The 225,776-nt window shown below is 63.6% G+C and carries 212 protein-coding genes, 2 tRNA genes, 1 pseudogene and 1 riboswitch (2 of these 216 only partly in view); of the genes and pseudogenes, 108 read left to right on the top strand and 107 right to left on the bottom strand.

What is annotated here, in order from left to right; translation table 11 throughout:
• The 5 genes from FB597_RS06605 to FB597_RS06625 form a co-directional block, all read right to left on the bottom strand.
• A protein-coding gene (locus FB597_RS06605; protein ID WP_144768733.1) for a TIGR03862 family flavoprotein crosses the window boundary here: on the bottom strand, positions 1-1,201 show its 5' portion. It extends 83 nt beyond the left edge of the window; the window shows 1,201 of its 1,284 coding nt (coding positions 1-1,201); it begins with the start codon at positions 1,199-1,201; its stop codon lies beyond the left edge, outside the window.
• Positions 1,202-1,238: 37 nt separating this feature from the next.
• On the bottom strand, positions 1,239-1,982 hold the full coding sequence (locus FB597_RS06610) for an amino acid ABC transporter permease (protein WP_144768735.1): 744 nt from the start codon (positions 1,980-1,982) through the stop codon (positions 1,239-1,241).
• 176 nt (positions 1,983-2,158) lie between these two features.
• On the bottom strand, positions 2,159-2,956 hold the full coding sequence (locus tag FB597_RS06615; RefSeq protein ID WP_144768737.1) for a basic amino acid ABC transporter substrate-binding protein: 798 nt from the start codon (positions 2,954-2,956) through the stop codon (positions 2,159-2,161).
• A 211-nt stretch (positions 2,957-3,167) separates the two neighbouring features.
• On the bottom strand, positions 3,168-3,974 hold the full coding sequence (locus tag FB597_RS06620) for a basic amino acid ABC transporter substrate-binding protein (RefSeq protein ID WP_144768739.1): 807 nt from the start codon (positions 3,972-3,974) through the stop codon (positions 3,168-3,170).
• A 216-nt stretch (positions 3,975-4,190) separates the two neighbouring features.
• Complete coding sequence (locus FB597_RS06625) at positions 4,191-6,263, bottom strand: UvrD-helicase domain-containing protein (protein WP_144768741.1); 2,073 nt, start codon at positions 6,261-6,263, stop codon at positions 4,191-4,193.
• Between the two features lie 118 nt (positions 6,264-6,381).
• On the opposite strand from FB597_RS06625, the gene FB597_RS06630 reads away from it, so the two are divergent.
• Positions 6,382-6,852, top strand: coding sequence for an SRPBCC family protein (locus tag FB597_RS06630; RefSeq protein ID WP_141913866.1), 471 nt, complete (start codon positions 6,382-6,384; stop codon positions 6,850-6,852).
• Positions 6,853-6,933: 81 nt separating this feature from the next.
• On the opposite strand, the gene FB597_RS06635 is transcribed toward FB597_RS06630, so the two are convergent.
• Complete coding sequence (locus FB597_RS06635) at positions 6,934-7,974, bottom strand: YeiH family protein (RefSeq protein WP_144768743.1); 1,041 nt, start codon at positions 7,972-7,974, stop codon at positions 6,934-6,936.
• A gap of 133 nt (positions 7,975-8,107) precedes the next feature.
• On the opposite strand from FB597_RS06635, the gene FB597_RS06640 reads away from it, so the two are divergent.
• The gene (locus FB597_RS06640; protein WP_144768744.1) at positions 8,108-9,010 is read left to right on the top strand and encodes a LysR family transcriptional regulator; all 903 of its coding nucleotides are present in this window, start codon (positions 8,108-8,110) and stop codon (positions 9,008-9,010) included.
• Between the two features lie 12 nt (positions 9,011-9,022).
• On the opposite strand, the gene FB597_RS06645 is transcribed toward FB597_RS06640, so the two are convergent.
• A complete protein-coding gene (locus FB597_RS06645; protein WP_144768747.1) occupies positions 9,023-9,511 on the bottom strand; it encodes an asparaginase domain-containing protein in 489 nt (162 codons plus the stop codon).
• Positions 9,512-9,639: 128 nt separating this feature from the next.
• Positions 9,640-12,237, bottom strand: a complete 2,598-nt coding sequence (locus FB597_RS06650; protein ID WP_144768749.1) for a chemotaxis protein CheW — start codon at positions 12,235-12,237, stop codon at positions 9,640-9,642.
• 342 nt (positions 12,238-12,579) lie between these two features.
• Here FB597_RS06650 and FB597_RS06655 point away from each other — a divergent pair, with 342 nt between their 5' ends.
• The gene (locus tag FB597_RS06655; protein ID WP_141913861.1) at positions 12,580-13,335 is read left to right on the top strand and encodes an L-asparaginase; all 756 of its coding nucleotides are present in this window, start codon (positions 12,580-12,582) and stop codon (positions 13,333-13,335) included.
• 12 nt (positions 13,336-13,347) lie between these two features.
• Here the strand turns inward: FB597_RS06655 and FB597_RS06660 are convergent, their stop codons facing one another.
• Positions 13,348-14,322 (bottom strand): D-2-hydroxyacid dehydrogenase family protein, encoded by a 975-nt coding sequence (locus FB597_RS06660; RefSeq protein ID WP_144768751.1) that lies wholly within the window; start codon positions 14,320-14,322, stop codon positions 13,348-13,350.
• 821 nt (positions 14,323-15,143) lie between these two features.
• Here FB597_RS06660 and FB597_RS06665 point away from each other — a divergent pair.
• Entirely contained in the window at positions 15,144-17,012 is a 1,869-nt protein-coding gene (locus tag FB597_RS06665) for a phosphoenolpyruvate carboxykinase (GTP) (RefSeq protein ID WP_144768753.1), read from the top strand.
• Positions 17,013-17,100: 88 nt separating this feature from the next.
• Here FB597_RS06665 and FB597_RS06670 read toward each other — a convergent pair whose 3' ends face one another.
• Positions 17,101-17,547: a thioesterase family protein gene (locus FB597_RS06670; protein WP_144769021.1), complete on the bottom strand. Its 447-nt coding sequence runs from the start codon at positions 17,545-17,547 to the stop codon at positions 17,101-17,103.
• 368 nt (positions 17,548-17,915) lie between these two features.
• On the opposite strand from FB597_RS06670, the gene ahpC reads away from it, so the two are divergent.
• Positions 17,916-18,479, top strand: coding sequence for an alkyl hydroperoxide reductase subunit C (gene ahpC, locus FB597_RS06675; protein ID WP_141913857.1), 564 nt, complete (start codon positions 17,916-17,918; stop codon positions 18,477-18,479).
• Positions 18,480-18,726: 247 nt separating this feature from the next.
• Positions 18,727-20,325, top strand: coding sequence for an alkyl hydroperoxide reductase subunit F (gene ahpF, locus FB597_RS06680; protein ID WP_141913856.1), 1,599 nt, complete (start codon positions 18,727-18,729; stop codon positions 20,323-20,325).
• A gap of 303 nt (positions 20,326-20,628) precedes the next feature.
• Here the strand turns inward: ahpF and FB597_RS06685 are convergent, their stop codons facing one another.
• From FB597_RS06685 to FB597_RS06700, 4 genes are all read right to left on the bottom strand, one after another.
• A complete protein-coding gene (locus tag FB597_RS06685) occupies positions 20,629-21,783 on the bottom strand; it encodes a D-alanyl-D-alanine carboxypeptidase family protein (RefSeq protein ID WP_141913855.1) in 1,155 nt (384 codons plus the stop codon).
• 249 nt (positions 21,784-22,032) lie between these two features.
• Entirely contained in the window at positions 22,033-22,695 is a 663-nt protein-coding gene (locus FB597_RS06690; RefSeq protein ID WP_144768755.1) for an alpha/beta hydrolase, read from the bottom strand.
• A gap of 19 nt (positions 22,696-22,714) precedes the next feature.
• Positions 22,715-23,035: a ferredoxin gene (locus FB597_RS06695; RefSeq protein ID WP_144768757.1), complete on the bottom strand. Its 321-nt coding sequence runs from the start codon at positions 23,033-23,035 to the stop codon at positions 22,715-22,717.
• A 93-nt stretch (positions 23,036-23,128) separates the two neighbouring features.
• On the bottom strand, positions 23,129-24,292 hold the full coding sequence (locus FB597_RS06700) for a VanZ family protein (RefSeq protein WP_144768759.1): 1,164 nt from the start codon (positions 24,290-24,292) through the stop codon (positions 23,129-23,131).
• 209 nt (positions 24,293-24,501) lie between these two features.
• On the opposite strand from FB597_RS06700, the gene FB597_RS06705 reads away from it, so the two are divergent.
• The 4 genes from FB597_RS06705 (at position 24,502) to argB (ending at position 27,915) form a co-directional block, all read left to right on the top strand.
• Entirely contained in the window at positions 24,502-25,308 is an 807-nt protein-coding gene (locus FB597_RS06705) for a biotin--[acetyl-CoA-carboxylase] ligase (RefSeq protein WP_144769024.1), read from the top strand.
• A 2-nt stretch (positions 25,309-25,310) separates the two neighbouring features.
• The gene (locus FB597_RS06710) at positions 25,311-26,084 is read left to right on the top strand and encodes a type III pantothenate kinase (protein WP_144769026.1); all 774 of its coding nucleotides are present in this window, start codon (positions 25,311-25,313) and stop codon (positions 26,082-26,084) included.
• Between the two features lie 47 nt (positions 26,085-26,131).
• Positions 26,132-26,902 (top strand): hypothetical protein, encoded by a 771-nt coding sequence (locus tag FB597_RS06715; RefSeq protein ID WP_144768761.1) that lies wholly within the window; start codon positions 26,132-26,134, stop codon positions 26,900-26,902.
• Between the two features lie 119 nt (positions 26,903-27,021).
• Entirely contained in the window at positions 27,022-27,915 is an 894-nt protein-coding gene (gene argB / locus FB597_RS06720; RefSeq protein WP_050467787.1) for an acetylglutamate kinase, read from the top strand.
• A gap of 137 nt (positions 27,916-28,052) precedes the next feature.
• On the opposite strand, the gene FB597_RS06725 is transcribed toward argB, so the two are convergent.
• The gene (locus tag FB597_RS06725; RefSeq protein ID WP_255517094.1) at positions 28,053-28,955 is read right to left on the bottom strand and encodes a TraB/GumN family protein; all 903 of its coding nucleotides are present in this window, start codon (positions 28,953-28,955) and stop codon (positions 28,053-28,055) included.
• Between the two features lie 96 nt (positions 28,956-29,051).
• Here FB597_RS06725 and FB597_RS06730 point away from each other — a divergent pair, with 96 nt between their 5' ends.
• A complete protein-coding gene (locus FB597_RS06730; protein ID WP_144768765.1) occupies positions 29,052-29,795 on the top strand; it encodes a pyrimidine 5'-nucleotidase in 744 nt (247 codons plus the stop codon).
• Between the two features lie 34 nt (positions 29,796-29,829).
• Here FB597_RS06730 and FB597_RS06735 read toward each other — a convergent pair whose 3' ends face one another.
• From FB597_RS06735 to FB597_RS06750, 4 genes are all read right to left on the bottom strand, one after another.
• The gene (locus tag FB597_RS06735; protein ID WP_141914213.1) at positions 29,830-30,402 is read right to left on the bottom strand and encodes a Fur family transcriptional regulator; all 573 of its coding nucleotides are present in this window, start codon (positions 30,400-30,402) and stop codon (positions 29,830-29,832) included.
• A 78-nt stretch (positions 30,403-30,480) separates the two neighbouring features.
• Positions 30,481-31,470 (bottom strand): tyrosine recombinase XerC, encoded by a 990-nt coding sequence (locus FB597_RS06740; RefSeq protein ID WP_144768767.1) that lies wholly within the window; start codon positions 31,468-31,470, stop codon positions 30,481-30,483.
• A gap of 106 nt (positions 31,471-31,576) precedes the next feature.
• Positions 31,577-32,245 carry a DUF484 family protein gene (locus FB597_RS06745; RefSeq protein ID WP_141913847.1) on the bottom strand — a complete coding sequence of 223 codons (669 nt, stop codon included), beginning with the start codon at positions 32,243-32,245 and terminating at the stop codon, positions 31,577-31,579.
• Between the two features lie 330 nt (positions 32,246-32,575).
• Positions 32,576-33,742 (bottom strand): porin, encoded by a 1,167-nt coding sequence (locus tag FB597_RS06750; RefSeq protein ID WP_144768769.1) that lies wholly within the window; start codon positions 33,740-33,742, stop codon positions 32,576-32,578.
• Between the two features lie 367 nt (positions 33,743-34,109).
• Here FB597_RS06750 and FB597_RS06755 point away from each other — a divergent pair, with 367 nt between their 5' ends.
• Entirely contained in the window at positions 34,110-35,729 is a 1,620-nt protein-coding gene (locus FB597_RS06755; protein ID WP_144768771.1) for an SEL1-like repeat protein, read from the top strand.
• 120 nt (positions 35,730-35,849) lie between these two features.
• On the opposite strand, the gene dapF is transcribed toward FB597_RS06755, so the two are convergent.
• From dapF to FB597_RS06770, 3 genes are read right to left on the bottom strand one after another with little or no spacing between them, the layout of a single operon-like run.
• On the bottom strand, positions 35,850-36,707 hold the full coding sequence (dapF, locus tag FB597_RS06760) for a diaminopimelate epimerase (RefSeq protein ID WP_144768773.1): 858 nt from the start codon (positions 36,705-36,707) through the stop codon (positions 35,850-35,852).
• A 46-nt stretch (positions 36,708-36,753) separates the two neighbouring features.
• Positions 36,754-37,641, bottom strand: coding sequence for a lipid A biosynthesis acyltransferase (locus tag FB597_RS06765; RefSeq protein ID WP_141913843.1), 888 nt, complete (start codon positions 37,639-37,641; stop codon positions 36,754-36,756).
• Entirely contained in the window at positions 37,638-38,504 is an 867-nt protein-coding gene (locus FB597_RS06770; RefSeq protein WP_370454659.1) for a lysophospholipid acyltransferase family protein, read from the bottom strand. Before FB597_RS06770 ends, FB597_RS06765 begins: the two co-directional genes overlap by 4 nt.
• Before the next feature lie 171 nt (positions 38,505-38,675).
• Here FB597_RS06770 and metK point away from each other — a divergent pair, with 171 nt between their 5' ends.
• The 4 genes from metK to metF all read left to right on the top strand — a co-directional run bounded on the left by metK (position 38,676) and on the right by metF (position 42,858).
• Positions 38,676-39,839, top strand: a complete 1,164-nt coding sequence (gene metK, locus FB597_RS06775; RefSeq protein WP_141913841.1) for a methionine adenosyltransferase — start codon at positions 38,676-38,678, stop codon at positions 39,837-39,839.
• Between the two features lie 154 nt (positions 39,840-39,993).
• Positions 39,994-40,086, top strand: a riboswitch (S-adenosyl-L-homocysteine riboswitch).
• Positions 40,087-40,114: 28 nt separating this feature from the next.
• Positions 40,115-41,539: an adenosylhomocysteinase gene (gene ahcY, locus FB597_RS06780; RefSeq protein WP_370454647.1), complete on the top strand. Its 1,425-nt coding sequence runs from the start codon at positions 40,115-40,117 to the stop codon at positions 41,537-41,539.
• A 123-nt stretch (positions 41,540-41,662) separates the two neighbouring features.
• On the top strand, positions 41,663-42,019 hold the full coding sequence (locus FB597_RS06785; RefSeq protein ID WP_141913840.1) for a phage holin family protein: 357 nt from the start codon (positions 41,663-41,665) through the stop codon (positions 42,017-42,019).
• Complete coding sequence (metF, locus tag FB597_RS06790) at positions 42,016-42,858, top strand: methylenetetrahydrofolate reductase [NAD(P)H] (protein WP_144768779.1); 843 nt, start codon at positions 42,016-42,018, stop codon at positions 42,856-42,858. The genes FB597_RS06785 and metF overlap by 4 nt, the downstream gene beginning before the upstream one ends.
• Before the next feature lie 126 nt (positions 42,859-42,984).
• Here the strand turns inward: metF and FB597_RS06795 are convergent, their stop codons facing one another.
• The gene (locus FB597_RS06795) at positions 42,985-43,533 is read right to left on the bottom strand and encodes a 5-formyltetrahydrofolate cyclo-ligase (RefSeq protein ID WP_370454648.1); all 549 of its coding nucleotides are present in this window, start codon (positions 43,531-43,533) and stop codon (positions 42,985-42,987) included.
• A gap of 107 nt (positions 43,534-43,640) precedes the next feature.
• Here FB597_RS06795 and FB597_RS06800 point away from each other — a divergent pair, with 107 nt between their 5' ends.
• From FB597_RS06800 to FB597_RS06830, 7 genes are all read left to right on the top strand, one after another.
• Positions 43,641-45,623, top strand: a complete 1,983-nt coding sequence (locus FB597_RS06800; protein WP_144768784.1) for a lytic transglycosylase domain-containing protein — start codon at positions 43,641-43,643, stop codon at positions 45,621-45,623.
• Positions 45,624-45,700: 77 nt separating this feature from the next.
• Positions 45,701-46,669 carry a complex I NDUFA9 subunit family protein gene (locus tag FB597_RS06805; protein WP_144768787.1) on the top strand — a complete coding sequence of 323 codons (969 nt, stop codon included), beginning with the start codon at positions 45,701-45,703 and terminating at the stop codon, positions 46,667-46,669.
• A 62-nt stretch (positions 46,670-46,731) separates the two neighbouring features.
• Entirely contained in the window at positions 46,732-47,433 is a 702-nt protein-coding gene (locus FB597_RS06810; protein ID WP_141913835.1) for a glutathione S-transferase family protein, read from the top strand.
• Entirely contained in the window at positions 47,433-48,671 is a 1,239-nt protein-coding gene (locus tag FB597_RS06815; protein WP_144769028.1) for a multifunctional CCA addition/repair protein, read from the top strand. The genes FB597_RS06810 and FB597_RS06815 overlap by 1 nt, the downstream gene beginning before the upstream one ends.
• A gap of 3 nt (positions 48,672-48,674) precedes the next feature.
• The gene (locus tag FB597_RS06820; protein ID WP_141913834.1) at positions 48,675-49,415 is read left to right on the top strand and encodes a GNAT family N-acetyltransferase; all 741 of its coding nucleotides are present in this window, start codon (positions 48,675-48,677) and stop codon (positions 49,413-49,415) included.
• Between the two features lie 83 nt (positions 49,416-49,498).
• The gene (gene phhA, locus FB597_RS06825; RefSeq protein ID WP_144768789.1) at positions 49,499-50,380 is read left to right on the top strand and encodes a phenylalanine 4-monooxygenase; all 882 of its coding nucleotides are present in this window, start codon (positions 49,499-49,501) and stop codon (positions 50,378-50,380) included.
• Between the two features lie 575 nt (positions 50,381-50,955).
• Positions 50,956-54,576, top strand: a complete 3,621-nt coding sequence (locus FB597_RS06830; RefSeq protein WP_144768791.1) for an indolepyruvate ferredoxin oxidoreductase family protein — start codon at positions 50,956-50,958, stop codon at positions 54,574-54,576.
• A gap of 92 nt (positions 54,577-54,668) precedes the next feature.
• Here the strand turns inward: FB597_RS06830 and prmC are convergent, their stop codons facing one another.
• The 17 genes from prmC to FB597_RS06915 all read right to left on the bottom strand — a co-directional run bounded on the left by prmC (position 54,669) and on the right by FB597_RS06915 (position 71,505).
• Complete coding sequence (prmC, locus tag FB597_RS06835; RefSeq protein ID WP_144768794.1) at positions 54,669-55,505, bottom strand: peptide chain release factor N(5)-glutamine methyltransferase; 837 nt, start codon at positions 55,503-55,505, stop codon at positions 54,669-54,671.
• Positions 55,506-55,515: 10 nt separating this feature from the next.
• Positions 55,516-55,989, bottom strand: coding sequence for a disulfide bond formation protein B (locus FB597_RS06840; RefSeq protein WP_144768796.1), 474 nt, complete (start codon positions 55,987-55,989; stop codon positions 55,516-55,518).
• 71 nt (positions 55,990-56,060) lie between these two features.
• The gene (gene prfA, locus FB597_RS06845; RefSeq protein ID WP_141913829.1) at positions 56,061-57,140 is read right to left on the bottom strand and encodes a peptide chain release factor 1; all 1,080 of its coding nucleotides are present in this window, start codon (positions 57,138-57,140) and stop codon (positions 56,061-56,063) included.
• Between the two features lie 106 nt (positions 57,141-57,246).
• Positions 57,247-58,539 carry a glutamyl-tRNA reductase gene (gene hemA, locus FB597_RS06850; RefSeq protein ID WP_144768798.1) on the bottom strand — a complete coding sequence of 431 codons (1,293 nt, stop codon included), beginning with the start codon at positions 58,537-58,539 and terminating at the stop codon, positions 57,247-57,249.
• 344 nt (positions 58,540-58,883) lie between these two features.
• The gene (locus FB597_RS06855; protein ID WP_144768800.1) at positions 58,884-59,606 is read right to left on the bottom strand and encodes a response regulator transcription factor; all 723 of its coding nucleotides are present in this window, start codon (positions 59,604-59,606) and stop codon (positions 58,884-58,886) included.
• 100 nt (positions 59,607-59,706) lie between these two features.
• Positions 59,707-59,976: a cell division topological specificity factor MinE gene (gene minE / locus FB597_RS06860; protein ID WP_050470573.1), complete on the bottom strand. Its 270-nt coding sequence runs from the start codon at positions 59,974-59,976 to the stop codon at positions 59,707-59,709.
• A gap of 1 nt (position 59,977) precedes the next feature.
• Entirely contained in the window at positions 59,978-60,793 is an 816-nt protein-coding gene (minD, locus tag FB597_RS06865; RefSeq protein ID WP_141913826.1) for a septum site-determining protein MinD, read from the bottom strand.
• 117 nt (positions 60,794-60,910) lie between these two features.
• A complete protein-coding gene (gene minC, locus FB597_RS06870; RefSeq protein ID WP_141913825.1) occupies positions 60,911-61,702 on the bottom strand; it encodes a septum site-determining protein MinC in 792 nt (263 codons plus the stop codon).
• A 54-nt stretch (positions 61,703-61,756) separates the two neighbouring features.
• Complete coding sequence (locus tag FB597_RS06875; RefSeq protein WP_255517095.1) at positions 61,757-62,278, bottom strand: SMP-30/gluconolactonase/LRE family protein; 522 nt, start codon at positions 62,276-62,278, stop codon at positions 61,757-61,759.
• 125 nt (positions 62,279-62,403) lie between these two features.
• Positions 62,404-63,543: a BMP family ABC transporter substrate-binding protein gene (locus FB597_RS06880; RefSeq protein WP_141913823.1), complete on the bottom strand. Its 1,140-nt coding sequence runs from the start codon at positions 63,541-63,543 to the stop codon at positions 62,404-62,406.
• 129 nt (positions 63,544-63,672) lie between these two features.
• On the bottom strand, positions 63,673-64,593 hold the full coding sequence (locus FB597_RS06885) for an ABC transporter permease (protein ID WP_141913822.1): 921 nt from the start codon (positions 64,591-64,593) through the stop codon (positions 63,673-63,675).
• A 4-nt stretch (positions 64,594-64,597) separates the two neighbouring features.
• Positions 64,598-65,692: an ABC transporter permease gene (locus FB597_RS06890; RefSeq protein WP_144768802.1), complete on the bottom strand. Its 1,095-nt coding sequence runs from the start codon at positions 65,690-65,692 to the stop codon at positions 64,598-64,600.
• A complete protein-coding gene (locus tag FB597_RS06895) occupies positions 65,685-67,232 on the bottom strand; it encodes an ABC transporter ATP-binding protein (RefSeq protein WP_144768804.1) in 1,548 nt (515 codons plus the stop codon). The genes FB597_RS06890 and FB597_RS06895 overlap by 8 nt, the downstream gene beginning before the upstream one ends.
• 168 nt (positions 67,233-67,400) lie before the next feature.
• Positions 67,401-68,180, bottom strand: a complete 780-nt coding sequence (locus tag FB597_RS06900; RefSeq protein WP_144768806.1) for an ABC transporter permease — start codon at positions 68,178-68,180, stop codon at positions 67,401-67,403.
• A gap of 18 nt (positions 68,181-68,198) precedes the next feature.
• Complete coding sequence (locus FB597_RS06905; RefSeq protein ID WP_141913818.1) at positions 68,199-68,984, bottom strand: ABC transporter ATP-binding protein; 786 nt, start codon at positions 68,982-68,984, stop codon at positions 68,199-68,201.
• A gap of 99 nt (positions 68,985-69,083) precedes the next feature.
• Positions 69,084-70,118 (bottom strand): ABC transporter substrate-binding protein, encoded by a 1,035-nt coding sequence (locus FB597_RS06910; RefSeq protein WP_141913817.1) that lies wholly within the window; start codon positions 70,116-70,118, stop codon positions 69,084-69,086.
• 298 nt (positions 70,119-70,416) lie between these two features.
• Positions 70,417-71,505, bottom strand: coding sequence for a porin (locus tag FB597_RS06915; protein ID WP_141913816.1), 1,089 nt, complete (start codon positions 71,503-71,505; stop codon positions 70,417-70,419).
• Between the two features lie 751 nt (positions 71,506-72,256).
• Here FB597_RS06915 and FB597_RS06920 point away from each other — a divergent pair.
• Both FB597_RS06920 and FB597_RS06925 read left to right on the top strand, forming a co-directional pair.
• Positions 72,257-73,528 (top strand): urate hydroxylase PuuD, encoded by a 1,272-nt coding sequence (locus FB597_RS06920; RefSeq protein WP_144768809.1) that lies wholly within the window; start codon positions 72,257-72,259, stop codon positions 73,526-73,528.
• A 205-nt stretch (positions 73,529-73,733) separates the two neighbouring features.
• The gene (locus tag FB597_RS06925) at positions 73,734-73,991 is read left to right on the top strand and encodes a hypothetical protein (protein ID WP_144768811.1); all 258 of its coding nucleotides are present in this window, start codon (positions 73,734-73,736) and stop codon (positions 73,989-73,991) included.
• 1 nt (position 73,992) lies between these two features.
• Here the strand turns inward: FB597_RS06925 and puuE are convergent, their stop codons facing one another.
• The 3 genes from puuE to FB597_RS06940 all read right to left on the bottom strand — a co-directional run bounded on the left by puuE (position 73,993) and on the right by FB597_RS06940 (position 77,300).
• Positions 73,993-74,925 (bottom strand): allantoinase PuuE, encoded by a 933-nt coding sequence (gene puuE, locus FB597_RS06930; protein WP_144768813.1) that lies wholly within the window; start codon positions 74,923-74,925, stop codon positions 73,993-73,995.
• A gap of 79 nt (positions 74,926-75,004) precedes the next feature.
• A complete protein-coding gene (locus FB597_RS06935; protein WP_144768815.1) occupies positions 75,005-75,754 on the bottom strand; it encodes a GntR family transcriptional regulator in 750 nt (249 codons plus the stop codon).
• Positions 75,755-76,241: 487 nt separating this feature from the next.
• On the bottom strand, positions 76,242-77,300 hold the full coding sequence (locus tag FB597_RS06940) for an adenosine deaminase (RefSeq protein WP_144768817.1): 1,059 nt from the start codon (positions 77,298-77,300) through the stop codon (positions 76,242-76,244).
• Positions 77,301-77,558: 258 nt separating this feature from the next.
• Here FB597_RS06940 and FB597_RS06945 point away from each other — a divergent pair, with 258 nt between their 5' ends.
• Positions 77,559-78,104 (top strand): hypothetical protein, encoded by a 546-nt coding sequence (locus FB597_RS06945; protein ID WP_144768819.1) that lies wholly within the window; start codon positions 77,559-77,561, stop codon positions 78,102-78,104.
• 69 nt (positions 78,105-78,173) lie between these two features.
• On the opposite strand, the gene FB597_RS06950 is transcribed toward FB597_RS06945, so the two are convergent.
• From FB597_RS06950 to FB597_RS07035, 18 genes are all read right to left on the bottom strand, one after another.
• Entirely contained in the window at positions 78,174-78,908 is a 735-nt protein-coding gene (locus tag FB597_RS06950; RefSeq protein WP_144768821.1) for an amino acid ABC transporter ATP-binding protein, read from the bottom strand.
• Positions 78,889-79,545, bottom strand: coding sequence for an amino acid ABC transporter permease (locus FB597_RS06955; protein ID WP_141913809.1), 657 nt, complete (start codon positions 79,543-79,545; stop codon positions 78,889-78,891). Before FB597_RS06955 ends, FB597_RS06950 begins: the two co-directional genes overlap by 20 nt.
• Positions 79,542-80,213, bottom strand: a complete 672-nt coding sequence (locus FB597_RS06960; protein WP_141913808.1) for an amino acid ABC transporter permease — start codon at positions 80,211-80,213, stop codon at positions 79,542-79,544. Before FB597_RS06960 ends, FB597_RS06955 begins: the two co-directional genes overlap by 4 nt.
• A gap of 164 nt (positions 80,214-80,377) precedes the next feature.
• The gene (locus FB597_RS06965) at positions 80,378-81,160 is read right to left on the bottom strand and encodes a transporter substrate-binding domain-containing protein (protein WP_144768823.1); all 783 of its coding nucleotides are present in this window, start codon (positions 81,158-81,160) and stop codon (positions 80,378-80,380) included.
• A gap of 41 nt (positions 81,161-81,201) precedes the next feature.
• Positions 81,202-81,966 (bottom strand): GntR family transcriptional regulator, encoded by a 765-nt coding sequence (locus FB597_RS06970; protein WP_144768825.1) that lies wholly within the window; start codon positions 81,964-81,966, stop codon positions 81,202-81,204.
• Positions 81,967-82,289: 323 nt separating this feature from the next.
• Positions 82,290-83,279, bottom strand: coding sequence for an NAD(P)H-dependent flavin oxidoreductase (locus tag FB597_RS06975; protein ID WP_370454649.1), 990 nt, complete (start codon positions 83,277-83,279; stop codon positions 82,290-82,292).
• Complete coding sequence (locus FB597_RS06980; protein WP_144768827.1) at positions 83,276-84,016, bottom strand: enoyl-CoA hydratase/isomerase family protein; 741 nt, start codon at positions 84,014-84,016, stop codon at positions 83,276-83,278. The genes FB597_RS06975 and FB597_RS06980 overlap by 4 nt, the downstream gene beginning before the upstream one ends.
• A complete protein-coding gene (locus FB597_RS06985; RefSeq protein WP_144768829.1) occupies positions 84,013-84,504 on the bottom strand; it encodes a MaoC/PaaZ C-terminal domain-containing protein in 492 nt (163 codons plus the stop codon). The genes FB597_RS06980 and FB597_RS06985 overlap by 4 nt, the downstream gene beginning before the upstream one ends.
• Before the next feature lie 18 nt (positions 84,505-84,522).
• Positions 84,523-86,145, bottom strand: a complete 1,623-nt coding sequence (locus FB597_RS06990) for an AMP-binding protein (protein WP_141913803.1) — start codon at positions 86,143-86,145, stop codon at positions 84,523-84,525.
• A gap of 1 nt (position 86,146) precedes the next feature.
• The gene (locus FB597_RS06995; RefSeq protein ID WP_144768831.1) at positions 86,147-86,893 is read right to left on the bottom strand and encodes an ABC transporter ATP-binding protein; all 747 of its coding nucleotides are present in this window, start codon (positions 86,891-86,893) and stop codon (positions 86,147-86,149) included.
• The gene (locus tag FB597_RS07000; protein ID WP_141913801.1) at positions 86,890-87,696 is read right to left on the bottom strand and encodes an ABC transporter ATP-binding protein; all 807 of its coding nucleotides are present in this window, start codon (positions 87,694-87,696) and stop codon (positions 86,890-86,892) included. Before FB597_RS07000 ends, FB597_RS06995 begins: the two co-directional genes overlap by 4 nt.
• Positions 87,693-88,589 (bottom strand): branched-chain amino acid ABC transporter permease, encoded by an 897-nt coding sequence (locus tag FB597_RS07005; protein ID WP_141913800.1) that lies wholly within the window; start codon positions 88,587-88,589, stop codon positions 87,693-87,695. Before FB597_RS07005 ends, FB597_RS07000 begins: the two co-directional genes overlap by 4 nt.
• Positions 88,590-88,596: 7 nt before the next feature.
• The gene (locus FB597_RS07010) at positions 88,597-89,469 is read right to left on the bottom strand and encodes a branched-chain amino acid ABC transporter permease (protein ID WP_141913799.1); all 873 of its coding nucleotides are present in this window, start codon (positions 89,467-89,469) and stop codon (positions 88,597-88,599) included.
• A 74-nt stretch (positions 89,470-89,543) separates the two neighbouring features.
• Positions 89,544-90,674: an ABC transporter substrate-binding protein gene (locus FB597_RS07015; protein ID WP_141913798.1), complete on the bottom strand. Its 1,131-nt coding sequence runs from the start codon at positions 90,672-90,674 to the stop codon at positions 89,544-89,546.
• 129 nt (positions 90,675-90,803) lie between these two features.
• Positions 90,804-91,595, bottom strand: coding sequence for an enoyl-CoA hydratase-related protein (locus FB597_RS07020; RefSeq protein ID WP_141913797.1), 792 nt, complete (start codon positions 91,593-91,595; stop codon positions 90,804-90,806).
• Positions 91,596-91,611: 16 nt separating this feature from the next.
• Complete coding sequence (locus FB597_RS07025) at positions 91,612-92,391, bottom strand: citryl-CoA lyase (RefSeq protein WP_141913796.1); 780 nt, start codon at positions 92,389-92,391, stop codon at positions 91,612-91,614.
• A 34-nt stretch (positions 92,392-92,425) separates the two neighbouring features.
• Positions 92,426-93,304 carry a MaoC/PaaZ C-terminal domain-containing protein gene (locus FB597_RS07030; protein ID WP_144768833.1) on the bottom strand — a complete coding sequence of 293 codons (879 nt, stop codon included), beginning with the start codon at positions 93,302-93,304 and terminating at the stop codon, positions 92,426-92,428.
• A gap of 25 nt (positions 93,305-93,329) precedes the next feature.
• Positions 93,330-94,235 (bottom strand): SDR family NAD(P)-dependent oxidoreductase, encoded by a 906-nt coding sequence (locus tag FB597_RS07035; RefSeq protein ID WP_141914209.1) that lies wholly within the window; start codon positions 94,233-94,235, stop codon positions 93,330-93,332.
• A gap of 728 nt (positions 94,236-94,963) precedes the next feature.
• On the opposite strand from FB597_RS07035, the gene FB597_RS07040 reads away from it, so the two are divergent.
• Both FB597_RS07040 and FB597_RS07045 read left to right on the top strand, forming a co-directional pair.
• Entirely contained in the window at positions 94,964-95,851 is an 888-nt protein-coding gene (locus FB597_RS07040) for an IclR family transcriptional regulator (protein ID WP_144768835.1), read from the top strand.
• Positions 95,838-96,707, top strand: coding sequence for an IclR family transcriptional regulator (locus tag FB597_RS07045; RefSeq protein WP_255517097.1), 870 nt, complete (start codon positions 95,838-95,840; stop codon positions 96,705-96,707). The genes FB597_RS07040 and FB597_RS07045 overlap by 14 nt, the downstream gene beginning before the upstream one ends.
• 26 nt (positions 96,708-96,733) lie before the next feature.
• On the opposite strand, the gene FB597_RS07050 is transcribed toward FB597_RS07045, so the two are convergent.
• Genes FB597_RS07050 through FB597_RS07060 form a run of 3 tightly spaced genes read right to left on the bottom strand, consistent with a single transcriptional unit; the run spans position 96,734 to position 99,701 of the window.
• Positions 96,734-98,317 (bottom strand): CYTH and CHAD domain-containing protein, encoded by a 1,584-nt coding sequence (locus tag FB597_RS07050; RefSeq protein WP_255517098.1) that lies wholly within the window; start codon positions 98,315-98,317, stop codon positions 96,734-96,736.
• Between the two features lie 31 nt (positions 98,318-98,348).
• The gene (locus FB597_RS07055; protein WP_144768837.1) at positions 98,349-98,750 is read right to left on the bottom strand and encodes an NUDIX domain-containing protein; all 402 of its coding nucleotides are present in this window, start codon (positions 98,748-98,750) and stop codon (positions 98,349-98,351) included.
• Between the two features lie 9 nt (positions 98,751-98,759).
• On the bottom strand, positions 98,760-99,701 hold the full coding sequence (locus tag FB597_RS07060; RefSeq protein ID WP_141913791.1) for a 5'-nucleotidase: 942 nt from the start codon (positions 99,699-99,701) through the stop codon (positions 98,760-98,762).
• 261 nt (positions 99,702-99,962) lie between these two features.
• Here FB597_RS07060 and FB597_RS07065 point away from each other — a divergent pair, with 261 nt between their 5' ends.
• The 7 genes from FB597_RS07065 to mqo all read left to right on the top strand — a co-directional run bounded on the left by FB597_RS07065 (position 99,963) and on the right by mqo (position 108,613).
• Positions 99,963-100,664: a FadR/GntR family transcriptional regulator gene (locus tag FB597_RS07065; RefSeq protein WP_141913790.1), complete on the top strand. Its 702-nt coding sequence runs from the start codon at positions 99,963-99,965 to the stop codon at positions 100,662-100,664.
• A 114-nt stretch (positions 100,665-100,778) separates the two neighbouring features.
• Entirely contained in the window at positions 100,779-101,687 is a 909-nt protein-coding gene (gene ltnD, locus FB597_RS07070) for an L-threonate dehydrogenase (protein WP_255515740.1), read from the top strand.
• Positions 101,688-101,744: 57 nt separating this feature from the next.
• Positions 101,745-103,043 (top strand): 3-oxo-tetronate kinase, encoded by a 1,299-nt coding sequence (otnK, locus tag FB597_RS07075; RefSeq protein WP_144768839.1) that lies wholly within the window; start codon positions 101,745-101,747, stop codon positions 103,041-103,043.
• The gene (locus FB597_RS07080) at positions 103,040-103,675 is read left to right on the top strand and encodes an aldolase (RefSeq protein ID WP_144768841.1); all 636 of its coding nucleotides are present in this window, start codon (positions 103,040-103,042) and stop codon (positions 103,673-103,675) included. Before otnK ends, FB597_RS07080 begins: the two co-directional genes overlap by 4 nt.
• A gap of 281 nt (positions 103,676-103,956) precedes the next feature.
• Positions 103,957-105,270 carry an MFS transporter gene (locus tag FB597_RS07085; RefSeq protein ID WP_144768842.1) on the top strand — a complete coding sequence of 438 codons (1,314 nt, stop codon included), beginning with the start codon at positions 103,957-103,959 and terminating at the stop codon, positions 105,268-105,270.
• A 60-nt stretch (positions 105,271-105,330) separates the two neighbouring features.
• Positions 105,331-106,134, top strand: a complete 804-nt coding sequence (gene otnI, locus FB597_RS07090) for a 2-oxo-tetronate isomerase (protein WP_144768843.1) — start codon at positions 105,331-105,333, stop codon at positions 106,132-106,134.
• 829 nt (positions 106,135-106,963) lie between these two features.
• Entirely contained in the window at positions 106,964-108,613 is a 1,650-nt protein-coding gene (gene mqo / locus FB597_RS07095) for a malate dehydrogenase (quinone) (RefSeq protein WP_144768844.1), read from the top strand.
• Positions 108,614-108,679: 66 nt separating this feature from the next.
• Here the strand turns inward: mqo and FB597_RS07100 are convergent, their stop codons facing one another.
• The gene (locus tag FB597_RS07100) at positions 108,680-108,994 is read right to left on the bottom strand and encodes a hypothetical protein (protein WP_183405736.1); all 315 of its coding nucleotides are present in this window, start codon (positions 108,992-108,994) and stop codon (positions 108,680-108,682) included.
• Between FB597_RS07100 and FB597_RS07105 the strand changes: the two genes are divergently transcribed.
• Both FB597_RS07105 and FB597_RS07110 read left to right on the top strand, forming a co-directional pair.
• Positions 108,938-110,128, top strand: coding sequence for a porin (locus FB597_RS07105; RefSeq protein ID WP_141913782.1), 1,191 nt, complete (start codon positions 108,938-108,940; stop codon positions 110,126-110,128). The genes FB597_RS07100 and FB597_RS07105 overlap by 57 nt on opposite strands.
• A gap of 593 nt (positions 110,129-110,721) precedes the next feature.
• Positions 110,722-112,305 carry a tetratricopeptide repeat protein gene (locus FB597_RS07110; protein WP_144768845.1) on the top strand — a complete coding sequence of 528 codons (1,584 nt, stop codon included), beginning with the start codon at positions 110,722-110,724 and terminating at the stop codon, positions 112,303-112,305.
• Positions 112,306-112,448: 143 nt separating this feature from the next.
• Here the strand turns inward: FB597_RS07110 and FB597_RS07115 are convergent, their stop codons facing one another.
• The 3 genes from FB597_RS07115 to FB597_RS07125 all read right to left on the bottom strand — a co-directional run bounded on the left by FB597_RS07115 (position 112,449) and on the right by FB597_RS07125 (position 115,647).
• Complete coding sequence (locus tag FB597_RS07115; RefSeq protein ID WP_144768847.1) at positions 112,449-113,324, bottom strand: CsgG/HfaB family protein; 876 nt, start codon at positions 113,322-113,324, stop codon at positions 112,449-112,451.
• 477 nt (positions 113,325-113,801) lie between these two features.
• Positions 113,802-114,881, bottom strand: a complete 1,080-nt coding sequence (locus tag FB597_RS07120; protein WP_144768849.1) for an ATP-binding protein — start codon at positions 114,879-114,881, stop codon at positions 113,802-113,804.
• A gap of 10 nt (positions 114,882-114,891) precedes the next feature.
• Complete coding sequence (locus FB597_RS07125; RefSeq protein ID WP_370454650.1) at positions 114,892-115,647, bottom strand: response regulator; 756 nt, start codon at positions 115,645-115,647, stop codon at positions 114,892-114,894.
• Positions 115,648-115,803: 156 nt separating this feature from the next.
• Here FB597_RS07125 and FB597_RS07130 point away from each other — a divergent pair, with 156 nt between their 5' ends.
• From FB597_RS07130 to FB597_RS07155, 5 genes are all read left to right on the top strand, one after another.
• Complete coding sequence (locus tag FB597_RS07130; protein WP_144768851.1) at positions 115,804-118,908, top strand: efflux RND transporter permease subunit; 3,105 nt, start codon at positions 115,804-115,806, stop codon at positions 118,906-118,908.
• Between the two features lie 845 nt (positions 118,909-119,753).
• Complete coding sequence (locus FB597_RS07140; protein WP_144768855.1) at positions 119,754-120,737, top strand: DUF1852 domain-containing protein; 984 nt, start codon at positions 119,754-119,756, stop codon at positions 120,735-120,737.
• 51 nt (positions 120,738-120,788) lie between these two features.
• The gene (locus tag FB597_RS07145) at positions 120,789-121,817 is read left to right on the top strand and encodes a methionine synthase (protein ID WP_144768857.1); all 1,029 of its coding nucleotides are present in this window, start codon (positions 120,789-120,791) and stop codon (positions 121,815-121,817) included.
• A gap of 199 nt (positions 121,818-122,016) precedes the next feature.
• A complete protein-coding gene (locus tag FB597_RS07150; protein ID WP_141913774.1) occupies positions 122,017-122,526 on the top strand; it encodes a flavin reductase family protein in 510 nt (169 codons plus the stop codon).
• An 89-nt stretch (positions 122,527-122,615) separates the two neighbouring features.
• Entirely contained in the window at positions 122,616-124,085 is a 1,470-nt protein-coding gene (locus FB597_RS07155; protein ID WP_144768860.1) for a methylenetetrahydrofolate reductase C-terminal domain-containing protein, read from the top strand.
• Positions 124,086-124,466: 381 nt separating this feature from the next.
• Here the strand turns inward: FB597_RS07155 and FB597_RS07160 are convergent, their stop codons facing one another.
• From FB597_RS07160 to FB597_RS07175, 4 genes are all read right to left on the bottom strand, one after another.
• Positions 124,467-125,024 carry a nucleotidyltransferase family protein gene (locus FB597_RS07160; protein ID WP_144768862.1) on the bottom strand — a complete coding sequence of 186 codons (558 nt, stop codon included), beginning with the start codon at positions 125,022-125,024 and terminating at the stop codon, positions 124,467-124,469.
• Positions 125,025-125,222: 198 nt separating this feature from the next.
• On the bottom strand, positions 125,223-126,479 hold the full coding sequence (locus FB597_RS07165; protein WP_144768864.1) for a hypothetical protein: 1,257 nt from the start codon (positions 126,477-126,479) through the stop codon (positions 125,223-125,225).
• A gap of 524 nt (positions 126,480-127,003) precedes the next feature.
• The gene (locus FB597_RS07170) at positions 127,004-128,992 is read right to left on the bottom strand and encodes an NEL-type E3 ubiquitin ligase domain-containing protein (RefSeq protein ID WP_186442745.1); all 1,989 of its coding nucleotides are present in this window, start codon (positions 128,990-128,992) and stop codon (positions 127,004-127,006) included.
• A gap of 828 nt (positions 128,993-129,820) precedes the next feature.
• Positions 129,821-129,896: transfer RNA gene (locus FB597_RS07175), tRNA-Phe, on the bottom strand.
• A 76-nt stretch (positions 129,897-129,972) separates the two neighbouring features.
• On the opposite strand from FB597_RS07175, the gene FB597_RS07180 reads away from it, so the two are divergent.
• Together FB597_RS07180 and FB597_RS07185 are read left to right on the top strand one after the other, a co-directional pair.
• Complete coding sequence (locus FB597_RS07180; protein ID WP_370454651.1) at positions 129,973-131,229, top strand: FAD-dependent monooxygenase; 1,257 nt, start codon at positions 129,973-129,975, stop codon at positions 131,227-131,229.
• A 193-nt stretch (positions 131,230-131,422) separates the two neighbouring features.
• Positions 131,423-132,193, top strand: a complete 771-nt coding sequence (locus FB597_RS07185; protein WP_144768871.1) for a DsbC family protein — start codon at positions 131,423-131,425, stop codon at positions 132,191-132,193.
• A gap of 86 nt (positions 132,194-132,279) precedes the next feature.
• Here FB597_RS07185 and pth read toward each other — a convergent pair whose 3' ends face one another.
• Entirely contained in the window at positions 132,280-132,858 is a 579-nt protein-coding gene (gene pth, locus FB597_RS07190) for an aminoacyl-tRNA hydrolase (RefSeq protein ID WP_141913767.1), read from the bottom strand.
• Between the two features lie 144 nt (positions 132,859-133,002).
• Here pth and FB597_RS07195 point away from each other — a divergent pair, with 144 nt between their 5' ends.
• Positions 133,003-135,354: a Tex family protein gene (locus tag FB597_RS07195; protein ID WP_144768873.1), complete on the top strand. Its 2,352-nt coding sequence runs from the start codon at positions 133,003-133,005 to the stop codon at positions 135,352-135,354.
• Positions 135,355-135,534: 180 nt separating this feature from the next.
• Here the strand turns inward: FB597_RS07195 and FB597_RS07200 are convergent, their stop codons facing one another.
• The gene (locus FB597_RS07200) at positions 135,535-136,392 is read right to left on the bottom strand and encodes an aldo/keto reductase (RefSeq protein WP_255517099.1); all 858 of its coding nucleotides are present in this window, start codon (positions 136,390-136,392) and stop codon (positions 135,535-135,537) included.
• A 256-nt stretch (positions 136,393-136,648) separates the two neighbouring features.
• On the opposite strand from FB597_RS07200, the gene FB597_RS07205 reads away from it, so the two are divergent.
• On the top strand, positions 136,649-137,359 hold the full coding sequence (locus FB597_RS07205) for a LysR family transcriptional regulator (RefSeq protein WP_222428639.1): 711 nt from the start codon (positions 136,649-136,651) through the stop codon (positions 137,357-137,359).
• A gap of 19 nt (positions 137,360-137,378) precedes the next feature.
• Here FB597_RS07205 and FB597_RS07210 read toward each other — a convergent pair whose 3' ends face one another.
• The 9 genes from FB597_RS07210 to pilM form a co-directional block, all read right to left on the bottom strand.
• The gene (locus tag FB597_RS07210) at positions 137,379-138,095 is read right to left on the bottom strand and encodes a DUF5610 domain-containing protein (protein WP_144768877.1); all 717 of its coding nucleotides are present in this window, start codon (positions 138,093-138,095) and stop codon (positions 137,379-137,381) included.
• 213 nt (positions 138,096-138,308) lie between these two features.
• Positions 138,309-139,421 (bottom strand): ABC transporter substrate-binding protein, encoded by a 1,113-nt coding sequence (locus FB597_RS07215; RefSeq protein ID WP_144768879.1) that lies wholly within the window; start codon positions 139,419-139,421, stop codon positions 138,309-138,311.
• A 262-nt stretch (positions 139,422-139,683) separates the two neighbouring features.
• Positions 139,684-140,841 carry a deoxyguanosinetriphosphate triphosphohydrolase gene (locus FB597_RS07220; protein WP_144768881.1) on the bottom strand — a complete coding sequence of 386 codons (1,158 nt, stop codon included), beginning with the start codon at positions 140,839-140,841 and terminating at the stop codon, positions 139,684-139,686.
• Between the two features lies 1 nt (position 140,842).
• Positions 140,843-142,582: a bifunctional shikimate kinase/3-dehydroquinate synthase AroKB gene (gene aroKB, locus FB597_RS07225; RefSeq protein ID WP_144768883.1), complete on the bottom strand. Its 1,740-nt coding sequence runs from the start codon at positions 142,580-142,582 to the stop codon at positions 140,843-140,845.
• A 114-nt stretch (positions 142,583-142,696) separates the two neighbouring features.
• On the bottom strand, positions 142,697-144,766 hold the full coding sequence (locus FB597_RS07230) for a type IV pilus secretin PilQ (RefSeq protein ID WP_255517100.1): 2,070 nt from the start codon (positions 144,764-144,766) through the stop codon (positions 142,697-142,699).
• Entirely contained in the window at positions 144,763-145,362 is a 600-nt protein-coding gene (locus FB597_RS07235) for a pilus assembly protein PilP (protein WP_144768884.1), read from the bottom strand. Before FB597_RS07235 ends, FB597_RS07230 begins: the two co-directional genes overlap by 4 nt.
• Complete coding sequence (gene pilO, locus FB597_RS07240; RefSeq protein WP_144768886.1) at positions 145,359-145,949, bottom strand: type 4a pilus biogenesis protein PilO; 591 nt, start codon at positions 145,947-145,949, stop codon at positions 145,359-145,361. Before pilO ends, FB597_RS07235 begins: the two co-directional genes overlap by 4 nt.
• Positions 145,946-146,455 carry a pilus assembly protein gene (locus FB597_RS07245; RefSeq protein ID WP_144768888.1) on the bottom strand — a complete coding sequence of 170 codons (510 nt, stop codon included), beginning with the start codon at positions 146,453-146,455 and terminating at the stop codon, positions 145,946-145,948. The genes pilO and FB597_RS07245 overlap by 4 nt, the downstream gene beginning before the upstream one ends.
• Before the next feature lie 95 nt (positions 146,456-146,550).
• Complete coding sequence (gene pilM, locus FB597_RS07250) at positions 146,551-147,414, bottom strand: pilus assembly protein PilM (protein WP_144768890.1); 864 nt, start codon at positions 147,412-147,414, stop codon at positions 146,551-146,553.
• Between the two features lie 624 nt (positions 147,415-148,038).
• Here pilM and FB597_RS07255 point away from each other — a divergent pair.
• Positions 148,039-150,444 (top strand): penicillin-binding protein 1A, encoded by a 2,406-nt coding sequence (locus FB597_RS07255; RefSeq protein WP_370454653.1) that lies wholly within the window; start codon positions 148,039-148,041, stop codon positions 150,442-150,444.
• 91 nt (positions 150,445-150,535) lie between these two features.
• On the opposite strand, the gene FB597_RS07260 is transcribed toward FB597_RS07255, so the two are convergent.
• The 4 genes from FB597_RS07260 to FB597_RS07275 all read right to left on the bottom strand — a co-directional run bounded on the left by FB597_RS07260 (position 150,536) and on the right by FB597_RS07275 (position 154,565).
• Positions 150,536-151,717 carry a serine hydrolase gene (locus tag FB597_RS07260; RefSeq protein WP_144768892.1) on the bottom strand — a complete coding sequence of 394 codons (1,182 nt, stop codon included), beginning with the start codon at positions 151,715-151,717 and terminating at the stop codon, positions 150,536-150,538.
• 18 nt (positions 151,718-151,735) lie between these two features.
• Positions 151,736-152,482, bottom strand: coding sequence for a 7-cyano-7-deazaguanine synthase QueC (queC, locus tag FB597_RS07265; RefSeq protein WP_144768894.1), 747 nt, complete (start codon positions 152,480-152,482; stop codon positions 151,736-151,738).
• A gap of 91 nt (positions 152,483-152,573) precedes the next feature.
• Complete coding sequence (locus FB597_RS07270) at positions 152,574-153,356, bottom strand: DUF3108 domain-containing protein (protein WP_144768896.1); 783 nt, start codon at positions 153,354-153,356, stop codon at positions 152,574-152,576.
• An 81-nt stretch (positions 153,357-153,437) separates the two neighbouring features.
• Positions 153,438-154,565 (bottom strand): DUF3108 domain-containing protein, encoded by a 1,128-nt coding sequence (locus tag FB597_RS07275; protein WP_144768898.1) that lies wholly within the window; start codon positions 154,563-154,565, stop codon positions 153,438-153,440.
• Between the two features lie 156 nt (positions 154,566-154,721).
• On the opposite strand from FB597_RS07275, the gene FB597_RS07280 reads away from it, so the two are divergent.
• The 4 genes from FB597_RS07280 (at position 154,722) to rfaE2 (ending at position 158,639) form a co-directional block, all read left to right on the top strand.
• Positions 154,722-156,044 carry a branched-chain amino acid ABC transporter substrate-binding protein gene (locus FB597_RS07280; RefSeq protein WP_370454654.1) on the top strand — a complete coding sequence of 441 codons (1,323 nt, stop codon included), beginning with the start codon at positions 154,722-154,724 and terminating at the stop codon, positions 156,042-156,044.
• Positions 156,045-156,099: 55 nt separating this feature from the next.
• Positions 156,100-156,996 (top strand): PhaM family polyhydroxyalkanoate granule multifunctional regulatory protein, encoded by an 897-nt coding sequence (locus FB597_RS07285; protein ID WP_144768900.1) that lies wholly within the window; start codon positions 156,100-156,102, stop codon positions 156,994-156,996.
• A 137-nt stretch (positions 156,997-157,133) separates the two neighbouring features.
• Entirely contained in the window at positions 157,134-157,991 is an 858-nt protein-coding gene (locus FB597_RS07290; RefSeq protein WP_141913750.1) for a diiron oxygenase, read from the top strand.
• 165 nt (positions 157,992-158,156) lie between these two features.
• Entirely contained in the window at positions 158,157-158,639 is a 483-nt protein-coding gene (gene rfaE2, locus FB597_RS07295) for a D-glycero-beta-D-manno-heptose 1-phosphate adenylyltransferase (protein WP_144768902.1), read from the top strand.
• A 98-nt stretch (positions 158,640-158,737) separates the two neighbouring features.
• Here rfaE2 and FB597_RS07300 read toward each other — a convergent pair whose 3' ends face one another.
• Positions 158,738-159,250 (bottom strand): copper chaperone PCu(A)C, encoded by a 513-nt coding sequence (locus FB597_RS07300; protein WP_144768904.1) that lies wholly within the window; start codon positions 159,248-159,250, stop codon positions 158,738-158,740.
• A gap of 97 nt (positions 159,251-159,347) precedes the next feature.
• Entirely contained in the window at positions 159,348-159,761 is a 414-nt protein-coding gene (locus FB597_RS07305) for a DUF2946 family protein (protein WP_255517101.1), read from the bottom strand.
• Positions 159,762-160,028: 267 nt separating this feature from the next.
• Here FB597_RS07305 and FB597_RS07310 point away from each other — a divergent pair, with 267 nt between their 5' ends.
• From FB597_RS07310 to FB597_RS07325, 4 genes are all read left to right on the top strand, one after another.
• Positions 160,029-161,003: an ABC transporter substrate-binding protein gene (locus tag FB597_RS07310; RefSeq protein ID WP_141913747.1), complete on the top strand. Its 975-nt coding sequence runs from the start codon at positions 160,029-160,031 to the stop codon at positions 161,001-161,003.
• Between the two features lie 148 nt (positions 161,004-161,151).
• Positions 161,152-162,141, top strand: coding sequence for an ABC transporter substrate-binding protein (locus FB597_RS07315; RefSeq protein WP_144769043.1), 990 nt, complete (start codon positions 161,152-161,154; stop codon positions 162,139-162,141).
• Positions 162,142-162,257: 116 nt separating this feature from the next.
• On the top strand, positions 162,258-163,151 hold the full coding sequence (locus FB597_RS07320) for an ABC transporter permease (protein ID WP_144768906.1): 894 nt from the start codon (positions 162,258-162,260) through the stop codon (positions 163,149-163,151).
• A gap of 1 nt (position 163,152) precedes the next feature.
• Positions 163,153-163,947: an ABC transporter ATP-binding protein gene (locus FB597_RS07325; RefSeq protein ID WP_144768908.1), complete on the top strand. Its 795-nt coding sequence runs from the start codon at positions 163,153-163,155 to the stop codon at positions 163,945-163,947.
• A 279-nt stretch (positions 163,948-164,226) separates the two neighbouring features.
• On the opposite strand, the gene FB597_RS07330 is transcribed toward FB597_RS07325, so the two are convergent.
• A complete protein-coding gene (locus FB597_RS07330; RefSeq protein ID WP_141913744.1) occupies positions 164,227-164,709 on the bottom strand; it encodes a tRNA (cytidine(34)-2'-O)-methyltransferase in 483 nt (160 codons plus the stop codon).
• A gap of 47 nt (positions 164,710-164,756) precedes the next feature.
• Positions 164,757-165,593 (bottom strand): ComF family protein, encoded by an 837-nt coding sequence (locus FB597_RS07335; RefSeq protein WP_144768911.1) that lies wholly within the window; start codon positions 165,591-165,593, stop codon positions 164,757-164,759.
• Between the two features lie 68 nt (positions 165,594-165,661).
• Here FB597_RS07335 and FB597_RS07340 point away from each other — a divergent pair, with 68 nt between their 5' ends.
• The 8 genes from FB597_RS07340 (at position 165,662) to FB597_RS07370 (ending at position 172,216) form a co-directional block, all read left to right on the top strand.
• Complete coding sequence (locus tag FB597_RS07340; RefSeq protein WP_144768913.1) at positions 165,662-166,603, top strand: methyltransferase domain-containing protein; 942 nt, start codon at positions 165,662-165,664, stop codon at positions 166,601-166,603.
• Positions 166,604-166,976: 373 nt separating this feature from the next.
• The gene (locus FB597_RS07345) at positions 166,977-167,438 is read left to right on the top strand and encodes a DUF2244 domain-containing protein (RefSeq protein WP_141913741.1); all 462 of its coding nucleotides are present in this window, start codon (positions 166,977-166,979) and stop codon (positions 167,436-167,438) included.
• A gap of 32 nt (positions 167,439-167,470) precedes the next feature.
• Positions 167,471-168,631, top strand: a complete 1,161-nt coding sequence (gene coxB, locus FB597_RS07350; protein ID WP_141913740.1) for a cytochrome c oxidase subunit II — start codon at positions 167,471-167,473, stop codon at positions 168,629-168,631.
• A 19-nt stretch (positions 168,632-168,650) separates the two neighbouring features.
• Positions 168,651-170,267: a cytochrome c oxidase subunit I gene (gene ctaD, locus FB597_RS07355; RefSeq protein WP_141913739.1), complete on the top strand. Its 1,617-nt coding sequence runs from the start codon at positions 168,651-168,653 to the stop codon at positions 170,265-170,267.
• Positions 170,268-170,321: 54 nt separating this feature from the next.
• Positions 170,322-170,432, top strand: a complete 111-nt coding sequence (locus FB597_RS20380) for a cytochrome oxidase small assembly protein (protein WP_221292216.1) — start codon at positions 170,322-170,324, stop codon at positions 170,430-170,432.
• Positions 170,429-170,998 carry a cytochrome c oxidase assembly protein gene (locus FB597_RS07360; RefSeq protein ID WP_141913738.1) on the top strand — a complete coding sequence of 190 codons (570 nt, stop codon included), beginning with the start codon at positions 170,429-170,431 and terminating at the stop codon, positions 170,996-170,998. Before FB597_RS20380 ends, FB597_RS07360 begins: the two co-directional genes overlap by 4 nt.
• A 28-nt stretch (positions 170,999-171,026) precedes the next feature.
• Positions 171,027-171,254 (top strand): DUF2970 domain-containing protein, encoded by a 228-nt coding sequence (locus FB597_RS07365; protein WP_141913737.1) that lies wholly within the window; start codon positions 171,027-171,029, stop codon positions 171,252-171,254.
• 101 nt (positions 171,255-171,355) lie between these two features.
• Positions 171,356-172,216 carry a cytochrome c oxidase subunit 3 gene (locus FB597_RS07370; RefSeq protein ID WP_144768915.1) on the top strand — a complete coding sequence of 287 codons (861 nt, stop codon included), beginning with the start codon at positions 171,356-171,358 and terminating at the stop codon, positions 172,214-172,216.
• Positions 172,217-172,275: 59 nt separating this feature from the next.
• On the opposite strand, the gene FB597_RS07375 is transcribed toward FB597_RS07370, so the two are convergent.
• A complete protein-coding gene (locus FB597_RS07375) occupies positions 172,276-172,476 on the bottom strand; it encodes a twin transmembrane helix small protein (protein ID WP_013236083.1) in 201 nt (66 codons plus the stop codon).
• Positions 172,477-172,765: 289 nt separating this feature from the next.
• Between FB597_RS07375 and FB597_RS07380 the strand changes: the two genes are divergently transcribed.
• The 5 genes from FB597_RS07380 to FB597_RS07400 are packed head-to-tail and all read left to right on the top strand — an operon-like array spanning position 172,766 to position 176,781.
• Positions 172,766-173,497, top strand: a complete 732-nt coding sequence (locus tag FB597_RS07380) for an SURF1 family protein (protein WP_144768917.1) — start codon at positions 172,766-172,768, stop codon at positions 173,495-173,497.
• On the top strand, positions 173,494-174,120 hold the full coding sequence (locus tag FB597_RS07385; protein ID WP_144768919.1) for a cytochrome C oxidase subunit I: 627 nt from the start codon (positions 173,494-173,496) through the stop codon (positions 174,118-174,120). Before FB597_RS07380 ends, FB597_RS07385 begins: the two co-directional genes overlap by 4 nt.
• A 33-nt stretch (positions 174,121-174,153) precedes the next feature.
• On the top strand, positions 174,154-175,296 hold the full coding sequence (locus tag FB597_RS07390) for a heme A synthase (protein ID WP_144768921.1): 1,143 nt from the start codon (positions 174,154-174,156) through the stop codon (positions 175,294-175,296).
• Positions 175,293-176,186, top strand: coding sequence for a heme o synthase (gene cyoE, locus FB597_RS07395; protein WP_141913732.1), 894 nt, complete (start codon positions 175,293-175,295; stop codon positions 176,184-176,186). The genes FB597_RS07390 and cyoE overlap by 4 nt, the downstream gene beginning before the upstream one ends.
• 4 nt (positions 176,187-176,190) lie before the next feature.
• Positions 176,191-176,781, top strand: coding sequence for an SCO family protein (locus tag FB597_RS07400; RefSeq protein WP_144768923.1), 591 nt, complete (start codon positions 176,191-176,193; stop codon positions 176,779-176,781).
• Positions 176,782-176,880: 99 nt separating this feature from the next.
• Here the strand turns inward: FB597_RS07400 and rpoH are convergent, their stop codons facing one another.
• The 4 genes from rpoH to ftsY form a co-directional block, all read right to left on the bottom strand.
• Positions 176,881-177,780, bottom strand: coding sequence for an RNA polymerase sigma factor RpoH (gene rpoH, locus FB597_RS07405; protein WP_141913730.1), 900 nt, complete (start codon positions 177,778-177,780; stop codon positions 176,881-176,883).
• A 358-nt stretch (positions 177,781-178,138) separates the two neighbouring features.
• Positions 178,139-179,062 (bottom strand): permease-like cell division protein FtsX, encoded by a 924-nt coding sequence (ftsX, locus tag FB597_RS07410; RefSeq protein ID WP_141913729.1) that lies wholly within the window; start codon positions 179,060-179,062, stop codon positions 178,139-178,141.
• The gene (locus FB597_RS07415) at positions 179,059-179,751 is read right to left on the bottom strand and encodes a cell division ATP-binding protein FtsE (RefSeq protein WP_144768925.1); all 693 of its coding nucleotides are present in this window, start codon (positions 179,749-179,751) and stop codon (positions 179,059-179,061) included. Before FB597_RS07415 ends, ftsX begins: the two co-directional genes overlap by 4 nt.
• Before the next feature lie 4 nt (positions 179,752-179,755).
• A complete protein-coding gene (ftsY, locus tag FB597_RS07420) occupies positions 179,756-180,901 on the bottom strand; it encodes a signal recognition particle-docking protein FtsY (RefSeq protein ID WP_144768927.1) in 1,146 nt (381 codons plus the stop codon).
• Positions 180,902-181,106: 205 nt separating this feature from the next.
• On the opposite strand from ftsY, the gene FB597_RS07425 reads away from it, so the two are divergent.
• The 7 genes from FB597_RS07425 (at position 181,107) to FB597_RS07455 (ending at position 187,353) form a co-directional block, all read left to right on the top strand.
• Positions 181,107-182,477: a pitrilysin family protein gene (locus tag FB597_RS07425; RefSeq protein WP_141913726.1), complete on the top strand. Its 1,371-nt coding sequence runs from the start codon at positions 181,107-181,109 to the stop codon at positions 182,475-182,477.
• A gap of 62 nt (positions 182,478-182,539) precedes the next feature.
• A complete protein-coding gene (locus tag FB597_RS07430; protein WP_141913725.1) occupies positions 182,540-183,175 on the top strand; it encodes a ParA family protein in 636 nt (211 codons plus the stop codon).
• A 57-nt stretch (positions 183,176-183,232) separates the two neighbouring features.
• The gene (locus FB597_RS07435; protein WP_144768929.1) at positions 183,233-184,582 is read left to right on the top strand and encodes a pitrilysin family protein; all 1,350 of its coding nucleotides are present in this window, start codon (positions 183,233-183,235) and stop codon (positions 184,580-184,582) included.
• Between the two features lie 10 nt (positions 184,583-184,592).
• Complete coding sequence (gene rsmD / locus FB597_RS07440) at positions 184,593-185,258, top strand: 16S rRNA (guanine(966)-N(2))-methyltransferase RsmD (RefSeq protein ID WP_144768931.1); 666 nt, start codon at positions 184,593-184,595, stop codon at positions 185,256-185,258.
• 36 nt (positions 185,259-185,294) lie between these two features.
• Entirely contained in the window at positions 185,295-185,783 is a 489-nt protein-coding gene (coaD, locus tag FB597_RS07445) for a pantetheine-phosphate adenylyltransferase (protein WP_079218081.1), read from the top strand.
• 108 nt (positions 185,784-185,891) lie between these two features.
• Complete coding sequence (locus tag FB597_RS07450; protein WP_050466691.1) at positions 185,892-186,152, top strand: YfhL family 4Fe-4S dicluster ferredoxin; 261 nt, start codon at positions 185,892-185,894, stop codon at positions 186,150-186,152.
• Between the two features lie 310 nt (positions 186,153-186,462).
• Positions 186,463-187,353 (top strand): DMT family transporter, encoded by an 891-nt coding sequence (locus FB597_RS07455; protein ID WP_144768933.1) that lies wholly within the window; start codon positions 186,463-186,465, stop codon positions 187,351-187,353.
• Here FB597_RS07455 and FB597_RS07460 read toward each other — a convergent pair whose 3' ends face one another.
• The 3 genes from FB597_RS07460 to ychF all read right to left on the bottom strand — a co-directional run bounded on the left by FB597_RS07460 (position 187,354) and on the right by ychF (position 190,785).
• Entirely contained in the window at positions 187,354-188,475 is a 1,122-nt protein-coding gene (locus FB597_RS07460; protein ID WP_144768935.1) for a sensor domain-containing diguanylate cyclase, read from the bottom strand. It lies immediately after the preceding gene.
• A 227-nt stretch (positions 188,476-188,702) separates the two neighbouring features.
• The gene (locus FB597_RS07465; protein ID WP_144768937.1) at positions 188,703-189,611 is read right to left on the bottom strand and encodes an SAM-dependent methyltransferase; all 909 of its coding nucleotides are present in this window, start codon (positions 189,609-189,611) and stop codon (positions 188,703-188,705) included.
• Between the two features lie 82 nt (positions 189,612-189,693).
• Positions 189,694-190,785, bottom strand: a complete 1,092-nt coding sequence (ychF, locus tag FB597_RS07470; RefSeq protein WP_144768939.1) for a redox-regulated ATPase YchF — start codon at positions 190,783-190,785, stop codon at positions 189,694-189,696.
• Between the two features lie 382 nt (positions 190,786-191,167).
• Here ychF and FB597_RS07475 point away from each other — a divergent pair, with 382 nt between their 5' ends.
• The 24 genes and pseudogenes from FB597_RS07475 to tatC all read left to right on the top strand — a co-directional run bounded on the left by FB597_RS07475 (position 191,168) and on the right by tatC (position 208,938).
• Entirely contained in the window at positions 191,168-191,971 is an 804-nt protein-coding gene (locus FB597_RS07475; protein ID WP_186442746.1) for an ABC transporter ATP-binding protein, read from the top strand.
• Complete coding sequence (mlaE, locus tag FB597_RS07480; RefSeq protein ID WP_141913718.1) at positions 191,968-192,747, top strand: lipid asymmetry maintenance ABC transporter permease subunit MlaE; 780 nt, start codon at positions 191,968-191,970, stop codon at positions 192,745-192,747. The genes FB597_RS07475 and mlaE overlap by 4 nt, the downstream gene beginning before the upstream one ends.
• Before the next feature lie 23 nt (positions 192,748-192,770).
• Positions 192,771-193,247: an outer membrane lipid asymmetry maintenance protein MlaD gene (gene mlaD / locus FB597_RS07485; protein WP_141913717.1), complete on the top strand. Its 477-nt coding sequence runs from the start codon at positions 192,771-192,773 to the stop codon at positions 193,245-193,247.
• Positions 193,244-193,957 carry a VacJ family lipoprotein gene (locus FB597_RS07490; protein WP_141913716.1) on the top strand — a complete coding sequence of 238 codons (714 nt, stop codon included), beginning with the start codon at positions 193,244-193,246 and terminating at the stop codon, positions 193,955-193,957. The genes mlaD and FB597_RS07490 overlap by 4 nt, the downstream gene beginning before the upstream one ends.
• A gap of 201 nt (positions 193,958-194,158) precedes the next feature.
• A complete protein-coding gene (locus tag FB597_RS07495; protein ID WP_141913715.1) occupies positions 194,159-194,791 on the top strand; it encodes a phospholipid-binding protein MlaC in 633 nt (210 codons plus the stop codon).
• 37 nt (positions 194,792-194,828) lie between these two features.
• A complete protein-coding gene (locus FB597_RS07500) occupies positions 194,829-195,128 on the top strand; it encodes a lipid asymmetry maintenance protein MlaB (RefSeq protein WP_141913714.1) in 300 nt (99 codons plus the stop codon).
• Between the two features lie 318 nt (positions 195,129-195,446).
• Complete coding sequence (locus FB597_RS07505; protein WP_141914200.1) at positions 195,447-196,358, top strand: ABC transporter ATP-binding protein; 912 nt, start codon at positions 195,447-195,449, stop codon at positions 196,356-196,358.
• Entirely contained in the window at positions 196,355-197,119 is a 765-nt protein-coding gene (locus FB597_RS07510; protein WP_141913713.1) for an ABC transporter permease, read from the top strand. Before FB597_RS07505 ends, FB597_RS07510 begins: the two co-directional genes overlap by 4 nt.
• A 39-nt stretch (positions 197,120-197,158) precedes the next feature.
• Positions 197,159-197,395 (top strand): BolA family protein, encoded by a 237-nt coding sequence (locus FB597_RS07515; RefSeq protein WP_141913712.1) that lies wholly within the window; start codon positions 197,159-197,161, stop codon positions 197,393-197,395.
• A gap of 9 nt (positions 197,396-197,404) precedes the next feature.
• Entirely contained in the window at positions 197,405-198,655 is a 1,251-nt protein-coding gene (murA, locus tag FB597_RS07520; protein WP_144768942.1) for a UDP-N-acetylglucosamine 1-carboxyvinyltransferase, read from the top strand.
• Between the two features lie 25 nt (positions 198,656-198,680).
• Positions 198,681-199,331 (top strand): ATP phosphoribosyltransferase, encoded by a 651-nt coding sequence (gene hisG / locus FB597_RS07525; protein WP_144768944.1) that lies wholly within the window; start codon positions 198,681-198,683, stop codon positions 199,329-199,331.
• A 47-nt stretch (positions 199,332-199,378) separates the two neighbouring features.
• A complete protein-coding gene (hisD, locus tag FB597_RS07530) occupies positions 199,379-200,692 on the top strand; it encodes a histidinol dehydrogenase (protein WP_144768946.1) in 1,314 nt (437 codons plus the stop codon).
• A gap of 4 nt (positions 200,693-200,696) precedes the next feature.
• Positions 200,697-201,512: a site-specific DNA-methyltransferase gene (locus FB597_RS07535; protein WP_141913708.1), complete on the top strand. Its 816-nt coding sequence runs from the start codon at positions 200,697-200,699 to the stop codon at positions 201,510-201,512.
• On the top strand, positions 201,493-202,605 hold the full coding sequence (hisC, locus tag FB597_RS07540; RefSeq protein ID WP_144768948.1) for a histidinol-phosphate transaminase: 1,113 nt from the start codon (positions 201,493-201,495) through the stop codon (positions 202,603-202,605). Before FB597_RS07535 ends, hisC begins: the two co-directional genes overlap by 20 nt.
• 72 nt (positions 202,606-202,677) lie before the next feature.
• Positions 202,678-203,274 (top strand): imidazoleglycerol-phosphate dehydratase HisB, encoded by a 597-nt coding sequence (gene hisB, locus FB597_RS07545; protein WP_050466674.1) that lies wholly within the window; start codon positions 202,678-202,680, stop codon positions 203,272-203,274.
• 39 nt (positions 203,275-203,313) lie between these two features.
• Positions 203,314-203,952, top strand: a complete 639-nt coding sequence (gene hisH, locus FB597_RS07550) for an imidazole glycerol phosphate synthase subunit HisH (RefSeq protein ID WP_141913706.1) — start codon at positions 203,314-203,316, stop codon at positions 203,950-203,952.
• Between the two features lie 84 nt (positions 203,953-204,036).
• The gene (hisA, locus tag FB597_RS07555; RefSeq protein ID WP_144768950.1) at positions 204,037-204,834 is read left to right on the top strand and encodes a 1-(5-phosphoribosyl)-5-[(5-phosphoribosylamino)methylideneamino]imidazole-4-carboxamide isomerase; all 798 of its coding nucleotides are present in this window, start codon (positions 204,037-204,039) and stop codon (positions 204,832-204,834) included.
• Between the two features lie 25 nt (positions 204,835-204,859).
• Positions 204,860-205,624: an imidazole glycerol phosphate synthase subunit HisF gene (gene hisF / locus FB597_RS07560; RefSeq protein WP_141913704.1), complete on the top strand. Its 765-nt coding sequence runs from the start codon at positions 204,860-204,862 to the stop codon at positions 205,622-205,624.
• A pseudogene (gene hisI, locus FB597_RS07565) lies at positions 205,621-206,004 on the top strand (phosphoribosyl-AMP cyclohydrolase); the annotation flags it as partial. The gene hisF and the pseudogene hisI, both read left to right, overlap by 4 nt.
• Before the next feature lie 119 nt (positions 206,005-206,123).
• The gene (locus FB597_RS07570; protein ID WP_144768953.1) at positions 206,124-206,462 is read left to right on the top strand and encodes a phosphoribosyl-ATP diphosphatase; all 339 of its coding nucleotides are present in this window, start codon (positions 206,124-206,126) and stop codon (positions 206,460-206,462) included.
• Positions 206,463-206,495: 33 nt separating this feature from the next.
• Complete coding sequence (locus FB597_RS07575; RefSeq protein WP_141913701.1) at positions 206,496-206,876, top strand: histidine triad nucleotide-binding protein; 381 nt, start codon at positions 206,496-206,498, stop codon at positions 206,874-206,876.
• 80 nt (positions 206,877-206,956) lie between these two features.
• Positions 206,957-207,163, top strand: coding sequence for a Sec-independent protein translocase subunit TatA (gene tatA / locus FB597_RS07580; protein ID WP_141913700.1), 207 nt, complete (start codon positions 206,957-206,959; stop codon positions 207,161-207,163).
• A gap of 182 nt (positions 207,164-207,345) precedes the next feature.
• Complete coding sequence (gene tatB / locus FB597_RS07585; RefSeq protein ID WP_144768955.1) at positions 207,346-207,870, top strand: Sec-independent protein translocase protein TatB; 525 nt, start codon at positions 207,346-207,348, stop codon at positions 207,868-207,870.
• A gap of 288 nt (positions 207,871-208,158) precedes the next feature.
• Positions 208,159-208,938 carry a twin-arginine translocase subunit TatC gene (gene tatC, locus FB597_RS07590; protein ID WP_141913698.1) on the top strand — a complete coding sequence of 260 codons (780 nt, stop codon included), beginning with the start codon at positions 208,159-208,161 and terminating at the stop codon, positions 208,936-208,938.
• An 82-nt stretch (positions 208,939-209,020) separates the two neighbouring features.
• On the opposite strand, the gene FB597_RS07595 is transcribed toward tatC, so the two are convergent.
• Together FB597_RS07595 and FB597_RS07600 are read right to left on the bottom strand one after the other, a co-directional pair.
• Positions 209,021-209,710 carry a DUF2461 domain-containing protein gene (locus tag FB597_RS07595; protein ID WP_144768957.1) on the bottom strand — a complete coding sequence of 230 codons (690 nt, stop codon included), beginning with the start codon at positions 209,708-209,710 and terminating at the stop codon, positions 209,021-209,023.
• Positions 209,711-209,795: 85 nt separating this feature from the next.
• A complete protein-coding gene (locus FB597_RS07600) occupies positions 209,796-210,974 on the bottom strand; it encodes a Do family serine endopeptidase (protein WP_141913696.1) in 1,179 nt (392 codons plus the stop codon).
• A gap of 23 nt (positions 210,975-210,997) precedes the next feature.
• Here FB597_RS07600 and FB597_RS07605 point away from each other — a divergent pair, with 23 nt between their 5' ends.
• Positions 210,998-211,762 (top strand): Nif3-like dinuclear metal center hexameric protein, encoded by a 765-nt coding sequence (locus FB597_RS07605; protein WP_144768959.1) that lies wholly within the window; start codon positions 210,998-211,000, stop codon positions 211,760-211,762.
• A 96-nt stretch (positions 211,763-211,858) separates the two neighbouring features.
• Here the strand turns inward: FB597_RS07605 and mscL are convergent, their stop codons facing one another.
• A complete protein-coding gene (gene mscL, locus FB597_RS07610) occupies positions 211,859-212,281 on the bottom strand; it encodes a large conductance mechanosensitive channel protein MscL (RefSeq protein ID WP_141913694.1) in 423 nt (140 codons plus the stop codon).
• A gap of 294 nt (positions 212,282-212,575) precedes the next feature.
• Here mscL and petA point away from each other — a divergent pair, with 294 nt between their 5' ends.
• The 6 genes from petA to FB597_RS07640 all read left to right on the top strand — a co-directional run bounded on the left by petA (position 212,576) and on the right by FB597_RS07640 (position 216,806).
• Entirely contained in the window at positions 212,576-213,184 is a 609-nt protein-coding gene (petA, locus tag FB597_RS07615; RefSeq protein ID WP_141913693.1) for a ubiquinol-cytochrome c reductase iron-sulfur subunit, read from the top strand.
• 2 nt (positions 213,185-213,186) lie between these two features.
• Positions 213,187-214,593: a cytochrome bc complex cytochrome b subunit gene (locus FB597_RS07620; RefSeq protein ID WP_141913692.1), complete on the top strand. Its 1,407-nt coding sequence runs from the start codon at positions 213,187-213,189 to the stop codon at positions 214,591-214,593.
• A gap of 24 nt (positions 214,594-214,617) precedes the next feature.
• On the top strand, positions 214,618-215,382 hold the full coding sequence (locus FB597_RS07625; protein ID WP_141913691.1) for a cytochrome c1: 765 nt from the start codon (positions 214,618-214,620) through the stop codon (positions 215,380-215,382).
• A gap of 87 nt (positions 215,383-215,469) precedes the next feature.
• Positions 215,470-216,081: a glutathione S-transferase N-terminal domain-containing protein gene (locus FB597_RS07630; RefSeq protein ID WP_141913690.1), complete on the top strand. Its 612-nt coding sequence runs from the start codon at positions 215,470-215,472 to the stop codon at positions 216,079-216,081.
• 132 nt (positions 216,082-216,213) lie between these two features.
• Positions 216,214-216,705: a ClpXP protease specificity-enhancing factor gene (locus tag FB597_RS07635; protein ID WP_144768961.1), complete on the top strand. Its 492-nt coding sequence runs from the start codon at positions 216,214-216,216 to the stop codon at positions 216,703-216,705.
• Positions 216,706-216,730: 25 nt separating this feature from the next.
• Positions 216,731-216,806 (top strand) — tRNA-Thr (locus FB597_RS07640).
• 86 nt (positions 216,807-216,892) lie between these two features.
• Here the strand turns inward: FB597_RS07640 and upp are convergent.
• From upp to FB597_RS07665, 5 genes are all read right to left on the bottom strand, one after another.
• Positions 216,893-217,540, bottom strand: a complete 648-nt coding sequence (gene upp / locus FB597_RS07645) for a uracil phosphoribosyltransferase (protein ID WP_141913687.1) — start codon at positions 217,538-217,540, stop codon at positions 216,893-216,895.
• A 105-nt stretch (positions 217,541-217,645) separates the two neighbouring features.
• Positions 217,646-218,794, bottom strand: a complete 1,149-nt coding sequence (locus tag FB597_RS07650) for an FAD-dependent monooxygenase (protein WP_144768963.1) — start codon at positions 218,792-218,794, stop codon at positions 217,646-217,648.
• A 40-nt stretch (positions 218,795-218,834) separates the two neighbouring features.
• Entirely contained in the window at positions 218,835-220,181 is a 1,347-nt protein-coding gene (pepP, locus tag FB597_RS07655; RefSeq protein WP_144768965.1) for a Xaa-Pro aminopeptidase, read from the bottom strand.
• Positions 220,178-220,894 carry an N-acetylmuramate alpha-1-phosphate uridylyltransferase MurU gene (gene murU / locus FB597_RS07660; RefSeq protein WP_141913684.1) on the bottom strand — a complete coding sequence of 239 codons (717 nt, stop codon included), beginning with the start codon at positions 220,892-220,894 and terminating at the stop codon, positions 220,178-220,180. The genes pepP and murU overlap by 4 nt, the downstream gene beginning before the upstream one ends.
• A gap of 12 nt (positions 220,895-220,906) precedes the next feature.
• Positions 220,907-221,938, bottom strand: coding sequence for an aminoglycoside phosphotransferase family protein (locus FB597_RS07665; RefSeq protein WP_144768967.1), 1,032 nt, complete (start codon positions 221,936-221,938; stop codon positions 220,907-220,909).
• A 97-nt stretch (positions 221,939-222,035) separates the two neighbouring features.
• On the opposite strand from FB597_RS07665, the gene FB597_RS07670 reads away from it, so the two are divergent.
• Together FB597_RS07670 and FB597_RS07675 are read left to right on the top strand one after the other, a co-directional pair.
• A complete protein-coding gene (locus FB597_RS07670; RefSeq protein WP_144768969.1) occupies positions 222,036-224,306 on the top strand; it encodes an LPS-assembly protein LptD in 2,271 nt (756 codons plus the stop codon).
• Positions 224,307-224,332: 26 nt separating this feature from the next.
• Positions 224,333-225,776, top strand: partial view of a peptidylprolyl isomerase gene (locus FB597_RS07675; protein ID WP_144768971.1) — the 5' portion only. It continues 59 nt past the right edge of the window; the window shows 1,444 of its 1,503 coding nt (coding positions 1-1,444); the start codon lies at positions 224,333-224,335; the stop codon falls past the right edge of the window.

Below are 225,776 nucleotides of genomic sequence, written 5' to 3' on the forward strand. Positions count from 1 at the left end.
AGGCGGTCAGCAGGTAGCCGCCAGTGGGCGCTTCCCAGTCCAGCATCTCGCCGGCGCAGAAGACGCCGGGCAAGGCGCGCAGCATCAGCGCGTCGTCCAGCGCCTCGAAGCTGACGCCGCCTGCGCTGCTGATGGCTTCGGCGATCGGGCGCGGACGCGTCGGCGCCAGCGGCAGCGCCTTGATGGCGCGCGCCAGTCTGGCGGCGTCGGCGAAGTCTTCCTTGCTGGCGCATTCGCGCAGCAGGCCGGCCTTGACGCCCTTGAGATGCAAACGGCTTTGCAGGTGGCTGGACATGGAGCGCGCGCCGCGCGGATGGGCCAGTTCGGCCTGCACCTTTTCCAGCGTCCAGTCGGGCAACAGGTCGAGGTACAGGTGCGCCTGCCCGTTGGCGGCGAGGGCGTCGCGCAGGCTGGCCGACAAGGCGTAGACCAGGCTGCCTTCGATGCCGTGGGCGGTGACGATGAACTCGCCGCGGCGGTTGAGCATGCCGCCATTCGGCCGTGCCACGCTGGCCACCACCGGCTTGACCGGCGCGCCGGCGAAGCGTGTGCGGAAGTGTTCGCTCCAGGCCAGGTCGAAACCGCAATTGGCCGGCTGCAGCGGCGCTACTTCGACTTGCTTTTGTTGCAGCAGCGGCGCCCAGGCGCCGTCCGAACCCAGGCGCGGCCAGCTGCCGCCGCCCAGGGCCAGCACCACGGCGTCGGCCTGCGCACTGATTTCGCCGGCGGGTGTCGACAGGCGCAGCGAACCGTCTTCGTTCCAGCCCAGCCAGCGATGCCGCATGTGGAAGCGTACGCCCGACTCGCGCAGGCGATGCAGCCATGCGCGCAGCAGCGGCGCCGCTTTCATCTCAAGCGGGAACACGCGCCCGGAGCTGCCGACGAAGGTATCGATCCCCAGCGCATGAATCCAGGCGCGCAGGCGCTCCGAGTCGAAGCGGCGGATGAAGGGCGCCAATTGTTCGCGGCGGTCGCCGTAGCGCGGCAGGAAGTCCGGCTGCGGCTCGGAATGCGTGATGTTCATGCCGCCGACGCCGGCCAGCAGGAACTTGCGGCCGGCCGAAGGCATGGCGTCGTAGACGTCGACATCTATGTTTGCGCCTTGCTGCGCCAGCACTTCAGCCGCCATCAGGCCGGCCGGGCCGGCGCCGATCACGGCCACGCGTGCGCGGCCGGGGGAAAGGAAAGGTAAATTGTGCATGCTTGTTCCAGGCGCGCTGGTCGCGCCGGTTGGCGGTTCAGCGGCGGTGCGGCGCGCTGTACTTGTGTTCCAGGCGGGCCACGACCAGCGCCAGGCAAATGGTCATGGCGAAGTAGATCACGGAAATGGTGATGTAGGGTTCCCAATAGCGCGCATAGGTGCCGGCCACGGTACGCGCGGCATAGGCCAGTTCGGCCAGGCCGATGGCCGAGACCAGCGAGGAATCCTTGAGCAGGGTGATGGCTTCGTTGCCCAGCGGCGGCAGCATGCGGCGAAACGCCTGCGGCAGCACCACGTAGCGCATGGTCAGGCCGTAGTTCATGCCCAGGCTGGCGGCGGCGTAGGACTGGCCGCGTTCGATGGACTGGATGCCGGCGCGGAAGATTTCGGAGATATAGGCGCCGGCATTGAGCGAGAGCGCCACCGTGCCGGACAGGAAGGCGCCGTAGTCCTGCTTGATCACGCGCGCCAGGTCGCCGGAAATGATCAGTCCGTGTTCCTGGTGCACCAGCACCGGCATCACCGCGAAGTGGATCAGCATGATCTGCACGAACAGCGGGGTGCCGCGGAAGAAGGCTACATACAGCGACGCCAGCCAGCGGCCGATACGCAGCGGCCATTTCCAGCCGCCATGCGAAACCGACGACAATCGGAGCATGCCGATCAGCAAACCGAGAATACAGCCAACCAGCATGCCAACCAACGATACCTGTACGGTCGTGATCAGGCCTTTGGCAAAGAGGGGGGCATAGCCCTGGATGATGCTCCAGCGAAAATCCATGGTGAACTCAAGGAGTGGAAGGCGGAAAGGAGGCGGGCCCTCCGTGAGGGCGGGACACTTTCGGGTCGGGGACCTGGAAGCGTCCTGCAATTTTCCTATGTGGGCGACAGTTTATATGGCGCTGGAGGTACTGGCAAAAATTTGCAGTTTTATCGTATGGCAGGGGAGTCAGCGATTCAGGAGCCGAAATACGTTTTTTTGAGCCGTTCATAGGTGCCGTCCGCCTTGGCGGCGGCCAAACCCTGGTTGATCTTCAGCAGCAGGGCGGCTTCGCCCTTGCGCACGGCGATACCGTAAAACTCCTTGTCGAAACCATCGTCGGCGATCGTGCGAAAGCCCGGTCGGACGCCATTTTTCCCGTTTGTCTTGATGAAGTGCATTATCACCGCTTCGTCGCCGATGACGGCATCGACCCCGCCGGCTGCCAGTTCGCTCAGTGCCAGCGGCATCGATTCGAAGCGTTTGATGGCGGTGCTGTTGGAGCCAAGCAGCTTTTGCGCGGCGAAGTCCCCGGTGGTGGCGCTTTGCACGCCGATCTTAAGCGGTTTGAGGTCGCTTGCTTGCGTTACCGTCATATTGTCTTTAGGCAAGGCGATCAATTGGCGCGCTTCAAAATAAGGATCGGAAAAGTCGATCGATTGACGCCGTTGGTCGGTGATGGTGATCGCTGAGATCAAGATATCGCGGTCGCCCTGCACCAGGAAGTTGAAGATGCTTTCGAACGGCGTGTTGACGAATTCCACGCGCAAGCCGCCCTTGTCGGCGATTGCCCGCATCAGATCGATGTCGAAGCCGGTAAGCTGCTTGTTTTCGGACAGCATTTCCATGGGGGCGTAAGAGGCATCGGTTCCCACACGGTAAATCCTGTCGGCAGGCGCGCCGGCAATGCCGCTTTCTTTGCCGCAGGCGCTCAATAACAGCAGCGAACAGGCAAAGGACAACAGGAGATGGGCGCAGCGGGACGGGCGTGGCATGGCAACCTTCGGCAGGATGAGAGAGCAGTGACCGGGATTCTCACATGGTGCCGATTGATGCGGATCATGCACACCTGGCACGGGGATTGTTTGTGCCGGATTTTGGTTGGGTGACGAGGCAGGGATAGATTTTTTTCGCGCAGAACAGTTTCCCGGCAGAGGGCCTGGTGATCGGCCCCTTTGCCGGGAGGGCTGCGTGGCAAGCCAGCGCTTACTTGCCGAAATACTGGGTGCTGATGGCGGCGAAGCTGCCGTCGGCCTTCATCTCGGCCAGGGCCTTGTTGACCTTGGCCAGCAGTTCCGGATCGTCGCGGCGCACGGCGATGCCATAGTCTTCCTTCGGGAAGGTGGGATCGTTGACGGTGCGCAGCTTGCTGTTGGGGTTGTTGGCGATGTAGTTCTTCACCACCGGTTCGTCGGCCACGACCGCATCGACGCCGCCGCTTTCCAGTTCCTTCAGCGCCAGCGGGGTCGATTCGAAGCGCTTGATCCTGGCGTTGTTCTTGCCCAGCACCTGCTGCACCAGCTCGTCGCCGGAGGTGCCGCTCTGGGTGCCCACGACCAGCGTCTTCAGGTCGTCCATCCTGGTGACCTTGGTGTCATTGGCCGGGACGGCGATGGCTTGGGTCGCCACGAAGTACGGGTCGGAAAAATTGACCGACTTCTTGCGTTCGTCGGTGATGGTGATGGCCGAGATCAGCAGGTCGAGGTCGCCCTGGGCCAGGGAATTGAAGATGCTTTCGAACGGGGTCGGCACGAACTTCACTTCGATGCCGATCTTCTTGGCCAGCACCTTCATCACGTCGATGTCGAAGCCGACCACGGTCTTCTGTTCGTTTTCCGCCGAGAACGGCGCATAGGCCGATTCCACGCCGACCAGGTAGACGCGCGGCTGGGCCGAGGCTTGCGGCGCGGCGGCCTGGTCTTCTTGCTTGCCGCAAGCGGCCAGTCCCAGCATGCCGATGAAGCCGGCGGTCAGCGCCAGTGCGCGCGCACGGCGGAAAAACATGTTGTTCATCTTCAAAACCTTATTCGAATGTCGGTATGTGCCGGGCGTTATTTTCTTGCCAAAAGGAAACGTCCGGATTTTTTTGCAGGCGAGATTGTAAACCGCGACAACGCCGGCGATGGGCAATGACAGGCAAAAAGCATCGATCCTTGCCCTGAAAACCACGTTTTTCCGGTTCTGCGCGCGTAAATGTTGTACGTCGGGAAACCCTTGTGCAAGGCCCGCTCAGATCGGGTCCGGCGTGGGGCGCGGTTTGGCCAGCAATGCCTTGAGGTTGGCCAGGCGCGCCTGCGGCGTGATCTTTTCCGATTCCTGCGGCACCGCTTCGCCTTCGTCCAGGCGCATTTCCTTGACGAAGCGCGAGATCTGGCATTCGATGACTTCCTTGGCGCGCTTGCGGCGCTTGCACCACGACAGGTGCAGCGAGCGCTGGGCGCGCGTGATGCCCACGTACATCAGGCGGCGTTCTTCTTCCACCCGCGCGGCGGCTTCCTCGGGCGGGGTGTCGGGGTCTCCCTTGTGCGGCAGGATGCCTTCTTCCACGCCGACCAGGAACACATGCGGAAACTCCAGGCCCTTGGAGGCGTGCAGGGTGGACATGCGCACCGCGTCCTGTTCTTCGTCCTTGCCTTCGAGCATGCTCATCAGCGCCACCATCTGCGTGATTTCGAGCAGGTTCTTTTCCTCGCCGTCGCGGTCGCGTCCGCCGCAGGCGCGTTCCTTGAGCCAGTTGGTGAAGTCCAGCACGTTCTGCCAGCGGGCCTGGGCGGCGCGCTCTTCGAACGAGTCGTAGAGGTAGAACTCGTAGTTGATGGCCTCCATCATGTCATCCAGCACCTTGGCGGCATTCTCGCCGCTGCCGGAGGGGCCGGGCCGGGTGGCGCGCGGCTCCATGGCATTGATGAAATCGCAGAACTTGCGCAGCGGCAGCAACTGGCGGTCGGTCAGCTTGTCTTCCAGGCCGCCCTTGTAGACCGCTTCGAACAGCGAGCACTGCCACTGGCCGGCCAGCGTGCCCAGCACTTCCAGCGTGGCCTGGCCGACCCCGCGGCGCGGCGTGGTAACGGCGCGGATGAAGGCCGGGTCGTCGTCCTGGTTGGCGATCAGGCGCAGGTAGGCAATGATGTCCTTGATCTCGGCGCGGTCGAAGTAGCTCTGGCCGCCCGACATCACGTAGGGAATGCGCTCGCGCCGCAGCGCCTTTTCGAAGATGCGCGCCTGGTGGTTGCCGCGATACAGGATGGCGTAATCAGAAAACTTGGCGTGGCGCTCGAAGCGGTGCGCCGACAGCGAGATCGCCACCTGATCGGCCTCGGCTTCCTCGTCGTCCATGGCCATGACGCTGATCGGGTCGCCCAGGCCGTGTTCCGACCACAGGGTCTTGTCGAACAGCTTGGGGTTGTTGGAGATGACCGCGTTGGCCGCCTGCAGGATGCGCGTGCTGGAGCGGTAATTCTGTTCCAGCTTGATCAGGTGCAGGTTGGGGAAGTCCACCCCCAGCAGTTTCAGGTTCTCGATGGTGGCGCCGCGCCAGGCATAGATGGCCTGGTCGTCGTCGCCCACGGCGGTAAACATCGGTTTCTTGCCCACCCCGGTGACCAGCAGCTTGACCAGTTCGTACTGGCAGGTGTTGGTGTCCTGGTATTCGTCGATGAGCAGGTAGCGCAGCTTGCGCTGCCAGCGGTCGCGCACTTGCTCGTTGGCCCGGAACAGTTCCACCGGCAGGCGGATCAGGTCGTCGAAGTCGACTGCCTGGTAGGCCTTGAGGGTGGCGACATAGCTGCGGAAGATGCGCGCCGCCTGCGCCTCGTCTTCGGTGCGCGCGTTTTTCAGCGCGATTTCGGGATCGACCAGGCCGTTCTTCCACAGCGAGATGCTGTTCTGGATGCCGCGGATGATGGCCTTGTCGGTGGTCACCGCCAGTTCTTGCACCAGGGCAAAGCAATCGTCGCTGTCCATGATTGAAAAGCGATCCTTCAACCCCAGATGCTGGGACTCCTGGCGCAGGATCTTCACGCCCAGCGAGTGGAAGGTCGAGACGGTCAGGTGCTTGGCCTGCTTCGGGTCCTTGAGCAGCTTGGCGATGCGCTCCTGCATTTCCAGCGCGGCCTTGTTGGTGAAGGTCAGCGCCGCGATGTTTTTGGATTCGTAGCCGCAGTTCTCGATCAGGTGGGCGATCTTCTGCGTGATCACGCGCGTCTTGCCCGACCCGGCGCCGGCCAGCACCAGGCAGGGGCCTGCCATGTAGTGGACGGCTTCGCTTTGAGGCTTGTTCAGGCCGAAGGAGGGGGCGGACATACGGATCGTGGTGGGCGGGGAAACGGGCCATTGTATCAGTCCCGATGTTCGTGCCCGATGTGGGACAATGCCGCAAACCGGCAAACGGAAAAACTATCAGCGTTCTAGAAGCATAGCCATGAAATTCAACCACCTCATCCAGATCAACGATCCGCTCAACCCGCTGATCGAGCCCCTGACGCGCGAGCAATTGTGGCGCGGCCTGGTCATGCGCGCGGAGGCGCCCAAGTTGTTCATGCCGCACCTGGACGACTGCCGCCTGAGCGACAAGAGCATGGACAACGTGCGCCGCGAGCTGCGCTATGGCGAGCTGGTGATCCATGACCGCGTGACCTACCTGCCGCAGATCCAGGTGCTCTACGAAGTGCCGGCCCAGGGGGAAATCCCGCCTTCGCGCATGAGCATGACCATCGAAGAGCCCCAGCCCGGCTCGCTGTTCGTGCGTTTTGAATACGACGACGGCCATCCCGAGGATGAAAACAGTCCCGAAGCCTTCTATAACCAATTCCGCCGTTCGGCCTACGAGGAGGCCGATATCGACACCATCCGCATCATCCGCGAATTGACGGTGGACGGCAGCTTGCACTGAGGCGAGGCGCCAGGCCGGCAACGGCGATCGTAAAAAAGCGCGGGTCGGAAACGGCCCGCGCTTTTTCATTCGGTTGGGGATTCAAGCCAGCAGGCGGCCCAGCGCGCCATTGACCAGCGCGCCGCCGATGACCAGCCAGGCGAACAGGATGGCGCCCAGGATCATCGGCTTCACCCCAGCATTGCGGATTGCAGAGAGGTGGGTGGTCAGGCCCAGCGCGGCCATTGCCATGGCCAGCAGCAGCGTGTCGACCTGCAGCACCAGTTGGGCCACGGCGGCGGGCAGCGGCAGCAGCGAGTTGAGCAGCACCACGCCAATGAAGGCGAACGCGAACCAGGGAATGGACAGCTTGCCGCGTTGGCCGGAACAAGACGGGCCGGCCTTCATCGATAGCATCAGCAGGAACGGCGCCAGCATCATCACCCGGACCATCTTGGTGATCACCGCGGTGTCGGCGGTGTGCTGGTCGATCGAGCGCGCGGCGGCCAGCACTTGCGCCACTTCATGCACGGTGGAGCCGATGTAGATGCCGAAGTCGGGCAGGCGCGCGCCCCATGCCGGTTCTGCCTGCAGGGTGTAGAGCAGCGGATAGAGGAAGATCGCCAGCGAACCGAAGATGACCACGGTCGATATCGCCACCGTCACCTGTTCGCTGCGCGCGCGCAGCACCGGTTCGGTCGCCATCACCGCGGCCGCGCCGCAGATTGAACTGCCGGCGCCGATCAGCAAGGCGGCGTCGCGCTCCAGTTTCAGCAGTTTCACGCCGGCCAGCCAGGCCAGGCCGAAGGTGGAGAGCAGCATGGCGGCGTCGATGACCACGCCGGCCAGGCCGACATGGGAGATGTCCTGCAGCGTCAGGCGAAAACCGTACAGGATGATGCCGGCGCGCAGCAGGGTTTGCTTGGAAAAGCGCACGCCATCGCCGCACGGCGCGGCGATGCGCGGGTAAAGGGTGTTGCCCAGCACAATGCCCAGTACGATGGCTGCCGTGAGCGCCGAAAAGCCATGTTCTTGCAGCCAGGCGACATCGCCCAGGCGCATGGCGGCCCAGGCCACGGCGGCCGACAGGGCGAGGCCGGGCAGGGCCGGCGGCAGGGTTTGGAGATGGCTTGCGGCACGCATGTTGTTATTTGTTCGGGTGTATTTATGATGGGGTGGACTTTACGCGCCGGGGATATAAAAGAAAAACGCGTTATTTTGTTAATATCAACCTGTTTATTAGGTTGATATGGGGTCAACCGCCATCGGTGCGATCATGAAAATTACTCTGAGGCAGTTGCAAATCTTCCTGGCGGTGGCGCAATCCGGCTCCACCACGGCGGCGGCCGGGCTGGTCGCGCTGTCGCAGTCGGCTGCCAGCGCTTCGCTCAATGAGCTGGAGAGCCTGCTTGGCGTGCAATTGTTCGACCGCGTCGGCAAGCGCCTGGTGTTGAACGACAGCGGCCGGTTGTTGCTGCCGCAGGCGCGCCATATGCTGGACGCGGCGCACACCATCGAGCGCCAGTTCGCCGACCCGGCTGCCGGCAGCGAATTGCACATCGGCGCTTCCACCACCATCGGCAGCTACATGCTGCCGGCCATGATCGCGGCCTACCGCAAACGCCATGCCGGCGCGCGCGTGCGTGCACTGGTGGCCAACACGGCCGACATCGTCGATGCGGTGGTCAATTTCGATGTCGACGCGGGGCTGATCGAAGGGCCGTGCCACGCCAGCGATGTCAGCGTGGAGCCCTGGATGACCGACGAGCTGATCGTGGTGGCGGCGCCGCATCATCCCATCGTCGCCGGCGGCCGCAAGATCAGCTTCAAGATGCTGCGCGAAGCCGACTGGCTGTTGCGCGAAGCGGGTTCCGGCACGCGCGAGGCGGTCGAGCATGCGCTGATTCCCTACCTGCACTACCTGCCTTCCTCATTCGAGTTCGGCAATTCGGAAGCGATCAAGCGCGCCACGGCCGAAGGCCTGGGCATCAGTTGCCTGTCGCGCGCGGTGGTGGAAGACCTGATCGAATCGGGAAAGCTGGTGGAACTGGCGACGCCGCTGCCGACCTTGCGCCGGCATTTCTACATGGTGGTCAGCAGCCATCGGGCGCCATCGCCCAGCCTGGCCGCCTTGCTGGAATTCTGCCGCGCGTGGGCGCGCCTGCATGGCGGCGCCTGAAGTGCGCGTGGTTTATTGGATGTGTTCGAACACCCCGGCGCTGCGGTTCTTCGCCACCTTGTCCCAGGCGAAGACCTGGCCGTTCATGGCGACATAGACGCCGGGCGGCAGCAACTGCGCCACGCCGCAGGCGAAGCCGAAGTTGAAGAGCGCGTCGGAGTTGGCGATTTCGTAGGGGATCATGGCGCCGGTCAGCACGATGGCCTTGTCCAGTTGCGCCTGGCCCAGTACCTGGGCGGTCAGTTGCATGGTGTCGGTGCCGTGCACGATGACGATGGCGCGCTGGGACGAATCGCGGCAACTGGCGAGGATGCGCTGGCGGTCGGCGTCCTGCATTTCCAGCGAGTCCAGCAGCGGCAATTCTTCCAGGGCCACATCGGCGGTGATGCGCGCGCGGGCGATGACTTGCGGCAGGTGGCTGGCGCCGAAATCGAGCTGCCCCGCGATCTCGTCGTAATGCTTGTCGAAAGTGCCGCCGGTGGCGATGATGCGTAGACTCATGGTTGTCCTGTCAGAAGTAGAACGCATCTCACGCCTATCGATGAAATGAGTTCAAAAAAAAGCACCGCCCGTTATCTTACACGGACGGCGCTTCGCTCCCCCTCCCCAGACTTCCGACTTGTCGCAGCTTAGGCCGCCATCAATTGCCTTTCCCCCGGCATGGCTTGGGGGGCCGCATCCAGTTCCTGTGCCGGCGGCGGCAGCGGAATGGTGCCGTCGATCACGTAGGCGAACAGCCGTTCGACCTCGATGGCCTGGATCAGCAGCTTGCCGCCATTGGCCTTGATCACCTGCGATACCAGCATGGAGTCGCCCTGCATGGCCAGCGGCGTGTGGGTGATTTGCGCCGGGCTGAACTGCGGCACGGCATGCAGCTCATCGACCAGCAAGCCGATGGTGTGCGCGCCGTGGCGCACGATCATCACCTGGCTGCTGCTGGTGACCGCCGAGCGTGTGCCGCGGATCAGGTGGCCGAGGTCGAATACCCAGACGAATTCCCTGTGCTGGTTGTCGTGGTTCAGGCCGAGTACGCCCACCTGCTCGGCGCGGTTGCCCATCGAGGTCGGCAGGACGGCCGAGAACGGCACGGCTTCCATCACGTTGGCCGCCGAGATGGCGAACAGGCTGTTGTCGGAGAAGAAGGTGGCGTATTCCAAGTCGTCCGGCGATGTAATGCCGCTCTCCAGCAGGAATTGGCTGGACGCGCCTTGCTGGTTGCCCTGGTTGGTCGCGCCAAAGCACTGGAACACCACCGCGATCACGTCTTCCTGGTAGCCGTCGCTGACCTTGAATTCGCGATAGCCGTTGGAGGCGCTGCAGGCCACGATGGCGTATTGGCCGTCATGCAAGGTGACGCCGGAGCTGCATTGGCCATTGGCCAGCTGCAGCATGGCAACGTCGATGTCGAGCGTGCTGCCGACCGGGCGGTTGTCGTCGGTGCTGGAGAGGATGCGTCCGCTGCGGTCGACGTAGAACGCGCTCATCTTTTCCTTGCCCGCCAGCCCTGCGCGCAGCATGTTGCGAAATTCCGGCGCGGCGTCGAACACGATGCCGATGCCGCCCACCACTGCGCCGTCATTGTCCAGCGCCCGCACGGCCGCATGGTAGATGTAAGTTGCCTGCCCGCCGTACAAGGCGCTGGGGCCGAAGGCGCTGACATGGTAGTGCTGCTGGCTGCGCAGCGAGGTCACCTGCGCCAGCGTGGCTTCATCGATGCTGCTGCCGACCACGCTATCGAGATCGTCGCCGGTGCTGGCGACGATGTGGCCGTTGCGGTCATAGATGAACAGGCGGGTGTAGACCGTGTACAGCCCGTTGATGTAGGCGAGGATCTCGGTCAGCCTGGCGGTGGTGGCTTCATCGAGCGCCGGTTGCGCCAGCGCCGCGCGCAGCTCCGGCGTGAGCGCCCACCAGCGGCAGTCGTCCGAGCGTTCGTAGAGGTTGCGGTCGAGCAGGTCGACCAGCAGGCTGGTCGTGAACTCGGCGTCGCGCATGCTGGACGACAGCACGGTCTGGTACAGGTCGTGGATCGACTGTGCGAACAGTTCGTTGCTGCGGTTGCCGGTTTCGCTGATCTGGTCGAGGATGGTCTTGAGCTTGAGCATCTCGCCGCGCTGCCCGGCGGTCATCACCTGGCCGTTCCAGACGATGCGCTGGATGGTCTTGGCCGCGGTCATGATGTCGTACAGTGGCGGGCAGAACGAATGCGCGTGCGACAGCAGCCCTTCGGCCAGCTCCGGCGACAAGCGCGAGAGCACGTCGCCGGCGATGCCGGAAAAGGCGACTTCGACCGGAATCATCACCTGTCCCTGCCAGCCAACCGGGCCCGGATAGCCCTGGTAGCCTTCGGAGGCGAAAGTGCGCACCAGGTATTCGCGGCCGCAAAACATCATCAGGCGCGCCTGGCCGCCGGCGTTGACCGGCACTTCGGTGCCGGGCGGGATCCATAAGGCGTCGGCGCTTGCAATCACGCGGTTGTCGCCGTCCAGCAGCAACATGTTGGCGCGCGCTTCCGGATCGCGGTGCGCGCAGAAGATGCCGGCCATCTCCTCTTCAAAATGGAAGCACAGGCACAGCACGCCGATCACTGCACCGGTTTGGGGATGGTGCATGCGGCGCGAATAGATCAGTGCGCGATCCTTGGACGGCCGCAGGTCGGTCGCGCGGAAGGTTTCGACGTAGGTTTCGGATTCCAGCGTCTGCCTGATCAGCGGATCGGCCGTGTGCTCCAGCGGCGTGGCCGGGTCGATCTGCACCAGTACGTTGCCGTCGGTGTCGGTCAGGATGATTTCGTCGTAGACCGTGTATTTGTTGCGGTACTCGCGCAGGCGATAGCGCGCGGCCTCGACCGAATCGCTGATGCCGGCGACGAAGTTGCACAGTTCGCGGTCGGTGGCCAGGAAGCCGACGTCGGCGGTGCGTTCATACAGGTTGCGCACCACGATGTCGATCACGTATTGCGCCTTGGTGCCGATTTCAGCCAGTACGTTGCGCACTTTTTCTTCCACCAGGCTGCTCACCAGTTCGCGTTCCAGCCGGGAGAATCCCGAGCGGGTGGCGGCCATGGTGGGGAGGATGGTCTTGGCTTCGGTGGGGCAGTTCATCTTGGCCGAGGCTTCGATGACGCGCCACATCAGGTTCAGTTCCTGGAGCGACTGTTCGCATTTGGCGACGTCGCGCATGTAGGGCAAAAACGTTTCCGTCTGTACGGTCGTGGCATGTTGCATGGTTGTCGAGCCCCTCTGGTAGCGCCGCAAGACCAACGAATCGCGATGTTGGATCTTCCGACATCTGTTGTTTGTTTTTTTGTGTTTTGCAAAGGAGGCGCTGCAAATTGCGTGCCAATCCGCCCAGCGGTGCGCATCGATTTTTGATGCCGCACGGCAATGTACGCGCGGCGCTGTCAGCCCCGGCGGCAACGACGCCGCTCATCATCGGAATGAGGTGCGGAATGAGGTACGGAATGAGGTACGGAATGAGGTACGGAATGAGGTACGGAATGAGGTACGGAATGAGGTACGGGATGGGGCGGGACCTCATCAGAAAATGAACCTTATAATGCAGCGGATATGAAACCACTGGCGCCCGGCACCGTCATCTTTCATCGCCATCGCGGCTATGGCGTGATCGTGTCCGTCAATTTGTTGACGGGCTGGATTTCTGCGCGCTTTGGCAGCGAGGTGCGCACGCTCGATCTCAACCTGTCGTCCGACGAAGTCCAGCATGCGGACGGCACGCCGATCCTGTTTCGACGCTCGCCGCCGGACCGCATGCCGCATGCGCGGCTGATGGCGATGGTGCGCGAGTTGCACCGCAACGGTTATCAGCGGCTGTATCTCTACAGTTGGCCCAAGCCTTCCGGGCTGCATTGGCGCTGGCACTTGTTTACCGGGCCGCGGCAATGGATAGAGCGGCCCTGGCGCGAAGGTTGGTATGGTTCAGGGGCCGACTACAATTTCAACCCGGTGATGGGGTGGGGCGATACGCCCGGCGCAACGCCGGAAGAACTGGCGCGCCTGTTGGCGCAGTTCGATCCGCAGGGCCTGGCGCAGGCGCTGGGTGAGGATGAAGAGCACAGCAACTGGTTCGAAATGGTATGCGCCACGCTGCTGCCCGATTATGCGTTCAGCCTGGGCTGGCATGACAACGGCAGCATGCCGGAGTACTTGCCGGTCATTCCGATACGCCGCAACGTGCCTGAATATGCCGGGCCGCCATTGCCATGGCCGCCCGGTTGGCGGCATCTGTGGCGGGCGTCGGGCAAGGCGCCGCCGTTGCGATACGACCCGCCCGTGCGCGCCACTTACCGCATCACTCCAGAGTAGGACCTGGCACGCTCAGGGATTGAGGACGTTCCTGGGCGTGCCCGCGGCATAGTCCAGGATGTTCTGGAAGGCCGCGCGGAAGTACAGCTCGTAGCCATCCTTTTCCACGTAGCCCAGGTGCGGCGCGGCCACCACGTTATCCATCTTCAGCAAGGGCGAGTCCACCGGCAGCGGTTCCTGTTCATAGACATCGAGCGCGGCCAGGCCGGGGCGGCCCTGGTTCAAGGCGGCCACCAGCGCGTCTGCCTCGACCAGTTCGGCGCGGCTGGTGTTGACGAAGCAGGCGGTCGGTTTCATCAGCGCCAGGTCGGCCGCCTTGACGATGCCGCGGGTGGCCTCGTTCAGGCGCAGGTGCAGCGACAGCACGTCGGCCTGGCTGAAAAATTCTTCCTTGCCGGCGGCGATGTCGTAGCCATCCTTGGCGGCCTGTTCGCGGCTGGCGTCGCGCCCCCAGATCACTACCTTCATGCCGAAGGCGCGGCCGTAGCCGGCCACCATGCGGCCGATCTTGCCGTAGCCCCAGATGCCCAGCGTGCGTCCCTTCAATGCGCTGCCGATCGTATTGTGATGGGGCGTGGCCGATACCTGCTGCCAGGCGCCGGCGCGCAGGGCGAGGCAATATTGCGGCACGCGGCGCATGGCGGCCATGATCAGCGCCCATGTCAGCTCGGCCGGCGCAGTGGGATCGCCTACGCCTTCAACGATGGTGATGCCGCGTTCGGTGGCTGTCGCCACATCGATGTGGCCGCTGACCTTGCCGGTTTGCGAAATCAGTTTCAGCAGCGGCAATTTCTCCAGCAGCATCTTGTTGAGCACGGTGCGTTCACGGATCAGCACCAGGGCATCGAAGGGCGCCAGCCGCGCCGCCAGTTGCCCCGTGCCGCGCACGCTGTTGTTGAACACCTTGACGTCGTGGCCGTCGAGCATGCGGAAGCAATCGAGGTGGCGGACGGCGTCCTGGTAATCATCGAGGATGGCAATTTTCATGAGGGTCTCCGTGGCTTTGCCTGTTCAATCGCGTCATCGCGGAAAAGATGGATGAGGCGCACCGGCAACATCATAAAGGGATTGCCGGGCTTCGGGCTGCCCGGGAGCCGATGCTGCAATCCCTTTGGGGCGGGTTCGTCCGCAGGTTTCCCCCTGGTGTATTGCGGGCGATGCTTGCATGATTATCTGCTTTACTCGCATATTTTTTTTGGAGAAAGTGGCGGCGCTGGACGCACTGCGGCGGCGGGCGCGGATGCCGGGGCCGGGCCGCGGGCCTGGGTGTTGTCCAGGCGCGGGCGACGTCAGGCGGCGACGGCATGGCGGGCATCAATTCCATGATCCCTGGCGCCAGGCCGGCAAAAACATGGGAAGAGGGGCCGGATGAAAAATTTTGCCGATTTCCAAATCAGATATTCTCTGTGTGAATGACTGACTCCCCGCAATCCCGCTAGAATCCAGTGTTCATGCGGATTTGGCGAGAAATCGTGTTATGCGCCTGGGTAATGAAAAAACAGTTTTTTTTTAATTTGTAATTACCTACTACATAAGTCGGGTATTTCCTGCTACAAATTTCAGTAAATTCTTTTTTATCGGGGTACAATCCCTGCCACTTTTTCTCACTTTTGACTGTCGAAAAGTGACTGGAGCCCGCCCCCATCCACGGCGCGGGCCTTGCAGCCGAGATCCGGCCGCTATCGACAAGACCGCCGTATCGCTGGCTGGCGTGACCTGCGCCCACACCCACCCGCCAGTTACAAGCAGACGACGATCCTGCCGTGCCAAGACGAATTCTTTAACTTGTGGCATTGGAGGTACAACCTATGAATCAACCCCTTATGGCTGGTGTTCCCGCAGTCAACGCGCCCGCGTACGTCAAACATCAGAAATTGATCAACTGGGTTGCGGAAATCGCCGCGCTGACCAAGCCGGCTCGCATTTACTGGTGCGATGGCACTCAGGAAGAATACGATCGCCTGTGCGCCGAGATGGTCGCCGCCGGCACCATGAAGAAGCTGAACCAGGAAAAGCGCCCCAACAGCTACCTGGCTTGCTCCGATCCGTCCGACGTGGCGCGCGTGGAAGACCGTACCTTCATCTGTTCCAAGACCAGGGAAGAGGCCGGCCCGACCAACAACTGGACCGACCCGGCCGAAATGCGCCAGACCCTCAACGGGCTGTTCGACGGCTGCATGGCCGGCCGCACGCTGTACGTGGTGCCGTTCTCGATGGGCCCGCTGGGTTCGCCGATCGCTCACATCGGCGTCGAACTGTCCGATTCGCCCTACGTCGCCGTCAATATGCGCATCATGACCCGCATGGGCCGTGCGGTGTATGACGTGCTGGGCGCCGATGGCGACTTCGTGCCTTGCGTGCATAGCGTCGGCGCGCCGCTGGCCGCCGGCCAGAAGGACGTGGCATGGCCGTGCAACGCCACCAAATACATCGTGCACTATCCGGAAACCCGCGAAATCTGGTCTTACGGCTCCGGCTACGGCGGCAACGCGCTGCTCGGCAAGAAATGCTTCGCGCTGCGCATCGCCTCCACCATGGGCCGCGCCCAGGGCTGGCTGGCCGAGCACATGCTGATCCTCGGCGTGGAGTCGCCCGCGGGCAAGAAGCATTACGTCGCGGCGGCTTTCCCGTCGGCCTGCGGCAAGACCAACTTCGCCATGCTGATTCCGCCCAAGGCGTTCGGCGGCTGGAAGGTCACCACCATCGGCGACGACATCGCCTGGATCAAGCCCGGCGCCGATGGCCGCCTGTACGCGATCAACCCGGAAGCCGGCTACTTCGGCGTGGCGCCGGGCACCAACGAAAAGAGCAACTACAACTGCATGGCCTCGGTCGCGGCCAATACCATCTTCACCAACGTGGCGCTGACCGATGACGGCGACGTCTGGTGGGAAGGCATGACCAAGGAAGCGCCGGCGCACCTGATCGACTGGCAGGGCAAGGACTGGACCCCGGAAATCGCCAAGGAAACCGGCCGCAAGGCCGCGCACCCGAACGCGCGCTTCACCGTCGCTGCAACCCAGAACCCGGTGATCGACGCCGCCTGGGACGACCCGGCCGGCGTGCCGATCTCGGCCTTCATCTTCGGCGGCCGCCGCTCCACCACGGTGCCGCTGGTGACCGAAGCCCGCAACTGGGTCGAAGGCGTCTACATGGCCGCCACCATGGGCTCGGAAACCACCGCCGCGGCCGTCGGCCAGCAGGGCGTGGTGCGCCGCGACCCGTTCGCGATGCTGCCTTTCGCCGGCTACAACATGAGCGAGTATTTCCAGCACTGGCTCGACATCGGCAAGAAGATCGCCGCCTCGCCGGCCGAGCTGCCCAAGATCTACTGCGTCAACTGGTTCCGTACCGACGAGAACGGCAAGTTCGTGTGGCCGGGCTTCGGCGACAACATGCGCGTGCTGAAGTGGATGCTGGACCGCATCGAAGATCCGCAAGGCGTGAAGGCCGGCGCCACCGAACACCTGTTCGGTTTCACGCCGCGTTTCGATGACCTGCAATGGGATGGCATCGACTTCACCGCCGAGCAGTTCGCCACCATCACTTCCATCGACAAGGCCGCATGGAAGAAGGAACTGGAGCTGCACGCGGAGCTGTTCGAAAAGCTCAAGTACAAGCTGCCGGGCGAGCTGGAAGGCGTCAAGGGCAAGCTGGAGAAGCAACTGGCCGCCTGAGCCTGTGATGCATCGATGAAGTATGCATCGATGAAGTAAGGAGCGCCTGCCGCAGCGATGCGGCAGGCGTTTTCATTTGGGCGGCGGCTTAGCCGGCGACGGCGATGCGGGCCAATGCTTCGCGCATCGGCGCCGGGATGTCTGTCGGGCGGCGGGAGGCGCGATCCACATAGACGTGGATGAAATGGCCTTGCGCGGCGGCGCTGTCTTCTCCCGCTTTGAAGATGCCGAGCTCGTAGCGCACGCTGCTGCGTCCCATGTGCGCCACGCGCACGCCGACGTCAACCTGCTCGGGAAACGCCACCGAGGCGAAGTAGTTGCAACGCGTCTCGATCACCAGCCCGATCACCGGGCCGCGTTCGATGTCCAGCACGCCGCCGGCCACCAGGTAATGGTTCACCGCAGTGTCGAACCAACTGTAATAGACCACGTTGTTGACGTGGCCGTAGACGTCGTTATCCATCCAGCGCGTCGGGATGGCGTGGAAGTGGCGATAGTCGGCGCGATGGCAGGGGATGGGTTTGTGCTCGTTCATGGTGGTTTGGTTGCGGTCGTGGACGATGGTGCGGATGCACAAAATCCGCTTCCTTGCAGTAACATTGCAACGGGATCCTTATCCTGCGGCATCGCCGGCGTGCTGTCGAGTTCCGGACGGCGCCGCTTCAATGTTAAGCGATCGCGATCGGAGTTTGCCGGGATGACGGCTTGCAGAAACGCGCAGCGCCGCCATGTGGTCTGGATGGATACGCAAGTGCCCATGCGTCGCCGGATCCGATAGCATTGCCCCCAACGTCGATAGTTAAATCCAATCAAAAATATTGATTAAATAAAATTGATCTATTTTGTTTGGCGTTTTACTATTCTTCCCACTGCTTCACTCAACCCCCTAAAAAGGAAATAGACATGTCCCTGATCAACACCACTATCAAGCCGTTCAAGGCAACTGCATACCACGATGGCAAGTTCGTCGACATCTCCGAAGCGACCCTGAAGGGCAAATGGTCCGTGTTCGTGTTCTATCCGGCCGACTTCACCTTCGTCTGCCCGACCGAACTGGAAGACCTGGCGGACAACTACGCCGAATTCAAGAAGCTGGGCGTGGAAGTCTACGGCATCTCGACCGACACCCACTTCGCCCACAAGGCATGGCACGACACCTCGGAAGCCATCAAGAAGGTCCAATACCCGCTGGTCGGCGACCCGACCGCTACCCTGGCGCGCAACTTCGAAGTGCTGATCGAAGAAGAAGGCCTGGCGCTGCGCGGCACTTTCGTGATCAACCCGGAAGGCCAGATCAAGGTCCTGGAAATCCACGACAACGGCATCGGCCGCGACGCTTCCGAACTGCTGCGCAAGGTCAAGGCTGCCCAGTACGTCGCTTCGCACCCGGGCGAAGTCTGCCCCGCCAAGTGGGAAGAAGGCGCTGCAACCCTGAAGCCATCCCTGGATCTGGTCGGCAAGATCTAAATCATTGATTGGGCTACTGCGCGGCTCAATCTCGGCACTGCGATGCTCGCCGTACTAATCGTACGGCTGCGCTTCTCCTGCCGACCTTGAACCGCTCGCTACGCCCACTCAACGATTTACGCGGTTTGAAATACTGAAGAAGTACACGTCCGGACCCGCCAAACATCAACGGCAAGCGGCTGAAACCCATAAGGCGGATGCCGTGGCCCGGACGATATGAAACTCTCAACAGAGGAAGTGAATCATCATGCTTGATGCCAATCTCAAGACCCAATTGAAGGCCTACCTGGAAAAGGTCACCCAGCCGATCGAGATCGTCGCATCGCTGGATGATGGCGCCAAATCCCGTGAGATGCAGGAACTCCTGCAGGAAATCGTGCTGCTGTCGGACCGCATCAAGCTGGTCGAGCAACGCGACGCTGCGAACGCACGTACCCCGTCGTTCAAACTGAACCGCCCCGGGACCGATATCAGCATCGAATTTGCTGCGATCCCGATGGGCCACGAATTTACCTCGCTGGTGCTGGCCCTGCTGCAGGTCGGCGGCCACCCGATCAAGCTCGACGACAAGGTGATCGAGCAGATCAAGAACCTGGATGGCGACTACAGCTTCGAGACCTACGTCTCGCTGACTTGCCAGAACTGCCCGGAAGTGGTGCAGGCGCTGAACGTGATGTCCATCATCAATCCGCGCATCCGCTCGGTGACCATCGACGGCGCGCTGTTCCAGGGCGAAGTCGAGCAGCGCCAGATCATGGCCGTGCCGACCGTCTACATGAACGGTGAAGTGTTCGGCCAGGGCCGTACCGGCGTCGAGGAAATCCTCGCCAAACTGGATACCGGCGCCGCCGCCCGCAAGGGCGAGGAGTTGAGCGCCAAGGAACCGTACGACGTGCTGATCGTCGGCGGCGGTCCGGCCGGCGCGGCCGCTGCGATCTACGCGGCGCGCAAGGGCATCCGCACCGGCGTGGTCGCCGAGCGCTTCGGCGGCCAGGTGCTGGATACCTTGGCGATCGAGAACTTCGTCTCCGTCAAGGAAACCGAAGGCCCGCAATTCGCCACCGCGCTGGAGCAGCACGTCAAGGCCTATGACGTCGACATCATGAACGCGCAGCGCGCCGAGCAACTGGTGGCCGGCGACAAGCTGATCGAAGTCAAGCTGGCCAACGGCGGCGTGTTGAAGGGCAAGACCGTGATCCTGTCGACCGGCGCCCGCTGGCGCGAAGTCAACGTGCCGGGCGAGCGCGAATACCGCAACCACGGCGTGGCCTACTGCCCGCACTGCGACGGCCCGCTGTTCAAGGGCAAGCGCGTGTCGGTGATCGGCGGCGGCAACTCCGGCGTGGAAGCGGCGATCGACCTGGCCGGCATCGTCAGCCATGTCACCCTGCTCGAATTCGCGCCGGAACTGAAGGCCGATGCGGTGCTGGTGAAGAAGCTCAAGAGCCTGTCCAACGTGACCATCATTACCTCGGCGCAGACCACCGAGATCACCGGCGACGGCAAGAAGGTCAACGGCATCAGCTACAAGGAGCGCGAAACCGGCGAGATCAGGCACGTGGAGCTGGAAGGCGTGTTCGTGCAGATCGGCCTGGTGCCCAACACCGAATGGCTCAAGGGCACGGTCGCATTGAGCAAACATGGCGAGATCGAGATCGACGCCCGCGGCCAGACTTCGATCCCCGGCGTGTTCGCCGCCGGCGACGTGACCACGGTGCCGTACAAGCAGATCGTGATCGCCGTGGGGGCGGGCGCGACTGCCGCACTGTCGGCCTTCGACCACCTGATCCGCTCCTCGGTGGAAGACGAGGCGCCGGCGGTAAAGAAGGAAGCGATCGTCGCGTAAGCACCAGCCACATCAGGCAGCAAGGAAACGCCATCGGGTAACCGGTGGCGTTTTTGTTTGTATGCGAGCAGGCAACCGTTCGGACTGAGTAGCCGCAAAGCGGCGTATCGAAGCTTCTCCGTCGATACTTTGTCGGTCCAGGCTGGCTTCGATACGCGCCTGCGGCGCTACTCAGCCCGAACGGTGAGATACGGCGGCATGCGAAGAAAGACGCAGGGAGCCGGGGACGTTCAAGCATAGTCGCCAGCCATAAAAAAACGCCATCGGATCCCGATGGCGTTTTCGTTTGAAGCAGGTAGCTGATTACTTGAACATCAGGCGCAGCGAATCCCAGGCGCGCCCCAGGAAACCAGCCGGGCCGACCGATTCCAGCGCGACCACCGGCAATTCCGTCACGGTCTTGTCGTCGATGGTGACCTTCAGGGTGCCGACCTTGGCGTTTTCCGAGATCGGGGCGATCAGCGGGTCGTTGCGATCCAGGTGGGTCTTGACCTTGTCGGCGGTGCCCTTGGGGATGGTGATGTAGACGTCGTTCTTGAAGCCGACCTTGATCTTGCCTTGCGAACCCTTCCATACGTCAGGCGTGTCGACCGGCTGGCCCTTGGCGTACAGCTTTACGGCGTCGAAGTTCTGGAAGCCCCAGTTCAGCAGCTTCTGGCTTTCCTGCGTGCGCACTTGGTCGGACACGGTGCCGATCACCACCGAGATCAGGCGGCGTTCGCCGTTAGGTACCGGGCGGTGGGCCGAGGTGATCAGCGAATAGCCGGCGCTGGAGGTGTGGCCGGTCTTCATGCCGTCGACCGTCGGATCCAGCCACAGCAGGCGGTTGCGGTTGGGCTGGGTAATGTTGTTGTAAGTGAATTTCTTCACCGAGTAATACTTCTTGTAATACTCGGGGAAGTCGTTGATCAGGTTGCGGCACAGGATGGCCAGGTCGCGCGCGGTGGTGTATGTGTCCGGGCTGGGCAGGCCATGCGGGTTGGAGAAGTGGGTATTGGTCAGGCCCTGGCGCTGCGCTTCGCGGTTCATCAGCTGCACGAAGGCATCGTCGGTGCCGGACACGGCTTCGGCCACCGCCACTGCCGCATCGTTGCCCGAGACCGAAATCAGGCCGTACAGCAGGTTCTCGATCGACACCGGCTTGTTCGGTTCGATGAACATCTTGGAGCTGCTCGGATCGACCTTCCAGGCGTTGACCGAGACGCTGACTTCCTGCGGTTCGCTCAGGCGCTTGTCGCGCAGGGCGGCGAAAGCCAGGTAGGCGGTCATCAGCTTGGTCAGCGAGGCCGGTTCGACGCGCGTGTCGGCATCGGCGGAGGCGATCACCTGGTTGGCCGAGGCGTCCAGCAACAGCCAGGACTTGGCGGCCACGGTCGGCGGCGGCAGCGTCTGCGCGGAGGCGGACAGGGCGGAAATCGAAAGGACGGTGGCGGCGAAGGCCGCGAGTATTTTTTTCATCGGTGCCAAAGAGAAAATGCCAGCAGAGGGAAACATCGTTGCTGTAGTTTGAAAAGAAGATGGGTGGGTTCGGTTGCCGCCACGCAGCGAAAGGCCATTGGCCGGAGCCGCATGGCGAACTGCACGCCCGGGATTATAAACGCCGTGCGGCTTCCGTCCCAAGTTGAATGGATCGACTTCCCTGACGACCCCCCTCTCGGAAACCGCGCGCGGCGGCGATTTGCCGCATCGCCGCCGGTGCGCCGAAGCTCAGGGCAACGGCTGCGCCGGACGATGATGCCAGGTTTCGACCACCACGTTCTTGATATGTTGCAGCTTGCGGTGAAAAAAATGATCCGATCCGGGGATCACCACCACCGGCAGCTCCTGCGGACGGGCCCAGTCGAGCACGGCCGACAGTGGAATGGTGTCGTCCTGCTCGCCGTGGATCAGGATGGTGTTGGCCGGCGCCGGCGGCATCGGCCATTTGCCGGCGGCGGTGCCCACCAGCACCAGGCGTTCGGCGGCGCTGGCGGGATCGTCCTGCAGCAGGCGCTGTTGCAGTTGCGCCTGCACGAAGGTGCCGAAGGAAAAGCCGCCGAGCGCCAGCGGCAGGTCCGGATATTGGGCGCGCATGTGCTTGAGCAGCAGCGCCATATCGTCGGTCTCGCCCACGCCGTGGTCGTGCACGCCCTCGGATTTGCCGACGCCGCGGAAATTCATGCGCACGGCCACATAGCCCAGCGCGAGGAAGGTGCGCGCCAGCGTCTGCGCCACCTTGTTGTCCATGGTGCCGCCGAACAGGGGATGCGGGTGGGCCACCAGCGCCAGGCCGGCCGGCGCGGCGAAGGTTTCTGGGTCCGGCAGGTCCAGCGCGCATTCGAGCTGGCCGACGGCGCCGGCAATCATGAAATTCTGGGTATGTGCGTTCATTGCTTTCTTGTCTTGCGGTTCAGATCTTGAGGCGGTCGACAATCTTGCCGCCGACGATATGGCTGTCGATGATCTCGTCGATGTCTTCATTGTCGACGTAGGTATACCAGGTGCCCTGCGGATAGATGACTACCACCGGCCCTTCCTCGCAGCGCTCCAGGCAGCCGGCCTTGTTGATGCGCACTTTGCCTTCTCCCGCCAGGCCCAGTTGCTTGATGCGTTTCTTGGCATGCTCCTGTGCGGCCTGGGCGCCCTTGTCGGCGCAGCAGGTACGCTCGCCGGGCTTGCGCTGGTTGAGGCAGAAGAAGACGTGGTGTTCGTAGAAAGGTTGGTCGCTCATGATGCGGATCGGTCCGTGGTCAGGTGGCGCGTGGGCGCCTGGTCAGCCTTGATGCGCCTGGTGTCGCGGCAAAACCGCCATGATACACCCCGCTCATTTTTGTTTCCGGTGCACCGGGTGGTAGAGGAACCAGATCGCCAGGAACGGCCATAGCACCGACAGGAACTGCGCGGCGCCGTCGAAGTTGAGGAACTTGCCCTGCACCCAGGTCTCCAGCGTGGAGATGTAGTACGGGTTGGCCGGTACCGCATTGGTAAGCGCCAGGCTGATGATCAGCGCCAGCGCGGCCAGTCGCCGTTGCGCCGTGGGCGGGGCGAAGGACAGGCCGGTGACCATCATGGCGCCGATCACGATGCCGCCGGCGGAACTGGCGGAAACCCAGACGAAGGCATTTTGCGGCGCGAAAAACAGCGCGCAGGCCAGCGATTTCACGGCGATGCAGCCGCACAGGTAGAGCATTACCAGCGCGCGGCGCGGCGCTTGCTTGCGCAACAGCAGCAAGAGCAGCAGCGCCGCGCCGGTCAGGCCGCAGGCGGTGACGATGACGTCGGCCAGCCAGTATTGTTCGGCGCTGAGCTGGGCGTTGTTGATCCAGGTGGTGGCCAGGTCGACAGGGGTGTCGAGCAGGTCGGAAAAGAAGGCCGACAGCGGCGGCACCAGGTGGCCCAGCCCGAACAGGTGGTTTTGCGGATAGACCAGCGCCAGCGGCCACAGCCCGGCGACCGCCAGGCCGCGGCTGGCCTCGCCGGAGAACCAGCGCCGCCGCATGGCAAGCAAGCGGCTCTCGCGCAGGAAATAGCGGCTGCAAGCCGCGCCCAGCAAAGCCCCGACGAATACGCCGGCGGCATTGGTGAGCAGGTCGAGATTGGAGGGGATGCGCGTAGGCAAGTAAGTCTGCACCGCTTCCATGCAGGCCGACAGCAATACGCCGGCGGCCGTGGCCGGCCAGATCGCCCACGCCGGCGCGATGCGCGGGTGCATGGCCAGCACCAGCAGCATGCCCAGCGGAGCGTAGCCGGCGATGTTGGTCCAGATGTCGAAACCGGTCCAGTAATACGGCAGGCGCGACCACAGGTAATCGAACGGCCCCAGGCCCATGTCGCGCCAGCCCGAGAATGGATACCAGCTGGCATAGACGATCAGCAGCGTGTACACCAAGAGACTCACGCGCGCGAAGGACGAGGCGGCGGGGGCAATGGGGGTGTTGGGAGGCGGCTTGCCGGATGGCGCCGGTGTCGTATTGGGCTTGGCTTCCATGGGCCAGAGGGTAACCGATTTTACCGGCCGCCACAGCCGCGTGCGTGGCTCTTTACATGGAATGGAGGTGTTGCGCGGCGGGCCTCCTGCGCGCCGCAGGCGGCGCTTTGTGGCCGTCTGCCGTTACAATGCGGCCTATGAACAAGACTTCCCATTTGCCGGCCGCGGCCTTGCCTGAACCCGCCTTCCGCGAGCGCGGCGACGGCGGGATGCTGGTTCAGGGCGAACGCGTCGCCAAGCTGCTGGCCGGTTCCGATAACGCCAACGTCAAGGACATCGTCGTCGAGGCCGTGGCGCAGACCGGGTCGACCAATGCCGACCTGATGCAGCGCCTGCCGACCCTGGCGCTGCCGGTGCTGCGCGTGGCCGACTGCCAGAGCGCCGGCCGTGGCCGCGCCGGCCGTGCGTGGCGCACCGCGCCGGAGACTTCGCTGACCTTTTCGCTGGCCTGGCGTTTCGAGCGGCCATTGCACGCGCTGCTGGGATTGCCGTTGGCGGTGGGCGTGGCGCTGGCCGAAGCGCTCCAGGTGCTGGGCGTGCAGGCGCAACTGAAGTGGCCCAACGATGTGCTGCGCGATGGCGCCAAGCTGGCCGGGGTGCTGATCGAGACCGCCGCCGATGGCGGCGCCGGCCAGGCCACCTGGGCGGTCATCGGCATCGGCCTGAACCTGGGAGTGCCGCCCGATCTGGAATTCGAACTGGGACGCGCCATCGGCGCTGCGCCTGAACTGCAAAAGCAGCCGCGCGAGACGGTGCTGGCCATCATCACCAGCGCGCTGGCCGATGTGCTGGTGGAGTTCGAACGGTACGGTTTCGGCGCTTTCATCGCGCGTTGGCAAGCATTCCATTCGTATGCCGGGCAGCCGGTGAAAATAATCGATAACGGCCGTATTGTGCAGGAGGGTATCGCCGCCGGCGTGGATGTGATGGGGCGCTTCCTGATCGATACCGGCGCCGGCCAGGCGGCGGTGCTGGCGGGCGATGTGTCGTTGCGTTTGCAGGAACAGGCATCGTGAGCATGCTGCTGATCGACGCCGGCAATACCCGGATCAAATGGGCGGTTCCGGCCGAAGGGGGCGCCAGCCGCTGGTTGCGCCAAGGCACGGTGGCGCGCGGCGAGGCCGCGTCGCTGGCGGCCGCATGGCGGCAACAGGGGCTGGCGGTGGAGCGCGTATGCGTATCCAATGTCGCAGGGCCGGCCTTGCGCGAGACGCTGGACGAGGTATTGGCGCAGGCCTTCGGCGCCGATGTCGCGATCGAATGGTTCGCCTCGGTGCCGCAGCGCGCCGGACTGCGCAATGGCTACCGCAATCCCGGCCAGCTCGGTTGCGACCGCTTTGCCGCGGCCATCGGGGCGCGCGCTTTGTTTCCCGGGCAGGAGCTGGTGGTCGCGACTTGCGGCACGGCAACCACGATCGATGCCGTGAGCGCGGAAGGGGTGTTCATCGGCGGCATGATCCTGCCGGGGCTGGGCACGATGGCCACTTCATTGGCATTGTCGACCGCGCAGTTGCCGCAGATCGAATCCATTTCGCCGCTGGCGCAGCCATTTGCCGACAACACGGTGGATGCCATCGTATCCGGCTGTATCGCAGCCCAGGCCGGCGCCATCGCGCATGCGCTGGATGAGCGCCGCCGCCAGGCGCCGCCGGGGCGCGCCTTGCGCTGCGTGCTGTCCGGCGGCGCCGGCGCGGCGCTGGTTGCGCATTTGAGGTTGGGCGATACGCCACTGGAAAAGGTGGATAATCTGGTCTTGGCCGGCCTGCATGCGGCCATGGTCTACAGCGGCTGAACGGCCGGCTGTCTCACTGGACAAGGCAAAGGAAGACGGAAGCGCGGATGAAGCTGAAATTGCTTTTTTGGCTACTGCTGATCGGCAACGGCATCCTGTTCGGATTGCAGCACGGCTATCTGGGCGCCACCGCTTCCGAGCGCCGCGAACCGCAGCGCCTGGCCGAACAATTGCACCCGGAGTTGCTGTCGATCCTGCCGCCCAACAGCCAGAAGCTGGTGCCGCAAGTTCGCACGCAAGATGCGCCAGCCCAGCCTGCCGCCGCCGCACCTGAGCCGGCATCCGGCGTCGCGCCTGCCGCAGCGCCACCGTCGCCTGCGGCGCCCCAGCGGACCGCGGCGGCCGTCGCGCCGTCCTGCACCGAGGTCGGCAATTTCAGTGCCGCCGATGCGCGCCGCTTTTCCTCGCAACTGGCCAGCCTCAACCTGGGCGAGAAGGTGGTCCAGAAGCTGACGCAGGACGTCACCAGCCATATGGTCTACATCCCGTCGCAGGATGGTCGCGACGGCGCCGAGCGCCGTACGGCCGAACTGCGCCGCCTGGGCATCGGCGACTTTTATGTGATCCCCGAGAGTTCTCCCAATCCGGCGCTGCGCTACGGCATCTCGCTGGGCATCTTCCGTACCGAGGAGGCGGCCAAGGCGTATATCGGCCAGTTGATTGGGCGGGGCGTGCGCAGCGCGCGCATCATCGCCCGCCGCTCCGGCGCCGGCAAGCAGGTGTTCCAGCTGCACGACCTGAGCCCGGATGCGCGCGCCGCGCTCGACCAGATCAAGGGCGCCTTCCCGGACCAGGAAATCCGCGCCTGCTCGGCCTGAGCGTTCCGCGGCCGGTACGTTGCCATTAACGCACAGCCACGCACAGCCGCGCGAACGGATCGTTCTTTCCATGTAAAATCCCGTACCCAAGAACCCACCCCCACCCACAGGACACCGCCATGACCACCGACCTGACCAATGTTGCGCCACAGATCAAAGCCGAAATCCTGGCTGAGGCGCTGCCTTACATCCGCAAATTCCACGGCAAGACCATCGTCGTCAAATATGGCGGCAATGCGATGACCGAGGAAAGCCTGAAGCACGGTTTCGCGCGCGATGTGATCCTGCTGAAGCTGGTCGGCATGAACCCGGTGGTGGTGCATGGCGGCGGCCCGCAGATCGATGCCGCGCTGAAGAAGATCGGCAAGCAGGGAACCTTCGTGCAGGGTATGCGCATCACCGACGAAGAGACCATGGAAGTGGTGGAATGGGTGCTGGGCGGTGAAGTGCAGCAGGATATCGTGATGCTGATCAACCACTACGGCGGCCAGGCGGTGGGCCTGACCGGCAAGGACGGCGGCCTGATCCGCGCGCGCCGCATGCAGATGCCGGACAAGGAGAAGCCGGGCCAGTTCCTCGACATCGGTTTTGTGGGCGAGATCGAGGCGATCAATCCGGCGGTGGTCAAGGCGCTGCAGGATGACGCTTTCATCCCCATCATCTCGCCGATCGGCTTCGGCGACGACGGCCAGGCCTACAACATCAACGCCGACGTGGTGGCCGGCAAGATCGCCGAGATCCTGCATGCCGAGAAACTGATCATGATGACCAACATCGCCGGCGTGCAGGACAAGGCGGGCAACCTGCTGACCGACCTGTCGGCGCGCGAGATTGACGAAATGTTCGCCGACGGCACCATCTCCGGCGGCATGCTGCCGAAGATTTCCTCGGCGCTGGACGCGGCCAAGTCGGGCGTGAATACCGTGCACATCATCGATGGCCGCATCGAGCACTCGCTGCTGCTGGAAGTGCTGACCGAACAGGCTTTCGGCACGATGATCCGTTCGCACTAACCGGAACGCACAGGCGCTGGCGGCGGCCGGCGCCAGCGTGCATGCCATGGCAATGGTTGCGGGAATGAAAAAGGATGAGCTTGCTCATCCTTTTTCGTTTTTTGGTTTTCCGGTTCGCGGGTTTGAGGCCAAACCGTTCAGTAAATCTGTTCTACCTTGAGCCTTTTTTCTTTCAGCAGGGCGGGCACGCTGCGCGGGCCGACCAGGTGCAGGATGCCGATGGCGGCCACCGCCTTGTCGTGCCCGGTCAGCAGCGCGGCGATGCCGTCGGCCAGATCCGGATTGCGCTCGTCCAGCAGCACCTGGCGGGTGAAGGCGCTGGCGAAGGATCGGTCTTGCTCCATTTCCTGCAATGCATTTTCGAATCCCTGGCTGTCCGCATGGCGCCAGGCGCCGACCAGTTCAGCCAGCTTGCGGGTCGTGTCGGCGTCATCCATCTCATCGAGCGTGTCGCCCAGGAATTGCGCCTGGTGCGCGGCATCGAGCCGGGCGAAGATCGACATCTGCCGTTCGGCGCTTTCCAGTTCCACCACCGTTGCGCCATGCGCGCGGGCGGCGCCGGCCAGGTAGCTGTCTACCGCCAGTTCGGGGTGATAGCCGCTGCTGGCGTATTCCTGTACGGTCAGCGCCATGGCCAGCATCCATGGCCGCAAGCCTTGCATCTGTTGCGCGGGCAACTGGTAGCGCTTGAGCGCGGCCATCGTGCGTTGGGCCAGCGCCGGGTCGAGATGATCTTCGAAGCGCTGGCCGGACGGGTAGATGCCGTATTTTTGCACCGCTGCCTGCAAGGCGCCGGCGTTTTGCGGATCCAGTTCCAGCGCCAGGACGGGGGCTTCGCCCAACGCCTGCGCGATGCGCCGCTCCAGCGGATAGAAGTCGCTGGCGCCGACGTGGATGGTGCCGAACAGGTGCAGCGTGTGGCGGCCGTCGGAAACCCGGTAGAGCGCGCCGCGGTTGGGCGGCTCCTGGCCGGCCGCAGCCGCGGGCGCGGCGCCATGCGCCTGCGGCAGATAAAAACAGGACAGCAAAGCCAATGTCACTATAATCAGTCGTCCCGCAAAGCCTTTCACTGCTTGCCTTTCTTTTCTTGCATCGATATCGCCGCGACCCGGTACGGGGCGCGGATGGTTTGATTTATGGCGCCCAATACTACACCGCTCTGGCTGTTCGATCTCGACAATACCCTGCACAACGCGTCACACGCGATCTTCCCCGCCATCAACGCCAACATGAACCGGTACATGACGCGCGTGCTGGAGCAGGCCGGTCATCCGTGCGACGAGGCGGCAGTCAACCATCTGCGCCGCCATTACTGGAAACTGTATGGCGCGACGCTGCTGGGAATGGTGCGCCACCATGACGTGCGTCTGGAAGATTTCCTGCACGAAGCCCATTTGTTCGATGATTTGCCGGGGATGGTGCGTGCCGAACGCGGCATCGGGCGTTGGCTGCAGCAGCTTCCGGGGCGCAAGATCCTGTTGACCAACGCGCCGCGCCGCTATTCCCGCGAGTTGCTGCGCCATCTGGGGTTGCACCGGCATTTCTCGCGCCATATCTCGATCGAGTCCATGCACGTGCACCGCCAGCTGCGTCCCAAGCCGTCGCGCCTGATGCTGCGCAAGCTGCTGGCGCGCGAGAAGATCAGTCCGCGCCGCTGCATCCTGGTGGAAGACACGGTGGACAACCTGAAGGCCGCCCGCGAGCTGGGCGTGCGTACCGCCTGGGTGACCCAGTATCTGATCGGGAATGCGATGCAGGGGCATCTGGCGGCGCAGCGCGTGCGCAGCCGCCTTCCTTCTTATGTCGACGTCAAGGTGAGTTCGGTGCGGCAGTTGCCGCGGCGGCTGGCCAGGCTGGGGGCTGCGCGTTCGCGGCGCTGAGTGATGGGACGGGGATTTTGCGTGGCTGCAGGACTTAGTCCGCGCAGTCCGCGCACCAGCCTTTGATGGTCAGTTCCACTTCGTGGCTTTGGAAGCCCTTGCCCAGCGTCTTGCGCAGGGCCGATTGCAGTTGCGCGGCGGTGGAGCGGTGCTTGTCGGCGTCCGGCAGCACGGTGGCCAGGAAGTCGGTGCCGTCGCTGGCGTCCAGGCAGAATACGCGCGCGCAGCGCGTGCACTTGAAATGCCCGTGCTGGTGCTGTTTGCCGTGCGAGTGATCGTGCAGGCCGTGTTCCGGATGGTCGGCGCCGGCGCTGTAACGGAAGATGCGGTCGTCGCTGGAGATCTTGTGCGCCAGGCCGGCTTCGGTCAGGCAATCCAGCGCGCGGTACAGGGTGACGCGATCCATGCCGGCGAAGCGATCCTGGATATCCTGGTGCGAGGCCGCGCTGCGGGTTTCCAGCAATGCGCCCAATACGTTCACGCGCGCCTGCGTCACGCGCACGCCCGCCTCGCGCAGCTGCGCCTGGGCCAGCGCGGCCATGGAGTCGGCTTGGGCGCTGTGGCTGCTGGCTGGAATAGCGGCGGGTTTGGCTTTCATGGGCGGCATCAACATGGTGATTCAGCCTCTATTCTAGCCGATGCATGACGGGGTTTCCTGTCGCCTTGCAGCAGGAATCGATGGGGCCTATTTGGGGCCGTTCTTCTTGGCGCGCGGATGCGCCTGGTCGTAGACCTGGGCCAGGCGCTGGAAGTCGAGCGCGGTATAAACCTGGGTGGCGGTGATGGAGGCGTGGCCCAGCATTTCCTGCACCGCGCGCAGGTCGCCGGAGCTTTGCAGTACGTGGGAGGCGAAGGAGTGGCGCAGCATGTGCGGATGCACATCGCTGGCCATGCCCAGCGCCTGGGCGTGGGTTTTCAGGCGCAATTGGGTGACGCGGGCGGACATGCGCGTGCCGCGTTCGGTCAGGAACAGCGCATGCCGGTCGGGCCCGGCATCCGCTTTCACCAGCGATGCGCGGATCGGCAGCCAGTCGGCGATGGCTTGCCGGGCGGCTTGCCCCACCGGCACCTTGCGCTTTTTGTCGCCCTTGCCGGTGACGGTGACCTCGGCATTCTCCAGGTCGATCCAGCCGGCTGACTCATAAGCGCCTTCCCGGGTATCGGTGATGTCGATCGTCCCCAGTTCTGACACGCGCAGGCCGCTGGAGTACAGCAGCTCAAACATGGCGCGGTTGCATGCGGCCATGGTGGAAGAAGGATCCTTGCCCGGATTGCCCTGCGACACCAGCCGGATGGCATCGTCGGCGGCCAGCGCCTTGGGCAGCGGCTTGCTTTTCTTGGGCGGCTTTACGCCATCCACCGGATTGGCCTTCAATTCGACTTCCATCGACAGCCAGGCGAAAAAACCGCGCCATGCCGATAATTTGCGCGAGATCGAGCGCGCGTTCAGGCCGCGCGCGTGCAGTTGCGCCGCGCATTTGCGGATCTGGAATTGGCTGATTTTGCGGAAATCAAGGGCGCCATCGCCGCTGGCCGGATTGGCCGCCGTGGACAGCAGGCCGAGCAGTTCCTGCAGGTCGCGGCCATAGTTTTCCGTGGTATGGGCGGACAGTTTGCGCTGGGTGCGCAGCGTGGAGAGGTATTGCTGAATCAGCGAGTGCGGGGCGGTATCCATCGGCGCTCATTTCTTAGAACCTGTTCAGGTTCTCAGGCTGTGCCACGCTGCCCGGACGCGGCGAAATAAGGCGGAGGCGGATAAAGGCTGTACGGGCGGCCCGTTTTCAGCGCAGCAGGCAGGCCAGTGCCGCGCTGGCGGTTTCGCCGATGCGGGTGAGGAAGTCGGTGCCCATCTCCGCGGTGAAGCGATTGGGGTCGCCCGAGCCCAGCACCAGCAGGCCGAACGAGTCCGGCGAGGCGCCGCCGCGCAGCGGCAGGATCGCGACCGATTTGACCGAGGCGGCGTCTTCCAGCCATGAGGCGGCTTCGAAGTCCTTGTTGGGGCCGCAAAATGGCGCAGAGAGGCCGTTGGCGAAAATCCGCGCATCTTCCGACACCGACTGCGTGAACCATTGCGCGGCATGCGTTTCGGGCAGATTCCACAGGCGCAGGGTAACTTGCGGCACATGGAAGATTTCTTTCAACTGATCGGCCAGCGTGTGCGGCAGGTCGGTCTCATTGCGCGCCAGCAGCAGGGCGCGCGTCCATGCCTGGAACTTGTTGGTGATTTCGTCGTTTTCCTGGGCGATGCGCATCAGGTCGGCCATGTGCAGCTCCTGCACCTTGATCTTTTCGCGCAGGATTTCCATCTGGCGTTCCTGCAGGGAAACGGCGCGGCCCATGACCGGGCTGGTCAATTTGATTCTCGACAGCAACTCTGCATGCTCTTCGAAGAAGCCAGGGTGATCAAGCAGGTATTCGGCAATCAGATCGGAGTCCAGTTGGGTGGTCATCGCTAGTGTGTTCGTATGTGTGTCACGGCAGTGTTGTCAGGCGGGATCATGTTTTCTCCATGCCGCCAGGCAATGCCAAGAGTATCGCGAGATTATCCTCGCTATCGGAAAGGCTGACAATCGCTGAGAGCGCTTCTTCCGGCTTTGCCGGCAGGCGGTCTGTTGCGGAGTGCGTAGGCACAGAGAGTCAAACCGGGAGGGCCGTTCGGAAAAATGACGCAGGGGTGCGGAATAAGAAACGGGCTTGCATGATTGCTCATGCAAGCCCGAATCGGTTTTAACTCAAGTAGTGAAGACCGGCATTTTCATGCCGGGCATCAGGTCCTTAAATTAGAACTTGTGGCGGATACCAACGGCCAGAGCGGTCTGGCTGGAGTCGTTACCGGTGCTGTCAGCAACGCCCGGGTTGACCATGTCGGTCGCGCGGATGTTCGACAGGAAAGCGTACAGGTCGGTACGCTTCGACAGCCAGTAGTCGGCGCCAACGCTGATTTGTGTCAGCTTGCCCTTGTTGCTGGCACCATCGAAGTCAGCACGGGTGTGTTGCACGGCACCCAGCAGCTTCAGCGACGGGCTCAGAGCGTAGGCAGTACCGACTTCGTACATGTCAGCCTTCTTCGATACGGCCAGGGTAGCCGAGGTCGGGGCGAAGCCAGCGGTGCCGAAGGTGTTCAGGTCTTGCTTGACGCGCGAGTAGTTTGCGTACACGCGTGCCGGGCCGAACTGGTACGAACCAACCACGTTCAGGACCTTCTGACCAGTGCTACCGACGTTAGCAGCGTTGGTGTAAACGTTGCTGGTAACAGTGGTGCCGTTCGGGATCAAGCTAACGTCCGACGGAGTTGCGCCAGCCTTGGACTGGTAGTAGTTCAGGCCCAGACCCAGAGGACCGTTTTCGTACTTACCACCGATACCGAAAGCTTGACCAGCCGAAGTCTTGCCAGCTGTTTCGCCGAAACCGTACATCAGGTTACCGGTGAAGCCGCTCAGGTTAGCGGTGGTGTAGCTGATCGAGTTGTTGGTGCGAACGCCTTGCAGACGGTTCAGGTTCGAGCCGGAGTTCTGGATCAGGCCGCCGAAGTCAGCAACAGCGGTGTAGGCGCTGATGGTGTCAGCGAAGTCGGTCTGACGACCAACCAGGACGGTACCGAAACCGCCCGACAGACCAACGACCGACTTACGACGGAACAGGTTGGAGGAGGTCACAGCGTCGGAACCTTGCAGGCCGCCGTTGTCGTTGGTGAAGCCGGTTTCCAGGTTGAACACGGCCGACAGACCGCCGCCCAGATCTTCAACGCCCTTGAAGCCGATACGCGAACCTTGGATGATGCCCGAGTTCAGGCTGAACTTGCTGCCAGTGTTACCACCACCGGTGGAAACTTTGCTTTGGTACACAACGCCAGTATCAACGATACCGTAGATAGTAACGGAGCTTTGTGCTTGAGCAGCACCTGCGAACGCGCCGAGAACGGCCAGTGCCAGCAGAGATTTTTTCATTTGACATCCTTCTATAAAAATAGTCTTGAGGATCCGTACTTCTAGTCGGATGGTGAGACATTAAGGGTTCTCATTTGGCATGGCCGCAGATTGGTCGTTTGGCGGCTGGAATTTTGGTTGAAAGCGTCAAACTGCTTGCCGAGTGTTGTTTTTTTCAAACGCTTTCCATGCGAAGGATCCTCTTAGGGTGGATTTTCGCTTGCGGGATACGCCTTGTTATCGGCCCTTTGAGGGGGAACTTGATCCGACCCGTCTCATGCGTCAAATTGTTGTTAAAAAGATGCATTTATATGGTTTCATCTTCCATTTTAAAAAAATATGATTTGTAGGGCATAATTTTGGTTTTCTGATCTATCGCAGAAGGCTAATGGCAAATCGAGAAGATCTGGCAATCATCCGTGCCGCGCGGGCCGGCCAGGCCGAGGCGCAGCTCACCCTGGGCAAGCGTTACCTGTTTGGCGGTAACGGCTTGCCCCAAAGTCTGGGAACCGCATTCCACTGGCTGGAGCGCGCCGCGCGCCAAGGACTGGCGGATGCGTGGATGCTGATCGCCCAGCACATCCCCTATGAAGTGGTCATGCCCCTGGCCAGGCCGCAGGATGCGGCCTTATGGTACGAGCGGGCATTCGATGCCGGACTGAGCAAGGCCGGACTGGTGTTCGCTAGGCTGGTGCTGGGCAATGTTGCACAGATCAGCGCCGATCTTAAAAAGAAGGCGATCCGGGCGCTGGAGGTGGTGGCGCGCGAGGGCAATCCTGATGCCCAATGGTTGTTGGCCCAGCAAAGTCCTGAGGTACAGCGGCAGTTGGCCCAAAGCGGCGAGGCTGTGGCTGCTGCCGGTGCAGAGCTGGCGCCACCGGTAGCCCGGCCGCAGGATGAAATCCGCCAGTGGACCCAGAGGGCTGCCGATGCCGGCATCGAACAGGCCCAGCATGCATTGGCCGATGCGGCGTGGAGCCAGTCGGACATGCCGGGGTTCCTCCAGCGCGCCCAGCCCCTGGCCGATGTATTGCTCAGGCAATATGAGACGGTGGCCGGCCAGCTGAATGCGCCGGCCGAGATGCTGGCTTCCAGCCTCGGTGGACAGAACATACAACTATTAAGGCGCTTGGCCCAGGTACGGCTGGCCGAGGCGCAGCCTAACCTGCTGTATGTCCAGCAATTGCTGGAACTGGCCGCTTTGGCCGGGGATCGCGATGCCCAGTTGGGACTGGGGCTGTTATATGGGCGGATGGACGAGCAGGGTGAGCGGCAATTCCCTGGGCGAGGTTCTGCTAATTACAAGAAGGCGATCCGCTGGCTGACGCTGGCCGGAGAGCAGGGCATGGCGGCAGCCTGGTATGCCTTGTCGCGCATTTACCTGAAACCGGAATTTTCCCAGCGCAACCTGGCCGATGTGCAGCACTATCTGGAGCGCGCGGCGGAGATGGGGCACATGGCGGCGCAACTGGAATGCGGCGTCACGGCCTGGCGCAATCGCCGCGACGACCCGGCCAACGATGTGCGCGCCCTTTACTGGCTGCAAAAGGCCGCCACCCAAGGCAGCGTCCAGGCGCAAGCATTGCTGGAGAAAGTCGCCGATCGTCCCGGCACGGCGCCGTGGGCGGTGCAGGCGCGCGCGCAGCTGACCCGGGAGCAGGTCAACGCCTACCCGTTCCTGGCGGCGCGCATCGAGCTGGCGGCCTTGTTCAACCTGACGCGGCCGGAGGCCTTGCTGCTCGACCTCAAGCAGGCCGACTGCGGCCATTGCCTGATGGTCGACATCCGCGCCCAGTATGCGCGCAGCAAGCGCCGCCTGATCATGGTCGAGACGGGCGAAGAACGCGGCGCGCTCAACCGCATCGGTCGCTTGTTCGAAGACGTGGATTGCGGACCATCCGGTCCCGAGGGCAATTACCGGCAGCGCCTGTATCGTTTGAAGACGGTTGTGCCCGATGCAGACTCGAACGCGGAAGAGGCTCAAGAGCAAGGTGTGGGCGTTGAATGAGGATTCATTGCTCTTTCTGTCGATGCACTGAGTTCCAGGCGCTTCCCTGAATAAAAAATGGCTTGCCAAGCGGCAAGCCATTTTTTATTCAGGACGATACTTCGGCCAGCGGCGCCGGTATCAATCCGGCAAGTCGATTTCGCCTTCGAACACCGACACCGCAGGGCCGGTCATCAGCACTGGCTGGCCTGCGCCCTGCCAGGCGATGCTGAGTATGCCGCCATGCGTTTGCACGGCGACCGGCGAATCCAGCAGGCCGCGGCGAATCCCGGCCACCACCGCCGCGCAGGCGCCGGTGCCGCAGGCCAGCGTTTCGCCGGCGCCGCGTTCATACACGCGCAGGTTCACATGATGGCGGTCGACGATCTGCATGAAGCCTGCGTTGACCCGGCGCGGGAAGCGCGGATGATGTTCGATCAGCGGGCCATCCTGCAGGACCGGGGCCGCTTCGGTGTCGGCCACCACCTGTACCGCGTGCGGGTTGCCCATCGATACTACCGAAATCCAGGCTGTCTTCCCGGCAACATCGAGCGGCCAGAGGGCGTCCTGGCCTTCCATGCGGCTTTCCAGTCCGGCGCTGTTGAACGGCACGTCGGCCGGCGCCAGGATCGGGGCGCCCATGTCGACGGTGATACGCCCATCCTCTTCCAGCCGGGGTTCGATGATGCCCGACATGGTTTCCACCCGGATCGCGCGCTTGTCGGTCAGGCCCTTGTCGGTCACGAATTTCACGAAGGCGCGCGCGCCGTTGCCGCATTGCTCCACCTCGCCGCCATCGGCGTTGTAGATGCGGTAACGGAAATCCACGCCATCGCCGCGGGCCTTTTCGACCACCAGCATCTGGTCGGCGCCGATGCCGAAACGGCGGTCGGCAATGAACTTCCACTGGTCGGGCCGGAGGAAAATGGCTTGGTTGATGGCGTCCAGCACGACGAAGTCATTGCCGGCGCCATGCATCTTGGTGAATTTGATCTTCATGAAGACATTATAGGGCCGCTTCTTTACAGGAAGGCAGGCTGAATGTTCAGCCTGCCGTGTCGCGGCGGTAAGGATCGGGTTCGCCGGGCGGACGGGTCTTGAAGCGCTTGTGGGCCCAGAAGTATTCGGCAGGGGTTTCGCGCACGCGTTCTTCGATGAAGGCGTTCATGCGGCGGGTGGCGGCGACGATGTCGTCGCCCGGGTAATCCGTCCAGGCCGGATAGAAGGTGGTCTTCCAGCCGCGGTAGCCGGGCAGGAAGGTGGTGACCACCGGCACGACCGACGCGCCGGTGGCCGAAGCGATGCGCGCGGTGGCCGTGAGCGTGGCGGCGGGCACGCCGAAGAAAGGGACGAATTCGGCGTCGCGGATGCCGAAATCCATGTCCGGCAACATGAGGAAGGGCAGGCCGCCGCGCATGGCGCGGATGATCGGTTTGACGCCCTTCTCGCGCGTGAGCAGGGTGACCGGCTTGAAGCGCGAGCGTCCCTTGAGCAGGGCTTCATCGATGATCTGGTTCTGCTGGCGGGCATAGAGGGTGCATACCGAATACTCGGAATTGATCCCCAGCGAGATGCCGGGGATTTCCAGGCAGACAAAGTGTGGGCACAGCAGGATGACGGGGCCGGCCTTGAGGGTCTCGAAGGGGATGCCCGGCTCGATCTTGATGAGTCGTCTCAGGCGCGCCTCGGAGGCCCACCACAGCACGCCGCGCTCCAGCGCGCTGCGGGCATAGGCCTGGAAATGCCGGCGCGCGATGTCGCGGCGCTCTTCCTCGGACTTTTCGGGAAAGCACAGGCGCAGGTTGACCAGCGTGATGCGCCGGCGCGGCCGCATATACATATAAAGCAGCGAGCCCAATGCTTCGCCAAGGCGGCCAAGGATGGGGAGTGGCAGCCAATGCAGCAGCCACATGAGTCCGATCAGGGCCCTCATTGCATCTCCTCCGGTCTGGCCACGCCCGGCGGCACCTTGTAGCGGTTGTAGCTCCATATATATTGGGCCGGACATTGGGCGATCAGCGCCTCCATGGCGGCGTTGATGGCGCACGCCTGTTGCTGCGGGGTATCGCCCAGTTCGCCTTCAAAGGGCACGAAACGCACGGCGTAACCGCGTCCCCACGACAGCCGTTCGGCATAAACGAGCACGATGGGCGCGCCGCTCATCTGGTGCAGCTTGGCCGACAGGGTCATCGTATAGGCCGGTTTGCCGAAGAAATCGGCCCAGACGCCTTCGCCATTCTGCGGCACCTGGTCGGGCAGCAGGCCGATCGCCTGGCCGCTCTTCAGGGCCTTGAGCAGGATACGCACGCCCGCCAGGCTGGCCGGAGCCAGGTGCAGGTTGGCGCGCGCCCTTGCGCCCTCGATCAGCGGCTTGAGCGCCGCCTTGCGCGGCGGGCGATACAGCGCGCTGAGCCGGGTGCGCTGCGCCACGGCCTGTGCGGTGATCTCGAAGCATCCCAGGTGCGGGGTAAGCAGAATCAGGCCGGACTTGGTATCCAGCGCCTGCTGGGCGAATTCCCAACCCTCGACGCGGGCGGTACGCAACACCCGGCCCGGGTTGGCGCACCAGATGAAGGGCAATTCGAACATGCCTTTCCCGGCTTCGCCGACAGCCTTATATAAATGGGCGCGATGGCCGGCGCGTTCGATGTTGTCGATGAAACGCCGCCGGTAGGAGGGCGATGCCAGAAAGACCAGCCAACCCATTGCCAGCCCGATGGCGTGCAAAACCGGCAAGGGCAAAAAGGACAACAGGCGGAATAAAGAAACGAGCATACTTGCCGATAACAGGGACAGGGTCGTAAAACAACCGTCAAATTGCAGAAAATTGCAAGAGGCGTAAAATAGCACATGCCGTCGAGTTAATGACAACTTGCGAGACGGGGTACAAATATCGCTAAAGCGTCGCAGGCTCGACAAATGATTGGCCGCGACTGGGTTTAATCACTTATTGTTAGGGGCTGCAGCATGTCCAACGAATTTCTCTTCACCTCCGAATCCGTCTCCGAAGGCCATCCCGACAAGGTGGCCGACCAGATTTCCGACGCGATCCTGGACGCCATTCTTACCCAAGACCCGCAATCCCGCGTTGCTGCAGAAACCCTCTGCAACACCGGCCTGGTCGTGCTGGCCGGCGAGATCACCACGCGCGCCAACGTCGACTACATCGACGTCGCCCGCGAAACCATCAAGCGCATCGGTTACGACAACGCCGACTTCGGCATCGACTACAAGAGCTGCGCCGTGCTGGTCGCCTACGACAAGCAATCGCCCGACATCGCCCAGGGCGTTGACGAGGGCCGCGGCGTCGATCTGGAGCAAGGCGCCGGCGACCAGGGCCTGATGTTCGGTTATGCCTGCAACGAAACCCCGGAACTGATGCCTGCCGCGATCTACTATGCGCACCGCATCGTCGAGCGCCAGTCGCAACTGCGCAAGGACGGCCGCCTGCCATGGCTGCGTCCGGACGCCAAGTCGCAGGTGACGCTGAAGTACGTCGATGGCAAGCCGGTCGCCATCGACACCGTGGTGCTGTCGACCCAGCACTCCCCGGAGATGCAGCAAAGCGCTATCCATGAAGCGGCCATCGAAGAGATCATCCGCCCGGTATTGCCGGCCGAATGGCTGAAGAATACCCGCTACCTGATCAACCCGACCGGCCGCTTCGTCATCGGCGGTCCGCAGGGCGACTGCGGCCTGACCGGCCGCAAGATCATCGTCGACACCTACGGCGGCGCGGCTCCGCACGGCGGCGGCGCGTTCTCCGGCAAGGATCCGTCCAAGGTCGACCGTTCGGCCGCCTATGCCGGCCGCTACGTGGCCAAGAACATCGTGGCCGCCGGCCTGGCCGAGCGTTGCCAGATCCAGGTCTCCTACGCCATCGGCGTGGCCAAGCCGACTTCGGTGATGGTGACCACCTTCGGCACCGGCAAGATCAGCGACGAACAACTGGGGCACCTGGTGCGCGAGCATTTCGACCTGCGCCCGAAGGGCATCGTGCAGATGCTGGATCTGCTGCGCCCGATCTACGCCAAGACCGCCGCCTACGGCCACTTCGGCCGCGAAGAGCCGGAATTTAGCTGGGAGCGCACCGACAAGGCCGCCGCACTGCGCGCTGCCGCCGGGCTGTAATATCTTCTGCGCGCGCGGGGCGATTGGGGCTCGCAAGGGTTTCCCAATCGCCATCGGCGCGCTAGAATGCACCTCCCGCGGGGTTTCCTCCGCACCGTTCCCGCACGTTGGCATTGCATGCAGGGGACGGCAGCAAGATTGCACAATGCCTCACCGCGGCAAGGAGCGTTGCGACAGGGAAATCCTGCCAGGCTTGCAGTGGTGAACAGGCGCCCGCCAGGGCGCCTGGCAACCGCGCTCACGTTACTTTTTTTCTGATTCTATGAAAGGAGGGCGTGAACAACGCCGTTGCCATGTCTACTACCGCATCCCAAGACTACATCATCGCCGACATCGGCCTGGCCGACTGGGGCCGCAAGGAAATCAAGATCGCCGAGACCGAAATGCCGGGCCTGATGGCGATCCGCGAAGAGTTCGCCGCGGCCCAGCCGCTGAAGGGCGCGCGCATCACCGGCTCGCTGCACATGACCATCCAGACCGCGGTGCTGATCCAGACGCTGGAAGCGCTGGGCGCCAAGGTGCGCTGGGCTTCCTGCAACATCTACTCGACCCAGGACCACGCCGCCGCGGCCATCGCCGCCAACGGCACCCCGGTGTTCGCGGTCAAGGGCGAGAATCTTGACGAATATTGGGAATACACCCACCGCATCTTCGAATGGACCGACGGCGGCTATTCCAACATGATCCTGGACGACGGCGGCGACGCCACCCTGCTGCTGCATCTGGGCGCGCGCGCAGAGAAGGACATCTCGGTGCTGGACAAGCCGGATTCGGAAGAAGCGGTGTGCCTGTTCAACTCCATCAAGCGCTACCTGGCCAAGGATGCCAGCTGGTACTCCAAGCGCCTCAAGGAAATCAAGGGCGTCACCGAAGAAACCACCACCGGCGTGCACCGCCTGTACCAGATGCACAAGGAAGGCAAGCTGGCCTTCCCGGCGATCAACGTCAACGATTCGGTCACCAAGTCCAAGTTCGACAACCTGTACGGCTGCCGCGAATCGCTGGTGGACGGCATCAAGCGCGCCACCGACGTCATGATCGCCGGCAAGATCGCCGTCATCGCCGGCTACGGCGACGTCGGCAAGGGCTCGGCGCAGGCCATGCGCGCGCTGTCGGCGCAAGTCTGGGTCACCGAGATCGACCCGATCTGCGCACTGCAGGCCGCCATGGAAGGCTACCGCGTGGTGACCATGGATTACGCCGCCGAACACGGCGACATCTTCGTCACCTGCACCGGCAACTACCATGTGATCACCCATGACCACATGAAGAAGATGAAAGACCAGGCCATCGTCTGCAACATCGGCCACTTCGACAATGAAATCGAAGTCGCCGCGCTGAAGCAATACACCTGGGAAAACATCAAGCCGCAAGTCGACCACATCATCTTCCCGGACGGCAAGCGCATCATCCTGCTGGCCGAAGGCCGCCTGGTGAACCTGGGCTGCGGCACCGGCCACCCGTCCTACGTGATGAGCTCGTCCTTCGCCAACCAGACCATCGCCCAGATCGAATTGTTTGTGAACACCAAGAACTACCCGATCGGCGTCTACACGCTGCCCAAGCATCTGGACGAGAAGGTCGCCCGCCTGCAGCTCAAGAAGCTCAATGCGCAACTGAGCACGCTGACCGAAGAACAGGCGGCGTATATTGGCGTCAAGACCGAAGGTCCGTACAAGGCCGATCACTACCGTTACTGATCGGCGGCGCACGATCGGGCTGTTGCCGGATCGTGCCGTGCCTGCACCATACGGGCTGTCGTCACGTTGCCGCTGCGCGTGCGGTAGCCCGTCCAATTCTGACAAGGCCCGAAAGGAAGTGCCATGTTTATGTTATTGCTGACCTGGCTGATCAATGCCCTGGCCCTGCTGGCCGTTCCCTACCTGATGCACTCGGTGCAGGTCGACAGTTTCGGCTCTGCCCTGGTGGCCGCGCTGATCCTGGGCTTCGTCAATACCATCGTGCGCCCCGTGCTGGTGGTGCTGACCCTGCCGGTGACCGTGCTCACGCTGGGTCTGTTCATCCTCATCATCAACGGCCTGATGTTCTGGGTGGTGGCGCAACTGGTGGGCGGTTTCCATGTCGGCGGTTTCTGGTCGGCGGTGGGCGGCGCGCTGCTCTACAGCATCGTGTCCTGGGCCTTGTCCACCCTATTGCTGAAATCCGGATCGAACCGATGAACAAGCATAATTTCAGTATCGAATTCTTCCCGCCCAAGACGCCGGAAGGCGCGGAAAAACTGCGCGTCACGCGCGCCAGGCTGGCCGAATTGCAGCCGAAGTATTTCTCGGTGACCTTCGGCGCCGGCGGTTCGACCCAGCAGGGTACGCGCGATACCGTGCTGGAAATCACCGCTGAAGGCCATGAGGCGGCGCCGCACCTGTCCTGCATCGGCAGTTCGCGCGCCAGCCTGCGCGCCATCCTGGACGACTACAAGGCCAACGGCGTCAGGCGCCTGGTGGCGCTGCGCGGCGACCTGCCCAGCGGCTATGGCGCGATGGGCCAGGCCTCCAGCGAATTCCGCTATGCCAACGAGCTGGTCGAATTCGTGCGGGCGGAAACCGGCGACTGGTTCCACATCGAAGTGGCGGCTTACCCCGAGATGCATCCGCAGGCCAAGTCGCCGCAGGACGATGTGCAGAACTACGCGCGCAAGGTGAAGGCCGGCGCCAATTCGGCCATCACGCAATACTTCTACAACGCGGATGCCTATTTCCGCTTCGTGGACGATGCCGCCAAACTGGGCGCCGAGGTGCCGGTCATCGCCGGCATCATGCCCATCACCAATTACTCGCAACTGGTGCGCTTCTCGGACATGTGCGGCACCGAAATCCCGCGCTGGGTGCGCCTGAAGCTGGCCAGCTACGGCGACGACGTCGACTCCATCCGCGCCTTCGGGCTGGATGTGGTCAGCCAATTGTGCGAACGCCTGCTGGCCGGCGGCGCGCCTGGCCTGCATTTCTACTCGCTCAACCAGGCCGGGCCGACGCAGGCGGTGTGGCAGCGTCTGGTCAAGTAAGCTTGGCTGGAAAGCGGCAGTAATGAGCCGCAGTAATAAAAAATCCGGATATACACCTATATCCGGATTTTTTTATTGTCGTTCCGCTACGCCTATGCAGAACATCTTGGTGCGGTGCTGTCGTATTTATTCAATGGCATCGGTCAGCACCAGATCCAGCGGCATGTCGTGCCGTTCGGCCGCGAATTCCACCAGCCCGAAGGCATAGCATACCCCCACGGCCAGCGGCCGGTGCGGACCCGCCAGTGTGCGGTCGTAAAACCCGCCGCCATAGCCCAGCCGCATGCCGGCGGCATTGAAGCCGACGCAGGGCACCAGCAGGGCCTGCGGCTGCACTACCGGCGCCTCTTCGCCCGGAACCAGTGTTCCCAGGGCGTCTTTGCTCAGCGCTTCGCCGGGCAGCCAGCGACGAAATTCCAGGGGTGAATCTTTATTGGTGACGATCGGCAAGGACAGGTGCACGCCACGCGCGGCCAGCGCGTTGTAGGCGGCAAGCAGGTCGGGTTCCTTGCGGATGGGATGATAGCCCCCGATGCTGGCGATGCCATGCGCCAGGCACCAGGCCAGCACGCGGCGGCCGATCAGTTCATCCGAGACCGCCTTGCCATGTGCATCCAGCGCCTTGCGGCGCGCCAGCAAGTCGGCGCGCAGGGCGTTTTTCAGTTGCCTGTCCAAGGCCTGTTCCCGATTCGGCGCGTGAGGGCCGCATGCTATGCTTGGCGTCGTCGTCTGTTTCGTCATCTGTTCCGTCGTTTGTTTCATTCACACTAGGTTCTACAAGAATGCGCCTGAAGAATTATCTGTTCGGCAAATGCCTGCGTCCGCTGGCGGTTTCACTGGTCGTAGCCATCGGCGCGGCGTTGAGCATCGCACCCGCGGCCCAGGCGCAAAAGCGCCTGGCGCCAGATGCTTCCCCGGATGACATCTTCCTTGCGCTGCGGCAAGCGGCTGCCAGCGACAATGGCGCCCTGGCGCAGGAGCTGGCAGGGCGCTTGTCGGGTTACGACCTGCCGTCGTATGTCGACTATTATCGGCTCAAACCGCGCGTGCGTGACTATTCCGCCAGCGAGCAGGAAATCCGCGACTTCATGACCCGGTACGAAGGCCAGGCGCTGGTCGACCGCCTGCGCAACGACTGGCTGCTGGCGCTGGGCAAGACCGGCAACTGGGCCTTGTTCGACGAGCAGTATCCCAAGTTCATCCTGGACGACGACGTCCAGGTCAAATGCTTCGCCTTGAACTCGCGCGCGCTCAAAGGCGCCAACGTCGCCGACGAGGCGCGCGCGCTGCTGGTTTCGCCCAAGGATTACGGCCAGGGTTGCAGCGACCTGATCGCCACGCTGGCGCAGAACGGCCAGTTCACCGATGCCGATGTCTGGTTCCAGATCCGCCAGGCCGCCGAGAACGGCAACACCACGGTCGCGCGCCGCGCTGCGGTGCTGGTCGACAATGGCGACGTCACCGTGCAGCAGGTCATGGACAAGCCCGCGCTGATGCTGGCCAAGGGCCCAGGCAGCGGCGTTGCCAACCACCAGCTCTACATCATTGCGCTGGGCCGCGTCGCCCGCAGCAATCCGGCCCAGGCCGCCACCTATCTCAGCGACCGCGCGCGCCAGATGACGGCCCAGGAGGTTGCGCAAGGCTGGGCGCAGATTGCGCTGGCCGCTTCCTACAAGCTGGCGCCGGAAGCCATGGACTACTGGCGCAAGACCCGGGATGCGCTGCTGACGCAGGATGCGCTGCAATGGAAGGTGCGCATGGCGCTGCGCGCGGGCGACTGGAAGACCGTGCGCACGACGATCGAGAGCATGCCGGCGGCGCTGCGCAACGATATCACCTGGACCTACTGGCTCGGCCGCGCGCTCAAGGAAGATGGCCAGAACGACGCCGCGCGCCGCCTGTTCGAATCGATCTCGGCCAACTTCAGTTTCTATGGCCAGCTGGCGCTGGAAGAACTGGGCCAGAAGATCACCATTCCGCCGGGACCGACGCCGCCGACGGCCGGCGAAATCGCCCTCTATTCGCAAAATGCCGGCTTCCAGCGTTCGCTCCGGTTCTACCAGCTCAACCTGCGCTTCGAGGCGATCCGCGAATGGAACTGGGAACTGCGCAAGATGACCGACCGCCAACTGCTGGCCGCGGCCGAATACGCGCGCCAGAGCGACGTGCTGGACCGCATGGTCAACACCTCCGACCGCACCCGTGCCGAGTTCGACTTCACCCAGCGTTTCCCGGCGCCGCATCTGGGCGAGATGAACGCGGCCACGCGTCCGCTGGGGATGGAAAATGCCTGGATCTATGGCCTGATCCGCCAGGAGTCGCGCTTCATCAAGAGCGCGCGCTCGCACGTCGGCGCCTCCGGCCTGATGCAGTTGATGCCGGCCACCGCCAAGTTCGTCGCCAAGAAGATCGGCATGACCGAATTCACCGCAGACCAAGTCAACGACATCAACACCAACCTGCTGCTGGGCACCAGCTATCTGAGCATGGTGCTCAACAACCTGGACGGTTCCGAAACCCTGGCCACCGCCGGCTACAACGCGGGGCCGGGCCGCCCGCGCACCTGGCGCGCGACCTTGCCGCGCACGGTCGAAGGGGCGATCTTCGCCGAGACCATCCCGTTCAACGAAACCCGGGGCTATGTCAAGAACGTGATGTCCAATGCGACGTACTATGCGGCCATGTTCGAGAATCGTCCGCAGTCGCTCAAGCAACGCATGGGCATGGTGGCGCCTAACTCCAACGTCGCCACCGACCTGCCCTGATTCGAACCGGCCGCCGTCGCGCAGTTAACGCGGGCAGCGCAGCAAACGCAGGCGGCACAGGATACAGGAGGCGCAACATGGCAGTACGCAAGATCCTCGTCATTGGCGGCTCAGGCTTCATCGGTACGCGGCTGGTGCGGCTGCTGGGCAGCGCCACCGACTACCGTGTCATGGTGCCCACGCGCCGTTACGAGCGCGCCAAGCACCTGCTGGTGTCGCCGGTGGTATCGGTGGTGCAGGCCGATATCCACGACGATGCCGTGCTGTCGCAACTGGTGGCCGAGGCGGATGTGGTCGTCAACCTGGTCGGCATCCTGCATTCGCGGCCGGCGCGCCGCGGCCAGCCCTACGGCCCGGATTTCGAACGGCAGCATGTGTCCCTGCCGCGCCGCATCGTCGCCGCCTGCGTGCGGCACGGCGTGCCGCGTTACCTGCACATGAGCGCGCTGGGCGCCGATGCGCACGGCCCCTCGATGTACCTGCGCTCCAAGGCGGCCGGCGAGCGCGAGGCGCTGGCGGCGTCCTCCTTGGAGGTCGCCATCTTCCGTCCTTCTGTCGTATTCGGCGAAGACGACCGTTTCCTCAACCTGTTCGCCGGCCTGCAGCGGCGTTTTCCGGTGATTGCGCTGGGCAGCGCCGAGGCGCGCTTCCAGCCGGTTTATGTCGGCGATGTAGCGCAGGCCTTCAGGAAAGCGATCGCGCTGCCGCATATCGGCGGCAAGGTCTATGAACTGGCCGGGCCGACGCAATACAGCCTGCGCGAACTGGTGCAACTGGCCGGTTGGTATGGCGGCCATATGCGCCCCATCGTCGCCTTGCCGCCAGCGCTGGGCCTGCTGCAGGCCTGGGCGCTGGAACACTTGCCCGGCAAGTTGATGAGCCGCGACAATGTCGCCTCGATGCGGGTGGATAATGTCATGTCCGGCCCCATCGCGCCGGAGCTGGAACTGGTTCCCACCGCGCTGGAAGACGTCGCGCCGGCCTGCCTTGCGCCGCGCGACCTCCAGCGCCAGTTCGACCTTTTCCGCAGCAACGCCAGGCGCTGAGACGTTCGCGCCATTTACGCCGTTTTCCGATCCAAAGTTCCGATCCAAAGAAAAGAGCCCCTATGCAAGACACAGAACTCGATCCGGTATTGTCCGCCACGCTGCGCAAGGCCGGGCGCCATCTGCCCACGCTGGTGATCGGCAACAAGAACTACTCGTCATGGTCGATGCGTCCCTGGGTGGCGATGACCGCGTTCGACATCCCCTTCAAGGAAGTGCGCGTGCTGCTGGACCAGCCCGATACCGTCGCCGAGATCGCCCGCTATACCGGTTCCGGCCGGGTACCGGTGTTGCTGGACGGCGATATCGCGATCTGGGATTCGCTATCCATCTGCGAATACCTGGCCGAGCAATTCCCCGACCGCGGCCTGTGGCCCGAGCGCACCGACGCGCGCGCCATCGCGCGCAGCATCAGCGCCGAAATGCATTCCGGTTTCATGGGCCTGCGCAGCGCCATGAGCATGGACATCCGCGGCCGCTACCCGGGCCAGGGGCGCACGCCCGAAGCGCAGGCCGACATCGGCCGCGTTTGCGAAATCTGGGAAGAATGCCTGTCGCAGTTCGGCCATCATGAATTCCTGTTCGGCGACTTCTCGATTGCCGACGCCTTCTACGCGCCGGTGGTGATGCGCTTCACCAGCTACCAGGTGCCGCTGGCGCCGGCGCTGCAAGCCTATGCCGACCGCGTCAAGGCGCATCCGGCCGTGGCGCGCTGGATCGCAGAAGCCCTGGCCGAGAAAGAAATCCTTCCCAACCACAAATGATGAAGACCTACACCGTCGGCGGCGCAGTGCGCGACGGCCTGCTGGGCCTGCCGGTGAAGGATCGCGACCACGTGGTGGTCGGCGCTACCCCGGAAGAAATGCTGGCCCAGGGCTTCCGCCCGGTGGGCAAGGATTTTCCGGTGTTCCTGCATCCGGATACCCACGAGGAATACGCGCTGGCGCGCACCGAGCGCAAGACCGCGCCCGGCTACAAGGGGTTCGCTTTCCATGCCGCGCCCGACGTCACCCTGGAAGACGACCTGGCGCGGCGCGACCTCACCATCAACGCCATCGCCCAGGACCAGGACGGCGCCCTGGTCGATCCTTACCATGGCCAGGCCGACATCGAGCGCCGCATCTTCCGCCATGTTTCCGACGCCTTTATCGAAGACCCGGTGCGCATCCTGCGCGTGGCGCGTTTCGCCGCCCGCTTCGCCGATTTCAGCGTCGCGCCGGAAACCAATGCGCTGATGCGGCGCATGGTGGAAGAAGGCGAGGTTGATGCGCTGGTGCCGGAGCGCGTCTGGCAGGAAATCGCACGCGGCCTGATGGAGGCAAAACCCTCGCGCATGTTCGAGGTGCTGCGCGGCTGCGGCGCGCTGGCGCGCATCATGCCCGAGCTGGATGCGTTGTGGGGCGTGCCGCAACCGGAGCAATGGCATCCCGAGATCGATACCGGCGTGCATGTGATGCTGGCCATCGACTGGGCCGCCGGACAAGGCTATGCCTTGCCGGTGCGTTTCGCCGTATTGATGCACGATCTCGGCAAGGGCGCCACGCCGCCAGAAATGTGGCCGCGCCACCATGGCCATGAAGCGCGCAGCGTGCAACTGGCCGAACAGGTTTGCGCGCGCCTGAAGGCGCCGGGCGATTGCCGCGACCTGGCCCTGATGACCGCGCGCGAGCATGGCAATGTCGGTCGCGCTTTCGAGATGCGCCCGGCCACGCTGGTGACGCTGTTTTCGCGCTGCGACGCCTTCCGCAAACCGCAGCGCTTCGTCGACATGTTGCGCGCTTCCGAATGCGACCACCGTGGCCGCACCGGTTTCGAATCCAGGCCCTTCCCGCAGGCCGCCTATCTGGAAGGGGCGTTGAAGGCGGCGCAAGACATCGATGCCGGCGCCATCGCCGGCCAGTACCAGGCGCAGCCGCAGAAGATCCCGGAGGCGATCCATGCCGCGCGCAGCGAGAAGGTCGCCGTTTTCGTTGCCGCCCAGCGGCCGCCGGCGCAGGATTGAGAGATGGCCAATCCCTTTTTCTCCTGGCTGCAACGTCGGGGCGGCAAGCAAGAAGCCGGCGGCGATGCGCCGCATGCCGACCCGCAGCACAAGGCCGAACGGCCGATGGTGTTCGTCAAGGAGTTGTCGCCGAAGTCGCGCCGCCACCTGCTGCGCCATTTCCTGGCGCTGGAAGACAAGGACCGGCTGTTGCGTTTCGGCTCCAAGCTGTCGGACGATATGGTGACCCGCTACGTGGAGAACATCGACTTCGCGCGCGACACCGTGTTCGGCGTGTATGACCGCAGGCTGCGCCTCCTCGGGGTCGGCCACCTGGCGTTCGCGCCGCGCGAGAGTTCGCGCATCAGCGGCGCCACCATCAAGCCGGTGGTGGCCGAGTTCGGCGTCTCCGTTTCGGCCGCCGCACGCGGCCTGGGCGTGGGCACCAAACTGTTCCTGCGGGCTTCCATGCGCTGCCGCAACGCCGACGTCGATACGCTCTACATGCATTGCCTGTCGTCCAACAAGGTGATGATGCATATCGCCAAAAAGGCCGGCATGGACATCCACCGCGACTATGGCGAGGCCGACGCCTACCTCAAGATCAGCCCCGCCAATTCGGCCACCGTGTTCCAGGAAGCGATGGAAGAACAGGCCGCCATGCTGGACTACATCGTCAAGGCCAATTTCAAGGCCCTGCTCAAATGGGGCGCGCGCGTGACCGGCCTCGGCGGCAAGGGCAAAGGAAGCGGCGGCCAGCCCTGATCCGGCCCGCGCACTGCACGCCGGCATGACCGGCGGCGCAATGCGGCGCATAATATGCATCTGACTTTGACATCGGATTTGCCATGAGCACCAATCCCAATACCGACGACTTTTTCGCCACGGTCGCGACAAAATCCGACAGCGGCGCATTGCGCGGCGACTACAGCCAGGCCGACGCCAACTACGTGGTGGCACAGAACTGGGACAGCTACACGCCGGAGCAGCACGCCCGCTGGCGGCGCCTGTATGAGCGCCAGGCCAAACTGATTCCCGGCCGCGCCTGCGATGTCTTCATCGACAGCCTGAAGGCGCTCGATGTCTCGCAAGGCATCCCGCGTTTCGACCGCACCACCGAAGCCTTGTACCAGGCCACCGGCTGGCAACTGGTCGCCGTGCCCGGCCTGGTGCCGGACCAGACCTTCTTCGAACACCTGGCCAACCGCCGCTTCCCGGTCACCGTCTGGCTGCGCGAAGAGCGCGAGTTCGACTACATCGTCGAGCCGGACGTCTTCCACGACTTCTTCGGCCACGTGCCGCTGCTGTTCAACCCGATCTTCGCCGACCACCTGCAGGAATACGGCAAGGGCGGCCTGAAGGCGCTCAAGCTGGATGGCCTGGCCTATTTGGCGCGCCTGTACTGGTACACCATCGAGTTCGGCCTGATCCAGAGCGAGCAGGGCTTGCGCATCTACGGCGCCGGCATCCTGTCATCGGGCGGCGAGGTCGAGTATTGCCTGTCCAGCGACCAGCCGCGCCGCATCCCGTTCCAGGTCGAGCGCATCATGCGCACGCTGTACAAGATCGACTCGTACCAGGAAACCTATTTCGTGATCCGTGATTTCGAGCAACTGTTCAACGACACCGCGCCCGATTTCACGCCGTTCTACGAACAGCTGAAAACGCAGCAGGCGCTGCCGGCCGATACGTTGCTGGCGGGCGAGACCAACCTACCGCCGAACCGCTGATCCGGGCGCGCGCGGAAAAGGCGCAGAAAGGGACTGAAAGGAAGCGGGAATAAAAAAGCGGATCTGACAGGGGAGGCCAGATCCGCGAGCTAGTGGTGCTTTCAACACTAGAGGGGAGGAACCTTGCACAGAGAGTGGATACCATTCAATCGCTGTTCAAGTGATTCTTATTAAACGCCAGCCGCGCCGTCCATCCTATTTCTTTTACCGGTTGTTACATTCGCGTCTTGCTTGTAACAACTTGCCTCTTTTGCGCTTTCCGTCCTCTTTTTTCACAGCCGGAAATATTGTTGTTTCCCCCTTTCCGGCATTTTCTTCTTTGCAGGCCCCCCCTTTCCGCAGGACGTGCGGAATTGTTTCCGGCTTGCCAAAAGAACTCCAAAAAACGCCGGAAACCCTGCTGCGACGCGCGTAGCGGGCTACCCATCGTTGTGCTACCTTGGCTCCATAAATAGAAACAAACCTGCGCCCACAAGGCGCCGGCGTTTTGACCGCCCGTGAAGCCAGGCCCACACCAAGCTCAGCGGCACAGGCGCATGTGAAACCAAGAACACGATTTTTGGCACGGAGACCGCATGAACGCACCCCTACCATCCAGCCAGCGGCTGTTGCTGGACGACGTCTCGCTGGACGACAAATACACCCTCGAACGCGGCCGTGTCTTCATGACCGGCATCCAGGCGCTGGTGCGCCTGCCGATGCTGCAGCGTGAGGCCGACCGCCGCGCCGGCCTTAACACCGCCGGCTTCATCACCGGCTATCGCGGTTCGCCGCTGGGCTCGGTCGACCAGACCGCCGAGAAGGCGAAGAAATACCTCGACGCCCACCAGGTCAAATTCCATCCGGGCATGAACGAAGACCTGGCCGCCACCAGCGTGTGGGGCACGCAGCAGGTCAACCTGTTCCCCGGCGCACAGCACGACGGCGTGTTCTCGCTGTGGTACGGCAAGGGGCCGGGCGTGGACCGCTGCGGCGACGTCTTCAAGCACGCCAACATGGCCGGCACCTCCGCGCACGGCGGCGTGCTGGTGATCGCCGGCGACGACCACGCCGCCAAGTCCTCCACCACCGCGCACCAGAGCGAACACATCCTCAAGGCCTGCGGCATCCCGGTGCTGTATCCGTCCTCGGTGCAGGAATACCTCGACTACGGCCTGCACGGCTGGGCCATGAGCCGCTACACCGGCTTGTGGGTGGCGATGAAATGCGTGACCGACCTGGTCGAGTCCGGCATGTCGGTGATGATCGACCCGGACCGCGTGCAGATCCGGTTGCCGCAAGACTTCGCGCTGCCGCCGGACGGCCTCAACATCCGCCAGCCCGACAGCGTGCTCGCGCAGGAAGCGCGGATGAACAACTACAAGTGGTATGCCGCGCTGGCCTACGCGCGCGTCAACAAGCTCAACCAGATCGTGTGGGACAGCCCGCGCGCCAAGATCGGCATCATCACCGCCGGCAAGTCCTACCTCGACACGCGCCAGGCGCTGGACGACCTCGGCATCGACGAACAGGTCGCGCGCGACATCGGCATCCGCCTCTACAAGGTCGGCATGACCTGGCCGCTGGAAGCCGAAGGCGTGCGAGAGTTCGCCCAGGGGCTGGAAGAGATCCTGGTGGTGGAAGAGAAGCGCCAGATCCTCGAATACCAGTTGAAGGAAGAACTCTACAACTGGCGCGACGACGTGCGCCCGCGCGTGGTCGGCAAATTCGACGACACCGGCGAATGGAGCGGTTCGCAGCGCGAGGGCCACGGCAACTGGCTGCTGCCGGCCACCTACGAGCTGAACCCGGCGCAGATCGCGCGCGCGATTGCCACTCGCATCTCGCGCTACTTCGCCGGCCATCCGGTCGAGCAGCGCGTGCGCGCCCGCATCGCCTTCCTCGAAGCCAAGGAAGCCGCGCTCAACATCAGCAGCAAGCCGGACCCGAACAAGGACCGCATCCCGCATTTCTGCTCCGGCTGCCCGCACAACACCTCGACCAAACTGCCCGACGGCAGCCGCGGCCTGGCCGGCATCGGCTGCCACTACATGGTGACCTGGATGGACCGCGAGTCCAGCATCTTCACCCACATGGGCGGCGAGGGCGTGACCTGGGTCGGCCAGGCGCCGTTCACCAGCGAGAAGCACGTGTTCGCCAACCTCGGCGACGGCACCTATTTCCACTCGGGTTTGCTGGCGGTGCGCGCCTCGGTCGCGGCCAAGGTCAACATCACCTACAAGATCCTCTACAACGACGCGGTGGCCATGACCGGCGGCCAGGAGTTCGACGGCCCGCTCGATCCGGCGATGATCTCGCGGCAACTGGCGGCGGAGAACGTCAACCCGATCATCGTCGTCACCGACGAACCGGACAAGTATCCGGACGATATCAAATGGGCCGATGGCGTCACCATCCGCCACCGCAGCGAACTCGACGCGGTGCAGCGCGAATTGCGCGAAGTGGCCGGCGTGTCGGCCATGATCTACGACCAGACCTGCGCCTCGGAAAAGCGCCGCCGCCGCAAACGCAACGCCTATCCCGACCCGGCCAAGCGCGCCGTGATCAACGAGGCGGTATGCGAAGGCTGCGGCGACTGCAGCGTGCAGTCGAACTGCCTGTCGGTCGAGCCGCTGGAAACCGAGTTCGGCCGCAAGCGCCAGATCAACCAGTCCTCGTGCAACAAGGATTACTCCTGCGTCACCGGCTTCTGCCCCAGCTTCGTCACCGTCGAAGGCGGCAAGCTGAAGAAGCCGGCGCGGGTGCCGCCGGGCGCGGATGCGGCGCCGGCCATGCCGCTACTGCCTGAACCGGTATTGCCGTCCTTGGCCGATCCCTACGGCATTTTGGTCACCGGCGTGGGCGGCACCGGCGTCATCACCATCGGCCAGATCATCGCCATGGCCGCGCACGTGGAAGGGCGCGTGTGCTCGGTGCTGGACATGAGCGGGCTGGCGCAGAAGGGCGGGCCGGTGATGTCGCACGTGCGCGTGGCCGACAGCCCCGAGCATCTTTATTCGACCCGTGTGGGCACCGGCGCGGCCGACTTGGTGATCGGCTGCGACGTGATCGTCACCGCCGGGCGCGATGCCTTGTCGCGCATGGGCGAAGGACGCACCCATGCGGCCGTCAATTCGACCCAGATGCCCACCGCCGCTTTCGTGCGCAATCCCGACTGGCAATTCCCGGCCGCTTCCAGCGAAGGCGAGATTGCCAAAGCCTGCGGGCGCGACAACGTGGCGCTGGTCGATGCCGGCCGCATCGCTACCGCGCTGATGGGCGACGCCATCGCCACCAACATGTTCATGCTCGGCTACGCCTGGCAGAAAGGTTGGGTGCCGTTGTCGGAAGCCGCTTTGCTGCGCGCCATCGAGCTCAATGCATTGCAGGTGGACTTCAACAAGCAAGCCTTCGCCTGGGGCCGCGTGGCCGCGCACGACATCGATACGGCGTTGAATGCCGCCAAGCGCAACGGCATGACGGCGCAGGTGATCGAGTTCAAGCGCGCGCCCACGCTGGAGGAAACGGTGGAGCGCCGCATCGGCTTCCTGACCTCTTACCAGAACGCCGCCTACGCGCGCCGCTACAGCGACTTCGTGCAGCAGGTGCAGATGGCGGAAAGCTTATTGGGCGAGGCGGGAAGCGGATTGAAGCTGACCCGGGCCGTGGCGCAATACCTGTTCAAGCTGATGGCCTACAAGGACGAATACGAGGTGGCGCGGCTCTATACCGACGGCGCGTTCCGCGACAAGATCGCTGCCATGTTCGAAGGCGACTACCGGATCAAATTTCATCTGGCGCCGCCCCTGCTGGCCAGGCATGACGATAACGGCCACCTGGTCAAGCAGCAGTACGGCTCGTGGATGATGCCGGCCTTCGGCGTGCTGGCGAAATTGCGCTTCCTGCGCGGCACCGTCTTCGATCCCTTCGGCTACACCGCCGAGCGCAAGCAGGAGCGGGCGCTGATCGACGAGTACTGCGCGACCATGTTGCGGCTCTTGGGGCAACTGACCGCGGACAACCTGGCGCAGGTGATCGCGGTGGCGCGCATTCCTGAAGATATCCGCGGCTATGGCCACGTGAAGGAACGTCACCTCAAGGCGGCCAGGCAGAAGGAGGCATCGCTGCTGAAGATGATCGAGCAACCGGCGTTGCGCAACATCGCGGTAACGGATACGCCGGCCGGGCCGGATGGAGGCGGCAAGAAAGCGGCGTGAGGACTTGATGCGCTGTTGAACGCCGCCGGGCCCTGACGCAAGCCAGGGCCCGGCGGCTTTTGTGCGGCCGCAGCGGGAGAGTGCGCCTAAGCTTAATCCTGCCTGCCGCCGGTCACCCGCTCGATGCCTGCCAGATCCCGCCAGCTTTGCACTTCGGAAAAACCGGCCCCGGACAGCAATGCCCGCACCGCGGCCGCCTGGTCGTAACCATGTTCCATCAGCAGCCAGCCGCTGGCGGTGAGGTGGGCGGACGCGCCGCCGACGATGGTATGCAGGTCCGACAGGCCGTCGGCATGGTCGGTCAGCGCATCGACCGGCTCGAAACGCAGGTCGCCTTGCGACAGATGGGCATCGCCTGCGACGATATAGGGCGGGTTGGAGGCGATGACATCGAACCGGGCCGCGCCATCCAGCGCCTGATACCAGTCACTCAGCATGAAATCCACCCGTGTGCCGTTGGCCGCCGCGTTGCCGCGCGCCACCTCCAGCGCGGCAACGCTGGCGTCGAGCGCGGCCACCCCGGCATCGGGCCGGGTATGGGCAATGGCCACCGCGATGGCGCCCGAGCCGGTGCCCATGTCCAGCAATCGGCCGCCTTGCGGCAAGCGTTCCAGCGCCAGCTCCACCAGCAGTTCGGTATCGGGACGGGGAATCAATACATCCGGCGTGACGCGGAAATCCAGCCCGTAGAATTCGCGCGCGCCGACGATGTAGGCGATCGGCTCGCCGCGCAAGCGGCGCTCGAACAGGGTTGCCAGCGCCTCGGCCTCGGCGATGTCCAGCCGCCGTTCGGACTGGGTGATCAGCTGCACCCGCGTCAGCTTGAGCGCGTGGCATAGCAGGATACGGTTTTCCAGCGCATCCAGCGGGGCCACCTTCAATACCGTCGCCAGGCTGCAGCCGGCCAGGTTGGATGCATGTCCGCTCATGGAAAAGGAGTCAGTTGCGCTTGAACATCGGGCGCAGCAGCACCAGGCCCAGCACCACGAACCAGATCAGCGACCAGGTCGGGATCTGCAGGCCGAATATCGGCGGCCACGGCGCCGAGCAGAAACCGTCGGCGGTGAACATCTGCGGCAGGAGCTTGGCGGTAGGCAACTGGTTGAGCGCGGTTTCCAGCGGGTCGGTGGTGCAGGACACGCCCGGATGCGCCTTCACATACAGGTGCCAGATGGCGGTGCCGGCGCCGCCCAGCGCGGCCAGCAAGCCCAGCGCGGCGCTGGCGCGGCGCGCGGGGGCCGGCATGAAATAGCCGATCAGCGAAAATACCGCGACCAGCACGAACATGTAGCGCTGGATCACGCACAAGGGGCAGGGCTGCATCTCCTCGACGATTTGCAGGTACATGGCGAAACCGAGCAGCGCGATGCACACCAGCGCCACCAGCAGGAAGACCGGTTTGGATGATTTCATGAGTCGTTCACCTTGAAAGAAGAGGGCTGACAGGGATTGTAGTGGAGAGTGCGAAGCCCGGTTGGACGTTGTCAGCTATCGCCCAGTTCCGCCAGCAATTCCGCCTGGTGTTCGGTGATCAGCGCATTGGTCAGTTCTTCCAGGTCGCCGTCCATGATGAAGTCCAGCTTGTACAGCGTCAGGTTGATGCGATGGTCGGTCATGCGCCCCTGCGGGAAATTATAGGTGCGGATGCGTTCGCTGCGATCACCCGAGCCGATCAGCGACTTGCGGGTGGCGGCTTCCTTCGACTGCTGCTCGCGCAATTGCCCGTCCTTGATGCGCGCGGCCAGCACCTTCAGCGCCGAGGCCTTGTTCTTGTGCTGGCTGCGGTCGTCCTGGCATTCCACCACGATACCGGTCGGCAAGTGGGTGATGCGCACCGCCGAGTCGGTCTTGTTGATATGCTGGCCGCCGGCGCCGGAGGCGCGGAAGGTATCGATGCGGATGTCGGCCGGATTGATCTCGACATCCTCGACCTCGTCGGCTTCCGGCATCACGGCCACCGTGCAGGCCGAGGTATGGATGCGGCCCTGGGTCTCGGTGGCCGGCACGCGCTGCACGCGGTGCCCGCCGGACTCGAACTTCAGGCGCGAATAAGCGCCGAAGCCGGCGATGCGCGCGATCACTTCCTTGTAGCCGCCCAGTTCGGATTCGGAGGAGGAGACGATTTCCACCTGCCAGCGGTTGCGCTCGGCATAGCGCGTGTACATGCGCAAGAGGTCGCCGGCGAACAGCGCCGATTCGTCGCCGCCGGTGCCGGCGCGGATTTCCAGGAAGATGTTGCGCTCGTCGTTCGGATCCTTGGGCAGCAGCATCTTCTGCAGGTCGCCTTCCAGCGCTTCCATGCGCGCGCGGGCGGCATTGATCTCTTCCTGCGCGAAGTCCTTCATGTCGGGGTCGGCCAGCAGTTCCTGCGCGGTCTTGATGTCGCGGCCGGACTGCACGTAGTCGAGGTAGAGCGCCACCAGCGGGCCCAGTTCGGCATGTTCGCGCGTCATCTTGCGGAAGTTGTCCATGTCGGCCGTGGCGTCTTCCTGCGCCAGCAGGCTGTTGAGTTCTTCCAGCCGTTCGGCGAGCTGGTCGAGTTTGGCGAGCATCGATGGTTTCATGTGCTTGGGTAGGGTGAAAATGTCTTGCGGAACCGTCACGCGGCAAAGAAGGGCGACGGCAAGGCGGTGGCCCATGCACGCAGCACGGGCGTAAAGAGGAGGGGCGCTAACGCTTGGCGCGGAACAGTTGCGGCAGCAGTTCGACCAGCTGGCTGCGCTGCTCGCCCTGGGCGTGATGCAGGGCCTGTTGCGGGCCGTGCAGGAACTTGGCGGTCAGCCCCCTGGAGAGGGCTTCCATTACCGCCTCGACATCGTCGCCCTTGGCCAGCATCTTGCGGGCGCGTTCGAGTTCGGCCAGGCGCAGCGCCTCGCCGGTTTCGTGCAGGTCCTGGATCAGCGGCACCATGGCGCGGCTGTCGACCCAGTGCATGAAGGACTGCACGCGGGTCTCGATGATGGCTTCGGCCTGCGCCACCGCAGCCTGGCGGTTCTCGACGCCAGTTTGCACCGCCGAAGCCAGGTCGTCCACGGTATAGAGGAACACGTCGTCCAGGCGGGCGACTTCGGATTCGATGTCGCGCGGCACGGCCAGGTCGACCATGAAGATGGGCTTGTGGCGGCGCGCCTTGACCGCGCGTTCGACCAGCCCCAGGCCGATGATCGGCAGCGAAGAGGCGGTGCACGACACCACGATGTCGAAGCGGGACAGTTGCGCCGGCAGGTCGGCCAGGCGGATCGCGCTGCCGTTGAAGCGGTGCGCCAGCGTTTCGCCGCGTTCCATGGTGCGGTTGGCCACCGTCAGGGTCTTGGGGTTTTGCGCCGCGAAGTGGGTGGCGCACAGCTCGATCATTTCGCCGGCGCCGATGAACAGCACGTTCTGGCCCGCGATGGAATCGAAGATGCGCTGCGACAGCCGCACCGCGGCGGCCGCCATCGACACGCTGTGCGCGCCGATCTCGGTGGTGGTGCGCACTTCCTTGGCCACCGCGAAGGTGCGCTGGAACAGTTGGTGCAGGTAGGTGCCGAGCCCGCCGGCTGCTTCCGCCTGGCGCACTGCATCCTTCATCTGGCCCAGGATCTGCGGCTCGCCCAGCACCATCGAATCCAGCCCGGAGGCGACGCGGAAGGCATGGCGCACGGCATTGTCCTGCGGCAGCGCATAGAGGAAAGGGCGCAGGTCGGCGTAGGGAATCTTGTGGTACTCGGCCAGGAACTGCGCGGTGCGGTCGATGGCGAAATCCACGCCATCCCGGCCGGCCGCCGCGGCAGCATACAGTTCGGTGCGGTTGCAGGTGGAGAGGATGGCCGCTTCGCCGGCCGAGATGATGCGGTCGTTGCCGCCGAACCAGGCGCGCGCCGCCGCCACCGCCTGACCGATCTGGTCAGCGGGGAAGGCCACTTTTTCGCGCAATGAAACCGGCGCGGTAGTGTGGTTGAGTCCGACGGCGAGCAAATGCATGGAATGACGCGGCTTTCGATGCCGCTGGGCTTGAATTCGGAGCCAAAGTCGACGGTAAATCGACCATTTACAACACCGCTATTATACCCGCTGCGCAATAAGGGGTTTGGCGGCGGGCCGATAGTCGGTATTCATCCCTGATATGGATCATGCTTTGACACAGGCGCCAAGCACCGTCGCAGCGTCACGCCCGGGTTGCGCCTGCAGCCGCAGTTGGCGTTCCTGCAACAAATCTTGCGCTGTCATTGCCCAAAAGAAATGTTTTCCAGGGGGGGAAGGCGGTTGCCGCCTGTTGCAGGAATGCCACATCCCGGGCCGGAGGCCGTGCGTTCAGCGGGTGGGGCTTAGCCTGCGGCCGTGCCGGATTCGATGCGTTCCAGCTGGTAGCCATAGCCATAGACCGTGGCCAGCTTGTAGCCATGTTCCGGTTTCAGGCCGAGCTTGTTGCGCACGCGCGAGACGTGGGTGTCGATGGTGCGCGTGGGCACCTCGGGTTCGGCGCCCCAGATGCGCTCCTGGATGAACGCGCGCGACAGCGGGCGGCCAAGGTGTTCCAGCAGCAGCAGCGCCAGTTCCGACTCCTTCCGGGTGAGCGCGGCATCCAGCGACGGGCGCGCTGGGCAGGAGACACGCAGGCGATCCAGGTCGAACACGAAGCCGCCGCTATGCACCACGGACCCTGCCGCCTGCGGATCGGCCGCATGCAACAGCAATTCCAGCCGCAGCGCCAGTTCGTTGCGGCGGATGGGTTTGACCAGGTAATCGTCGGCGCCGGCGGCGCGCAGCGTTTGCAGCAAGGCTTTTTGCGCCGGGGCGGCCAGCAATAGCACGGCGGGCGCGACGCCGCCCTCTGGCGGCGCCGGTTCGCGCCAGGCGCGCAAGCCGGCTTCGAGCGGCGCGGCCTGTGGCTCAAGTCCGTCCAGATCGATGACCAGTACCGCGACCCCCTCCATGCGCGCGGCCAGCAAGCCATCTGCGCCGGCATAGGCCGCGCAGTTGCGCGCGGCGGGCAACTGGCGCAGCAGGGCCACGCAGTCGGCGGAGAAGGAGAGGATCCCGATCTTCATCGCATCAGGGAAGAAAGAAAAAACAGCGTACCGGGACGTGGTCGCCGTCGTCCTGGGGCGGGGCCAGGACGACGGCCGGGATGCGAGGCGTTAAGGCGGCTCAGACCGGCGCCGAATCGGCGTCCGGCAGCACCACGTTCACGTCCAGCACTTCCAGGTTGCCCTGGCGGTCCAGCGAGATCTTGATGTCATCCGCATTGACCTTGGTGTACTTGGAAATGACCTCGATCAGTTCCTTGTGCAGGGCCGGCAGGAAGTCCGGGCCCTGGCGGCCGTTGGAGCGTTCGCGGGCGATGATGATCTGCAGCCGTTCCTTTGCTGCAACCGCGCTCTTGGGCTTGGTCGGGAACAGGAATGAAAGCAGGGACATGTCACTTACCTCCGAAAATGCGCTGCAGGAAACCCGGCTTTTCGTAGTTGGTGAAGCGCAGCTCGACATTCTCGCCAAGGAAGCGCGACACCACATCCTGGTAGGCCTGGGCCACGTCGCTGTCCTTGATGTGGATGGCGGGGCTACCCTGGTTGGACGCCGCCAGCACCGATTCGGATTCGGGGATGATGCCGATCAGCGGGATGCGCAGGATTTCCTGCACGTCGGTATACGACAGCATCTCGCCGTCTTCCACGCGCTTGGGCGCATAGCGGGTGATCAGCAGGTGTTCCTTGACCGGTTCGCCGCCGCTCGATGCGCGGCGCGACTTGGCCTGGATGATGCCGAGGATGCGGTCGGAGTCGCGCACCGAGGACACTTCCGGGTTGGTCACGACGATCGCCTCGTCGGCGAAGGTCAGCGCCATCACCGCGCCGTGCTCGATGCCGGCGGGCGAGTCGCAGATGATGTATTCGAAGTCCATCTTGGACAGGTCGTTGAGCACGCGTTCGACGCCTTCCTCGGACAGCGCGTCCTTGTCGCGGGTCTGCGAGGCCGGCAGGATGAACAGGTTGTCGCAGTGCTTGTCCTTGATCAGCGCCTGGTTCAGCGTGGCTTCCTTGTTGATGACATTGATCAGGTCGTACACCACGCGGCGTTCGCAGCCCATGATCAGGTCCAGGTTGCGCAGGCCGACGTCGAAGTCGATCACGGCCGTCTTGTGGCCTCGCATTGCCAGGCCCGATGCGAAACTGGCGCTCGACGTCGTCTTGCCGACGCCTCCCTTACCGGAAGTCACAACGATGATTTTTGCCACAAAAAACTCCTTAAGAAGAACAGATGTGCTGATGCGATTCAGCCTATTGGATTGGCTTGCCAGAACGCATTTCAGGTTGATTGGTGAAATGCGTTCTATCTAAATTCGGTATTGCGTTCAGGCCGCCTGCATCGCCAGCACGTCGATGCGTTCGCCATTGAGGCGCACCTGCACCTGCTTGCCGGCGACCTCCGCCGGAGGGCCGTTCTCGAAGGTTCGATAGACTCCGGCGATGGAGACCAGTTCCGCTTCCAGCGAGGCGGCGAAGATGCGTGCCTCGGTGTTGCCCGAGGCGCCGGCCAGCGCCCGTCCGCGCAGCGGCGCATAGACGTGGATGCTGCCGTCGGCGATGATCTCGGCGCCGTTGTTGACTGCCGCCATGACCACCAGGTCGGCGCCGCGCGCATAGATGCGCTGGCCGGCGCGCACCGGGGTGTCGACGATCATGGTGCGGGCTGCCGGGGCGGCTGCGGCTGAGGGAGCGGGCACGGGCGCGGCAGCAGGTTCGGGCTGCGGCGCGGGCTTGGCGGGCGGGGCTTTGTGCTCCGCGGTTTCCTGGGCGCGCGCATTGGCCGCGCCGGCGCCGGCCGCGGCCGGAGTGTCGATCGCCAGGCCATGGGCGACGATGCCTGCGTGCAAGTCTTGCGGCGCATTGCGCACGGCCACCGTGTTCAGGCGGAACGCCTTGAACAGGCCGACCAGCGCCTGCCAGTCGATGTCGGCAGCGGTGGCGCCTTCCAGCGCGCCGATGTCGAGCACCGCAAACTCATCCTCGAAGAAGTCGGATACGCCGCCGGTCATGTCCTTGAGCGCCTTTTCCAGGGCGGCAGGATCGGTTTCATGCAGGATTGCCGAGATGGCAACGACGGTGGATATCTTGATTTCGATCGGTTTGCGGGCTTTTTGCATAAATCGTCTGGTCTGGAACGGGGGACATCGTTTCCCGTAAATATTGGCTGTGCATTATACAGGCAGGCCGGCGCTGCGATAGCGGCCGACGGGGCTTTTCGGCGGATCAGGGGCCGGGGCGGCTGCTTGCCCCGCGGAGTCGGCCGGGGGCGACAAAAGCCGTTGCAGGGTCTGCAGGTCGCGCATCACCCATTGGGCGTCTTCGGCGAATTTCTTGTCATCCATGCCGGGCTGGCGGAACAGGATGAAGGTGAGTTCGCTGGCCGCATCGCCATTGGCCACCACCCGCATCGGCACGGCCACCCGCGTGCCACCGGGCAGCGTCACCTCGTGGTCCAGCACGCCGTAGGGATTGGGCTCGGCGAAACGGATGCTGACCTTGCCCGTTTCCCCCTCGGCCACCCAGGCGCCGCCTTCCTGCGTCAGCCCCTGGCCCAGGCCCGAGGCCCATTGCGCCATGTTGCGCGGATCGGCGAGAAAGGCGTAGGCCTGCGCCGCCGCCACGGGCAGCGTCACATGCAAGACAAGAACCGGCAGCGGGCGGACATGGCGTCTCCAGAAAGGGCGATGCGCCATTATCCCTCCATCGCGGCCTGGCGCCGCGGCAAATGCCCCCGGCCCATGAAAAACGGCCGGGGCGTCTGGCGACGCTCCCGGCCGTTGGCTTGCCGGTTGCCCCGGCGCGCCGGGGCTATCAATCTTCAGCCCGGCACCTTGCCATCCACGCCTTCGACGTAGAACTTGATGCCATGCAGGAAACCGTCGTCAGCCACGGCGTCCTTGCCCAGCACTTCCTTGCCGGCGTTGTCCTTGATCGGACCCTTCCAGATCGGCGCGCTGCCGTCGACGATGCCCTTCTTGCGCTCTTCCACCAGCGTCTTCACGTCGGCCGGCAGGTCCGGGTTGAAGGCGGCCAGGTCGATGCCGTTTTCCTTCAGGCCGATCCAGCTGGTGCTGCTCTTCCAGGAGCCGTCCAGCACCGCCTGCACGCGCGCGGTGTAGTACACGCCCCAGTTGATGATCGACGCTGCCAGGTGGGCCTTGGGGCCGAAGCCGGTCATGTCGCTATCCCAGCCGAAGGCGTACACGCCTTTTTCCTGCGCGGTCTGCACCACGGCGGCGGAGTCGGTGTTCTGCATCAGCACGTCCACGCCCTGGCCGATCAGGGTGGTGGCGGCTTCACGTTCCTTGCCCGGGTCGAACCACTTGTTGACCCAGACCACGGCGGTGGTCGCCTTCGGGTTCACCGAACGCGCGCCCAGCGTGAAGGAATCAATGTTGCGGACCACTTCGGGAATCGGCACCGAAGCCACCACGCCCAGCTTGCCGGACTTGCTCATCTTGCCCGCCACCACGCCGGCCAGGTAGGCGCCTTCATAGGTGCGCACGTCGTACTGCGCCAGGTTGTCGGCGGTCTTGAAGCCGGTGGCGTGTTCGAACTTCACGTCCGGGAATTCCTTGGCCACCTTCAGCATCGCTTCCATGTAGCCGAAGGTGGTGCCGAAGATCAGCTTGTTGCCGTCGGTGGCCAGCTGGCGGAACACGCGCTCGGCATCGGCGGCCGACTCGGGAATGTTCTCCACGAAGGTGGTCTTGACCTTGTCGCCGAACTTCTCCTCGACCGCCTTGCGGCCCTTGTCGTGGGCGAAGGTCCAGCCGGCGTCGCCGACCGGGCCGATGTAGACGAAGGCCACCTTCAGCGGATCGGCGGCGGGCGCGGCGGCGGCAGGGGCCGCAGACGGGGCTGCCGGAGCGGCTTCTTCCTTCTTGCCGCAACCGATCAGGGTTGCCGCGGCCAGGGTGGCGAGCATCGCCAGCGAGGCTCTGCGCGAAATGATCATTGTGGTTCTCCCTCAGGTTGGTTGGAATGCGTATTGCGACTACGAAAAGCATCTATTCGAAATGAACGGCCGGACCGCTGCGCTGGCGTCGTTGTACCGCCTTGCCGTACCGAACGTACTTCCGGCCGTTCAGGCGGAACCGGGACGGAACGGCTTGCCCAGCGACGCCGGCATGTTCAGCCGGATCCAGTCCGGATTGCGCGAGATCAGCGCCAGCACCACGATGGTGGCGATATACGGCGCCATCGACAGGATCTGCGACGGCACCGTTACGCCCATGCCCTGCAGGTAGAACTGGGCGATGGTGACGCCGCCGAACAGCAGCGAACCGAGCAATACCCGTGCCGGGCGCCAGGTGGCGAAGGCGGTCAAGGCCAGCGCGATCCAGCCGCGCCCGGCTACCAGGCCTTCCACCCACATCGGCGTGTACACCAGCGACATGTAGGCGCCGGCCAGGCCGCAGCAGGCGCCGCCGAACAGCAGCGCCGCGTAGCGGATGCCGCGCACCGAATAGCCCAGCGCATGCGCCGACTCGGGCGACTCGCCCACCGCGCGCAGCACCAGGCCGGCGCGCGTGCGGTACAGGAACCAGATGCTGGCCAGGCACAGCGCGAAGGCCACATAGCTCATCCAGTGCTGGTGGAACAGCGCGGCCCCGATGAAGGGAATGTCGCCCAGCAGCGGCACCGAATTGGCCTGCGCCGGCAGCGCCAGGCCCACGAAGCGCTGGCCGACGAAAGCCGACAGGCCGGCGCCGAAGATCGAGAGCGCCAGGCCCGTGGCCACCTGGTTGGTGGCCAGGCGCAGCGCCAGCCAGGCGAACAGCGTGGCCATCAGCATGCCGCACACGGCACCGGCCATGAAGCCCAGCAACGGGCTCCTGGTCGAGTAGCCGACCGCGAAGCCGGCGATGGCGGCCACCAGCATCATGCCTTCGGCGCCGAGGTTGAGCACGCCGGAGCGTTCGTTGATCAGCAAGCCGATGGCCGCCAGCAGCAGCGGGGTGCCGGCGTTGATCGAGGCGGCGATGAGGGGAGCGAGTTGTTCCATGGTCTTAGGCTTTCTTCTTCCACGCCAGGCGGTAATCGATCAGGGTGTCGCAAGCCAGCAGCAAAAACAGCAGCATGCCCTGGAACACGCCGGTGATCGCCGAGGGCAGTCCCAGGCGCGACTGCGCCAGCTCGCCGCCCAGATACAGCAGCGACATGATCAGCCCGCCGAGGATGGCGCCGACCGGGTGCAGGCGGCCGATGAAGGCCACGATGATGGCGGCGAAGCCATAGCCCGGCGACACCGACGGCAGCAACTGGCCGATCGGCCCGGCGATCTCGAAGGCGCCGGCCAGGCCGGCGAAGGCGCCGGAGATCAGCAGCGACACCCACAGCGCCGAGCGCGCCGAGAAGCCGGCATAGCGCGCCGCGTGCGGCGCCACGCCGCCCACCGTCAGCGAGAAGCCGCGCAGGCTGCGCAGCATGAATACCGCCATCAGCAGCGCCGCCGCCACCGCCACCACGAAGCCCACGTGCAGGCGCGTGCCGGCCACCAGCATAGGCAGCATGAACTCGTCGGAGAACACCTTGGACTGCGGGAAGTTCATGCCGTTGGGATCCTTCAGCGGGCCGTTCACGGCCCACATCAGCAGCAGCTGCGCCACATAGGTCAGCATCAGCGACACCAGGATCTCGTTGGCATTGAACTGGTCGCGCAGGAAGGCGGTGATGGCTGCCCAGAAAGCGCCGCCCGCGATGCCGGCGGCGATCATCAGCAGCAGGCCGGCGCCGCCGGAGATGCCGTGGCCCGGCACGTCCAGCCACACCAGCATGGCGCCGGAGGCCAGCGCGCCGACGGTGAACTGGCCCTCGGCGCCGATGTTCCAGATGCTGGCGCGAAAGCACACCGCCAGCCCCAGCGCGCACAGGATCAGCGGGATGGATTTCAACAGCAGCTCGCTGATGGCGCGCTTGCCGGAGAACGGGTCGACCAGGAACACCTTGAGCCCGGCCAGCGGATCCTTGCCCAGCGCCAGAAACAGCAGGGCTCCCAGCAACAGCGTGAGCGCGATGGCGATCACCGGCGACCAGTACGTCATCGCGCGCGAAGGCGCGCCGCGCAGCTCAAGGCGGAAGGGCAGCGACAGCAGCTTAGACATGGCCGGCCTCCCTGGCGGAAGCGGGCTCATCCCAGAGGCCGCTCATCCATACGCCGACCTGTTCGCGCGTGGCCTGCTCGATCGGGATCGAGGGCGACAGCCGTCCCTTGGCGATCACATGCAGGCGGTCGCACAGCGCGAACAATTCATCCAGTTCTTCCGAGATCACCAGCACCGCGCAGCCTTCCTGTTTCAGTTTCAATATCTCGCCGTGGATCTGGGCGGCGGCGCCCACGTCCACCCCCCAGGTCGGCTGGGCCACCACGAACACCGCAGGCTTGCGTTCCATCTCGCGGCCGACGATGAATTTTTGCAGGTTGCCGCCCGACAGGCTCTTGGCCGGCGCATCGGGACCGGCCGCCTTGACCTTGAAGCGCTCGATGATGGAGGCGGCGGCGCGGCGGGTGAAGCCGAAATCGATCATGCCGCGCTTCACATAAGGCGTCTTCTGGTGCGACAGCAGCATGTTGGCGGTGAGCGAGAGCGTCGGCACGGCGCCGCGGCCGAGGCGTTCTTCCGGCACCAGGCCCAGTCCCAGCGCGCGGCGCGGGTTGGGCGGGAGGTGGCCGGCCGGGCTGCCGCCCAGGATCAGCATGTTGGGCGCGGCCCGTTGGTCTTCGCCCGACAGCGCCGCCAGCAGTTCCTGCTGGCCGTTGCCGGAGACGCCGGCGATGCCGACGATCTCGCCGGCGCGCACCTCGCATTCGATGTCTTTCAGCTCGGTGGCGAACAGGTGGGCCTTGGGCAGCGACAGGCGGTTGACGTGCAGCTTGCGCTCGTTGCGCAGGGATTCCGGATTGCGCTCGCGCGTCAGGCGCACCAGTTCGTCGCCGATCATCATGCGCGAGAGGCTGGCGCTGCTTTCGTTGCGCGGGTCGCAGTTGCCGGTTACGCGGCCGCCGCGCATGACGGTGGCGCCGTGGCACAGCGTGCGGATCTCGTCGAGCTTGTGGCTGATGTAGAGGATGCTGCAGCCCTCGTCGGCCAGGCGGCGCAGGGTGACGAAGAGTTTCTCGACCGCCTGCGGCGTGAGCACCGAGGTCGGCTCGTCCAGGATCAGCAACTGCGGATCGGTCAAGAGCGCGCGCACGATCTCCACCCGCTGGCGTTCGCCCACCGACAGCGTATGCACATGGCGGTGCGGCTCCAGTTCCAGGCCGTATTTCTCGCCGGTCTGGGTGATGCGCTCAGCCAGTTCCTTGAGGTCGGTTTTGGCATCCAGGCCGAGTGCGATGTTTTCGGTGACGGTCAGCGTGTCGAACAGCGAGAAATGCTGGAACACCATGGCGATGCCGAGCCGGCGCGCCGCCTGCGGGTTGGCGATCTGCACCGTCTCGCCGTTCCAGCGGATCTCGCCGGCGTCGGGCTTGACCGCGCCGAAGATGATCTTCATCAGCGTCGACTTGCCGGCGCCGTTCTCGCCGAGCACGGCATGGATTTCGCCGGGCGCCACGCACAGGCTGACGTCGTCATTGGCCAGCACGCCCGGATATGCCTTGCGCACATGCTTGATTTCCAGACGGAGTGGAGCTGCGCTCACGTGTTTTCCCTGTGGTTCTCTTGCTTTTTCATGATTGGCGGCCGCCTGTGCGGCGGCGCGCTCCCCTGGGTTTTATAAGGCCTTTGGCGAATTGCCGATACGCGCCTCATCATAGACAAATTGGCGCCGGCCGCAAACCGCTTTTACGCGCGCCGGCCGGCCATCGGCTCACTTGCCGCGATGCGCCCAGGCCGTGGTGCGCCGTTCGATGATGGCGAACAATTCATACATCGCCATCGCCATGGCGCCGATCACCACCAGCCCGGCGAAGGCCAGCGGCATCTTCATCGAGGAACCGGCCGATACCAGCAGGTAGCCGATGCCTTCGTTGGAGGCGTTCATCTCGGACACGGTGGAACCGACGAAAGCCAGCGTGATGGCGACCTTCAGCGAGGCGAAGAAATACGGCATGGAGCGCGGCAAGCCGACCTTGAGCAGGATGTCCATGCGCCTGGCGCCCAGCACGCGCAATACGTCTTCCAGTTCCGGCTCCAGCGTGGCCAGGCCGGTGGCGATGTTGACCATGATCGGGAAGAACGAGATCAGGAAGGCGGTCAGGATGGCCGGGCCGGCGCCGATGCCGAACCACACCACCAGCACCGGCACGAAGGCCGCCTTGGGCAGGGCGTTGAAGGCGGTCATCAGCGGATAGGCGGCGGCATACAGCAGCGGCGAGGAACCGACGATGAAGCCCAGCGCCACGCCCACCGCCACGGCGATGGCGAAGCCCACCATGGTGACCCAGAAGGTCGACAGCGCATGGTGGGCGATCGGGCCGGAGAATTCCACCATGGCCTGGATGATCGACATCGGGCTGGGGAAGATGAAGTCGGAAACCTGCCACACGCTGCAGATGAACTGCCAGACGCCGAGAATGGCCAGCAGCAGGATCCATGGCGCCAGCGTGGTGGCGGCCTTGTTGAGTTTGCCGTTGAACGAGGTTTTCATGTCGTGTTCTCCGCCGGGTCAGGTGTTGCGCACGTGGCCGATATGCTCGCGCAGCTCGTGCACCAGGGCGTTGAAGGCATCGGTATAGGTGGTTTCCAGCGCGCAGGGGCGCGGCAGCGGGTTCTCGCGGCGCACCACGATGCGGCCCGGGCGCTTGCTCATCACGTAGATGGTGTCGGCCAGGAAAGCCGCTTCGCGCAAGTCGTGCGTGACCAGGATGACGTTGAATTTGCGCTCGGCCCACAGGTCGCGCAGCACGCACCACAGTTCCTCGCGGGTGAAGGCGTCGAGCGCGCCGAAGGGCTCGTCCAGCAGCAGCATCTTGGGCTCATGGATCAGCGCGCGGCAGATCGAGGCGCGCTGCTGCATGCCGCCCGACAACTGCCAGGGGTATTTGTCGGCATAGCCGTCCAGGCCCACGGTCTTCAACAGCTTCAGGGCGCGCTCGGCGTATTCGGCTTTCTTTTGCTTGAAGTCGCGGCGATACGGTTCGACGATTTCCAGCGGCAGCAGCACGTTCTCCAGCGTGGTGCGCCAGGGCAGCAGCGTGGGCGCCTGGAACGCCATGCCGACGAACTTCAGCGGGCCGGTGACGGGCTGGCCGTCGATCACCACGCTGCCGCGGTTGGGCTGCTTCAGGCCCGTGGCCAGCTTCATGAAGGTGGACTTGCCACAGCCCGAGGGACCGACGATGGCGATGAATTCGCCGGCCCGGGTCTGCAGGTCGATGTCTTCGACCGCGAACTCGGCGGCGCCGTCATAGGCCAGGTAGACGTGGCGGAAATCGACGAAGGTATCGCTCATGGGTGGTGGTTCTTGTGTACGTGTTTGCGGCAGGCGCCGCGGGTTGCAACTGCCGGCCGTCCGCATTGCCGCGGCCGGCCGGCATGGTGTGGTGTGGCGTTACTTCGGCAAGACATCCAGTTCGGCCCTGGACGGCAGGAAGGAACCGTTCCAGACCTTGTCGGCGTTGACGCGGGTCTTGGTGCCGTAGGCATCCGACACCTGCGAGGCCATCAGCGTCAGGCGCGGACCGAACACCTGGCCGTAGCCTTCGGCCTTGGCGTGCGGCGTGGCGATGGCGCTGGCAATGGCCAGCTTCAGGCGGCGCAGCTCCAGCTTCTCGTCGATCAGCCCATCGCGTTCCTTGACTGCCTTGATGGCGGCTTCGGGATTGGCGATCACATCCTTGGTGGCCTTGGCGAAGGCGCGCAGGAAAGCCTTGATGGCTTCCGGCTTCTGCCTGACCATCGCTTCCGAGGCGATGATGGCGTTGCCGTACAGCTTGACGCCGTAGTCGGGGAACATCATCACGTTGACGTCTTCATCCTTGATGCCGCGCGCGTTCAGGTTCAGCAGCGAGGTGAAGTAGAAACCGGTGACGGCATCCACGTCGCCGCGCGCCAGCATGGTTTCTCGCAGCGGCGGATCCATGCTGGTCCATTGCGTCTTGGCCGCATCCAGGCCGTTGGCCTTGGCGAAGATCGGGTAGCCGCGGCGGCCGGCGTCGAATACCGGGGCGCCCAGTTTCTTGCCCGCCAGGTCGGCCGGTTTCCTGATCCCCGATTTCTTCAGGGAGAAGATCGCCGCCGGGGTGTCGTTGTAGACCATCATCACGGCGACCGGCTTGGAAGGCGCGTCCGGATTGTTGGCGGCGAATTCCATCAGCGCGGCCATGTCGGCAAAGCCCATGTCATAGGTGCCGGAGGCGACGCGGTTGACGGCGTTGCCCGAGCCGTTGCCGGCATCGATGGTGACGTCGAGTTTTTCCTGGGCGAAGTAACCCTTGGACTTGGCCACCAGGAACAGCGCGGACGGGCCTTCGAAGCGCCAGTCCAGCTGGAATTTGATCTTGGTCTCTTGCGCGAAAGAGGACGATGCCGATACCAGGCCGAGCAACAGTGCCGCCGAGCAGCCGAGGAAGCGGAATGAACGCATGGGGAAGTCTCCCGAAAAGCGATTGAAAGAAAAAGAAGGTGGAAACCGCAATGCGCGCAACACCAAGGAGGAGATCGGCCGAGCAAAACGAACGGCTCGCGACGCATTCCGGTAATGCGGTTCCCACCGAAGTACAGGCTCAAGACTTGGCTTGCCGGCCCAGAAGGAGTCGCCGGCTCGCCGTACTGCATGCACTACGTTGCTGCTGTTGCCGGAGCCTGCCGCACGGGAAGGAAGACCGCCCGGCAGGCTCCTTTGAAGCGCCCCGTCGCCGGAGCGCTTCAATACTGCGCATCCGTCAGAAACGATGGCGAATGCCGACGCCGAAGGAAGTGGCGTTGCTTTGGGTCGAGATCTTGTCGTTCATGACGATCGCATACACGTCGGTGCGCTTGGACAGGAAATAGTCGTAGCCGACCGACGTGGTGTTGCGCGAGACGTCGCCGCTGGTGCTGGCCAGCAGGTCGCCGGTGCGCTTGGTGCGGGCGAAGCCGGCCAGGATCGAACCGTTGCCCACCGGCGCCGACAGGCCCACGCTGTAGACCTTGTCCTTGGCTTGCGGATTGCCGTTGGTGGTGTCCTTGCTGGACTGGAAGGTGCCGTACAGCTTGACCACCTTGAAGTCATAGGTGGCGCCGGCCATCCAGGTCTTCTGGCGGGTGATCGAGGCGAACGGCGCGGTGGCGTCGATGATGGCGCTGCCCGAGTTCGGGTTGCTGACCTGGGCGTCGAAGTACAGGCCGGTCAGGGCCAGGCCGCCGTTGAAGTACAGCGCGTTCACGCCGATGTTCTTCTTGCCGGTCTGGCCGGCGACTTCACCCAACTGGTAGTGCAGGTTGGCCTGCAGGCCGCCGAACTTGGGCGTGGTGTAGATGATTTCATTGCTCCAGCCGCTATCGGCCGCGTTGGCCTGGGTCCAGCTGCGGGCGCCGAAGTTGCCCGATGGCGTATAGACGTGCAGCACCAGCGGCGAGAAGGTGAAGGAGTCGCCGAACGGGTTGAACAGGACGGTCGGCAGGAAGCTTGGCGCCAGGCCGCGGCCCAGCATCACGCGGCCGTAGCTGCCGGCCAGCGCGATGTTGGCGTCGCGCGAGAACAGGTTGTCGCCGGCAAAGCGGCCATAGGCGCCGGTGTCGGTCTGGAAGAACGAGGTCAGGGCGAATTCCGCCTTCAGGCCGCCGCCGAGGTCTTCGGTGCCCTTGAAGCCGATCCACGAAGTGGTCAGGCCGCCGGAGCCGACCGATGCCTTGCCGCCGGTGTCGCCGCTGTTCTTCATGCTGCCGGCGAAGGCGTCGACCAGGCCGCTGATGGTGACGCTGGACTGCGCCATTGCGCTGCCGGCCACCAGGCAGGATGCCAAGGCCAGTGCCAAACGAGTTTTTTTCATTACGCTCCCCTGTTTAAAAAGACGCCGAACGGAATTGCCCGGCAAGTTCAGATCGTTCCACCGCAGGCGAACGGTGTTGCTGCTCTCCCGTTCCATTCGTCACTACGGATTCAGAACGGATGTTTAGCAGATATCGTGCCAATGCCATTTCGTTTGCTGGTGGAATTTCCTGCGCCTTTTCCGGGGCGGGACGCGCGTGGGCGCCATGCAGGCTGCGAGGCCGGTGCGTGCGCCGTGCCATGAATTAAAGATCCGGGCCGGTGCGGGCCTGGCTGTTTTCCCCAACAATAGCCGCTGTGGCGGGTTGCCAACGCGACCTCATTTTGTTGACAATGATTTTTTCCATTTGCAACAACTTGGTGCTTCGCATGCACTGGATTTGACGCAATGCACTAAAACCGGAGGAGCGCCGGTTATGCATGTGAATCAAGGTAACCCCGAAGAGCCGCGCCAATACTGGTCATCCGGGAGTTGTCATGAAGGCTTGCGCTTTGATTCTGTTAGAAAATATTGTCGACATTATTTTCGACGATTGTGGCGAATCATGATGCGAATGCGGCCCTGTCCGTATCATCGGGGCGGCAATGGGGCATGATTCGCCATGGGCACGGTGCCGAGCGCCGGTCGGCGATTCCGTGGGTGCTTGCCGGATATTGCTCTCGTGACCCGGCACTATTTATGCTAGAACCGACAACATCCACCGGCCTCGCATGGCGGGCCGCCTAACAACCCTGAGGAAACCGATCCGAACATGGAAGCCTATATCTTCGACTGGCTCAACCTGCTGCTGCGCTGGCTGCACGTCATCACGGCGATTGCCTGGATAGGCTCCTCCTTCTATTTCGTCTGGCTCGACAACAGCCTGGTCAAGCCCACCGATCCCGAACTGCAGGAAAAGGGCGTTGGGGGCGAGCTGTGGGCGGTGCACGGCGGCGGTTTCTACAACCCGCAGAAATACCTGCTGGCGCCCAAGGCGGTGCCCGAGCATCTGCACTGGTTCTATTGGGAGTCGTACAGCACCTGGCTGTCCGGTTTTGCGCTGTTCTCGCTGCTGTACCTGTTCAATGCCAACGTCTTCCTGGTGGACAAGAACGTGTTCGACATGTCGGGCTTCATGGCCGGCGGTACGGCGATCGCTTTCCTGGTCTTCAACTGGCTGATCTACGACGCCATCTGCAGCAGCATCGGCGACCGTCCCAATGGCGAGCGCCTGGCCAATATCCTGGTCGGGCTGCAGGTGGTCGTGTCGGTCTGGGCCGCCTGTCACCTGTTCTCGGGCCGCGCCGCGTTCCTGATCAGCGGCGCGTCGCTGGCGACCATCATGAGCGCCAACGTGCTGGTGTGGATCATTCCCGGGCAGCGCAAGATGGTGGCGGCCATGCGCGCCGGCCAGGCGCCCGATCCGATCCACGGCAAGCGCGGCAAGCAGCGCAGCGTGCACAATACCTACTTCACGCTGCCGGTGCTGTTCGCCATGCTGTCCAACCACTACAGCATGACCTACGCCGCGCCGCATAACTGGGTGGTGCTGCTGATGATCATGGCGGCGGGGGCGCTGATCCGGCAGTTCTTCGTGTTGCGCCACAAGGGGGTGAATAACTGGTGGTATCCGGGGGTGGCGGTGGCCTTGCTGCTGGCGGTGGCAATCGGCCTGAGTCCGATGATGCGCGGCAAGCCGGTGCCGGCGGCCTTGCATCATGCGGCAGAGGCGAAACCGGTTGCGGGCGATGGCGCTGAGACGGAGCCTGCGCCTGCAGGGACGGGCGGGGTGAGTTTCGCGCAGGTGCAGCAGGTGATCCAGGCGCGCTGCATCCAGTGCCATGCGGAGAAGTCTACGCTGATGCCGGTGCCGGGTAAGGGCGTCCTGCTCGATAGCCGCGAGCATATTGCACAGCATGCGCAGCAGATTTATCAGCAGGCGTATGTGGCCAAGAGCATGCCTTTGGGGAACATGACTCATATCACTGATGAGGAGCGGGCGGTGATTGGGAAGTGGTTTGAGGCGGGGGCGGCGACTAACTGAAGTTTTTTGTTTCTGGGTAGTCTGGTTTTGCTGCGTGTTGGTGCTCTGGCTTTATTACTTAGTCTCTCCGGTCGGAGGGGAGCGCCGGGGGCGGCCCGGCAGCCGCTCACTTTTCTTGTCTCGCCAAGAAAAGTAAGCAAAAGAAGGCGACCGCAACTACCCAGCCCCTTCGGGGGCCCCGGCGGAGCGGGCAAAAAAATGGGCAATGCAGAGTCGCTTCGCTCCGACTGCCTTGCTGATCCATTTTTTTGCCCGCTCCGCCGGCTGGTTAGATGCGGACTTCTGGTCCGGCTCGCCTTCGGCATCGCGGTGCTTGCTGCTCGCCTGCGGCTTCGGTGTTGTGGCTCGCTATCTTGCTTTCTGCGTCATCCTGACGAAGTCAGGATTCAGTGTCATTCGTTGTGCATCAAGGAAAAAACGCCGGCATCTGCCGGCGTTTTTATTTCTGCTTGAATCAGCGTGAATCAACCCGCCTGATACGGATGCACCTTCTTCCAATGCTCCGCAATATCGATGCGCCGGCAGATCCATACGTGCTCATGCGATTGCACGTAGTCCAGGAAACGCTGCAGCGCGCGGAAGCGGCCCGGGCGTCCCAGCAGGCGGCAGTGCATGCCGATCGACAGCATCTTGGGCGATTCCTCGCCTTCTTCGTATAGCACATCGAAGCTGTCTTTCAGGTACTGGTAGAAGTGCTCGCCGGTGTTGAAGCCTTGCGGGGTGGCGAAGCGCATGTCGTTGGAGTCCAGCGTGTACGGCACTACCAGGTGCGCTTGCGCGTTGCCGTCGCTGGTCTGGACCTGGGTCCAGAACGGCAGGTCGTCGCCGTAGTAGTCGGAGTCGTAGGCGAAGCCGCCGTGTTCGACCACCAACTGGCGGGTGTTGGGCGAGTCGCGGCCGGTGTACCAGCCTTGCGGAGCGGCGCCGGTCAGTTCGCGGAAGATCTTCACCGCCTCGCGCATGTGGGCGCGTTCGGTGTCGATGTCGATGCTCTGGTAGTGGATCCAGCGCAGGCCGTGGCAGGCGATTTCGTGGCCGAGTTCGATGAAGGCTTGGGTCACGTCCGGGCAGCGCTGCAAGGCCATGGCCACGCCGAATACCGTCAGCGGCAGGCCGCGTTTCTCGAACTCGCGCAGGATGCGCCATACGCCCGCGCGCGAGCCGTATTCGTAGATCGATTCCATCGACATGTGGCGCGCCGGATAGGCGGCGGCGCCGACGATTTCGGAGAGGAACTGTTCGGAGGCGGGGTCGCCGTGCAGCACGCAGTTCTCGCCGCCTTCTTCGTAATTCAGCACGAACTGCAGGGCCACGCGCGCCTGGCCGGGCCATTGCGCATGCGGCGGGTTGCGGCCGTAGCCGGCCAGGTCGCGGGGGTAGTTTGCTTGCAAAGACATGTTGTTCAATCAGGTTGCGGTGAAAATCGCGCGGCCTTGCGGACAGTGGAGCTGCCCGGCGCCCGGCCGCAGGGGAAACCTACAGTCCCTTGCCGAGCACGGCGCGCAGGTCGAACTGGTCGTCCGCGTCGGGGCGCACCCGATCCTCGCACAAATGCAAGTGATGTGCCATATGTTCCTGGGCGGCTTCGACGTCGCCGCTCTCCAGCGCTTCCAGCACGGTTTCGTGTTCGTCGAAGGAGCAGGCGTTGTGGCCCGGCGCTTCGGTCTTGGCGATCATCAGCGTGGTGCGCGAAACCAGCTTGCGCAAGGTGTCCACCAGCAGCGCATTGCCGGTCAGTTCGGCTAGCGCCAGGTGGAACTGCGCCGACAGGCGGATCCAGCGCGGCCGGTCGCCGGTCAGGTAAGACTCGCGCTCTTCCTCCACCATGCGCCGCAATCCGGCGATCTGGCGGGCGCCGGCTTCGCGCCCGACTTTTTCCAGCACGGCGTGTTCGAGGATATTGCGCAGTTCGAACATGTCGCGCACCTCGGCATGCGAGGGGCTGGCGATGAAGGCGCCGCGGTTGGCCTCAAGATCCACCATGCCTTCGGTGGCCAGGCGCGAGAGCACCTTGCGCACGGTGTGGCGCGCCGTATCGTAGATCTGGCAGAGCGTCTGCTCGGTCAGCTTGGTCCGCGGCGGCAGGCGGTGTTCCATGATGGCGTCGTAGATGTCCTGGTACATGCGTTCCTCGACGGCCATGGACGATTCGCGGTCGCGCGTGGAGACGGCGGCGCGGGTCTGGACGGTGGCCGCTGCGCGGCCGGATTTGCTGGCTTTGTTCATGATGCTCATGCTTTCGATGAAGATCCTGTTCCTGCGGATGCCGGGCATGTCTTGGCGCAGATCGTCGACAATCACGGAAAATATTTGCAACAAAACGGAGCTATTTTGCACCAAAAAGAGCGCCATCCGCTTTTCTTTGGTTCATCCTGGGCCAGCCGTTGATGCTGCGGCGCAGCGCAAAATCTCCGTTTCCTTGAGGTCGGCCGCAACAAGCCAAATACCGCTTGCCTCAACAGCCCAGGCTTGCGTACGGCCTTTGCGGCGCAAAGGATTGTCGCCAATCTACATACTGATTCCCGGCAATATTTCTGGCCGATGTGGTCGTTTTCGGATTGCGGTTCCAGACAATCCATTCGCCAATCCGGCTCAGGACTTCCATGATGCAAGAAGCGTGCTTGATGTGCACGGGCCGCTTGGCGACCGTGCGGGAGGGGGCTTGGGAATGGGAGTGCGCCCGGCGCGGCGGCCGGGCGGGAAGGCAAAAATCCTAGTTGACGGCGGCGTACTGCTCCAGTTCCTGCAGCAGCACGGCCTTGTCTTCCTCGGGCAGGAAGCAGGCTTCGATGCCGTTGCGCGCCAGTTGCAGGACCTGTTCGCGGCTCAAGTCGAGCGCGCCGGCCACGGCCTGGTAGTTGGCGGTCATGTAGCCGCCGAAATAGGCCGGGTCGTCCGAATTGACCGTGACGGCCAGGCCGGCATCCAGCAGGCGCGCCAGGTTGTGCTCGGCCATGTCCTTCACCACGCACAGCTTGAGGTTGGACAACGGGCATACCGTCAGCGGGATGCGCTCTTGCGCCAGGCGCTTCATCAGCGCCGGGTCTTCCTCGCTGCGCACGCCGTGGTCGATGCGTTCCACCTTCAGCACATCGAGCGCACCGGTCACATAGGCCGCCGGGCCTTCCTCGCCGGCGTGGGCCACCAGGCGAAAACCCAGTTCGCGGCAGCGCGCGTAGACGCGCGCGAACTTTTCCGGCGGGTTGCCGCGCTCGGAAGAATCCAGTCCGATGCCGCTCCACAGGTCCTGGTACTGGTCGCGCAGCGGCAACGCCGCTTCCAGCGTGGCGAAGGCGTCTTCTTCCGAGAGGTGGCGCAGGAAGGACATGATCATGGCGCTGCCGAAGCCGTCGCGGCGGCGCGCATCGCGCAGCGCCGCGGCAATGCCGGCGAATACGGTGGCGATCGGGATGCCGCGTTCGGTATGGGTCTGCGGATCGAAGAAGATCTCGGCATGGCGCACGTTGTCGGCTTGCGCGCGCGCGATGTAGGCGGCGGTCATGTCGTAGAAGTCCTGCTCGGTGCGCAGGACGTCGGCGCCGGCGTAATACAGGTCGAGGAAGGATTGCAGGTCGCTGAAGTCATAGGCCGCGCGCAGGTCTTCGACCGAGGCGTAAGGCAGCGCGACCTGGTTGCGCTGGGCCAGCGCGAACATCAGCTCGGGTTCCAGCGTGCCTTCGATGTGCAGGTGCAGTTCGGTTTTCGGCATGCCGGCGATAAAGGCTGCAAGCGCCTTGCCCGACGCGGATGGAGAAGTGACTGCTGAGTTCATGGCTGACTACCCTTTAAGAATGGCGAGAACGATGGGAGCGCCAAGGATATCCGCTCCCGAATCTGACATTATCACGCAAATCCCATACCGGGCCTACCCGGCCACGGCCGGGACTGAACCTTATCGCAGCCGCATGCTCTGAACAGCAAGTCGCCAGGGTGGGCCGATATCGAATGTGAAAGCGATGTAAAAATTCGATGAAAACGCTTGGCTGGCGGCAAAGCATGTTTAAATGCAAACCTTCATGGGGGGAAATGCATGCGCAAGACGATTCAGGGTTCGTTGCAATTGCTGGTGTGTACAACGGTGCTGGCCGGCATGTCCGGTTGCGCCTGGATGCCGTGGGCGGCGAAGGAAGATCCGACGGTGGTGCCGTTCAAGACCATCATGAGCGGTTCCTACCAGGGCTTCCTCAAGAATTGGGACGACAGCCGGCAGCCGGTTTTCTGCGCGCTGATCCGCAGCCGCGCCGAGTGGGACCAATGGATGGCGCCGGCGCCGGTGATGGGGGACAAGCGGCCGGCCGGCCCCTCGGGCGCGCATTTCGACACCAAGCAATACCTGCTGGTGGCCCGCACCATGCAAGCCCCCGATGCCGCCGAGCGCCCGCATGTGTTCACGCCGCTGTCGGTCACGCTGCGCGACGGCGCGTTGCGGGTCAATTACCTATATCGCATGCCGGCCTCCGGCGCTTCCTACCGCATCAAGGACTATCTGATGCTGGCCATTCCCAAGGAACGCTACACCACCGGGCCGGTGGTATTCTACGAAAACGACCGCAAGGTGTGCCAGCTGGATCGCTGAACGCAGCGAACGTAAAAAAAGCCGGAAGCGCGCAAAACGCTCCCGGCTTTTTCATGCGCCGATGCGGGATCAGGCGCCCTGGGTCATGCCGATGAACTGCTGCAGTTCCGGCGTCTGCGGACGGGTGAACAGCTCTTCCGGCGGACCGACCTCATGCACCTTGCCCTGGTGCATGAAGACCACGCGGTCGCACACCTCGCGCGCGAAGCGCATCTCGTGCGTCACCATCAGCAGGGTCATGCCTTCCTTGGCCAGGCTGCGCACCACGGCCAGCACTTCGTTGACCAGTTCCGGATCCAGCGCCGAGGTGATCTCGTCGCACAGCAGCGCCTGCGGCTCCATCGACAGCGCGCGGGCGATCGCCACGCGCTGCTGCTGGCCGCCGGAGAGCATGTCCGGGAACTCGTCGAACTTGTGGCCGAGGCCGACCTTTTCCAGGTTGGCCTTGGCCGTGACCATGGCTTCGGCTTCCGAGGTGCCCTTGACGATCATCGGCGCGATCATCACGTTGCGGCCCACCGAGAGGTGCGGGAACAGGTTGAACTGCTGGAAGATCATGCCGACCTTCAGGCGCAGGTTGCGCAACTCCAGTTCGGAAGCGCCCAGCTTGGCGCCGGCCACGCTGATGTTGCCCTCGTCGATGGTTTCCAGGCCGTTGATGCAGCGCAGGAGGGTGGACTTGCCCGAGCCGCTCTTGCCGATGATGGCGATCACCTCGCCGGGTTCCACGTCCAGGCTGATGCCTTTGAGGACCTCGTTGTCGCCGAAGCGTTTCTTGACGTTGTCAATGGCGATGAGCGGCATTGTATTTCCTTTCTAAAGACTGGCTGTACTTGGACAGCGGCCAGCAAAGCACGAAGTAGAAGAGGCCCACGATGGCAAACACCGTGAAGGGGCGGAAGGTGGCATTGGTGATCACCGAGCCGGCCTTGGACAATTCGATGAAGCCGATGATGGAAGTCACCGCGGTCGATTTGATGATCTGCACGCCGAAGCCCACGGTGGGCGCGATGGCGATGCGCAAGGCCTGCGGCAGCACGATGTGGCGCATCTGCTGGAAGTAGTTCATGGCCAGCACCGACGACGCCTCCCACTGGCCCTTGGGAATCGCTTCCACGCAGCCGCGCCAGATCTCGGCCAGGTAGGACGCGCTCCAGAAGGTCAGCGCCAGGCCGGCCGCCAGCCAGGCCGGCACTTCCACGCCGAACAGGGCGATCCCGAAGAACACCAGGAACAGTTGCATCAGCAGCGGCGTGCCCTGGAACAGTTCGATATACAGGCGGGCGATCTGGCGCAGCCAGTTCTGGCGCGAGGTGCGCATGAACAGGATGATCAGGCCCAGCGTGCCGCCCAGCACGAAGGTGACCAGCGACAGGACGATGGTCCAGCGCCACGCCAGCATCAGGTTGCGGACGATGTCCCAGGTGGTGAAAGAGATCATGCGTTCCTCCGGGCGGTGATGAAGTATTGGCCGATCAGGCGCAACAGCTGGCGCAGCAGGATCGCCAGCACCAGGTAGATCAGGGTGGCCACGATGTAGGCCTCGAAGGCGCGGAAGTTGCGGCCCTGGATGAAGTTGGCGGCGAACGACAGTTCTTCCACCGCGATCTGCGAGCACACGGCCGAACCCAGCATCACGATCACCACCTGCGAAGACAGTGCCGGCCAGATCTTTTGCAGCGCCGGGCGCAGGATGATGTAGCGGAAAATCTGCATGCGCGACATCGACAGCGAGGCCGCCGCCTCGATCTGCCCGCGGGAAACGGCCTGCACGCCGGCGCGGATGATCTCGGTGCTGTAGGCGCCGAGGTTGATCACCATCGCCAGGATGGCGGCCTGGATTTCGCTGATGTGGATATTGAGCGAAGGCAGGCCGAAGAAAATGAAGAACAGCTGCACCAGGAAGGGCGTATTGCGGATGATCTCGACATAGCCGCTGACGATGGGCTTGAGCCATGCCGGCCCTTGCGTGCGCGCCCAGGCGCCGAAGATGCCGACCGCGATGCCCAGCACGCCGCCGATGGCGATCAGTTCGATCGTCGTCAGCACGCCTTTGACGATGACGTCGCCGTAGTCGAAGGTTGATAGGAAATCGAATTGATAGGCCATGATGTCGTGTTTGCCCTGCCTCAGTGTTGCTGGGATTGCCGCGCGATGTTGCCGTCGCGGCGCCCTGGTGGTCCGCCTGCCCCCATTGCTGCTGTTGCCCGCATCGCCGGCGCCAGGCGAAATCGCGCCGGCGATGCGTTATTGCTTTAACTCAACCCAGCAAGTTACAGGCCAGCCGGCAGCGGCAGGCCCAGCCACTTCTGCGAGATGGCGTTCAGGCTGCCATCCTTCTTGGCTTCGGCCAGGATGGCGTCGACCTTGTCCTGCAGCTTCTTCTCGCCCTTGTTCAGGCCGATGAAGCACGGCGAATCCTTGATCAGGAACTTGGTTTCAGGCTTCTTGGGCGGGTTCTTGGCGATGATGGCCGCGGCCACCACGTTGCCGGTCGCCACCAGTTGCACCTGGCCCGAGAGGAAGGAGCTGATGGTGCTGTTGTTGTCCTCGTAGCGCTTGACGGTGGCATTGGCCGGGATGATCTTGGTCAGTTCCAGGTCTTCCACCGAGCCGCGGGTCACCGCCACGGTCTTGCCGGCCAGGTCGGCCGCGCTCTTGACCGGCAGGTCGGCCGGGCCGAACACGCCGTTGAAGAACGGCGCGTAGGCGGAGGTGAAATCGATCACCTTTTCACGTTCGGGGTTCTTGCCCATGCTGGAGATCACCAGCTCCACCTTCCTGGTAGTCAGGTAAGGAATGCGGTTGGCGCTGGACACCGGAATCAGCTCGACCTTCACGCCCATTTTCTTGGCGATCAGGTTGGCCACGTCGATGTCGAAACCCTGCGGCTTGAGGTCGGCATCGACCGAGCCGAACGGCGGGAAGTCCGCCGGCACGGCCACGCGCAGCGTGCCGTTCTTCTGGATATCGTCCAGCGCGTCGGCGCGCGCGGCGCTGGCGGAGAACATCATGGCGCCGGCCATCAGGCCGATCAGGAGTTTGGATAATTTCATGGCAGTTTCCCTTTACTTGACGACGTTGATGAGCGGCCCTCTCACTGCGGCCTTTTGGATGGATGACGTTGAGACATGATGTCGGTGACGGCTGCCGTCTTCACGGCCCCTTCGTGCGACACCGGCGCCAGCGCCTGCCGCAGCGGTTCCAGCGGATCGCTGCTGCGCACCTGGTTCAGCCCGGATTCAACATGCTGCAGGTGGACCTGCATCAGTTGTTCCGCTTGTTCCAGATCGCCGCGTTCCAGCGCCTCGACGATCAGCACATGTTCCGCACATGAATCCTCCGCCTGCTCCGACGACTGGTGCAGCATGGCCGTCAGGGTGGTGCGCGCGGTCAGGTCGCGCAGCGTTTCCGACAACAGCGAGTTGCCCAGGCATTCGCACAGGCAGACGTGGAAGTCGCCCAGCAGGTAGCTGCGCGCACCGACGTCGGCGCCGGCGATGGCCGCCTCTTCACGCGCGATGTGCTCGCGCAGCTGCTCCACCGCGGCCTGCTGGATCGGCCGCAGGCGTGCCTGGCGCAACAGGCCGAGCTCGATCACGCGGCGCGCCTCGAAGGCTTCGCGCGCTTCTTCCGGCGTCGGCTCGATCACGAACCAGCCGCGCCGCGCGCTGACCGTGACGATGCCGCGCGCCATCAGCCGCATCAGCGCCTCGCGCACCAGGGTGCGCGACACGCCGAACAGGTCGGCCAACTGCTGCTCGCCCAGGCGGGTGCCCGGCGCAAGCTGCTTGGCCAGGATCGCTTCGGTGATGCGGATCGCGATCTGGGAAGAAGACTTGACGGAAGGATTTGTGCCCATGTCCACTCATCAGCAAGTTGCGTGCCACACTGATATACAAGATTGGAATACAAAACTGCGCGACGATTATTGGCAGCGAAAGCCTTGCGTGACAAGGGTTTTCGGACAGTCATGCATGTGCGGTCGCACAAAAATTGCAGAGGGGAAAGGCGGCAATGCAGATCGGCAATGCCTGGGATATGGGCACGTGGCGCCTTCTGGTGCCTTCTGGTGCGCGCCCGCCGCGATGGCATGCACCGTCTTTGTGCGGTGCTTCAGGGACGGAAGATGGGGCGAGGAGGCAATGAAAGCCGGCTTTCCCGTCGCGGGAAGAACGGCCCGGTTCAGCCTGGAATGCCCAGCCGCCTGCCCGCCAGCCGGTATTCTTCATGGAGTTGCTCGACGATCTGCGCCGCCGGCAGGATGGCCGAGATGGCGCCGATGCCCTGGCCGCTGCCCCAGATGTCCTTCCAGCGCCTGGGCTTGCCGAAATCCATCGCTTGCTTGTCTTCCTTGTCCAGGTGGTCCGGATCGAGCCCGGCGGCGCGGATGCTGGGCTTGAGGTAATTGCCGGGAACCCCGGAGAAATGCGGCGTATACAAAATGTCATCGGCAGTGCCGTCGACGATCATCTGCTTGTGCAGCGGCGCGGCCGAGGATTCTTCCGAGGCGATGAAACGCGTGCCCATATAGGCCAGGTCGCAGCCCAGGGCCTGCGCCGCCAGGATGCCCTGGCCGTGGCCGATGGCGCCGGCCAGCACCAGCAGGCCGTCGAAGATGGCGCGCACTTCGGAGGCCAGCGCGAACGGGCTCAAGGCGCCGGCATGGCCGCCGGCGCCGGCGCAGACCAGGATCAGGCCATCCACGCCGGCGCCGATCGCCTTCTTCGCATGGCGCAGCGTGGTGACATCGTGCAGCACGATGCCGCCATAGGCGTGCACCTGTTCCACCACCCGGTCGGGCGCACGCAGGGAGGTGATCACGATCGGCACGCGATGGCGCACGCAGGTGGCGAGGTCGTCTTCCAGGCGCGGGTTGGACTGGTGCACGATCAGGTTGACCGCATAAGGCGCCACCAGCGCCTGCGGGTACTGGCGCCGGTAGGCGGCGAGCCCTTCGGCGATGTCGGTCAGCCAGGTCTCCAGCGCTTCCTGCGGCCGGGCGTTGAGCGCCGGGAAGGAGCCGACCACGCCGGCGCAGCATTGGGCGATCACCAGCGCCGGATTGGACACCAGGAACATCGGCGAACCGATCACGGGCAGGCGCAGGCGGCCCGGCAGGGCGGCGGGCGAAGGGAGCAGCAGTTCAGTCATGGCGCGATAGGGAAAAGTCATTTCTTGCCGAAAGCGGCGATGCGCTCCTGCATGTCCGGCCCTTTGCCGGCGTTGCGGAACACTTCATGCGCCAGCCCGGCTTGCAGCGGCAGGCCATCGGTTTCCAGCAGCAGGCGCTTGTTGGCGCGATGCGAGAACCAGGAACCGGCCAGCAGTTCGCGCGCCAATGCGTCGACATCGGCGTCGAACTCCTCATCGGCGAAGCAGAAATTGGCCAGGCCGAGCGCGGCCGCCTGGGCGCCGGAATAGGTGCGGCCCAGCAGCATCATCTCTTTCGCGCGAGCTTCGCCGACCCGGCGCGGCAGGCGCTGGCTCATGCCCCACAGCGGCGTCAGGGCCCACTTGGCATGGGTGTCGGCGAACCTGGCCGACTGCGCGGCGGCGATCAGGTCGCCCGCCAGCGCCAGCTCCAGCGCACCGGTGTAGCAGTGGCCATGCACGGCCACGATCACCGGTTGCGGCAGGCGTGCCAGGCGATCGATGGTGTGCGCCTGCAAATGCGGCCGCGGCAACGGCTGGCCGGCGGCGAGGTCGCGCAGATCGTTGCCGGCCGAGAAGCAGCGGCCGGCGCCGCGCAGCAGCACTGCGCCGATGGTGTCGGTCTGCTGCTCCAGCGCCGCCACGTGTTCGTGCAGTTCGAGGAACATCTGCACGGTGAGCGCATTCATCTTTTCCGGACGGTTCAGCGTCAGCGTGCAAAGGCCGTCGCGATCCTCGCGCAGGACCTGGGCGCTCATGGCTGTGCCGCCTGCGAGGATTGTTCCTGCTGCTGGCGCGCGCCTTCATGGGTGAGCACCAGCACGTCGCTGTCGCCTTCCTGCGCCACTTCGCCGCGCTGGTTGCGCAGGCGGAAGCGTCGCCCCAGCTTGCCGCTGCGGCCGCTCTTGCCGGGTTCGACCGAAAGGATCTCCAGTTCCAGATGCACCGTGTCGCCGACCACGATGGGCTGCTTGAAATTCCACTCGCGCAGGCCCAGCATGGCGATCACCGATTGCTCGAAGATGCCGATCTGGTGCAGCATCCCGGTACAGATCGCAATGCCCAGCGTGCCGTGCACCAGGCGCTGGCCGTAACGCGTGCCGCGGGCGAATTCGGCGTCGGCGTGGATCGGGTTCCAGTCGCCCGAGATCATCGAGAACATGGTCAGGTCGGCCTCGGTGATGGTGCGCCCGCTGCTGGTGAAGATCTGGCCGGGCTTGAAGTCTTCCAGGTAATACGAACTCATCGTTTGCTCCGAAAAGGGTCAGGCTGTCTGGGCCAGTTGTTGCAGCGCCATGTCGCGCAGTTTCACGCGCTGGATCTTGGTGCCGTTGGAACTCTGCGTGGTGGGGAATTCGTCGACCAGCCAGATGCGCGCCGGCACCTTGAAGGCGGCCAGCGCGGCCGCCGCGGCGCGCACCATCTCTTGCTCCGCCGGCCGGCTGCCGGGCGCGGCGATGACGAAGGCCACCGGCCGCGCCTGGTTGGCGATGTCGACCGCCACCACCTGCACATCGGCCACGCCGGGCACGGTCTTGATCACATCCTCGATTTCCACCGGGCTGACCAGGTAGCCGCCCAGGCGCATGGCGTCGCCCTGGCGGGTCTGGTAGACGAAGCTGCCATCCTCGCGCAGGTAGCCGACGTCGCCGGTACGGAAGAAGCCCTCGCCATCGATGGCCTTGGCAGTGGCTTCCGGGTTGTTGAGGTAGCCGATGAAATTGGTGTCGCTGCGGATCTCGATGGCGCCGCTGCGGCCGACCGGCAGCAGTTCGCCGCTGTCGATATCGCGGATGCGCACCTCGGCGCCGAGGCCGTGGCTGGCCGGCATGCCGCCGCCCTTGATGCGTTCCTCCAGGGGCAGCGCGCGCTGCTGCAGCGAGAACAGCGCCTGCACTTCGGAGGAGCCGTACAGGCCGATCATCGGAATGCCGCGCGCCCAGGCCGCTTGCGTATATTCGACGATGCCGGGATGGAAGCAGGCGAAACCGAACACGCGCGCGCTGGGGAAGGGCCGCTCGCCTTCGCCGTTCTCGATGATGCGGCGGAACATCTCGTCGCTGCCGAACACATGCGTGGCATGGTGCTGCCTGATCAGCCGCGCCGCGCCGGGACCGTCGAAGGTATCCATCACCACGATGGGTTTGCCCGCGGCAAACGCCGCCATCGTCGCGTTGAAACCGAACACGCCGGCAAACGGCAGCGCCGCCAGCAGGCGCACGCCTTCTTCCGTGAAGCCGTAGGCCGGGGCCACGCGCTGGCTGTGGAGGGTCACCGTGCGCTGCGGATGCAACACCAGCTTGGGGCCGGAGGTGGTGCCCGAGGTGGTGAACAGGATGCTGTGGGCGTCGGGCGAGGAGACGTCCGGCACATCGGCGTGCGGCAGCCCGGCCAGATCGAAGGCGACGGTGGGTTTGCCCAGTACTTCGGACGGTATGGCGCCATCGGCGGCGCCGGCGGCGTCGACCACGACCACCTTCTTCACGGTGCGGGCCGATTCGGCCGGCACGTCGCGCAGCACAGCGGGAAAGTCGATCTTGCGGAAGTTCAGCTGCAGCACCAGCATGCAGGCTTGCGAACGCTCCAGGATGTAGGCCAGCTCGTGCGAACGGTAGCGCGTGTTGACCGTCATCATGGCCGCGCCGATCCTGGCCAGGCCGAAGTACATCGCCAGCCATTCCATGCGGTTGACCAGCCAGACCGCCACGCGGTCGCCGGGGCCGATGCCCTGCTGCTGCAGCCAGGCCGCGGTGCGCCCGGCCATGCGGTCGAATTCGCGGTAGGTGATGTGGCGCTCGCCATCGATGAAGGCGACCGCATCGCCGCGTTCGGCGACATTGCGCGCCAGCAGCGCGGGCATGGTGAGGAGAAGGTCGGTAGCGGGCATGTCAGTACAGCTCCATCAGTTTCGCGTTGTCGTTGAGTTCCTCGGGCAGCGCCTCTCGGATGATGGCGCCGGACTTCATCACCACCACGCGGTCCGAGATCTTCAGGGCTTCTTTCACGTTCTGCTCCACCAGCAGGATGGCCATGCCGCCGCCTTCTTTCGTGCGTTGCAGTTCCCGGATCGGCTGCAGCAGATCCTGGAACAGCTTGGGCGCCAGGCCGATGGAAGGTTCGTCCATCAGCAGGCAGCGCGGGCGCGAGAGCAATGCGCGCCCGATCGACACCATCTGCTGCTGGCCGCCGGAGAGGTTGCCGGCGCGGCGCTCGTAGAACTGCTTCAAGGCCGGCAGCACCGACATCACCCAATCCAGCCGCGCCGCGCGTTCGCCCGCGGGGACGCCGGCCGACCACAGGCCCATCTTCATGGTCTCGGCCACCGTCAGGCCGGGGAAGATGCCGCGGCCTTCCGGCACCAGCGAGATGCCGGCGGCGGTCAGGCGGCGCGGCTCCACGGTTTCCAGCGTCCGGCCGTCCAGCAGGATCTGGCCTGCCTGGCGCTGCACCAGGCCGAACAGGGTCTTGAGCAGCGTCGATTTGCCGGCGCCGTTATGGCCGATCAGGCACAGTACCTCGGCCGGACGCAAGCCGAAGTCGAAATCGCGCAGCACCGGGCGGCCGCCATAGCCGACGACCAGGCCGCGCGTTTCCAGCACCAGCGGCTGCGGTTCGTTATTGGGTTGCGCGCTCATGTGTTCTGGTCTCCGAAATAAATGGCCGCCAGGTGCGGATCCTTGAGCACCACATCGGGCAGGCCGTCGGCCAGCAGCTTGCCCTGGTCGAGGAAGGCGATGCGGTCTGAAATGCCGACCACGATGTCGAGGTTGTGTTCGATGATGCACACCGTCACGCCCTTCTTCACCTCGGTGCGCAGCAGGTCGAGGAACAGTTCGTAGGAACTGCGATCCAGGCCCGAGGCCGGTTCGTCGAGCAGCCAGATGTTGGCCTCGGCGGCCATGATGCGCGCCATGCTGAGAAACTTGCGCTCGGCATAGGCCAGGTCGATGGCGCGCGTGTGCGCCTTGGCCGCCAGGCCGGTGCGCTTGAGGATGGCCTGCACCTTCTCGCGCCGCCGGTTGCGCGCGGCGCGCCCGCCCGGCTGCCAGATCCAGGAAGTCGGCTCCATCACGGTCAGCACGTTTTCTTCCACCGTCATATGGTTGAACAGGCGCAGGTCCTGGAAGGTGCGGGCGATGCCCATGCGGCTGATCTGGAAATGCTTCTTGCCGAGCACCGACTGGCCGCGCCACAGGATGTCGCCCGATTCCGGCACCAGGTGGCCGGTGATCTGGTTGAACAGCGTGGTCTTGCCGGCGCCGTTGGGGCCGACCAGCGTGGTCACGATGCCGGCGCGCAAATCCAGCGAGACATCGTTGGTGACCTTCAGCCCGCCGAAGCTCTTGTTCAGGTTGCGGATCGACAGCAGCACTTCCCCGCCCGGATTCTGGCCGGCGGCCTGCAGCGCGCCGCGGTCGTGTTCGATGATGGCGTTCATGCGGCTTGCTCCTTGGTAGCGCGCGGTTTGCCGGAGCCGACGATGCCGCCCGGCCGGTAGATCATCAGCAGCACCATCGCCAGCCCGTAGGCGATCTGCTGGATCGAGCCGATCTCGGTCTGCGGCAGGAAGGACATATAGCTGAACACGCCCGGCAGCAGCATCAGCAGCACGGTGCCCACGATCGGCCCGAGCAGCGTTCCGGTGCCGCCGATGATGACCATCGCCATCAGCAGCACGGAAGTGTCCAGCATGAAGCTCTCGACGTTGATGAAGCCCATGTAGAACGCGTACAGCGCGCCGGCCACCGCCGCCAGCATGGCCGAGATCACCACCGACATGGTCTTGATGACGGCCACGTTCTTGCCGAAGGCGTGCGCCGCCGATTCGCTGTCGCGGATGGCCTTGAGGTTGCGGCCGAAGGAGGACCGCAGCAGCACGCTGGTGACCAGCAGCACCGGGATCAGGCAGCACACCGCCAGCAGCAGGAACTGCACCGGGTCGACCACGGCATGGCCGAAGATGTCGGCTGGCGGGATGCCGATCATGCCGCCCAGGCCGCCGGTGACCGACTTCCATTCGGAAAACACCGTCACGCCCAGCACCTGCAGGCCCAGCGAAGCGGCCACGAAGTATTCGCCGCGCACGCGCAGCGCCGGCAATGCCAGCACCAGCGACAGCAGCCCGGCCACCGCCATCGCCACCGGGATCACCAGGAAGATGGAAGCGCTCACATTCAGCGCGAAATACGCCGCGCTGTAGGCGCCTACACCGAAGAAGATGGCATGCGCGATCGAGAAGATCCCGGCGTAACCCATGATGAAATTGAGGGTGATCGCCAGCACCGCGTTGATGCACATGAGGGTGGCGAGATTAAGGATATAGGCAAGCATGGCAACCTCAGCTGGCAGTGGCCCGGCCGAAGAAACCGGAAGGGCGGAACAGGATGAACAGGAACAGCACGATGAAGGTAATGGCTTCGCTCCACTGCGGCTCGAACCAGGCCAGCGCCAGGTTTTCGGCCAGCCCCAGCAGCAGGCCGGCGCAGGCCGCGCCGCGCAGGCTGCCGACGCCGCCGACGATGGTGGCGGCCAGGCTGATGAGCATGACGTGGTGGCCGATGGCCGGGTTCAGCCCGGAGCCGGCCGCCGACAGCAGCGCTGCCGGCACCACCAGCAACGAGCCCAGCGCGAACACCGTCATCGACAGGCGCCGCGGCGACAGGCCGTAGGCGCGTACCAGCTCGGGATTTTCCGACAGCGCGCGCATGGCCATGCCGGTATGGGTGCGCATCAGGAACAGTTGCAGCGCAAAGAAAAACACCAGCGCGATGACGATGGCGATGCCGGCCAGCGGCGAGACGAACAGGCCGGGCAGCATTTCGACGCTGCGCGAGAGCGGCGTATTGACCGACACGAAGCTGCGCCCGAACAGCATTCCGCACAGGTTCTGCACCACGATGCCCACCCCGAAGGAGGCGACGAAGACGGTGAAGAAGGAGCCTTCATGTTTCTGGATCGGCACGTAGACGAAGCGGTTCAGCGCCAGGCCGAACAGGATCGCCGCCGCGCAGGCGCCCAGCACCGCGACCGTCCAGTGCAGCTGCATGATCGCCAGCAGGTCGTAGAACACGTAGGCGGCGATGGTGAAGGTCGAGCCGTGCGCGAAATGGAAGATGCGGGTGGAGCCGAAGATCAGCGAAAAGCCGACCGCGATCAGCGCATACAGCGCGCCTACCTGCACCCCGTTGATCAATAGCTGTAGCAGCAGCATGTCTTTGTCCTTGCGCCGCCGTCCCGCATGCGCGGGCCGGCGGCATCATTGCATCCGAAGCGGAATGGCCCCGCTCACCTGGCCGCGGCGCTGACCACCTTGCCGCCCTTGCCGTCGATCTCGTTGATTTGCATCGGCATGGTCACGGTGCCGTTTTCGGCGAAGCTCACCTTGCCGCCGACCAGGTCGAAGGTCTTGGTCTCGATGCGCTGCTTCAACAGGTTCTCGCCGGTGATCGGCTGGCCCTTCTTGACCAGCTGCTGCGCCAGCAGGCCGAACATGCGCACCGCGTTGTAGTAGTTGGCGATGTAGGCGGTCGGCATCTTGTTGTACTTCTTCTTGTAGTCGTCGACGAAGCGCTTGGTCACCGGGTCCTGCGAATTCCAGTCGATGTTCTGCGAGGTATAGAGCGAACCGGCGGCCTCGGGCTGGGCATTGATCTCGGGGATCGAGAAGGCGGTATAGCTGGCCAGCTGCTGCTTGATGCCGTTGTCGCGGAACTGCTTGACGATCTGCGACTGTTGCGAGCCGTAGGAGGCGATGTAGATCACGTCCGGGTTGGCCGCGCGCACGCGCGCGGCGATGCCGCCGAATTGCTGCGCCGTGGCGGGGACCGACAGCGCCTCGGCCAGCTTGCCGCCGGCGGCCGGCAGCGCGCTTTCCATTTCCTTGCGGATGGCTTGCCCGAGCGGGTCGTCGATATAGACCAGCACGAAGTTCTTCATCTTGCGCTCGTTGACCAGGTAAGGAATGATGGCGCGCACTTCATAGTTGGCCAGCGGGATGATGTTCCAGAAGTAGGGGCCCAGTTCCGCCAGGTCGGGGCCGACGCCGCCGCCATTGACCGCCACCGTCCTGGTGCGGGTGGCGATGGTGGAGATCGCCTTGGAGACGCCGGTGAACGCCGACAGCACGTACGGCACCTTCTGCACGTTGACCAGCTTGTTCATGCCGATGACGCCTTGTTGCGGCAGCGCCTGGCTGTCCTCGTACTGGATCGACAGCTTGCCGCCCAGCAGATTGTCGGCGTTGATGTGCTCGGCCGCCAGGTTGGCGCCGGAGCCGAAGATGTCGCCGTAAGAGGCGTTCGGGCCGCTCATCGGGAACAGCGCGCCGATGGTCACGTCGGCGGCATGGGAGGCGGCCGACGCCGCCAGTGCGCAGGCCAGGACGCCCGCTTGGATTGCCTTGCTGAACTTGGTCATCATCATCTCCTTCGTTTCCTGTTATGGTCGGCGCCGTTCCCGCGGCGGCCGTCTTTTTCTTCATGTTCGGCCAGGCGATTGTGCGCCGGCCAATTGCCCTGTGCTTGCTGCTGCGCTGCTGCCTTCGGTCTACCGCCCTTTGAATACGGCACTGCGTTTTTCGCGGAATGCGGCCGCGCCTTCCTGGTAATCGTCGGTATCGCCGAGCAGGCGCTGCGATGCCGTTTCCAGGTCAAGTTGCTGCGCCAGGGTGTTGCTCTGGGCGGCATAAATGGCGTGCTTGGTCAGGGCCAGCGCGCGCGTGGCCGATTGCGCCAGTTGCGCCACCAGCGCGCGGCTGGCGGCGTCGAATTCATCGTCCGGCACGCAGCGCCAGATCAGGCCCCAGTCGGCGGCTTGCTGGGCTTCCAGCTTGTCGTTGAGCAGGCACAGCGCCATCGCGCGCGCCGTGCCGATGCGCTGCGGCAGGAACTGCGAGGCGCCGCCATCGGGCATCAGGCCCAATTTGGTGAAACCCTGCAGGAAGTAGGCCGAGCGCTTGGCGATCACGATGTCGCAGGCCAGCGCCAGGGTCGCGCCCACGCCCACTGCCAGCCCGTTCATGGCGCACACCACCGGCGCCGGCAGCGCGCGCAGGCGCAGCATCAGCGGCTTGTAGTAACGCTCCAGCGCCGCGCCCATGTCGCGCTTCTGGCCGTCCGGCAGCGGCTTGCGGTCGCCCTGGTCCTGGCCGGCGCAAAAGGCGCGGCCGGCGCCGGTGATGACCAGCACGCGCAGCGCCGGGTCATGCTCGACGCGGTCGAGGAAAGCGGCGATGGCGTCGTGCATCGCATCGTTGAGGCTGTTGAGCCGGTCCGGCCGGTTCAGCGTGACGGTCGCCACGCCATCGGCGAACTCGCACAGTACGGGAGGCTGATCCATATTCCTGGCTCCGTTTTCAGCCGCGCAGGTGGGCGCTGGCGCGGTCTTCGATCTCATGCCACAACCGGTAGGACATCGGCGACTGCGATTCTTCCAGGATGTGGCCCACCAGGCCGATGGCGCGCGCCATCACGCCGAAGCCGCGCACGATCTGCCAGGGGAAGCCGAACTCGCAGCAGATCGCGCCCAGCGCGCCGGTGGCGTTGATCGGCAAGACCTTGCCGGTGGCGCGTTCGGCCTCGGCCTGGATCAGTTGCACCAGCTTGACGTACTTGCCGGCCATGTCGTTTTCTTCGGCCAGCTGGAACAGGCGCGGGGTGCGCGGATCGATGGGCTTGTGCACCGGATGGCCCAGGCCGGGGATGGCCTGCTTGCGGGCGCGGAAAGCGGCCACGGTCTGTTCGGCCAGCGCCTGCAGGTCGGGCTGGTCGCCGGCGCCTTCAAAGGCTTCGTACAGCATCTTGGCCGAGCCTTCGGTGGTGCCGACGAACACCGTGCCCAGCCCGCACAGGCCGGCGGCCACCGCCGCCTGCAGCGATTCGGGCGCGCCGGCGTAAGTCATGCGGGCGGCGATCGCGCTGGGAGTGATGCCGTGCTCGACCAGCGTGATCAGCAGGGCGTTGAACATGCGCGACTGCTGCTGCGTGGCGGTCTTGCCGGTCAGTTGCAGGTAGGCGAAATCGCCCAGGTTCATCTTGCCGAGAATCTCGTTGGGCAGATCCTTGCCGCGCACCACGATGCGGTCTGGGGTGCTGTAGGCGATGTCGGATCTGATGTCTGCTGTCTTGCCGGTCATGTCTTTCTCCGTTGTGCTTGCGGTATAGGTGGTGTCAGGCGGCGATTTCGGCCGTGCCGTTGGCCAGCACGACCTGGTTGCGCTCGACTGCGCGCGACTGGAATTGCAATTGCGTACCGTCGCGCCAGATTTCGGTGCGGATGGTTTCGCCGGGATAGACCGGCGCCGAAAAGCGCGTGGCCAGCGCGCGCAAGCGGCTGGCGTCGTAACCGCAGCAACTGCGCACCAGCGCATGACAGGCTACGCCGTATGTCGCCAGCCCATGCAGGATGGGGGAGGGAAAGCCGGCGCGGCGCGCGGTTTGCGGGTCGGCATGCAGCGGATTGCGGTCGGCCGACAGGCGATATACCAGCGCGCTTTCGGGGCGCGTCGGCAATTCGCACACCAGGTCGGGTTCGCGTCCGGGCACGGCCGGCATGGCGGGCGGCGTGTCGTCGCTGGGCTGGCCTTGTGCGGCAAAGCCGCCGTCGCCGCGGCAAAAGCTGGTCTGCTCGACGGTGGCCAGCAACTCGCCGGACGGGTCGCGCAGTTCGCGCTCGACGATCAGCAAGGCGCCTTTGTCGCGGCCCTTGTCGACGATCGCTTTCACGCGCGATACGCCGGTCACCGTGCCGGACGATGGCAGCGTGCGATGCAGGCGCAGGCGCTGTTCCCCGTGCACGACCTTCAACAGGTCGACGCCGGCTTCCGGCGCGCCCATCCACAGGCCGGGGTGGGCCAGGATCACCGCCATGCTGGGCATGGCCTGCAGGTTCTTCTCATAGACGAAGCGCAGCGCGTCTTCGCCGTCAGGCAAGGTCGCCGCGGCGCCGACGCCGATGCCCAGCGCGTACAGCATGCTGTCGTCTGCGTCGTAGCTGTGCTGCAGCACCGGGAAGTTCCAGTTCTTCAGCTTATGGTAGTCGATGGCCATGGCTGTGTTTTCCTTGCCGCCGCGCTTACACCGGGTCCCACTGGAACACATCGGCCGAGCGATCCAACGGGATGAAGCTGGCCTTCAGCGCCGGCATCGCATGCTCGGCCACCGTCTGCGGCGTCCAGCCTTCGGCGCGGTGGATCGAGCGCAGCGGGCGCGGCTGGCTCATCAGGAAGATCTCGTTGTTGCGCACCGTGAAGACCTGGCCGTTGACGTCGGCCGCCGCATCGCTGGCGAGATAGGCCGCCAGCGGTGCGATCTTGTCCGGCGTCATCTGCTTGATCTTTTCCACGCGCGCCTGCTGCTCTTCGCTCTTGACCGGGATCGAGCTGATCATGCGGCTCCAGGCGAAGGGCGCGATGCAGTTCGAGCGCACGTTGAATTTCTGCATGTCCAGCGCGATCGATTTGGACAGCGCGGTCAGGCCCAGCTTGGCGGCCGAGTAGTTGGCCTGGCCCAGGTTGCCGATCAGCCCCGAGGTGGAAGTCATGTGCACCAGGCTGCCCGACTGCTGTTCGCGGAAATGCACGGCGGCGGCGCGGCTGACGTGGTAGGCGCCGTACAGGTGCACCTTGAGCACGGCGTCCCATTCGTCGCCGCTCATCTTGTGGAACAGCGCATCGCGCAGGATGCCGGCATTGTTCACCACGCAATCGATGCGGCCGAAGGTTTGCACCGCCTGTTCGACGATGCGTTCGGCGCTGGCGGCATCGGCCACGCTGTCGGTGTTGGGGGCGGCGCGGCCGCCGGCGGCCTTGATCTCATCGGCGACCTGCTGCGCCGGGCCGTTGCTGGCGCCCTCGCCGGCAAGCGAGGCGCCGATGTCATTGACCACCACGGCGGCGCCCTGGCGCGCCATCGCCAGCGCGATCTCGCGCCCGATGCCGCCGCCCGAGCCGGTGACGATGACTACCTTGCCTTCCAACATGCGTGCATTGCTCATGGCTGTCTTTCCCTGTTTTGAAACGATGGGCAAGGCTGCGCCCTGCGGACGATCCCGCATTCTCGTTTCGGTTGGCTGGTGGCGGCGGCGCGCCTGCGTGGGGCGCCGCCTGCGTTTTTCCCGCGCCGCTGCCGGGCGGGAAAAACGTGTCTCTCTTGCGTTGTTTCTTGGTGTTTTTCCGGAAGGTGGTGCGGCGTCGTCATGGACGCCTCCGGTGCTGCGATGTGCGTATAGTCTGGAAGCGGGGAGGGGGTGTCAAGCAGGGTTTTGACGGTGTTCCGTACAACGGAATATGCTTGACCCTTCCAAAACATGGCGCGACAGGTCAGGGTATTGGGCCGTTGCATCTTGCGCTGCGGGATAAACCGATGCGGGTGGTTAAAGTTGAAGCAAGGCGGGCCATCTACAGGCCTCTCGCGGCTTTTTCTTGACTGTCGCGGTGGCTGGCGCGGCGCAGCAATGAATATTCGCCATTCAAAACAGTGTTGAAAATTTCAAAGTACGGAACATAAAATATTCATCGGTTGACCCTGCCGCGGCAGCGGCCGCATGGTGTCGGCAGAGCGCGGAAAAATACGCTTGCAGGTTCGCGTGCGGCAGCGCCCGGCACAAAAAAGATGCGCATCCACACGCAGATGCGCGGCAAGGCAAGGAGACCCAGTGAATTTCGCCATCTTGTTTGTATTGCGCAGCGTGCGGCATGGAAGGCGCGCATGAAGGCGGCCGTGCGCAAGCCGGCGCGGCGCGTCAAGGACGTGCGCATCGTGCTGCGCGCGCCCAATCCTCCTGAATACCGCAATGGCAATGCCGTGTTGCGCGCCGATGCGTCGGCGCCAGGCACCATCAAGCCGATCGAACGCGGCTTCGCCGTGCTCGATGCCTTCCTCGGCGAGGCCGACTGGCTGGCCAACCAGGACATCGCATTGCGCACTGGCTTGCCCAAGGCTACCGTCTCGCGCCTGGCGCAGACGCTCACCGCGCTGGGCTACCTGACCTACAGCGAGCAGCGCCGCAAATACCGCTTGGCGGTATCGGTGCTCACGCTCGGCTTCGCCGCCATGGTCGATACCGATGTGGTGCTGCAGGCGCGTCCGCTGATGCAGAAGCTGGCCGACGACAATGGCGTGTTTGTCGCGCTCGCCGGCCGCGACGGCCTGGACATGATCTTCTTTGAAAACTGCCACAGCGCATCCAACACCGCCACCGTCGGACTGGGCGTGGGCGAGCATATGCCGATGGCGTCATCGCCGGTGGGGTGGGCATTGCTGGCTTGCCTGCACGAGAACGAACGCGGCTACCTGCTGGACCACATGCGGCCCTACCATAAGCGCGACGAATGGATGGCGGTGCGCCAGAAGCTGACCGACGCCGAAACCCAGATCGGCGAGAAATCGTATTGCGTCTCTACCGGCGACTGGGGGCCGGACATCACCGTGGTGGCCACGCCGCTGAAACTGGCCGACCGCTTGCCGATGGTGCTCCTGTGCGCCGGGCAGTCGCGCACGCTGACCAAGGCGCGGGTGGAGCAGAAGGCCGGCCCGCAGTTGCTGGCGATGCGGCGGCAGTTGCAGGAAATGGAGGCGCAACGTGCGCAAGCTTGAGATATTGCGGCGGAACAATGCGCGCGCCGAAGACGCCTCCTTGCCCGACGTGGTGCATGACGATGCCGCGGCCGGCGCGCAAGCCTCGGCCGGCACCCATACGCTGGAGCGCGCGCTCCAGCTGCTCAAGGTATTCCATGGCAGCGCCAAGCCGCTGACGCATGCCGAGCTGGTGCGCCGTACCGGCTATTCGAAAGCGTCGGTGTCGCGCCTGACCGCGACCCTGGTGGCGTTGGGCTACCTCGACCGCGCCCCGGACGGCGTGCGCGTGCAGATCGGCGTGCGCGGCCTGCGGCTGGGCCACAAATATCTGGCCAACAGTCCGGTGCCCGACATCGCGCGGCCCATCATGCAGGATTTTGCCGACCGCTACGACATGTCGGTCGGGCTGGCCGTGGCCGACCAGCTCGACATGGTCTATCTCCAGTACTGCAACAGCAGCAAGATCGCCACCCTGCGCCTGGGCGTGGGACGGACGGTGCCGATGGCGCTCAGTTCCATCGGCCGCGCCTATGTATGGGCGCAACCGCCGCAGCAGCGCCAGCGCCTGCTGTTTTCGATCTGGAAGAAGAGCGGCGAACACGGCCCGCAGGTGGTGGCGAAGATGGAACGCGCCTTCGGCGACCTCGATACCCACGGCTATTGCCTGGCGGCCGGCGAATACCAGCGCGACACCTTCGCCATCAGCGTGCCGCTGGCGCTGGGCGCGCCGCCCCTGATGATGGGCCTGAACTGCAGCGCCGTGGGGCCCTTGCCCGACCGGCTGATGATCCGCGATGAGCTGGCGCCGGCGCTGATGAAGACTGCGCGCCTGTTGCAGCTGGAACTCGACGCAATTGACAGCAGCCTGTTCTGACGCCGTCTCATGCCATTCATGTTTGCTTATTGCGGCAGCTGCTGCGCTTTCCATTTCTTCCACAGCCGCCGGACCTTCTCTTCGCCGTCGCTGACCTGCGCGGCCAGGAAGCCGCGCGCATAGCCGATGCCGGCCGCCAGCGCCGGATGCCTTGCCTGCAGTTCGTCCAGCAGGCGGTTGGCGACCGAGATGTCGTTGAGCAGGCCCAGTTGATCCTGCAGGCGCGACAGCGCCTTGAGGTAGGGCTTGCTGTTCTTTTCCCGGTACAGCGCCTGGAAGAATTCGGTGTCGTAGCGCATCCGCTTGGCCGCGATGCGGGCGCGGTGGCGCGAACGGGGATCGTCCTCCATCTTGCTGCCGCGCTTTTTCATGCGCTTCTCGTCATGGCGCAGCATCTGGCGCGCGAAGCGCGATAGCGGTTGTTCCAGCGCCGCCAGTTGTTCCCCGGTCATCGCTTCGCGCCATTGCGCGGCCAGCATCCAGCGGCTCAAATGCAGCGCCAGCGCGGTATAGCGGGGCGATGCCACAACTTCTACCGCGGCCTGGTGCATCGCCCGCGCCTGCTTGTGCGCCGCTTTCTTCACCGCAGCCAGGCCGGGCGCATCGAGGTCTGCGGCCGGCACCGACGCCAGGGTGGCGCCGGCCAGCACGTCCCAGTCGCGCGCGGCGCCGATGTGCCGGGACAGCCATTCGAATTCGCCCGCCAGCGCATCCGGCAACGCGATCACTTCGCCAAACAGCGTGAAGGCCGAGCGCAGGCGGCGCAGGCCGACCCGCATCTGGTGCAGGCGTTCCACATCCCCGGCGTCGCCATCGGCGATGTCGTTGGCCTGGATCTGCTCCACGCAATTGCCGACGATGGCGCTGAAGGCTTGCTCCACGCTCATCTTCTTCGACAGCGCCAAGGCGGCCGCCTTGGTGGCGTTGCTGGCGGGCGCGCCGCCGGCGGCCTGGTGGTACAGCGCGTAGCCGCGCTGGGCCTTGCTCTGGATGCCGACGCGCAGCGGGATGTCCTGCATCAGTTGCAGCGCGAAATCGAACAGCGCCAGCGGGCTGCCGGCCTTGAGTTCGAGTTCGATCTCGCACACCCGGGTTTTCAGGTCGCCATGTTCGACCGTGCCGCGGTCGAGCACGAATTCCACCTCGGAACCGTCGGGCAGCTTCAGGTCCCACAGCATGCGCTTGATCCGGGTGGCGAAGATGGGGCGGATCTGTTGGGCCAGCCCGGACGTAAAGACCCGCTTGGCCCATTTGGCGTCGGCCGGCACCATTTCGCGCAGCGCCGCGAGGTCGGGCTGTTCGCCCGCGACCTGCGATTCCCATTCGTTGCGCTGGTGCAGGCCTCCTTGTACGCCGCCGCCGGCTTTCAGGGTCTGGATGTATTCGCCGCCGGTGCGCCGCACGCGCAGGCCGGCATCGTTACGGCGCAAGTCGTTGCCGGGAGTATCGAAGTACACGCCGGTCTGGTCCTTGGTGCGCGGCGCGGCCAGCGCATGGCGCGCCAGCAGCGGATGCCTGATCAGTGTCTTGACGTGCCCGGGGGCGAGCAGCAGTTTCAGTTCGGTTTCCATGGTGGAGGAAGTTAATGAGGGTGGATTGCCGGTGTGCATGCCTTCGTTTTAAAACGGCAGGCCTTTGCCGTCAACAGTCCAGCACATCCGTATTCGAGCGGGACAGCCCCTGTTCGATCGAAACCCGGTAGCCCGCCGGCAGGTTTTCCGGAAGCGCATCAGGCGCGAACAATCCCACCCGCTTGTGTTCATGGCTGACGTCCGGCGCGAAGGCGCCGATGAGCGTGCAGCCGTAGGTGACGATGAATACCCGCTTGCCGGGGATCACTTCGAACATCCAGGCGTCGATGATGGCGCCTACTTCCACGCGCAGGTTCAGTTCTTCTCCGATTTCCCGCGCCAGGCATTGTTGCGGCGTTTCGCCGTCTTCGATCCGGCCGCCCGGCAGTTCCCATTCGTTGCGTTCGTTTTCGAGCAGGACGATGTTGCCGTCCGGCGCCTGCAGCACGCCTTTGATGGAGACCGGGTACATGGGCCCGCCTCAGCGCTTGACCGCGCGTGCGGCCGGCTTCGCGGCGCCGGTCAGCGTGCCGCCCTTGTAAGGCACGCGCCCCGAGGGCACCACCACGGATGCGGTTTCGACATGGCCTTCCTGGTCGTCGAAGAACATATGGGCGCCGAAGGCTTGCAGTACGTCGGTTTTCTTCAGGCCGCCGAGGAAGAAGGCTTCGTCGACATTGACGTTCCAGGTGCGCAGCGTGTGGATCACGCGCTGGTGCGCCGGGCTGTTGCGGGCGGTGACGATGGCGATGCGCACCGGGCATTCGGCGGGCGGGAATTGTTTCTGGATGGCGGAAAGCGCCAGCAGCAGCTTGGCGAACGGGCCTTCCTTCATGGCTTTCTTGCGGTGGCGCTGTTCGTGTCTGGCAAAGGCCTCCAGGCCCTTCTCGGCGAAGATGCGCTCGGACTCCGGCGAGAACAGCACGGCGTCGCCGTCGAAGGCGATGCGGATCTGGTTTTCCGGCGCGCTGTATTCGACCGGCGCGGTGTAGAGCTGGGCGGCGGCGACGCCGGCGTCGATGGCTTCCTGCACGTCGCCGGTATCGCGCGAGAGGAACAGGTCGATCTTGAAGGCCTTCAGGTAAGGCGCGGTCGGACCGCCGCCGGTGAAGGCCGCGCGGCTGATGTCGAGCTTGTGGGCGGCGATGGCGTTGAAGGCGCGCAAGCCGGTGTCGGGCGTGTTGCGCGAAATGACCACCACTTCCACCAGGCGGCGTTCGGGAATCAGGTCGTTGAGCCGCAAGAGCGCTTTGACCAGCGGGAAGGCGGTGCCGGGTTGCAGCGCGTCGTTCTCATGGGCGCGCTGGTAGTCGGTATAGGCATCGACCCCTTGCTCGTCATAGATGGCGTTTTCGGCTTCGAGGTCGAACAGGGCGCGCGAGGAGATTCCGATGACGAGTTTGTCCGAGAGGTCGTAGGGCATGAAGGCATTTCCGTGTAACTGGCTGGGTAAGCCGTGATTGTAGAGCGGCCCAGGCGGGCCGACGCCGGCTAAATCGCCAGTTATATGAAATTTTAATGTCTGGGGTGAGCTTGTTGATATAACTGATTAACATCGCTTAATTGTATTCATTTATCTCGATTAAAGGCTGTTTCTCCCGGTAAAAAGAAAAAATCGCGTTGCCGAGCCATCGATAAATTTGTATGATGACCGGATAACCTTACGATAACGACGCGAGACAGCATGTTTCAGAAAATCCCCGCGCAAGCGCTCAGCGACACGGTTGCCAGGCAGTTGCTGGAGAACATCGATGCCGGCGCTTTCCCCCGTGGCAGCAAGCTGCCGACTGAAGTGGTGCTGGCGCAGGAGTTCGGCGTCAGCCGCACGGTGGTGCGCGAGGCGATCTCGCGCCTGAAGCATGAGGGCGTGGTGGAACCGCGCCAGGGCAGCGGCGTTTTCGTGACGGAGCAGGCGGGCATCAAGCCGCTGCGCATTGACTATGCTGAAGTAAGTTCGCCCGATGCGGTGCTGCAGATCGTCGAGCTGCGCCGCGCCATCGAGGCTGAAGTGGCGGCCCAGGCGGCCAAGCGCCGCACCGAGGAAGACATCGCCGCCATCGACGCGGCGCTGGCGCGCATCGGCGCCGATGTGGCCGCCGGCGGCGACGGCGTGGCAGCCGATGTGGCTTTCCACCGCGCGCTGGCGCAGGCCACGCGCAATCCTTACTTCATCAAGACGCTGGAGTTCCTCTCGCAGTACCTGGAGGCGGCCACGGCGGTCACGCGCGGCAACGAAGCCCGCTACGAGGATTTCTCGCGCCAGGTGCGCGAGGAGCACGAAGCCATCGTCGAGGCGATCCGCGCCGGCGACGAAATGGCGGCGCGCAGCGCGGCGCAGGCGCACATGTTCAATGCGGCGCGCCGTTTGAGCCAGGGGCAAAGTTAGTTTTTACCAACAAGGATTCAGTAACAGGCGACGCCGGCCTCGGGCCGGCGTCACATCATCAACCGGCGCAGCGGTCTGCATCACGATAATGGCAGCGGCGCCTTTTGCTTCTCAGTGGAGACAACAATGTCCAAGAATGTGGGTGTGATCGGTTTGGGTGCGATGGGCTTCGGCGTCGCTAGCTCCCTGTTGCGTGCCGGCTTCAATGTGCATGCCTGCGATGTGCGCCGCGAAGTGCTGGACAAGTTCGCCGCCGCCGGCGGCGTGGCCTGCGCCAACCCGGCCGAGCTGGCCAAATCGGTCGACGTGGTGATCACGCTGGTGGTCAACGCGGCCCAGACCGAAGCCGTGCTGTTCGGCGAGAACGGCGCCGTATCCGCCCTGAAGCCCGGCAGCGTGGTGATCTCCAGCGCCACCGTGGCGCCGGACTTTGCCGTCGAGCTGGGCAAGCGCCTGGGCGAGAAGGGCTTGCTGCTGCTGGACGCGCCGGTTTCCGGCGGCGCCGCGCGCGCCGCTTCCGGCGAAATGACCATGATGACCTCCGGCCCCGATGAGGTGTACGCCAAGATCGAAGACGTGTTGCAAGGCATGGCCGGCAAGGTCTACCGCCTGGGCAACGCGCACGGCATCGGTTCCAAGGTCAAGATCATCAACCAGTTGCTGGCCGGCGTGCACATCGCCGCTTCCGCCGAAGCGATGGCCCTGGGCCTGCGCGAAGGCGTGAACCCGGATGCGCTGTACGACGTCATCACCCACAGTGCCGGCAATTCCTGGATGTTCGAGAACCGCGTGCCGCACATCCTCAACGGCGACTACACGCCGCTGTCGGCGGTTGACATCTTCGTCAAGGACCTGGGCCTGGTGCTCGATACCGCCCGCCGCAGCAAGTTCCCGCTGCCGCTGTCGGCCGCCGCGCACCAGATGTTCATGATGGCATCCACCGCCGGCCACGGCGGCGAGGACGACTCGGCCGTGATCAAGATCTTCCCGGGCATCGACCTGCCCGCGGCCAAGGCCAGGTAAGCAGTCAAGCAGCGCCGATAGGCAGCAATGAGTATCGAACAGATTCCGGAGTCCATCATGTCCCAAGCCAAACCTCTGCTCGGCTGCATCGCCGACGATTTCACCGGCGCCACCGACCTGGCCAACATGCTGGTGCGCGGCGGCATGCGCACCGTGCAAACCATCGGCGTGCCGGCCGAGATGCCTGCCGCGGTTTCTACATTGACCGCCGATGCGCTGGTGATCGCATTGAAGTCGCGCACCATCCCCGCCGCCGAGGCCATCGAGCAATCGCTGGCCGCGCTGCGCTGGCTGCAGCAGCAGGGCTGCACGCAGTTCTTCTTCAAGTACTGCTCCACCTTCGATTCGACCGACGCCGGCAACATCGGCCAGGTGACCGATGCCTTGATGAAGGAACTGGGCGTGGACTTCACCATCGCCTGCCCGGCCTTCCCGGAAAACGGCCGCACCATCTACCGCGGCTACCTGTTCGTGGCCGATGCGCTGTTGAACGAATCCGGCATGGAAAACCATCCGCTCACGCCGATGACCGACGCCAACCTGGTGCGCGTGCTGCAGCGCCAGACCGCATCCAAGGTCGGCCTGGTGCGCTACGACGCGGTCGCGCGCGGCGCATCCGCCGTGCAGGAGCGCTTTGCCGCGCTGCGCGCCGATGGCGTCAAGATGGCCATCGCCGACGCGGTCTCCGACAAGGACCTGTTCACGCTGGGCGAAGCCTGCGCCGAACTGAAGCTGATCACTGGCGGCTCCGGCGTGGCCCTGGGCCTGCCGGAGAATTTCCGCCGCGCCGGACTCTTGCATGCGGTTGGCGAAGCGGCGCAACTGCCCAAGGTCGACGGCCTGTCCGTGGTGCTGGCCGGCAGCGCCTCCAAGGCCACCAATGCCCAGGTCGCCGAATGGAAGGCCAAGCGCCCGTCGTTCCGTATCGACCCGCTGGCGCTGGCGCGCGGCGAAGACGTGGTCGGCCAGGCGCTGGCCTTCGCCGACGAGCGCATCAAGAATGAACCCGTGCTGATCTACGCCACCGCCACCCCGGACGAAGTCAAGGCGGTGCAAAAGGAGCTGGGCGTGGCCAAGGCCGGCCATATCGTCGAGCAGGCGCTGGCGTCCATTGCCGCCGGCTTGAAGCAACGCGGCGTGCGCCAGTTCGTGGTGGCCGGCGGCGAGACCTCCGGCGCGGTGGTGCAGGCGCTGGACGTGCGCGCGCTGCGCATCGGCCCGCAGATCGATCCGGGCGTGCCGGCCACGGCCACGCTGGATGAGCAACCGGTGGCCCTGGCGCTGAAGTCGGGCAATTTCGGCACGGTCGACTTCTTCGAGAAGGCGCTGCGCGTATTGGCGGGGACGGCGGCATGAGCAAGGAAGCCAGACTGCGCGAAGAGATCTGCCGCATCGGCGCATCGCTCTACCAGCGCGGCTACACCGTCGGCTCGGCCGGCAACATCAGCGCACGGCTGGACGACGGCTGGCTGATCACGCCGACCGACGCCTGCCTCGGTTTCCTCGACCCGGCCGCGATCTCCAAGGTCGACGCCGGCGGCAACTGGGTGGCCGGCGACAAGCCGTCCAAGACCCTGGTGCTGCACCGCGCGGTGTATGACAACAACCCCGAGATGCATGCGGTGGTGCACACCCATTCCACCCACCTGGTCAGCCTGACCATCAAGGGCGTGTGGAAGGAAGAGGATGTGCTGCCGCCGATCACGCCTTACTACGTGATGAAGGTCGGCCATATCCCGCTGATCAGGTATGCCCGTCCCGGCGCGCCGGAAGTGGCCGAACAGGTCGCCAGGATCGCCACCCGGGTGCGCGGCGTGCTGCTGGAGCGGCTCGGCCCGGTGGTATGGGAAAGCTCGGTCTCCAAGGCCGCCTTCGCGCTGGAAGAGCTGGAAGAGACCGCGAAGTTGTGGCATCTGACCGGCGGCGCCACGGGGCTGGACGAGCCGGCCCTGCAAGAGCTGCGGGACGTATTCAAGGCGCGCTGGTAAGCGGCGCATCGGCCATCGACACCTCAGCACATCAGTAACGTAACAAGCATGGCGGCGCTGCCTGCGCCGCCATCCATCGCCATGCCGCCGCCAACGGCTGGAAGATGCAAGAGCCGGCATAAGACCGGACGATCAATGTCAAGGGACGCAGCCTGCCATTTGCCGGCCAGCCTGCGCGCCCGTCCATATTGAATCCATAAATTGCCTGCATGCGAATGCAGGCGCCAAGCAACCAGCGGCCGCCACCAACGGCCGAATACCTCTTAGGGAGATGTCGTAGCATGACCACCGCAACAACCACTGGCGTCGCAAGCGGCGCCAACGATCAGGCCAAGGACGGCCTGTACAAGAAAGTCTTCTGGCGCATCATGCCGTTCCTGATGCTGTGCTACGTGATCGCTTATCTCGATCGCGTCAACGTCGGCTTCGCCAAGCTGCAGATGTCGATCGACCTGGGCTTCTCGGAAACCGTGTTCGGCCTGGGCGCCGGCCTGTTCTTCATCGGCTACTTCCTGTTCGAAGTGCCCAGCAACGTCCTGATGCACAAGGTCGGCGCGCGCATCTGGATCGCCCGCATCATGGTCACCTGGGGCATCCTGTCGGCCTGCTTCATGTTCGTGCAGACCCCGACCCAGTTCTATGTCCTGCGCTTCCTGCTGGGCCTGGCCGAGGCGGGCTTCTATCCCGGCATCATCCTGTACCTGACCTACTGGTTCCCGTCGCACCGCCGCGCCAAGGTGATCGCGGTGTTCATGTCCGGCATCCCGGTCGCCGGCATCCTGGGCAACCCGCTGTCGGGCTGGATCATGGACGCCTTCCATGGCAACAGCGGCATGCAGGGCTGGCAGTGGATGTTCGTGATCGAAGCGATCCCGGCCGTGCTGATCGGCCTGGTCACGCTGTTCTACCTGGACAACGACGTCAAGAGCGCCAAGTGGCTCTCCGACGATGAGAAGAAGGTCCTGCAAGCCGATATCGACGGCGACCAGAAGGGCAAGGAAAGCGGCCACAGCTTCGGCGACATCGTCAAGGATGGGCGCGTGTGGCTGATGTGCCTGATTTACTTCGCCTTCGTCATGGGCCAGTACGGCCTGACGTTGTGGATGCCGACCCTGGTCAAGGCCACCGGCGTGACCGGCAACCTGCATATCGGCCTGCTGTCGGCGATCCCGTTCGGCTGCGCCATCGTCGCCATGAACCTGATCGGCCGCAGCGCCGACCGCACGCGCGAACGCCGTTGGCACCTGGTGGTCCCCGCCATGATGGGTTGCGTCGGCTTCATCGGCGCGGCCGTGTTCGCCGACAATACCGTGATCTCGATCGCTGCGTTGTCGCTGGCCGCCGCCGGCGTGTTGACCTGCGCGCCGCTGTTCTGGTCGCTGCCGACTTCGTTCCTGTCGGGCGCCGCCGCCGCGGTGGGCATCGCCGCCATCAATTCGGTGGGCAACCTGGCCGGCTTCGTCAGCCCCTACCTGATCGGCTACTTCAAGGATCTGACCAAGAGCAATGCGATCGGCATGTACATGCTGGCCGTGATGCTGGTGGTGGGCGCCATTGCTACACTGGCCACCAAGCCCAGCGTGGTCAACAAGTAAGGACCTGGCCGGTTCCGACTGAGCGGAGCCGGCCGCACGTCAACATTCAAGGAGAGCACGATGCTGCGTTTTGCCGCCAACCTGAGCATGATGTATGTCGAACATGACTTCCTGGACCGTTTCGCCGCTGCGGCGAAGGACGGTTTTCCGGGCGTCGAATTCCTGTTCCCGTACGACTACCAGCCTGAGGAAATCAAGTCCCGCCTGGAGGCCAACGGCCTGATCCAGGCGCTGTTCAACGCGCCTCCGGGCGACTGGGCCGGCGGCGAGCGCGGCATCGCTTCGCTGCCGGGCCGCGAAGACGAATTCAAGCGCAGCATCGAGACCGCGCTGAAGTATGCTTCGGTGATCGGCAACAAGACGCTGCACGTCATGGCCGGCCTGATCAAGCCCGGGCAAGACCGGGCCCGGCACCGCGCGATGTACCTGGACAATCTGTCCTATGCCGCCCACCAGGCCGAGTCCGCCGGCATCACCGTGGTGATCGAGCCGATCAACACCCGCAATATCCCGGGCTTCTTCCTGAACCGCCAGGATGAGGCGCAGGCCATCTGCGCCGAGATCGGCGCCGAGAACCTGAAGGTGCAGTTCGACTGCTACCACTGCCAGATCGTCGAAGGCGACGTCGCTGTCAAGTTGAAGCGCGACATGGCCGGCATCGGCCACATCCAGATCGCCGGTGTGCCCGAGCGCCACGAGCCGGACGTGGGCGAGCTGAACTATCCCTACCTGCTCAAGCTGATCGACACGCTCGGCTACCAGGGCTGGATCGGCTGCGAATACAATCCTGCCGGCGCCACCTCGGACGGCCTGGGCTGGCTCAAGGCGATCGCGGCACAGGGATTGACCCAGCTGAAGGCTTGACCAGGGTAGTTGCTGCCAGGGCCGCATACGGGCCACAAACAAAAAGCGGAACGCATGCGTTCCGCTTTTTTCTTCCGCGTCAGAAAGACGCGTTGGCGCGAGCGCCATCACACGGGCACGTTTTTGGCCTGCTCGGTCACCGAATCCTTGTTGCGGCATTTCACGCATGTGGCGTAATGCCAGATGGCCGACGCCAACGGGTGCATGCCGGCCTTCCGGCCGCATTGGCGGCAAATCAGATTGCCCTGTTCAGGGATGTTCATTGTTGTTGATCCGGGTCCAATGGAGGGGGCTGCCGGCGCATGCAGGTGCATATGCCCGGCGCAAGCGCCCAAGCCTGCGATTCTACTTGCTGTTGCGCATCTTTGCGCGCCGGAGCGAGGGATGAGTGAGGGATATCCGTCATCGCCAGCACCGGCGCAACATGTTAAGCTTGCCAGCTCAACATGACCCAATCCCGGTTCGCTCTGATGGAGACGTTTTTGTACAGGCATCGCTCAAATGCCGGAGACAGGAATCGGACAGGCAGTTGAATCCGGCAGGCGCATCGGGCCAGGTTTGGTGCGCGTTGTGGCCATCGCCGGCCGCACCCGGCAAGTGTTGCGTACCCAGCGGTGGGCGCAATGCGGGCGGAACGGCAGGAGCGCCGCGCTTGACCTTCCAGGTTGGCCGACCCCTGGCGTTTGTAAAGCCGGTTGTCTGAAATCCCCAAGTCCATGCAGGCATGCGTCATCGGCGACGAAAGTGCGCTTTTGGCGCCGTCGCATCCTGCATTTGCCGTTTTGGCAAGATTGGGGTAGATCTCACTTCATCAAACATGGATTAGACAATGTTGAAAAAATCCTACCTGGCATTGCTGGGTTTTGTATTTGCGCTGGTGCTGGCACCGGCTTCGCAGGCAGCCGACGTCAAGAAGGTCGACGTGCTGCTGATCGGCGGCGGCATCATGAGCTCCACGCTGGCGGTCTGGCTCAATGAGCTGGAACCGGGCTGGTCGATGGAAATGGTCGAGCGCCTGGACGGCGTCGCCCAGGAAAGCTCCAACGGCTGGAACAACGCCGGCACCGGCCACTCGGCGCTGGCCGAGCTGAACTACACGCCGGAGAACAAGGACGGCAAGATCGAGATCGCCAAGGCCATCGAGATCAACGAAGCGTTCCAGATCTCGCGCCAGTTCTGGGCCTGGCAGGTCAGGAACAGCGTGCTGAAGAATCCGCGCTCGTTCATCAACTCGACCCCGCACATGAGCTTCATCTGGGGCGACGATAACGTGGCGTACCTGAAGAAGCGCTATGAAGCGCTGCAGGCCAGCCCGCTGTTCGCCGGCATGCAGTATTCGGAAGACCACGAGCAGATCCGGAAGTGGGTGCCGCTGATGATGGAAGGGCGCGACCCCAAGCAGAAGCTGGCCGCCACCTGGACGCCGTTGGGCACCGACGTCAACTTCGGCGAAATCACCCGCCAGTTCGTCGCCTACCTGCAAGGCCGTCCCAATTTCACGCTCAAGCTTTCCAGCGAAGTGCGCGATATCACGCGCAATGCCGATGGCACCTGGCGCATCGGTTACAAGAACCTCAAGGATGGCAGCAGCACCGAGACCGACGCCAAGTTTGTCTTCATCGGCGCCGGCGGCGGCGCGCTGAAGCTGCTGCAAAAGTCGGGCATCCCCGAGGCGCGCGAGTATGCCGGTTTCCCGGTGGGCGGCTCCTTCCTGGTGACCGACAATCCGGCGGTGGCCGAACGCCACCTGGCCAAGGCCTACGGCAAGGCCTCGGTCGGCGCGCCGCCGATGTCGGTGCCGCACCTCGATACTCGCGTATTGGACGGCAAGCGCGTGATCCTGTTTGGCCCCTTCGCCACCTTCTCCACCAAGTTCCTCAAGGAAGGCTCGTATTGGGACCTGTTCTCCACCACCACCACGCACAATGCCTGGCCGATGGCCAAGGTCGGCATCGCCGAATACCCGCTGGTGGAGTACCTGGCCGGCCAGCTGATGCTGTCGGATGACGAACGCTTCGCCGCGCTCAAGGAGTATTTCCCCAACGCCAGGAAGGAAGACTGGCGCCTGTGGCAAGCCGGGCAGCGCGTGCAGATCATCAAGCGCGATGCAGACAAGGGCGGCGTGCTGAAGCTGGGCACCGAGATCGTGGTTGCCAAGGACGGCAGCATCGCCGGCCTGCTGGGCGCTTCGCCGGGCGCATCGACGGCTGCGCCGATCATGCTTACCGTGCTGGAAAAGGTGTTCAAGGACAAGGTCGCCACGCCCGCATGGCAAACCAGGATCCGCCAGATCGTGCCGAGCTACGGCACCAAGCTCAACGACCACCCCGACCAGGTCGCCAAGGAATGGGCCTATACCAGCGACGTGCTGCAACTGGCGCCGCCCCCGGTCATCGGGCCAAAGCCGGCGCAGCTCGACGGCAACAAGGCCAGCATGAGCAAGCCGAAGGAAAACGCGGCGGCCGACATGGCGCTGTGACCGCGATGGCCTGATGTCAGGCAACTGACAGGAAAGGCCATTGAGGCTGTGATGCCGTCCAGTGAATCACTGGGCGGCATTTTTTTTGTACTGCTGCAAGATGCCGCCCGTCCGGATCGACTCATCAGTAGCGCGCTGCGCATTGGCGCCCACAACGGATTTCCCGATAAAAAAATACAACAGATGCCATTTTAATTTTTTGATCTCATCTAAAAAATTGCTTCTATAAACAAAGGTGAAGTCACGAAGAATCAGAAGCATTAATGTCTGTGCATCCGACTGAAAGTACGGATCCTCAAGACTATTTTTATAGAAGGATGTCAAATGAAAAAATCTCTGCTGGCACTGGCCGTTCTCGGCGCGTTCGCAGGTGCTGCTCATGCACAAAGCTCCGTCACCATCTACGGCATCGTTGATACCGGCGTTGTCTACCAAAGCAAAGTGGCGACCAGCACTGGTGGCACTGGCAGCAAGTTTGGCCTCAACTCGGGCGTCATCCAGGGTTCGCGCATCGGCTTCAAGGGCGTGGAAGACCTGGGCGGTGGCCTGAATGCGGTGTTCAACCTGGAAGTCGGTTTTGCCAACGATACCGGCGCCCTGCAAGGTTCGGACGCATCGACTTCTTCGAACCTGTTCCGCCGCAAGTCGGTCGTCGGCCTGCAAGGTGGTTTCGGTAGCGTGCTGCTGGGTCGTCAAACCGACTTCGCCGACACCATCTCTTCCTACACCTCGGTTGCCGACTTCGGCGGCTGGACCGGTAACGTCGGCCACAACCTGGATCGCCTGGAAGGCACCCGCACCAACAACTCGATCAGCTACACCACCAACAACCTGAGCGGCTTCACCGGTAACCTGATCTACGGCTTCGGCGAAACCGCGGGCCAGACTTCCGCCGGCCAGGCTTTCGGCGCCGGCTTGAAGTACGACAACGGTCCCCTGGGCCTGGGCCTGAACTACTACCAGTCCAAGGCGAACGGCACCGGCTACTCGGCTGACACCAGCCTGATCCCGTCGTCGAGCACCACCGCTTCGGTCAACACGCTGTCGGGTAGCGCAGGCAGCACCGCCTACAAGGGCTGGAACCTGGTGGCTTCGTATCAGTTCGGCCCGGCGCGCGTGTACGGCAACTGGTCGCGCGTCAAGCAAGACCTCAACACCCAGGCCAACCTGAGCGCGGTCGGCGTCGGCTCGCTGGACACGGTGACCAACCGTACCCTGGCGCGCGCGAACAAGGCTGACGTGTACGAAATCGGTACCGCCTACTCCCTGACTCCATCGTTGAAGCTGCTGGGCGCCGTGGAACACACTCGCGCCCAGTTCGATGGCGTCTCGGGCAAGGGCAAGTTGACCCAATTCAACATCGGTACCGACTACTGGCTGTCCAAGCGCACCGACCTGTATGCCTTCCTGGCGTACACGAAGGCGACCGATATCGTCAACACCGGCGTGTCTGACAGCACCGGCAACGACGGTAACCAGGCCGCTGTGGCTGTAGGTATCCGCCACAAGTTCTGATGCATCGGTCGTCATTCGGACGACAGTAGGAAAGACGTAAAAAAAAGAGGGGGCACTGCATGATTTTTCATGCAGTGCCCTTCTTGTTTTCCCGCCGAGGAATCGAGGAAATCGATTCCCGCCGAGCTCAAGCCGAACCGCATCGCCATCCGGATTCCGGTCCGGATGGCGCCGTTTTCGCAGCATGGTCGCATCGTGTCCTGACGCTTCTTTGCAATGCTCAACAGTAACCGGGAACCTTGTCGTGGCGCGGCTCTTAACAGTCATCAACCATTGGTAAGAGTCCATTTCGCCATGAAATTTTCGGCGTCTTCCGCTGCCAAAATAGCGCTGCCTTCGACATTGAAGGCGACGTCGATTGCGGGTGGAAGAAGCCGCCAAACCGAACTACGTGCCTGACGCGATTTCATCGTCCGACGATCCCCGGGGGCACGGAAAAACCGACGCAATGATTTGCGCCGGAAGGGGATTCTTTTGCCTTTGATTTTGCGATTGCGGCGGCTGTTGCGCGGACATCCATATGGAAGAGGTCGGATGCCGCATCGCCTCGACACCACGTTTCATCACGCTCACGAAAGCAACAGGTAACCACCATGGCGACACGAGAAGAATTGGCCGTTATCAAAGCTGCACGGGCAGGCGAGTCCAGGGCCCAATTGGCATTGGGAAGCCGTTACCTGTACGGCGGGAGCGGCCTGCCCAGGAGCAATGGCACCGCATTCTATTGGTTGAAGCGGGCGGCGCAGCAAGGCGTGGATGACGCCTGGATCATGATAGGGCGCAATATCCCCTATGAGCAGGTCAAGGAATTGTCGTCCCCGCGCGAAGCGGCGGTCTGGTACGAGAAGGCGTTCGACGCGGGGATTGCCCATGCCGGGCTCACGTTTGCCCGACTGGTCCTGGACAACGCCGAGCAGTTCGACAGCAACAGCCATGCGAGGGCCATCGGCGCCTTGTCTTTCCTGGCCAGCCAGGACGACCACCAGGCGCAGTGGCTGCTGGCGCAGCAAATGCAGAGGCACGGCCATGATGATGCCGGCGGCGACGGCGATGCGGCCGGGGAAAACTTCAAGGCGATATTGCATGACGGCGCCCTCAAGTTCGAAGAGCGCCTGATCACCGAGGCCGCGCATGCGGGCATTGAGCAGGCGCAATACGCCTTGCTCGACAAGGCGTGGAAAAAATCCGATTACGCCGGTTTTTCCCGCGGCGCCGTTCCCCTGGTAGAGAAGCTGTTTGCGCGGAACGCCGTCGCGGTGGCGCAAATGGAGAAGGACGCGGATGTCACCAGCGGCGTATTGCTCTCATCCGAAGAGTCGACCCTGCTGCTGCGGTTTGCGCAATGGCGCCTGCAGGCGAACCATCCCGATCCCATCGAGATCGGACGCATCCTTGAACTGGCCGCCCTGGCCGGCAACACCGAGGCGCAACTTGAGCTCGGCCTTCTCTGCGCCAAGATCGACCGCCACGGCAACAGGGTATTCATGGAGCATGGCCTGGCGAATTTCAAGAAGGCGCTCAACTGGCTGGTACTGGCCGGCGAGGGCGGCGCGGCGCAGGCATGGCATGCGCTGGCCCGGATCTATTCGCGCTCGATCTATTCGCAGCGCAATCTCGAGGTCGCCTTGCAATACCTGGAAAAGGCCGCCGACATGGGCCTGGTGGAAGCCCAATATGAGTTCGCCCAGATCTCCTGGAGAAACCGACGCGATGACAAGCTCAACGATGTCAGGGCACTCTATTGGTGGCAAAAGGCGGCGGAGCAGGGCCATGAAAATGCGAAGGTCGCGCTGGAGGCATTCTCGGCCAGGTCTCATGCCAATGGCTGGGCCAAGGAGGCCATGGGCTACCTGAGCGACAAATTCAGGAATGCGAATCCATTCCTCAGCGCCCGGGTCGAACTGGCGGCGACGTTCGGCCTGACCAAGCCCGAAGCCTTGCTGATCGATGTGAACAATGCCGACTACGGCCATTGCCTGGTCGTCGATATCTGCGACTACTACGCAAGGAGCAAGCGCCGCCTGGTGGCCATCGAGACCGAGGAGCAGCGTTCCATATTGAACCGCATCGGCCGCCTGTTCAGCGACGTCGATTGCAGCTTCAATGGCCTCGAGGGGAATTACCGGCAGCGCCAATACCGCCTGAAGACATCGTTTCCCGATATCATGCAGGGCTGAGGCGCCCGGCGCTTGTCCAGCGGGAATGGCGCGGATGCCGAGATCGGCCGTCGCCGGATGCCGCCGAAATGCAAAACGCCAACCGGCGACGGTTGGCGTTCTGCTTGGGAAGCCCGGCGCTCCGCTGCGGAGCCTGGCCGGTCTTATTTTTTCTTTTTCTTGACGGTCTTCTTTGCAACCGGTGCGTCGTCATCGCCCTGCACCGCGAGGTTGCCGCCAGTGCCCAATCCGCCGGCGACGGTCTGTTGCTTGTAGTTGCGGATGGCGCGCACGACGTTGTTGTAGGAGTCGGTGAACGCGGCAACGATCACTTTGCCTTCCGCCGTATTGGAATAGCCGCCCAGCGAGCCGCCGGCCGAGCTGCCGACGAGTCGTCCCAGCGCGCCAAAGTCCATGCTGGTGGCGCTGCCTTCAGCCGCTGCCAGCTGTACGCCCGAGCGGTTATCGATCACGGTCAGCAAGGTGCTGGCTTCCTTGGAGTTCATGTTGCCGGCAAGCGCGCCGATGGCCGAGCCGAATCCGCCGGGAAGGAGTCCGGCGACACTTGCGCCGGCGCCGCCTGCGTTGTTATTGGTAAATGTGATCGATGGGCTCAGGCCGTAGTCGGCCGCGACCATTTTCCCTTTGCCGAAATTGGAGCGATTGCGCAATTCGCCGGAGTCTTGCAGGGCGCGTTCGCCCATCATCGTTGTCATGCCGCGGCCGCGTTCCACCACCACGAAGCAATTCGACTGTTGAACCAGCAGTTTGAGCACCGGAACCGTCGAGCCCAGTTTGTATTGCCCGGTCAGAATCCCGTACCAGGGGGCTGACGTATCTTCAATGATCGCCATAGTGCCTAAAGGCTTGTCGCATTTCTCCAGCTGGGCATTCGCATTCTGCGCGTTGGCGCCGCCGGCGGAACCGGTGGCGGCCGTCTTGGCGCTGTTGCTTCCCATGTCCATGGTCGAGCAGCCGGCAAGGAACAGCCCGGCAAATAGCGCAGCTGCTGCTTTATAGTTTTTCACTGAAGTATCCATCGGATTTAACACCCCTAAATAAGTTGATCTATCAAGGCGCACGAGGTCAGATTGGCGACTGCGCGATAAGACATGGGAGGAGTATAAATAGTTGCTGAATTGGAACTTCCTCCGCATTGCGGTGCTGATCCTAGCATATTTCCTTATGTCAACAATATTTGCGCGATATTTCATGTGTAAATTTATTCCCGATACTTACGTTTTTTATTGAATTCAGGTCACCGTGTGTAGGCATGGCGGCAAGGCGGCATGCGTCGGGGGAATGGGCGACAGGCGATATTTGGATCGCCGGAAAAGCGCCGGACAAACACCCAACACCAAGCACCAAAAGACAAATACAAAAAGCCCAGCGCGAAGCTGGGCTGACTGTTTGTAAATCCTGTGGGGAGGAGGGCGGAGCGGCATCGAACCTTCGACACAAGGATTTTCAATCCGGGCTTCTGTTTTTCTCCTGCAACGTCGAAACAATACCGGACTCTAGGCAGGCCAACGCATCAGGAAGCACGCGCCTCCCAGCTCGGAGCGCCTGCAGATGACGGTTCCATGGTGAGCGCCAATGATGGCCCTGACAACCGCAAGCCCCAGGCCACTGCCTTTGGGGGCGGTATCGGGCTCCAGCGGGCCGCGCTGGAAAGCGTCAAAGATGATCTGCGCATCGACCGCCCTGATGCCTGGGCCGCTGTCTTCGACGCTGAGTTCATGCATGCCGTCGTTTGACGATGTTCTGATCGTCAGCGGGCCCGGTATCGCATGGCGCAGGGCGTTTTCCAACAGCGCCAGCAGCGCCTGGCGGATTCGGATCGGGTCGCATATCGCCTGCTGCGTATCCAGCGCCAGCGACAGACGAAAACCCTTTTCCAGCAGGGTCGATTCACAGGCCTTCAGCACCGTCATCACTTCTTGCTGCAGATCGGTCTGTTGCAACTGCAATTGCAAGTGTCCGCTGTCGGCCAGGCCGACTACACGCAAATCCTCGATCAGCCGTCCCAGGCCTTCGACCTGGGTCAGCAAGCTGGCGAACAGCGCATGTTCGGGCCGGAAAATGCCTTCCGCCAGGCCCTGCAGGCGGCCGCGCAGGATGGTGACCGGGGTGCGCAGCTCATGCGCGATGGCTGCGTTCCAGAAGATGCGTTCCTGTTCCGCCCGCTGCAGCCGTTCGGCCATGGCGTTGAAGTCGTCGACCAGCTGGGCGGCCTCGCCCAGCGAATGATCGTCGGTGGCCGCGCGTGCCGCCAAGTCCCCTTGCGCCACTTGGCGCAGGCTGGTGGCCACCGAGTTCAGCGGCGCCAGGATGCGGCGCGAGAGACGAATGGCGACCCACACCGCGATGGCCAGGCCGGTCAGCGTGGTGGCGATGATCCAGCCCCATTCCGCCGGCGAGGGGAGCCAGCTGTCGGGCGCCGACAGGCCGGCCGGATAGAACACCCACAGCGTGGCGTAGAAGACATAGGAGCCGAGCAGCACCATCATCATGATGGCCAGCACCAGGATGGCGACCGAGCTGACGATCTGGCGACCCAGACCCCTGGAGCGGGCGACGACGGGCAGGATGTTCATGGCGCGCGCGTCAGAGGCCATGGTGGAAGCGATAGCCGACGCCGCGGATGCTGACCGGGATACCGGCGATGCCGAGGTCTTCCAGCTTCTTGCGCAGCTTGCTGACGTGGCTGTCGACGGTGCGTTCCAGCGTGTCGCCTTCTGGCAGGCAGGCCGTCAGCAGCTCGGCGCGGCTGAATACGCGTCGCGGCGCGCGCGCCAGTTGCGCCAGCAATCTGAACTCGGTCAGCGTCAGCGCCAGCGTGTGCGAACGATCGCCGATTTCGACCACCGCCTCGTGCTGGTCGAAGTCGATGACGAATGGCGCCACTCTCAGGATGCGGCGCTCGTCGCGCTGCTGGCGCGGCAAGCTGCGCCGCAGCACCGCCTGCACCCGCGCCACCACTTCGGCCGGGTTGAACGGTTTGACCACGTAGTCGTCGGCGCCGATGCGCAGGCCGATCAGCTTGTCGACGTCCTGGTCCAGCGCGGTCAGCATGATGACCGGCGTGTCGCCGCGCTGGCGGATCTGCGACAGCACCTGCCAGCCGCTGACCTGCGGCATCTGGATGTCGAGCAGCACCAGGTCGGGCTTGAGCGCCAGGTGCAGTTCCAGGGCCTGGGCGCCGTCGGCGGCATGCATGCTGCGCATGCCGCTGCGCGCCAGGTAGGCGGCCAGGATCTCGGCGATCTCGGGCGCGTCCTCGGCGATCAGCACCAGCACGTTGGTTTCCTGCACGGTTTCCGCAGGACTTGCCTCGCCCGTGGCTGTCGCATTCTCTGACATTGTTCCCCTCTCCATCAAAACTCCACAATTGCGTAGCGCAATCCTCATCTTCGCCGGGCAGAATCCGCCTTTTCTTGCGATTGTACTGTCGTGTCGCCGCGCCCAGCAAAGAGACGTCGGTGGCGCCCTATCGCGGGCCGATTCCAGGAGTGTTGCATGCCCCAGTTTTTCATCGACCGTCCCATCTTCGCCTGGGTGGTTGCCTTGTTCATCATCCTGCTTGGCGTGATCGCCATCCCGCAGCTGCCGATAGAGCGCTATCCTTCGGTTGCGCCGCCCACCGTGTCCATCAGCGCCAGCTATCCCGGCGCCACGCCGCAGGCGATGAACGACGGCGTGGTCGGACTGATCGAGCGCGAGCTCTCCAGCGTCAAGAACATGCTGTATTTCGAGTCGTCGGCCGACACCTCCGGCTCCGCGCAAATCACCGTGACCTTCAAGCCCGGGACCGATCCCGAGCTGGCCCAGGTGGACGTGCAGAACCGCCTCAAGGCGGTCGAGGCCCGCCTGCCGCAGGCGGTGCGGCAGAACGGCGTGACGGTCGAGTCGGCCGCTTCGAGCTTCCTGCTGATGGTCAGCCTCACCTCTGCCGACGGCCGCCTGGACGAAGTCGCGTTAAGCGACTACATGGCGCGCAACATTGTCGAGGAGCTGCGCCGTATCGACGGCGTGGGGCGCGTGCAGCTGTTCGGCGCCGAGCAGGCGATGCGCATCTGGGTCGACCCGTTCCGGCTGAATGCCTACAAATTGTCGATGAGCGATATCGGCGCTGCGATCGCGCAGCAGAACGTGCAGATCGCGCCCGGGCGTCTGGGCGACATGCCGGCGTTGCCCGGCCAGCAGATCTCCGTGCCGCTCACCGTGCAGGGACAGCTGCAATCGCCGGCGCAGTTCGCCGCCATCGTGCTCAAGGCCAAGGACGACGGTGCGCGGGTCACCTTGGGCGATGTCGCGCGCGTCGAGCTGGGCGCGCAGTCCTACGGCTTCTCCAATCGCGAAGACGGCAAGGCCGCTGCGGTAGCGGCGGTGCAGCTGTCGCCGGGCGCCAACGCGGTGCGCGTCGCCGAGGACGTGCAGGCGCGCATGGCCGAGCTGCGCGCCAGCCTGCCGTCCGGCGTGCATTACTCCTTGCCGTACAACACCGCGCCCTTCGTCAAGATATCCATCCAGAAGGTGGTGCAGACGCTGATCGAGGCCATGGTGCTGGTGTTCATTGTGATGTACCTGTTCCTGCAGAACATCCGCTACACGCTGATCCCGGCAATCGTGGCGCCGATTGCCCTGCTGGGCACACTGGCGGTGATGCTGGCGGCCGGTTTCTCGGTCAATGTGCTGACCATGTTCGGTATGGTGCTGGCGATCGGCATCATCGTCGACGATGCCATCGTGGTGGTGGAAAACGTCGAGCGCATCATGGCGCATGAAGGATTGGGGCCGCGCGAAGCCACGCTCAAGGCGATGAAGGAAATCACCGGCGCCATCGTCGGCATCACGCTGGTGCTGACGGCGGTATTCATCCCCATGGCGCTGGCCGGCGGCTCGGTGGGGGTGATCTATCGACAGTTCACGTTGTCGATGGTGGTGTCCATCCTGTTTTCCGCCTTCCTCGCGCTGAGCCTGACCCCGGCTTTGTGCGCCACGCTGCTCAAGCCCGTGGCGCCTGGCCATCATGAGAAGCGCGGCTTCTTCGGCTGGTTCAACCGGGCGTTCGCGCGCATGACGGCGCGCTACGAGTCGCGCCTGGTCGGCCTGGTGGCGGGCGGCGCACGGGTGATGCTGGTGTTCGTGGGACTGTCGGCCATCCTGCTGTTCGCGTTGCGTTCCTTGCCGTCGGCTTTCTTGCCGGAGGAAGACCAGGGATATTTCATGACTTCCTTTCAGCTGCCCTCCGATGCGACCGCCGAGCGCACCTCGAAGGTGGTCGAGCAATACGAGCGTTACCTGAAGACGCGTCCCGACATCGGCGCCAATCTGTCGGTGCTGGGGTTCGGGTTCTCGGGCTCCGGCCCGAACGCGGCGATGGCGTTCACCGAGCTCAAGGACTGGAAGCTGCGCCAGGGATCCGATGCCGTCACGGAAGTCATGCATGCCCAGGCTGCGATGGAGGGCAGCTCGGACGGCGTCGTCATGAGCCTGATGCCGCCGGCCATCGAAGAGCTGGGCACCTCGTCCGGTTTCGCGATGCGCCTGCAGGACCGCGCCAACCTGGGCTATGCCGCACTCAAGGAGGCCGAGGCCAGGCTGCTTGAGCTGGCCGCGCACAGCAGCAAGGTGAGCGGGGTCTACCCGGACGGGCTGCCTGCCGGCGCCAGCGTCCGGCTGGAAATCGATCGCCAGAAGGCGGCGGCGCTGGGCGTCTCCTTCGGCAGCATCAGCGACACCCTGTCGGCGGCGATGGGTTCACTTTATGTGAACGACTTCCCCAACGAAGGCCGCATGCAGCAGGTCATCGTGCAGGCCGATGCCGCCTCGCGCATGCAGATCGAGGATGTGATGAAGCTCTACGTGCGCAACGCCGGCGGCGGCATGGTGCCGCTGGCCGAGCTGGTCAGGCCAGTCTGGCAGAGCACGCCCACGCAGATGGTGCGCTACCAGGGCCTGCCGTCCGTGCGCATTGCCGGCAGCGCCGCACCCGGCGTGTCGAGCGGCGAGGCCATGGCCGAGATGGAGCAGTTGGCGCAGCAGCTGCCGCCCGGTTTTTCCGTGGCCTGGACCGGACAGTCGCTGCAGGAACGCTTGTCCGCCGCTCAGGCGCCGATGCTGATGGCGTTGTCCATGCTGGTGGTATTCCTGGTGCTGGCGGCCCTGTATGAGAGCTGGTCGATTCCGCTGTCGGTGATGCTGGTGGTGCCGCTGGGCCTGATCGGCGCAGTGGCCGCGGTGCTGTTGCGCGACATGCCAAACGACGTGTTCTTCAAGGTCGGCCTGATCACCGTCATCGGCCTGTCGGCCAAGAACGCCATCCTGATCGTGGAGTTCGCCAAGCAGCTGCGCGAAGACGGCATGAGCCTGGCACAAGCTGCGGTCAAGGCATCTGCCTTGCGCCTGCGGCCGATCCTGATGACCTCGATGGCGTTCGCCCTGGGTGTCGTGCCGTTGATGCTGGCCGGCGGCGCCAGCGCCGAGACCCAACAGGCGATCGGCACCGGCGTGTTCGGCGGCATGGTCAGCGCGACCGTATTGGCGGTGTTCTTTGTGCCCGTGTTCTTCGTGTTCGTACTGGGCTGGGCGGAGCGCATGCGCGGCAAGGCGATGCGCTGATGTGCCCGCGCGCCGACTTGCGCCTGTATGGAAGGCCGCGTGGCAGGCAAGGAAGCCCCCGGTCGCTTGTCCACCACGCGCAATATCGTTGCCATGACATCCGTGTTGTCGCCACGCAGGGTCCGCATGGTTGGCAAATGACCTTGCACATACTGCACCAGGGCAAGCGGATCGTCCGCCTTCATGAACCGGGGCACTTGTATCTGGACTTTGAGCACGCTCGCATTGCCGGTCTGCTTCTGGCGTATGAGACTGTAGATCTGCGGTTAACCGGGCAATTGAGCCGGGCGTGAAATTCTATGGCGGCGACGACTCCGCAATCGAATCCGGGGCGCGCCATCCGTCGCCAGACCCCCAAGCAGAATGGCTTGGAGGCGCCCTGCCAGCACAAGATTGAACGGGCTTTCGGCCATTCCATCCATCATGCGCTGTCTCTGCAGTAAGAAACGCCTCTGTGGCGCCAGCCCCAATCTCACACTCCGCCGCCAGCGTCGATCCGCCGCTGGCGGATCTTCCTGTTGATCAAGGCGTTCACCAAACGCGACCGATGGTTCTGATGCCGGGTTTTTCGCCTGGCAGGGCGGCCGCAGCGCGCAATGCATGGTGGGGCAAATGGCGCGGGCCGTCTCCAGGCGCATCGGCATGCGTTCATTGCATGAGTGAATGTAATGGTTTTATTAGATAAATTCATTTTTATTCATGGATTGATCGGCATAGAATTCGTCTCGCATATCGTCAATGACAAGACTGCCGAATCAAAAAAACAAAATTTTTTGGAAGTACTGAAAAACAGGCGCAAGCAGTGGGCGCAGGCTTGATCTCAGAAATTAGGGTACGGGACCATCATGAGTAAAGAATTCACATTTGCCATCAAGAGCATTTGTTTCGATGAGGACTATCGTCCTTCCGAGAATACGCGCATCACCACCAACTTCGCCAATCTGGCCAGGGGGGAGAGCCGCCAGGAAAACCTGCGCAACACCTTCCGGATGATCGACAATCGTTTCAATGCCCTGGCGCATTGGGACAATCCCGCGGGCGACCGTTATAACGTCCAGCTCGAGATCATCTCGGTCGAGATGACCGTCGATGGCGCAAGCGCCGGCAACGCGCTCCCCCTGATTGAGATCTTGAAGACCACCATCATCGATCGCCACACCAACGAACGTATCGCGGGCATCGTGGGGAATAACTTTTCCTCCTACGTGCGCGATTACGACTTCAGCGTTGTCCTGCCGGAGCGCAACAAGAACCAGCCGGTGTTCAGCGCGCCGGAGGATTTTGGCGACCTGCACGGCAAGCTGTTCAAGTCCTTCGTGAATTCGGACACGTACAAGAAACATTTCAACAAGCCGCCCGTCATCTGCCTGAGCGTGTCGAGCAGCAGGACCTATCAGCGCACTGAAAACCAGCATCCGGTACTGGGCGTGGAATACGTGCAGGACGCGTATTCCCTGACCGACGAATACTTCAAGAAAATGGGCATGAAGGTGCGCTATTTCATGCCGCCGAACAGTGCCGCGCCGCTGGCTTTTTATTTCTCCGGCGATTTGCTCGGCGATTACACGAACCTTGAGCTGATCAGCACCATCAGCACGATGGATACCTTCCAGAAGATCTATCGCCCCGAGATCTACAACGCCAATTCCGTGGCCGGAAGATCCTATCAACCCAGCCTGAAGCACCAGGATTATTCATTGACCCGGATCGTCTATGACCGGGAAGAGCGCAGCCGGCTGGCTGTCGAGCAGGGCAGGTTTGTCGAGGAGCATTTCATCAAGCCTTACCAGGCCGTTCTGGCGCAATGGTCCGCCAATTGCGCGCATTGATTCACTGATTCATTGATTCATTGATTCATTCCCCACACCAGGTCATCTATTGTGAAAAAACTGTTACCCACGTCGACTGCCGGCAGCCTGCCTAAACCTTCCTGGCTCGCAGAGCCCGAGAAACTCTGGTCACCCTGGAAGCTGCAAGGTGAAGAACTGCGCGACGGCAAGCAGGACGCCTTGCGCCTGGCGTTGCAAGAGCAGCAGCACGCCGGCATCGATATCGTCAGCGATGGCGAACAGACGCGCCAGCATTTCGTGACGACCTTTATCGAGCACCTGGATGGCGTCGATTTCGAGAAGCGCGAGACCGTCAGAATCCGCGACCGCTACGATGCCAGCGTGCCGACCGTCGTGGGCGCTGTCTCGCGCCAGAAACCGGTCTTCGTCGAGGACGCCAAGTTCCTCCGTCAACAGACCGGGCAACCCATCAAATGGGCGTTGCCAGGTCCTATGACCATGATCGACACGCTGTATGACGCGCATTACAAGAGCCGCGAAAAACTGGCCTGGGAATTCGCCAAGATCCTCAATCAGGAGGCCCGGGAGTTGGAGGCCGCCGGTGTCGACATCATCCAGTTCGATGAGCCTGCGTTCAACGTCTTCTTTGATGAGGTGAACGACTGGGGTGTTGCCACCCTGGAAAAAGCCATTGAGGGACTGAAATGCGAAACGGCCGTGCATATCTGCTACGGCTATGGCATCAAGGCCAATACCGACTGGAAAAAGACGCTGGGCTCCGAGTGGCGGCAATATGAAGAAGCATTCCCCAAGCTGCAAAAATCCAGCATCGATATCGTTTCGCTGGAATGCCATAACTCTCATGTCCCCATGGATTTGATCGAACTCATCCGGGGCAAGAAAGTGATGGTCGGGGCCATCGATGTGGCCAGCAACATCATTGAAACCCCCGAGGAAGTCGCCAATACCCTGCGCAAGGCGCTGCAGTTTGTCGATGCGGACAAGCTCTATCCTTGCACCAACTGCGGCATGGCCCCCCTGGCGCGTGGCGTGGCAAGAGGCAAGCTCAATGCCTTGAGCGCCGGCGCGGAAATCGTCCGCAAAGAACTCGCGAAGTAATTCCGAGGCGGGAAATGGCCGTCGCGACAAATGCGCGACGGCCAGATGCAAAGTGCCGTTTTGGCCCGGCCGGCGCCGGTTGATGAACGCCTTCCACATCCGCAACGGCCCAAGTCAGCCTGCATGAATCCGCTAACATTTCGGACGACGCCGGGCTCCCCTTAACACTGTCGATCCGTACCTGTATTTCATTCTTGCCATGTCAATTTCCAGTACTGCCGTCGAGCCATTGCGCTTTCGCGAAGCGCTCGGGCATTACGCTTCCGGTATCACGGTGATTACATCGCTCGTCGATGAAGAGCCGATCGGCTTCACCTGCCAATCGTTCTATAGCGTGTCGATGAGCCCGCCGCTGGTGTCCTTCAGCGTCATGTCAGGCTCGGCCAGCTATCCCAGGATTCGCCAGGCAGGCCGGTTCGCGGTCAATATCCTGTCAAATGAACAGGTCCGTATCTCCAACCAGTTCGCGCGTCGAGGCACGGACAAGTGGCATGGCATCGAATGGCGGGAATCGCCGCTGGGCAATCCGCTCATTGCCGGAAGCCTGCACTGGCTTGATTGCGAAATCTACGCCGAACATGCCGCGGGTGACCACGTCATCGTGATTGGCGAAGTGAAAGCCTTGAACCTGCAGGAAGCGGTTGCCGCGCAGCCGTTGCTGTATTTCAAAGGCCAGTACCGCAACATCGCCGCGCATAGCGTGGCTTGAGCGCTTGCCGCCGCCCGCTATTGCCGCAATTGTTGCAATCGTTGCTCGATAGCGACTGCGTCACCTTCTGATCTATAAAGGTCGCTGCCTTGAGCGTATTGAAACAGGCGCTGAATGAAGGGCGCTTCGTCTGCGTACTGGAGATCATTCCTCAACAGTCAACTGCGCGCCTGGCCACGCTTGAGCGGATCGTGCAACGCGGGCATCTGGCCGGCTGGCCGTTGCTGCCGGCCTTTTCCGACCGGGTCGGGCTGCGCTCGGACCTGAGTCCCCTGGCAGGCGCCGGCGCATTGGGCGATCCGGCCTCATCCTTGCTCCACTTTTCAGGCAAGGACCGCGAGCGCGCCGACTTGCTGCTGCAGATGGAGGCAATGCAAGCCCGCGGCCTGCGCCAATTGTTGCTGCTCAGCGGAGATCGCTTGCCGGGTCACCGCCCCGGCCAGGCGCCGGTGCGTTATCTTGAGTCGGTGCCCGCGCTGCAACTGGCCCGTGCGCATGGCCCGGACTGGCTGTTGGGCGCCGCGTTGAACCCATTCAAATACCGCGAAGAAGAAGGCGGCGCCCAGTATCTGAAGGCGCAGAAAAAGCTGTTGGCCGGCGCCGACTTCCTTACCCTGCAACTGGGTTTCGATGCCGCCAAGCATATTGAGGCCCAGGCCTGGATGCGCGCCCAGGCATGCGCCAAACCGATGCTGGCCTGCGTCATGCAGCTAACCGGCAAACGCGCGGCCGCCTTGCAGAAGGTGCCCGGCATCGTCATCACCGAATCCATGCGCGGGTTGCTGGAGCGGGAGCGGCAGGTATCGCCCGCTTATGCCGGGGCACGAAGCCGCGAGCGCCTGGCGCTGCAGATCGTCGGCTTGCAATTGATGGGCTACGCCGGAGTCCATGTGTCCGGGCTGCATACGCTGGACGAACTGCAGGCGTTGGAGCGGGCGATCTGCAAGCAGCGCGACAGCGTGGCCTCACTGAGCGCTTGGACCGAACGCTGGCAGGCAAGCTGGGAGATGCCTGACGCGCCCGGGGTCTGCTTCACCCCCGATGCCGGCGCCTGGAAAATGGGGCAATCCAATGTCGCCGCCACCCGCCGGGAGCGCCTGAAATACACGCTGCTCTCCAAGGTACATGGTCGGTTCTTCAGCCGCACAGGGTGGCTCAGCCAAGCTTTTGGCTGGAGCATGACGCGCCCGCTCTGGCAAGACGGCATCGCCGCGCAGGCGCTGCATGCCGTCGAACGGACGATCAAACGGCCACTGCTCGGCTGCGATACCTGCGGCCGCTGCCGCTTGCAGGATACCTTCTACATATGCCCGGAGACATGCCCCAAAGGCCTGGCAAACGGCCCCTGCGGCGGCACCCATCTCAATCGTTGCGAATTTGGCGACCGCGAGTGCGTGCATAGCGTCAAATACCGGATCGCCAAATCTGCCGGTCAGTTGCCCGTGCTGGCGCTGACCTTGATTCCTGACATCGAAGCGGGTCACAGGCGCCGCAGTTCCTGGCCTGAGTGGTTTGCGCGGGTGGATTCGACGTCGCGGCAAGCATGCAAGCGTCGCTAATGAAGCGTGCAACACCCGAAGCGGAAAGAATGGCAAGACGTTCAGGATGAATCTGGCGATCAGCGATTGAAGTTTCCTGAGATCGTTATGGCAGTGGCAGCTTCGAACCGAAGCTGGTGACCAAGAAGCGCCAGATGGCGTCAACGCGTAGTCGAGGGGGCAGCGGCACTTCTTGTGGCATTGCTGTTGAAGGCAATGGGCGCGTAAGCGCTTTAACGTCTTACTATCAACGCTCCGTTTGATGTGCATTCTGCCTACATCAGGACGCTATCGAGACATCTGTAAGAGGTCTGTCGGCCAAGAACTGAAAAGTAGACTGACGCTCTGTTTTTATACAGCCTCGGCCGGAAGTGGACTATCAACGGTTGGGACTATTGAATTCTACCAAGGCACCATGCGCAACTTGGGCCATAGTTGAAGCCAATTTTTGGCAACAACTCGGTTTTCCATAATTTGCTTCTTCTCCACTTGATATCGGGGTGTGGGGCGAATTACTCCTTCGTAAAGATCATCCAGTCCATACGGAGCTGTTATTTGGATACCTTCATTCTCTTCCCACCTCACGCCTATGGCTGTCGCAGTCTCGGGCCAAAAGCGCATAGCATCGGTGGACGATTGATAGGCCTTGTCACCATTTTTCGAATGCATTCTGCTCTGGTTTTTGACGGACCATTGAACCGTACTATCCATAGTCATCAGAAGGCTTTCCAGCTCCTGATCGATTCCTGAGTCACATCGCGTGGAATCGAACCATATAACATCAATATCCGACAGATGAGGACGGCTTGCAAAGCCGTGGATGGCATCCCATACGGTGTTTCTCACAAAACCCGCGCCTATCCAGCAGTCAGGCAAGGACAATGTCGCTACGATCTTCAGTAGCCTTAGTCTGTATGGATCATTTAGTAATAGCGCAGCCAAGTTGCTTTTGAATTTCATTGCGAGAAGCCTGGTAAGCGAAAAGTTGCGGCTTTATGCTGGATTTAGTACTGGGTGCACTTTCGTATCGCGCTGCCGGGGGATTAGGAGTGCTACGGGAAGCCCAATGGCTTTTCTTGTTGAAGCGTTTCCTGAGAATTCTCGGCCACGTACTTGTTGAAATAGCGTCGGTGCAACCCTCCGCCCGGGCCGGCATGACTACACCTGCGAGCCTTCGGACGTCACAGTCTTGTCCTCCCTCGTGATCCGATTCCGGCCTATCGGCCTCAGACTGCCATCTGCGTTGACATAATGGCGCAATGTTACATACTTGAAATTCTTTTTCTCAGCAAAGCGAACAAGGCTACCTGCGTCGCGAACTAACCCTGGATTGGCTTTCACTTTCCGTAGAAAGGTAGTATCAACAGGAGCAAAACGGTGTCCGTCCTTCTCGGCGATCCGATCCCGGGCCATCTTCCTCAGACTGCCACTTTCATTGAAATAATTGTTCAATACGCTATAAAAATAACCCCTCTGTATAGCAAAGCCAGCAACGCCGCCTGCGTTTGGAATCAAGCTTGGGTTGGCCTTCACTTCCCGTAGCAGGTCATCCTCAACAGTAGTCTTAAGCGTTTCATCCTCCTTGCCGAGCAGATCATTGGCGGCCGGCCTCAGTTCGCCATCCGCAGTGACATAACGACGCAATGTTTCATACTTGACGTTTTCTCGCTCAGCAAAGTCCACCAGGCCATCTGCGTCGCGAACTAACCCTGGATTGACCTTCACTTTCCATAGAAAGTCAGCATCAATAGGAGCAAAACGCCATCCATTTTCCTCGGCGATCCGATCCCGGCCTGCCTTTCTCAGGCTACCATCTGTACAGACATATTCTCGCAAGCTGTGTTTCGGAACGCCCTCCTGCCTGGCAAACTCAGCAAGGCCTATATTTTGAATTAACGTTGGGTCTGCCTCGACTTTCCGTAGCAGGTCAGTACCGACAATAAAACTTTTTTTGACAAGCTTTGCTTGAGGAGGCATGGACATTCGATTTGTCGCATGGTCTGCGCTCCGCTTTCTCATTGCGAGGAGTTGCTCCCCTTGCAGAGCAGTTTCGATGATTGATGACGTTTCTGGCGATGACGGACGTTGTGCGAACGTCGAGGGCGGTATTCCTTTCAGGGCATCTCTAATGACCTGAGGCGTTTCTGGCGGTGGCGGGCGTTGCGCTAACGTCGAGAACCCGGCAGACCACTCCCCTGCGAAAGCATCACTCGGGTTTTCCCTCGTTTCTGGCTGGAACTGCCATGGCTCCCCGCCCCCCATATTAAACGGGATGAACGGAACGGAGTGCACAGCCTGTACATTCTGTGCAAGAGATATCTGCGAAGAGAAAGCTTCTTCTGACGGCGACGTTGCCTGATCAGGCGTACATGCCATACCTGGATATCGGAGAGTCGAAAAGGGGGGGAGACGCATATTTGCTCCTGGTGCCGTGCTCGCCACACGCAGCCTGCTTATCATTGATCAAAATATCCCCGCACACGGAGTGATAGAGGGGAGACCGCTACTCTATAAAATAAGATGCCCGCCATCTTTCACATTTCGCGCAAATTCCGGTTTTTAATAGGAGGACGTCATGACATTGCAAGATGCTATGGATCGAGCAATCGGTGAGTGGACTTTGTACGGGGTCGCAATGGACTGGGACATGCCGTACCAAATGCTAAGTAAATACGTGCGTGGTGACCGCGTGTCTGACGCACAAACGCTTTGAAAATGGCAGACGATGCCAGATTGCGCCGAGGAAATGCTGGCCTTGATGGCCGCTGCTGAGGAAACAAAAAAGGCAGCGACACCGGAAAGTGTGGCTGCCTTTTTCGAAAAGGAATCTTTAGTGATATCCATGAACTTGTGACTAGGCGCGTTCCAGATCGTAGGAACCATAAGCGTTACCCATATCGTTTTGGGTGATTAGTGCTTAGAACGCATCTCACGCCTATTTATGAAATGGGCTCTAGAATCCGGTCGAGAAATGCTTCCTCTCCCCTGGCGCGCAAAACCTCTCTTGCAACGTTGTAGCGAACTTCCAGTTCCTGCTCTTTCATCGCTGCACTACCCAATTGAGCCAATGCATCGTCATCATCTTCTGACAAACCGACCTCTGCCAATTTCGCCTTCACCTCTTGCTTAAAAGCAGGCTGCAGGGTCGTCAACATCTGATGTTCCCGCTCACGCCAACCGGGCGAAAAACGGGTCAACATTGCCTGCCAAGGCGCCCAATCGAGGAGGAAATACTGAAAAAACTCCGCCTGCTCCCGGCTTTGGACCTCGGTTACCGCATCATCCAGGTCCTGTTGGGTCACCCCGGAGACATTGAAGAACCGCATGTCCACAAGGTCGGTGGGCAAGCCCAGCCGCTCGTGCAATCGGACCTGATAGGCCAGGTAGACTACGATTTCGTCCACTTTCACTTCTTCTTCTTTCATTTGTCGCAATGATTCAACTTTCCTGCTGGCGATCTTCGCCAGCGCATCCAGGCGAAATGCGCCACGTCCGAGCTCGACGAGCGCATCGAGCTTGGTGTCATATGCACCGCGACTGACTTCGTACGCATTATCGAGGTTCTTCATGTCGTTATAAGTCAATGCAACCCGGTCCTCGCAAGACTCGGTCGATCGGTCGGCAATCGCATAGATTAATGCTCGAAGTTCACTATCCTGCGCGATCTTGGGTAGCCACGTGGCTACCGCTGCCTTGAGCTTGGGCGTGTAATTTACGGATTCCCATAGCCGATCCAAAAACAGTGAAAACTTCCCTGCGGCCGGTTCAGCGTCGAGCTCTCGCCATCGTTCCGCCTGAGCTTCATCCTCGCTCCCCAGCCATTCCTCGACCGCCTCGTGAAGGGGGCGTGCCGGCGAATTGTTATCGTCCTCGGACATATCAAACAAGATTCGAGGGCCGTTGTAGCCTGCTGCGGATATGCGTTCCCTTATCCCTGGCAGATCACCTGCCAATCCTGGGTTGCCTGTGATATCCACCTGGCACGTTGGCGGCAGACTGTAAATATTTTCGGGAAACGAGGTTAGTTGGTTGTTGCTGACATCAAGCAGACGGAGGCTCGCGGGCCACTCAGTCGGCCACGAAGTCAGCATGTTCCCCGCTACGTCAAGCAGCTGGAGGTTCTTGGGCAAGGTCGGCAAACCAGTCAGCCGAGGATTGAACCATACCTGAAGCTTCTTGAGATCCTTAGGCAAAGCCGGCAATTCAGTCAGCCCCTGACTCGATACGGTAAGCGCCTCAAGGCGCCGGGGCAAGGCCGGCAACTCGGTCAACCGCATGCAAAGTACCTCAAGGCTCTCGAGGCTCACGGGAAGGTCTGGTAACTTGGTCGCCTTGAGGCTGAATACCTCAAGCTTCCTGAGGCGCCCGGGCCAGGCCGGGAACTCACGCACAAGGTCGGAATTTACCTTGATGCTATCGAGGCTCGCGGGAAAGGCCGGCAATACAGTCAGGTGAGGGGCAATCAGGTCAAGGTTGGTGAGATGCTTGGGGAACGGCGGCAACTCATCCAATTGGTCCCAGATTAGGGTAAGGCTGGTGCAGTGATCGGGCATGAGCGGCAGGCTATGCAAAGGTATCGCCGATAAATCCAGCGTGCCTTTATTCATATGCAGAAACTGATCCCTCACCTCTTTACGCGTGTCGTCGCCTGGTGGCGCGACTTTCTCCCATACGTGTAGGAAATAGGGATAAAGCGCATCGCCATCGCCGCCCATTTGCTCCTGTAGTTCCGTTGAAATATCGACCGCAGCGCCCAGGATTTGGCTCGTGTGCGCGCCGGTTTCCAGCATCGCGAGAACTTCATCGGCGAGTTGCGTATAAATCAGCGAGAACCCGCGCGATCTGACGCCCGCACTATCCTGGCAAGGCCCCAGAAGGCCGTCGACCAAAGCCTGGATGTTCGTGCTTTCGCTGCATGCACGCATCATGTGTTGCGTGAGATCCCGGCGCGCTGCCGAAATGTCAGGTGGGTACGATTGACTGAACTGATGATGGATCCAAGCTATGGCTGCCAGCAAGCTGACGCAGCGTAGTTTATGAAGAGCAGTGTCCCGCCCCCCTGCATACTCAAGTATCAGCGTTCTGACTTCGGTGAGTTGACGGGGCGATCCGCTTAACGGACTGGCTGCCGCGCCAAGCGAAGAAGGTCCAACAGGAGGGATGTGCATCGATGAAGCATGAAGACTTGTTGTGATGGGGAAGTCATTCTAGCCATGGCTGGATACTGTCTCTTTCAAAAAACGCTCAAGCGTCTCTGCCTCCTCTCCAGTTCTAAACTAAACTGTCCAATTCCCGGGGCAGGTCAAGCGGCTCAGTTTCTAGAGCAGCCCTGGTCCAGCCCGAGGGGTTACTCCAACAGGAATGACTACACCTGCGAGTCTTTGGACGTTGCAGCCCCGCCCGCGCTCGCGATCCGATTCCGGGCTATCGGCCTAAGACTGCCATCTGCGTTGACATAATTCCGCAATATTGCATACTTGACATTCTCTTTCTCAGCAAAGCGAACAAGGCCACCTGCGGCACGAACTAACTCTGGATTGGCCCTCACTTCCCGTAGCAGGTCATCCTTGACCTGATCGATTAATTTGTAGTCGCAGCGATTGTTAGTCTTCGACTTCAAACCGCTTTGAAGATGGCTGATGATGCGCAGAGCAGATTGAGCGCGGAGAAATGCTGGTCTTGATGGCGCAGGCCGAGAAAACAAAAAAGGCAGCGACACTCGAAAGTGTGGCTGCCAATTCTGCAAAAAGATATTTTGGTGGCCCGGGGCGGAATCGAACCACCGACACAAGGATTTTCAATCCTCTGCTCTACCGACTGAGCTACCAGGCCAAGACGCAAGATTATAGCAAAGAAAAAAAATACTGCAAGGCCTTTCTCATAAATTGTTTATGAGGCGGCGTTTATAATGCGACCCATGACTTCCAATGCCCAATTCATGACTGCTTCGCCGGCTGCGGCCGGTACCGATATCTGCATCGTCGGCAATGGCGCGGTAGGCAAGGCCGCCGCGCTTGGACTGGCGCAGGCGGGTTTGCGGGTGACGTTGCTGGCGCCGCCGTCGTCGCCATCGCCATCGCGTCCTGCGCCGGCCGATGAGGCCAGTTGGGATGTGCGGGTGTATGCCTTGAACCATACCGCGCGCCGGCTGCTGTCGTCGGTGCGGGTGTGGGAGGCGATGGATGCCGGGCGCATCGCGCCCGTGGATAACATGACGGTGCAGGGCGATGGCGCCTCGGCGCAGGGTGGGGCGGGCTTGCTGTCGTTCGATGCCTATGGCGCGCGCACCGATGCGTTGGCGTGGATCGTCGAAGACCGCAACCTGGATGCCGCGCTCAATGCCGCGCTGCGTTTCGCGCCCAATGTGAAACTGGTGCAGGGCCGGGCGACGGCGCTGTCGGTGTCGCCTGAGGCCACTACGCTCACGCTCGCATCCGGCGAGAGCCTGTCGGCGTCGCTGGTGGTGGGCGCCGATGGCGGCCATTCGTGGGTGCGCGGCCAGTGCGATATCGGGCTCGATTATCGCGCGTACGGCCAGCGTGCCATCGTCACCAATTTCAGTTGCGAGAAGCCGCACCTGGGCGTGGCCTACCAGTGGTTCAGCCCGGTCGAAGGGGTGGTGGCGCTGCTGCCGTTGCCGGGCAACCGCGTCTCGCTGGTGTGGTCGGCGCCGGATGCGCTGGCCGAGCAATTGTTGCGTTTGCCCTTGTCCGAACTGGCGCAGCGACTGGCGGTCTGGGCCGCGCCGGTGCTGGGGGCGCTCACGCCCCTGCAGCCGGAGGTGGTCAAGGCGTTCCCGCTGGCGCTGATCAAGCCGCACGCGATGATTGCCGAGCGTGTGGCGCTGATCGGCGATGCCGCGCATGTCGTGCACCCGATGGCCGGCCATGGCATGAACCTGGGGTTTGCCGATGTCGCGGCGCTGATCGAGACACTGGCCGCGCGCGAGCCGCAGTACGACTGCGGCGACAGCCGCGTGCTGCGCCGCTATGCGCGTGCGCGCAAGGAAGAGGTATTGCTGATGCAACTGGCCACCGATGGCTTGAACCGCATTTTTGCCACCGATGCCGAGCCGTTGCGCATGGCGCGCAATATCGGAATGAACCTGATCAACCGCTTGCCGGTCTTAAAGCGTCGGCTGATCGCGTATGCGCTGGGCAAGTGAGCAAGTGAGGCGGGCCGATTTGAGGTAAGGTAATGCGCCTGGCCGGATCTTGGAACCTGTTTGCGATCCGGCCGCGGCGTTTGCGCCATCTATCAACCAATTCCCACGGGGTGACCGCCAGGGCAGGTGTGGTGCGGTTTTCAGGCCGATGCCGCCAGGATTGCCCGGGCGTTTGATTTGAATCAGGACCACTATGAATAATTTTCTGACCACCGGCCCGGCGCGCACGCTGCGCCACATCGGCATGGCCGTGGCTGTACTGGCATCGACGGTGGCGGCCGTTTCCGCTCATGCGCAGGCCGAAGCGGCCGACAGCACCGAGGCTACCATCAAGAAGCTGATCGAGCCGCGCCTGGGCCAGGGGGCCAAGGTCGATGCCGTGACCAAGACGCCGTATGCCGGCCTGTATGAGATCCAGATCGACGGCGACGTGATCTATACCGACGCCAAGGCGCAATACCTGTTCATCGGCCGCGTGGTCGATTCGCAGACCTATCGCGACTTCACCAAGGAAAAGATCGAGGCCATCAACAAGGTGCCCTTCTCCGGCCTGCCGCTGGACAAGGCGATCAAGACCGTCAAGGGCAACGGCAAGCGCATGATGGCGATCTTCGAGGATCCGAACTGCATCTACTGCAAGCGCTTGCACAAGACGCTGCAGGAAGTCGACAACACCACCGTCTACACTTTCCAGTACAACATCCTGTCGCCGGACTCCATCGTCAAGTCGCGCAACATCTGGTGCGCGCCCAATCCGAGCAAGGCCTGGAGCGACTGGATGATCAACGGCAAGGAAGCGCCGGCCGCTGCCGCCAGCTGCAACGCACCGCATGACGAGGTGCTGGCGCTGGGCAAGAAGATGAAGGTCACCGGCACGCCGACCATCATCTTCACCGACGGCTCGCGCGTGCCTGGCGCGATCGACGCCAAGGCGCTGGAACAGAAGCTGTCCTCGCTCAAGTAAGCCGGTAATGAAAAAGGGGCGTCCGCATGGCGGGCGCCCCTTGTTTTTTATGCGTACGCGCGCGCCCAAGCGGACGGCACGCGTAGTCATTTGCTCGTGTGCAGTTCCATCATTGCCGCTTCGAACTTTCCCTGGCACAGCAGCGGGATGACGTTCAGGCTCTTGTCCAGCGCCTCGTTGATCAGCGCCTGTTCTTCCTTGCGCGGGCGGTGCAGCACGAAGTCGGCCACCGGCTGCTGCAGGCCGAGCGTGCGCGGATGGCCGATGCCCAGGCGCAGGCGCCAGTAGTCTTGCGTGCCCAGCGCGGCCGTGATGTCCTTCAAGCCGTTGTGGCCGCCCGACGAGCCGCCTTTCTTGATGCGCGCCACGCCGGGCGCCAGGTCGAGTTCGTCATGCGCCACCAGCACTTCCTCGGGCGCGATCTTGTAGAAGCGCGCCAGCGCGCCGACCGACTGGCCGGAGCGGTTCATGTAGGTCTGCGGCTCCAGCAGCCAGACTTCGTTGCCGGCGACCGAGGTCTTGCCGGCCAGCGCGTTGAAGCGCGCCTCGCGCGCCAGGCGCACCGGGCCGGCCAGGTTGTCGACCAGCCAGAAGCCTGCGTTGTGCCGGGTTTGTTCGTATTCCGGGCCGGGGTTGCCGAGGCCGACGATGAGGCGAATGGACATGTTGCAAAAATGGACAGAAGTGCGACGTTGAAACGGCGATTATCCCGAGTTTGCCGTTCCGCGTCCAATGTCAAGATTGGCGCACGCGGTTGAATTGCGTATCATCCAACGCTTGTTTTTCTTTACTGTTGACTGGGTTTCACAATGCTGCCTTCTATCGAACAACGACTCGCCCTTGAACTCGTCGCCAAGCCGGTTCAGGTCGCTGCCGCCATCGCCTTGCTGGACGAAGGTGCAACCGTCCCCTTCATCGCCCGCTACCGCAAGGAAGCCACCGGCGGCCTGGACGACACCCAACTGCGCCTGCTGGAAGAGCGCCTGCGCTACCTGCGCGAGCTGGAGGCCCGTCGCGCCGCGATCATCGCCTCGATCGAAGAGCAGGGCAAGATGACGCCGGTGCTGCTGGACGCCATCGTCCACGCGGAAGACAAGACCCGCCTGGAAGACCTGTACCTGCCCTACAAGCCCAAGCGCCGCACCAAGGCGCAGATCGCCGCCGAAGCCGGCCTGACCGAGCTGGCCGATGCGCTGCTGAACGATCCGGCGTTGAATCCCGAAGAAGAAGCCGCCAAGTACCTCAAGCCGGCCTTCACCACCGACAACGGCGACAACCCCGGCGTACCCGATGCCAAGGCGGCGCTGGACGGCGCGCGCCAGATCCTGATGGAGCGTTTCTCGGAAGACGCCGAGCTGCTGCAGAACCTGCGCGAATACCTGACCGAGCACGGCGTGGTCGAGTCGAAAGTGGTGGAAGGCAAGCAGGACGCCGGCGAGAAGTTCGCCGACTACTTCGATTACTCCGAGACCTTCGGCACCATCCCTTCGCACCGCGCGCTGGCGCTGTTCCGCGGCCGCCGCGAAGAGGTGTTGAACGTGGTGCTGCGCCTGGATAGCGAAGAAGAAAAGCCGAAGTGGGATGCCCCGCACAACCCGTGCGAAGGCCGCATCGCCTCGCGCTTCGGCGTGTCCAACAAGGGCCGCGCCGCCGACAAATGGCTCTCCGACACGGTGCGCTGGGCCTGGCGCGTGAAGGTGTTCATGCACCTGGAAACCGAACTGATGACCAAGCTGCGCGAAGAAGCCGAAGCCGAGGCCATCAACGTCTTCGCCCGCAACCTGAAGGATCTGCTGCTGGCCGCACCGGCCGGCCCGCGCGCCACCATGGGCCTGGACCCGGGCCTGCGCACCGGCGTCAAGGTCGCCATTGTCGACGCCACCGGCAAGGTGGTGGCCACCGATACCATCTATCCGCACCAGCCGCGCAACGACTGGCACGGTTCGCTGCATACGCTGTCGCAACTGGCCGAGAAGCACCAGGTGTCGCTGATCTCGATCGGCAACGGCACCGCCTCGCGCGAGACCGACAAGCTGGCGCAAGACCTGATCAAGCTGCGCCCGGAACTGAAGCTGACCAAGATCGTGGTCTCGGAAGCCGGCGCCTCGGTGTACTCGGCCTCGGAATTCGCTTCCAAGGAATTGCCGGAACTGGACGTGTCGCTGCGCGGCGCGGTGTCGATTGCGCGCCGCCTGCAGGATCCGCTGGCCGAACTGGTCAAGATCGATCCCAAGTCAATCGGCGTCGGCCAGTACCAGCACGATGTGAGCCAGACGCAACTGGCGCGCTCGCTGGACGCGGTGGTGGAAGATTGCGTCAACGCCGTCGGCGTCGATGTGAACACCGCCTCGGCGCCGCTGTTGGCGCGCGTATCTGGCCTCAACGCCAGCGTGGCGCAGAGCATCGTTTCCTACCGCGACATGAAGGGCATGTTCGTCTCGCGCGCTGCGCTGCGCGAGGTGCCGCGTCTGGGCGAGAAGACGTTCGAACAGGCCGCGGGCTTTTTGCGCGTGATGAACGGCGAGAACCCGCTGGACGCCTCCGCGGTGCACCCGGAATCGTACCCGCTGGTGGAAAAGATCCTGGCCGACATCAAGAAGGACGTGAAGAGCGTGGTCGGCCAGACCTCGCTGTTGAAGGGCCTGTCGCCGGCCAAGTACGCCGATGAGAAATTCGGCGTGCCGACCGTCACCGACATCCTCAAGGAACTCGACAAGCCGGGCCGCGATCCGCGTCCGGAGTTCACCACCGCCACCTTCAAGGAAGGCGTGGAAGAGATCAAGGACCTGCGTCCGGACATGATCCTGGAAGGTGTGGTGACCAACGTCGCGGCCTTCGGCGCCTTCGTCGACATCGGCGTGCACCAGGATGGCCTGGTGCACATCTCGGCCTTGTCGAATACCTTCGTCAAGGACCCGCACACGATGGTCAAGGCCGGCCAGGTGGTCAAGGTCAAGGTGCTGGAAGTGGACGAGAAGCGCAAGCGCATCGCCCTGACCATGCGCCTGAACGACACCGCGCCGGCGCCAGGCGCGCGCAATGAGCAGCGCGGCGACCGTAACGATTCGCGCCGTCTGTCGCAGCACCAGAACCAGCGCTCGCGCGAGCAGGCGCCAGTCGGCAATGCGATGGCGGCGGCGTTTGCCAAGCTGAAGGGATGATCCGTCCGGGCGCTTGATTGCGCATCGCCCCGGCTAAAAGAAAACAGGCTGTTCCCGCGAGGGGACAGCCTGTTTTTTTATCCGCGATGGCGCCAGCCCGAAGTCCGCCGGACAATGCCGCGGCCGATGCGGCGGGTTGGGCAATGGCGCCGATGTTGTCTGAGATCAGGCTGGCGCGCGTCAGCCCTGTGCTTCGGGTACGTTCGTGCCCATGCCTTCGGGCAGCAGCGGCGCGATCTCGGCCAACTCGTCGGCGCTCAGGCGCAAGTCCGCCGCGCCCAGCAGTCCATCGACCTGCGCGGGACGGCGCGCGCCGACGATGGCGCCGGTGATGGCGGACTGCCGCAGTACCCAGGCGATCGCCACGGCCGCGGGCGTCAGCCCGTGCCGTTTGCCGATGCTGCCGAAAACGTCGACCAGCGCGAGATTGTTCGTCAGGCGCGGCTCCTGGAAATCCGGGCTGCGGCGCTTGCGCCAATCGTCGTCAGGCAGCCCGGCGATGCGCTCGCGCGTCATCGCGCCGGTCAGCAGGCCCGACTGCAGCGTGGAATAAGCGATGACGCCGATGCCGGCCTGCTCGCAGAAGGGAAGGATGTCGGTTTCCACCTCGCGCATCAGCGCCGAGTACGGCGGCTGGAGAGAGGCGATGGCGGTGAGCGCCTGCGCGCGTTTGAGCTGCGGCACGTCGAAATTGGAGACGCCGATGGCGCGGATCTTCCCTTGCTCACGGGCCTTGGCCAGCACCGACAGCGCGGCTTCGATCCCCTCGTCGGGGCCGCCCGGCGGGAACGCCGGCCAGTGGAGCTGGTACAGGTCGATCGTCTCGACCTGGAGGCGGCGCAGGCTGTCCTCGATCTCGCGCGCCAGCGACTTCGGGGCCAGCGAGTGCGAGATTTGCCGGGTCGCGCGGTCCCACACCAGGCTGCCCTTGGTGAATACCAGCGGACGGCGCGAAGCCGGAACGCGGCGTAGAAGCTGGCCGACGATTTCCTCGGCATGGCCCAGCCCGTAGACGGCGGCGGTATCGATCCAGTTCACGCCGCGCTCGACCGCATATTCCAGCGCGGCCAGGCTATCGGCGTCGTCCTGCGCCCCCCCAGCCGAACTCCCATCCCGCGCCGGCGATGGCCCAGGTGCCCAAGCCGATGGGGGAGATCGTGAAATCGGCGCTGCCGAGACGTTTCTGTTGCATGGTTCGACCTTTCGTTCAATGGAAGGCCGTCAGTGTCGCGCGGATGATAGAAAGTGATAAGTCGGGTTATGCTTGATGAACTACTGAGCCATTTTCATCAATATGCTTCCTGACCTGCATGAACTCGATGCCTTTGCGGCGGTGGCGCGCCACCGCAGTTTCCGCAAGGCGGCCGCCGAGCGCGGCGTGTCGGCCTCGGCCTTGAGCCATGCCCTGCGTGGCCTGGAACAGCGGCTGGGCGTGCGGCTGCTCCATCGCACCACGCGCAGCGTGACGCCGACCGAAGCCGGCCAGCGCCTGTTGGCCAGGCTCGACCCGGCGTTGCGCGAGGTGGCCGATGCGCTGGCCGATGCAACCGCCTTGCAGGCCGAACCGGCCGGTACTGTGCGCCTGAACGTGCCGCGTCCGGCGGCGCGGTTGCTGCTGGCATCGGCGCTGGCCGGTTTCGCGGCCGCGTATCCGCGCGTGCAGCTCGAAATCGTGACCGATGACGGCCTGGCCGATATCGTGGGCGATGGCTTCGATGCCGGGATCCGTTTTGGCGAGAGCCTGGCCGGGGATATGGTGGCGGTGCCGATCGGTCCGCCGCAGCGCTTTGTGTGTGTGGCCGCGCCGGATTACCTGGCCGCGCGCGATGGCGCGGGCATCGCCTATGTCTATGAGGCGATGGTGCGCGAGGACCTGGCCGCCGGCCGCTTGCAGGCCGTGCTGGAGGACTGGGGCGCACCCGCCGGGCGGTTCTTTCTCTATTACCCAGGCCGTCGGCACGTGCCGATGGCGCTGCGGGCCCTGGCGGATTTCATTCGGAAGTAACGTCGCCGGCGCTGCCCGTTCAGGCGGTGGTGCTGATGCGCGTCTGGGTCACCGAGACCGAGACGCTTACCGTCGTCTGGCTGGCGACCACGGTCCCCCCGCTGCCGTCGCCATTGCCGGCGTCGGTATCGTCGCCGTCCTGTTTTTCGCCCTTGATCTTGGCGATGAAGTCGGCCAGCGACTTTTGCACCAGGTCATAGGTCTTGTCGATGTTGCTGGCAATGTCGCCGTTGAGCACGCTCAGGCTGTCGAGAATGCCGCGCGCTTCCTTGAAGCCCTGGTCGACGCCCTTGAAGATCAGGGCCATGTAGTTGTCGATATTGGTGGCGTCGTCCTTGTCCGGGTTGTTCTGCTTGTACAGTTCGAACAGGTTGGTGACGAACGAGACGATGCGGCCCGCCGTGCCCTCGGGCGAGTTGTCCTGCGCCATGGCGTTCTGGATGGCGTTGTCGCCCATCTCGGGCCGCAGCACGTCATTGATGTTTTCGATGGCGCTTTTGTAGACCAGCGCCAGCGGATCGTTTTGCGAATTGATCGACACTTCCAGCGAAGCCTGCAGGATGGAAACATTGAGCTGGGCACGGGCGCCGGACTCGGTCAGCAGGTTGGCCTTTTGCGCGTCGGCGATCTTGTCGTTGGATGACGCGGCGGACGGCGGGTTGGCCGGTTCGGCGGGCGAGGTGGCGGGCAGCAAAGGCTTGGTGTCTACGCTGCTGGCGGTGGTGCTGATGGCCATGACGGTCTCCTGTACTAGGACCGCACTCGGGGAAGGGGAAAGGGGGAAACGGCAGTCCTTTTTCAACTTACGGCATCGGCCCGGGAATCTGAAGGTCAGGAAGGCAATTTTGATCGATTTAATGTTGAATCGAGACAGTACGTATCGTTTTGCGTGATGTTGCCGGATTTTAACAATGTTTCAACCTTCTTCCGCCAGCCCGCGATGTGTACGCTAATGGGCCAGGGTGCCTGCGCTGGTGATGGTGGTGAGGTCGACATGGGAGGCGCCATGGCGGTTGGATCCGGAAAAATTGATCCGGTATCCGAGGCCGTCGTAGTTCTTCTCATTGATGCTTTCCAGTGCGGCGATCAGTTTGTTGCGCGTCGGGGCGGGGCCGGCGCGCCTGATGCCTTCGGCCAGCACCCTGGCGGCGATGAATCCTTCCAGTCCAAGATGGCTGAACTCGCTGGCGCGGGCCTGGCGCATCGCCTGCTGGTATTGGCGCACGATGGGGAGGGTGCTTTTCCACGGGAAGGGCATGGCTTGCGAGACGATCATCCCGGCCAGCGCCTTGTGCCGGGAATCGTCCAGCGTGCTGTAGACGAGCGAGGCGGCATAGAAGTAGCCGCGATAGCCTTTGGCGCGCAAGAGTTCGATCAAGGGGAGATTGAGCGCCGGCGAAATGCTCATGACCAGGATGATGTCCGGCCGCGCGCGCAGGAGGCTGCCGGCCATCTTTTCCATGCTCGGCCCGACCGCGCTGACGGTCGTCACCAGTTCTGCCCCGGCGGTGTCGATCATGGTTTGCAGGAGGGCGTGGCTCGGTACGTTGGGATGGTCGGTAAAGATGGCCAGGCGCTTGAGCCCGATCCTGGAAAAATGCGCGAACATGTAGCTGTATTCATCGACGTAGCTGGCGCGGATAGTGAATACGTGGCGGTTGAGCGCGTTATAAACGATGCGGGCGCCGGTGACCGGCGCGAAAAACGGGACGCCGTTCTCATTGACGATGGGAAGCACGGCACTGCTGGTTTGCCAGCCGACATAACCGAACAGCGCCAGCGCCTTGTCCTCTTGCAGCAGTTGCCGCGTGTTTTGGATTGCCAGGATGGGGTCGTTCTGGTCATCCATCGTGGCCAGCCTGATCTGGCGGCCATGGATGCCGCCCTTGCCGTTGACTTGCGCGAAGTAGGCATGGGCGCCGGCGAGGAATTGCCGGGTGAGGTGGGCATGCTGGCCGCTCAGGTCGGCCGATTGGCCGATGACGATGTGGTCGCTGGCGCCGGCGCCCGGGCTGCAGGCGAGAACCAGCACGCCGGTCAGCAATAGCGCAGGCAGTCGCATGGGGGATCTCCTTGTTGGCGCAGTTACCGGGAATCTCCGATGTTAGCAATGCCGGACAGGAGGGCAACGGCTATCAGCCGCAGTGATCGAAATAGAGACTGAATCTCGTATTTATTATTAGAACTGATTTCATCAATAGGCGTGAGTGCGAGCTTATCCCGTTTGGGATGAAGTGCAAGGCGCGAAGTTGGGTCAAGACTGGACGTTTTGCCAGCGCCCTTTCTGAGCAGAACGCATCTCACTCCTATTGATGAAATGAGTTCTAGGTTTCTTCCATCAGGAACAGCCGCCGGTGCTCGCGTATCGCGTAGCGGTCGGTCATGCCGGCGATGTAATCGGCCACCTGGCGCGCCTGCTTGTGCAGGCGCTGCGCCTCGTCGGCGAGATCCCGAATCTGGTAGGCCGGCGGCAGCAGGTTGGGCTGGCCGATGAAGGCCTGGAACATCTCGCTGATGATGCGGCGCGCCTTGGCGGTCATGCGGTTGACCTGGTAGTGGCGGTAGAGCTTCTCGCGCAGGAATTTTTTCAGGATCGCGGCTTCGGCCGCCATGGCGTCGGAAAAGGCGATCAGCCGCGGCGCGTTGCGCACGTCCTCGATATCGCGCGGCGCCGCGTCGGCGATGCGCGCCTGCGAGGTATCGATCAGGTCGACGATGAGCGCGTTGATCATGCGGCGCACCGTCTCGTGGATCACGCGGCGGCCGGTGATGCCGGGGTAGGCCTGCTCCACTTCGCGCAGGTGGCGCGCGAAGAAATCCACCTCGCACATCTGCGCCATGCCCAGCAGGCCGGAGCGCAGGCCGTCGTCGATGTCGTGGTTGTTGTAGGCGATCTCGTCGGCCAGGTTGGCCAGTTGCGCTTCCAGCGAAGGCTGCTTCTTGTCGATGAAGCGCTGGCCGATGTCGCCCAATTGTTTCGCGTTGTGCAGCGAGCAGTGCTTGAGGATGCCCTCGCGCGTCTCGAAGGTCAGGTTCAGGCCGTCGAAGGCGGCGTAGTGCTGTTCCAGTTCATCCACCACGCGCAGGCTTTGCAGGTTGTGCTCGAAGCCGCCGTGCTCCTTCATGCAGTCGTTGAGTTCATCCTGGCCGGCGTGGCCGAAGGGCGTGTGGCCGAGGTCGTGGGCCAGCGAGATGGCTTCCACCAGGTCTTCGTTGAGTTTGAGATTGCGTGCGCAGGAGCGCGCGATCTGCGCCACTTCGATGCTGTGGGTCAGGCGCGTGCGGAACAGGTCGCCCTCGTGGTTGACGAAGACCTGGGTCTTGTATTCGAGGCGGCGAAAGGCGGTGGAGTGGACGATGCGGTCGCGGTCGCGCTGGAATTGGCTGCGCGAACCGGGGGGAGTCTCATCGAAGCGCCGGCCCCTTGAATTCGCCGAATTGGCGGCGTAGGGGGCGAGGTGGGGCGGCGCTTCGAAACTCATGTCACTCTCCGGTGCAGGCCGCCAGGGTTTGCATCAGCAACTCCTGCGGCGCGTTGGTAATCAGCGGGCTGCCCAGCGGCTTGACCAGGATGAACTTGATCTGCCCGCCTTCGTTTTTCTTGTCGACTTCCATCAGCTCCAGCCAGCGCTCGGCGCCAAGATCCGGCGCCACCGTCGGCAGGCCGGCGGCGGCCGTCACGGCGCGGATGCGTTCGCGCGCGGCGGCGTCGATGTAGCCCAGGCGATGCGACAGGTCGGCCGCCATCACCATGCCGCAGCCGACCGCTTCGCCGTGCAGCCATTGGCCGTAGCCCAGGCCGTTTTCGATGGCATGGCCGAAGGTGTGGCCGAAGTTGAGGATGGCGCGCAGGCCGCCTTCGCGTTCGTCCTGGCGCACCACGTCGGCCTTGATCTCGCAGGAGCGCTGGATGGCGTAGGCCAGCGCGGCGTCATCCTTGGCTACCAGCCTGGCCATATTGGCCTCGATCCAGTCGAAGAAGGGGGCGTCGATGATGGCGCCGTGCTTGATCACCTCGGCGATGCCGGCGGCCAGTTCGCGGGCGGGGAGCGTGTGCAGCGTGGCGGTGTCGGCGAGCACCGCTTGCGGCTGGTAGAACGCGCCGATCATGTTCTTGCCCAGCGGGTGGTTGATGCCGGTCTTGCCGCCCACCGACGAGTCCACCTGCGACAGCAGCGTGGTCGGCACCTGCACGAACGGCACGCCGCGCATGTAGGAGGCCGCGGCGAAACCGGTCAGGTCGCCGATCACGCCGCCGCCCAGGGCGATCAGGGTGGTCTTGCGGTCGCATTTCTCGGCCAGCAGCACGTCGAAAATCTTCATCAGGCTGGCCCAGTTCTTCTCGCCTTCGCCGTCGGGCAGCACGATCTCGGTGACCTGCTTGCCGGCCGCGCGCAGGGCGGCGCTGACCTTTTCCAGATACAGCGGGCCGACCTTGTCGTTGGTGACGATGGCGGCGCGCTTGCCCTTGACGAATTGCGGCAGCAGGGCGGGATCGTCCAGCAGGCCGCGGCCGATGAGGATGGGATAGCTGCGTTCGCCCAGGTCGACTTCGAGAGTGATCGGGGCGGCGGGGGTATCGGCTTGGCTCATGCTGCGTGTGTTCTGGTGGTGGCCGGCGCTGGCGACGCCGGTGAAGGTGGTGGTCGAGGAAGTTGCGGAGGCGGTAAAGACAATGCCGCCGGCGAAGGCATCCGCCTCGGCCTGCTTGGGCGCAAGCTCCAGGTGGCTCATGATGGTCTGCACCAGGAACTGCACATTGGGGCGATTGGTTTCGACGACGAAATCAGCCACTTCGCGGTACAGCGGCTCGCGTTGGCGGGACAGTTCTTCCAGCTTGCGGCGCGGGTCGGCGGTCTGCAGCAGCGGGCGGTTCTTGTCGCGGCCGGTGCGCTGGAGGATCTGGTTGATGCTGGCGCGCAGGTAGATCACGGTGCCGTGGCGCTTGAGGTTCTCGCGGTTCTCGGCGCGCAGGACGGCGCCGCCGCCGGTGGCCAGCACGATGTCGGATTGCGCGCAGAGGTCGCGGATGACTTCGGCTTCGCGGCGGCGGAAGCTCTCTTCGCCCTCGATCTCGAAGATGACCGGGATCGATGCGCCGGTGCGCGCTTCGATTTCGTGGTCCGAATCGACGAAGCGCTTGCCCAGCTTCTTGGCCAGGGCGCGGCCTATGGTGGTCTTGCCGGCGCCCATGAGGCCGACAAGAAAGATGCTTCCTGTCATATCGAAAATTCTGCGCAGCAGGCCGGAAAGCGGCGGCGGTATTGCCGTTGCGCGGTTTTTCGGCCAAAACGCTGATTTTACCGTCCTTGGCGGCCCGCCGGGGAAAAATGCGCATCAATGGCGGTGCTGCGCCGCCACCACGCGCGGCGTCAGGAAGATCAGCAGTTCGGTCTTGTCCTGCACCCGGGCGCTGTGCCTGAACAGGTGGCCCAGCACCGGGATGTCGCCCAGCAGCGGCACCTTGGCTTCGCGCTGGTGTTCGGTCTGGGTGTAAATGCCGCCGAGCACCACGGTGCCGCCATCTTCCACCTCGACCTGGGTCTTGACGTGCTTGGTATTGATCGCCAGGCCGCCGGGCGTGGCGGTGCCGCGGCTGTCCTTGTTGACATCCACATTGAGGATGACATTGCCGTCCGGCGTGATCTGGGGCGTCACTTCCAGCTTCAGGTTGGCTTTCTTGAAGGCGGTGGCGGTCGCGCCGCTGCTGGTGGATTGCTGGTAAGGGATTTCCTCGCCTTGTTCGATCAGCGCGGTTTGCTGGTCGGCGGTGACCACGCGCGGGCTGGAAACGATCTTGCCGCGCCCTTCGGATTCCAGCGCCGACAGCTCGATGTTGAGGAAGCGGTGCGCGGCCGCGTTGAACAGGGTGAAGGCAAAGCTGCCCGGCGGCGAGCCGCCGATGGACTGGGCCGGGAGATTGACGGCGGGTTCCCGGGCGGAGGCGCCGGAGGCGGGCGGCGCCTGGCCGCTGAGCTCGGCCACGTCGCCGTAGGAATTGCCGATGGCCGCGCCGTTGGTCCGGGCCGACAGGCCCAGCTTGATGCCGAGGTTGCGTCCGAAACTGTCGTCGGCCTCGACGATGCGCGCCTCGATCAGCACCTGGCGCGCGGCCACGTCGATGCGTTCGAGCAGCTTGCGGATATTGGCCAGCACGGCCGGGGTATCGGTGACGAACAATTGGTTGGTGCGGGCATCGACCACCGCGCTGCCGCGCCGCGAGAGCAGCCCGTTGCGGCGTTCGGCCAGCGCCGCACCGTCCTCGCCGATGCCGAACGCGCGACGGAAGGTGTCGGCGCGCTGGTAGTTGAGCTGGAACACCTCGGCATGCAGCGGTTCGAGGTCGGCGATCATGGCTTGTTGTTCCAGTTCCTGCTTTTCGCGCGCCAGCATTTCCTCGCGCGGCGCGATCCAGACAATGTTGCCGTTGCGCCGCATGCCCAGGCCGCGCGCCTGCATGATGATGTCCAGCGCCTGGTCCCAGGGAACGTTCTTGAGCCGCAGGCTGAGCTGGCCGCCCACGGCATCGCTGGCGATGATGTTGAGCCCGGTGAAGTCGGCCAGCACTTGCAGCGCCGAGCGCACGTCGATGTCATGGAAGTTCATCGATAGTGTGTCGCCCTGGTAATCGCGCTCGGCAGCGGGTCGCTGCGCCTGCGGCGCCGCCGGCTGCACCTCGATCACCAGCCGGCGGCCGCGCTGGTAGGCGTCGTAGCGCCATAGCCCATGCGGTTCGATAATCAGCCGCGTGCCGCCGGCATGACGTATGGCGCTGTAACGCGCCACCGGCGTGGCGAAGTCGTCGACATCGAGGCGGCGCTGCAGCGCAGCGGGCAATGTGACGCCGGGGATGTCGGCGACGATCTGCTGGCCCGACTGGCGGACATTGACCGTGGTGTGCGCCGATGGCAGTTCCAGTGCGATTTGCCCTGCGCCGGTCGGCCCGCGGCGAAAGTCGATGCCGGCCAGCATGGGTTGCGCGTGCTCGTCCTGGTCCGGGGCGATCAGCCGTTCGCGCAGCACGATGCGCAGCCGCCGTCCGTCGTAGTGCAGTCGATGTGCCGCGTTTTGCTTGAGCTCCAGCAGCAGGCGCAGGCGTTGGCCATCGGCGGCAAGCATGGCCTGCTGCATGAGTCCCGTGCCGCGCATGCGTCGGTTGATGTCGCCGGCACTGGCGGTACGGGGGAAATCAAGCACCAGGCGCGGCGGATTGACGGTGGAGAATTCGCCCACCTGAAGCGGCGCGGGCGGATGCGCAAAATCCAGTTCGACGACGGTTGCATCGTCTTCCTGTTTTACGCTGACCGACTCCAGCCGGTTTTCTTCCGCCGCCGACGGAAAAGACAGGAGCAGGCAGCCCAGCAAGCTGAGCAGGCAGCAAATCATCGGCATCATGCGCTCGCTCATGGCCGTACCCAATGGCGTTGTCGTGGCTGGCGCGGTTTGTCCGCGGACGGCGGCGCATTGGACGCCATTTCTTGCGTAGCGCCGCTGCCTACCGCCAGTATTTGCGTTGCGCCCCGGTGGGCCACTTGCACCGATTGTTCATCGATGCGCACCACGCGTCCCAGTCCCGCGGGGAGTTCGTCGCCGACCCGCACGCGCAAACTGCGGCCGTCTACCTGCAGCACGGCATAGGCGGAGGTTTCCTGCACCAGCGTGCCCAATACCCGGATGTGCGGCGCGGATTTCCCGACCGGCTCGGCGGGCTGCATGCGGTCGTCGTTGCGTGCGCTGGCTTGCCGATGTGCGGCTCGCCGTTGCGCCATGCCGAACGGATCGGTTGGTGTATCCGTCAGGGAAAGGGCGGCCGCGTCGGTTTGTTCCGGTTGGGCGTGTGTCGGCGCCGGTACGCGGGAGTCGGCCTCGCGCCTGGCCTGGGCGATCCAGGCGCGGGTGGCCTCGGCTTGATCCGCAGCGCCGCAGCCTGACAGCAGCGTGGCCAGCAATAGATGTAGCGGCAAGCGGCAGGCCGGATGGCGGGGAACGAATGGCGCTGTCATGGTTGGGCAAGGGCCTCGGCATCGCGCAGCACAGCGCCAAGGACGACTTTCATCAGCAAGGTCTGGCGGCCTGCGCGGGCGGCGTGCAGGGCCAGCTCCATCGACTCGACCTGTACCGGCAGCGGCGGCTCGGTGACCAGCTCCACGAACCGCAGCAGGCCGGCGTACTCGCCGCTGAGTTCGATCTCGGCATGGGTTGCCGGCTGGGCCGGCGCCAGCGGCTTGAACGATTCCATCTCCAGGCCGCATTCTTGCGCGCGGCGCGCCAGCTTGAGCTGCAACAGGCCGGCGACGGAATGGCTGTCGCCGGACCATAGCGGCTCTTGCGCGCTCAGCAATTGCATGTCGAGCAGGTTTTCCTGTGAACGCAGTGCGGGCAGTTCCGCCACCTTTTCCAACGCGGCCAGCAGCCGCGATTGCTGGTCGTGGCGAAGATTTTCCGCGGCCTGGCGTAGTGCGCTGCGTGGTTGCACGTACAGGAAAAGTCCGGTGGCGGCGCAAGCCAGCGCCACGGCCAGCAGCAGGATGGCGCGCGCTGCCAGCGGCCAATGCGCGGGATGCGCCGGCAGTGCGGATCGGCGTTTCATGGCGGGACGCTGGCATCGGCAGGCCTGTCGTCATGCCTGTCGCCATGCAGTGGCGGCGGTGAGAACGGCAGCGACAGCGTGAAGTCATAGCGTCCGTCGTCGGCATGCCGGTCGGTGGCGCGCAGATCCTGGATGGCGACACGTTCCATGCCGGCATGCAGCAGCGCATTGGCGTATGCCTGGATATCGCGTACATCCGCCGCATGGCCGCGCAATTCTCCAGCGCGCGGTTGCAGGGCGATGCGGTACAGCCTGATTTCCGGCAGCGCGGCGGCGGAGGCGGCGCGCAGCAATGACGCGGCTCGCGCGCGCAGGGCGGTCTGGTCGTTGAGCGTCGCCAGCCGGGATTGCATGTGCGCGATGCGGCTTTGGCTTGCCGCGCGCTGATCCAGTTGCGGCTGCAGGGTGTGCAGTTCGGCCGCCAGCAAACGGTTGGCCATGCCGATGCCGTCCGTTTGGCCATCGATGCGCATCGCCAGCGCCAGTACCGGCAAGATGCCCAGCAAGGCTGAACATGCGAGCCAACGGTAGAACGAGAGTTCGCGCGCCCGGCGACGCCGGGACGGGGGCAGGGCAAAGTTCGGGGAAGTCGTGCGCCTGCTCACATGAGTCCTTCGCCGGCCAGCGCCACGGCGCAATGGAATGCCGGGAGCCGGCGCGGCGCGATGGCGGCCGCCACATGCCCGGCGACCAGGATGCGAGGAGGAAGCGCGGCCACGGCAGCGGGGATGCCGGCGTATTTGCGCAGCGCCGCCGCAACCGGGTTCAGGGCGGCGGCATCGCCGCTGAGCAGCAGCCGTGGCGGCGATGGCCGCAACAGCGGCGCCAATTCTTCCAGCAAGGCGGTGATGGGGGCGCCGTCGCTACGCCATGCGAGCGCTTGCCAGTGTTGCGCGTGCCGCGACAGCCAGGCCGAGGCGGCGTCCAGATGCAAGACGGCCGCGCCATCGCCGTCGCGCAGGAAGGTCGCAAGGCTCCAGCCGTCGGCCACGACCGCGCGCGCTTGCAGGCCCAGCGCTTCGGCCAGGGCCAGCCGGTCTTCCACCAGCATGGCCGGCGCCGTGACTGCCAGCACTTGCACATCGGCGGGGGAGGCCGGCGCCGGGCCGAGCACACGATAATCGAGCGCCAATTCGTCCAGCGATTGCCGCCGGTGGGCCGCCGCCTCGGCGCGAACCTGCGCCAGCCGTTGCAGTTCGTTCGACGAGGCGGGCAAGACCAGCGGCGTCAACGTGACCGTTGCCGCCGGGATCGCCATGGCCACCGCGCCGGCATGGATCATGTGCTGCCGCATCAGCCGGCGGCAGCCATGCGCGAGCAATTCGAAGTCATCGATCCGGCCATCGTTGCAGATGACCTGGCCGAAGGCATGCTCAGCCAGCAGTTCCAGCCGCAGCCGGCCGCGCCGCCGGCGCAGCACGGCCAGCCGGATGCGGTCGGCGCCGATGTCCAGTCCGGCGCACATGCCATGGGTGCCGATTCGCGATCTCTGCAATGCCAGTGAAAATGCCACGTGGAAATACCCGCTTCGGATACGTTTCGATGGAGCCGGTGATTGTTCGGCAGGCCGCGCATGGCCGGCAATAGATGAAACTTGAGAATGCCGCGCAAATGAATCGGCGCCCGAAGGGAACCGCGGCAGTCGCCCGGGTCAAAGAGGTTTGGTCTATTTGCAACACCGGGCCATCGGCCGGCGCCGGGCAATTGTCCGGCGATTGCATCAAATTGATGCGAATTGGAGGCAGATCGGGGCTAATCCTTGCCCGCGGCAACTTTGGCGCCCCGCTGGCCTGCTGCGGCTGGCGCTCGCCCGAACCTGGCTGCTTGGGTCGCAAGGGCGAGCCGCTATAATGCGTCCTTGTCTCTCTGATCCGGCTACGGCCCGATTTGACTCGCTTAGAACCTGTTGATGATCTCGCCGGGAGTTGATCGAATGCTATTTCAGGATGGGCTGCAAGGCGCAAAACGTAGCCGGGCCGGTGGCCCGACGAGGCTTTGCAACGCCGCAGACCGCCTGAAAGGGTATTTGAGCGACCCCGGACGGGATCGTAAATAGGTTCTTATCTCGCCTTTATCTAGTTTATTTCGCATGTCTTCACCTCCAAACGCTGGCGAAAAACCGAACCCGACGCCGGCTGGCAAGCCGCCGGCGGACGGGAACAAAGCGCCGCGCAAGCGCCTGCACTGGTCTGTCCGTTTCATTCTCGGCCTCTTCGGCATCCTCCTCGGTGTGGTGGCGATGGCCGTGCTGGGCGTGACCTTTATCGTCGCCCTGACCTATCCCAAGCTGCCCGACCTCGATACCCTGACCGACTATCGTCCCAAGATCCCGCTACGCATTTTCTCGGCCGACGGCGTGCTGATCGGCGAGTTCGGCGAAGAGCGCCGCAACCTGGTGCATTTCAAGGACATCCCCGACATCATGAAGAAGGCCGTGCTGGCCATCGAGGACGACCGCTTCTATGAGCACGGCGGGGTCGATTACCAGGGCATCGTGCGCGCCACCTTCTCCAACCTCTCGGGCGGCGGCGGCGGTGCTTCCACCATCACCCAGCAGGTGGCCCGCAATTTCTTCCTGACCAGCAACGAGCCGACCTTCCTGCAGAAGGCCACGCGCAAATTCTTCTATGAGATCCCGCTGGCCTGGAAGATCGAGAACAACCTGACCAAGGACCAGATCCTCGAGGTCTACATGAACCAGATCTATCTGGGCCAGCGCGCCTACGGTTTCGCCTCGGCCGCCCAGATCTATTTCGGCAAGCAACTCAAGGACATCACCATTGCCGAAGCGGCGATGCTGGCCGGCCTGCCCAAGGCGCCGTCGGCCTACAACCCGGTGGTCAATCCCAAGCGCGCCCACGCGCGCCAGCAGTACATCCTGCTGCGCATGCGCCAGCTGGGCTACATCACCGAGCCGCAATACCTGGCGGCGCGGGATGAGGAGTTGCGCGTCAAGGGCGACAGCTCGGCCTTCGGCATGCACGCCGAATATGTGGCCGAAATGGCGCGCCAACTGATCTATGCCCAGTACAAGGACGAGACGTATACGCGCGGCCTGAACGTGTTCACCACCATCACCAAGACCGACCAGGACGCCGCCTACATCGCCCTGCGCCGCGGCATCATCGACTACGAACGGCGCCACGGCTACCGCGGTCCGGAAGGCTACATGGAGTTGCCCGAAGGCGCCTCCAGGGAAGCGCTGGAAGATGCCATCGAAGTGGAGCTGGCCGACCATCCCGACAGCGACGACATGGTCGCGGCCGTGGTGCTGGAGGCCAAGCCCAAGGAAATCACCGCGCTGCTGGCCACCGGCGAGGAAATCACCATTTCCGGTTCCGGCCTGGGCTTCGGCGCCAACCTGCTGTCGGACAAGGCGCCGCCGCAGAAGAAGATCCGCCGCGGCGCCATCATCCGCGTGTTCCAGGACGGCAAGAACTGGATCATCACGCAGATGCCGGAAGTCGAATCGGCCTTCGTCTCGGTCAATCCGCAGGACGGCGCGATCCGTTCGCTGGTAGGCGGCTTCGACTTCAACCGCAACAAGTTCAATCACGTGACGCAGGCATGGCGCCAGCCGGGCTCGTCGTTCAAGCCGTTCATCTATTCCTCGTCGCTGGAAAAGGGCTTGTCGCCGGCCACCATCATCAACGACGCGCCGCTGACCTTCACCCAGACCGGCGGCCAGGTCTGGCAGCCGAAGAACTACGGCGGCAAGTTCGAAGGCCCGATCTCGATGCGCCGCGCGCTGCAGAAGTCGATCAACCTGGTCTCGATCCGTATCCTGGAGCGCGTCGGCGTGAAGTATGCGCAGGAATACATCACCCGCTTCGGTTTCGACGCCGACAAGAACCCGCCATACCTGACCCTGGCGCTGGGCGCCGGCAACGTCACGCCGCTGCAGATGGTGGGCGCGTATTCGGTGTTCGCCAACGGCGGCTACAAGGTCAATCCCTACCTGATCACCAAGGTCACCGACAACAACGGCAATGTGCTGTCGCAGGCCAAGCCGGCCACGGCCGACGATGAGTCCAATCGCGTCATCGATGCGCGCAATGCCTTCATCATGGACAGCATGCTGCGCGATGTGGTGCGTCACGGCACCGCGGTCAAGGCGCTGTCGTTGAAGCGCACCGACCTGGCCGGCAAGACCGGCACCACCAACGACTCGATGGATGCCTGGTTCGCCGGCTACCAGCCCAACCTGACGGCCATCGCCTGGATCGGCTACGACCAGCCCAAGAGCCTGGGCGACCGCGAAACCGGCGGCGGCTTGGCGCTGCCGGTGTGGATCAGCTATATGTCCAAGGTGTTGAAGGATGTGCCCAACGTGGACCGCAAGGTGCCGGACGGCATCATCGAGTCCGGCGGCGAGTACTACTATGCCGAGTATCCGCCGGCTGCAATGGTGCGCGACCTGGGCATGGGCGACCGCCCAGTGTTGTCGCCGGAAGAGGAAAAGGCCAAGACGCAGATGAAGAACGAATTGTTCTGACTGTTGGCGCAACGCCGCCATCGCAGGATTGAAAAAACGCCGTCCGCTATAACAGCGGACGGCGTTTTTTTATGTGCGCCAGAAAACCGCTTCAGTTTTTGCCGGCAACGAAGTGTGCGATCCGCCGCATCGCCAGCAAGGTCAGCACTTCGTCCTGTTCCACGCCGTGGTCGCTCAGTTTGACGATCACGGTGCGGGTGGCGGGGTTGACGTAGAGGTATTGGCCGAAGACGCCGATGGCGGAAAAGTCGCGGTCGGCCTCGTTGCCGGGCGGGATCCACCAGCCGTCGCGGTAGTCGAGGGCATGGCCGCGGTTGACTATCTGGCGCGGTTCCTCGATCCAGGCGGCGCTGACGACCTGCTTGCCGCCGGCCCGCCCGGCATTGAGGTAGAGCAGGCCCAGCTTGGCAAAGTCGCGGGCGGTGGTGTTGATGCAGCAGAAGGCCTTTTCAACGCCGTGGGCCTGGCTGTCGGTGCTCCAGCTGGCGTCCTGCTCCATGCCCAGCGGTTCCCACAGCGTCTGCTGCGCGTAGCTTGACAGGCTCTGGCCGGTGGCGCGCGCCAGCACGCGCGACAGCACCAGCGTATCGACGCTGCGGTATTCGAAGCGCGAACCCGGCGCGAAACGCAGGCCATTGAGCCCGGCGAGGAATTTGCCGAGATCGGTGCTGACATACATGCGCACTACCGGCGAGGTGAGCGAGCCGCCGTAGCGTTCGTCGACATCGATGCCGGAGCGCATGTCGAGCAACTGGCCGACCGTGATGTTGCCGTAGGCCGGTGCGATCTCTTCGCCGCTGAGGTAATTGCCGATCGGCTCTTGCCGCGATGCCAGCTTGCCCTCGGCCAGCACGGCGCCGGTCAGCGTGGCGACGAAGGATTTGGCGACCGAGAACGAGGCGAAGCGCGAGGCGGCATCGTAGCCGCCGCTGTAATCTTCAAACACGACCGTGCCATCCTGCACGACCAGGAAGGCGTGGGTATGGGTGGCCTTGAGGAAGGCGGCGACATCCAGCGTGCCGCCTTCCTTCCACGGCAGCTCGACGTCGAGCGGGCGCAGCGCGGTCGGCAGCGGCGCCGGATGGCGGGAGCGGCGGATCGGGTTGGCGTCGTACAGCTTGTAGGTCTGGCTGCGCGGCGTCAGGTCCAGTTGCAGGTCTGCCAGCACCGGCAGGCTGGGCAGGTCGGCGGCGCGGCGCGCGATCTCGGCGCCGCCCAGCAGCAACAGCAGGGCGACGGCGGCGCCGGCCAGCAGCCTGGATTTCCTGGTCATCGGCTTATGCTGGCCGGATCAGGCCGATTGCTGGCGGGCGAGGTACTGGCGATAGCCGCGTGCGCGTAGTTCGCAGGCCGGGCATTTGCCGCAGCCGTGGCCCCAGTCGTGCAGCGCGCCGCGCTCGCCCAGGTAGCAGGTGTGCGTGTCGGCGCGCACCAGTTCGACCAGCGCATCGCCGCCCAGCGTGCGGGCCAGTTCCCAGGTCTCGGCCTTGTCGATCCACATCAGCGGGGTTTCCACTTTCAGTTGCGTGGCCATGCCCAGGTTGAGCGCCACTTGCAGCGCCTTCATGGTGTCGTCGCGACAGTCGGGATAGCCGGAGAAATCGGTTTCGCACATGCCGCCTACCAGTACGTTCAGGCCGCGGCGGTAAGCCAGGGTGGCCGCCACCGTCATGAACAGCAGGTTGCGCCCGGGCACGAAGGTGTTGGGCAGGCCGTTGTCCTGCATGGCGATCTCGACGTCGCGCGTCAGGGCGGTATCCGAAATCGAACCGATCAGCGACAGGTCGATCATGTGGTCTTGGCCCAGGCGCGCCTGCCATTCGGGCGAGAAGCCTTTGATCTTTTCCAGCAGCGCCGGGCGCACGCTGAGCTCGATGGCGTGGCGCTGGCCGTAGTCGAAGCCGATGGTTTCCACGCGCGGGTAGCGCGCAAGCGCCCAGGCCAGGCAAGTGGTGGAATCCTGGCCGCCGGAAAACAGCACCAGCGCGCTTTGGGTCTTGACGGTCGGGGCGACCGCGTCGGGAGAGGTATCGGACATGTTGCCTGCCTGCGGAGATGGGGATGTAACGGCGCGGGGCCTGGCCGGCATCGATGCCGGCACAGGCCCCGCGCTGGGATTGCTTGCTAGCTTAGTTGGTTTTCTTGAGCGAATCCAGCGTCTGCTCGATATAGTCGCCATCCGGGTCGGTGAATTTCAGGCGCACCGGATACCACTCCATCGAGGGCGCCAGCCAGATGTCGAGTTTCTGGCCCTGGTCGTCCGGCGGCGGGGCGCGCAGGATGTGGACCGCGGTGGTCTCGCCCTGGGCGGTCCGGATCTTTTCGCGGCCCACGACCTTGAAGGTCCATTGTTCGGCGTCGCGCGGGCCGGCTACGAAGAACTTCCATTCCGAGTTCGGCGTCATCTTGGCCGGGTTGGCGCGGGCTACCGAAACCAGTTGCCAGGTGATGCCGGTACGATCCTGTTCGCCGCCTTGCAGCGGGAAGGTGTCGGACGATTGGGTGAAGGTGATCTTGTTCTGCTCGCGATTGAAGGTGGTGGTCGACGGATCGCGGCGCAGGCGTTTCTCGACGAAGCGTTCCGGCGCCAGGCCGTAGGCATCGACCGCGCCTTCGCTGCTGGTTTCCAGGATCTTGCCCAGCAGCATCGCGCGCGTTTCGGTCGTGGCGCTGTAGGACGTCTTGTTATTCGTCCATTTCACCAGGCCCTGGCCTTTGATGTCCAGGCCGCTTTGCTTGGCCTGGATCGAATAAGCCAGCTCGGCCGAGGGCGGCAGGTTGAAGGCGCGCTTCTCGACCGGATGCGGGCCGTCGGCAGCGTGCGCCGGCGGCACGGCGAGCAGGGCTGCGGCAGTGGCGATAACAGGGGCGATGATAGGGGCGCCCAGGCGGGCGATACGCAGGTTGGTCATGGCGGGTTCTTTGTGTTGATCATCGGTTGATGATAGGGGTTGTTCCCGATTTTGACATGGCTTGCCGCAAAAGTTGCGGCGTCACTGCTTCACCTTCTCCAGCAACATGTCCAGATAATCGCCATTCTGGCGCGGATCGGTATAGCGCAGGCGCACCGGATACCAGTCGTGCAGCGGCGCCAGCCAGATATCGATGCGCTGGTCGTAGGAGCCCGGCTTGGGCATGCGCACCACGTGCCAGGCGCGCAGTTGGCCGATGGGGAGCCTGAGCTCTTCTTCACCCAGCACCTGGATGCGCCAGACTTCGGCGTCGCGTGCGCCGGCCACGAACAGGTCGATTACCGCGCCGGGCCGGTACTGGCCGGCATCGCCGCGGCCGATAGCGGCCAACTGCCAGACCAGGCTGGCGCGGTCCTGCTCGCCGCCGTTGCGCGGATAGCTTTCGGTCGAGGCCGAGAAACTGATGACGTTGCGTTCACGGTTGAAATGCGTGTTGGTGGCCGATCTGCGCATGCGCTTTTCGGTGTACAGCTCGGGCGACACGCCGAAGGCGTCGATCTCGCCATTGCTGGAGAAATTGAGGAAGGTGAAGAGGAAGTCCTCGGCCTTGCCGTCCAACCGGTAGGTCTTGCCATCGGTTTTCCAGTCCAGTGTGCCGGAGCCGTGCACGGGCATCTGGTTATAGGTGGCCTGGACGTCGTATTCCAGGCGCGCCGTGGGAGGCGGGTCGGTGACGTAATGGGTGCCGGCGGCAGGCGGCTGAGTTTCTGCCGATGGTGGAACGCCGGCGTCCTTGCTGTCCTTGCCGGCAGCGGCGGCCTCTTCCGCGCCGGCGCCGTCGGTTGCGCCGGATGGGAGCGCGGCGGTTTCCGGCGCCGGTTGCGCGCTGACGACGACGACCGTTTCGCGGATGGGTTCGTCGGGCGGTTCGATCGATTCCGCGACGGGCCGCGCACGGCGCGGGGCGGCGGCCTTTTTCGGCGGCGCGGTTTTGGCGGCGGGCGGTTTGGCCACCGGCAGCGATACCGGTTGTTGCGGCGGCGGCACCGGCCGCAGCGCGACCGAAATGGCGTGCTGCTCGTTGGGCGCGGCAGGTGCGATCAGGTGGCGCTTGCCCCAGTCCACCAGCAGCAGGTGCAATGCCAGGGAAAGCGCCACCAACGCCAGCGCGCGTGGCCAGCGTTTGGGATGGCGGGAAACTTCTGTCATGGGCGCAAGTGTATCGGATCGTGCCGGCTTCGTCGTGGTGGCCGGGGCAATTCCGGAGGCAATTTCAAACAACGTACAATGCGGCTTCTCCGTGGGGGAGGCCGGCGCCGGCATGGCACGCGGCCTTTGTGCCCCGCGGTTTTCTACCGGATATCGATGAGGGAAATCGTGCGATTGAAGTTCCATCCATTGCTGTGCGCCGTCGCAGTCGCCGCCACGCTGGCCTTGCATGCGGCTGCGCAGGCCGCCCCGCCTGCCACACCAGCCGTCCCTGCCGCGCCCATCCGCATCGGCATGATCGATGGTTTGTCGGGCCCCTTCGCCAACGCCGGCGAGGCGGTGGTGCGCAACATCAGTTATGCCATCGACCGCATCAACGCGCGCGGCGGCGTCACCCTGCCGGACGGCAAGCATCCGCTGCAATTGTCCACGTTCGATAACAAGCTGGGGGTGGAGGATTCGCTGGTGCAGTTCCGTCAATTGACCGACCAGCGCATTCCCTTCCTGATCGAAGGCAACAGCTCGGCCGTGGCTGCCGCGCTGATCGATGCGGTCAACAAGCATAACCAGCGCGAACCGGACAACCGCGTGCTGTTCCTGAATTATTCGGCGGTCGATCCGGCGTTGACCAACGAGAAATGCAGCTTCTGGCATTTCCGTTTCGACGCCAGCGCGGACATGCGCATGCAGGCGCTGACCGAGGCCATCAAGGCGGATGCCGGAACCAGGCGCGTCTACCTCATCGGGCAGGACTACAGCTTCGGCCGCCAGGTGGCCAAGGCCGCGCGCGAGCAACTGGCGGCCAAGCGGCCCGACATCGCCATCGTCGGCGACGAGCTGCATCCGATCGGCAAGATCAAGGACTTCGCGCCGTACATCGCCAAGATGAAGAGCGCCGGCGCCGACGCGGTGATCACCGGCAACTGGGGCAACGACCTGACGCTGCTGGTGAAGGCCGCCAGGGATGCCGGCTTCAAGGCCAAGTTCTATACCTTCTACGCCAACAGCCTGGGCGCGCCCGCGGCCATTGGCGAGGCCGGCGTGGGCACGGTGCGCGCGGTGGCCGAATGGCATCCGAACGCCGGCACCGGCGCGGCCGATTCGCCCAGCGACGTCTTCTACCAGCAATTTCGCAAGCGCTATCCGCAGGCCAGGGACGATTACATGTACCTGCGCATGCAGGTCATGATCGAGATGCTGGCCAAGGCCATTGAAAAGGCCAAAAGTGCCGATCCCAAGGCGGTTGCATATGCGTTGGAAGGCGCGCATTATCAAAGCGCGTTCCACGATGCCACCATGCGCGCGGCCGATCATCAGCTGATCCAGCCCTTGTACCTGATGCAGATGCAGCGCGCCGACAGCGGCGGGATCCGCTTCGACAACGAGGGCAGCGGCTACGGTTTCCGTACCGAACGCTTCATTCCGGCCGAGCAGACCGTGCTGCCTACCTCGTGCAAGATGCAGCGCCCGCCGCGCTGATGCCTCGGTATCCGGCCGCGCCTTCATGCGGCTTCAATCTCCACAGGAGTATGCAATGCTGAATCAGGAAAAGATGCCGGGCGCAGGTTCGGTGGCCGATACGATCGAATTCATGAAGCAGATATGGGGCGGCATGGGGGCGCCATCGATGGCCGCGCCTTCGCTGTCGGTGGACGATATCAACAAGAAGATTGCCGACCTCAAGACCGTGGCTTCCTGGCTGGAGCTCAACCTCAACATGCTCAAGGCCACCATCCAGACGATGGAAGTGCAAAGCGCGACCTTGTCGACGCTGCAGGCCATGAGCGCCATCATGGCCTCGCGCGGGGGTGAACCGGAACAGGCGCCGGCCGAAGAGCGCGAAGGCGCGCCGCCGCCGTTCCCGTTCGGTTTTCCGATGTGGCCGGCCGGCGCGGCCCGGGACGAGGCGGAGCAGGAGTCGGAACCGGAACCGGAACCGGAACCGGCGCCGGCCGGGACGGAAAACCAGGCGCAAGCGCAGCATGGCGAGCCCGAGCCGGCGACGGAGCCAGAGACGGCGCCCGATTTCACATCGGCCATTGCCAATCCCAATGCCTGGTGGAATGTGTTGCAGGAGCAGTTCAAGCATGCCGTGGGGAATGCCATGGCCGGCGCCCAGGCTCAACAGGATCCTTTGCTCAAGCCGGTAAAGCCCGCCGATGGCAGGAAGGCGGCCAAAACAGGCAAAACCGCCAAACGTAGCGAAAATAAGACAATGCGGCCGGCCGCCAAGCCCGCGCCCAAAGCCAGGCCCAAGCCTGCCGCCAAGAGGGCGACGCCGGTGAAACCGGCCGAAAAGCCCGGGGCGGACAGGCCGGCTGCCAAGAAAGTGCCCAAAAGTCCGGCAAATACGAGCACGCCGGCCAAGGCGGGTGTTGTACAATCCCGGCAAAACAAGAAGCCAGCCTCCCGCAAGCCAACTTCCCCCTGATCCGATTCGCTTCAAAACCCGGTACGCCAAGCCGGGTTGGTGAAGGTTGTCATATTCCTGAAACCTGACGGTTTTAGTATGGGATAGGGAAAAACTTTGTTAAAATCAAACACTTAACGCATATAGGCAAACCACAGATGCTGTACCCTGAATTGTTCAAATCGCTCGAACAGGTCCGCTGGAACATGGATAAGGATATCCCCTGGGACAAGTTCGACGCTTCGCTGCTCACCGACGAGCAGGCCCAGACCATTCGCATGAATGCGATCACGGAATGGTCCGCGCTGCCGGCGACCGAGATGTTCCTGCGCGATAACCGCGGCGACAGCGATTTTTCGGCATTCATGTCGGTATGGTTCTTTGAGGAACAGAAGCACTCGCTGGTGCTGATGGAATACCTGCGCCGCTTCCGTCCGGAGCTGGCGCCGACCGAAGAGGAGCTGCACAACGTGCGCTTCGAGTTCGATCCCGCGCCGCCGCTGGAAACCCTGATGATGCACTTCTGCGGCGAAATCCGTCTGAACCACTGGTACCGCTGTGCCGCCGACTGGCACACCGAGCCGGTCATCAAGCAGATCTACAAGATCATCAGCCAGGACGAGGCGCGCCACGGCGGCGCCTACCTGCGCTACATGAAGAAGGCGCTCAACGAGGTGGGCGACAAGGCCCGCGCCGCCTTCGCCAAGATCGGCGTGCTGATGGCCTCCGCCCGCCGCACCGAAAAGCCGCTGCACCCGACCAACCTGCACGTCAACCAGGCGCTGTTCCCCAACGACACGGTGCAAAGCCGCCTGCCGGATCCGGAGTGGCTGGAGCGCTGGCTGGACAACCAGATCAAGTTCGACACCGAATGGGAAAAGAAGGTGGTCGACCGCATCCTGCACAACATGTCGCTGCTGTTCGAGCGTACTTTCGGGACGGTGCAGGAGCTCAATCGCTACCGCAAGGAAGTCTCCCAGCGCCTGATGCCGGGCGAATCCGTCGCCACCGCCTGACTGGGCGGCCGGAGCGAAACGCCAAAGGGAGAGGCCCTGGCGCGGTGGCAAGCGCATAGTGCCGCACACGGGCGCCTCCCCAGGCAGTAAAATCGAAAGCCGCACATCTGTTGCGGCTTTTTCCATTTTCGGCGATCATGCATCGTCGGCACAAACCAATTCCAAATGGCCGATTTCGAAGACAAGGTATGTACCCGCGCCCAACTCAAGGAGCGCATTTCCCAATTGCCCAAGCCGGTGGTGCTGACCAATGGCGTATTCGACATCCTGCATCGCGGCCACGTGACGTACCTGGCGCAGGCGCGCGCGCAGGGGGCTTCGCTGGTGGTGGCCGCCAATACCGATGCGTCGGTCAAGCGCCTGGGCAAGGGCGACGATCGCCCGATCAACACCTGCGAAGATCGCATGGCCGTGCTGGCTGCGCTTGAATCGGTATCGCTGGTGGTGCCGTTCGATGAGGATACGGCGCTGGAAGTGGTGCAGGAGGGGAAGCCCGAAATCTACGTGAAGGGCGGCGACTACGACATGGGCGCCATTCCCGAGGGCAAGGCGGTGGTGGCCTATGGCGGGCAAGTGCTGGCGATCGCCTTCGAACACGACCGCTCGACGACCAAGCTGCTGGCCAAGGTGCGCAAGCTGGCGGGTTGAGGTTGCGTCCCCGCAATGACAAGGCCGGCAGGAGCAAACGCACCTGCCGGCCTTGTCGTTTCTGCTCGGCGCTTGACGAGGCAGTGGGGGCAGCGGGGTCAGTGGTGCATGTGGCCCTTCATGTCATCCTTGCCCGCGCCCGAGGCGGCCGCCGGGTCTTCCACATTGAGCGTGACATCCACCTTGCCGGCCTTTTCGAAGGTCAGGCTCAGCGGCACTTTGTCGCCGGCCTTGAGCGGTTTGGACAAGCCCATCAGCATGATGTGGTAACCGTTGCCCGGCTGCATGGCGATCTTCTGGCCGGGTTTGATTTCCAGGCCGCCATCGACTTCACGCATCTTCATCAGGTTGCCTTCCATCGCCATCGTATGGATTTCAGTCGATTTGGCGACCGGCGACGACAGGGCGACCAGCTTGTCCGACGCCGCCCCTTTGTTTTCGATGCTGAAATAGGCGCCGCCAGCCGGCTGGCCGGGAACGGTGGCGCGCGCGTAGGGATGGCCGATTTCCAGTTGTCCCAGCTTGTATTCATGTGCCTGCACCAGCGGTGCGGCGGCGAGGAGGGCTGCGGCGGCGGCAATGCCGGCGGCGCGTTGGAAGAATTGCTTCATATGAGTGCGTCCTTTGGAGGTGTTGGCGCCGGGAGCGCGCGGAACCTATGCCGCGCGCATTTCATCCGGCCTGTTTTTGCTGCGTTTTCGAAGGGGGTCAGGCCGCAGGCGGGGCCCTGGCGCGCTTTGCGCCCGGCGCCAGGCTGGGCGCAAAGCCGGCCTGCCATGCCCGCGCCACAGGATAGCTGATGCCGGAGGCGGCGGTTCCGGGCAAGTCGGCCGCAGGCAAGGGATAGGGCGTCTGGTTGCCGCAGCATAGCTGGCAATGGGCGGCGGCATGCGCCGGCGTGCCGCCGGCATTGCCCGCCCCGCCGGTGTTGGCCACGCTGCAGATCGCCATGGCGGGAATGTCTTGCGGCGCCTGCGCCAAGGCCGGCTGCAGCCAGGGGCCGGCGGCCATGGACAAGACCAGCCCCAGATGCAGCAAGGCGCGCCGCCAGAACGGCAGCACGGCGTGCTGCTTGGGGCGGCGTGCTGCGGGGGAATGCGAGGCTGGCGGGCGTGAAGGCATGACGGGGAATTATAGCAACTGGCCGCAGCAAGTTCGTCCGGCCGGGCGCGAGGCGGGAATGCGAGCCGCGATAACGGTATCGATAACGGTATCGATACGCCGCGTGTCGAGATGGCAACCTGCGATGTCTCCCGGTTTCCCGGGCGGGCGTTTCAGGCCCGTACGGCGGGCGGCAGGAATGGCGCTGCGCAAATTGATTGTTGAGGTGCGCTAGGCTAGACTTAGCGTCTTTTCGCGTATTCCAAACAATTCCTGAAGGGAGACTTCATGTCCTATCACACTAAACTGCGCGCCCTGGTCGGCGCATTGTCCCTGGCGGCAGTTTGCGCGGCCCCCGCCATGGCGGCGGACAAGGCGGTTTCGGTGACCGCCATCGTCGAACACCCGGCGCTGGACGCGATCCGCGATGGCGTCAAGGATGAGTTGAAGGATGAAGGCTTCGAAGCCGGCAAGAACCTGAAGTGGGATTACCAGAGCGCCCAGGGCAACACCGGCACCGCCGCCCAGATCGCCCGCAAGTTCGTGGGCGACAAGCCTGACGTGGTGGTGGCCATCGCCACGCCGTCGGCCCAGGCGCTGGTGTCCGCCACCAAGACCATCCCGGTGGTCTACTCCGGCGTGACCGACCCGGTCGCCGCGCAACTGGTGAAGGACTGGAAGGCATCCGGCACCAATGTCACGGGCGTATCCGATGTGCTGGAGCTGGACAAGCAGGTCGACCTGATCAAGCGCGTGGTGCCCAATGCCAAGCGCGTGGGCATGGTCTACAACCCGGGCGAAGCCAATTCGGCAGTGGTGGTCAAGGCGCTCAAGGAGCTGCTGACCAAGTCCGGCATGACCCTGGTCGAAGCCGCCGCGCCGCGTTCGGTTGACGTCGGCACCGCCGCCAAGAGCCTGATCGGCAAGGTCGATGTGATCTACACCAATACCGACAACAACGTGGTCTCGGCTTACGAATCGCTGGTCAAGGTCGGCAACGACGCCAAGATCCCGCTGGTCGCTTCCGATACCGACAGCGTCAAGCGCGGCGCCATCGCCGCCCTGGGCGTGAACTACTACGACCTGGGCCGCCAGACCGGCAAGGTCGTGGCGCGTATCCTCAAGGGCGACAAGCCGGGCGACATCGCTTCGGCCACCAGCAGCAAGCTGGAACTGTTCGTCAATACGGCCGCGGCGCAAAAGCAGGGCGTGACCCTGTCGCCGGAACTGGTGAGCTCGGCCAAGACCGTCATCAAGCAATAAGTTAAAGTAGCACCTGACGCCTCCGATAAAACGATCCCGCTATCGAGCGGGATCGTTTTATTTGGGGGCAAGTCGCCATCTGTACATCGTTTTATCGTCATATATGAATAACGGGCCAGGCAGCGCGGCTGCCCAGGCGCCGACCGCCATGAAAGAGGAGTGGACTGTGTTTGCATTAAACAAATCATTGCGCGCCATTGCCGGCGCGCTGGCCATCAGTGCCGTCTGCGCTTCCGCGCTGGCGGCCGATAAGGTGGTCGCCGTGACTTCCTATGTCGAGCACCCGGCGCTGGATGCCGTGCGCGATGGCACCAAGGATGAACTCATCGCCGAAGGCTTCGAGCCGGGCAAGAACCTGAAATGGGATTTCCAGAGCGCCCAGGGCAATGCCGGAACCGCCGGCCAGATCGCCAAGAAGTTCGTCGGCGACAATCCTGATGCCATCGTCGTGATCGGCACCCCGTCGGCGCAGCCGATGGTGGCCGCGACCAAGACCATCCCGATCGTCTATTCGGCCATCGCCGACCCGATGGCGGCCCAGTTGGTCAAGGACTGGAAGCCATCCGGCACCAACGTGACCGGCATGTCGCACATGCTCGATCCGGTCCCGCAGGTCGAGATCATCAAGCGCGTGGCGCCCAACGCCAAGCGCGTCGGGATCGTTTACAATCCGGGCGAAGCCAATTCCGTGTCGGCGCTGAACAACATCAAGGGCGAGCTGCAGAAGCAGGGCATGACCCTGGTCGAGGCTGCCGCGCCGCGCTCGGTTGACGTGGCCCCGGCTGCCAAGAGCCTGATCGGCAAGATCGACGTGATGTACACCACCACCGACAACAACGTGGTCTCGGTCTTCGAATCGCTGGCCAAGGTCTGCAACGACGCCAGGATCCCGCTGATCGCTTCCGATACCGGCAGCGTCAAGCGCGGCGCCGTGGCGGCGCTGGGGGTGAACTTCTACGACCTGGGCCGCCAGACCGGCAAGATGGTGGGGCGCATCCTGAAGGGCGAGAAGCCGGGCGATATCGCTTCGTCGACCAGCAAGAACCTCGAGCTGTACGTTAATACCTCGGCAGCGCAAAAGCAGGGGGTGACCCTGTCGCCGGAGTTCCTGAAGTCGGCGACCAAGGTATTGAACTGATCTGCACGGCACCGCGAGGCGCCGCGCCATCCCTGCGGCGCTTCGTGGAACGCAGAAGACATTCGGCACTGGCGTATCACGCCAATGCCGAATGTGTTTTTTAAGAAAGACCTTTTATGTCGCTGTATACGCTGTTGGGCGCACTGGAAATCGGCCTGATTTTCAGCCTCGTGGCCCTCGGAGTGCTGATTTCCTTCCGCATTCTCACTTTCCCCGACTTGACCGTCGACGGCAGTTTTCCGCTGGGCGGCGCCGTGGCCGCCACCATGATCGCGGCCGGCTATGATCCTTTCCTGTCGACCGGCGTCGCCATCCTGGCCGGCGCACTGGCCGGCTTCACCACCGCCTGGTTGAATGTGCGGCTCAAGATCATGGATCTGCTGGCCAGTATCCTGATGATGATCGCGCTGTATTCGATCAACTTGCGCGTGATGGGCAAGCCCAACGTGCCGCTGATTTCCGAGTCGACCATCTTTACCATCCTGCAGCCCGACTGGATCCCCGACTATGTCGGCCGTCCGCTGATCCTGCTGGTGGTGGTGGTCGTGGTCAAGCTGCTGCTGGATTGGTTCTTCTCTTCAGAAATCGGCCTGGCCATGCGCGCCACCGGCGCCAATGCCCGCATGGCGCGCGCCCAGGGCATCGCTACCGGCACCGCCACGCTGGCCGGCATGGCCCTGGCCAACTCCCTGGTGGCGCTGGCCGGCGCGCTGTTTGCGCAGACCCAGGGCGGCTCCGACATTTCCATGGGCATCGGCACCATCGTCATCGGCCTGGCGGCCGTGATCATCGGCGAGAACATCCTGCCGGCGCGCCGCCTGGTGTGGACCACGCTGGCGGTGATCCTGGGCGCCATCCTCTATCGTTTCTTCATCGCGCTGGCCTTGAACAGCGACTTCATCGGCCTGCAGGCGCAGGACCTGAACCTGGTGACCGCGGTGCTGGTGATGCTGGCGCTGGTGCTGCCGATGGGCAAGCGCAAGCTGAAACTGTTGATGAAGGGGGCCTGAGATGTTGAAAGCAAGCGATCTCAAGATCACCTTCAATCCCGGCACGCCGATCGAAAACCCGGCGCTGCGCGGTCTCTCGCTGGAAATCCCGACCGGCCAGTTCGTGGCCGTGATCGGTTCCAACGGCGCGGGCAAGTCGACTTTTCTGAATGCCATCTCGGGCGATTTGCTGATGGATTCGGGCACGATTGAAATCGATGGCACCGACGTCACCCGCAAGCAGGCGTGGGATCGCGCCGGCATGGTGGCGCGGGTGTTCCAGGATCCGATGGCCGGCACCTGCGAGGCATTGACCATCGAAGAAAACATGGCGCTGGCGATGGCGCGCGGTCGCCGCCGCGGTTTCCATTTCGCTATTCGCGGCAAGATGCGCGAGCTGTTCCGCGAGAAGCTGGCGATCCTGAACCTGGGGTTGGAAAATCGCCTGGCCGACCGCATCGGCCTGCTGTCCGGCGGCCAGCGCCAGGCGGTCAGCCTGTTGATGGCGTCGCTGCAGCCTTCGCGCATTTTGCTGCTGGATGAACATACCGCCGCGCTCGATCCCAAGACCGCCGCTTTCGTCCTGGAGCTGACAGCCAAGATCGTGACCGAGAACAAGCTGACCACGATGATGGTGACCCACAGCATGCGCCAGGCGCTGGACTATGGCGACCGCACCGTGATGCTGCACCAGGGCAAGGTGGTGCTGGACGTGTCGGGCAAGGAGCGCGCCGGGCTGGACGTGCCGGACCTGCTCAAGATGTTCGAGCAGACGCGCGGCGAGAAACTGTCGGACGATGCCTTGTTGCTCGGTTAAGCGTATCGCACCATCGAAAACGGCTCCTGCGGGAGTAATGCCGTTCAGTTAAGAGCTGAACGGCATTTTTTATGAATCAATAGAAACCCGTTCAGGCTGAGTAGCGCCGGAGGCGCGTATCGAAGCATCGCCGTCATTTTCGCCTTCGATACGCGCCTTCGGCGCTACTCAGTCCGAACGGGAGAAGAGATGCATGAACGGCTTAACTGAACGACATTACTCCTTCGGGAGCCGTTTTTGTTTGTTGTCGCCCCTGCTTGCGCAGGGCGCGGGCATGTATCAGCTCCCGCCCTCGTAGCCGTTCTGCCGCCACGCTTCATACACCACCACCGCTACGGTGTTGGAGAGATTGAGGCTGCGGTTGTCAGGCCGCATCGGCAGGCGGATGCGCTGTGCGGCGGGGAACGACTCGCGCAGCGCCGGCGCCAGACCGCGCGTTTCCGAGCCGAACACGAACGTGTCGCCCGGGCGGAAGGCGAGACCGGCGAACGGCGTCGAGCCGTGGGTGGTCATGGCGAACATGCGCGCCGGATCGAATTGCGGATCGGCGCGGCGGCGTTCCAGGAAGGTGTCCCAGTCCGGATGCACCTGCATGGTTGCGTAATCATGGTAGTCGAGCCCGGCGCGGCGCATCTTGGCGTCGTCGAGCGGGAAGCCGAGCGGTTCGACCAGGTGCAGTTGCGCGCCGGTGTTGGCGCACAGGCGGATGATGTTGCCGGTATTGGGAGGGATCTCCGGTTCGACCAGTACGACGTGAAACAAATAAATCTCCTGAAAATGCGATGCGGGCCAGGGTCTGTTAATTGGCCCTAGCCCGGCAGGGTGCGCGCGAAAACCAGGTTGGTCACGCGCCTGGCGCCGAAGCGCTTGAGGGTGGCGGCCAACTCGTTGAGGGTCTCGCCGGTGGTCATGACATCGTCGACGATGCCTACGTGGCGGCCGCGCACATGGTCCATGGCGTCGTAAGGCACCACGAAGGCCTTGCGGATGTTGCGGCCGCGCGCCGCCAGCGGCAGGCCGGACTGCGCCTGGGTCTCTTTCACGCGTTCGAGCAGGTAGGGATGCAATGGAATGTCGAGCAGCCTGGACAGCGGCTTGGCGATCTCCAGCGCCTGGTTGAAACCGCGTTCCTGCAGGCGGACGCGGCCCAGCGGAACCGCCGCCAGCATGGTCGGCAGCGGCGCCTGGGCATCGCCGCCCGGCAGCGGGTCGCGCAGCGCGGCATTGCGGATCAGTTCAGCCAGCAGCGGCGCCAGCCGCAGGTCGCCGCCGAATTTCAGGGCCAGCACCAGTTGGTCGGACGGCGCGAAATAGTCGGTGGCGACAAGGGTGGCGTCGAAGGCTGGCTTGTTCTTGAGGCAGGCGCCGCAACGCAATTCCTTGCCGGCGGCGGGCATCGGCAGCGCGCACTGCAGGCAGCGCCGATGCTGGCGCGTGAAGAAGCGCTGGCGGCAAGGCGCGCACAGCGTGTCGCGCCCGGCGTCGCCGCATAGGGCGCAGGAGGAGGGCAGCAATTGCGGCATGCGGGCCAGCATGCGTTTCATCCAGCCGGCTTTCTGCGGCCTGGCCGGCGCCGCCCGCTTGTTGGCGGCGGTGGTCCTGGGCGCGGCGGGCGCATTGCTGGGTTTGTGCGGTTTGACGTCCATGGGGTTGCGCCCGGGGAAAATGGATTTCGACTAAACTACGGCCATTATCTCACCTGTTTCCCGATTCGATGTCCCTCAGTCCGCCATCCGCCAGCGCCAAACTCAGCGCGCCGATCGACTTGCCTCTGGTGCGCCGTACCTTCGGCCAGCCGCAACGGGTGGCCGAATCCGACTTCCTGCGCCGCGAGGTGTCCTGGCGCATGCAGGAGCGCCTGGCGCTGGTGAAGATCGCCCCCAACCAGGTGCTCGACGCCGGCTGCGGCGAGGGCGCCGACCTGCCGATGCTGCAAAAACGTTATCCCGAGGCCCAGGTGGTCGGGCTGGACGGCGCCTACGGCATGCTGCGCGTGGCGGCAGAGCACCAGCGCGGCGCCCGGTCGGCAGTCGACCGCCTGTTCGGCTCCATCAACAAGTGGCTGGGCGCTGCCGGCGGCAAGGGGCCGGAGCTGGCGTGCGCCGATTTCGCCCAACTCCCGTTGGGACGCGATTCGCTCGACCTGGTCTGGTCCAACCTGGCGCTGCACTGGCATCCGCAACCCGACCGCGTGTTCGCCGAATGGCGGCGCGTGCTGCGGGTGGAAGGCCTGCTGATGTTTTCGTGCTTCGGCCCGGATACCCTGCGCGAAGTGCGCAGCGCCTTCGAAAGCATCGACCTGGCGCCGCATACCCTGCCGTTCGTGGACATGCACGACTTCGGCGACATGCTGGTCAATGCCGGCTTTTCCACGCCGGTGATGGACATGGAAACGATTACCGTGACCTACGAGACGCCGCAACGCCTGTTGCAAGACGTGCGCGCCTGGGGCGGCAACCCGCTGGAAACGCGCCGCCGCGGGCTGCTCTCGCGCGGCCAGCGCCAGCGCCTGCTGGCGGCCTTCGAGGTGATGCGCAATGGCGACGGCAAGATTCCGCTGACGTTCGAGGTGGTGTACGGCCATGCCTTCCGGCCGGTGCCGAAACAGACCGCATCCGGCGAAAGTATCATCCGGTTCGATTTGCCCAGGAAGTAGTGGCGGCGGCATATAAGGCTTAGTTGCCAAAGTCCATCTGGGATCGGCCATCGTTGTTGTATCGTTACGCCCTGCCCGAATCGGGTGCCGGCTCGGCAAGCCAGTCTGCAAGCCGGACAGCGGGCGGCAGGGCATGTTTGGCGCAGTTCGGTAAAAACGTTCCGGGGCATGGGGGTGGGTTTGCTTGATCACGGGCGGCGTTACCCCTTATACTCAAACGGTTAAGAATAAATAAAGAGCCGCAATGCGGACAGCACCAGCGCCACAGAGCGTCGCGGAGGGCGGCAACCGCCCCGTCGATGCAGCGCCGACGCGGTCTTCAGCGGTTCGACTTAGAGACACGCTCGACCGACAATCATGCTGGCGAGGTGCTATGGAGACGCGGGAATGGATATTGAAGCGCAATTGTTCGATTGCGCCGCGCCAGTTGGCGTGGGTCTTTGCAATACTCTGTGTCGTATCGCTGGCGGTCGCGTTGGCATTCACCGTCCATGGCGCCTGGATCATCCTGATTTTTTCTGTCGTTGAGATTTCGGCGGTCGGCATCGCCTTCCTGGTGTACGCCCGTCATGCAACTGATTGTGAATATGTCGCTTTGTTGGACGACTGCCTGGTCGTTGAATTGACGCAGGCAGGCAAGGCAAGCCGTATCAAGCTGGATCCGCGCCGCGCGCGCATCGCCTTCCCGGTCTCCCGCCAGTCGCTGGTGGGGCTGGAGTGTTCCGGCATGCGTGTGGAAGTAGGCCGTTTTATGAGCGAATGGAAACGACGCGAGTTCGCGCGCGAGCTGGAACGCGAATTGTCCGCAAGGATCGGCGTGTTGGCGAAATTCTAATTCTTATAAATTTTGGGCTTTTGAGGAAATCCATGAAACATGCGAAGCGCCTTCAATCGTTGACCCTCGGTGCATCGCTGCTGGCGGCGGCAATTCCGTCCCAGGCAGTGGTGGACAGTCCAGGGGGACCCGCAGTAAGGCAAATGAACTTCCAGCCGCCCGTCACCCAAATCGCCGAACAAATCTACGACCTGCACATCCTGATGCTGATCATCTGCCTGGTGATCTTCGTGGCGGTGTTCGGCGTCATGTTCTATTCCATCCTCAAGCACCGCAAGTCGCTTGGCCACAAGGCATCCACCTTCCATGAAAGCACGACGGTGGAAATCGCCTGGACCGTGGTGCCGTTCCTGATCGTCATCGGCATGGCGCTGCCGGCCACCAAGACGGTGGTGGCGATGAAGGATACTTCCAATGCCGACCTCACCATCAAGGTCACCGGCATGCAATGGAAATGGGGCTACGATTACCTGAAGGGCGAGGGCGAAGGCATCTCCTTCCTCTCCAACCTGGCCACGCCGCGCGAGCAGGTCACCGACGCTTCGATCAAGAAGAACGACAACTACCTGCTGGAAGTGGATAACCCGGTCGTGGTGCCGGTCAACAAGAAGGTGCGCATCGTCACCACCGCCAATGACGTGATCCACTCGTGGACGGTTCCCGCCTTCGGCGTCAAGCAGGATGCGATCCCCGGCTTCGTGCGCGACACCTGGTTCCGCGCCGAGAAGATCGGCACCTATCGCGGCCAGTGCGTTGAGCTGTGCGGCAAGGACCATGCTTTCATGCCCATCGTGGTGAATGTGGTCAGCGAGGCCGACTACAAGACCTGGGTCGATGGAAAGAAGAAGGAAATGGCGGCCAAGGCCGACGATCCGAACAAGACCTGGACCATCGACGAGCTCAAGCAGCGCGGCGAAAAGGTCTATACCGCCAATTGCGCGGTCTGCCACCAGGCCAACGGCAAGGGCGTGCCCGGCGCCTTCCCGCCGCTGGACGGCGACCCGGTGGTCAACGGCCCCAGGGCGCAGCAGATCCATGTGGTGTTGAACGGCAAGAACGCCATGCCGGCCTGGAAGACCGTGCTCAACGACACCGAGATCGCCGCCGTGATCACCTATACGCGCAACAGCTGGTCCAACAAGGCGCAGGAAAACATCGTTCAGCCCGCAGAAGTGCTGGCCGGCCGCAAGTAATCGATTGGAGAGCAGGACTATGACCACTACCGTTGATCACACCCCTGATCATTCCCACGATCACGCGCATGGCCACCATCACGACCACGCGCACGACCATCCGCACGGCTGGCGCCGCTGGCTGTTCGCCACCAACCACAAGGACATCGGCACGCTCTACCTGTGGTTCTCGTTCACCATGCTGCTCTCGGGCGGCGTGCTGGCATTGCTGATCCGCGCCGAGCTGTTCCATCCGGGCCTGCAGTTCTTCCGTCCCGAGTTCTTCAACCAGTTGACCACCATGCACGGCCTGGTGATGGTGTTCGGCGCCATCATGCCGGCCTTCGTCGGCTTCGCCAACTGGATGATCCCGCTGCAGATCGGCGCCTCCGACATGGCGTTCGCGCGCATGAACAACTTCTCGTTCTGGCTGCTGCCGCCGGCCGCGCTGCTGCTGGCGGGTTCGTTCCTGGCGCCGGGCGGGGCCACCGCCGCGGGCTGGACGCTGTACGCGCCGCTGTCGACCCAGATGGGCCCGGGTATGGACATGGCCATCTTCGCCATGCACATCATGGGCGCTTCCTCGATCATGGGCTCGATCAACATCATCGTCACCATCCTCAACATGCGCGCGCCCGGCATGACGCTGATGAAGATGCCGATGTTCTGCTGGACCTGGCTGATCACCGCCTACCTGCTGATCGCGGTCATGCCGGTGCTGGCAGGCGCCATCACCATGACGCTCACCGACCGCCACTTCGGCACCTCGTTCTTCAACGCCGCCGGCGGCGGCGACCCGGTGATGTACCAGCACATCTTCTGGTTCTTCGGCCACCCCGAGGTGTACATCATGATCTTGCCGGCCTTCGGCATCGTCTCGCAGATCATCCCGGCCTTCGCGCGCAAGCCGCTGTTCGGCTACGCCTCGATGGTGTACGCGACCGCCTCTATCGCGATCTTATCCTTCATCGTCTGGGCGCACCACATGTTCACCACCGGCATGCCGGTGACCGCGCAGCTGTTCTTCATGTACGCCACCATGCTGATCGCGGTGCCGACCGGCGTGAAGATCTTCAACTGGATCGCCACCATGTGGCGCGGCTCGATGACCTTCGAGACGCCGATGCTGTTTTCGGTCGGCTTCATCTTCGTGTTCACCATGGGCGGCTTCACCGGCCTGATCCTGGCGGTCACGCCGATCGACATCCAGATGCAGGATACCTACTACGTGGTGGCGCACTTCCACTACGTGCTGGTGGCCGGTTCGCTGTTCGCGCTGTTCGCCGGCTACTACTACTGGGGCCCGAAGTGGACCGGTTACATGTACAACGAATGGCGCGGCAAGTTCCACTTCTGGGCTTCGCTGATCACCTTCAACATCACCTTCTTCCCGATGCACTTCCTCGGGCTGGCCGGCATGCCGCGACGCTATGCCGACTACCCGGCGCAGTTCACCGATTTCAACATGCTGGCCTCGATCGGCGCCTTCGGTTTCGGCCTGAGCCAGGTGTACTTCCTGTTCTGGGTGGTGATCCCGTCGATCAAGGGCGGCAAGCAGGCCGAAGCCAAACCGTGGGAAGGCGCGGAAGGCCTGGAGTGGACCGTGCCCAGCCCGGCGCCTTTCCATACGTTCGAAGAGCCGCCTGTTTTCAAGTGACGAGCCGGGCGCACGCGGGCAATGCCGGTGTGCGCCGACCAACCCGGGATTCCCATGTCTGATCGCAAGAAACCGAACAATCTGCGCACTGGCCTGCTGCTGGGGCTGGTGGCGCTGGCCTTCTTCGTCGGCATCTTCGTCAACCGCATCTGGTTCGCCAAATGAGCAAGAACGATCCGCAAGGCGGGAGCCAGGAGCGCGGCTTGAACCGCGTGATGCTGCGCAAGCTGGTAGTGGTGGCGGTGCTGATGTTCGGCTTCGGCTACGCGCTGATCCCGCTGTACCGCAAGATCTGCGAGGTGACCGGCGTCAATTTCCTGACGCCCAAGGATGTGACGGTGGAGGCGCCGGCCAATACGCAGATCGACAAGTCGCGCACGGTCACCATCGAGTTCGACGGCAATTCGCAAGGGCCGTGGCGTTTCCGGCCGACGGTGGCGAGCATGCAGGTGCATCCTGGCGAGATGACCCAGGTGACCTACGAGGTGGTGAATACGCAGTCGCGCAATGTGGACGCCCAGGCGATCCCCAGTTATGCGCCGCAGCAGTCGGCGGCCTTCTTCAAGAAGGTGGAGTGCTTCTGTTTCACGCAGCAGACGCTGGGGCCGAACGAGGCCAAGCAGATGCCGGTGGTGTTCTACATCGATCCCAAGCTGCCCAAGGATGTGACGACGATCACGCTCTCGTATACCTTCTTCGAGATCGGCGGCAAGGACAAGACGCAAGGCTGAGCAGGCGGATGCGCCGGGAGGACATGCAGTGACAGAGGATCTGAAACAGGCATCGCAACGCAAGGCGTCGTTCGGCGCGACGATGAAGGCGGTGTTCTGGTCCTTCTTCGGCGTGCGCAAGAAGAGCGACTACGAGTCCGATGCCGCCAGGCTCAATCCCGTCCATGTGCTGGTGGCCGGCGTGATCGGCGCGGCCATCTTCGTGGCGGTGCTGGTGGTGATCGTGAAGCTGGTGGTGGCGCAGGCTGCGACATGACAATGAATCAACGGCAAGTGGCCGGCAGCGCCTGAAACGGGCGCAGGTCATTCAAAACAACGAAACAACGAGTCAGCTGAATTTCGTATCGGGAGATGGAAATGAGTTCTCAACAAGCCAAGGCGCCGCACTACTTCGTTCCGGGGCCGTCGCGCTGGCCGATGATGGCCGGCATATCGATGCTCATCACGATGGCTGGCGCATCGGCATGGGTCAACGGCGCGGCATGGGCGCCCTATGTCAATATCTTCGGCATCCTGATGGTGCTGGTGGTGCTGTATTACTGGTTCGGCGACGCCATCAAGGAGTCCGAGTCCGGCCTCTACGGCGAGCACGTCGACCGTTCCTACCGCTGGAGCATGAGCTGGTTCATTTTCTCGGAAGTGATGTTCTTCGCCGCCTTCTTCGGGGCATTGTTCTACGCGCGCAGCATCACGATGCCCTGGCTGGCCGACCTCGACCACAAGGTGATCTGGCCCGACTTCACCGCGCACTGGGGCGGCGTCGGCCCGGCGGGCACCGTGGAGAGCTTCACCACCATGGGGCCGTTCCCGATCCCGACCATCAATACCTTGCTGCTGCTGAGTTCGGGCGTGACCCTGACCATCTCGCACCATGCGTTGCGCGCCGGCCACCGCCAGAAGACGGCGGTGTGGCTGTTCCTGACGATCCTGCTGGGCGCGGTGTTCATGGGGTTCCAGGCGTATGAATACATCCATGCCTACACCGAATTGAACCTGAAGCTGACCTCCGGCATCTATGGTTCGACCTTCTTCATGCTGACCGGCTTCCACGGCTTCCATGTGACCATGGGCGCGATCATGCTGTCGGTGGTGCTGTATCGCCTGTTGCGCGGCCATTTCACGCCGACCAACCACTTCGCCTTCGAAGGCGCGGCCTGGTACTGGCACTTTGTGGACGTGGTGTGGCTGGGCCTGTACGTTGTGGTGTACTGGCTGTAAGCCTGTTCCTGGCCCAAGGATGTGAAAAAGCCGCACCCGTGTGCGGCTTTTTCATGCGGTCAGCGTATGCCGGTGGGCTGTATCCATCCGAGCTTGTAGCTCAGCAGGATGAACAGGAACAGCGCCACCGAGAAGCCCACGCGCAAGGTCAGGGCCTGCACCGTGCGATTGCTCTTGCCCTTGTCGCGCATGAGGAAGATCAGCGCGGAAGCCAGGCTGGCGAGGATGAGGATGAACGCGATCGCGACGACGATTTTCATGAGGGTAGAATCCCGGTGTCTCCGCCGCGTCGCCGGGGTGCATCGCCGGCGCGGCCGTTTGAAATATTTTCGTCCATTGTAGAGCGTGTTATGACTTATTTCAGCCCCCGCGTTCAGATGAGAGAAGGATGCAGTGCAAGGCGCGGTGCGCGCTTCTCATCCGAACCCTCCGGGCCGCCTGCTGCGTTGCTCCTCCTTGCCGTGGCGCCGCCACGACGCGTCGTCGCGCCTTGCATGCGGCCCGTTGCCGGGGCGGCGCGGGCGCTGAAATAAGTCATCACACGCGCTAATGCCAATCAGATTCCGACTCCGCTGGATCCCCTTGTGCGCCACGATCACGGTCGCTGCCGCCGGCATCGCCCTCGGGCAATGGCAGACCCATCGCGCCGAAGAGAAGCTGGCGATCCAGCAGCGTATAGAAGCGCGCGCCAAGGAAGCGCCCTTGCAGGCGCTGCCGCCCGATAGCGAGGCTGGCGCCAGCGAATTCCGCCATGTCCTGCTGGAGGGGGAGTTCGTGCCGCAGTGGACGGTCTACCTGGAAAATCGTCCGCATGATGGCGCGGTGGGCTTCCATGTGCTGACGCCGTTTAAAATAGCGGGTTCGCAGCGCGTCGTCATGGTGGCGCGCGGTTGGGCGCCGCGCGATGTTGCCGATCGCGTCAGGGTGCCGCATCCGCCCACGCCGGCCGGGTTGACGCGCATCGATGGCGTCTTGCGCCGCGATGCCGGCCATGTGCTGCAACTGGGGCAGGCCGATGCGCCCAGGCCGGGCGCGATCCTGCAGAACCTGGATATCGCCGCGCTGGCCGCGGCCAGCGGCTTGCCGTTGTCGTCGCTGGTGGTGGAACAACGCGCCGCGCCGCCAGATGGCGACGATGGACTGGCGCGCGATTGGCCCGCGCCTGCGCTGGGCATCGATCGCCACCGCGCCTATGCCTTGCAGTGGTATGCGCTGGCGGCGATGGCGCTGGTATTTTTTCTTGTCACGGGATTGAGACGCAAAGGTAACGACAGGCAATGACAAACCTCGATGCAAGCCGGCCGGCCGCTGCCGCCGACGATGAAAAGCGCCGCCGCCGCGGCCGCTGGAAGATGCTGCTGGTGGTGCTGGTGTGCGCGGCGCCGATGATCGCCTCGTATTTCACCTATTACGTGATCAAGCCGGAGAGCCGCAACAATTACGGCACGCTGATCGACCCGCGCCAGTATCCGATTCCCGACCTGGGCAGCAGCGCGCTCGACGGCGACCGCGCCGGGCTGGAGGATTACAAGGGCAAGTGGATCATGCTGCAGGTGGACAGCGCCGACTGTGCCGCCGCCTGCCGCAACAAACTGTTCACCATGCGCCAGCTGCGGCTGATGCAAGGCAAGGACATGGAGCGCATCGAACGCGTCTGGCTGGTGACCGACAAGGCGCCGGTGGAGACTATGCTCATCCGCGAATACGACGGCACCGATATGCTGCGGGTGGATGCCGCCAGGCTGAAGGCCTGGCTGCCGGTGGAAGCGGGCGGCGCGGCCGAGGATCATATCTACCTGATCGATCCGCTGGGCAATCTGATGATGCGTTTCCCCAAGGACCCGGATCCGGGCAAGATGAAGAAGGATATTTCCAAGCTGCTGCGCGCCTCGGCCATTGGCTAGGCCAGGCGTGACGCGGCGCAGGTTTGAAAGAAGATGAACGCAACGACGCTGATTGAATTGGGGCTGACCGGCCTCCTGGTGGCCTTGATTCCGCTCTCGCTGGTATGGCGGGCCAAGGGCTTCGACAACAAGTACCGCAAGCTGGTGTGGGTGACGCTGTTCTTCACCTTCGACCTGATCATGTTCGGCGCCTTCACGCGGCTCACCGATTCCGGCCTGGGCTGCCCGGACTGGCCGGGCTGCTACAACCATTCCAATCCTTTGCTGGCGCATGCGCATATCAACGCCGCGCAGGAAGCCATGCCGACCGGCCCGGTGACCTGGAGCAAGGCCTGGATCGAGATGACACACCGCTATCTGGCCATGGCGGTGGGCGTGCTGATCATCGCGCTGATGGCGATGGCCTGGCGACGCTGGATCAAGTCGCAGGGAACCGAATCCCAATACCGCCCGTGGTTCCCGACGGCCTTGCTGGGCTTTGTCTGCCTGCAAGGCGCCTTCGGCGCCTGGACCGTGACCATGAAGCTGCAACCCGTCATCGTCACCATCCACCTGCTGCTGGGATTGACGCTGTTGGCCATGCTGGTCTGGCTGGCCGCGCGCCAGAGTCCGCACCTGCCGGTGACGCCCGCCGCCCGGGCGCTGGTGTGGCCCGCCACGTTAGGGCTGGCGCTGCTGACGCTGCAGATCGCGCTGGGCGGCTGGGTCAGCACCAATTACGCGGCGCTGGCCTGCACCGACTTTCCGCTATGCAACGGCAAGCTGGTGCCGGATATGGATTTCGAACATGGCTTCACCCTGTGGCGCCATCTGGGCATGACGGCCGGCGGCGACTTCCTGCCGTTCCAGGCGTTGACGGCGATCCACTGGGTGCATCGCAGTTTCGCCTTTGTCGTGATCTTGTATGTCGTGTGGCTGGCGCACAAGGCGCTGCGCGACGAGGGCCTGCGCAAGAGCGGCCGCTGGCTCCTGATCATCGTGGGGTTGCAACTGGCCACGGGCCTGGCGACTATCTACCTGAGCTGGCCGCTGGCCATTGCTGTGGTGCACAACGGCGGGGCCGCGCTGCTGGTCATATTGCTGGTCATGTTAAACTACAAGACTCGATACGCTCCCGCCGGCATCGCCGAGGCTAATCCGCAGCCGGCCGTTGCCGCGCCACTAGGCTCTGTATGACCACACTGACCGCCCAACCCAACCGCATCGCCCAGTACTGGGCCCTGACCAAGCCGCGCGTGACGCAGCTGGCCGTGTTCTGCGCCGTGATCGGCATGTTCCTGTCGACCCCGGAGCTGCCGGACTGGCACAAGGTGGTGTTCGGTACCGTGGGCATCTGGCTGCTGGCCGGCGCCGCGTTCGCGATCAACTGCCTGGTCGAACGCGAAATCGATTCGCGCATGGCGCGCACCGCCCGCCGTCCGCTGGCGCGCGGCGAGATCACCGTGGCGCAGACGCTGGTATTCTCGGGCGTCATCGGCGGCCTGGGCATGTGGGTGCTCTACAACCTGGTCAATCCGCTGACCATGTGGCTGACCTTCGCCACCTTCGTCGGCTACGCCATCATCTACACCATCGTCCTCAAGCCCGCCACGCCGCAGAACATCGTGATCGGCGGCCTGGCCGGCGCCATGCCGCCGGCGCTGGGCTGGGCCGCGATCGCCAACGACGTGCCGATGCAGGCCTGGGTGCTGGTGATGATCATCTTCATCTGGACCCCGCCGCACTTCTGGGCGCTGGCCATGTACCGCCGCGACGACTACGCCAAGTCCGGCCTGCCGATGCTGCCGATCACGCATGGCATGGACGTGACCAAGTTCCACATCCTGATGTACACCATCGCGCTGCTGGCGACCAGCATGCTGCCCTTCGCCATCGGAATGAGCGGCCTGATCTACCTGGGTACCGCCATCGTGCTGGGCGGCATCTTCTTCTGGCATTCGTGGCAGATCTACCGCCACTACACCGACCTGATCGCCCGCAAGGCATTTGCCTACTCCATCGTCTACCTGTCGATCCTGTTCGCGGTGCTGCTGGTGGACCACTATTTCCTGTTCCGTACCTTCTGACCTGATGACGCGATTCCTCTCCACGCTGCTGCTGGCAGCCTGCGCTACCTTGCTGGTCGCTTGCGGCCAGTCCAAGCCAGAACTCAAGTTCAACAACACCGATGTCACCGGCCTGGATTACGCCAAGGACTTCGCGCTGACCGACCATACCGGCAAGCCGCGCACCCTTGCCGACTTCAAGGGCAAGGCGGTGGTGATGTTCTTCGGCTATACCCAATGCCCGGACGTGTGCCCGACCACCATGGTCGAGATGGCCAACGTGATGAAGGAACTCGGCCCGGATGCAGACCGCGTGCAGGTGCTGTTCGTCACCGTCGATCCGGAGCGCGACACGCAGGAAATCCTGTCGCAATATGTGCCGGCGTTCGACAAGCGTTTCCTCGGCCTGCGCGGCGACCTGGCGCAGACGGAAAAGGTGGCCAAGGAATTCAAGGTGTTCTATCAGAAGGTGCCGGGCAAGCAGCCGGGCAGCTATACGATGGACCACACCGCGGGCAGCTATGTGTTCGACCCGCAAGGACGCATCCGCCTGTTCGTCAAGCACGGCCAGGACCCGCAGATGCTGGCGCACGATCTCAAGCTGTTGTTGTCCTGAGCGAAACAGTACCGATACGTACCCGATAACCCGATACATACCGATAAAAAGAAAGGCACCCGAGGGTGCCTTTCTTTTTTGTTGCCTTGCTTGTGGAGATTACGAATACGCCTGCAGCGAAGTCTTCATCTTCTTCAGCGCCACTGCTTCGATCTGGCGGATGCGCTCGGCGGATACGCCGAACTCGTCGGCCAGCTCATGCAGGGTGGCGCCGGAGCCATCGTCGTTGGCCAGCCAGCGGGCTTCCACGATGCGGCGCGAGCGGTCGTCCAGCTTGGACAGGGCGGCTTCGATGCCTTCCGACTGCATGCGGTCGTAACGCTTGGCTTCCATCACGCGGGTCGGCTCGGTGTTTTCCGAGGACAGGTAGGCGATCGGCGCGAACTTGTCGTCATCGTCATCGGTCGGCGACTCCAGCGCGATATCGCGGCCGGACAGGCGCGTTTCCATCTCGATCACTTCTTCGCGCTTGACGTCCAGCGTCTTGGCCAGCGCCTCGACCTGGGCCGGCGACATCGCATCCAGGCCTTCCTTGTGGCTGCGCAGGTTGAAGAACAGCTTGCGCTGCGCCTTGGTGGTGGCCACCTTGACCAGGCGCCAGTTCTTCAGGATGTACTCGTGGATCTCGGCCTTGATCCAGTGCATGGCGTAAGACACCAGGCGCACGTTCTGCGCCGGGTCGAAGCGCTTGACCGCCTTCATCAGGCCGATGTTGCCTTCCTGGATCAGGTCGGCGTGCGGCAGGCCGTAGCCCAGATAGCCGCGGGCGATCGACACCACCAGACGCAGGTGCGACAGCACCATTTTCTGGGCGGCGCCCAGATCGTTCTTTTCGCGCAGGTCGCGGGCCAGCTTGACTTCTTCTTCCTGCGTCAGCATGGGCAGGCGGTTCACTGCCGAAATGTATGCGTCGATGTTGCCCAGGCTGCCGGAAAAACCGAGCGCGAGTGCATTCGACTCGACCGGCATAAGTGCAGATTGTGCAGACGCTGATTTCATTGATTCTCCTTGTTTCCTGAACGGAGGGACGTGTAGATTAAAGCAATGCTTTAAAACTGGAGCATTTCGATAAGGTATTTTAGCACTCGTCAATTGAGAGTGCTAATTGCAAGTTTGGAAGACCCCGATAGAACTGCCCTATTGCAGTTTTGATAATCATTGCTTTCGTCCCTGCATATTAGAAGGGCATCCGGGATGAAAGTTGCTGCGGCAGGTCAAAAAGAAAGTCAAAAACCTGTAACAATTTTTGCAAGACGATAGAGTTAAATCTAAGGGTATTTGATCGTTTTTCAAGGCCCCCAATGAAAAATGGCCGCTGGCGATGCCGGCGGCCATTGCATTGCGGGAATGCTTGCTTTTACTGCATGCGCGCTAGGTGCCTGCGCACCGACATCATCGCGCCGAACAGGCCGAGCAGGGCGCTCACTGCCAGCAGCAGGCAGATCGCCATGGCGCTGGGCAGCGCCAGCTGGAATTCGGATGCATACAGGTGGGCGAAATCCAGAATGGCCGCGTTCAGCGGCTGCTGCGCGGCGATCACCAGGCCCAGCGCCACCGCTCCGGCACACAAGCCGAGCAAGGCGCCGGTGTAGTAAAACGGGCGATGGATGAACGCGTTGGTGGCGCCGAGGAGGCGCGAGACCTCGATTTCCTCGCGCTGCGTCATCACCTGCAGGCGGATGGTGTTGAACACCACCGCCACCACTACCGCACCCAGCGTGATGCCCAGGAACAGCAGCACCAGCCGCAGGATGCGCAGCAGCGCCGCCAGCCGCTTGACCCAGGCCGAATCGATTTGCACCGTGTCCACGCCCGGCTGGTTGGTGAGCTTTTGCGCGATATCGTCGACCCGGCCGGCATCCATGGCGTTCTGGAAGCCCGGCAGGCGCAGCACGAAGCTGTCCGGCAACGGATTGCTGCCCAGCGTGGCCAGCACGTCGGCCAGGCCGCTCTTGTTCTTCATGGCATCGAACGCCTTTTCGCGCGGGATGAATTCCACGCGGCCCACCGTATCGCTGTCCTTGAGCACCTGGGCGATGGTCTTGCCCATGGCCTGCGCGGCATCGCGGCTGGCATCCATCTTCATGAAGATGCTGATCTCGGGCTCGACCGACATCTGGTCGGAAATCGGCCGCACGTTCTCCAGCGCCGACAGGCCGGCAAACGGCAGCGCCAGCGCGATCGACACCACCAGCACATTGAGGATGAAGTTGCCCGGCGAGCGCAGCAGGTGGCGCAGCGCGTCGGCCGCGGCGGCGAGGTGTTGGCGCAGCCAGTTCATGGCGACACCTCCACCGGATTGGCCACGCCGTTGTGCCAGCCATCGACGATGCGGCCGCGGTCCAGGTAGACGATGCGGTCGGCGCCGGTCAGGTATTGCTCGTCATGGGTCGAGATCAGGCAGGTCACGCCCACGCCGTGGAACGACTTGAGTGCGGCCAGCACTTTGTTGGCGTTGGCGCGGTCGAGGTTGGCGGTGGGTTCGTCGGCCAGGATGATCTGCGGGCGGTTGACGATGGCGCGGGCGATGGCCACGCGCTGCTGCTCGCCGCCGGACAGTTCCTGCGGCTCGGACTGCGCCTTGTCCAGCAGGTCGACCTTGTCCAGCGCCGCGCGCGCGCGCTTTTCGGCATCCGCGCGCGAGGCGCCGGTGACGATCAGCGGCAGCATCACGTTGGCCAGCAGGTTGCGGTCCAGCAGCAGGCGCTGCTGCTGGAAGATCAGGCCCAGGTTGCGGCGCAGGTAGGGCAGACCGGAGCCCTTGATGGCGCCGATGTCCTGGCCGTTCACGGTCAGTTTGCCCGCGCTCGGGCGTTCGATCGCCGCGATCATCTTCAGCAGCGTCGATTTGCCGGCGCCGGACGGGCCGGCCAGGAACAGCAGCTCGCCCTTGCCGACCGACAGCGAGATGTCGCGCAAGGCATAGACCTCGCGCGAATATTGTTTGGATACCCGGGAAAATTCAATCATCAATTCAGCTCAGGAGGGCGTCGACGAAATCGGTGGCGTTGAAGGGCTGCAGGTCTTCGATCTTTTCGCCCACGCCGATGAAATACAGCGGCACCGGCCGGGTCTTGGCGATCGCGGCCAGGATGCCGCCCTTGGCGGTGCCGTCGAGCTTGGTCACCACCAGCCCGCTCAGGCCCAGCGCATCGTCGAAGGCCTTGACCTGGGCCAGCGCGTTCTGTCCGGTGTTGCCGTCGATCACCAGCAGCACTTCATGCGGCGCCGAGGCCATGCCCTTGGCGATCACGCGCTTGATCTTCTTGAGCTCGTCCATCAGGTGCAATTGCGTCGGCAGGCGGCCGGCGGTATCGACCATCACTACGTTGGTGCCGCGCGCCTGCGCCGAATGTACGGCATCGAACGCGACCGCGGCCGGGTCGCCCGACTCCTGGGCGATTACGCTGACATTGTTGCGCTCGCCCCAGATCGCCAGTTGCTCGCGCGCGGCGGCGCGGAAGGTGTCGCCGGCGGCCAGCAGCACCGACTGGCCGTGAGCCTGCAGGTGCAAGGCCAGCTTGCCGATGGTGGTGGTCTTGCCGGCGCCGTTGACGCCGGCGATCATCATCACCAGCGGCTGTTCTCGGCCCAGCACCAGCGGCCGCTGCAGCGGCTGCAGCAGATCGATCAGCAGGCCGCGCAAGGCGGTGCGCACCTGGTCGGCGTCGGTCAGGCGCTCGGTCTTGACCTTTTTCTTCAGTTCGTCCAGCAGCCATTGGGTGGCTTCGACGCCGGCGTCGGACATCAGCAGCGCCGACTCAAGCTCGTCGTACAGGTCGTCGTCGATGCGCGCGCCGACAAACAGCGTGGTCAGGTTGCTGGACGTCTTGGACAAGCCCGATTTCAGGCGCGACAGCCAGGAGCGCTTGGCTTCCGGCGTCGGCTGGGGAGCTTCGACGATGTCGATGTCTTCGGCTGCGTCCTCGGCGGCAGGTTCGGCAAGGTTGCCGGCCTCAGGCTGGGCCGGAGGCAGATCGGCCTCGTCAGGCGGGGTTGCCGGCACGGCAACAGAGGGTGTGGCTGGCGTTTCAGGCTGGACGGGGGCCGCCGGCTGGATTTCCGGCTGCACTTCCGGCTCGGCTTGCGGCTTGGGTTTTCTTTTGAAGAAACTAAACATCGGTGGCGGAATGGAATCGGTCTGGTTATTGCCTGCGGCGCAAGCGGTGTGGGGCGCTGCAGGGCGATCCTGGCGGATCGGGTTGCGAGGAAGGCGCCGGAACATGCCCTGACAAGCGCATGGGACAGGTTACAATTGCCCATCCACAAGACCCGCGCACAGCCGCCAGGGTCAATGAATCCCGCATTTTATCAGAGCACAGCGAATGAAATTGAAGATCAGGGCCATCCTCACCATCGGTCTTTTCGGCTTTTGCGCGGCGCTGGCACAGGCGCAGACGGCCCAGGAATTCGTGCTCAAGAACGGGATGAAGGTGGTGGTCAAGGAAGACCGCCGCGCGCCGACGGCGGTGCAGATGGTCTGGTACAAGGTCGGTTCGGTCGATGAGCTCAACGGCACCACCGGCATCTCGCATGCGCTGGAACACATGATGTTCAAGGGCACCAAGAGGCACAAGGCCGGCGAATTCAGTCGCCTGGTGGCCGAGATGGGCGGGCGCGAGAATGCCTTTACCGCCAACGACTACACCGCCTATTTCCAGCAGATCGAGAAATCCCACCTGGAAGCCGTGATGGCGCTGGAAGCCGACCGCATGGCTAACTTGCAGTTCGACGCCGGCGAGTTCGCCAAGGAAATCCGGGTGGTCATGGAAGAGCGCCGCTGGCGCACCGACGACCAGCCCATGGGCTTGCTCCACGAGGCGCTCAACGCCGTCGCCTGGACTGCACACCCTTATCGCCATCCGGTGGTGGGCTGGATGGACGACCTGCAGCACATGACCGTGCAGGATATCGCCGCCTGGTACCGCCAATGGTACGCGCCCAACAATGCCACCCTGGTGGTGGCGGGCGACGTCGATGCCCGGCGCGTGCTGGCGCTGGCTAACAAGTATTTCGGCAAGATCCCGCCGCACGCGCTGCCGCCGGGAAAGCCGCAGAACGAGCCGCAGCAGTTGGGCATGCGCCGCGTGACGGTCAAGGCGCCGGCCGAGAATCCCTATGTGGTGCTGGGTTTCAAGGTGCCGGGTTTGCGCGATGTCGAGCAGGACCAGGAGGCCTACGCGCTGGATGTCCTCTCGGCGGTGCTCGACGGCTATGAGAACGCCCGCCTGACCGCCAGCCTGGTGCGCACCGGCAACAAGGCCACCGCGGTCGGCGCCGACTACAGCGGCGTGGCGCGCGGCCCGGTGCTGTTTACGCTGGAAGGCAGCCCGGCCGAGGGCGTCACCACCGAGCAACTGGAAGGATTGCTGCGCGCCGAAGTCGAGCGCATCGCCAGGGACGGCGTGTCGCCGCAAGAGCTGCAGCGCGTCAAGACGCAACTCATCGCGTCCCAGACCTACAAGCGCGACTCGGTGTTTGGCCAGGCCATGGAAATCGGCATGATGGAAACCACCGGCATCGGCCAGAAGAACATCGACCGCATCATCGACCGGCTCAAGACCGTCACGCCCGAACAGGTGCAGGCGGTGGCGCAGAAATACTTCAAGGACGACAACCTGACCGTGGCCACGCTGGTGCCGCTGCCGCTGGACGGCAAGAAGCCCGCACCGCCGCCGCCGGGGATGCTGCACTGAGTATCGGCAGCAACGTCGTTTTTTGCAATCGGCCAGGTTCGCTGTTCTTCTCGGAGGAAAACATGCCTGTCATCGTTGTCGCCAATCCCAAAGGCGGAGTCGGAAAAAGCACGCTGTCCACCAACCTGGCCGGGTATTTCGCCAGCCGCGGGCATGGCGTGCTGCTGGGCGACATCGACCGCCAGCAATCGGCCCGCGCCTGGCTGAATATCCGGCCGCCGCAAGCCCGGCCGATTGCGACCTGGGAGGTCAGCGAGGACGACATTGCCAAGCCGCCCAAGGGCACCAGCCACGTGGTGCTGGATACGCCGGCCGGCCTGCACGGTTGGCGCCTGAACGATACGCTGAAGATGGCCGACAAGGTGTTGGTGCCGCTGCAGCCGTCGATCTTCGATATCCTGGCCACGCAAGACTTCCTGCGCCGCCTGGCCGACGAGAAAAATGTGCGCAACGGCGAGATCGACGTAGGCATCGTCGGCATGCGGGTCGACGCGCGCACCCGTTCGGCCGAGCAGCTGCATCGCTTCATCGATGGCCTCAAGCTACCGGTGCTGGGCTACCTGCGCGATACACAGAACTATGTGCAACTGGCCGCGCACGGGCTGACATTGTGGGATATCGCCCCCTCCCGCGTGCAGCGCGACCTCGAACAGTGGCAGCCGGTGCTGGACTGGGTGGAAAAGAAACACGGCGGATGACGCGCCAGGACGTCCCCTGGAACGGGCGTCCATCGCTTTTAATTGGTATCGGGTCTCATGAAAAAATATTTCGGTTTTCTGTTGTTGGCAATCGGCCTCGGCTTCTCGCTGTCCGCCTCGGCGGCGTTGCAAATCCAGTCGTGGACGCAAGCCGACGGTGCGCGCGTGCTGTTCGTGGCCAACCATGCGATCCCGATGCTGGATGTGAGCGTGCAGTTCGATGCCGGCCAGCGGCGAGATCCGGCCGGCCGTGCCGGCCTGGCCGAACTGACCGTGGCCAGCCTGACGCGCGGCGTGGAAGGTGGCCAAGGGCAGGAGGGCGGCGGCCTGAGCGAGGCGCAGATCCTGGACGGTTTCGCCGATGTCGCGGCCGAGCGCAATGCCGGCGCCGGCCAGGACCGCGCCGGCGTCAACCTGCGCACGCTGTCGTCGCCGGCCGAACGCGATGCATCGCTGGCGTTGCTGGCGCGCATCCTGGCCCACCCCAGCTTTCCGCAAGCCGGCCTGGAGCGCGACAAGGCGCTGGCCATTTCCGGCATCCGCGAAGAGCTGACCAAGCCCGAGGCCATCGCCGAGAAGGCATTCATGGCGGCGATCTACGGCAGCCACCCTTATGCCATTGACGCCAGCGAAGCCAGCGTGCAGGCCATCGGCCGCGATGACATCGTGGCTTTCCACCGAACCCACTATGTGGCCAACCGCGCCGTCATCGCCATGATCGGCGACATCACGCGCGCGCAGGCCGAACAGATCGCGGCGCGGCTGACCCGAGAATTGCCGCAGGGCGCCCCGTTGCCGGCATTGCCCGACGTCGCTGCACCCACGGGCGGCGAGGTGCGTATCGCACACCCGGCCTCGCAGTCGCACATCCTGATCGGCGCGCCCGCCATCCAGCGCGGCGATGCGGACTTTTTCGCGCTCACGGTCGGCAACTACATCCTGGGCGGCGGCGGTTTCGTTTCCCGCCTGACCGATGAGGTGCGCGAGAAGCGCGGCCTCGCCTACAGCGTCTATAGCGGCTTCTCGCCGCTGGCGCAGCCGGGGCCGTTCCAGATCGGCCTGCAGACCCAGAAAGAGCAGACCGGGCAAGCGCTGCAGGTGGTGCGCGACACGCTGGCCCAATTCCTCAAGGACGGCCCGACCGCGGCCGAGATGAAAGCGGCCAAGGATAATCTGGCCGGCGGCTTCGCCTTGCGCATCGACAGCAACGCCAAGCTGCTGGAAAACATGGCCGTGATCGGTTTCTACAACTTGCCGCTGGATTATCTTGAGCGCTGGATCGGCAGCATCCGCGAGGTCGGCATCGCCGACGTGCGTGCGGCATTGCGCCGGCATATCCATCCCGAGCAGTTGTCGACGGTCATCGTCGGTGAAGAGGCTCCGGCCGCCGCGACGGCCGCACAGTAAGGACGGCGGCATGAACCAGGCAAACAGGAAACGTCCGGCGCCCAAGGCCGGGCAGGGCGGCAAGCCGGCCTCGCGCGGCCCGCATCAGGTGCGCATCATCGGCGGCCAATGGAAGCGTACCCCGCTGCCGGTGCTGGATGCCGAAGGCTTGCGCCCGACCCCCGACCGCGTGCGCGAGACGGTGTTCAACTGGCTTACCCATTTGCTGGATGGCGATTGGAGCCGGGTGGCTTGCCTGGACTTGTTCGCCGGTTCCGGCGCGCTGGGGTTCGAAGCCGCCAGCCGCGGCGCGCGCCGCGTCGTGATGGTCGAGCAGAGCGGCCCTGCGGTGCGCCAGCTGGAAGCCAACCGCGACAAGCTCAAGGCCGATGCCATCGCCATCGTTCGCGGCGACGCGCAGGCCGTGGCGCGCAATGCGGCGCAGCGCGAACCGGGCGGATTCCAATTGGTGTTCATCGATCCGCCCTATCACCAGGGCTGGCTGGAAAAGATGCTGCCGGTATGCGAAGCGCTGCTGCCGCCGTCCGGGCTGGTTTATGCCGAAGCCGAGTTTCCGCTGGAGGGCGAACAGGCGCCGGCATGGATGGCGCCGTGGGAAGTGCTGCGTTCGGACAAGGCGGGCATGGTGTTCTATCATTTATTGCAACGCAAAAGCGGCGCGCAAATTCAGGCATAATGCGCGTTCTGATTGAATTGCCGGTGAGGAGACACCATGGTCACTGCAGTATATCCAGGGACATTCGATCCGTTGACGCGCGGCCATGAGGACCTGGTTCGCCGCGCTTCCGGATTGTTTGACAAATTGGTGGTCGGGGTAGCGGACAGCAAAAACAAGAAGCCGTTTTTTTCGCTTGAAGAGCGTTTGTCGATTGCCAATGAAGTGCTGGGACATTATCCGAATGTCCAGGTGGAAAGTTTTTCCGGATTGTTGAAGGACTTCGTGCGCCAGAACAATGCGCGCGTGATCGTGCGCGGCCTGCGCGCGGTGTCCGACTTCGAATACGAATTCCAGATGGCGGGCATGAACCGCTATTTGCTGCCGGACGTCGAAACCCTGTTTCTGACGCCGTCGGATCAATACCAGTTCATCTCCGGCACCATCGTGCGCGAGATCGCGCAGTTGGGCGGCGATGTATCCAAGTTCGTGTTTCCTTCGGTCGAAAAGTGGCTGAAGGCCAAGATAGCGAAGCAAAACGGCTGAGGCCGGTGCGCTCGTCAACGGCAGGCAGGGTAGGGAAATGAAGGTTCGAGCAGGAAAATTCGCAGACGGCAAGGCGCGGCGCGGGAACGGCGGCGCAAAGGAGCAGCCATGGCGCTGATGATTACCGACGACTGCATCAATTGCGATGTCTGCGAACCCGAGTGCCCGAACGAAGCGATCTACATGGGTCCACAGATCTATGAGATCAATCCGGACAAATGCACCGAGTGCGTCGGCCATTTCGATGAGCCGCAATGCCAGCAGGTCTGCCCGGTCGCTTGCATCCCCTTCAATCCCGCATGGCGCGAAAGCCGCGAACAGCTGATGGACAAGTACGAACGCCTGCAGGCTGGAGCCAAGCAAGGCTGATCCCGGGATTTTCCATCCTGGCGTTGCGATAAAAGCCGGCATTGCCGTCATGCCGTTCAGTTAAGCGCTGAACGGCATTTTTGTTTGTGCGGATCTGACTCCGTTCGCCCTGAGTAGCTGCGCAGCAGCGTATCGAAGGGCAGGCAAGACCGGTAAGGCTGGCACGCTGGCTTCGATACGGCCCTGGCGGGCCTACTCAGCCCGAACGGGGTCTGTGATGAGTGCTTCAGAATGAGCCTTAACTGAACGGCATGACGGGATTACCGGCTTTTATCTTTTGCCCGGGCCCAAGCAAAGACAAGACACGCGCATGCAACACATTCCCAAGCCTGCCATTGCGGCATTGCTGTTGAACACCACGATCTGGGGCCTGTCCTGGACCGGCATGCGCGCCCTGGAAGGCATGGGCTTGCATCCGCTGTGGGCCACCGCGGCGATCTTCGTGGGTTGCAGCGCCATGCTGCTGGCGATCAAGCGCCGTGATATCGGGCAACTGCGCCGGCATCCCGAACTGCTCGGCGTGGCCTTGGCCACCGGGCTGACCAATGCCGCCTTCAACGTCGCCATCGCCTATGGCGACGTGGTGCGCGTGATCCTGCTGTTTTACCTGATGCCGATCTGGACCGTGGTGCTGGCGCGCGTGGTGCTGCGCGAAGCCATTACCGCGCGTTCGCTGGGGCGTGTGGCGCTGGGGCTGATGGGGGCGGTGATCGTGCTCTACCAGCCGCGCCTGGGTTTGCCGCTGCCGCGCAGCTTGCCTGATTGGCTGGCGCTGCTGGGCGGCATGTGCTTCGCCGTCAACAATGTGCTGCTGCGCCGCTTGCACGGCGTGTCGGACGGCGCCCGCGCCATTTCCATGCTGAGCGGCGGAGCGCTCCTGGCTTGCCTGCTGGGCGTGGCGCTGGCGCTCTCGGGATCGATTGCCTGGCCAAGCGCGACGCCGGGGGCGGCGTGGCCGCTGGTGGGGATGTGGTCGGTGCTGTTCCTGATCTCCAACCTGTGCCTGCAATATGGTGTGGCGCGCTTGCCGGCCAACATCACGGCGGTGGTCATGCTGGCGGAGATCCTGGTGGCAAGCCTGTCGGCGTGGTTGCTGGGCGCCGCCGAGCTGCGGCCCCAGGATGTGGTCGGCGGCGTGTTCATCATCGCCGCCCCGTGGATCATCCGCGACCGGCGCGCGGTCGCGCCTTCGGTCGCCTGATCAGGCCAGCGGCGCCAGCACCACGCGATCGCGGCCGCTTTCCTTGGCCTGGTAGAGCGCCTGGTCGGCCGCCTTGAGCATGGCCTGCTTGACTTCCTCGGCCGGGCGGCTGCGGTCCGGCGGAACCAGTGAGGCTGCGCCGATGGAGGCGGTGATCTTGAGCGGATCGCGCGAGCCCTCGATCATGATGCCGCGGTTGCCGATGCCGGCGCGGATGCGCTCGGCGATGCGCGCTGCATCTTCGCGCGTGGCATGCGTGAGCAGCACGACAAACTCCTCGCCGCCGAAACGGCCCAGCGCGTCCGACAGACGCAGTTCCTTCTTGATCCGCGCCGCCACTTCGCGCAGCACATCGTCGCCGCTCTGGTGGCCGAACTGGTCGTTGACGCGCTTGAAATGGTCGATATCGATGAACAGGCAGGACAACGCCGAACGTTCGCGCTGGCCGCGCGCGACTTCCTCCTGCATGCGCTGCTCGATATAGCGGCGGTTATTGACCCCGGTGAGCGGATCGGTGAGGCCGATATGCTTCAGGCGCTCGTTGTTGATCACGTTTTCCAGGCAGATTGCGGCCACCGTCGCCAGGCGCTGGATGAAGTCGGTGGCCAGCTTGCGCGTGAAGCGTTCCCGATAGGCGCTGCCCAGCGCCAGGTAGCCCAGCAGGCGATGCTGGCGCACCAGCGGCAGCACCGCCACGCTGACCGGCTGGTAGTTGGGAAACAGCGGGCCGTGCAGCGCCGGCAGGTATTCGCCCAGGCGCGGTTTCTCGGCCGACGGGCGGCGCCCGTCTTCATCGGGGAAGTCGATGGGCCGTTTCAGGAACAGCAGGTTGGGAAATTCGTTCAGGCCGATCTGCAAATCGCGCAGGATGCGCTGGATCGCATAGTCGTCGTCGATCAGGGACAGCGTCACGGTTTCCAGGTTGAATACGCCGGGCATGGTCGTCAGCATGGCCTCGATCAGTTCGCGGAATTCGCTGGCGCCGATGAGCTTCAGGTCGAAAGCCTGGTGGCGTTCGATGATGGACTGGTTGATGTGCGCCTGCTGCAGCAGATCCTGCAGTTCGGCCCGCAGCTGCTGGTTGTCGGCGATGAGCGTTTCCGTGTCGACAGCGGATGTCATGTGCATTTTCCGGCGTTTGGCCGGCCCTCGTTGCGCAAACCGGTTTCCCGGTATCCCCTTGCTTTCCCGCCGGCGCTTGTGGCCTCCGGCAGCGTCATGCTGGCTGCTGCTATATCGGCAGCTTCAGCCCCGCGCTGAAGTCCTGCTTTGAATCCCTGTGGCTAGAAACGCCGCTATTTCATTCCAGTGCAAGAAATGTTCCTGCCGCCCTTCTTGGCGTTCGTGTTTCAAGCGACCTGCGGCGCGAAGAAACGCTCTCCCATCTCTTCCAGCCCCAGCGTGCGCAGCACTTCCTGCAGCCGCTCGGCCGGACGGCGGCGCGGCAGGTCGCGGTATTGCGCGATGATCAGTTCGTTTTTCATCGAATGCTCCCAGCCCACCAGCTCGGTCACGCTGACCTTGTAGCCGTGCGCTTCCAGTTGCAGGCAGCGCAGCACATTGGTGACCTGGCTGCCGAATTCGCGCGTGTGCAGCGGGTGGCGCCAGATCTCGGTGAGCGAATTGGCCAGCGACTTGCCCTTGTGGCGGTTCAGCACCGAGGCCACCTCGGCCTGGCAGCACGGCACCAGCACGATGAAACGGGCCTGCTTCTTCAGCGCGAAATGAATGGCGTCGTCGGTGGCGGTGTCGCAGGCATGCAGCGCGGTGACCACGTCGATCTGCTGCGGCAATCGGTCCGACACGATGGAGTCGGCCACCGACAGGTTGACGAAGGACATCCCGCCAAAGCCCAGGCGCGCGGCCAGTTGTTCGGATTTCTTCACCAGTTCTTCGCGGGTTTCGATGCCGTAGATGCGCGGCGCGCCCGGCAATGCCTTGAAGAACAGGTCGTACAGGATGAACCCCAGGTAAGACTTGCCGGCGCCGTGGTCGACCAGCGTCACGTCCGGATGGCCCTGCAATACCTCGGTCAGCAGCGGTTCGATGAACTGGTAAAGGTGGTAGACCTGCTTGAGCTTGCGGCGGCTGTCTTGATTGAGCTTGCCGTCGCGCGTGAGGATGTGCAGTTCCTTGAGCAGTTCTATCGACTGGCCGGGGCGGATCTCATTGGCCAGGGGCGCAGCGTCGGCCGCTTGCGTCGGGCGCTTGGCGCGGCTGTTGCCGCTGCCCGGTGACGGGATGGCTTGCTTGCTCATGGTGCCGCTATAAAGGTTGATGCCGGCAGGGTACCTGCCGGCGATGACTGCAATAAGACAAAGTCCGACTGTGGCGTCGGGATCAGACGTTGAACAGGAAGTTCATCACATCGCCATCCTTGACGATGTATTCCTTGCCTTCGGCGCGCATCTTGCCGGCTTCCTTGGCGCCTGCTTCGCCCTTGAAGGCGATGAAGTCTTCGTAGGCGATGGTCTGGGCGCGGATGAAGCCGCGTTCGAAGTCGGTGTGGATCACGCCGGCGGCCTGCGGGCCGGTGGCGCCGACCGGCACCGTCCAGGCGCGCACTTCCTTGACGCCCGCGGTGAAGTAGGTCTGCAGGCCCAGCAGCTTGAAGGCGGCGCGGATCAGGCGATCCAGGCCCGGCTCCTGCATGCCCATGTCGGCCAGGAAGTCGGTCTTGTCGGCGTCGTCCAGGTCGGCGATCTCGGCTTCGATGGCGGCGCAGATGGCCACGATGGGGGCGTTCTGTTCCTTGGCGTAGGCGGTCAGCTGGTCCAGCAGCGGGTTATTGGTGAAGCCCGAGTCGGAAACGTTGGCCACGTACATGGCCGGCTTGGCGGTGATCAGGCACAGCGGCTTGATCAGCAGCATTTCTTCCGCATCCAGGCCCAGCGCGCGCACCGGCTTGGCTTCGTCCAGCGCCGGCATGATGCGTTCCAGCAGGGCCACCAGCTTGGCGGCGTCCTTGTCGCCGGAGCGCGCCTTCTTCTGCTCGCGGTGGATGGCCTTCTCGACGGTGCCCATGTCGGCCAGCGCCAGTTCGGTCTGGATCACGGCGATGTCGTCGAGCGGGCTGACGCGGCCGGCCACGTGGATCACGTTCGGGTCTTCGAAGCAGCGCACCACGTTGACGATGGCGTCGGTTTCGCGGATGTGCGACAGGAACTGGTTGCCCAGGCCTTCACCCTTGGAGGCGCCCGCCACCAGGCCGGCGATGTCGACGAATTCGACCACGGCCGGCAGGATGCGCTCGGGCTTGACGATCTCGGCCAGCGCCTGCAGGCGCGGATCGGGGACTTCCACCACGCCCACGTTCGGCTCGATGGTGCAGAACGGATAGTTCTCGGCGGCGATGCCGGCCTTGGTCAGGGCGTTGAAGAGGGTGGATTTTCCGACGTTGGGCAGGCCCACGATGCCGCATTTGAGGCTCATGACAAATTCTTCCGAAAGCAAAACCGCCATTGTATCAAGCCGGGCGGGGTTGCCCTAGGGCGGGCATGCGCAGCCGGGCGCGAAATGGCATGCCTGCGGGGCGTTGAGACGGTGCGTATCGACAGGCATGCTCAAGAAGTAGGCAAATGTTGCATATGAACCACGTTCTAATGAATTTGTTGGTTCGGCAGGGTTTTAATGACTGATATGTCATTAAGGAGGGCTGTCGCTAACAACTGGCAACTGACATGAAAATATATTGAAATTGTTAAGATCATGCTTTTTCGTTGCATGCCATTTACACGCTGTATTGCCGTCTTAAAAGCGATTTGTAAATTTTGCTCTACAATGTCGGTTTTCCAAAGAAATCAAAGAAACCGCTTTGCCAAATATCGTAGAAATCCGCGATCTGCATTTCCGTTATGGCGACCGCCCCATCCTGACCGGGTTGCGCATGGATTTCCCACGTGGCAAGGTCGTGGCGGTGATGGGCGGTTCCGGTTCGGGAAAAACCACCATCCTGCGCCTGATCGGCGGCCAGCTGCAGCCGCAGCAGGGCTCGCTGACGGTGGATGGCGAGAACGTCCCCGGGCTCGATACGCAGCAGCTTTATCTGCTGCGCCGCAAGATGGGCATGCTGTTCCAGAATGGCGCCTTGTTTACCGACATGACGGTATTCGACAACGTGGCCTTTCCGCTGCGCGAGCACACCGACCTGGGCGAGGAACTGATCCGCGACCTGGTGCTGATGAAGCTCAACGCGGTCGGCCTGCGCAACGCCGCAGCCCTGAAGCCGGCCGAGATTTCCGGCGGCATGGCGCGCCGCGTGGCGCTGGCGCGCACGATCGCGCTCGATCCGCTGCTGATCATGTATGACGAGCCTTTCGCCGGCCTCGATCCGATTTCCATGGGCGTGACCGCCAACCTGATCCGCCGTCTGAACGACGCGCTGGGCTCGACCTCGATCCTGGTGTCGCACGATGTCAACGAGTCCTTCGGCATCGCCGATTATGTGTATTTCCTGTCGCAGGGGCAGATCGTGGCGCAAGGCACGCCGGCCGAGATGCGCACCTCGACCGATCCCTACGTGAAGCAGTTCGTGCATGCCGAGGCGGACGGTCCGGTGCCGTTCCACTATCCGGGCAAGTCGCTGGCCGAAGACCTGGGACTGGGAGGCCGCCCATGATCGTCAATTTGCTGGCCAGCCTGGGCCGCAGCATCCGCGAATTCATCGTCGGCACCGGTTTTGCCGCGCGCATGTTCTTCAATATGCTGGGAGCGTCGCTGGGCCTGTTGCGCCGTCCGCGCCTGATTACCGACCAGATCCACTTCATCGGCAACTATTCGCTGGTGATCATCGCGGTATCCGGCCTGTTCGTCGGTTTCGTGCTGGGGTTGCAAGGCTATTACACGCTCAATAAATATGGCTCCGAGCAGGCGCTGGGCCTGCTGGTGGCGCTGTCGCTGACGCGCGAGCTGGGTCCGGTGGTGACTGCGCTGCTGTTCGCCGGGCGCGCCGGCACCTCGCTGACCGCCGAGATCGGCCTGATGAAGGCCGGCGAGCAGTTGTCGGCGATGGAGATGATGGCGGTCAATCCGCTGCAGCGCGTGGTGGCCCCGCGTTTCTGGGCCGGCGTGATTGCCATGCCTGTGCTGGCGGCGATCTTCAGCGCGGTAGGCATCATCGGCGGCTATGTGGTCGGGGTGTTGCTCATCGGCGTCGATGAGGGCGCCTTCTGGTCGCAGATGCAGGGCGGCGTGGATGTGTGGAACGACATCGCCAATGGCGTGCTGAAAAGCATCGTGTTCGGCATCGCGGTAACCTTCGTGGCGCTGTTCCAGGGCTATGAAGCGCAGCCGACGCCGGAAGGCGTGGCGCGCGCCACCACCCGCACCGTGGTGATCGCTTCGCTGATGGTGCTGGGCCTGGACTTCCTCCTGACCGCGCTGATGTTCAGCTGACAGAATCAATAAAAGGTATGACTATGCAACGTAAATCACTGGACGCCTGGGTTGGAATCTTCGTGCTGCTGGGCGTGGCCGCACTGGTGTTCCTGGCGCTCAAGGCCGGCAACATGAGCGCGATGTCATTCGGCCAGAAAACCTACACCGTCAAGGCCAATTTCGATAACATCGGCGGATTGAAGTCGCGCGCGGCGGTCAAGAGCGCGGGGGTGGTGGTGGGGCGGGTCGATTCGATCCGCTTCGATGACCAGACCTTCCGCGCCATCGTCACCCTCAACATGGATGACGGCTACAAGTTTCCCAAGGACAGTTCCGCCAAGATCCTGACCTCGGGCCTGCTGGGCGAGCAATACATCGGCATCGAGCCGGGCGGCGATACTGCCAACCTGGCCTCGGGCGATACGATAAAAATGACACAGTCTGCGATTGTTCTGGAGAACCTGATCGGTCAGTTCCTCTACAGCAAGGCGGCAGAGGGAAAGGATGATTCGAAATGACTTACGCAGCACGCATCGGCGCATTTGTCCTGGCAGGCGCGGCCCTGACCGGTTGCGCCACCAGCAACAACCCCAGCGATCCGCTGGAGGGCTTCAACCGCGCCATGTTCAGCTTTAACGACACCGTCGACAAGGTGGCGCTCAAGCCTGCCGCGCAGGCCTATGACGCGGTGGTGCCGGACCCGGTGCAGACCGGCGTGGGCAACTTCTTCGGCAACATCGGCGACCTGTGGTCGTCGATCAACCAACTGCTGCAGGGCCGCATCGAGCAGGGCGTGTCGACCTTCATGCGGGTGGCCATCAACACCACCTTCGGCCTGGGCGGCGTGCTGGACGTGGCGACCGAAGCCCGCCTGCCGCGCGAGAAATCCGATTTCGGCCAGACCCTGGGCAAGTGGGGCGTAGGCTCCGGCCCGTATGTGGTGCTGCCGTTCTTCGGCCCGTCCACCATCCGCGATACCGCCGGCCTGCCGGTCGACCTGTATGGCGACCTGTGGACCTACAAGCGTCCGGTGCGCTGGCGTAACGTCGGCAGCGTGATCCGCGTGGTGGATCGCCGCGCCGAGCTGCTGGATGCCTCGACCCTGCTGGAAGATGCCGCGCTGGACAAGTACGACTTTGTGCGCGACACCTACCTGCAGCGCCGCCAGTCGCAGATCGACGGCGGCAATGCCGGCGCCGAGCAGAAGGAAGAGGCGATCAAGCCTTGATGGCGCGGCCGTCGGCGGCCGGCCTCTTGAAATCGCGGTAAATCGCACAAACTGTAAGATCCGTCGCCGTCTGTGACGGCGCGGGAACCCGATGGGGGGCGCGGTCTCGAAGGAAGGCCGGCAGTCGTCGGGCGTTTCGCCGGCTCGCCGACTTTCAGCGGCATGCGGATTGGCCGCTCCTATTCGAATGGACAAAGACTTATGAAGATGCTCACCAAATTTATCGCCATCGCCGTTTCCGCACTGGCCTTTTCCGGCGCGGCTTCCGCCCAGGAGGCGCCGGACGCGCTGGTCAAGCGCATCAGCTCGGAAGTGCTGGATACCGCCAAGAACGACAAGGACATCCAGTCGGGCAACAACAACCGCATCATGCAGCTGGTCGAGCAGAAGATCCTGCCTTATGTCGACTTCGAGCGCATGACCCAACTGGCGGCCGGCCGTTTCTGGCGCCAGGCTACCCCGGAGCAGCAAAAGCAACTGATCACCGAATTCCGCAGCCTGCTGGTCTATACCTATTCCGGCGCGCTGTCGCAGGTGCGCGACCAGAAGATCGAATTCAAGCCGTTGCGCGCGGCGCCGACCGACACCGAAGTGGAAGTGAATTCGCAAGTGATCTCGGCACGCGGCGGCGAGCCGATCCAGCTGAGCTATCGCCTGGAAAAGAAGGCCGACGGCTGGAAGCTGTATGACGTCAACGTGCTGGGCGCCTGGCTGGTGGAAGCCTACAAGGGCACCTTCGCCAATGAAATCAACAAGGGCGGCATCGACGGCCTGATCAAGGCGCTGTCGGATAAGAACAAGCAACTGGCGGCGCGCTCGGCCGGCAAGAAGTAAGTTCAAGGCCCGATCCTACCGTTTCAGAAAGACCATCATGTTCAAGCCCGGCGCTTCGCTGACCGTCAACAATGCACGCTCCGTCCTGGGCGAAGGGCTGTCGGCCATCGCCGCCGGCCAGGCCAGCATCGATGTCAGCGCAGTGACGGAGGTCGATTCGTCGGCGGTGGCCACGCTCCTGGCCTGGCGCCGGGCGGCGCAGGCCCGCGGCGCGGCGCTTGAGTTCGGCGAGCTGCCGGCCAACCTGAAAAGCCTGGCCGACCTCTATGGCGTTTCCCCGCTGCTGCACGGCAATGGCTCGGCGGCGCCCACTTCCGCCACCGACCGACATCACTGACGGCCGTCGCCGCCGTCATGGCGGCATTTCCGGGACAGCCTTCGCGTCTGCGGCAGTCCGGCCCGGAAAATCGAATTCCCCTATAATCTCCTGTTTTACCGCCAGTTCATGGCGCTGGTTCTGTGCCACTTCGGCGTGCCTTGCATGGCCCCATGGCGCAGCGGCGCGGCGATCCATCCAATGACATCACAAGGCATCCGCAGGGACGCGACGGCCGCCACGGCGGCCGCGCCAGGATGCCAGGGCGAGGCCGGCAGGGCGAATTCCTGCCACCTTATTCTTTCTTGCAAGTAACGAATGAAACGGGCTATCGGCAATATGGCCGCTTTGCAAATCAATGACATCAAGAAACGCTACCAGTCGCTGCAAGCGCTGGGCGGCGTTTCGCTGGCGATCGAAGAAGGCGAATTCTTCGGTTTGCTCGGCCCCAACGGCGCCGGCAAGACCACGCTGATCTCCATCATCGCCGGCCTGAACCGGGCCGACTCCGGCAACGTCGCCATCCACGGCCACGATGTGGTCGCCGACTATCGCGCCGCGCGCATGAAGCTGGGCGTGGTGCCGCAGGAGCTGGTGTTCGATCCCTTCTTCACCGTGCGCGAAACCTTGCGCATGCAGTCCGGCTATTTCGGCCTGAAGAACAACGACAAGTGGATCGACGAGGTCATGGAAAACCTCGACCTCACCAACAAGGCCGACACCAACATGCGCGCCCTCTCGGGCGGCATGAAGCGGCGCGTGCTGGTGGCGCAGGCGCTGGTGCACAAACCGCCGGTGATCGTGCTGGACGAGCCGACCGCCGGGGTGGACGTGGAGCTGCGCCAGACGCTGTGGAAGTTCATCGGTCGCCTGAACCGCGAGGGCCACACCATCGTGCTGACCACCCACTACCTGGAAGAGGCGCAGGCGCTGTGCAACCGCATCGCCATGCTCAAGTTCGGCCGCGTGGTGGCGCTGGACTCCACCGAAGGCCTGATCAGGCGCATTTCCGGTTCGCAACTGGCGCTGCGCTTGAAGAACGGCACCCTGCCGGACGCGCTCAAGGCGTTGGTAACCCATCCCGAAGAGCTGTTGTCGGGCAATAAATACACGCTGCGCGTGAACGACTACCGGGAAGTCGAGCCGATCCTGGCCGCGCTGCGTGCCGCGGGCGCCGAGATCGACGACATGCAATTGCAGCAAGCCGACCTGGAAGACGTGTTCATCCAGATCATGGGAGATGAAAAATGACCGGCTTCCAGACCCTGTTCTACAAGGAAATCCTGCGTTTCTGGAAGGTGGCGACGCAGACCGTGACCGCACCCATCATGACCGCGCTGCTGTACCTGCTGATCTTCGGCCACGTGCTGCAAGACCACGTGCAGGTCTATCCCGGCGTGCAGTACACCGGTTTCCTGGTGCCCGGCCTGGTGATGATGAGCGTGCTGCAGAACGCCTTCGCCAACAGTTCGTCCTCGCTGATCCAGTCCAAGATCACCGGCAATCTGGTGTTCGTGCTGTTGACGCCGCTGTCGCACTGGGAACTGTTCGGCGGCTATGTGCTGGCGGCGGTGGTGCGCGGCCTGGTCGTCGGCGCCGGCGTGTTCGTCGTCACCGCCTGGTTCGGTCACCTGGATTTCGTGGCGCCGCTGTGGATTCTGGCGTTCGCCCTGCTGGGCGCGGCGATCCTGGGCACGATGGGCCTGGTGGCCGGCATCTGGGCCGAGAAGTTCGACCAGCTGGCGGCGTTCCAGAATTTCCTGATCGTGCCGCTGACCTTCCTGGCCGGCGTGTTCTATTCGATACACTCGCTGCCGCCGTTCTGGCAGGCGGTGTCGCATTTCAACCCGTTTTTTTATATGATCGATGGCTTTCGCTACGGCTTCTTCGGCCAGTCCGACATCAATCCCATGACCAGCCTTGGCATCGTGACCGTGTTCTTCGTGGCGCTGGCCACGCTGGCGGTGCGCCTGCTCAAGAGCGGTTACAAGCTGCGCGCCGGTTCGCACTGAAGCGCCGGCCCCTTATCGAACCCAGTGAAGAGCCGAACCATGCTACCCACACCCGAACTCGTCAAAAGCTATATCGTCGCCGGCCTTGAGTGCCGGCATATCGAAGTCGAAGGCGACGGCCAGCATTTCAATGCCGTCATCGTTTCCGACGCCTTCGCCGGCAAGCGCCTGATCCAGCGCCACCAGCTGGTCTACGCCGCGCTGGGCGACCGCATGCGCGAAGAGATCCACGCGCTGTCGATGAAGACCCTCACTCCCGAAGAATTCCAGAAATAAGGCAAGAACATGGACAAGCTCGCAATCCGCGGCGGCAAGCGCCTCTCCGGCGAAGTCACCATCTCCGGCGCCAAGAACGCGGCGCTGCCCATCCTGTGCGCCGGTTTGCTGACGGCCGACGACCTGCGCCTGAAGAACATCCCGCACCTGCAGGACGTGCTCACCATCACCAAGCTGATGAAGCAGATGGGCCTGCGCGTGCAGGAAAACGGCGACGAGACCGTGCTCAACGGCAACGACATCACCAAGCTGGAAGCGCCGTATGAACTGGTCAAGACCATGCGCGCCAGCATCCTGGTGCTGGGCCCGCTCTTGGCGCGCTTCGGCGAAGCCAAGGTGTCGCTGCCGGGCGGTTGCGCCATCGGCTCGCGTCCGGTGGACCAGCACATCAAGGGCTTGCAAGCCATGGGCGCCGAGATCCACATCGACGCCGGCTACATCTATGCCAAGGCCAAGCGCCTCAAGGGCGCGCGCATCGTCACCGACATGATCACCGTCACCGGCACCGAGAACCTGCTGATGGCCGCGGCGCTGGCCGAGGGCGAGACCGTGCTGGAAAACGCCGCGCGCGAACCGGAGGTGGGCGACCTGGCCAACCTGCTGGTGAAGATGGGCGCCAAGATCGAAGGCATCGGCAGCGATCGCCTGGTGATCCAGGGCGTGGACAAGCTGCACGGCGCCGCCCATGAAGTGATCGCCGACCGCATCGAGACCGGCACTTTCCTGTGCGCCGTCGCCGCCGCCGGCGGCGACGTCACGCTGCGCCGCACCCGTTCCGGCCTGCTCGACGCGGCGCTGGACAAGCTGCGCGAAGCCGGCGCCATCCTCACCTCGGGCGAGGACTGGATCCGTATCCAGATGGCCGCGCGTCCCAAGGCAGTGAGCTTTCGCACCACCGAATACCCCGGTTTCCCGACCGACATGCAGGCGCAGTTCATGGCGCTCAACTGCATCGCCGACGGCACCAGCCACGTCACCGAAACCATCTTCGAAAACCGCTTCATGCATGTGCAGGAGCTCAACCGCCTGGGCGCGGCCATCGACATCGAAGGCAACACTTCCATCGTCAGGGGCGTGGACAAATTCATCGGCGCGCCGGTGATGGCGACCGACCTGCGCGCTTCCGCCTCGCTGGTGATTGCCGGCCTGGCCGCGCAAGGCGAGACCGTGGTCGAGCGCATCTACCACCTCGACCGCGGCTACGACCGCATGGAAGCCAAGCTGTCGGCCATCGGCGCCGACATCGAGCGCATCAAGTAACGGCACCGGATCCGAAGCAGACAACATGACCCAACAACTGACGCTGGCGCTGTCCAAGGGCCGCATTTTCGAAGAAACCCTGCCGCTGCTGAAAGCCGCCGGCATCACCGTAGCCGAAGACCCGGAATCGTCGCGCAAGCTGATCCTGCCGACCAACGACCCCGACGTGCGCGTGATCATCGTGCGCGCCTCCGACGTGCCGACCTACGTGCAATACGGTGCGGCCGACTTCGGCGTGGCCGGCAAGGACGTGCTGCTGGAGCATGGCGGCGAAGGCCTGTACCAGCCGATCGACCTCAACATCGCCAAGTGCCGCCTGTCGGTGGCGGTGCAGGAAGGCTTCGACTACGCCAACGCGGTGCGCCAGGGCGCGCGCCTGCGGGTGGTGACCAAATACGTCAAGACCGCGCGCGAGCACTTCGCCGCCAAGGGCGTGCACGTCGACCTGATCAAGCTGTACGGCTCGATGGAGCTGGGCCCGCTGGTGGGTCTGTCGGACGCCATCGTCGACCTGGTCAGCACCGGCGGCACGCTGCGCGCCAACAAGCTGGTGGAAGTCGAGCACATCATCGACATCTCTTCGCGCCTGGTGGTCAACCAGGCTGCGCTGAAGTTGAAGCGCGAACGCCTGCAGCCCATCCTCGACGCCTTCGAGAAGGCGTCCAAAGGCAAGTAAGACCGTAACGAAACCAAGCCGAACCCAGCCGTATTGCAGGTGACCCCATGAGCATTGCCATCCGAAAACTCGATTCCGCCGACGCCGGCTTCCGCGACAAGCTGTCGGCCGTGCTGGCCTTCGAAGCCAGCGAGGACGAGGCCATTGACCGCGCCGCCGCCGGCATTCTGGCCGATGTCAAGGTGCGCGGCGACGCCGCCGTGCTGGAGTACACGCAGCGTTTCGACCGCGTGCAGGCAGCCTCGCTGGCCGCGCTGGAAATCGGCAAGGAAGCCTTGCAGGCGGCATTGGCCGGCCTGTCCGAGACGCGCCGTGCGGCGCTGCAAGCCGCCGCCGACCGCGTGCGCGCCTACCACGAGCGCCAGAAGAAGGAGTGCGGCTCCGACGGTTTCCTGTACCGCGAGGCTGACGGCACCGAGCTGGGCCAGAAGGTCACGCCGCTGGACCGCGTCGGCATCTACGTGCCGGGCGGCAAGGCGGCCTATCCCTCGTCGGTGCTGATGAACGCGATCCCGGCCAAGGTGGCCGGCGTGCAGGAAGTCATCATGGTGGTGCCCACGCCGGATGGCGTGAAGAACGAACTGGTGCTGGCCGCCGCCGCGATCGCCGGCGTGGACCGCGTGTTCACCATCGGCGGCGCGCAGGCGGTCGGCGCGCTGGCCTATGGCACGGCGACCATCCCGCAGGTGGACAAGATCGTCGGCCCCGGCAACGCCTACGTGGCCGCTGCCAAGCGCCGCGTGTTCGGTGTGGTCGGCATCGACATGATTGCCGGGCCTTCCGAGATCCTGGTGGTGTGCGACGGCAGCACCGACCCGGACTGGATCGCCATGGATCTGTTCTCGCAGGCCGAGCACGACGAGCTGGCGCAATCCATCCTGCTGTGCCCGGACGCTGATTACATCGCCAAGGTCGAAGTCTCGATCAACAAGTTGCTCGACGCCATGCCGCGCAAGGATGTAATCCGCACTTCGCTGACCGACCGCGGCGCGCTGGTGAAAGTGCGCGACATGGAAGAGGCCTGCGAGATCGCCAACATGATCGCCGCCGAGCACCTGGAAATCTCCACCGAAGATCCGCAACGCTGGGCCGACCGGATCCGCCACGCCGGCGCCATGTTCCTCGGCCGTTTTTCGTCCGAAGCGCTGGGCGACTACTGCGCCGGCCCCAACCACGTGCTGCCGACTTCGCGCACTGCGCGCTTTTCGTCGCCGCTGGGCGTGTACGACTTCCAGAAGCGCTCAAGCCTGATCCGGGTGTCTGAAGCCGGCGCCCAGACGCTGGGCAAGATCGCCGCGGAACTGGCCTATGGCGAGGGCTTGCAGGCGCACGCCCGTTCCGCCGAACTGCGCCTGAAGTGATGCGATGACGGCTGCCTCCGACCCGTTTGCAGGCGAAGGCTGGCTGGATCGCGTGCATTGCGAGGATGCGCTGCAGGGGTTGCAGCGTATTCCGGACGGCAGCATCGACCTCCTGATCGCCGACCCGCCCTACGGGCTGGGCAAGGACTACGGCAACGATTCCGACAAGCTCGACACCGCCGCATACCTGGCCTGGACCGAGCAATGGATCGATGCCGCGCTGCCCAAGCTCAAGGCCAACGGCAGTCTCTACATCTTTTTGACCTGGCGCTATTCGCCGGAGATCTTCGTCATGTTGAAGCAGCGCATGACCATGATCAACGAGATCGTCTGGGATCGCCGCGTGCCCTCCATGGGCGGCAGCACCCGGCGTTACTCCTCGGTGCACGACACCATCGGTTTCTTTGCGCGCGCGAAGGATTATTTCTTCGACCTCGACGCCATCCGCATCCCTTACGACGAGCAGACCAAGAAGGCGCGTTCGCGCGCCATCTTCGTCGGCGCCAAGTGGCTGGAGATGGGCTACAACCCCAAGGATGTCTGGAGCGTGTCGCGCCTGCACCGCGAACACAAGGAGCGCGCCGACCATCCCACGCAAAAGCCGCTGGAGATCGTCGAGCGCATGATCAAGGCGTCCTGTCCGCCGGACGGCGTGGTGCTCGACCCGTTCATGGGCAGCGGCACCACGGCGGTGGCGGCGCGCCGCTGCGGCCGGCGTTTCGCCGGCTTCGAACTCAATCCCGATTACTGCGAACTGATCCGCCAGCGCCTTGAGGCGCTGGAACCTGCGAGCCAACAAGATGAACAAGTCACCGGCTGACCCAAGCTCCTGCGCCCCCTTGATTGCCAGCGTGATCCGTCCGCTGGTGCGCGGCTGGCAGGCGTATCACGTGCCTGACGCCGAGGGCATGCTCAAGCTGGATGCGATGGAGAATCCCTACCTCCTGCCGCCCGAGCTGCGCCAGGCCCTGGCGCAGCGGCTGGCGCAGGCGGAACTGAACCGTTACCCGGTGCCGGGGTATGTGCGCTTGAAAGAGGCGATCTGCAGCAAGCTGGGCGTGCCGGACGGCTATGACGTGCTGCTGGGCAATGGTTCGGACGAGCTGATTTCCATCCTGTCGATGGCCTGCGCCGTGCCCGGCCGCAAGGTGCTGGCGCCGGAGCCCAGCTTCGTGATGTATCAGGTGTCGGCGCTGGCGGCCGGGCTGGACTATGTCGGCGTGCCGCTGCGCGCCGACTTCACGCTGGATCTGCCGGCGATGCTGGCGGCGCTGGAGCTGCATCGCCCGGCGCTCACCTATCTTTCCTATCCCAACAACCCGACCGGCACGCTGTTCGACGCGGACGACATCCTGCGCATCGTGCAAGCCGCCGCGCCGTATGGCCTGGTGGTGGTGGACGAGGCTTACCAGCCGTTTGCCCAGGCCAGCCTGATGCAGGCATTGCCGCAGTTCAACAATCTGGTGGTGATGCGCACGGTGTCCAAGCTGGGGCTGGCCGGCATTCGCTTGGGCTATATGTCGGCCGCGCCGGCGCTGTTGCGCGAATTCGACAAGGTGCGCCCACCGTATAACATCAATGTATTGACCGAGGCGGCCGCGCTGTTCATGCTGGAGCATCTCGACGTGCTGGAAGCGCAGGCTGCGGCGCTGCGTAGCGGCCGCGCCGACCTGATGGCGCAACTGGCGGCGCTGGACGGGGTGGAGGTATTCCCGTCGGCCGCCAACTTCGTGCTGATCCGGGTCCCGGATGCCGAGAAAGTTTTCGGCGCTTTGCTCGCCGGTAAGGTGCTGGTCAAAAATGCCGGTAAAATGCATGCATTGCTGCACAACTGTTTGCGTATTACCGTTAGCACACAAGAAGAAAATACCGCTTTCCTGACGGCGCTGAAACTGGCGCTGCAAGCGCAATGAGGCACTTGCGGCCGGCGCATCCGGAACCATCTTTGCAGAACCCTTTCGTTTGAATCCCGCTTTACCCTGACCATGTCTACACCCAGAACCGCGGAAGTCGTCCGCAACACCAACGAGACGCAGATCCGCGTCGCGATCAACCTGGACGGAACCGGCAAGCAAAAGCTCGATACCGGCGTGCCCTTCCTTGACCACATGCTGGACCAGATCGCGCGCCACGGCCTGATCGACCTTGATATCGAAGCCAAGGGCGATCTGCATATCGACGCGCACCACACGGTGGAAGACGTGGGCATCACCCTGGGCCAGGCCTTCGCCAAGGCCATCGGCGACAAGAAGGGCATCCGCCGCTACGGCCATGCCTACGTGCCGCTGGACGAAGCGCTGTCGCGCGTGGTGATCGACTTCTCCGGCCGTCCCGGCCTGGAATACCACATCCCGTTCACCCGTTCGATGATCGGCGCGTTCGATGTCGACCTGACCAGCGAGTTCTTCCACGGTTTCGTCAATCATGCGCAGGTGACCCTGCACATCGACAACCTGCGCGGCATCAATGCGCACCACCAGTGCGAGACCGTGTTCAAGGCGTTCGGCCGCGCGCTGCGCATGGCCATCGAGCTCGACGAGCGCGCCGCCGGCACGATTCCATCCACCAAGGGCAGCTTGTAATCACCAGTATCCGGCGCGCTGTGCGCCGGACTTTCCGATATGAACAAAATTGTTGTAGTGGATTACGGCATGGGCAACCTGCGCTCGGTAGCGCAAGCCCTGCGCCATGTCGCGCCGGAAGCCGACGTGCGCATTTCCGGCGAAGTCGCCGACATCCGCAATGCCGACCGCGTGGTGCTGCCCGGCCAGGGCGCCATGCCCGACTGCATGCGCTGCCTGCGCGAGTCCGGCCTGCAGGAAGCGGTGGTCGAGGCCTCGCGCAGCAAGCCGCTGTTCGGCGTGTGCGTGGGCGAGCAGATGCTGTTCGACTGGAGCGAAGAAGGCGATACCCCCGGCCTGGGGCTGTTGCCGGGCAAGGTGGTGCGTTTTGAGCTGGACGGCCTGCTGCAGGACGACGGTTCGCGCTACAAGGTGCCGCAGATGGGCTGGAACCATGTGCGCCAGACGGCGCCGCATCCGCTGTGGGAAGGAATTGCGGACCATGCCTTCTTCTATTTCGTGCACAGTTTCTATGCCGTCCCCGCGGACCAGGCGCAGGTGGTCGGCCAGACTCCTTACGGCCGCGACTTCGCTTGCGCGGTGGCCCGCGATAATATCTTTGCAACCCAGTTCCACCCGGAAAAAAGTGCCGCCGCGGGTTTGCAGCTGTATCGGAATTTCGTACACTGGAAGCCCTGATTTTTGTATTTAAGGCAAGTCCGGCAAATCCTGCCGGGCCTGCCTTGCCCACAAACTCCTTTTACAGATAGTCATACCGTAGCCATGCTGCTGATACCCGCCATCGACCTGAAAGACGGTCATTGCGTCCGCCTGAAACAAGGCGATATGGAACAAGCCACCGTTTTCTCCGAAGACCCGGCGGAAATGGCCCTGCACTGGCTCAAGCAAGGCGCCCGCCGCCTGCACTTGGTCGACCTGAACGGTGCGTTCGCGGGCAAGCCCAAGAACGAGGCGGCGGTCAAGTCGATCCTCAAGGTCGTTGCCGCCTACGCCGAGGAAAACGGCGTCGAAGAGATTCCCGTGCAACTGGGCGGCGGCATCCGCGATCTCGATACCATCGAGCGCTACCTGGATGACGGCCTGTCCTACATCATCATCGGCACCGCGGCGGTGAAGAACCCCGGTTTCCTGCATGACGCCTGCAGCGCCTTCCCCGGCCAGATCATCGTCGGTCTGGACGCCAAGGACGGCAAGGTCGCCACTGACGGCTGGAGCAAGCTGTCGGGCCACGAGGTGATCGACCTGGCCAAGAAGTTCGAGGGCTATGGCTGCGAAGCCATCGTCTATACCGACATCGGCCGCGACGGCATGATGGGCGGCGTCAACATCGAAGCCACCGTGCGCCTGGCGCAGGCGGTGTCGATCCCCATCATCGCCTCGGGCGGCGTGCATAACATCAAGGATGTGGAAGCGCTGTGCGGCGTGGAGGATGAGGGCATCGAGGCGGTCATCTGCGGCCGCTCGATCTATGAAGGCACGCTGGACCTGCGCAGCGCGCAGGATCGCGCCGACGAACTGACGCAAGCCGAAGGCGCGGATACCGAAGCCGGCGGCGACTGATGCAGCACATAAGGTAGCAAACAAGATGGCCCTCGCAAAACGCATCATCCCCTGTCTCGACGTGACCGCCGGCCGCGTCGTGAAGGGGGTCAATTTTCTCGAACTGCGCGATGCCGGCGATCCGGTGGAGATCGCGCGGCGTTATGACGAGCAGGGCGCCGACGAGCTGACCTTCCTCGACATCACCGCTTCCTCCGATGGCCGCGACCTGATCCTCGACATCATCGAAGCGGTCGCCTCGCAGGTCTTCATCCCGCTGACGGTGGGCGGCGGCGTGCGCGCGGTCGACGATGTGCGCCGCCTGCTCAACGCCGGCGCCGACAAGGTCGGCATCAACACTTCCGCCGTCACCAACCCGCAACTGGTGGCCGATGCCGCCAGCAAGTACGGTTCGCAATGCATCGTGGTGGCGATCGACGCCAAGCGTGCCGGCGACGGCAAGTGGGAGGTCTACACCCACGGCGGCCGCAAGGCCACCGGCCTGGATGCGGTCGAATGGGCGCGCAACATGGCGCGCCTGGGCGCCGGCGAGATTCTCTTGACCAGCATGGACCGCGACGGCACCAGGAGCGGTTTCGACCTCGATCTCACGCGCGCGGTATCGGAAGCGGTGAGCATTCCGGTGATCGCCTCGGGCGGCGTCGGCGGCCTGCAGGACCTGGCCGACGGCATTACCCGCGGCCGTGCCGATGCGGTGCTGGCCGCCAGCATCTTCCACTATGGCCAGCACACCGTGCAGGAAGCCAAGCGCTTCATGGCCGACCAGAACATTCCAATGAGGCTGGCATGAGCATCAGCGCCAAGTGGCTGAACAAGGTCAAATGGGATGAGGTCGGTCTGGTGCCGGTGATCACCCAGGAAGTCGGCAGCAACGACGTGCTGATGTTCGCCTGGATGAACCGCGAGGCGCTGGCCAGGACGGTTGAGATCGGCCAGGCCGTCTACTGGAGCCGCTCGCGCAAGAAGCTGTGGCACAAGGGCGAGGAGTCCGGCCACTTCCAGAAGGTGCACGAGATCCGCCTCGACTGCGACGAAGACGTGGTGCTGCTCAAGGTCGAGCAGGTGGCCGGCATCGCCTGCCACACCGGCCGCCATTCCTGTTTCTTCCAGAAGTTCGACGGCAGCGCCGACAATGGCGAATGGCTGACCGTCGAGCCGGTATTGAAGGATTTGCCGCCGGGCGCCGGCGGCGCGCCTGTGGCCAAGGCCGAGAAGGCCGCGGACAAGCCCAGGCGCACGCGCAAGACCGCTGACGCGGCCAAGGATACCGAACCGGGCAAGAGCGAATCATGAGCGAAACATTGAAGCGCCTGGCCGAAGTCATCGAGTCGCGCAAGCTGGCCAACGGCGGCAACCCTGAAAAATCGTATGTCGCCAAGCTGTTTGCCAAGGGCGACGACGCCATCCTCAAGAAGATCGGCGAGGAAGCCACCGAAACCGTGATGGCCGCCAAGGATGCCCGGGTCTCGGGCGACAAGTCCAAGGTGCTCTACGAGTGCGCCGACCTCTGGTTCCATTCCATGGTGATGCTGGCCCAGTTCGACCTGAAACCCCAGGACGTGCTCGACGAGCTGGCGCGCCGCGAAGGCCTTTCCGGCCTGGAAGAAAAAGCCGCGCGCAAGGATTGAGCGCCATCCCCCCTATCTACGCAGGAGAACGGTTTGGACAATTGCATTTTCTGTAAGATCGCCGCCGGTGAAATCCCGTCGAAGAAGCTGTACGAAGATGAGGATCTGATTGCCTTCCATGACATCAACCCGGCTGCGCCGGTGCATTTCCTGATCGTGCCGCGCCGGCATATCGCCACGCTGTCCGATTGCGGTCCCGGGGAGGCCGCCTTGTTGGGTAAAATGGCGCTGCTCGCGCCCAGGCTGGCGGCCGAGCAGGGTTGCGGCTTCCAGCTCGACGCCGACGGCAACCGCAGCGGCGGGTTCAAGACGCTGTTCAATACCGGACCGGATGGCGGGCAGGAGGTGTACCATCTGCATATGCACGTCATTGGCGGCCCGCACCCGTGGCGGGTACGCTTCGTGCAACAATAATGAGCCGGCGCGCATGCAGCGCCGGCAGAGACAAGGAACGTTTTGTAGACAGGGCAGGGATGTCCGCTTAGGAGAAGAGAATGGGTTCGTTCAGTATTTGGCATTGGCTGATTGTTCTGGTGATCGTCATGCTGGTTTTCGGCACTAAGAAGCTCAGCAACATGGGCTCCGACCTGGGCAAGGCCGTCAAGGGTTTCAAGGATGGCGTCAAGGGCGCTGAAGACGAGCCGGCCAAGGATCAGGCCATCGATGTCCAGGCCAAGGAAAAAGACAAGTCCGGCAGCTGATCAAGCGGCGCCTGTTGCGCCTCCGGTGCGTCGGCGCTATGCCGCATGCGCGAGGGACGCGTTGCAGGCCGCCTCCAGATTTCCGCGTTCGCCGCTGGTGTGGCGGGCGCGTCCACCGCGCCTCGTTGCGCCTAGCCTGTCGTACTTTGCCTGGCGTACTTTGTCATTAATGTCCAAGACCCATGATTGATATCGGCCTTTCCAAGCTGGCCCTGATCGGCGTGGTCGCGCTGGTCGTGATCGGCCCCGAGCGGCTGCCCAAGGTGGCGCGCATGGCCGGCACCCTGTTCGGCCGCGCGCAGCGCTACATCAACGACGTCAAGAGCGAGGTCAGCCGCGAGATCGAGCTGGACGAGCTGCGCAAGATGCAAAAGGATGTGGAGCAGGCCGCCAGCGATGTGTCGGGCAGCATCCACAAGAGCATGTCCGACACCGAAGCATCGCTCAACGACGCCTGGAGCGGCAGTGACGGCGCTGCGGCCGGCGACAGCGCCGCAGCGGACGCAAGCAGCTGGAGCCGCACGCCCAATGCCGACATGCTCTCGATCAAGGCCAAGGCATTCCGCCGCAAGAAACTGGCGCGCACCACCGCCGTCCCGGCCTGGTACAAGCACCAGAGCGGGCGCAAGACGCGCGTCATCTCGGCCTCGGCGCGAGTGGCAAAATATCGTCCGATCGGCGCCGGCAAGTCGGCCGGTTTCTTTTAACCTAGATCCAGCAGTTGACCGCTTGCTATCTCCTTGGAAATCCGCATGAACACAAGCATTATCCGAATCAATACCGCTCTCCTTGTTGGTGAGAGCGCTATGCATTCGCCGGCACCGTGCTCACCGCGCCATGCGACGTTGCTCCTCCTTGCACACAGTAGTGCGCCGCGTCGTCGCGCCTTGCCTGGCACGCCGATCACGGCACCGGCGAACACATTCAACTGCCGGATCTAGGTTTAATCCCGACGGCACCCCGCTTCCTCACCTTACTTTTGCGCAGCAAACTCCATGGCTGAAGAAAACAATACGGCCGGCACCGAAGACAGCTTCATCTCGCACCTGATCGAACTGCGTAGCCGCGTCGTCAAGGCCGCGGCGGTGGTGCTGGTGGTCTTCCTGTGCATGATGCCTTTCGCGGCCCACATCTTCGACGTGCTGGCCGCGCCGATGATCCACGCGCTGCCGGTCGGCAGCAAGATGATCGCCACCGGCGTCATCACGCCCTTCCTGATCCCGATCAAGGTCACCATGCTGGTGGCAGTGCTGCTTTCGCTGCCCTGGGTGTTGTACCAGCTATGGGCCTTCGTCGCCCCGGGCCTGTATGCGCATGAAAAGAAACTGATCGCGCCGCTGGTGATTTCATCCTCGCTGCTGTTCGTCATCGGCGTGGCGTTCTGCTATTTCTTCGTGTTCGGCGTGGTGTTCCCGTTCATCAACAACTTCGCGCCCAAGTCGGTCTCGGTGGCGCCGGACATCGACAGCTACGTCGACTTCGTGCTGACCATGTTCGTCGCCTTCGGGGTCACTTTCGAAGTGCCGGTGATCGTGATCGTGCTGGTGCGCATGGGCCTGGTGCCGTTGCAGAAACTCAAGCAGATCCGTCCTTACGTGATCGTCGGCGCGTTTGTGGTCGCCGCCGTGGTGACGCCGCCCGACGTCATGAGCCAGCTGATGCTGGCCGTACCCCTGGTGCTGCTGTACGAGATAGGCCTGATTGTGGCGCCCATCTTCGAACGCGCCACGCGCGCGCCGGATGGCGAAGAGGCCAAATCCTCCGCTGCCGAGTAGGCTCCCGCCAGAAGTAAAAAAGCCCGCCGCATTTGCATGCGCGGGCTTTTTTACATTCGGGCTTTCCCGGGCGTTTATGCGTTTATTCTTCCGCTATCGGCAGCGGAATATTGCGCAGCCAGTTCACCAGCGGATAGGCATCCTTGAAGCCGGCCAGCACATCCTTTTTCAGGTCGGTCGGCACTTTCTTCTTGATGCTGGTTTCGGTCCACACGATGAAGCTTTTCAGCTTCACGTATTCGATATTCGGGCTGTCCGGGTCGAAGCCCTTGGGCGGGCGCACCAGCTTGCCTTCGTCTTGCAGGTCGCCGTAGGTCTCCACCAGTTTCTTGTTCTTGCGCATCTTGTTGAAGCCTGATGCGTCGCTGATGACATGGTTGCGGATGGCGCGCAGGCGATCCGGTGGCGGCATGTATTCGCCGCCTGCGATGAGCAGCTTGCCGTCCGCGTCGATGTGGAAGTAATAGGCCGGGCCGCCGCCCTGGCTGGGTTTTTTCAGGCCGCTGGCGGTGATGGCCGCGGAGAAGTGGGTCTTGTACGGGCTCTTGTCGTGCGAAAAGCGCATGTCGCGGTTGATGCGAAACAAGGCCTTCTTGGGATTGCAGCCGGCGATGGCGGGATCGAATTTGGCGATGTCGGCGATCAGCTGCGTGGTCAGCGCCAGGAACTCTTCGCGCAGGATGTCGTAGCGCGGCTTGTTCATCACAAACCAGGCGCGGTTGTTGTTCTCGGATAGTTCGGCCAGGAACTGGGTCAGGTCGCGCACGTGCATCTTGTTCGATCTCCTTGTGATGGCGATGGCCGCGCCCCGCTGTGGTGGCGCGTGGTATCGGGCATTCTAGCCCTTCCGGCTTTTCTTATTCTTCGTCGCTGTCTTCGCTTCTGGGCGGCGGCGGACGCTTGCCTACGGTGATGCTGAGCTTGGTTTCCTGGGCCCGGCGCAGCACCGTCATGGCAATGTTCTGGCCGGGCGTGAGCTGGGCGATCACGTTGAGCATCTCGGTGGTGTCGGAGACCGGTTTGCCTTCGATGCTGACCAGGATGTCGCCCGGCTTCATGCCGGCGCGGTCGGCCGGGCCGCCCTTGAGCACGCCGGCGATGATGGCGCCGGTCTTCTTGCCCAGGCCGAAGCTTTCGGCCAGTTCGGGCGTGATGTCTTGCGGTTCGACGCCGATCCAGCCGCGCACCACCTGGCCGTGGCTGATGATGGCTTCCATCACGGTCTTGGCGGTCGACATCGGGATGGCGAAGCCGATGCCCAGGTTGCCGCCGGTGCGCGAATAGATCGCGGTGTTGACGCCGAGCAGGTTGCCGTTGGTGTCCACCAGCGCGCCGCCGGAGTTGCCGGGGTTGATGGCGGCGTCGGTCTGGATGAAGTTCTCGAAGGTGTTGATGCCGAGATGGTTGCGCCCCAGCGCCGAAATGATGCCCATGGTAACGGTCTGGCCCACGCCGAAGGGGTTGCCGATGGCCAGCACCACATCGCCCACCGAACTGTTCTCGGGATGGCCCAGCGTGATGGCCGGCAGGTTGGGCAGCTCGATCTTGATCACCGCCAGGTCGGTTTCAGGGTCGATGCCGACGACCTTGGCGGTCGCCTTGCGGCCATCGGCCAGCGCCACTTCGATCTGGTCGGCTGCTTCCACCACGTGGTTGTTGGTCAGGATGTAGCCTTGCGGGCTGACGATCACGCCCGAGCCCAGGCTCGACTGCTTGTCGTCCTGCTGCTCATCGAACTGGTCGCCGAAGAACTTGCGGAAGAAGGGATCGTTCTGGAACGGGCTTTTTTGCGGACGCGCCTCCATGGTGGTGAAGATGTTCACCACGGATGGCATGGCCTGCCGCGCGGCGTGCTGGTAGGAGCTGAGCGCGGGCGCGTCGGGGGCGGCTTCCTGCATTTGCACCGTGGACTGCGCCGGGCGTGCGCGGGAGCTGAAGGTGCCGGATATCCAGTCGGGCTTCAAGGTCGTTACAATGAACCACACCGCCAAACCGATTGTCACGGTTTGGGCAAACAACAACCATAAACGTCGCATATAGAAACCAGATGAGGATGAAAATGAGCCGGCAAGTTACCAGGGACGAGTTCGGGAAATATCTCGGCCAGACGCTCAATGCCGGGCAATACCGCGATTATTGCCCAAACGGCCTGCAGGTGGAAGGGCGGGCGGCGATTGCCCGGGTCGTCAGCGGCGTGACCGCGAGCCTGGCGCTGATCGAAGCCGCCCTCGATCTGAAGGCAGACGCCATCCTGGTCCACCACGGTTATTTCTGGCGCGGCGAGGATATGCGGGTGATCGGCACCAGGCAGCGCAGGCTGAAGCTGCTGCTTTCCAATGACGTCAACCTGTTCGCCTACCATCTCCCGCTGGATGCGCATCCGCAATTGGGCAACAACGCGCAGCTTGCGCGCCAGCTTGATCTGGCTGCTAGCGGCCGTTTCGGTGACGATGAGCTGGGTTGGCTCGGGCGCAGCAGTTCGCCTTCGGTGAAGACCGCCGCCGATCTTGCCGCGTTGATCGAAAAGCGCCTGGGACGCATGCCGCTGCTGATCGGCGATCCGCAACAGGCATTGGGTGACATTGCCTGGTGCACAGGCGCGGCGCAGGGCATGCTGGCCGATGCGATCGCGGCCGGCGCTTCGGCCTACATCAGCGGCGAGATTTCCGAGCCTACCGTGCATCTGGCGCGCGAGACCGGCACCATCTATATCGCGGCCGGCCATCACGCCACCGAGCGCTATGGCGTGCAGGCGCTGGGCGAGCATGCCGCGCAACATTTCGGTATCGAACACCGGTTTATCGACATCGATAATCCGGTTTGAGCGCGGTTTGTGCGCGGATTGACCGGGAGCGCGGCCCCGGCGCCGCGTATTGCCCCAGCAAGCCCGCCCGGGCTTGCCGATGGCGGAGCTGCCGGTTTACTTCTTCAGCGCATCGCGGATTTCGCGCAGCAGCAGGACGTCTTCCGCCGGCGCCGCTGGCGCTGCTTCCTCTTGCTTGGCGGTCAGGTCGCGCGCCTTGTTGATGATGCGAATCATCTGAAAGATGATGAACGCCAGGATCACGAAGTTGATCAGGATGGTCACGAAATTGCCGTAGGCGAACACCGCGCCGGCCTTCTTGGCCTCGACCAGCGACAAGCCGTAGGGTTGGCCGTTGAGCGGGATGTAGTAGCTGGCGAAATCGAGGCCGCCGAAGATTTTGCCGACGACCGGCATGATGATGTCTTGCACCATGGATTCGACGATCTTGCCGAAGGCGCCGCCGATGATGACGCCGACGGCGAGGTCGACTACGTTGCCCTTGACCGCAAATGCGCGGAAGTCTTTCAGCATGCTCATGGTTGTTTTCTCCTGTGGAAGGTTGCTGTTTATCTACGAAGGGATGGCGCTAGGGCGTTATATCCCGTCGCGGATGAAAAGTAAATTGGCCGCCATTTTATGCGGCATCGCAAAATAAGAGGAGAAAAGATCAGATTGACAACAGGTTGCGCTGCATCAAACGGTTTTTTGCGCCAGTCGGCGCCATAACTGCCCGTTAGCTTCAAAACCCTATTCAGCTTATATATAATCAAAAGTTGCATGAGGGTCACTTAGAAGGTCCACGCTAACTTACATATGGAGATAGGGGTCTTTATGACGGATGAGAATCAGGTCGACGCAAGTCGACGCGGTTTGCTTGTTGCCACTTGCGCGGCCGGCGGTGTAGCAGGGTTGGCCACTGCCGGAGCTTTTGTCTCCACCTTGCAGCCATCGGAACGGGCCAAGGCTGCGGGCGCACCGGTTGAAGTCGATATTTCAACCTTGGCTCCCGGTGAAATGCGTACCGTGGAATGGCGCGGCAAGCCGGTCTGGATTCTCAAGCGCACCCCAGAGATGGTGGCGTCGCTCAAGCAGGTCGATGGCGCCGTGGCCGATCCGCAGTCCAAGCGCACCGATTTCTCCGAGACGCCCGACTATGCGCTCAACGAATGGCGCTCCATCCGCAAGGATGTCCTGGTCGTGGTCGGCATCTGCCCGCACCTGGGCTGCTCTCCCAGCGCACGTTTCCAATCGGGCCCGCAGCCTTCGCTGCCGGATGACTGGCATGGCGGTTTCCTGTGCCCCTGCCACGGTTCCACGTTCGATCTTGCCGGACGCGTCTACAAGAACAAGCCGTCCCCGGACAACCTCCAGGTGCCGCGTTACATGTTCGAAGGCGACAGCAAGCTGGTCATCGGCAAAGACGAAAAAGGGGAGGCGTGATTATGGGTGCATTCCACGAAAAGAAACTGCCCGACGATGCGCCGGTTTCCGCCAAGGCGCTGAACTGGATCGATGCCCGCTTTCCGCTGACCTCGACCTGGAAAGCCCATCTTTCCGAGTATTACGCGCCCAAGAACTTCAATTTCTGGTACGCCTTCGGCTCGCTGGCGCTGTTGGTGCTGGTGATCCAGATCGTCACCGGCATCTTCCTGGTGATGCACTACAAGCCCGACGCCAACCTGGCCTTCGCCTCGGTGGAATACATCATGCGCGATGTGCCCTGGGGCTGGCTGGTGCGCTACATGCACTCGACCGGCGCATCGGCCTTCTTCATCGTGGTCTACCTGCACATGGTGCGCGGCCTGCTCTATGGTTCCTACCGCAAGCCGCGCGAGCTGGTATGGCTGTTCGGCGTGGCGATCTTCCTGTGCCTGATGGGCGAGGCCTTCATGGGCTACCTGCTGCCCTGGGGACAGATGTCGTACTGGGGCGCGCAGGTGATCGTCAACCTGTTCGGCGCGATTCCCTTCATCGGCCCTGACCTGTCGCTGTGGATCCGCGGCGACTACGTGGTGTCGGACGCTACCCTGAACCGCTTCTTCTCGTTCCACGTGATCGCCATTCCGCTGGTGCTGATCGGCCTGGTGGTGGCGCACATCATCGCGCTGCACGAAGTCGGCTCGAACAATCCAGACGGCATCGAGATCAAGGAAAAGCTTGACGCCAACGGCGTGCCGCTGGATGGCGTGCCGTTCCACCCGTACTATTCGGTGCACGATATCTTCGCCGTGTCGATCTTCCTGATCGTGTTCTCGGCAGTGGTGTTCTTCGCGCCGGAGATGGGCGGCTACTTCCTGGAGTACAACAACTTCATCCCGGCCGATTCGCTCAAGACGCCGCCGCACATCGCGCCGGTGTGGTACTTCACGCCGTTCTATTCGATCCTGCGCGCCACGACGGCCGACTTCATGGGCTGGCTGATCGCCGGGGTGGCGGCCTATGTCGCCCTGCTGGTGTTCAAGTCGCGCCTGGCCGGGGCATTCAAGATCGCCGCCATCGTCATCGGCCTGGCCGTGATCGCCGGCATGCTGGTGTTCGACGCCAAGTTCTGGGGTGTGGTGCTGATGGGTCTGTCGGTGGTGATCCTGGGCGGCTTGCCTTGGCTGGACCAGTCGCAGGTCAAGTCCATCCGTTACCGTCCGGACTGGCATAAATATATTTACCTTGTCTTTGGCATTGCCTTCATTGCGCTGGGTTATCTGGGCGTGCAGCCGCCGACTGCCATCGGTACTGTCATCTCACAGGTCTGCTCGATCATCTACCTCGGCTTCTTCCTGCTGATGCCGTGGTGGAGCGCCGCCGGCACGTTCAAGCCGGTGCCCGACCGTGTCGTCTACCATCCGCACTAAGCCAGCCGCCAAAAGGACAAGAATATGAAATTGCTGAAGAGACTGATCGCCACGCTGGCGCTGTTGCCGGCGTTGGCTTGCGCCAACGAGGGCGATTTTGCGCTGGATCATGCGCCGGATCGCACCAAGGATGTTTCTGCATTGCAAAATGGCGCCAAGCTGTTCGTCAACTATTGCCTGAATTGCCACGCGGCATCATCGATGCGCTACAACCGCCTGCGCGACATCGGCCTGTCGGAAGACCAGATCAAGAATAACCTCTTGTTTACAGGGGAAAAAGTCGGAGATCTGATGAAAATTTCGATGCAGCCGCAGGACGCCAAAGCCTGGTTCGGGGCCACGCCGCCGGACCTTTCGGTGATCGCGCGGGCCAAGGCATCGGGACTTGGATCCGGTCCGGACTGGATTTATACCTACCTGCGCAGTTATTATAAGGACGACAGCCGCCCCACCGGCTGGAACAACATGCTTTTCCCCAACGTCGGCATGCCGCATGTGTTGTGGGAATTGCAAGGAATCCGGGGCGCCAAGTACGTCGAGGAGAAAGATCCCCACGACGAAGGCAAGACTATCCACAAATTCGCGGGATTCGAGCAGATCAAACCGGGAAAGATGAGCGCAATCGAATATGATAGCGCCGTCGCCGATCTGGTCGGTTATCTTGAGTGGATGGCCGAACCTGCGCAGAATACGCGTAAACGGCTTGGCGTCTGGGTATTGTTGTTCCTGGGCGTCTTCCTGGTTCTGACCTGGCGTCTGAACGCTTCCTACTGGAAGAACGTCAAGTAAAATCTCGACTCCGCGAAGTTTGCGGAATTGCGTATCGGGGTGAGCGTTATGCGTCTCGCCCCCCTTTTGTTTTTAGGGCTCTACAAAATGATGGTTCTTTATTCGGGCACGACCTGCCCATTTTCGCAACGTTGCCGCCTTGTCCTGTTCGAGAAGGGCATGGACTTCGAAATCCGCGATGTTGACCTGTTCAACAAGCCGGAAGACATTTCCGTCATGAACCCCTACGGCCAGGTGCCGATCCTGGTCGAGCGCGACCTGGTGCTGTACGAGTCGAACATCATCAATGAATACATCGATGAGCGTTTCCCGCATCCGCAACTGATGCCGGCCGACCCGCTCATGCGCGCCCGCGCCCGCCTGATGCTGTTCAACTTCGAGAAGGAGCTGTTCATCCACGTGCACACGCTGGAGAACGAGAAGTCCAAGGCCGCCGAGAAGAACCAGGAAAAGGCGCGCAACGAAATCCGTGACCGCCTGACCCAATTGGCGCCCCTGTTCCTGAAGAACAAGTACATGCTGGGCGACGAATTCTCCATGCTGGACGTGGCGCTGGCCCCGCTGTTGTGGCGCCTGGATCACTATGGCATCGAGTTGTCCAAGACTGCAGCACCGCTGATGAAGTACGCCGAGCGCATTTTCTCGCGCCCGGCCTACATCGAAGCGCTGACCCCGTCGGAAAAGGTCATGCGCCGTTAAGTCGCACATGCCGCCCGTTCCCGCGCCTTTGGCCGGGACGGCGGCAGCAGTCCAGACCGTTTTGCAGTTCCACCCCGGCCATGCCGGCAGATGCGCAGGCCCACGCCGGTGCATCGCACTACACACCCAGTCATGCCCGAAGTTTCCACCAAGCCCTATCTGCTGCGCGCCATTTACGAGTGGTGCACCGACAACGGCTTCACCCCCCACATCGCAGTAGTGGTCGACAGCCATACGCGGGTGCCGATGCAATTCGTCAAGAACGGCGAAATCGTCCTCAATATCAGTTTCGAAGCCACCAGCGGCCTGAAGATGGAAAATGACAGCATCCGCTTCAGCGCGCGTTTTGGCGGCGTTTCCAGGGACATCCTGATCCCGGTCGAGAACGTCATCGCCATCTACGCTCGCGAGAACGGGCAGGGCATGGCCTTCGAAGCGCCCGACCTGGGCGCCGCGCCCAGCGAGGCCGGGCAAGACAGTGAAAAGGATGGGGGCGCCCCCATGCTGTCTTCCGTCCCGGTATCCGAACCCGAGAAAAAGCCGGCCACAACCGAAGCGCCAGGCGATGACGACCCGGAACCACCGAAAAAAGGCGGACGCCCTGTACTTACCCGCATCAAGTAGGCTATAATCGCCGGCTAAAGTTTTTGCTGGCTTAGCTCATCTGGTAGAGCACCTGACTTGTAATCAGGGGGTGGCGGGTTCAAGTCCTGCAGCCAGCACCAGAATCTGAAAAAAACCCATCATGACCAGTTGGTTATGATGGGTTTTTTCTTGCCTGGTTGTCGCCACGTTGCGTGGCGACTCCAGTTTATTTGGTGCCGAAGATCCGGTCGCCCGCATCGCCCAGGCCGGGGACGATGTAGGCATGGCTATCCAGGTGCGAGTCCAGCGACGCCACATACAGCTTCACGTCCGGATGGGCATCGGTGAACACTTGCACGCCTTCCGGCGCGGCCACCAGCGCCACGAACATGATGTGCGCGGCCGGTACGCCGCGCTTCTTGAGCGCATCCACGGCGTACACGGCAGAGTTGCCGGTGGCGACCATCGGGTCGCACAGGATCATGGTGCGGTCTTGCAGGTCCGGCAGGCGCACCAGGTATTCGACCGGCTGGTGGTTCTCGTCGCGATAGACGCCGATGTGTCCCACGCGCGCCGAGGGGATCAATTCCAGCAGCCCATCGCTCATGCCGACGCCGGCGCGCAGCACCGGCACGATGGCCAGCTTGCGGCCGGCGATCACCGGGGCTTCGTAGCTCACCAGCGGAGTCTCGATGGTTTCGGTGGTCAGCGGCAGGTCGCGCGTGATTTCATAGCCCATCAGCAAGGTGATTTCGCGCAGCAGGTCGCGGAAGGTGCGGGTGGACGTGCGCTTGTCGCGCATGTGCGTGAGCTTGTGCTGGATCAGCGGGTGGTCGAGGATGTACAGGTTCTTGAAGCGCGGATCTTGTCTCATGGCGGAAGGCGATTGGGCTGTGTTGGTGCGGCAGGGCCGCGATGGCGGCATTGTCTCATGCCGCGGCCCGGGGCGGAATCGCACCATGCAGAAGCGGATGGCCGATCAGCGCCGGCCGAACATCATTTGTCCGGCCAGCAGGCCGCGCGCCGTGGGCAGCAGGTCGATCGCGCCCAGCGACAGTCCCAGCAGCGCCTGCGCCGGCGTGCCTTGCGGCGCGCTGGCGAAGATGCGGGCCATGAGGTCGGTCAGGCGGATGGTCAGGTCGCGGTCCTGGCCGCGGCGATGGTGGAATTGCTGCAATGCCTCCGGTGTCCGTTCGCGCGCCAGTATATCGGCCAGTACCCTGGCGTCGCGCAGGCCGAGGTTCAGGCCCTGGCCGGCCACCGGGTGCAGCGTCTGGGCGGCATTGCCGATGGCGACCACGCGCTGCGTCCGTCCGGGTTTGGCGTTCAGGCCCAGTGCATAGGAGTGGCGCGGTCCGGTGCGGGTGAAGCGGCCGATGCGCTCGCCGAAAGCCTGGTTCAGTGCCGCCAGGAAGGCGCCGTCGTCCAGCGCCAGCAGGCGTTCGCCGGTGGCGGGCCGCACGCACCAGACCAGCGCGTAGCCGTCGTCCTGCGGCAGCAGGGCCAGCGGCCCTTCATCGGTAAAGCGTTCGAAGGCGCGGTGGGCGACGGCCTGGTCGGCGTGCACATGGGTAATCAACGCCAGTTGCCGGTAGTCGCGCTGTACGCCTTTTTGCTGCTGTTGGCCGAATACGCCGCCCTCGGCCTGGATCGCCAGCGTCGCGCGCAGCACCCGGCCATCTTGCAGCGAGACGGCGACGTGGTCGTGTTCCTCGGCCAGCGCCACCACTTCGGCCGGGCGGAACAGGTTCAGCCCCAAGCCGCCGGTAGCCGTCGCCAGCGCCTGGTTGATGCTGCCGTAGCGGGCCACATAGCCGAGGGCAGGCAGGTCGTAATCCTTGCAGTCGAGCAGGGTGCGGCCGAAATGGCCGCGGCGCGAGACGTGGATCTGTTCGATGGCGGTCGCGGTTTTTTCCACGCCATGCCACCCGCCCAGTTCTTCCATGATCTGGCGGCTGCCGTAGGAGAGGGCGATGGTGCGCGGATCGGCGGCGGCCTGTTCCGGCGTTTTCAGGTCGACCAGCGCGATGCGCGCGGCATCCAGTCCGCGGCGCGCCAGCAGGCCGGCGGCGCACAGGCCTACCGGGCCGCCGCCGCAGATGATCAGGTCGAAGTCGGCGATGTGCATGGCGCGGGAAATAGATGTCGGGTGATGCGGCGGCGTCGGGTCAGCCCTGGCGCATCAACGCTTCGATGTCGTCGGCCTTGCTCGGCACGCCGGTGGTCAGCAGTTCGCAGCCGGTGGGCGTGACGTGGGCATCGTCCTCGATGCGGATGCCGATGTTCCAGTATTGTTCCGGCACGCCTTCGCCCGGGCGCACGTAGATGCCCGGCTCGACGGTCAGCACCATGCCCGGTTGCAGCGTGCGCCAGGGCTTGCTGCCGTCGGCGGCCGGCGGGTCGCGGTAGTCGCCGACGTCGTGCACGTCCATGCCCAGCCAGTGGCCGGTGCGGTGCATGTAGAACTGGCGGTAGTCCCCTTTCTCGATCACGTCCTGCAGCGAGCCGACCTTGTTCTTGTCCAGCAGGCCTGTGTCGAGCATGCCTTGCGCCAGCACGCGCACGGCGGCGTCGTGGCCGTCCATGAAGCGCTTGCCGGGAACGATTTCGGCGACGGCGGCATTCTGCGCGGCCAGCACGATGTCGTATAGCTCCCTCTGCGGGCCGGAGAACTTGCCGTTGGCCGGGAAGGTGCGGGTGATGTCGGAAGCGTAGCTGTCCAGTTCGCAGCCGGCGTCGATGAGCACCAGGTCGCCGTCCTTCAGTTCGGCGTCGCCGGCGCGGTAGTGCAGCACGCAGGAATTGGCGCCGGTGGCGACGATGGAACCGTAGGCCGGATATTGCGAACCGTTGCGGCGGAATTCGTGCAGCAGTTCGGCTTCCAGGTGGTATTCGCGCAGGCCGGGGCGGGACAGGCGCATGGCGCGGCAATGGGCTTCGGCCGAGATGATGCCGGCGCGCTTCATCAGGTCGATCTCGAAGGCGTCCTTGAACAGGCGCATGTCGTCCAGCAGGACGCTGACGTCGACGATCGAGCCGGGCGCCGCCACGCCGCTGCGCGCGAGGGCGCGCACGCCTTGCAGCCAGCGCTGCAGCTGGGCATCGCGGCGGTCGTCGTGGCCCAGCGCGTAATAGACGGCGGGGGCATCGGCCAGCAACGCCGGCATGCTTTTGTCGAGCTCGTCGATGGGATGGGAGGCGTCGAAGCCGAATTCCTGCTGCGCCGCCTGGGGGCCGAAGCGGTAGCCGTCCCAGATTTCGCGCTCCAGGTTCTTGTCGCGGCAGAACAGGATGCTGCGGTTTTCCTTGCCCGCCACCAGCACCAGCACCGCTTCGGGTTCGGTGAAGCCGCTCAGGTAGTAGAAATAGCTGTCGTGGCGGTAGGGATAGTCGGCATCGCGGTTGCGCATGACTTCCGGCGCGGTCGGGATGATGGCGACCCCGCCGCCGGCCTGTTGCATGCTGGCGATGAGGCGGGCGCGGCGTTCGGCGAAGGGCGTGGCGTTGAAGCTCATGGACGTATGCCTCCTGGCGGCTGATTGAGTGCTTCCAGTTGATCGATGGTGCCGACGTTGTGCCAGTCGCCGCGGTAGACGTCGCCGCCGACCTGGCCGCGCGCGGCGTATTCGCGCAGCAGCGGGCCGAGCTTGGCGTGCTGGCCGGGCGCGATGGCGTCGAACATCTGCGGACGGTAGACCCCGATGTTGGCGAAGGTCAGCTTGTTCTCGCCTTCATTGGCGATGGAGAAATTGTTGAGCGCGAAGTCGCCATCCGGATGGAACGGCGGATTCTTGACCAGCCAGATCCAGGCCACGTCGCGCTTGTCCAACGGCAGCGGGTTGCCCCACGGGTCTTCGTCTTCCAGCACGGTCTTGACCTGCTCGTAGTCGAAGTGCGGGCACCAGATGTCGCCCGAGACGGCCACGAAGGGCGCCTCGCCCAGCAGATGACGCGCCTTGGCAATGCCGCCGGCGGTTTCCAGCGCGCTGTCTTCAGGCGAGTAATGCAATTGTGCGCCGAACTTGCCGCCGTCGCCCAGCGCTTCCTCGATCTGCTGGCCCAGGTGGGCGTGATTGATGACGATCTCGGTGATGCCGGCGCGCACCAGCGACAGGATTTGCCATACGATCAGCGGGCGGCCGCGCACTTTCAGCAGCGGCTTGGGGCAGGTGTCGGTCAGCGGGCGCATGCGCTCGCCGCGGCCGGCTGCGAAGATCATGGCTTTCATGTGCATGGACCCTTAGAACGTATAGCCGAACTTGGGCGCGTGTTCCTGCTCGAGCTTTTCGATCAGGCGCACCAGCGGTGTGAAGGCGACATAGCGGCGCGCGGTCTTGAGCGTGTATTCCATGACCAGCGGCATGTCCTTCAGGTAGCCGTCCTTGCCGTCGCGGTGGTACAGGCGGGCGAAGATGCCCAGCACCTTGAGGTGGCGCTGCAGGCCCATCCATTCGAAGTCGCGGTAGAAACTGTCGATGTCGGGCGCGACCGGCAGGCCGGCGCGGCGCGCCTTTTCCCAGTAGCGGATGGCCCAGTCCAGCACCAGCTCCTCGTCCCACTGGATGTAGGCGTCGCGCAGCAGCGAGACCAGGTCGTAGGTGATGGGGCCGTAGACCGCGTCCTGGAAATCCAGGATGCCGGGGTTGCCCGTGGGCAGCACCATCAGGTTGCGCGAATGATAGTCGCGGTGCACGTAGACCTGCGGTTGCGCCAGGTTGTTGGCCAGGATGGTGTCGAAGGTCTTGGTCAGCACCGCGTTCTGTTCGTCGCTCAGCGTCACGCCCAGGTGGCGGTCGATATACCACTCGCGGAACAGTTCCAGTTCGCGCAGCAGCAACGGGCGGTCGTACTCGGGCAGGGCGTCGGGCCGGCTTTGCGCTTGTAAAAGTACCAAGGCTTCGATCGCATCCATGTATAGTTTGGGCGCGCTGCCTGCGGTGAGCTGGTGCAGGTAGGTGGTCGAACCCAGGTCCGTGAGCAGCAGGAAACCGCGTTCGGTGTCTTGCGCCAGGATCTTCGGCACCGTCACGCCGGTGGCGCCGAACAGGCCGGCGACATGGATGAAGGGGCGCACATCTTCTTGCGGCGGCGGCGCATCCATCGCGATGGCGGTGCCGCCGTCCGGCGTGTCCACCCGGAAATAGCGGCGGAAGCTGGCATCGGCCGATGCCGGGCGCAAGGTGGAAGACAGCACCGGGGTGGCGGCGAGGGTGTCGAGCCAGGCTTGCAAATCGGATAAACGGCGATCGGGGGAAGAACTTGGGGAAGACATGAACTATCTGAGGAATTCGTTTGATGTGGTTGAGTTCCCATATAATAAGGGATTAACTTCAAAAAATCCGCCTGCACGGTGTCTTGCCACTCTTTTCATGATCCGGTTTTCCAAGTCTCTCTCTGAACGCACTGTCAATTGGCGGTTGGCGCGCCTGCTTTCGTCGGCGGTGGTGGCATCCGCCTCAGGCCTGCTGCCGCTTGCGGTGCATGCGCAGATGACGGCGCCCAAGCCGGCGGCGCCGGCCGACGACCAGGATGCGCCCGTCAACGTGAGCGCCGAGCAGATGACCGGACGCCCCGACCGCCAGGTGAACCTGGATCGGGACGTCGAAGTGGTCAAGGGCAGCACCACCATCAAGGCCGACCGCGCGGAATACCGCATCATCCAGGATGAGGTCGAGGCCACCGGCCACGTATGGATGCGGCGGCTGCAAGACCAATACACCGGCGACCATGCGCAGATGAATATGGAATCCGGCGCCGGTTTCGTGACCAATCCGACTTACCTGCTCGGCAAGAATGGCGGGCGCGGCAAGGCCGAGCGCATCGATTTCCTGTCCAACGACCAGGCGGAAGTGACGCAGGGCACCTACAGCACCTGTGAAGCGACCGATCCGGACTGGTACCTGCGCGCCAACACCATGGATCTCGATAGCGGACGCGATGTCGGCACCATGCGGGGCGGCGTGCTGTACTTCAAGGACGTGCCCATCCTCGGTTCGCCCTGGATGTCGTTCCCGCTGTCAGGCGAGCGCAAATCCGGCGTGCTGCCGCCGACCTACGGCATGACCTCGACCGGCGGCGCCGAGTTGTCGGTGCCTTACTATTTCAACCTGGCGCCTAACTACGACTTGACGCTGGTCCCGAAGTACATCGTCCGCCGCGGCCTGCAACTGGGGGCGGAAACGCGCTACCTGGGCGATACCTATTCCGGCACCACTTACGTGGAAGGCATCCAGGACCGTGTGACCGGCACCGGCCGCTACTCGCTGTCTTCGTTGCATAACCAGACCCTGGCGCCGGGATTGGCCCTGGCCTGGAACCTGAACAAGGCGTCCGATAACGACTACCCGTCGGACTTCGCCCATTCGATCACGGGCAGCACCCAGCGCCTGCTCACGCGCGACGTCAGCCTGACCTATTCCAGCACCTACTGGAGCCTGTACGGGCACGTTTCCAAGTACCAGTTGCTGCAAGACGTGGACAACCCGATCACCAAGCCTTACGACCGTGTGCCGCAGATCGTATTCAGCGGCAGCCGCTACGATGTCGGCGGTTTCGACTTCACCACCACGGCCGACTTCACGCGCTTCTCCAGCGGCGACCTGGTCGGCGGCGACCGCGGCTTCATCACGCAGACGGTGGCCTATCCGTGGGTGCGCCCGGGCTACTTCATCACGCCCAAGCTGACCCTGGACGCCACCAGCTATCGCCTCAACAACGTCGGCGTGGGGCAGCCCACCAGCTTCTCGCGCACGCTGCCGACGGTGTCGCTGGACTCCGGCCTGGTCTTCGAGCGCGAATCGACGCTGCTCGGCCGCAGCATGACCCAGACCCTGGAACCGCGCCTGTTCTATGTGCGTACGCCGTACCGCGACCAGTCGCAGCTCCCCAATTTCGATTCGGGCCTGGCCGACTTCAACTTCGCGCAGATCTTCAGCGAGAACCGCTTCTCGGGCAATGACCGCATCAGCGACGCCAACCAGCTGACCGCCGCCATCACCTCGCGCCTGATCGAGGAAAATGGCCTGGAGCGCCTGCGCATGGCGGCGGGGCAGCGCTATTACTTCGCCGATCCCAAGGTCGCCTTGAGCGGCACGACCTCGACCACGCTGGGCAGCAAATCCGACCTGCTGCTGGCGCTGGGCGGACAGATTTCCAAGGAGTTCTCGACCGACAATACGGTGCAATACAGCGAGACCCTGCGCCAGATGGTGCGCTCCACCTTCGGCGTGCGCTGGCAGCCGGCGCCCAAGCGCGTGCTGAACCTGCAATACCGGCTGGACCGCACTTATGTGAATCCTTACACCGGTGCGCAGGGACCGCTCAAGCAGGTTGACGTCTCCGGACAATGGCCGGTGTCGCAACGCTGGTATGCTGTGGGCCGTATCAACTACTCGATTCCCGACAAGACCGTGGCCGAAGGCCTGCTGGGCATGGAGTACAAGGCCGACTGCTGGGTGTTCCGCGTGGTGGCGCAGCGGATCCCGACTTCCTCCACCAAGGCGTCGACCGGTTTCTTTGTACAGTTGGAACTCAACGGCTTCTCGAAGATCGGTTCCAATCCGTTGGATGCGCTCAAGAGCAGCGTTCCCGGCTATCAGAACGTGAATTTGCCTGACAGCACCGCGAACGACAACTTCTAACCCTTTCCTGACCCAAGTGCTTATCCATGCGTAATATGCGTACACCACTCCTCGCAAAAACCAAAACAGTGACCGCGCTGCTGTGCATGCTGGGCGTGATCGGCAATGCGCAGGCGCAATTTGCGACGACCATCATCCCGGTTGCACCGTCGGAAATGGAGCAACAGGCGCCCGCCAAGCCGGCTGCGGCGCCCGCGGCCAAGCCTGCGGCAACCAGGCCGGCTGCCGCGCCGATGGCGACGCCGCCTGCAGCGGCGCCGGCGCGGGCCCCAGCCGCCCGCGCATCGCAGGAACCCAGGCCGGTCGACTCCATCATGGTGGTGGTCAACAACGAGGTCATCACGCGCCAGGAAGTGGCCGAGCGCCTGGCCAGTGTCGAACAGCGCATGGCTGCGCAGAACGTGCAAGTGCCTCCGCGCAATCAATTGGTGCGCCAGCTGGTCGAGCGCATGATTGTCGAGCGCGCCCAGGCGCAGATGGCCAAGGAAAGCGGCATCGTGGTCGATGACGCCATGCTGGATCGCGCCATGCAGCGAATCGCCGAGCAGAACAAGATGTCGATGCCGGAATTCCGTGCCCGCCTGGAAAAGGAAGGCATGGTCTACGCAACCTTCCGCGAGGAAATCCGGCGTGAAATCCTGAGCCAGCGCCTGCGCGAGCGTGAAGTCGACAACAAGGTCACCGTCACCGAATCCGAAATCGACAACTACCTGGCCGCCGAAGCCAATGCCGGCGGCGAGCACCAGGAGCTGGACATCGCCCAGATCCTGATCCGCGTGCCCGAGAACGCCTCGCCGGAACAACTGGCCGCGCGCCGCGAACGGGCCGAAGACGTGTTGCGCCAGTTGAAGACCGGCGCCGACTTCGCCAAGACGGCCGCGACCTACTCCGACGCCACGGATGCCCTGACCGGCGGCGACCTCGGCTGGCGTCCGGCCGAGCGCTTGCCGCAACTGTTCCTGGATGGCGTGTCCCAGTTGCAGGAGGGGCAGGTCAGCGCGATTCTCAAGAGCGGCAACGGCTTCCACATCCTGAAACTGGTCGGCCGCCGCGCCGCCGGCAACCAGCAAGCCGCCGCGCCGGCAGTCCAGCAGACCCATGTGCGCCACATCCTGATCAAGGTCAACCAGGTGGTCACCGCGGCCGACGCCAAGCGCAAGCTGGCCGAACTGAAGGAACGCCTGGACCACGGTTCGGCTACCTTCGAAGAACTGGCCAAGCTGTATTCGAACGACTTGTCGGCGGCCAAGGGCGGCGACCTGGGCTGGGTATACCCGGGCGATACCGTACCCGAGTTCGAGCGTGCGATGGACCAGTTGAAGCCGGGCGAGGTCAGCCAGCCGATCGAATCGCCGTTCGGCTTCCACCTGATCCAGGTGGTTGAGCGCAAGACCGACGACGCTTCCAAGGAGCGTACCCGCCAGGCGGCTCGCCAGGCCATCCGCGAGCGCAAGATCGAGGAGGCCACCG

The organism is Herbaspirillum sp. SJZ099, assembly GCF_007828355.1.
GTDB lineage: Bacteria > Pseudomonadota > Gammaproteobacteria > Burkholderiales > Burkholderiaceae_D > Herbaspirillum.

What these genes read in the sequence shown, in the direction of transcription:
- FB597_RS06610 (WP_144768735.1), bottom strand. Translation starts at nt 1,982, where the DNA reads ATGGATTTTCGCTGGAGCATCATCCAGGGCTATGCCCCCCTCTTTGCC.
- FB597_RS06615 (WP_144768737.1), bottom strand. Translation starts at nt 2,956, where the DNA reads ATGCCACGCCCGTCCCGCTGCGCCCATCTCCTGTTGTCCTTTGCCTGT.
- FB597_RS06620 (WP_144768739.1), bottom strand. Translation starts at nt 3,974, where the DNA reads ATGAACAACATGTTTTTCCGCCGTGCGCGCGCACTGGCGCTGACCGCC.
- FB597_RS06625 (WP_144768741.1), bottom strand. Translation starts at nt 6,263, where the DNA reads ATGTCCGCCCCCTCCTTCGGCCTGAACAAGCCTCAAAGCGAAGCCGTC.
- FB597_RS06630 (WP_141913866.1), top strand. Translation starts at nt 6,382, where the DNA reads ATGAAATTCAACCACCTCATCCAGATCAACGATCCGCTCAACCCGCTG.
- FB597_RS06635 (WP_144768743.1), bottom strand. Translation starts at nt 7,974, where the DNA reads ATGCGTGCCGCAAGCCATCTCCAAACCCTGCCGCCGGCCCTGCCCGGC.
- FB597_RS06640 (WP_144768744.1), top strand. Translation starts at nt 8,108, where the DNA reads ATGAAAATTACTCTGAGGCAGTTGCAAATCTTCCTGGCGGTGGCGCAA.
- FB597_RS06645 (WP_144768747.1), bottom strand. Translation starts at nt 9,511, where the DNA reads ATGAGTCTACGCATCATCGCCACCGGCGGCACTTTCGACAAGCATTAC.
- FB597_RS06650 (WP_144768749.1), bottom strand. Translation starts at nt 12,237, where the DNA reads ATGCAACATGCCACGACCGTACAGACGGAAACGTTTTTGCCCTACATG.
- FB597_RS06655 (WP_141913861.1), top strand. Translation starts at nt 12,580, where the DNA reads ATGAAACCACTGGCGCCCGGCACCGTCATCTTTCATCGCCATCGCGGC.
- FB597_RS06660 (WP_144768751.1), bottom strand. Translation starts at nt 14,322, where the DNA reads ATGAAAATTGCCATCCTCGATGATTACCAGGACGCCGTCCGCCACCTC.
- FB597_RS06665 (WP_144768753.1), top strand. Translation starts at nt 15,144, where the DNA reads ATGAATCAACCCCTTATGGCTGGTGTTCCCGCAGTCAACGCGCCCGCG.
- FB597_RS06670 (WP_144769021.1), bottom strand. Translation starts at nt 17,547, where the DNA reads ATGAACGAGCACAAACCCATCCCCTGCCATCGCGCCGACTATCGCCAC.
- ahpC (WP_141913857.1), top strand. Translation starts at nt 17,916, where the DNA reads ATGTCCCTGATCAACACCACTATCAAGCCGTTCAAGGCAACTGCATAC.
- ahpF (WP_141913856.1), top strand. Translation starts at nt 18,727, where the DNA reads ATGCTTGATGCCAATCTCAAGACCCAATTGAAGGCCTACCTGGAAAAG.
- FB597_RS06685 (WP_141913855.1), bottom strand. Translation starts at nt 21,783, where the DNA reads ATGAAAAAAATACTCGCGGCCTTCGCCGCCACCGTCCTTTCGATTTCC.
- FB597_RS06690 (WP_144768755.1), bottom strand. Translation starts at nt 22,695, where the DNA reads ATGAACGCACATACCCAGAATTTCATGATTGCCGGCGCCGTCGGCCAG.
- FB597_RS06695 (WP_144768757.1), bottom strand. Translation starts at nt 23,035, where the DNA reads ATGAGCGACCAACCTTTCTACGAACACCACGTCTTCTTCTGCCTCAAC.
- FB597_RS06700 (WP_144768759.1), bottom strand. Translation starts at nt 24,292, where the DNA reads ATGGAAGCCAAGCCCAATACGACACCGGCGCCATCCGGCAAGCCGCCT.
- FB597_RS06705 (WP_144769024.1), top strand. Translation starts at nt 24,502, where the DNA reads ATGCTGGTTCAGGGCGAACGCGTCGCCAAGCTGCTGGCCGGTTCCGAT.
- FB597_RS06710 (WP_144769026.1), top strand. Translation starts at nt 25,311, where the DNA reads ATGCTGCTGATCGACGCCGGCAATACCCGGATCAAATGGGCGGTTCCG.
- FB597_RS06715 (WP_144768761.1), top strand. Translation starts at nt 26,132, where the DNA reads ATGAAGCTGAAATTGCTTTTTTGGCTACTGCTGATCGGCAACGGCATC.
- argB (WP_050467787.1), top strand. Translation starts at nt 27,022, where the DNA reads ATGACCACCGACCTGACCAATGTTGCGCCACAGATCAAAGCCGAAATC.
- FB597_RS06730 (WP_144768765.1), top strand. Translation starts at nt 29,052, where the DNA reads ATGGCGCCCAATACTACACCGCTCTGGCTGTTCGATCTCGACAATACC.
- FB597_RS06735 (WP_141914213.1), bottom strand. Translation starts at nt 30,402, where the DNA reads ATGCCGCCCATGAAAGCCAAACCCGCCGCTATTCCAGCCAGCAGCCAC.
- FB597_RS06740 (WP_144768767.1), bottom strand. Translation starts at nt 31,470, where the DNA reads ATGGATACCGCCCCGCACTCGCTGATTCAGCAATACCTCTCCACGCTG.
- FB597_RS06745 (WP_141913847.1), bottom strand. Translation starts at nt 32,245, where the DNA reads ATGACCACCCAACTGGACTCCGATCTGATTGCCGAATACCTGCTTGAT.
- FB597_RS06750 (WP_144768769.1), bottom strand. Translation starts at nt 33,742, where the DNA reads ATGAAAAAATCTCTGCTGGCACTGGCCGTTCTCGGCGCGTTCGCAGGT.
- FB597_RS06755 (WP_144768771.1), top strand. Translation starts at nt 34,110, where the DNA reads ATGGCAAATCGAGAAGATCTGGCAATCATCCGTGCCGCGCGGGCCGGC.
- dapF (WP_144768773.1), bottom strand. Translation starts at nt 36,707, where the DNA reads ATGAAGATCAAATTCACCAAGATGCATGGCGCCGGCAATGACTTCGTC.
- FB597_RS06765 (WP_141913843.1), bottom strand. Translation starts at nt 37,641, where the DNA reads ATGAGGGCCCTGATCGGACTCATGTGGCTGCTGCATTGGCTGCCACTC.
- metK (WP_141913841.1), top strand. Translation starts at nt 38,676, where the DNA reads ATGTCCAACGAATTTCTCTTCACCTCCGAATCCGTCTCCGAAGGCCAT.
- FB597_RS06785 (WP_141913840.1), top strand. Translation starts at nt 41,663, where the DNA reads ATGTTTATGTTATTGCTGACCTGGCTGATCAATGCCCTGGCCCTGCTG.
- metF (WP_144768779.1), top strand. Translation starts at nt 42,016, where the DNA reads ATGAACAAGCATAATTTCAGTATCGAATTCTTCCCGCCCAAGACGCCG.
- FB597_RS06800 (WP_144768784.1), top strand. Translation starts at nt 43,641, where the DNA reads ATGCGCCTGAAGAATTATCTGTTCGGCAAATGCCTGCGTCCGCTGGCG.
- FB597_RS06805 (WP_144768787.1), top strand. Translation starts at nt 45,701, where the DNA reads ATGGCAGTACGCAAGATCCTCGTCATTGGCGGCTCAGGCTTCATCGGT.
- FB597_RS06810 (WP_141913835.1), top strand. Translation starts at nt 46,732, where the DNA reads ATGCAAGACACAGAACTCGATCCGGTATTGTCCGCCACGCTGCGCAAG.
- FB597_RS06815 (WP_144769028.1), top strand. Translation starts at nt 47,433, where the DNA reads ATGAAGACCTACACCGTCGGCGGCGCAGTGCGCGACGGCCTGCTGGGC.
- FB597_RS06820 (WP_141913834.1), top strand. Translation starts at nt 48,675, where the DNA reads ATGGCCAATCCCTTTTTCTCCTGGCTGCAACGTCGGGGCGGCAAGCAA.
- phhA (WP_144768789.1), top strand. Translation starts at nt 49,499, where the DNA reads ATGAGCACCAATCCCAATACCGACGACTTTTTCGCCACGGTCGCGACA.
- FB597_RS06830 (WP_144768791.1), top strand. Translation starts at nt 50,956, where the DNA reads ATGAACGCACCCCTACCATCCAGCCAGCGGCTGTTGCTGGACGACGTC.
- prmC (WP_144768794.1), bottom strand. Translation starts at nt 55,505, where the DNA reads ATGAGCGGACATGCATCCAACCTGGCCGGCTGCAGCCTGGCGACGGTA.
- FB597_RS06840 (WP_144768796.1), bottom strand. Translation starts at nt 55,989, where the DNA reads ATGAAATCATCCAAACCGGTCTTCCTGCTGGTGGCGCTGGTGTGCATC.
- prfA (WP_141913829.1), bottom strand. Translation starts at nt 57,140, where the DNA reads ATGAAACCATCGATGCTCGCCAAACTCGACCAGCTCGCCGAACGGCTG.
- hemA (WP_144768798.1), bottom strand. Translation starts at nt 58,539, where the DNA reads ATGCATTTGCTCGCCGTCGGACTCAACCACACTACCGCGCCGGTTTCA.
- FB597_RS06855 (WP_144768800.1), bottom strand. Translation starts at nt 59,606, where the DNA reads ATGAAGATCGGGATCCTCTCCTTCTCCGCCGACTGCGTGGCCCTGCTG.
- minE (WP_050470573.1), bottom strand. Translation starts at nt 59,976, where the DNA reads ATGTCCCTGCTTTCATTCCTGTTCCCGACCAAGCCCAAGAGCGCGGTT.
- minC (WP_141913825.1), bottom strand. Translation starts at nt 61,702, where the DNA reads ATGCAAAAAGCCCGCAAACCGATCGAAATCAAGATATCCACCGTCGTT.
- FB597_RS06875 (WP_255517095.1), bottom strand. Translation starts at nt 62,278, where the DNA reads ATGGCGCATCGCCCTTTCTGGAGACGCCATGTCCGCCCGCTGCCGGTT.
- FB597_RS06880 (WP_141913823.1), bottom strand. Translation starts at nt 63,543, where the DNA reads ATGATCATTTCGCGCAGAGCCTCGCTGGCGATGCTCGCCACCCTGGCC.
- FB597_RS06885 (WP_141913822.1), bottom strand. Translation starts at nt 64,593, where the DNA reads ATGGAACAACTCGCTCCCCTCATCGCCGCCTCGATCAACGCCGGCACC.
- FB597_RS06890 (WP_144768802.1), bottom strand. Translation starts at nt 65,692, where the DNA reads ATGTCTAAGCTGCTGTCGCTGCCCTTCCGCCTTGAGCTGCGCGGCGCG.
- FB597_RS06900 (WP_144768806.1), bottom strand. Translation starts at nt 68,180, where the DNA reads ATGAAAACCTCGTTCAACGGCAAACTCAACAAGGCCGCCACCACGCTG.
- FB597_RS06905 (WP_141913818.1), bottom strand. Translation starts at nt 68,984, where the DNA reads ATGAGCGATACCTTCGTCGATTTCCGCCACGTCTACCTGGCCTATGAC.
- FB597_RS06910 (WP_141913817.1), bottom strand. Translation starts at nt 70,118, where the DNA reads ATGCGTTCATTCCGCTTCCTCGGCTGCTCGGCGGCACTGTTGCTCGGC.
- FB597_RS06915 (WP_141913816.1), bottom strand. Translation starts at nt 71,505, where the DNA reads ATGAAAAAAACTCGTTTGGCACTGGCCTTGGCATCCTGCCTGGTGGCC.
- FB597_RS06920 (WP_144768809.1), top strand. Translation starts at nt 72,257, where the DNA reads ATGGAAGCCTATATCTTCGACTGGCTCAACCTGCTGCTGCGCTGGCTG.
- FB597_RS06925 (WP_144768811.1), top strand. Translation starts at nt 73,734, where the DNA reads ATGCAGAGTCGCTTCGCTCCGACTGCCTTGCTGATCCATTTTTTTGCC.
- puuE (WP_144768813.1), bottom strand. Translation starts at nt 74,925, where the DNA reads ATGTCTTTGCAAGCAAACTACCCCCGCGACCTGGCCGGCTACGGCCGC.
- FB597_RS06935 (WP_144768815.1), bottom strand. Translation starts at nt 75,754, where the DNA reads ATGAACAAAGCCAGCAAATCCGGCCGCGCAGCGGCCACCGTCCAGACC.
- FB597_RS06940 (WP_144768817.1), bottom strand. Translation starts at nt 77,300, where the DNA reads ATGAACTCAGCAGTCACTTCTCCATCCGCGTCGGGCAAGGCGCTTGCA.
- FB597_RS06945 (WP_144768819.1), top strand. Translation starts at nt 77,559, where the DNA reads ATGCGCAAGACGATTCAGGGTTCGTTGCAATTGCTGGTGTGTACAACG.
- FB597_RS06950 (WP_144768821.1), bottom strand. Translation starts at nt 78,908, where the DNA reads ATGCCGCTCATCGCCATTGACAACGTCAAGAAACGCTTCGGCGACAAC.
- FB597_RS06955 (WP_141913809.1), bottom strand. Translation starts at nt 79,545, where the DNA reads ATGATCTCTTTCACCACCTGGGACATCGTCCGCAACCTGATGCTGGCG.
- FB597_RS06960 (WP_141913808.1), bottom strand. Translation starts at nt 80,213, where the DNA reads ATGGCCTATCAATTCGATTTCCTATCAACCTTCGACTACGGCGACGTC.
- FB597_RS06965 (WP_144768823.1), bottom strand. Translation starts at nt 81,160, where the DNA reads ATGAAATTATCCAAACTCCTGATCGGCCTGATGGCCGGCGCCATGATG.
- FB597_RS06970 (WP_144768825.1), bottom strand. Translation starts at nt 81,966, where the DNA reads ATGGGCACAAATCCTTCCGTCAAGTCTTCTTCCCAGATCGCGATCCGC.
- FB597_RS06975 (WP_370454649.1), bottom strand. Translation starts at nt 83,279, where the DNA reads ATGACTTTTCCCTATCGCGCCATGACTGAACTGCTGCTCCCTTCGCCC.
- FB597_RS06980 (WP_144768827.1), bottom strand. Translation starts at nt 84,016, where the DNA reads ATGAGCGCCCAGGTCCTGCGCGAGGATCGCGACGGCCTTTGCACGCTG.
- FB597_RS06985 (WP_144768829.1), bottom strand. Translation starts at nt 84,504, where the DNA reads ATGAGTTCGTATTACCTGGAAGACTTCAAGCCCGGCCAGATCTTCACC.
- FB597_RS06990 (WP_141913803.1), bottom strand. Translation starts at nt 86,145, where the DNA reads ATGCCCGCTACCGACCTTCTCCTCACCATGCCCGCGCTGCTGGCGCGC.
- FB597_RS06995 (WP_144768831.1), bottom strand. Translation starts at nt 86,893, where the DNA reads ATGAGCGCGCAACCCAATAACGAACCGCAGCCGCTGGTGCTGGAAACG.
- FB597_RS07000 (WP_141913801.1), bottom strand. Translation starts at nt 87,696, where the DNA reads ATGAACGCCATCATCGAACACGACCGCGGCGCGCTGCAGGCCGCCGGC.
- FB597_RS07005 (WP_141913800.1), bottom strand. Translation starts at nt 88,589, where the DNA reads ATGCTTGCCTATATCCTTAATCTCGCCACCCTCATGTGCATCAACGCG.
- FB597_RS07010 (WP_141913799.1), bottom strand. Translation starts at nt 89,469, where the DNA reads ATGCTGCTGCTACAGCTATTGATCAACGGGGTGCAGGTAGGCGCGCTG.
- FB597_RS07015 (WP_141913798.1), bottom strand. Translation starts at nt 90,674, where the DNA reads ATGACCAAGTTCAGCAAGGCAATCCAAGCGGGCGTCCTGGCCTGCGCA.
- FB597_RS07020 (WP_141913797.1), bottom strand. Translation starts at nt 91,595, where the DNA reads ATGGATCAGCCTCCCGTACTGTGCGAGTTCGCCGATGGCGTGGCGACC.
- FB597_RS07025 (WP_141913796.1), bottom strand. Translation starts at nt 92,391, where the DNA reads ATGACCGGCAAGACAGCAGACATCAGATCCGACATCGCCTACAGCACC.
- FB597_RS07030 (WP_144768833.1), bottom strand. Translation starts at nt 93,304, where the DNA reads ATGGCCATCGACTACCATAAGCTGAAGAACTGGAACTTCCCGGTGCTG.
- FB597_RS07035 (WP_141914209.1), bottom strand. Translation starts at nt 94,235, where the DNA reads ATGTTGGAAGGCAAGGTAGTCATCGTCACCGGCTCGGGCGGCGGCATC.
- FB597_RS07040 (WP_144768835.1), top strand. Translation starts at nt 94,964, where the DNA reads ATGAAGGCGGCCGTGCGCAAGCCGGCGCGGCGCGTCAAGGACGTGCGC.
- FB597_RS07050 (WP_255517098.1), bottom strand. Translation starts at nt 98,317, where the DNA reads ATGCACACCGGCAATCCACCCTCATTAACTTCCTCCACCATGGAAACC.
- FB597_RS07055 (WP_144768837.1), bottom strand. Translation starts at nt 98,750, where the DNA reads ATGTACCCGGTCTCCATCAAAGGCGTGCTGCAGGCGCCGGACGGCAAC.
- FB597_RS07060 (WP_141913791.1), bottom strand. Translation starts at nt 99,701, where the DNA reads ATGCCCTACGACCTCTCGGACAAACTCGTCATCGGAATCTCCTCGCGC.
- FB597_RS07065 (WP_141913790.1), top strand. Translation starts at nt 99,963, where the DNA reads ATGTTTCAGAAAATCCCCGCGCAAGCGCTCAGCGACACGGTTGCCAGG.
- otnK (WP_144768839.1), top strand. Translation starts at nt 101,745, where the DNA reads ATGTCCCAAGCCAAACCTCTGCTCGGCTGCATCGCCGACGATTTCACC.
- FB597_RS07080 (WP_144768841.1), top strand. Translation starts at nt 103,040, where the DNA reads ATGAGCAAGGAAGCCAGACTGCGCGAAGAGATCTGCCGCATCGGCGCA.
- FB597_RS07085 (WP_144768842.1), top strand. Translation starts at nt 103,957, where the DNA reads ATGACCACCGCAACAACCACTGGCGTCGCAAGCGGCGCCAACGATCAG.
- otnI (WP_144768843.1), top strand. Translation starts at nt 105,331, where the DNA reads ATGCTGCGTTTTGCCGCCAACCTGAGCATGATGTATGTCGAACATGAC.
- mqo (WP_144768844.1), top strand. Translation starts at nt 106,964, where the DNA reads ATGTTGAAAAAATCCTACCTGGCATTGCTGGGTTTTGTATTTGCGCTG.
- FB597_RS07105 (WP_141913782.1), top strand. Translation starts at nt 108,938, where the DNA reads ATGAAAAAATCTCTGCTGGCACTGGCCGTTCTCGGCGCGTTCGCAGGT.
- FB597_RS07100 (WP_183405736.1), bottom strand. Translation starts at nt 108,994, where the DNA reads ATGAGCAGCACCTGCGAACGCGCCGAGAACGGCCAGTGCCAGCAGAGA.
- FB597_RS07110 (WP_144768845.1), top strand. Translation starts at nt 110,722, where the DNA reads ATGGCGACACGAGAAGAATTGGCCGTTATCAAAGCTGCACGGGCAGGC.
- FB597_RS07115 (WP_144768847.1), bottom strand. Translation starts at nt 113,324, where the DNA reads ATGGATACTTCAGTGAAAAACTATAAAGCAGCAGCTGCGCTATTTGCC.
- FB597_RS07120 (WP_144768849.1), bottom strand. Translation starts at nt 114,881, where the DNA reads ATGAACATCCTGCCCGTCGTCGCCCGCTCCAGGGGTCTGGGTCGCCAG.
- FB597_RS07125 (WP_370454650.1), bottom strand. Translation starts at nt 115,647, where the DNA reads ATGTCAGAGAATGCGACAGCCACGGGCGAGGCAAGTCCTGCGGAAACC.
- FB597_RS07130 (WP_144768851.1), top strand. Translation starts at nt 115,804, where the DNA reads ATGCCCCAGTTTTTCATCGACCGTCCCATCTTCGCCTGGGTGGTTGCC.
- FB597_RS07140 (WP_144768855.1), top strand. Translation starts at nt 119,754, where the DNA reads ATGAGTAAAGAATTCACATTTGCCATCAAGAGCATTTGTTTCGATGAG.
- FB597_RS07150 (WP_141913774.1), top strand. Translation starts at nt 122,017, where the DNA reads ATGTCAATTTCCAGTACTGCCGTCGAGCCATTGCGCTTTCGCGAAGCG.
- FB597_RS07160 (WP_144768862.1), bottom strand. Translation starts at nt 125,024, where the DNA reads ATGAAATTCAAAAGCAACTTGGCTGCGCTATTACTAAATGATCCATAC.
- FB597_RS07165 (WP_144768864.1), bottom strand. Translation starts at nt 126,479, where the DNA reads ATGCGTCTCCCCCCCTTTTCGACTCTCCGATATCCAGGTATGGCATGT.
- FB597_RS07170 (WP_186442745.1), bottom strand. Translation starts at nt 128,992, where the DNA reads ATGATGCGTGCATGCAGCGAAAGCACGAACATCCAGGCTTTGGTCGAC.
- FB597_RS07180 (WP_370454651.1), top strand. Translation starts at nt 129,973, where the DNA reads ATGCGACCCATGACTTCCAATGCCCAATTCATGACTGCTTCGCCGGCT.
- FB597_RS07185 (WP_144768871.1), top strand. Translation starts at nt 131,423, where the DNA reads ATGAATAATTTTCTGACCACCGGCCCGGCGCGCACGCTGCGCCACATC.
- pth (WP_141913767.1), bottom strand. Translation starts at nt 132,858, where the DNA reads ATGTCCATTCGCCTCATCGTCGGCCTCGGCAACCCCGGCCCGGAATAC.
- FB597_RS07195 (WP_144768873.1), top strand. Translation starts at nt 133,003, where the DNA reads ATGCTGCCTTCTATCGAACAACGACTCGCCCTTGAACTCGTCGCCAAG.
- FB597_RS07205 (WP_222428639.1), top strand. Translation starts at nt 136,649, where the DNA reads ATGCTTCCTGACCTGCATGAACTCGATGCCTTTGCGGCGGTGGCGCGC.
- FB597_RS07210 (WP_144768877.1), bottom strand. Translation starts at nt 138,095, where the DNA reads ATGGCCATCAGCACCACCGCCAGCAGCGTAGACACCAAGCCTTTGCTG.
- FB597_RS07215 (WP_144768879.1), bottom strand. Translation starts at nt 139,421, where the DNA reads ATGCGACTGCCTGCGCTATTGCTGACCGGCGTGCTGGTTCTCGCCTGC.
- FB597_RS07220 (WP_144768881.1), bottom strand. Translation starts at nt 140,841, where the DNA reads ATGAGTTTCGAAGCGCCGCCCCACCTCGCCCCCTACGCCGCCAATTCG.
- aroKB (WP_144768883.1), bottom strand. Translation starts at nt 142,582, where the DNA reads ATGACAGGAAGCATCTTTCTTGTCGGCCTCATGGGCGCCGGCAAGACC.
- FB597_RS07230 (WP_255517100.1), bottom strand. Translation starts at nt 144,766, where the DNA reads ATGAGCGAGCGCATGATGCCGATGATTTGCTGCCTGCTCAGCTTGCTG.
- FB597_RS07235 (WP_144768884.1), bottom strand. Translation starts at nt 145,362, where the DNA reads ATGACAGCGCCATTCGTTCCCCGCCATCCGGCCTGCCGCTTGCCGCTA.
- pilO (WP_144768886.1), bottom strand. Translation starts at nt 145,949, where the DNA reads ATGAAACGCCGATCCGCACTGCCGGCGCATCCCGCGCATTGGCCGCTG.
- pilM (WP_144768890.1), bottom strand. Translation starts at nt 147,414, where the DNA reads ATGTGCGCCGGACTGGACATCGGCGCCGACCGCATCCGGCTGGCCGTG.
- FB597_RS07255 (WP_370454653.1), top strand. Translation starts at nt 148,039, where the DNA reads ATGTCTTCACCTCCAAACGCTGGCGAAAAACCGAACCCGACGCCGGCT.
- FB597_RS07260 (WP_144768892.1), bottom strand. Translation starts at nt 151,717, where the DNA reads ATGACCAGGAAATCCAGGCTGCTGGCCGGCGCCGCCGTCGCCCTGCTG.
- queC (WP_144768894.1), bottom strand. Translation starts at nt 152,482, where the DNA reads ATGTCCGATACCTCTCCCGACGCGGTCGCCCCGACCGTCAAGACCCAA.
- FB597_RS07270 (WP_144768896.1), bottom strand. Translation starts at nt 153,356, where the DNA reads ATGACCAACCTGCGTATCGCCCGCCTGGGCGCCCCTATCATCGCCCCT.
- FB597_RS07275 (WP_144768898.1), bottom strand. Translation starts at nt 154,565, where the DNA reads ATGACAGAAGTTTCCCGCCATCCCAAACGCTGGCCACGCGCGCTGGCG.
- FB597_RS07280 (WP_370454654.1), top strand. Translation starts at nt 154,722, where the DNA reads ATGAGGGAAATCGTGCGATTGAAGTTCCATCCATTGCTGTGCGCCGTC.
- FB597_RS07285 (WP_144768900.1), top strand. Translation starts at nt 156,100, where the DNA reads ATGCTGAATCAGGAAAAGATGCCGGGCGCAGGTTCGGTGGCCGATACG.
- FB597_RS07290 (WP_141913750.1), top strand. Translation starts at nt 157,134, where the DNA reads ATGCTGTACCCTGAATTGTTCAAATCGCTCGAACAGGTCCGCTGGAAC.
- rfaE2 (WP_144768902.1), top strand. Translation starts at nt 158,157, where the DNA reads ATGGCCGATTTCGAAGACAAGGTATGTACCCGCGCCCAACTCAAGGAG.
- FB597_RS07300 (WP_144768904.1), bottom strand. Translation starts at nt 159,250, where the DNA reads ATGAAGCAATTCTTCCAACGCGCCGCCGGCATTGCCGCCGCCGCAGCC.
- FB597_RS07305 (WP_255517101.1), bottom strand. Translation starts at nt 159,761, where the DNA reads ATGCCTTCACGCCCGCCAGCCTCGCATTCCCCCGCAGCACGCCGCCCC.
- FB597_RS07310 (WP_141913747.1), top strand. Translation starts at nt 160,029, where the DNA reads ATGTCCTATCACACTAAACTGCGCGCCCTGGTCGGCGCATTGTCCCTG.
- FB597_RS07315 (WP_144769043.1), top strand. Translation starts at nt 161,152, where the DNA reads ATGAAAGAGGAGTGGACTGTGTTTGCATTAAACAAATCATTGCGCGCC.
- FB597_RS07320 (WP_144768906.1), top strand. Translation starts at nt 162,258, where the DNA reads ATGTCGCTGTATACGCTGTTGGGCGCACTGGAAATCGGCCTGATTTTC.
- FB597_RS07325 (WP_144768908.1), top strand. Translation starts at nt 163,153, where the DNA reads ATGTTGAAAGCAAGCGATCTCAAGATCACCTTCAATCCCGGCACGCCG.
- FB597_RS07335 (WP_144768911.1), bottom strand. Translation starts at nt 165,593, where the DNA reads ATGGACGTCAAACCGCACAAACCCAGCAATGCGCCCGCCGCGCCCAGG.
- FB597_RS07340 (WP_144768913.1), top strand. Translation starts at nt 165,662, where the DNA reads ATGTCCCTCAGTCCGCCATCCGCCAGCGCCAAACTCAGCGCGCCGATC.
- FB597_RS07345 (WP_141913741.1), top strand. Translation starts at nt 166,977, where the DNA reads ATGGAGACGCGGGAATGGATATTGAAGCGCAATTGTTCGATTGCGCCG.
- coxB (WP_141913740.1), top strand. Translation starts at nt 167,471, where the DNA reads ATGAAACATGCGAAGCGCCTTCAATCGTTGACCCTCGGTGCATCGCTG.
- ctaD (WP_141913739.1), top strand. Translation starts at nt 168,651, where the DNA reads ATGACCACTACCGTTGATCACACCCCTGATCATTCCCACGATCACGCG.
- FB597_RS20380 (WP_221292216.1), top strand. Translation starts at nt 170,322, where the DNA reads ATGTCTGATCGCAAGAAACCGAACAATCTGCGCACTGGCCTGCTGCTG.
- FB597_RS07360 (WP_141913738.1), top strand. Translation starts at nt 170,429, where the DNA reads ATGAGCAAGAACGATCCGCAAGGCGGGAGCCAGGAGCGCGGCTTGAAC.
- FB597_RS07370 (WP_144768915.1), top strand. Translation starts at nt 171,356, where the DNA reads ATGAGTTCTCAACAAGCCAAGGCGCCGCACTACTTCGTTCCGGGGCCG.
- FB597_RS07375 (WP_013236083.1), bottom strand. Translation starts at nt 172,476, where the DNA reads ATGAAAATCGTCGTCGCGATCGCGTTCATCCTCATCCTCGCCAGCCTG.
- FB597_RS07380 (WP_144768917.1), top strand. Translation starts at nt 172,766, where the DNA reads ATGCCAATCAGATTCCGACTCCGCTGGATCCCCTTGTGCGCCACGATC.
- FB597_RS07385 (WP_144768919.1), top strand. Translation starts at nt 173,494, where the DNA reads ATGACAAACCTCGATGCAAGCCGGCCGGCCGCTGCCGCCGACGATGAA.
- FB597_RS07390 (WP_144768921.1), top strand. Translation starts at nt 174,154, where the DNA reads ATGAACGCAACGACGCTGATTGAATTGGGGCTGACCGGCCTCCTGGTG.
- cyoE (WP_141913732.1), top strand. Translation starts at nt 175,293, where the DNA reads ATGACCACACTGACCGCCCAACCCAACCGCATCGCCCAGTACTGGGCC.
- FB597_RS07400 (WP_144768923.1), top strand. Translation starts at nt 176,191, where the DNA reads ATGACGCGATTCCTCTCCACGCTGCTGCTGGCAGCCTGCGCTACCTTG.
- rpoH (WP_141913730.1), bottom strand. Translation starts at nt 177,780, where the DNA reads ATGAAATCAGCGTCTGCACAATCTGCACTTATGCCGGTCGAGTCGAAT.
- ftsX (WP_141913729.1), bottom strand. Translation starts at nt 179,062, where the DNA reads ATGAACTGGCTGCGCCAACACCTCGCCGCCGCGGCCGACGCGCTGCGC.
- FB597_RS07415 (WP_144768925.1), bottom strand. Translation starts at nt 179,751, where the DNA reads ATGATTGAATTTTCCCGGGTATCCAAACAATATTCGCGCGAGGTCTAT.
- ftsY (WP_144768927.1), bottom strand. Translation starts at nt 180,901, where the DNA reads ATGTTTAGTTTCTTCAAAAGAAAACCCAAGCCGCAAGCCGAGCCGGAA.
- FB597_RS07425 (WP_141913726.1), top strand. Translation starts at nt 181,107, where the DNA reads ATGAAATTGAAGATCAGGGCCATCCTCACCATCGGTCTTTTCGGCTTT.
- FB597_RS07430 (WP_141913725.1), top strand. Translation starts at nt 182,540, where the DNA reads ATGCCTGTCATCGTTGTCGCCAATCCCAAAGGCGGAGTCGGAAAAAGC.
- FB597_RS07435 (WP_144768929.1), top strand. Translation starts at nt 183,233, where the DNA reads ATGAAAAAATATTTCGGTTTTCTGTTGTTGGCAATCGGCCTCGGCTTC.
- rsmD (WP_144768931.1), top strand. Translation starts at nt 184,593, where the DNA reads ATGAACCAGGCAAACAGGAAACGTCCGGCGCCCAAGGCCGGGCAGGGC.
- coaD (WP_079218081.1), top strand. Translation starts at nt 185,295, where the DNA reads ATGGTCACTGCAGTATATCCAGGGACATTCGATCCGTTGACGCGCGGC.
- FB597_RS07450 (WP_050466691.1), top strand. Translation starts at nt 185,892, where the DNA reads ATGGCGCTGATGATTACCGACGACTGCATCAATTGCGATGTCTGCGAA.
- FB597_RS07455 (WP_144768933.1), top strand. Translation starts at nt 186,463, where the DNA reads ATGCAACACATTCCCAAGCCTGCCATTGCGGCATTGCTGTTGAACACC.
- FB597_RS07460 (WP_144768935.1), bottom strand. Translation starts at nt 188,475, where the DNA reads ATGACATCCGCTGTCGACACGGAAACGCTCATCGCCGACAACCAGCAG.
- FB597_RS07465 (WP_144768937.1), bottom strand. Translation starts at nt 189,611, where the DNA reads ATGAGCAAGCAAGCCATCCCGTCACCGGGCAGCGGCAACAGCCGCGCC.
- ychF (WP_144768939.1), bottom strand. Translation starts at nt 190,785, where the DNA reads ATGAGCCTCAAATGCGGCATCGTGGGCCTGCCCAACGTCGGAAAATCC.
- mlaE (WP_141913718.1), top strand. Translation starts at nt 191,968, where the DNA reads ATGATCGTCAATTTGCTGGCCAGCCTGGGCCGCAGCATCCGCGAATTC.
- mlaD (WP_141913717.1), top strand. Translation starts at nt 192,771, where the DNA reads ATGCAACGTAAATCACTGGACGCCTGGGTTGGAATCTTCGTGCTGCTG.
- FB597_RS07490 (WP_141913716.1), top strand. Translation starts at nt 193,244, where the DNA reads ATGACTTACGCAGCACGCATCGGCGCATTTGTCCTGGCAGGCGCGGCC.
- FB597_RS07495 (WP_141913715.1), top strand. Translation starts at nt 194,159, where the DNA reads ATGAAGATGCTCACCAAATTTATCGCCATCGCCGTTTCCGCACTGGCC.
- FB597_RS07500 (WP_141913714.1), top strand. Translation starts at nt 194,829, where the DNA reads ATGTTCAAGCCCGGCGCTTCGCTGACCGTCAACAATGCACGCTCCGTC.
- FB597_RS07505 (WP_141914200.1), top strand. Translation starts at nt 195,447, where the DNA reads ATGGCCGCTTTGCAAATCAATGACATCAAGAAACGCTACCAGTCGCTG.
- FB597_RS07510 (WP_141913713.1), top strand. Translation starts at nt 196,355, where the DNA reads ATGACCGGCTTCCAGACCCTGTTCTACAAGGAAATCCTGCGTTTCTGG.
- FB597_RS07515 (WP_141913712.1), top strand. Translation starts at nt 197,159, where the DNA reads ATGCTACCCACACCCGAACTCGTCAAAAGCTATATCGTCGCCGGCCTT.
- murA (WP_144768942.1), top strand. Translation starts at nt 197,405, where the DNA reads ATGGACAAGCTCGCAATCCGCGGCGGCAAGCGCCTCTCCGGCGAAGTC.
- hisG (WP_144768944.1), top strand. Translation starts at nt 198,681, where the DNA reads ATGACCCAACAACTGACGCTGGCGCTGTCCAAGGGCCGCATTTTCGAA.
- hisD (WP_144768946.1), top strand. Translation starts at nt 199,379, where the DNA reads ATGAGCATTGCCATCCGAAAACTCGATTCCGCCGACGCCGGCTTCCGC.
- FB597_RS07535 (WP_141913708.1), top strand. Translation starts at nt 200,697, where the DNA reads ATGACGGCTGCCTCCGACCCGTTTGCAGGCGAAGGCTGGCTGGATCGC.
- hisC (WP_144768948.1), top strand. Translation starts at nt 201,493, where the DNA reads ATGAACAAGTCACCGGCTGACCCAAGCTCCTGCGCCCCCTTGATTGCC.
- hisB (WP_050466674.1), top strand. Translation starts at nt 202,678, where the DNA reads ATGTCTACACCCAGAACCGCGGAAGTCGTCCGCAACACCAACGAGACG.
- hisH (WP_141913706.1), top strand. Translation starts at nt 203,314, where the DNA reads ATGAACAAAATTGTTGTAGTGGATTACGGCATGGGCAACCTGCGCTCG.
- hisA (WP_144768950.1), top strand. Translation starts at nt 204,037, where the DNA reads ATGCTGCTGATACCCGCCATCGACCTGAAAGACGGTCATTGCGTCCGC.
- hisF (WP_141913704.1), top strand. Translation starts at nt 204,860, where the DNA reads ATGGCCCTCGCAAAACGCATCATCCCCTGTCTCGACGTGACCGCCGGC.
- FB597_RS07570 (WP_144768953.1), top strand. Translation starts at nt 206,124, where the DNA reads ATGAGCGAAACATTGAAGCGCCTGGCCGAAGTCATCGAGTCGCGCAAG.
- tatA (WP_141913700.1), top strand. Translation starts at nt 206,957, where the DNA reads ATGGGTTCGTTCAGTATTTGGCATTGGCTGATTGTTCTGGTGATCGTC.
- tatB (WP_144768955.1), top strand. Translation starts at nt 207,346, where the DNA reads ATGATTGATATCGGCCTTTCCAAGCTGGCCCTGATCGGCGTGGTCGCG.
- tatC (WP_141913698.1), top strand. Translation starts at nt 208,159, where the DNA reads ATGGCTGAAGAAAACAATACGGCCGGCACCGAAGACAGCTTCATCTCG.
- FB597_RS07595 (WP_144768957.1), bottom strand. Translation starts at nt 209,710, where the DNA reads ATGCACGTGCGCGACCTGACCCAGTTCCTGGCCGAACTATCCGAGAAC.
- FB597_RS07600 (WP_141913696.1), bottom strand. Translation starts at nt 210,974, where the DNA reads ATGCGACGTTTATGGTTGTTGTTTGCCCAAACCGTGACAATCGGTTTG.
- FB597_RS07605 (WP_144768959.1), top strand. Translation starts at nt 210,998, where the DNA reads ATGAGCCGGCAAGTTACCAGGGACGAGTTCGGGAAATATCTCGGCCAG.
- mscL (WP_141913694.1), bottom strand. Translation starts at nt 212,281, where the DNA reads ATGAGCATGCTGAAAGACTTCCGCGCATTTGCGGTCAAGGGCAACGTA.
- petA (WP_141913693.1), top strand. Translation starts at nt 212,576, where the DNA reads ATGACGGATGAGAATCAGGTCGACGCAAGTCGACGCGGTTTGCTTGTT.
- FB597_RS07620 (WP_141913692.1), top strand. Translation starts at nt 213,187, where the DNA reads ATGGGTGCATTCCACGAAAAGAAACTGCCCGACGATGCGCCGGTTTCC.
- FB597_RS07625 (WP_141913691.1), top strand. Translation starts at nt 214,618, where the DNA reads ATGAAATTGCTGAAGAGACTGATCGCCACGCTGGCGCTGTTGCCGGCG.
- FB597_RS07630 (WP_141913690.1), top strand. Translation starts at nt 215,470, where the DNA reads ATGATGGTTCTTTATTCGGGCACGACCTGCCCATTTTCGCAACGTTGC.
- FB597_RS07635 (WP_144768961.1), top strand. Translation starts at nt 216,214, where the DNA reads ATGCCCGAAGTTTCCACCAAGCCCTATCTGCTGCGCGCCATTTACGAG.
- upp (WP_141913687.1), bottom strand. Translation starts at nt 217,540, where the DNA reads ATGAGACAAGATCCGCGCTTCAAGAACCTGTACATCCTCGACCACCCG.
- FB597_RS07650 (WP_144768963.1), bottom strand. Translation starts at nt 218,794, where the DNA reads ATGCACATCGCCGACTTCGACCTGATCATCTGCGGCGGCGGCCCGGTA.
- pepP (WP_144768965.1), bottom strand. Translation starts at nt 220,181, where the DNA reads ATGAGCTTCAACGCCACGCCCTTCGCCGAACGCCGCGCCCGCCTCATC.
- murU (WP_141913684.1), bottom strand. Translation starts at nt 220,894, where the DNA reads ATGAAAGCCATGATCTTCGCAGCCGGCCGCGGCGAGCGCATGCGCCCG.
- FB597_RS07665 (WP_144768967.1), bottom strand. Translation starts at nt 221,938, where the DNA reads ATGTCTTCCCCAAGTTCTTCCCCCGATCGCCGTTTATCCGATTTGCAA.
- FB597_RS07670 (WP_144768969.1), top strand. Translation starts at nt 222,036, where the DNA reads ATGATCCGGTTTTCCAAGTCTCTCTCTGAACGCACTGTCAATTGGCGG.